At 71.2% G+C, this 229,496-nt stretch carries 204 protein-coding genes, 1 tRNA gene, 2 pseudogenes and 2 riboswitches (1 of these 209 running past the window's edge); of the genes and pseudogenes, 124 read left to right on the forward strand and 83 right to left on the reverse strand.

The window, feature by feature from the left end; genetic code table 11:
* The 3 genes from ABZ453_RS01985 to ABZ453_RS01995 all read right to left on the reverse strand — a co-directional run.
* Positions 1-780: biotin/lipoyl-containing protein (locus ABZ453_RS01985; RefSeq protein ID WP_359010602.1), on the reverse strand; the 780-nt coding region annotated here is incomplete at its 3' end.
* 60 nt (positions 781-840) lie between these two features.
* A complete protein-coding gene (gene lpdA, locus ABZ453_RS01990) occupies positions 841-2,229 on the reverse strand; it encodes a dihydrolipoyl dehydrogenase (protein WP_165954800.1) in 1,389 nt (462 codons plus the stop codon).
* 242 nt (positions 2,230-2,471) lie between these two features.
* On the reverse strand, positions 2,472-3,998 hold the full coding sequence (locus ABZ453_RS01995; RefSeq protein WP_359010604.1) for a leucyl aminopeptidase: 1,527 nt from the start codon (positions 3,996-3,998) through the stop codon (positions 2,472-2,474).
* Positions 3,999-4,237: 239 nt separating this feature from the next.
* On the opposite strand from ABZ453_RS01995, the gene ABZ453_RS02000 reads away from it, so the two are divergent.
* Positions 4,238-5,035: an endo alpha-1,4 polygalactosaminidase gene (locus ABZ453_RS02000; protein WP_359010606.1), complete on the forward strand. Its 798-nt coding sequence runs from the start codon at positions 4,238-4,240 to the stop codon at positions 5,033-5,035.
* A gap of 16 nt (positions 5,036-5,051) precedes the next feature.
* Here the strand turns inward: ABZ453_RS02000 and ABZ453_RS02005 are convergent, their stop codons facing one another.
* Positions 5,052-5,846: an adenosylcobinamide-GDP ribazoletransferase gene (locus tag ABZ453_RS02005; RefSeq protein ID WP_359010608.1), complete on the reverse strand. Its 795-nt coding sequence runs from the start codon at positions 5,844-5,846 to the stop codon at positions 5,052-5,054.
* Between the two features lie 60 nt (positions 5,847-5,906).
* Between ABZ453_RS02005 and ABZ453_RS02010 the strand changes: the two genes are divergently transcribed.
* A complete protein-coding gene (locus ABZ453_RS02010) occupies positions 5,907-6,671 on the forward strand; it encodes a hypothetical protein (protein ID WP_359010610.1) in 765 nt (254 codons plus the stop codon).
* 402 nt (positions 6,672-7,073) lie between these two features.
* Here the strand turns inward: ABZ453_RS02010 and ABZ453_RS02015 are convergent, their stop codons facing one another.
* The 3 genes from ABZ453_RS02015 to cobT all read right to left on the reverse strand — a co-directional run bounded on the left by ABZ453_RS02015 (position 7,074) and on the right by cobT (position 10,795).
* Positions 7,074-7,814 (reverse strand): hypothetical protein, encoded by a 741-nt coding sequence (locus ABZ453_RS02015; RefSeq protein ID WP_359010611.1) that lies wholly within the window; start codon positions 7,812-7,814, stop codon positions 7,074-7,076.
* 60 nt (positions 7,815-7,874) lie between these two features.
* Positions 7,875-9,611 (reverse strand): phosphatidylglycerol lysyltransferase domain-containing protein, encoded by a 1,737-nt coding sequence (locus tag ABZ453_RS02020; RefSeq protein WP_359010613.1) that lies wholly within the window; start codon positions 9,609-9,611, stop codon positions 7,875-7,877.
* An 83-nt stretch (positions 9,612-9,694) separates the two neighbouring features.
* The gene (gene cobT, locus ABZ453_RS02025; RefSeq protein WP_359010614.1) at positions 9,695-10,795 is read right to left on the reverse strand and encodes a nicotinate-nucleotide--dimethylbenzimidazole phosphoribosyltransferase; all 1,101 of its coding nucleotides are present in this window, start codon (positions 10,793-10,795) and stop codon (positions 9,695-9,697) included.
* Positions 10,796-10,899: 104 nt separating this feature from the next.
* Here cobT and ABZ453_RS02030 point away from each other — a divergent pair, with 104 nt between their 5' ends.
* Positions 10,900-11,424 (forward strand): methyltransferase domain-containing protein, encoded by a 525-nt coding sequence (locus tag ABZ453_RS02030; RefSeq protein ID WP_359010616.1) that lies wholly within the window; start codon positions 10,900-10,902, stop codon positions 11,422-11,424.
* 82 nt (positions 11,425-11,506) lie between these two features.
* Here ABZ453_RS02030 and ABZ453_RS02035 read toward each other — a convergent pair whose 3' ends face one another.
* Positions 11,507-12,712 carry a bifunctional adenosylcobinamide kinase/adenosylcobinamide-phosphate guanylyltransferase gene (locus tag ABZ453_RS02035; RefSeq protein ID WP_359010618.1) on the reverse strand — a complete coding sequence of 402 codons (1,206 nt, stop codon included), beginning with the start codon at positions 12,710-12,712 and terminating at the stop codon, positions 11,507-11,509.
* A gap of 114 nt (positions 12,713-12,826) precedes the next feature.
* Between ABZ453_RS02035 and ABZ453_RS02040 the strand changes: the two genes are divergently transcribed.
* Positions 12,827-13,039 (forward strand): hypothetical protein, encoded by a 213-nt coding sequence (locus tag ABZ453_RS02040; protein WP_133042923.1) that lies wholly within the window; start codon positions 12,827-12,829, stop codon positions 13,037-13,039.
* 41 nt (positions 13,040-13,080) lie between these two features.
* Here the strand turns inward: ABZ453_RS02040 and ABZ453_RS02045 are convergent, their stop codons facing one another.
* The 3 genes from ABZ453_RS02045 to ABZ453_RS02055 form a co-directional block, all read right to left on the reverse strand.
* Entirely contained in the window at positions 13,081-14,148 is a 1,068-nt protein-coding gene (locus tag ABZ453_RS02045; RefSeq protein WP_359010620.1) for a trypsin-like peptidase domain-containing protein, read from the reverse strand.
* A 56-nt stretch (positions 14,149-14,204) separates the two neighbouring features.
* On the reverse strand, positions 14,205-14,906 hold the full coding sequence (locus ABZ453_RS02050; protein ID WP_359010622.1) for a methyltransferase domain-containing protein: 702 nt from the start codon (positions 14,904-14,906) through the stop codon (positions 14,205-14,207).
* An 83-nt stretch (positions 14,907-14,989) separates the two neighbouring features.
* Positions 14,990-15,661 (reverse strand): DUF3043 domain-containing protein, encoded by a 672-nt coding sequence (locus ABZ453_RS02055; protein ID WP_359010624.1) that lies wholly within the window; start codon positions 15,659-15,661, stop codon positions 14,990-14,992.
* Positions 15,662-15,864: 203 nt separating this feature from the next.
* On the opposite strand from ABZ453_RS02055, the gene ABZ453_RS02060 reads away from it, so the two are divergent.
* The 4 genes from ABZ453_RS02060 to ABZ453_RS02075 all read left to right on the forward strand — a co-directional run bounded on the left by ABZ453_RS02060 (position 15,865) and on the right by ABZ453_RS02075 (position 18,952).
* Positions 15,865-16,644 carry a PspA/IM30 family protein gene (locus ABZ453_RS02060; RefSeq protein ID WP_359010626.1) on the forward strand — a complete coding sequence of 260 codons (780 nt, stop codon included), beginning with the start codon at positions 15,865-15,867 and terminating at the stop codon, positions 16,642-16,644.
* 32 nt (positions 16,645-16,676) lie between these two features.
* The gene (locus ABZ453_RS02065; RefSeq protein WP_359011160.1) at positions 16,677-16,955 is read left to right on the forward strand and encodes a hypothetical protein; all 279 of its coding nucleotides are present in this window, start codon (positions 16,677-16,679) and stop codon (positions 16,953-16,955) included.
* A gap of 96 nt (positions 16,956-17,051) precedes the next feature.
* The gene (locus tag ABZ453_RS02070) at positions 17,052-18,275 is read left to right on the forward strand and encodes a histidine kinase (protein WP_359010628.1); all 1,224 of its coding nucleotides are present in this window, start codon (positions 17,052-17,054) and stop codon (positions 18,273-18,275) included.
* Positions 18,272-18,952 carry a response regulator transcription factor gene (locus ABZ453_RS02075; protein ID WP_359010630.1) on the forward strand — a complete coding sequence of 227 codons (681 nt, stop codon included), beginning with the start codon at positions 18,272-18,274 and terminating at the stop codon, positions 18,950-18,952. The genes ABZ453_RS02070 and ABZ453_RS02075 overlap by 4 nt, the downstream gene beginning before the upstream one ends.
* A gap of 163 nt (positions 18,953-19,115) precedes the next feature.
* On the opposite strand, the gene nadA is transcribed toward ABZ453_RS02075, so the two are convergent.
* Complete coding sequence (nadA, locus tag ABZ453_RS02080) at positions 19,116-20,300, reverse strand: quinolinate synthase NadA (protein ID WP_359010632.1); 1,185 nt, start codon at positions 20,298-20,300, stop codon at positions 19,116-19,118.
* Between the two features lie 242 nt (positions 20,301-20,542).
* Between nadA and ABZ453_RS02085 the strand changes: the two genes are divergently transcribed.
* Positions 20,543-20,899, forward strand: a complete 357-nt coding sequence (locus ABZ453_RS02085; RefSeq protein WP_030582488.1) for an iron-sulfur cluster assembly accessory protein — start codon at positions 20,543-20,545, stop codon at positions 20,897-20,899.
* Between the two features lie 85 nt (positions 20,900-20,984).
* Here the strand turns inward: ABZ453_RS02085 and ABZ453_RS02090 are convergent, their stop codons facing one another.
* Together ABZ453_RS02090 and ABZ453_RS02095 are read right to left on the reverse strand one after the other, a co-directional pair.
* Complete coding sequence (locus ABZ453_RS02090; RefSeq protein ID WP_359011162.1) at positions 20,985-22,676, reverse strand: hypothetical protein; 1,692 nt, start codon at positions 22,674-22,676, stop codon at positions 20,985-20,987.
* 667 nt (positions 22,677-23,343) lie between these two features.
* Complete coding sequence (locus ABZ453_RS02095; protein WP_359010635.1) at positions 23,344-23,553, reverse strand: hypothetical protein; 210 nt, start codon at positions 23,551-23,553, stop codon at positions 23,344-23,346.
* Positions 23,554-23,686: 133 nt separating this feature from the next.
* On the opposite strand from ABZ453_RS02095, the gene ABZ453_RS02100 reads away from it, so the two are divergent.
* Positions 23,687-24,661 carry a carbohydrate kinase family protein gene (locus ABZ453_RS02100; RefSeq protein ID WP_356771405.1) on the forward strand — a complete coding sequence of 325 codons (975 nt, stop codon included), beginning with the start codon at positions 23,687-23,689 and terminating at the stop codon, positions 24,659-24,661.
* 15 nt (positions 24,662-24,676) lie between these two features.
* On the opposite strand, the gene ABZ453_RS02105 is transcribed toward ABZ453_RS02100, so the two are convergent.
* Positions 24,677-26,053, reverse strand: coding sequence for an aminotransferase class V-fold PLP-dependent enzyme (locus ABZ453_RS02105; RefSeq protein ID WP_359010636.1), 1,377 nt, complete (start codon positions 26,051-26,053; stop codon positions 24,677-24,679).
* 266 nt (positions 26,054-26,319) lie between these two features.
* Between ABZ453_RS02105 and coxB the strand changes: the two genes are divergently transcribed.
* The 4 genes from coxB (at position 26,320) to ABZ453_RS02125 (ending at position 30,805) form a co-directional block, all read left to right on the forward strand.
* Positions 26,320-27,282: a cytochrome c oxidase subunit II gene (coxB, locus tag ABZ453_RS02110; RefSeq protein ID WP_356771401.1), complete on the forward strand. Its 963-nt coding sequence runs from the start codon at positions 26,320-26,322 to the stop codon at positions 27,280-27,282.
* Complete coding sequence (gene ctaD / locus ABZ453_RS02115) at positions 27,279-29,015, forward strand: cytochrome c oxidase subunit I (RefSeq protein WP_359010638.1); 1,737 nt, start codon at positions 27,279-27,281, stop codon at positions 29,013-29,015. The genes coxB and ctaD overlap by 4 nt, the downstream gene beginning before the upstream one ends.
* Complete coding sequence (locus ABZ453_RS02120; RefSeq protein WP_359010640.1) at positions 29,012-29,410, forward strand: cytochrome c oxidase subunit 4; 399 nt, start codon at positions 29,012-29,014, stop codon at positions 29,408-29,410. Before ctaD ends, ABZ453_RS02120 begins: the two co-directional genes overlap by 4 nt.
* Positions 29,411-29,542: 132 nt before the next feature.
* A complete protein-coding gene (locus ABZ453_RS02125; RefSeq protein ID WP_359010641.1) occupies positions 29,543-30,805 on the forward strand; it encodes an Ig-like domain-containing protein in 1,263 nt (420 codons plus the stop codon).
* Here ABZ453_RS02125 and ABZ453_RS02130 read toward each other — a convergent pair.
* Positions 30,802-31,206, reverse strand: coding sequence for a hypothetical protein (locus ABZ453_RS02130; RefSeq protein WP_356950139.1), 405 nt, complete (start codon positions 31,204-31,206; stop codon positions 30,802-30,804). The two genes, ABZ453_RS02125 and ABZ453_RS02130, sit on opposite strands and share 4 nt — an antisense overlap.
* A 145-nt stretch (positions 31,207-31,351) precedes the next feature.
* Here ABZ453_RS02130 and ABZ453_RS02135 point away from each other — a divergent pair, with 145 nt between their 5' ends.
* From ABZ453_RS02135 to ABZ453_RS02165, 7 genes are all read left to right on the forward strand, one after another.
* Entirely contained in the window at positions 31,352-31,972 is a 621-nt protein-coding gene (locus tag ABZ453_RS02135) for a heme-copper oxidase subunit III (protein ID WP_240871341.1), read from the forward strand.
* 80 nt (positions 31,973-32,052) lie between these two features.
* Positions 32,053-32,862 carry a c-type cytochrome gene (locus ABZ453_RS02140; protein ID WP_359010644.1) on the forward strand — a complete coding sequence of 270 codons (810 nt, stop codon included), beginning with the start codon at positions 32,053-32,055 and terminating at the stop codon, positions 32,860-32,862.
* Complete coding sequence (locus ABZ453_RS02145; protein ID WP_359010646.1) at positions 32,859-33,914, forward strand: Rieske 2Fe-2S domain-containing protein; 1,056 nt, start codon at positions 32,859-32,861, stop codon at positions 33,912-33,914. Before ABZ453_RS02140 ends, ABZ453_RS02145 begins: the two co-directional genes overlap by 4 nt.
* Entirely contained in the window at positions 33,911-35,545 is a 1,635-nt protein-coding gene (locus ABZ453_RS02150) for a cytochrome bc complex cytochrome b subunit (RefSeq protein WP_359010648.1), read from the forward strand. Before ABZ453_RS02145 ends, ABZ453_RS02150 begins: the two co-directional genes overlap by 4 nt.
* Before the next feature lie 130 nt (positions 35,546-35,675).
* Positions 35,676-36,740 (forward strand): anthranilate phosphoribosyltransferase, encoded by a 1,065-nt coding sequence (gene trpD / locus ABZ453_RS02155; RefSeq protein ID WP_359010650.1) that lies wholly within the window; start codon positions 35,676-35,678, stop codon positions 36,738-36,740.
* Positions 36,741-36,815: 75 nt separating this feature from the next.
* Positions 36,816-36,932, forward strand: a riboswitch (SAM riboswitch).
* A gap of 146 nt (positions 36,933-37,078) precedes the next feature.
* Positions 37,079-38,440 carry an aminotransferase class V-fold PLP-dependent enzyme gene (locus tag ABZ453_RS02160; protein WP_359010652.1) on the forward strand — a complete coding sequence of 454 codons (1,362 nt, stop codon included), beginning with the start codon at positions 37,079-37,081 and terminating at the stop codon, positions 38,438-38,440.
* Between the two features lie 11 nt (positions 38,441-38,451).
* Positions 38,452-39,171: a hypothetical protein gene (locus tag ABZ453_RS02165; protein WP_359010654.1), complete on the forward strand. Its 720-nt coding sequence runs from the start codon at positions 38,452-38,454 to the stop codon at positions 39,169-39,171.
* Between the two features lie 9 nt (positions 39,172-39,180).
* On the opposite strand, the gene ABZ453_RS02170 is transcribed toward ABZ453_RS02165, so the two are convergent.
* Together ABZ453_RS02170 and ABZ453_RS02175 are read right to left on the reverse strand one after the other, a co-directional pair.
* Positions 39,181-39,462 carry an Lrp/AsnC ligand binding domain-containing protein gene (locus tag ABZ453_RS02170; protein ID WP_089101146.1) on the reverse strand — a complete coding sequence of 94 codons (282 nt, stop codon included), beginning with the start codon at positions 39,460-39,462 and terminating at the stop codon, positions 39,181-39,183.
* A complete protein-coding gene (locus ABZ453_RS02175; RefSeq protein ID WP_356950133.1) occupies positions 39,459-40,193 on the reverse strand; it encodes a rhomboid family intramembrane serine protease in 735 nt (244 codons plus the stop codon). Before ABZ453_RS02175 ends, ABZ453_RS02170 begins: the two co-directional genes overlap by 4 nt.
* A gap of 377 nt (positions 40,194-40,570) precedes the next feature.
* Between ABZ453_RS02175 and ABZ453_RS02180 the strand changes: the two genes are divergently transcribed.
* From ABZ453_RS02180 to ABZ453_RS02200, 5 genes are all read left to right on the forward strand, one after another.
* Positions 40,571-40,810 (forward strand): hypothetical protein, encoded by a 240-nt coding sequence (locus tag ABZ453_RS02180; RefSeq protein ID WP_093718578.1) that lies wholly within the window; start codon positions 40,571-40,573, stop codon positions 40,808-40,810.
* 36 nt (positions 40,811-40,846) lie between these two features.
* Complete coding sequence (locus ABZ453_RS02185) at positions 40,847-42,190, forward strand: NYN domain-containing protein (protein ID WP_359010657.1); 1,344 nt, start codon at positions 40,847-40,849, stop codon at positions 42,188-42,190.
* A 210-nt stretch (positions 42,191-42,400) separates the two neighbouring features.
* The gene (locus ABZ453_RS02190; RefSeq protein WP_359010659.1) at positions 42,401-43,438 is read left to right on the forward strand and encodes an NlpC/P60 family protein; all 1,038 of its coding nucleotides are present in this window, start codon (positions 42,401-42,403) and stop codon (positions 43,436-43,438) included.
* Between the two features lie 206 nt (positions 43,439-43,644).
* Positions 43,645-44,661, forward strand: coding sequence for an NlpC/P60 family protein (locus tag ABZ453_RS02195; RefSeq protein WP_359010661.1), 1,017 nt, complete (start codon positions 43,645-43,647; stop codon positions 44,659-44,661).
* Between the two features lie 72 nt (positions 44,662-44,733).
* The gene (locus ABZ453_RS02200) at positions 44,734-45,888 is read left to right on the forward strand and encodes a hypothetical protein (protein ID WP_359010663.1); all 1,155 of its coding nucleotides are present in this window, start codon (positions 44,734-44,736) and stop codon (positions 45,886-45,888) included.
* Here the strand turns inward: ABZ453_RS02200 and ABZ453_RS02205 are convergent.
* Positions 45,876-46,406: a PadR family transcriptional regulator gene (locus ABZ453_RS02205; RefSeq protein ID WP_359010665.1), complete on the reverse strand. Its 531-nt coding sequence runs from the start codon at positions 46,404-46,406 to the stop codon at positions 45,876-45,878. The two genes, ABZ453_RS02200 and ABZ453_RS02205, sit on opposite strands and share 13 nt — an antisense overlap.
* A 91-nt stretch (positions 46,407-46,497) precedes the next feature.
* Here ABZ453_RS02205 and ABZ453_RS02210 point away from each other — a divergent pair.
* A pseudogene (locus tag ABZ453_RS02210) lies at positions 46,498-47,754 on the forward strand (MATE family efflux transporter); the annotation flags it as partial.
* A 220-nt stretch (positions 47,755-47,974) separates the two neighbouring features.
* Here the strand turns inward: ABZ453_RS02210 and ABZ453_RS02215 are convergent.
* Positions 47,975-49,210: a glycosyltransferase family 87 protein gene (locus ABZ453_RS02215; RefSeq protein WP_359010667.1), complete on the reverse strand. Its 1,236-nt coding sequence runs from the start codon at positions 49,208-49,210 to the stop codon at positions 47,975-47,977.
* A gap of 119 nt (positions 49,211-49,329) precedes the next feature.
* Here ABZ453_RS02215 and ABZ453_RS02220 point away from each other — a divergent pair, with 119 nt between their 5' ends.
* Complete coding sequence (locus tag ABZ453_RS02220) at positions 49,330-50,472, forward strand: glycosyltransferase family 4 protein (protein WP_359010669.1); 1,143 nt, start codon at positions 49,330-49,332, stop codon at positions 50,470-50,472.
* A gap of 478 nt (positions 50,473-50,950) precedes the next feature.
* Positions 50,951-52,534, forward strand: coding sequence for a GMC oxidoreductase (locus ABZ453_RS02225; protein WP_359010671.1), 1,584 nt, complete (start codon positions 50,951-50,953; stop codon positions 52,532-52,534).
* A 13-nt stretch (positions 52,535-52,547) separates the two neighbouring features.
* On the opposite strand, the gene ABZ453_RS02230 is transcribed toward ABZ453_RS02225, so the two are convergent.
* Positions 52,548-54,344, reverse strand: coding sequence for an AMP-dependent synthetase/ligase (locus tag ABZ453_RS02230; RefSeq protein WP_359010673.1), 1,797 nt, complete (start codon positions 54,342-54,344; stop codon positions 52,548-52,550).
* Positions 54,345-54,639: 295 nt separating this feature from the next.
* Between ABZ453_RS02230 and ABZ453_RS02235 the strand changes: the two genes are divergently transcribed.
* The 6 genes from ABZ453_RS02235 (at position 54,640) to ABZ453_RS02260 (ending at position 59,706) form a co-directional block, all read left to right on the forward strand.
* Positions 54,640-55,437, forward strand: coding sequence for a metallophosphoesterase (locus ABZ453_RS02235; protein WP_359010675.1), 798 nt, complete (start codon positions 54,640-54,642; stop codon positions 55,435-55,437).
* Between the two features lie 109 nt (positions 55,438-55,546).
* Positions 55,547-55,990, forward strand: coding sequence for an SRPBCC family protein (locus ABZ453_RS02240; RefSeq protein WP_133042889.1), 444 nt, complete (start codon positions 55,547-55,549; stop codon positions 55,988-55,990).
* A 44-nt stretch (positions 55,991-56,034) separates the two neighbouring features.
* Positions 56,035-57,192: an ArsA-related P-loop ATPase gene (locus ABZ453_RS02245; protein ID WP_359010677.1), complete on the forward strand. Its 1,158-nt coding sequence runs from the start codon at positions 56,035-56,037 to the stop codon at positions 57,190-57,192.
* A gap of 57 nt (positions 57,193-57,249) precedes the next feature.
* A complete protein-coding gene (locus tag ABZ453_RS02250; protein WP_359010679.1) occupies positions 57,250-57,759 on the forward strand; it encodes a DUF5304 domain-containing protein in 510 nt (169 codons plus the stop codon).
* 107 nt (positions 57,760-57,866) lie between these two features.
* Positions 57,867-58,820 carry an ROK family glucokinase gene (locus ABZ453_RS02255; protein WP_359010681.1) on the forward strand — a complete coding sequence of 318 codons (954 nt, stop codon included), beginning with the start codon at positions 57,867-57,869 and terminating at the stop codon, positions 58,818-58,820.
* Positions 58,821-58,962: 142 nt separating this feature from the next.
* Positions 58,963-59,706: an endonuclease/exonuclease/phosphatase family protein gene (locus ABZ453_RS02260; RefSeq protein WP_359010683.1), complete on the forward strand. Its 744-nt coding sequence runs from the start codon at positions 58,963-58,965 to the stop codon at positions 59,704-59,706.
* 124 nt (positions 59,707-59,830) lie between these two features.
* On the opposite strand, the pseudogene ABZ453_RS02265 reads toward ABZ453_RS02260, so the two are convergent.
* The 3 genes and pseudogenes from ABZ453_RS02265 to ABZ453_RS02275 form a co-directional block, all read right to left on the reverse strand.
* Positions 59,831-60,031: pseudogene (locus tag ABZ453_RS02265) on the reverse strand (RNA polymerase subunit sigma-70); the annotation flags it as partial.
* Positions 60,032-60,188: 157 nt separating this feature from the next.
* Complete coding sequence (locus ABZ453_RS02270; protein ID WP_359010685.1) at positions 60,189-60,788, reverse strand: hypothetical protein; 600 nt, start codon at positions 60,786-60,788, stop codon at positions 60,189-60,191.
* A complete protein-coding gene (locus ABZ453_RS02275; RefSeq protein ID WP_133043095.1) occupies positions 60,781-61,560 on the reverse strand; it encodes an alpha/beta fold hydrolase in 780 nt (259 codons plus the stop codon). The genes ABZ453_RS02270 and ABZ453_RS02275 overlap by 8 nt, the downstream gene beginning before the upstream one ends.
* A 159-nt stretch (positions 61,561-61,719) precedes the next feature.
* On the opposite strand from ABZ453_RS02275, the gene ABZ453_RS02280 reads away from it, so the two are divergent.
* From ABZ453_RS02280 to ABZ453_RS02295, 4 genes are all read left to right on the forward strand, one after another.
* Positions 61,720-62,475, forward strand: a complete 756-nt coding sequence (locus ABZ453_RS02280; protein ID WP_359010687.1) for a lysophospholipid acyltransferase family protein — start codon at positions 61,720-61,722, stop codon at positions 62,473-62,475.
* 25 nt (positions 62,476-62,500) lie between these two features.
* Positions 62,501-63,706, forward strand: a complete 1,206-nt coding sequence (locus ABZ453_RS02285; RefSeq protein ID WP_359011164.1) for a DUF5931 domain-containing protein — start codon at positions 62,501-62,503, stop codon at positions 63,704-63,706.
* The gene (locus tag ABZ453_RS02290; RefSeq protein WP_359010689.1) at positions 63,706-64,383 is read left to right on the forward strand and encodes a response regulator transcription factor; all 678 of its coding nucleotides are present in this window, start codon (positions 63,706-63,708) and stop codon (positions 64,381-64,383) included. The genes ABZ453_RS02285 and ABZ453_RS02290 overlap by 1 nt, the downstream gene beginning before the upstream one ends.
* Positions 64,384-64,492: 109 nt before the next feature.
* Complete coding sequence (locus tag ABZ453_RS02295) at positions 64,493-65,521, forward strand: 6-phosphofructokinase (protein WP_359010691.1); 1,029 nt, start codon at positions 64,493-64,495, stop codon at positions 65,519-65,521.
* Between the two features lie 11 nt (positions 65,522-65,532).
* Here the strand turns inward: ABZ453_RS02295 and ABZ453_RS02300 are convergent, their stop codons facing one another.
* Both ABZ453_RS02300 and ABZ453_RS02305 read right to left on the reverse strand, forming a co-directional pair.
* Positions 65,533-67,446 (reverse strand): anthranilate synthase family protein, encoded by a 1,914-nt coding sequence (locus ABZ453_RS02300; protein WP_359010693.1) that lies wholly within the window; start codon positions 67,444-67,446, stop codon positions 65,533-65,535.
* Between the two features lie 114 nt (positions 67,447-67,560).
* Positions 67,561-67,749 carry a trp operon leader peptide gene (locus ABZ453_RS02305; protein ID WP_359010695.1) on the reverse strand — a complete coding sequence of 63 codons (189 nt, stop codon included), beginning with the start codon at positions 67,747-67,749 and terminating at the stop codon, positions 67,561-67,563.
* On the opposite strand from ABZ453_RS02305, the gene ABZ453_RS02310 reads away from it, so the two are divergent.
* The 4 genes from ABZ453_RS02310 to ABZ453_RS02325 all read left to right on the forward strand — a co-directional run bounded on the left by ABZ453_RS02310 (position 67,748) and on the right by ABZ453_RS02325 (position 76,636).
* Positions 67,748-74,119 carry an RHS repeat-associated core domain-containing protein gene (locus tag ABZ453_RS02310; RefSeq protein WP_359010697.1) on the forward strand — a complete coding sequence of 2,124 codons (6,372 nt, stop codon included), beginning with the start codon at positions 67,748-67,750 and terminating at the stop codon, positions 74,117-74,119. The two genes, ABZ453_RS02305 and ABZ453_RS02310, sit on opposite strands and share 2 nt — an antisense overlap.
* Positions 74,116-74,808, forward strand: a complete 693-nt coding sequence (locus ABZ453_RS02315; RefSeq protein ID WP_359010699.1) for a hypothetical protein — start codon at positions 74,116-74,118, stop codon at positions 74,806-74,808. The genes ABZ453_RS02310 and ABZ453_RS02315 overlap by 4 nt, the downstream gene beginning before the upstream one ends.
* A gap of 98 nt (positions 74,809-74,906) precedes the next feature.
* Complete coding sequence (locus tag ABZ453_RS02320) at positions 74,907-76,259, forward strand: class II 3-deoxy-7-phosphoheptulonate synthase (protein WP_359010701.1); 1,353 nt, start codon at positions 74,907-74,909, stop codon at positions 76,257-76,259.
* A 134-nt stretch (positions 76,260-76,393) separates the two neighbouring features.
* Positions 76,394-76,636, forward strand: a complete 243-nt coding sequence (locus ABZ453_RS02325; protein ID WP_359010703.1) for a (2Fe-2S)-binding protein — start codon at positions 76,394-76,396, stop codon at positions 76,634-76,636.
* A 1-nt stretch (position 76,637) separates the two neighbouring features.
* Here the strand turns inward: ABZ453_RS02325 and bfr are convergent, their stop codons facing one another.
* Positions 76,638-77,117, reverse strand: a complete 480-nt coding sequence (gene bfr, locus ABZ453_RS02330) for a bacterioferritin (protein WP_359010705.1) — start codon at positions 77,115-77,117, stop codon at positions 76,638-76,640.
* A 174-nt stretch (positions 77,118-77,291) separates the two neighbouring features.
* Between bfr and ABZ453_RS02335 the strand changes: the two genes are divergently transcribed.
* Positions 77,292-77,939, forward strand: coding sequence for a sulfite oxidase-like oxidoreductase (locus ABZ453_RS02335; protein WP_359010707.1), 648 nt, complete (start codon positions 77,292-77,294; stop codon positions 77,937-77,939).
* A 12-nt stretch (positions 77,940-77,951) separates the two neighbouring features.
* On the opposite strand, the gene ABZ453_RS02340 is transcribed toward ABZ453_RS02335, so the two are convergent.
* The 6 genes from ABZ453_RS02340 to thiO form a co-directional block, all read right to left on the reverse strand.
* Complete coding sequence (locus ABZ453_RS02340; RefSeq protein WP_359010709.1) at positions 77,952-78,461, reverse strand: DUF4396 domain-containing protein; 510 nt, start codon at positions 78,459-78,461, stop codon at positions 77,952-77,954.
* 77 nt (positions 78,462-78,538) lie between these two features.
* Positions 78,539-79,417: a deoxyribonuclease IV gene (locus tag ABZ453_RS02345; protein WP_359010711.1), complete on the reverse strand. Its 879-nt coding sequence runs from the start codon at positions 79,415-79,417 to the stop codon at positions 78,539-78,541.
* Between the two features lie 34 nt (positions 79,418-79,451).
* A complete protein-coding gene (gene pknB / locus ABZ453_RS02350; RefSeq protein WP_359010713.1) occupies positions 79,452-81,380 on the reverse strand; it encodes a Stk1 family PASTA domain-containing Ser/Thr kinase in 1,929 nt (642 codons plus the stop codon).
* A gap of 118 nt (positions 81,381-81,498) precedes the next feature.
* Positions 81,499-82,293 carry a thiazole synthase gene (locus tag ABZ453_RS02355; protein ID WP_359010715.1) on the reverse strand — a complete coding sequence of 265 codons (795 nt, stop codon included), beginning with the start codon at positions 82,291-82,293 and terminating at the stop codon, positions 81,499-81,501.
* Between the two features lie 3 nt (positions 82,294-82,296).
* Positions 82,297-82,497 carry a sulfur carrier protein ThiS gene (gene thiS, locus ABZ453_RS02360; protein WP_208781596.1) on the reverse strand — a complete coding sequence of 67 codons (201 nt, stop codon included), beginning with the start codon at positions 82,495-82,497 and terminating at the stop codon, positions 82,297-82,299.
* A complete protein-coding gene (thiO, locus tag ABZ453_RS02365) occupies positions 82,494-83,648 on the reverse strand; it encodes a glycine oxidase ThiO (RefSeq protein ID WP_359010718.1) in 1,155 nt (384 codons plus the stop codon). The genes thiS and thiO overlap by 4 nt, the downstream gene beginning before the upstream one ends.
* Positions 83,646-83,757, reverse strand: a riboswitch (TPP riboswitch). It overlaps the preceding gene by 3 nt.
* Before the next feature lie 53 nt (positions 83,758-83,810).
* Between thiO and ABZ453_RS02370 the strand changes: the two genes are divergently transcribed.
* The 6 genes from ABZ453_RS02370 (at position 83,811) to ABZ453_RS02395 (ending at position 88,754) form a co-directional block, all read left to right on the forward strand.
* Entirely contained in the window at positions 83,811-84,161 is a 351-nt protein-coding gene (locus tag ABZ453_RS02370; RefSeq protein WP_359010720.1) for a hypothetical protein, read from the forward strand.
* Positions 84,162-84,192: 31 nt separating this feature from the next.
* Positions 84,193-85,422: an FAD-dependent oxidoreductase gene (locus ABZ453_RS02375; RefSeq protein WP_359010722.1), complete on the forward strand. Its 1,230-nt coding sequence runs from the start codon at positions 84,193-84,195 to the stop codon at positions 85,420-85,422.
* A 64-nt stretch (positions 85,423-85,486) separates the two neighbouring features.
* Positions 85,487-85,858 carry an Rv2175c family DNA-binding protein gene (locus ABZ453_RS02380; protein ID WP_359010724.1) on the forward strand — a complete coding sequence of 124 codons (372 nt, stop codon included), beginning with the start codon at positions 85,487-85,489 and terminating at the stop codon, positions 85,856-85,858.
* Positions 85,859-86,013: 155 nt separating this feature from the next.
* The gene (gene thiE / locus ABZ453_RS02385; RefSeq protein ID WP_359010726.1) at positions 86,014-86,670 is read left to right on the forward strand and encodes a thiamine phosphate synthase; all 657 of its coding nucleotides are present in this window, start codon (positions 86,014-86,016) and stop codon (positions 86,668-86,670) included.
* Between the two features lie 108 nt (positions 86,671-86,778).
* Positions 86,779-87,702, forward strand: a complete 924-nt coding sequence (gene metF, locus ABZ453_RS02390) for a methylenetetrahydrofolate reductase [NAD(P)H] (RefSeq protein WP_359010728.1) — start codon at positions 86,779-86,781, stop codon at positions 87,700-87,702.
* A 56-nt stretch (positions 87,703-87,758) separates the two neighbouring features.
* Positions 87,759-88,754, forward strand: a complete 996-nt coding sequence (locus ABZ453_RS02395; RefSeq protein WP_359010729.1) for a hypothetical protein — start codon at positions 87,759-87,761, stop codon at positions 88,752-88,754.
* A gap of 27 nt (positions 88,755-88,781) precedes the next feature.
* Here the strand turns inward: ABZ453_RS02395 and ABZ453_RS02400 are convergent, their stop codons facing one another.
* The 5 genes from ABZ453_RS02400 to ABZ453_RS02420 form a co-directional block, all read right to left on the reverse strand.
* On the reverse strand, positions 88,782-90,290 hold the full coding sequence (locus ABZ453_RS02400) for an NAD(P)/FAD-dependent oxidoreductase (RefSeq protein WP_359010730.1): 1,509 nt from the start codon (positions 90,288-90,290) through the stop codon (positions 88,782-88,784).
* Between the two features lie 30 nt (positions 90,291-90,320).
* Positions 90,321-90,938, reverse strand: a complete 618-nt coding sequence (locus ABZ453_RS02405; RefSeq protein ID WP_359010732.1) for a DUF4126 domain-containing protein — start codon at positions 90,936-90,938, stop codon at positions 90,321-90,323.
* Between the two features lie 391 nt (positions 90,939-91,329).
* Entirely contained in the window at positions 91,330-91,956 is a 627-nt protein-coding gene (locus tag ABZ453_RS02410) for a TetR/AcrR family transcriptional regulator (RefSeq protein ID WP_359010733.1), read from the reverse strand.
* A 47-nt stretch (positions 91,957-92,003) separates the two neighbouring features.
* Positions 92,004-94,088, reverse strand: coding sequence for a YhgE/Pip domain-containing protein (locus tag ABZ453_RS02415; protein WP_359010735.1), 2,085 nt, complete (start codon positions 94,086-94,088; stop codon positions 92,004-92,006).
* Positions 94,075-94,785: an ATP-binding cassette domain-containing protein gene (locus ABZ453_RS02420; RefSeq protein ID WP_359010737.1), complete on the reverse strand. Its 711-nt coding sequence runs from the start codon at positions 94,783-94,785 to the stop codon at positions 94,075-94,077. Before ABZ453_RS02420 ends, ABZ453_RS02415 begins: the two co-directional genes overlap by 14 nt.
* A 172-nt stretch (positions 94,786-94,957) precedes the next feature.
* Here ABZ453_RS02420 and ABZ453_RS02425 point away from each other — a divergent pair, with 172 nt between their 5' ends.
* The 3 genes from ABZ453_RS02425 to ABZ453_RS02435 all read left to right on the forward strand — a co-directional run bounded on the left by ABZ453_RS02425 (position 94,958) and on the right by ABZ453_RS02435 (position 97,256).
* Positions 94,958-95,524, forward strand: a complete 567-nt coding sequence (locus tag ABZ453_RS02425; protein ID WP_359010739.1) for an SAV_6107 family HEPN domain-containing protein — start codon at positions 94,958-94,960, stop codon at positions 95,522-95,524.
* A gap of 295 nt (positions 95,525-95,819) precedes the next feature.
* The gene (locus ABZ453_RS02430) at positions 95,820-96,590 is read left to right on the forward strand and encodes a methyltransferase (RefSeq protein ID WP_359010741.1); all 771 of its coding nucleotides are present in this window, start codon (positions 95,820-95,822) and stop codon (positions 96,588-96,590) included.
* Positions 96,591-96,866: 276 nt separating this feature from the next.
* Positions 96,867-97,256: a DUF3040 domain-containing protein gene (locus ABZ453_RS02435; protein WP_133042857.1), complete on the forward strand. Its 390-nt coding sequence runs from the start codon at positions 96,867-96,869 to the stop codon at positions 97,254-97,256.
* A gap of 247 nt (positions 97,257-97,503) precedes the next feature.
* Here ABZ453_RS02435 and ABZ453_RS02440 read toward each other — a convergent pair whose 3' ends face one another.
* The 4 genes from ABZ453_RS02440 to ABZ453_RS02455 form a co-directional block, all read right to left on the reverse strand.
* A complete protein-coding gene (locus tag ABZ453_RS02440; RefSeq protein ID WP_359010743.1) occupies positions 97,504-99,969 on the reverse strand; it encodes a DUF3488 and transglutaminase-like domain-containing protein in 2,466 nt (821 codons plus the stop codon).
* A complete protein-coding gene (locus ABZ453_RS02445; protein WP_359010745.1) occupies positions 99,966-101,339 on the reverse strand; it encodes a DUF58 domain-containing protein in 1,374 nt (457 codons plus the stop codon). Before ABZ453_RS02445 ends, ABZ453_RS02440 begins: the two co-directional genes overlap by 4 nt.
* On the reverse strand, positions 101,339-102,379 hold the full coding sequence (locus ABZ453_RS02450; protein ID WP_359010747.1) for a MoxR family ATPase: 1,041 nt from the start codon (positions 102,377-102,379) through the stop codon (positions 101,339-101,341). Before ABZ453_RS02450 ends, ABZ453_RS02445 begins: the two co-directional genes overlap by 1 nt.
* Before the next feature lie 250 nt (positions 102,380-102,629).
* On the reverse strand, positions 102,630-103,238 hold the full coding sequence (locus ABZ453_RS02455; protein WP_359010749.1) for a carbonic anhydrase: 609 nt from the start codon (positions 103,236-103,238) through the stop codon (positions 102,630-102,632).
* Between the two features lie 270 nt (positions 103,239-103,508).
* On the opposite strand from ABZ453_RS02455, the gene rsmH reads away from it, so the two are divergent.
* From rsmH to ABZ453_RS02535, 16 genes are all read left to right on the forward strand, one after another.
* A complete protein-coding gene (gene rsmH / locus ABZ453_RS02460) occupies positions 103,509-104,465 on the forward strand; it encodes a 16S rRNA (cytosine(1402)-N(4))-methyltransferase RsmH (RefSeq protein ID WP_359010750.1) in 957 nt (318 codons plus the stop codon).
* 51 nt (positions 104,466-104,516) lie between these two features.
* On the forward strand, positions 104,517-105,038 hold the full coding sequence (locus ABZ453_RS02465; RefSeq protein WP_359010751.1) for a septum formation initiator family protein: 522 nt from the start codon (positions 104,517-104,519) through the stop codon (positions 105,036-105,038).
* Between the two features lie 5 nt (positions 105,039-105,043).
* Positions 105,044-106,999 carry a penicillin-binding protein 2 gene (locus ABZ453_RS02470; protein WP_359010752.1) on the forward strand — a complete coding sequence of 652 codons (1,956 nt, stop codon included), beginning with the start codon at positions 105,044-105,046 and terminating at the stop codon, positions 106,997-106,999.
* A gap of 161 nt (positions 107,000-107,160) precedes the next feature.
* On the forward strand, positions 107,161-108,681 hold the full coding sequence (locus ABZ453_RS02475) for a UDP-N-acetylmuramoyl-L-alanyl-D-glutamate--2,6-diaminopimelate ligase (RefSeq protein WP_359011166.1): 1,521 nt from the start codon (positions 107,161-107,163) through the stop codon (positions 108,679-108,681).
* Positions 108,682-108,685: 4 nt separating this feature from the next.
* Positions 108,686-110,101 carry a UDP-N-acetylmuramoyl-tripeptide--D-alanyl-D-alanine ligase gene (gene murF / locus ABZ453_RS02480; protein ID WP_133042848.1) on the forward strand — a complete coding sequence of 472 codons (1,416 nt, stop codon included), beginning with the start codon at positions 108,686-108,688 and terminating at the stop codon, positions 110,099-110,101.
* Complete coding sequence (gene mraY / locus ABZ453_RS02485; RefSeq protein ID WP_133043089.1) at positions 110,101-111,171, forward strand: phospho-N-acetylmuramoyl-pentapeptide-transferase; 1,071 nt, start codon at positions 110,101-110,103, stop codon at positions 111,169-111,171. The genes murF and mraY overlap by 1 nt, the downstream gene beginning before the upstream one ends.
* The gene (murD, locus tag ABZ453_RS02490; protein ID WP_359010754.1) at positions 111,153-112,586 is read left to right on the forward strand and encodes a UDP-N-acetylmuramoyl-L-alanine--D-glutamate ligase; all 1,434 of its coding nucleotides are present in this window, start codon (positions 111,153-111,155) and stop codon (positions 112,584-112,586) included. The genes mraY and murD overlap by 19 nt, the downstream gene beginning before the upstream one ends.
* Before the next feature lie 20 nt (positions 112,587-112,606).
* Entirely contained in the window at positions 112,607-113,977 is a 1,371-nt protein-coding gene (ftsW, locus tag ABZ453_RS02495) for a putative lipid II flippase FtsW (protein WP_359010756.1), read from the forward strand.
* Positions 113,978-113,983: 6 nt separating this feature from the next.
* Positions 113,984-115,081 (forward strand): undecaprenyldiphospho-muramoylpentapeptide beta-N-acetylglucosaminyltransferase, encoded by a 1,098-nt coding sequence (gene murG / locus ABZ453_RS02500; RefSeq protein WP_359010758.1) that lies wholly within the window; start codon positions 113,984-113,986, stop codon positions 115,079-115,081.
* A gap of 43 nt (positions 115,082-115,124) precedes the next feature.
* Positions 115,125-115,928, forward strand: a complete 804-nt coding sequence (locus ABZ453_RS02505) for an FtsQ-type POTRA domain-containing protein (protein ID WP_359010760.1) — start codon at positions 115,125-115,127, stop codon at positions 115,926-115,928.
* 278 nt (positions 115,929-116,206) lie between these two features.
* A complete protein-coding gene (gene ftsZ / locus ABZ453_RS02510) occupies positions 116,207-117,403 on the forward strand; it encodes a cell division protein FtsZ (protein WP_133042843.1) in 1,197 nt (398 codons plus the stop codon).
* Between the two features lie 13 nt (positions 117,404-117,416).
* Entirely contained in the window at positions 117,417-118,151 is a 735-nt protein-coding gene (gene pgeF / locus ABZ453_RS02515; RefSeq protein ID WP_359011169.1) for a peptidoglycan editing factor PgeF, read from the forward strand.
* A gap of 5 nt (positions 118,152-118,156) precedes the next feature.
* Positions 118,157-118,876: a YggS family pyridoxal phosphate-dependent enzyme gene (locus ABZ453_RS02520; RefSeq protein WP_359010762.1), complete on the forward strand. Its 720-nt coding sequence runs from the start codon at positions 118,157-118,159 to the stop codon at positions 118,874-118,876.
* A 129-nt stretch (positions 118,877-119,005) separates the two neighbouring features.
* Positions 119,006-119,647 (forward strand): cell division protein SepF, encoded by a 642-nt coding sequence (gene sepF / locus ABZ453_RS02525; protein ID WP_133042841.1) that lies wholly within the window; start codon positions 119,006-119,008, stop codon positions 119,645-119,647.
* A 71-nt stretch (positions 119,648-119,718) separates the two neighbouring features.
* Positions 119,719-120,003, forward strand: a complete 285-nt coding sequence (locus tag ABZ453_RS02530) for a YggT family protein (RefSeq protein ID WP_016435858.1) — start codon at positions 119,719-119,721, stop codon at positions 120,001-120,003.
* A gap of 52 nt (positions 120,004-120,055) precedes the next feature.
* On the forward strand, positions 120,056-121,324 hold the full coding sequence (locus tag ABZ453_RS02535; RefSeq protein WP_359010765.1) for a DivIVA domain-containing protein: 1,269 nt from the start codon (positions 120,056-120,058) through the stop codon (positions 121,322-121,324).
* Between the two features lie 207 nt (positions 121,325-121,531).
* Here ABZ453_RS02535 and ileS read toward each other — a convergent pair whose 3' ends face one another.
* On the reverse strand, positions 121,532-124,669 hold the full coding sequence (gene ileS / locus ABZ453_RS02540) for an isoleucine--tRNA ligase (protein WP_359010767.1): 3,138 nt from the start codon (positions 124,667-124,669) through the stop codon (positions 121,532-121,534).
* A 594-nt stretch (positions 124,670-125,263) separates the two neighbouring features.
* Here ileS and ABZ453_RS02545 point away from each other — a divergent pair.
* The 6 genes from ABZ453_RS02545 (at position 125,264) to ABZ453_RS02570 (ending at position 131,097) form a co-directional block, all read left to right on the forward strand.
* Positions 125,264-126,526 carry a TraR/DksA family transcriptional regulator gene (locus tag ABZ453_RS02545; RefSeq protein ID WP_359010769.1) on the forward strand — a complete coding sequence of 421 codons (1,263 nt, stop codon included), beginning with the start codon at positions 125,264-125,266 and terminating at the stop codon, positions 126,524-126,526.
* Positions 126,527-126,587: 61 nt separating this feature from the next.
* Positions 126,588-127,163 carry a signal peptidase II gene (gene lspA / locus ABZ453_RS02550; protein ID WP_208778209.1) on the forward strand — a complete coding sequence of 192 codons (576 nt, stop codon included), beginning with the start codon at positions 126,588-126,590 and terminating at the stop codon, positions 127,161-127,163.
* A 58-nt stretch (positions 127,164-127,221) separates the two neighbouring features.
* Positions 127,222-128,166, forward strand: coding sequence for an RluA family pseudouridine synthase (locus ABZ453_RS02555; RefSeq protein WP_359010772.1), 945 nt, complete (start codon positions 127,222-127,224; stop codon positions 128,164-128,166).
* A complete protein-coding gene (locus ABZ453_RS02560) occupies positions 128,163-128,633 on the forward strand; it encodes a GNAT family N-acetyltransferase (protein ID WP_359010774.1) in 471 nt (156 codons plus the stop codon). Before ABZ453_RS02555 ends, ABZ453_RS02560 begins: the two co-directional genes overlap by 4 nt.
* Positions 128,634-128,721: 88 nt before the next feature.
* Entirely contained in the window at positions 128,722-130,308 is a 1,587-nt protein-coding gene (locus ABZ453_RS02565; RefSeq protein WP_359010776.1) for a Na+/H+ antiporter, read from the forward strand.
* A 48-nt stretch (positions 130,309-130,356) separates the two neighbouring features.
* Positions 130,357-131,097: an SDR family oxidoreductase gene (locus ABZ453_RS02570; protein ID WP_359010778.1), complete on the forward strand. Its 741-nt coding sequence runs from the start codon at positions 130,357-130,359 to the stop codon at positions 131,095-131,097.
* 23 nt (positions 131,098-131,120) lie between these two features.
* Here the strand turns inward: ABZ453_RS02570 and ABZ453_RS02575 are convergent, their stop codons facing one another.
* The gene (locus ABZ453_RS02575) at positions 131,121-132,251 is read right to left on the reverse strand and encodes a mechanosensitive ion channel domain-containing protein (RefSeq protein WP_359010780.1); all 1,131 of its coding nucleotides are present in this window, start codon (positions 132,249-132,251) and stop codon (positions 131,121-131,123) included.
* A 108-nt stretch (positions 132,252-132,359) separates the two neighbouring features.
* Between ABZ453_RS02575 and ABZ453_RS02580 the strand changes: the two genes are divergently transcribed.
* On the forward strand, positions 132,360-132,929 hold the full coding sequence (locus ABZ453_RS02580) for a dienelactone hydrolase family protein (protein ID WP_359010782.1): 570 nt from the start codon (positions 132,360-132,362) through the stop codon (positions 132,927-132,929).
* A gap of 42 nt (positions 132,930-132,971) precedes the next feature.
* On the opposite strand, the gene ABZ453_RS02585 is transcribed toward ABZ453_RS02580, so the two are convergent.
* The 4 genes from ABZ453_RS02585 to ABZ453_RS02600 form a co-directional block, all read right to left on the reverse strand.
* Complete coding sequence (locus ABZ453_RS02585) at positions 132,972-134,642, reverse strand: alkaline phosphatase D family protein (protein ID WP_359010784.1); 1,671 nt, start codon at positions 134,640-134,642, stop codon at positions 132,972-132,974.
* Positions 134,643-134,736: 94 nt separating this feature from the next.
* Positions 134,737-135,555: a thioredoxin domain-containing protein gene (locus tag ABZ453_RS02590; RefSeq protein ID WP_359010786.1), complete on the reverse strand. Its 819-nt coding sequence runs from the start codon at positions 135,553-135,555 to the stop codon at positions 134,737-134,739.
* 111 nt (positions 135,556-135,666) lie between these two features.
* Positions 135,667-136,359 (reverse strand): hypothetical protein, encoded by a 693-nt coding sequence (locus ABZ453_RS02595; protein ID WP_359010788.1) that lies wholly within the window; start codon positions 136,357-136,359, stop codon positions 135,667-135,669.
* Between the two features lie 38 nt (positions 136,360-136,397).
* A complete protein-coding gene (locus ABZ453_RS02600; protein ID WP_359010790.1) occupies positions 136,398-137,762 on the reverse strand; it encodes a DUF2252 domain-containing protein in 1,365 nt (454 codons plus the stop codon).
* A gap of 203 nt (positions 137,763-137,965) precedes the next feature.
* On the opposite strand from ABZ453_RS02600, the gene dnaE reads away from it, so the two are divergent.
* A complete protein-coding gene (gene dnaE, locus ABZ453_RS02605; protein ID WP_359010792.1) occupies positions 137,966-141,505 on the forward strand; it encodes a DNA polymerase III subunit alpha in 3,540 nt (1,179 codons plus the stop codon).
* A gap of 83 nt (positions 141,506-141,588) precedes the next feature.
* Here the strand turns inward: dnaE and ABZ453_RS02610 are convergent, their stop codons facing one another.
* Entirely contained in the window at positions 141,589-141,753 is a 165-nt protein-coding gene (locus ABZ453_RS02610) for a hypothetical protein (protein ID WP_359010794.1), read from the reverse strand.
* A 236-nt stretch (positions 141,754-141,989) separates the two neighbouring features.
* Between ABZ453_RS02610 and ABZ453_RS02615 the strand changes: the two genes are divergently transcribed.
* The 4 genes from ABZ453_RS02615 (at position 141,990) to ABZ453_RS02630 (ending at position 145,959) form a co-directional block, all read left to right on the forward strand.
* Positions 141,990-143,198 (forward strand): NYN domain-containing protein, encoded by a 1,209-nt coding sequence (locus ABZ453_RS02615; protein ID WP_359010796.1) that lies wholly within the window; start codon positions 141,990-141,992, stop codon positions 143,196-143,198.
* 122 nt (positions 143,199-143,320) lie between these two features.
* On the forward strand, positions 143,321-144,295 hold the full coding sequence (locus ABZ453_RS02620) for an ABC transporter ATP-binding protein (protein ID WP_359011171.1): 975 nt from the start codon (positions 143,321-143,323) through the stop codon (positions 144,293-144,295).
* 91 nt (positions 144,296-144,386) lie between these two features.
* Positions 144,387-145,205, forward strand: a complete 819-nt coding sequence (locus ABZ453_RS02625) for an ABC transporter permease (RefSeq protein WP_359010798.1) — start codon at positions 144,387-144,389, stop codon at positions 145,203-145,205.
* A gap of 34 nt (positions 145,206-145,239) precedes the next feature.
* On the forward strand, positions 145,240-145,959 hold the full coding sequence (locus tag ABZ453_RS02630) for an AAA family ATPase (RefSeq protein ID WP_359010800.1): 720 nt from the start codon (positions 145,240-145,242) through the stop codon (positions 145,957-145,959).
* Positions 145,960-146,151: 192 nt separating this feature from the next.
* Here ABZ453_RS02630 and ybaK read toward each other — a convergent pair whose 3' ends face one another.
* The 4 genes from ybaK to ABZ453_RS02650 form a co-directional block, all read right to left on the reverse strand.
* A complete protein-coding gene (ybaK, locus tag ABZ453_RS02635; protein WP_359010802.1) occupies positions 146,152-146,655 on the reverse strand; it encodes a Cys-tRNA(Pro) deacylase in 504 nt (167 codons plus the stop codon).
* Between the two features lie 20 nt (positions 146,656-146,675).
* The gene (locus ABZ453_RS02640; protein ID WP_359010804.1) at positions 146,676-147,416 is read right to left on the reverse strand and encodes an LON peptidase substrate-binding domain-containing protein; all 741 of its coding nucleotides are present in this window, start codon (positions 147,414-147,416) and stop codon (positions 146,676-146,678) included.
* Between the two features lie 11 nt (positions 147,417-147,427).
* Complete coding sequence (locus ABZ453_RS02645; RefSeq protein WP_359010806.1) at positions 147,428-148,483, reverse strand: hypothetical protein; 1,056 nt, start codon at positions 148,481-148,483, stop codon at positions 147,428-147,430.
* Between the two features lie 129 nt (positions 148,484-148,612).
* Positions 148,613-150,190, reverse strand: a complete 1,578-nt coding sequence (locus ABZ453_RS02650; protein WP_359010808.1) for an oxidoreductase — start codon at positions 150,188-150,190, stop codon at positions 148,613-148,615.
* A 169-nt stretch (positions 150,191-150,359) separates the two neighbouring features.
* Here ABZ453_RS02650 and hisD point away from each other — a divergent pair, with 169 nt between their 5' ends.
* The 10 genes from hisD (at position 150,360) to ABZ453_RS02700 (ending at position 158,008) form a co-directional block, all read left to right on the forward strand.
* Positions 150,360-151,685 carry a histidinol dehydrogenase gene (gene hisD / locus ABZ453_RS02655; protein ID WP_359010810.1) on the forward strand — a complete coding sequence of 442 codons (1,326 nt, stop codon included), beginning with the start codon at positions 150,360-150,362 and terminating at the stop codon, positions 151,683-151,685.
* On the forward strand, positions 151,682-152,800 hold the full coding sequence (locus ABZ453_RS02660; RefSeq protein WP_359010812.1) for a histidinol-phosphate transaminase: 1,119 nt from the start codon (positions 151,682-151,684) through the stop codon (positions 152,798-152,800). Before hisD ends, ABZ453_RS02660 begins: the two co-directional genes overlap by 4 nt.
* The gene (gene hisB, locus ABZ453_RS02665; RefSeq protein ID WP_015661105.1) at positions 152,797-153,390 is read left to right on the forward strand and encodes an imidazoleglycerol-phosphate dehydratase HisB; all 594 of its coding nucleotides are present in this window, start codon (positions 152,797-152,799) and stop codon (positions 153,388-153,390) included. The genes ABZ453_RS02660 and hisB overlap by 4 nt, the downstream gene beginning before the upstream one ends.
* Entirely contained in the window at positions 153,387-153,551 is a 165-nt protein-coding gene (locus tag ABZ453_RS02670) for a hypothetical protein (protein WP_208778187.1), read from the forward strand. The genes hisB and ABZ453_RS02670 overlap by 4 nt, the downstream gene beginning before the upstream one ends.
* Positions 153,548-154,189, forward strand: coding sequence for an imidazole glycerol phosphate synthase subunit HisH (hisH, locus tag ABZ453_RS02675; protein WP_359010814.1), 642 nt, complete (start codon positions 153,548-153,550; stop codon positions 154,187-154,189). The genes ABZ453_RS02670 and hisH overlap by 4 nt, the downstream gene beginning before the upstream one ends.
* Entirely contained in the window at positions 154,186-154,911 is a 726-nt protein-coding gene (priA, locus tag ABZ453_RS02680) for a bifunctional 1-(5-phosphoribosyl)-5-((5-phosphoribosylamino)methylideneamino)imidazole-4-carboxamide isomerase/phosphoribosylanthranilate isomerase PriA (protein WP_359010816.1), read from the forward strand. Before hisH ends, priA begins: the two co-directional genes overlap by 4 nt.
* Complete coding sequence (locus tag ABZ453_RS02685; protein ID WP_359010818.1) at positions 154,908-155,312, forward strand: RidA family protein; 405 nt, start codon at positions 154,908-154,910, stop codon at positions 155,310-155,312. Before priA ends, ABZ453_RS02685 begins: the two co-directional genes overlap by 4 nt.
* On the forward strand, positions 155,309-156,064 hold the full coding sequence (gene hisF / locus ABZ453_RS02690; protein ID WP_359010820.1) for an imidazole glycerol phosphate synthase subunit HisF: 756 nt from the start codon (positions 155,309-155,311) through the stop codon (positions 156,062-156,064). Before ABZ453_RS02685 ends, hisF begins: the two co-directional genes overlap by 4 nt.
* An 86-nt stretch (positions 156,065-156,150) precedes the next feature.
* Positions 156,151-156,738, forward strand: a complete 588-nt coding sequence (locus tag ABZ453_RS02695; RefSeq protein ID WP_359010822.1) for a helix-turn-helix domain-containing protein — start codon at positions 156,151-156,153, stop codon at positions 156,736-156,738.
* A gap of 13 nt (positions 156,739-156,751) precedes the next feature.
* Positions 156,752-158,008 (forward strand): MFS transporter, encoded by a 1,257-nt coding sequence (locus ABZ453_RS02700; protein ID WP_359010824.1) that lies wholly within the window; start codon positions 156,752-156,754, stop codon positions 158,006-158,008.
* A 184-nt stretch (positions 158,009-158,192) separates the two neighbouring features.
* On the opposite strand, the gene ABZ453_RS02705 is transcribed toward ABZ453_RS02700, so the two are convergent.
* The gene (locus tag ABZ453_RS02705; protein WP_359010826.1) at positions 158,193-158,828 is read right to left on the reverse strand and encodes a TIGR03085 family metal-binding protein; all 636 of its coding nucleotides are present in this window, start codon (positions 158,826-158,828) and stop codon (positions 158,193-158,195) included.
* 139 nt (positions 158,829-158,967) lie between these two features.
* On the opposite strand from ABZ453_RS02705, the gene hisI reads away from it, so the two are divergent.
* The 11 genes from hisI to lgt all read left to right on the forward strand — a co-directional run bounded on the left by hisI (position 158,968) and on the right by lgt (position 167,807).
* Positions 158,968-159,378, forward strand: a complete 411-nt coding sequence (gene hisI, locus ABZ453_RS02710) for a phosphoribosyl-AMP cyclohydrolase (RefSeq protein ID WP_359010828.1) — start codon at positions 158,968-158,970, stop codon at positions 159,376-159,378.
* A gap of 11 nt (positions 159,379-159,389) precedes the next feature.
* Complete coding sequence (locus ABZ453_RS02715) at positions 159,390-160,868, forward strand: anthranilate synthase component I (RefSeq protein WP_359010830.1); 1,479 nt, start codon at positions 159,390-159,392, stop codon at positions 160,866-160,868.
* 52 nt (positions 160,869-160,920) lie between these two features.
* Entirely contained in the window at positions 160,921-161,562 is a 642-nt protein-coding gene (locus tag ABZ453_RS02720; protein WP_359010831.1) for a TIGR02234 family membrane protein, read from the forward strand.
* A 113-nt stretch (positions 161,563-161,675) separates the two neighbouring features.
* A complete protein-coding gene (locus ABZ453_RS02725; protein ID WP_359010833.1) occupies positions 161,676-161,930 on the forward strand; it encodes an HGxxPAAW family protein in 255 nt (84 codons plus the stop codon).
* An 89-nt stretch (positions 161,931-162,019) separates the two neighbouring features.
* Positions 162,020-162,469, forward strand: coding sequence for a DUF2752 domain-containing protein (locus ABZ453_RS02730; RefSeq protein WP_359010835.1), 450 nt, complete (start codon positions 162,020-162,022; stop codon positions 162,467-162,469).
* Positions 162,470-162,616: 147 nt separating this feature from the next.
* Positions 162,617-163,426 carry an indole-3-glycerol phosphate synthase TrpC gene (gene trpC, locus ABZ453_RS02735; protein ID WP_359010837.1) on the forward strand — a complete coding sequence of 270 codons (810 nt, stop codon included), beginning with the start codon at positions 162,617-162,619 and terminating at the stop codon, positions 163,424-163,426.
* 21 nt (positions 163,427-163,447) lie between these two features.
* Entirely contained in the window at positions 163,448-163,681 is a 234-nt protein-coding gene (locus ABZ453_RS02740; RefSeq protein ID WP_359010839.1) for a tryptophan synthase subunit(beta), read from the forward strand.
* A gap of 68 nt (positions 163,682-163,749) precedes the next feature.
* Positions 163,750-165,033, forward strand: coding sequence for a tryptophan synthase subunit beta (gene trpB, locus ABZ453_RS02745; protein WP_359010841.1), 1,284 nt, complete (start codon positions 163,750-163,752; stop codon positions 165,031-165,033).
* Positions 165,030-165,848, forward strand: coding sequence for a tryptophan synthase subunit alpha (trpA, locus tag ABZ453_RS02750; RefSeq protein WP_359010843.1), 819 nt, complete (start codon positions 165,030-165,032; stop codon positions 165,846-165,848). The genes trpB and trpA overlap by 4 nt, the downstream gene beginning before the upstream one ends.
* 87 nt (positions 165,849-165,935) lie before the next feature.
* Entirely contained in the window at positions 165,936-166,712 is a 777-nt protein-coding gene (locus ABZ453_RS02755) for a thioredoxin domain-containing protein (protein WP_359010845.1), read from the forward strand.
* Between the two features lie 93 nt (positions 166,713-166,805).
* On the forward strand, positions 166,806-167,807 hold the full coding sequence (gene lgt / locus ABZ453_RS02760) for a prolipoprotein diacylglyceryl transferase (RefSeq protein WP_359010847.1): 1,002 nt from the start codon (positions 166,806-166,808) through the stop codon (positions 167,805-167,807).
* A gap of 57 nt (positions 167,808-167,864) precedes the next feature.
* Here lgt and ABZ453_RS02765 read toward each other — a convergent pair whose 3' ends face one another.
* The 7 genes from ABZ453_RS02765 to ABZ453_RS02795 all read right to left on the reverse strand — a co-directional run bounded on the left by ABZ453_RS02765 (position 167,865) and on the right by ABZ453_RS02795 (position 176,011).
* Entirely contained in the window at positions 167,865-168,704 is an 840-nt protein-coding gene (locus tag ABZ453_RS02765) for a CoA ester lyase (protein WP_359010849.1), read from the reverse strand.
* The gene (locus ABZ453_RS02770) at positions 168,701-169,903 is read right to left on the reverse strand and encodes a CoA transferase (RefSeq protein WP_359010851.1); all 1,203 of its coding nucleotides are present in this window, start codon (positions 169,901-169,903) and stop codon (positions 168,701-168,703) included. Before ABZ453_RS02770 ends, ABZ453_RS02765 begins: the two co-directional genes overlap by 4 nt.
* Complete coding sequence (gene rbsK, locus ABZ453_RS02775) at positions 169,900-170,793, reverse strand: ribokinase (RefSeq protein WP_359010853.1); 894 nt, start codon at positions 170,791-170,793, stop codon at positions 169,900-169,902. Before rbsK ends, ABZ453_RS02770 begins: the two co-directional genes overlap by 4 nt.
* Positions 170,790-172,148 carry an ADP-ribosylglycohydrolase family protein gene (locus tag ABZ453_RS02780; protein ID WP_359010855.1) on the reverse strand — a complete coding sequence of 453 codons (1,359 nt, stop codon included), beginning with the start codon at positions 172,146-172,148 and terminating at the stop codon, positions 170,790-170,792. Before ABZ453_RS02780 ends, rbsK begins: the two co-directional genes overlap by 4 nt.
* A complete protein-coding gene (locus ABZ453_RS02785; RefSeq protein WP_359010856.1) occupies positions 172,136-173,329 on the reverse strand; it encodes an ADP-ribosylglycohydrolase family protein in 1,194 nt (397 codons plus the stop codon). The genes ABZ453_RS02780 and ABZ453_RS02785 overlap by 13 nt, the downstream gene beginning before the upstream one ends.
* A gap of 7 nt (positions 173,330-173,336) precedes the next feature.
* Entirely contained in the window at positions 173,337-174,485 is a 1,149-nt protein-coding gene (locus ABZ453_RS02790) for an ADP-ribosylglycohydrolase family protein (RefSeq protein WP_359011173.1), read from the reverse strand.
* Positions 174,486-174,985: 500 nt separating this feature from the next.
* Positions 174,986-176,011, reverse strand: coding sequence for an ADP-ribosylglycohydrolase family protein (locus ABZ453_RS02795; protein WP_359010858.1), 1,026 nt, complete (start codon positions 176,009-176,011; stop codon positions 174,986-174,988).
* A 196-nt stretch (positions 176,012-176,207) separates the two neighbouring features.
* On the opposite strand from ABZ453_RS02795, the gene ABZ453_RS02800 reads away from it, so the two are divergent.
* From ABZ453_RS02800 to ABZ453_RS02810, 3 genes are all read left to right on the forward strand, one after another.
* On the forward strand, positions 176,208-176,939 hold the full coding sequence (locus ABZ453_RS02800; RefSeq protein ID WP_133042792.1) for a VIT1/CCC1 transporter family protein: 732 nt from the start codon (positions 176,208-176,210) through the stop codon (positions 176,937-176,939).
* Between the two features lie 369 nt (positions 176,940-177,308).
* Entirely contained in the window at positions 177,309-181,901 is a 4,593-nt protein-coding gene (gene gltB / locus ABZ453_RS02805; RefSeq protein ID WP_359010861.1) for a glutamate synthase large subunit, read from the forward strand.
* Positions 181,894-183,357, forward strand: coding sequence for a glutamate synthase subunit beta (locus ABZ453_RS02810; protein ID WP_359010863.1), 1,464 nt, complete (start codon positions 181,894-181,896; stop codon positions 183,355-183,357). Before gltB ends, ABZ453_RS02810 begins: the two co-directional genes overlap by 8 nt.
* A gap of 135 nt (positions 183,358-183,492) precedes the next feature.
* Here ABZ453_RS02810 and ABZ453_RS02815 read toward each other — a convergent pair whose 3' ends face one another.
* Entirely contained in the window at positions 183,493-184,398 is a 906-nt protein-coding gene (locus ABZ453_RS02815) for a rhomboid family intramembrane serine protease (RefSeq protein WP_359010865.1), read from the reverse strand.
* 96 nt (positions 184,399-184,494) lie between these two features.
* Here ABZ453_RS02815 and ABZ453_RS02820 point away from each other — a divergent pair, with 96 nt between their 5' ends.
* Both ABZ453_RS02820 and ABZ453_RS02825 read left to right on the forward strand, forming a co-directional pair.
* Positions 184,495-185,220, forward strand: coding sequence for a VWA domain-containing protein (locus tag ABZ453_RS02820; protein ID WP_359010867.1), 726 nt, complete (start codon positions 184,495-184,497; stop codon positions 185,218-185,220).
* A gap of 69 nt (positions 185,221-185,289) precedes the next feature.
* On the forward strand, positions 185,290-186,936 hold the full coding sequence (locus ABZ453_RS02825) for a cytochrome bc complex cytochrome b subunit (RefSeq protein WP_359010869.1): 1,647 nt from the start codon (positions 185,290-185,292) through the stop codon (positions 186,934-186,936).
* Here the strand turns inward: ABZ453_RS02825 and ABZ453_RS02830 are convergent.
* Together ABZ453_RS02830 and ABZ453_RS02835 are read right to left on the reverse strand one after the other, a co-directional pair.
* A complete protein-coding gene (locus ABZ453_RS02830) occupies positions 186,911-187,873 on the reverse strand; it encodes an acyl-CoA dehydrogenase family protein (RefSeq protein ID WP_359010871.1) in 963 nt (320 codons plus the stop codon). The two genes, ABZ453_RS02825 and ABZ453_RS02830, sit on opposite strands and share 26 nt — an antisense overlap.
* Positions 187,873-189,012 carry an acyl-CoA dehydrogenase family protein gene (locus ABZ453_RS02835; protein WP_359010873.1) on the reverse strand — a complete coding sequence of 380 codons (1,140 nt, stop codon included), beginning with the start codon at positions 189,010-189,012 and terminating at the stop codon, positions 187,873-187,875. The genes ABZ453_RS02830 and ABZ453_RS02835 overlap by 1 nt, the downstream gene beginning before the upstream one ends.
* A gap of 50 nt (positions 189,013-189,062) precedes the next feature.
* On the opposite strand from ABZ453_RS02835, the gene ABZ453_RS02840 reads away from it, so the two are divergent.
* From ABZ453_RS02840 to ABZ453_RS02850, 3 genes are read left to right on the forward strand one after another with little or no spacing between them, the layout of a single operon-like run.
* Positions 189,063-189,872 carry an SDR family oxidoreductase gene (locus tag ABZ453_RS02840; RefSeq protein WP_359010875.1) on the forward strand — a complete coding sequence of 270 codons (810 nt, stop codon included), beginning with the start codon at positions 189,063-189,065 and terminating at the stop codon, positions 189,870-189,872.
* A gap of 15 nt (positions 189,873-189,887) precedes the next feature.
* Entirely contained in the window at positions 189,888-190,499 is a 612-nt protein-coding gene (locus ABZ453_RS02845) for a TetR/AcrR family transcriptional regulator (protein ID WP_133042783.1), read from the forward strand.
* A gap of 17 nt (positions 190,500-190,516) precedes the next feature.
* Positions 190,517-191,674, forward strand: coding sequence for an acetyl-CoA C-acetyltransferase (locus ABZ453_RS02850; protein ID WP_359010877.1), 1,158 nt, complete (start codon positions 190,517-190,519; stop codon positions 191,672-191,674).
* Between the two features lie 340 nt (positions 191,675-192,014).
* Here the strand turns inward: ABZ453_RS02850 and ABZ453_RS02855 are convergent, their stop codons facing one another.
* The 5 genes from ABZ453_RS02855 to ABZ453_RS02875 are packed head-to-tail and all read right to left on the reverse strand — an operon-like array spanning position 192,015 to position 196,057.
* Positions 192,015-192,656: an SIMPL domain-containing protein gene (locus ABZ453_RS02855; protein WP_356761552.1), complete on the reverse strand. Its 642-nt coding sequence runs from the start codon at positions 192,654-192,656 to the stop codon at positions 192,015-192,017.
* Positions 192,653-193,717 carry a nitronate monooxygenase gene (locus tag ABZ453_RS02860; RefSeq protein ID WP_359011175.1) on the reverse strand — a complete coding sequence of 355 codons (1,065 nt, stop codon included), beginning with the start codon at positions 193,715-193,717 and terminating at the stop codon, positions 192,653-192,655. Before ABZ453_RS02860 ends, ABZ453_RS02855 begins: the two co-directional genes overlap by 4 nt.
* Entirely contained in the window at positions 193,717-194,472 is a 756-nt protein-coding gene (locus ABZ453_RS02865) for a CoA-transferase (RefSeq protein ID WP_359010880.1), read from the reverse strand. Before ABZ453_RS02865 ends, ABZ453_RS02860 begins: the two co-directional genes overlap by 1 nt.
* Positions 194,469-195,305: a CoA-transferase gene (locus tag ABZ453_RS02870; protein ID WP_359010882.1), complete on the reverse strand. Its 837-nt coding sequence runs from the start codon at positions 195,303-195,305 to the stop codon at positions 194,469-194,471. The genes ABZ453_RS02865 and ABZ453_RS02870 overlap by 4 nt, the downstream gene beginning before the upstream one ends.
* 2 nt (positions 195,306-195,307) lie before the next feature.
* Positions 195,308-196,057: an enoyl-CoA hydratase family protein gene (locus ABZ453_RS02875; protein ID WP_359010883.1), complete on the reverse strand. Its 750-nt coding sequence runs from the start codon at positions 196,055-196,057 to the stop codon at positions 195,308-195,310.
* A 99-nt stretch (positions 196,058-196,156) separates the two neighbouring features.
* Between ABZ453_RS02875 and ABZ453_RS02880 the strand changes: the two genes are divergently transcribed.
* Positions 196,157-196,903, forward strand: coding sequence for an SDR family oxidoreductase (locus ABZ453_RS02880; RefSeq protein ID WP_359010886.1), 747 nt, complete (start codon positions 196,157-196,159; stop codon positions 196,901-196,903).
* Position 196,904: 1 nt separating this feature from the next.
* Positions 196,905-197,810, forward strand: a complete 906-nt coding sequence (locus ABZ453_RS02885) for an SDR family oxidoreductase (protein WP_359010888.1) — start codon at positions 196,905-196,907, stop codon at positions 197,808-197,810.
* Positions 197,811-198,194: 384 nt separating this feature from the next.
* Here ABZ453_RS02885 and ABZ453_RS02890 read toward each other — a convergent pair whose 3' ends face one another.
* Complete coding sequence (locus tag ABZ453_RS02890; RefSeq protein WP_359010890.1) at positions 198,195-199,091, reverse strand: hypothetical protein; 897 nt, start codon at positions 199,089-199,091, stop codon at positions 198,195-198,197.
* Positions 199,092-199,179: 88 nt separating this feature from the next.
* On the reverse strand, positions 199,180-200,928 hold the full coding sequence (locus tag ABZ453_RS02895) for a beta-galactosidase family protein (RefSeq protein ID WP_359010892.1): 1,749 nt from the start codon (positions 200,926-200,928) through the stop codon (positions 199,180-199,182).
* A gap of 105 nt (positions 200,929-201,033) precedes the next feature.
* Here ABZ453_RS02895 and ABZ453_RS02900 point away from each other — a divergent pair, with 105 nt between their 5' ends.
* The 7 genes from ABZ453_RS02900 to ABZ453_RS02930 all read left to right on the forward strand — a co-directional run bounded on the left by ABZ453_RS02900 (position 201,034) and on the right by ABZ453_RS02930 (position 210,262).
* A complete protein-coding gene (locus tag ABZ453_RS02900; RefSeq protein WP_359010894.1) occupies positions 201,034-201,924 on the forward strand; it encodes an AraC family transcriptional regulator in 891 nt (296 codons plus the stop codon).
* 11 nt (positions 201,925-201,935) lie between these two features.
* The gene (locus ABZ453_RS02905) at positions 201,936-202,286 is read left to right on the forward strand and encodes a chorismate mutase (RefSeq protein WP_356761535.1); all 351 of its coding nucleotides are present in this window, start codon (positions 201,936-201,938) and stop codon (positions 202,284-202,286) included.
* Positions 202,287-202,426: 140 nt separating this feature from the next.
* Positions 202,427-202,966, forward strand: a complete 540-nt coding sequence (locus ABZ453_RS02910) for a response regulator (RefSeq protein WP_359010896.1) — start codon at positions 202,427-202,429, stop codon at positions 202,964-202,966.
* Between the two features lie 56 nt (positions 202,967-203,022).
* Positions 203,023-205,509 carry an aminopeptidase N gene (gene pepN / locus ABZ453_RS02915; protein ID WP_359010898.1) on the forward strand — a complete coding sequence of 829 codons (2,487 nt, stop codon included), beginning with the start codon at positions 203,023-203,025 and terminating at the stop codon, positions 205,507-205,509.
* Positions 205,510-206,224: 715 nt separating this feature from the next.
* Positions 206,225-207,634 carry an aminotransferase class V-fold PLP-dependent enzyme gene (locus tag ABZ453_RS02920; protein ID WP_359010900.1) on the forward strand — a complete coding sequence of 470 codons (1,410 nt, stop codon included), beginning with the start codon at positions 206,225-206,227 and terminating at the stop codon, positions 207,632-207,634.
* On the forward strand, positions 207,631-209,061 hold the full coding sequence (locus tag ABZ453_RS02925; protein ID WP_359010902.1) for a SidA/IucD/PvdA family monooxygenase: 1,431 nt from the start codon (positions 207,631-207,633) through the stop codon (positions 209,059-209,061). Before ABZ453_RS02920 ends, ABZ453_RS02925 begins: the two co-directional genes overlap by 4 nt.
* Positions 209,062-209,113: 52 nt before the next feature.
* Entirely contained in the window at positions 209,114-210,262 is a 1,149-nt protein-coding gene (locus ABZ453_RS02930) for a GDSL-type esterase/lipase family protein (protein ID WP_359010904.1), read from the forward strand.
* A gap of 10 nt (positions 210,263-210,272) precedes the next feature.
* Here ABZ453_RS02930 and ABZ453_RS02935 read toward each other — a convergent pair whose 3' ends face one another.
* Positions 210,273-212,066 (reverse strand): 5'-nucleotidase C-terminal domain-containing protein, encoded by a 1,794-nt coding sequence (locus ABZ453_RS02935; RefSeq protein WP_359010906.1) that lies wholly within the window; start codon positions 212,064-212,066, stop codon positions 210,273-210,275.
* Positions 212,067-212,215: 149 nt separating this feature from the next.
* Here ABZ453_RS02935 and ABZ453_RS02940 point away from each other — a divergent pair, with 149 nt between their 5' ends.
* A complete protein-coding gene (locus tag ABZ453_RS02940; RefSeq protein WP_359010908.1) occupies positions 212,216-212,935 on the forward strand; it encodes an SIMPL domain-containing protein in 720 nt (239 codons plus the stop codon).
* Positions 212,936-213,098: 163 nt separating this feature from the next.
* A complete protein-coding gene (gene pyk / locus ABZ453_RS02945; RefSeq protein WP_359010910.1) occupies positions 213,099-214,535 on the forward strand; it encodes a pyruvate kinase in 1,437 nt (478 codons plus the stop codon).
* Positions 214,536-214,544: 9 nt separating this feature from the next.
* On the opposite strand, the gene ABZ453_RS02950 is transcribed toward pyk, so the two are convergent.
* A complete protein-coding gene (locus tag ABZ453_RS02950) occupies positions 214,545-215,300 on the reverse strand; it encodes a helix-turn-helix domain-containing protein (RefSeq protein WP_359010912.1) in 756 nt (251 codons plus the stop codon).
* A 107-nt stretch (positions 215,301-215,407) separates the two neighbouring features.
* Positions 215,408-215,482, reverse strand: a tRNA-Leu gene (locus tag ABZ453_RS02955).
* A gap of 99 nt (positions 215,483-215,581) precedes the next feature.
* On the opposite strand from ABZ453_RS02955, the gene ABZ453_RS02960 reads away from it, so the two are divergent.
* The gene (locus ABZ453_RS02960; RefSeq protein ID WP_240863162.1) at positions 215,582-216,238 is read left to right on the forward strand and encodes a response regulator; all 657 of its coding nucleotides are present in this window, start codon (positions 215,582-215,584) and stop codon (positions 216,236-216,238) included.
* 73 nt (positions 216,239-216,311) lie between these two features.
* Here ABZ453_RS02960 and ABZ453_RS02965 read toward each other — a convergent pair whose 3' ends face one another.
* The 8 genes from ABZ453_RS02965 to ABZ453_RS03000 form a co-directional block, all read right to left on the reverse strand.
* Positions 216,312-217,028 (reverse strand): ABC transporter ATP-binding protein, encoded by a 717-nt coding sequence (locus ABZ453_RS02965; RefSeq protein ID WP_359010914.1) that lies wholly within the window; start codon positions 217,026-217,028, stop codon positions 216,312-216,314.
* A complete protein-coding gene (locus ABZ453_RS02970; RefSeq protein ID WP_359010916.1) occupies positions 217,025-217,849 on the reverse strand; it encodes an ABC transporter ATP-binding protein in 825 nt (274 codons plus the stop codon). The genes ABZ453_RS02965 and ABZ453_RS02970 overlap by 4 nt, the downstream gene beginning before the upstream one ends.
* 6 nt (positions 217,850-217,855) lie before the next feature.
* Positions 217,856-219,664, reverse strand: coding sequence for a branched-chain amino acid ABC transporter permease (locus ABZ453_RS02975; RefSeq protein WP_359010918.1), 1,809 nt, complete (start codon positions 219,662-219,664; stop codon positions 217,856-217,858).
* Positions 219,665-219,668: 4 nt separating this feature from the next.
* Positions 219,669-220,598 (reverse strand): branched-chain amino acid ABC transporter permease, encoded by a 930-nt coding sequence (locus ABZ453_RS02980; RefSeq protein WP_133042759.1) that lies wholly within the window; start codon positions 220,596-220,598, stop codon positions 219,669-219,671.
* Between the two features lie 141 nt (positions 220,599-220,739).
* Complete coding sequence (locus tag ABZ453_RS02985) at positions 220,740-221,960, reverse strand: branched-chain amino acid ABC transporter substrate-binding protein (protein WP_359011177.1); 1,221 nt, start codon at positions 221,958-221,960, stop codon at positions 220,740-220,742.
* A gap of 229 nt (positions 221,961-222,189) precedes the next feature.
* Positions 222,190-222,864, reverse strand: a complete 675-nt coding sequence (locus ABZ453_RS02990; RefSeq protein WP_359010921.1) for a hypothetical protein — start codon at positions 222,862-222,864, stop codon at positions 222,190-222,192.
* Positions 222,865-222,956: 92 nt separating this feature from the next.
* The gene (locus ABZ453_RS02995) at positions 222,957-223,445 is read right to left on the reverse strand and encodes a hotdog fold thioesterase (protein WP_359010923.1); all 489 of its coding nucleotides are present in this window, start codon (positions 223,443-223,445) and stop codon (positions 222,957-222,959) included.
* Positions 223,446-223,497: 52 nt separating this feature from the next.
* A complete protein-coding gene (locus tag ABZ453_RS03000) occupies positions 223,498-225,777 on the reverse strand; it encodes an FdhF/YdeP family oxidoreductase (protein ID WP_359010925.1) in 2,280 nt (759 codons plus the stop codon).
* A gap of 197 nt (positions 225,778-225,974) precedes the next feature.
* On the opposite strand from ABZ453_RS03000, the gene polA reads away from it, so the two are divergent.
* Both polA and ABZ453_RS03010 read left to right on the forward strand, forming a co-directional pair.
* Positions 225,975-228,701, forward strand: coding sequence for a DNA polymerase I (gene polA / locus ABZ453_RS03005; RefSeq protein ID WP_359010927.1), 2,727 nt, complete (start codon positions 225,975-225,977; stop codon positions 228,699-228,701).
* 131 nt (positions 228,702-228,832) lie between these two features.
* The gene (locus tag ABZ453_RS03010; RefSeq protein ID WP_359010929.1) at positions 228,833-229,213 is read left to right on the forward strand and encodes a hypothetical protein; all 381 of its coding nucleotides are present in this window, start codon (positions 228,833-228,835) and stop codon (positions 229,211-229,213) included.
* Positions 229,214-229,492: 279 nt separating this feature from the next.
* On the opposite strand, the gene ABZ453_RS03015 is transcribed toward ABZ453_RS03010, so the two are convergent.
* Positions 229,493-229,496 carry the end of a DUF4184 family protein gene (locus ABZ453_RS03015; RefSeq protein WP_359010931.1) on the reverse strand. Its footprint extends 854 nt past the window's final position, so the window shows 4 of its 858 coding nt (coding positions 855-858); its start codon lies off the right edge, out of view; its stop codon occupies positions 229,493-229,495.

The following is a 229,496-nucleotide window of genomic DNA, read 5'->3' on the forward strand; positions in this document are numbered from 1 at the left end:
GGCCTGGGCCGGAGCCGGGGCGGGCGCGGCCGGGGCTGCGGGCGCAGGGGCCGGAGCGGGCGTCGGAGCCGCGGGGGCGGCCGGGGCCGGGGCAGCGGCGGCGGGCGCCGGAGCCGGGGCGGCCGGAGCCGGAGCGGCGGCCGGGGCGGCACCGGGGGCGCCGATGACGGCGAGCTTGGCGCCGACCTCGGCGGTCTCGTCCTCGCCGACCGTGATCTCGAGCAGCACACCGGAGGTGGGCGCCGGGATCTCGGTGTCGACCTTGTCCGTGGAGACCTCCAGCAGCGGCTCGTCGGCCTCGACGGAGTCGCCGACCGACTTCAGCCAGCGGGTGACGGTGCCCTCGGTGACGGACTCGCCGAGCGCGGGCAGGACGACGTCCGTGCCCTCGGCGGAGCCGCCGCCGGACGCGGCCTCGGCGGTGGGAGCGGGCGCCGGGGCTGCCTGCTCGGTGGACGGGGCGGCGGCCTGCGGGGCCGGCTCCGGCTCGGCGGCCGGGGCGGGCTCGGCGGCGGGGGCCGGGGCGGCCGCGGGCGCGCCGCTGCCGTCGTCGATGACGGCCAGCTCGGCGCCGACCTCAACGGTCTCGTCCTCGGCGACCTTGATGGAGGCGAGGACACCGGCGGCGGGCGAGGGGATCTCGGTGTCGACCTTGTCGGTCGAGACCTCGAGCAGCGGCTCGTCGGCCTCGACGCGCTCGCCCTCGGCCTTCAGCCAGCGGGTGACAGTGCCCTCGGTGACGCTCTCGCCGAGCGCCGGAAGGGTTACGGAAACCGCCATGGTTTCGGTTGCTCCTTACGAATTGCGGAAGTCTGAGTCGTCGCGTTCGTCGACCGAGGGTCAGTCGTGCGCGTGCAGCGGCTTGCCGGCCAGGGCCAGGTGGGCCTCGCCGAGCGCCTCGTTCTGCGTCGGGTGGGCGTGGATGAGCTGGGCGACCTCCGCGGGCAGCGCCTCCCAGTTGTAGATCAGCTGGGCCTCACCGACCTGCTCGCCCATGCGGTCGCCGACCATGTGGACGCCGACCACGGCACCGTCCTTGACCTGGACGAGCTTGATCTCGCCCGAGGTGTTCAGGATCTTGCTCCTGCCGTTGCCCGCGAGGTTGTACTTCAGAGCGACGACCTTGTCCGCGCCGTAGATCTCCTTGGCCTTGGCCTCGGTGATGCCCACGGAGGCGACCTCCGGGTGGCAGTACGTGACCCGGGGGACACCGTCGTAGTCGATCGGGACGGTCTTCAGACCGGCCAGACGCTCCGCCACCAGGATGCCCTCGGCGAAGCCGACGTGCGCGAGCTGGAGCGTCGGGACGAGGTCACCGACGGCGGAGATGGTCGGGACGTTGGTGCGCATGTACTCGTCGACCAGGACGTAGCCGCGGTCCATGGCGACACCCTGCTCCTCGTAGCCCAGGCCCTGCGAGACCGGGCCGCGGCCGACGGCGACCAGCAGGATCTCGGCCTCGAACTCCTTGCCGTCGGCGAGGGTGACCTTGACACCGTCCTGGGTGTACTCGGCCTTCTGGAAGAAGGTGCCGAGGTTGAACTTGATGCCGCGCTTGCGGAAGGCGCGCTCGAGAAGCTTCGAGGAGTTCTCGTCCTCGACCGGAACGAGGTGCTTGAGGCCCTCGATGACGGTGACGTCCGCACCGAAGGACTTCCAGGCGGAGGCGAACTCGACGCCGATGACACCGCCGCCGAGGATGATCGCGGACTTCGGCACGCGGTCCAGGACGAGGGCGTGGTCGGAGGAGATGATCCGGTTGCCGTCGATCTCCAGGCCCGGCAGCGACTTCGGCACGGAGCCGGTCGCCAGCAGGACGTGACGGCCCTGGACGCGCTGTCCGTTGACGTCGACGGAGGTGGGGGAGGACAGACGCCCCTCGCCCTCGATGTACGTCACCTTCCGGGAGGCGACGAGACCCTGCAGGCCCTTATACAGGCCGGAGATCACGCCGTCCTTGTACTTGTGGACTCCCGCGATGTCGATGCCCTCGAAGGAGGCCTTGACGCCGAACTGCTCGCTCTCGCGGGCCTGGTCGGCGATCTCGCCCGCGTGCAGCAGGGCCTTGGTGGGGATGCATCCCCGGTGCAGGCAGGTACCGCCGACCTTGTCCTTCTCGATCAGGGCGACGTCCAGGCCCAGCTGCGCCCCGCGCAGGGCCGCGGCGTAACCGCCACTACCACCGCCGAGGATCACTAGGTCGAAAACGGTGCTGGCGTCGTTCGCCACGTCACGTCCTCCATGCATGTGCGCCACGCCGGTCAGCGGTGACCGGTCGGCGGCTGGTGTCCGGCCGCTCTTGTCTTCGGCCCTGTGGTGGGGGCCCTGTCCTGCCGTGGCCCATCTTCGCACTTGTCAGGGGGGAACGAGACGCCGGGCCGGTGTGTGAGACGTCCCACGTTCAGTTGAGCGCTCACGGAAAAGGGGGCTCCGCGCTACCCGCGTGCGGAGCCCCCTCGACCGGGCCGATATCAGCCCAGGTCACCAGCGGCGGTCAGCTCCGCCAGCCGCACCAGCGTGCGTACCGCCGTACCCGTTCCGCCCTTGGGGGTGTACCCGAAGGGGCCGCCCTCGTTGAAGGCCGGGCCCGCGATGTCCAGGTGAGCCCAGGTGATCCCCTCGCCCACGAACTCGCGCAGGAAGAGACCGGCGACCAGGCCGCCGCCCATGCGCTCGCCCATGTTGGCGATGTCGGCGGTGGGGGAGTCCATGCCCTTGCGCAGGTGCTCCGGCAGCGGCATCGGCCAGGCCGGCTCGCCGACCTCCTCGGCGGCCTCGTGCACGGCGGAGCGGAACGCGTCGTCGTTCGCCATGATCCCGAACGTCCGGCTGCCCAGCGCCAGCACCATCGCGCCGGTCAGCGTCGCGACGTCGACGACGGCGTCCGGCTTCTCCTGCGAGGCGGCCCACAGCGCGTCGGCCAGCACCAGCCGGCCCTCGGCGTCGGTGTTGAGCACCTCGACGGTCTTGCCGCTGTACATGCGCAGCACGTCACCGGGGCGCGTGGCGGACCCGGACGGCATGTTCTCGGCCAGCGCCAGCCACCCGGTGACGTTCACCTCGAGGCCGAGACGCGCGGCGGCGACCACGGCCGCGAAGACCGCCGCGGCACCGCTCATGTCGCACTTCATCGTCTCGTTGTGCCCGGCCGGCTTCAGCGAGATGCCGCCCGAGTCGTAGGTGATGCCCTTGCCGACGAACGCGAGGTGCTTCTTCGCCTTGGAGGAGGTGTACGACAGCTTCACCAGCCGCGGCCCCGACGCCGATCCCGCGCCGACGCCGAGGATGCCGCCGTAGCCGCCCTTCTCCAGGGCCTTCACGTCGAGCACCTGCACCTTGATGCCGTGCTCCTTGGCCGCGGCCGAGGCGATCGCCGCGAACGCCTCCGGGTTCAGGTCGTTCGGCGGGGTGTTGATGAGGTCGCGCGCGCGGTTGAGCTCCTCGGCGACGGCGACGGCCCGCTCGACGGCGGCCTTGTGCTCCTTGTCCCGGGGCCGGGCGCCGAGCAGCGCGGCCTCGGCGAGAGGCGCCTTGCCGTTCCGCGCCTTGGGGTCCTTGCCGTTCTCCTTGTAGGCGTCGAAGGAGTACGCGCCCAGCAGCACGCCCTCGCCGATCGCGCCGACATCGGTGGCGTCGGTGACGGGCAGGGCGAAGGCGGCCTTCTTGGTGCCGGTGAGGGCGCGGGCGGCGGCGCCGGCGGCCTTGCGCAGCGCCTCGGCGGAGTAGCCGGCGTCCTTCTCGGGCTCGGCGCCCAGGCCGACCGCCAGCACCAGCGGGGCCTTGAAGCCGGAGGGCGCGGGCAGCTTCGTCACCTCGCCCTCGGCACCGGAGGCGCCGAGGGTTTCCAGGACGCCGGCGAGGCTGCCGCCGTAGGCCTTGTCGACGGCCTCGGCGCCCGGCGCGACGACCGGGTTCTTCGCGCCCTTGGCGACACCGATCACGATCGCGTCGGCCCGCAGGCCGGGCGCCGCGGCGGTGCTGAGAGTGAGAGCAGTCACGGTGGTGAAATCTCGCTTCCGAATGTGAAGTTCCTGTGGTCGATCGGTGTGGGTCGACCGGGCCCGACAGCCGACCCTAGATGCGACCTGAGGGTGCGGTTTCCGCGGGGCCTTCCCCGGTGCGGCGAACACTGCCGCTGAGCCTACGCGCGTGCGTGCGTTCACTCATTCCTGAGGACGTGTTCACCTGGGATCGGAGATCATCCTCGGGCGACCCTCCCCACCTCTGGAGCCCCACCGTGAAACGCCCGATACTCCTGCTCGCCACCCTTCTCCTGCTGACGGGCTGCGGCGCCGCGACCGACTCCGCCCCGGACTCCGACTCCGGTTCCTCCGGCGGACGTTGGCAGCCGCGCCCCGGGGTGGCCTGGCAGTGGCAGCTCAACGGCCGGCTCGACACCTCCGTCGACGTGCCCGTCTACGACGTCGACGGCTTCGACCAGTCCAGGGCCACGGTGACCGCGCTGCACGACGAGGACCGCAAGGTCATCTGCTACGTCTCGACCGGCGCCTGGGAGGACTGGCGGCCCGACGCGAAGAAGTTCCCCAAGTCGGTGATCGGCAAGGGCAACGGCTGGAAGGGCGAGCGCTGGCTCGACATCCGCAGGACGGACGTCCTGAAACCGCTGATGGCGGCCCGCCTCGACATGTGCCGTGAGAAGGGCTTCGACGCGGTGGAGCCGGACAACATGGACGGCTACAAGAACAGCACCGGCTTCCCCCTCAAGGCCGCCGACCAGCTCCGCTACAACCGGCTCCTCGCCCGGCTCGCCCACGACCGGGGCATGGCCGTCGGCCTGAAGAACGACCTCGACCAGATCCCGGCCCTCGTCAGGGACTTCGACTTCGCGGTCAACGAACAGTGCGCGCAGTACGGCGAGTGCGCCGCCATGAAACCCTTCATCGCCGCGGACAAGGCCGTCTTCCACGTGGAGTACGAAGTCCCGACGAGCCGCTTCTGCCCCGAGACCCGCCGCCTGAAATTCAGCTCGATGCTCAAGAAGTACGACCTGGACGCCTGGCGCCGCCCCTGCTGACCGGCAAGAAAAGGCCCTAACGCCCCAGCGACAGCACCACCAGCGACACCGTCGCCGCCGTCTCCGCGAGCCCTCCGAACACATCGCCGGTCACCCCGCCGAAGCGGCGGGTGCAGTGGCGCAGGAGGACTTCGGCGACGGCGACGGCGGCGAGCACCGCCACCGGCGTCCGGACCATGTCGTACGTCCCCAGCAGCGCGCCGGCGGCCACCGCGAGCCCGGTCACCACGACCGCCGCGGCCACCGCGCCCCGCACCGGAACCACTCCCGCGACCGCCGCGCCGAGCCCCTCCGGCCGCGCGGCGGGCACGCCCTCCCGCGCGGCGAGGGTGAGGGCGAGCCGGGCCGCGGTCGCCGAGACGACGGCGGCCAGCGCGCCCCGCCCCCATGAGCCGCCGTACGCCTGCGCCAGCGCGGCCACCTGGGCCAGCAGGACGAAGACCAGGGTGATGACCCCGAACGGGCCGATGTCCGACTGCTTCATGATCCGCAGCGCGTCCTCGGCGGGTTTCCCGCTGCCCAGCCCGTCCGCGGTGTCCGCGAGGCCGTCCAGGTGCAGACCCCGGGTGAGAACGGCGGGTACGGCGGCGGAGGCGACGGCGGCGAGCAGCGCGCCCGCGCCCAGCGCCAGCAGCAGTACGCCGGCCAGGGCCGCGCAGCCGCCGACGACCAGCCCGGCGGCAGGGGCGCACAGCATGCCGCCGCGTGCCGCGTTCCGGTCCCAGCGGGTCACCTTCACGGGCAGCACGGTCAGCGTGCCGAAGGCGAAGCGGAGGCCGTACGGCCAGGGCGTCTTGGAGGGTTCGGGCACCGGCGCAGGTTACCCGGCGGTCGGGAGGAGGCCTGCGGCGACCATCGCTAAAGTGCGCATATGGGACATTGGCTGCAGCGCAACATCGTCGAGCCGGGCAAGCTGCCGCTGCTGCTCGCCCTGACCGCGTTCGTACTGACGTTCTTCGTCACCCGGCTCGTCACGCGGCTCATCCGGGCGGGCAAGGGGCCCTTCGGGAACGTGAAGGCGGGCGGACTGCACATCCACCACGTGGTGCCCGGCGTCGTGCTCACCGTCGTGGGCGGGTTCGGGGCGGTGGCCAGTGACCGGCACGGTTTCGGGGCCGCCGTGTGCGCGGTGCTGTTCGGGATGGGAGCGGGACTGGTCCTGGACGAGTTCGCGCTGATCGTCCATCTCGACGACGTCTACTGGTCCGAGCAGGGGCGTCGCAGCGTCGAGGTCGTCGTCCTGACGGCGGCCCTGGTCGGGCTGCTCCTCGCCGGGTTCGCGCCGTTCGGCGTCAACGACATGAGCCAGGCCGAACTCCAGGACCGGGGCAGCGTGCTCTCTACGGTCGTGGTCAACTTCGCCTTCTCCCTGCTCGTCCTGACCAAGGGCAAGCCACGGATGGCGATCTTCAGCGTGATCGTCCCGCTGGTCGGCCTGATCGGCCTGGTTCGGCTCGCCCGCCCCGGCTCGCCCTGGGCCCGCCGCTTCTACCGGCGCCGCCCCCGCGCCCGCGCCAAGGCCACCCTGCGCGCCTACCACCGTGACCGCCGCTGGTTCGGCCCCCGCCGCAGACTGCAGGACTGGATCGGCGGCAAACCCGACCCGGTCCCCACCCGCGCCCTCGACCACCACTGACACCGCCGCGGCCCGAGTTCTCGATCGCCGGGTTCCTGCCCGGCCCCGCGGTTACCCCGGCTCCGCGGTCACCCCGGCTCCGCGGTCACCCCGGCTCCGCGGTCACCCCGGTGCCGTGACCGCCCGTGCCCCCGACCGCCGGGTTGGTGTCCCGGAGGCTGCCCTGGGGGCTTCCTGCGTGTGGCTTGAGCGAACTCCCCGGGTTCGCGAAGCGGCAAGCAGCCCATCACTGGGTTGAGCGAACGCGCCGGGCGGTGCACCTGGCGCCGCGACCGCCGCGGACGGGACTCCGCCGTAGGGTTCAGGAGTGGGTCGGCGGTGCGTGTGACCTGGTGCGGTCCGCGACCTCGGCCGCCGCCGACCGCCGGCGCGCATCCTCGGGTGAACGCCCGGGCGGTGCACCTAGCGCCGCGACCGCCGTTGGTGTGGTTCGTGGCGTGGGCCTGTGGACGGGATCAGGGATGGGCCTGGGGCCGAATCCGTGCGCGGTCCGCGTCGGCGTCGGCGGAGGGCCGAGAGGGTGATCAGCGCGGCCACCGCCGCGATCGCCGCGAGGTGCTCCTTGCCGGCCAGGTTCCCCTTCAACGCCACCTCGACCGCCATCGCCGCGGTCACCGCGCCCGCCGTCACATACGCGCCGTAACGCCAGCCGAGGAAGACGGCCAGACCCACCACGGCCGCCGACGGACCGGTGTCGACCACCCGGGCGTCCGACGAAGGCAGGCCGAAGAGGCTGTCGAAGCCCAGCCAGACGCCCAGACGTGCGTACAGGGTGCCGGCCAGCGTCGCGGTGTAGGCGATGACCAGCGTCCGCAGCCGGCCGAGGCAGATCTCCGCGATCCCGAAGACGAACAGGACCTGCAGGAGCGCGCCCCACACCGGCAGGTCCAGCGCGGGCACGAACAGGGAGAGCGGCGTGCGCAGCAGGGCCGGCCACAGCGGATCCTCGGCCCGCACCCCGCCGACGTCCTGTACGAACCCGTACCCCCAGGACTGGTTCTGCACGATCTGCACGGCCGCCGTCAGCGCCACCGCTCCAAACGTCATCGGGACCGCCCGCAGCCGCCGCTCGACCAGCGGCTCGCGCACCGTGACGTACACGAGCCCCCATTCGGCACGGGCCCAACGGGCGAGCCTGTTCATCCGGCCGGTCCTCATCCGGTCCTCACCCGGTCCTCATCCGTCGTGCTGTCGCTGCCGGCTCTATCGATGGGTTTCCAAATGCCGCCGATGCAGCCACTTCGGCAGCCCCGGAGCTTCCAGGAACCCCTCCGCGTGCGCCGACGCCAGGCCGATGCGCGGGAGGTCCGCGCTCTTCTCGAAGAGCAGGAAGCGCGGCTCCCAGATGGGCCGGTACTTGGCGTTGGCGCGGTACAGCGACTCGATCTGCCACCAGCGGGAGAAGAAGCTGAGCAGCGAGCGCCACAGCCTCAGCACCGGCCCGGCACCAAGACGCGCCCCACGTTCGAAGACCGAACGGAACATGGCGAAGTTGAGTGAAACCTGGGTGATTCCGATATCCCGGGCGCTGCTCAGGAGTTCCAGCACCATGAACTCCATCAGCCCGTTGTCGGAGTCGCGGTCCCGCCGCATCAGGTCCAGCGAGAGCCCGTGCGGCCCCCACGGCACGAAGGACAACAGCGCCTTGAGCTCACCCCGCGCGTCCGTGCACTCCAGCATCACGCACTGCCCGTCCTCCGGGTCCCCGAGCCGCCCCAGCGCCATGCTGAACCCGCGCTCGGTCGCCCCGTCCCGCCAGTCGTCCGCCCGCTTCAGCAGGTACGTCATCTCGTCGGCCGGGATGTCCTCGTGCCGCCGCACCCGCACGCCGTATCCGGCCCGCTTCACCCGGTTGTAGGCCTGCCGCACGGTCCGCATGGCCCGCCCCTCCAGGGTGAACTCGGCGACGTCCACGATCGCCTCGTCCCCCAGCTCCAGGGCGTCCATCCCGTGGCGCGCGTACACCGTGCCCGCCTCCTCGCTCGCCCCCATCACGGCCGGGATCCACCCGTGCGCCCGGGCCTCGGCGAGCCACGGCTCGATGGCGCCCGGCCAGGCCTCCGGATCCCCGAGCGGATCACCGGAGGCCAGCGAGACGCCCCCCACCACCCGGTAGGCGACCGCCGCCTTCCCGGTCGGCGACCACACCACGCTCTTCTCGCGGCGCAGCGCGAAGTAGCCGAGCGAGTCACGCTCCCCGTGCCGCTCCAGCAGCGCCCGCAGCCGCTTCTCGTCGTCCTCGGTGATCGGGTCCACGGCCCGCCGGGAGCGGAAGGCGGCGTACAGGACGGCGAGGACGAGCAGGGTGCTGAGCACGTTGATGGCGACGTTGACCCAGTTCGGCGCGTCGATGCCGGGGAAGCGGGACTCGTCGACGGCGACCGAGACCAGCCGGAAGGTGCCGTAGCGCCAGCGCTCCAGGAACGTCGAACTCGCCGCGTCCGGCGCCTGGTTGGTGACGGTGACCAGCAGGCCGGCGAGCAGCGAGGCGGCCAGCGTGCCGCCGACCGCGACGGCGGCGGCGAGCTTCGGGTTCGACCGGTCGCCCTTGGCGTAGAACTCCCTGCGGCCCACCAGCAGCGCGGCGACGAAGGCCGCGGTGAGGACGAGGGAGATCCAGTTCTGGGCGTACTGGCGGATCTCCGGGAACGCCATCGCGAAGGCGAACAGCCCCAGGAAGGGGCCGGCCAGCGCGAGGTTCAGGATCCAGGCGGCACGCTTGCGGCGGCGCATGGTGATGGCGAGGAAGGCGGTGAACACCCCCGACGCGAAGCCGGCGGTCAGCAGGTACGGCGTGAAGAAGTTCTCCTGGTTGTGCCGCCGCACGTCCTGCCCCAGGGAGACCCAGACGGCACTGAGGAAATTGACGAACGCGACGGCCCGCAGGTACCAGACAGCGAAAGCGGCGGCTCGGCGCGAGGCATTTCGGGCATCTCCCATGGATGAGGATCATATGGGGGATGCCCGGCTGAACCCGTCCATCTTTGGTCTGCCGTGCGGCCGACTTTCGGCTGTCGTGCCGCCTATTCCGTCGCTTCCTTCTCGACTTCCGCGGTTTTCTCGTCCTCCTCGGGAACCTCGGGCTTCTCCGGCAACTCCGCGGACAGCGCCGCCGCGGCCTGCACCAGCGGCAGCGCGAGCAGCGCGCCCGCGCCCTCGCCGACGGTCACCCCCTGGGTCAGCAGCGGCTCCAACGCCATCCGGTCCAGCGCCTTCGCCTGCCCCGGCTCCCCGCTGTCGTGCGCCGCCAGCCACCAGTCCGGCGCCCGGAACGCGATCCGCTGGGCCACCAGCGCGGAGGCGGACACCACGACCCCGTCGAGGATCACCGGCGTCTTGCGCACCGCGCTCTGCAGCAGAAAGCCCGTCATCGCGGCGATGTCGGCCCCGCCCACACTCGCCAGCAGCTGCAGCTGATCCCCGAGCACCGGCCGGGCCCGCCGCAGCGCGTCCCGGATCGCCGCGCACTTGCGCATCCACGCCAGGTCGTCGATCGCGAGCCCGCCCCGACCGGTCACCACGGAGGCGTCGATCCCGCACAGCGCGGCGATCAGCACGCCCGCCACCGTCGTCCCGCCCACGCTCACATCGCCGAGCACCACCAGATCCGTACCCGAGTCGGCCTCCTCGTCGGCGACGGCGACCCCCGCCCGGAACGCCGCCCCGGCCTCCTCCAGGCTGAGCGCGTCCTCGATGTCGATCCGTCCGCTGCCGCGCCGCACCCGGTGCCGCACGACCTCGTCCGGAAGCGAGTCCGGGTCGCAGTCCAGGGACATGTCGACGACCCGCACCGGCACCCCGAGCCGCCGCGCCAGCACCGAGACCGGACGGCCGCCCTCCAGCACCTCGCGCACCAACTCGCCGGCGCCGCCCGGGCGTCGCGCCGAGACGCCCAGCTCGGCGACCCCGTGGTCACCGGCGAAGAGCACCACCCGGGGCCGTTCGATCGGTCGCACCGGTACCGCGGACTGCGCCGCGGACAGCCACTCACCCAGGTCGTCGAGGCGGCCCAGCGACCCGGGCGGCACGATCTGACGCTCCCGGCGCGCCTCGGCGTCGCGGCGCACCCCGCCGTCGGGGCGCTCGATCAGATCGGTGAAGTCGTCGAGATTAAGCGAGCTCATTCGCCGAACAGTACCGGCACGGATCGAACAGGACGGCGCCACATGGCCATCACGGGCATCCCACGTCGTTGCCCACCACAGCCGTACACCTTATGTTCCTTTTTGTGGCAATTTCGGTGCGTCTCCTCAGCGACCTGGACCAGCAACGTCGCCACCTCGGTACGGCCAGAGCGGTCCGCAGACTCCTCCCCGAACCGGAGAGCTGGCTGGACGTGGCCACGGGCGACGCGGACTTCCCCGAAACCGCCAGACGTCTGTTCCCCTACACCTCCTTCGACGGCACGGACCCGACACCCCGAGTCACACACGCCCAGGCGGCGGAACTAGTGGAGCAGGCCTACGTGGGCCCCCTGACCCACCCCCACATCGCGAGGGCCGTCAGATCCCGCTACGACGTGGTGACCATGCTGCGCACTCCGGCCTCCCGCGAGGAACTGAGAGCGGCGGTGACAGCCCTCCGCCCGTCCGGCCTCCTGCTCCTGGAGGCACCGGGCCCCCACTGGGCAGGCGTGTGCTCGGAGTTGGAGTCCCAGGGGTGCGTACTCGTCCCACCGAAGCACCCACTCCTGGACCGCCTGACCAAGACACGGCGCCTGATCGCACGCAGGGCTCCTGCAGCGCCCCTTTAGGGGCGCGGGGCCGTATCGATGTGTGCCTCCGCCGCGCGGGCGCGACCAGCCCTCACCGGCCCGCCCCCGACGAACAACCGACTCACCCCCGCAAAACCACCGCCTGCCCCGCAACGACCAGCACCACCGCCTCACACTCCGCCCCGAACCCCGCGTTCAACCGCCCCAGCTCATCCCGGTACCGCCGCCCGGACGCCGTAGCGGGCACAATCCCCGACCCCACTTCGTTGGACACGGCGACAACGGTCCGCCGAGCCGCCCGCACCGCCGACGTCAACTCCCGCACCCGCTCCCGCAGGGCACGCTCGCCCCCGTCCGCCCACACCGCGTCGTCCCACGCCCCGACGGAGTCCATCGCGTCCGTCAGCCACAGCGACAGACAGTCGATCAGCAACGGCGCACCCTCCTCCTTCAGCAGCGGCACCAGGTCGCACGTCTCGGCCGTACGCCACGACCCCGGCCGCCGCTCCCGGTGCGCGGCGACCCGCGAGGCCCACTCGCTGTCCCCGCCCCGCGTCCCGCCCGTCGCCACGTACAGCACGTCGGGGAAGGCCTCCAGCCGCCGCTCGGCCTCCACCGACTTCCCCGAGCGGGCCCCGCCCAGCACCAGCGTCCGGCGCGGTACGTCGGGCACGTCCTCGTACACGCCGACCGTCAGCGTCGAGCCGTCCGGCACGGCCCGCGCCCCCGCCGCGGCGAGCCGTCGCCGCAACTCCGCGCCCGGCGGCACGTCGTGGTCCAGATGGACGGCGACGACATCCGTGGTCGGCCCGAGCGCGCCGACCGCTCGCAGCTTCGCCAGCGCGTCAGGCCGCCCCACGACGTCGGCGAGCACCATGTCGTACGACTCCACGGAGCCGTTCGCCTCCAGCCCGGCCGGCGCGCCCCCGGGCGGGAGGTAGAGCAGCCGCTGTCCGTTCGGCCCGGTCACGGCGTATCCGGTGCCGGGCGCGTCCATCGCCACCGCACGCACCCGATGCCCCGTCAGCAGCGCCAACTCCCGTCCGTCCGGCACCCGCCCGGGCTGCGGCAGCCCCGCGGGGACCTCGACGGGCGGTCCGTCGTGCGGGTGGGACAGCAGCACCTGGCGTACGCCGCCCAGGGAGTGCCCGGCCCGCGCGGCCGCGAAGGCGGCGCCCGGCGTCAGGTCGAGCAGCAGCGTTCCGTCGACGAGGACGGCGGTCGCCGCGCGCGCGTCCTCGCCGAGCGCTACCGCGCAGGCGGCGCACGGGCAGTAGGGGCGGGGCAGTCCGAGGGGGGCACCGGTACCGAGCAGAGTCACTTCCACGGATGTGATTTTCGCGTGTCTGCGCAGGTGTTGCCCGTCCGACTAGTCTTCAGGGCAGGAGCCGGACCAAGATCCGGCTTCTCCTTTGCAGGTGCTCATACACGGGAGGCGTACATGGCGTCATGGACGTGGCGGTTCGAGAAGGCCGACGGGGCGGAGGTCCCGCCCGCGGTGCAGCCCGAGGAGTTCACCACGCAGGGGGACGCCGAGTCCTGGATCGGGGAGCACTGGAAGGCCCTGCTGGAGGGCGGCGCGGACCAGGTGCGGCTGTTCGAGGACTCCACGGAGATCTACGGGCCGATGAGCCTGCGCTCCGCGGAGGCGTGAGCCGTACGGACCAGGGGGCGGCCCGCCGGCCGCCCCCGCCGTCACTGCTCGCCGAGCGTCACGTCGGCCTTCTTCTCGCTGCCGCCCCGGGTGTACGTCACCGTCGTCCTCTCGCCCGGCTTGTCCTGGGCCAGTGCCTCCGTCAGGGAGGTGATCGTGGTGATGTCCGTGTCACCCAGCCGGGTGATGATGTCCCCGGCCTCGATGCCGGCCTTGTCGGCCGCCCCGCCGCTCTTCACCGACACCACGGCGACCCCGGCCGGCTGGTAGTTCGCGTCGACCACCGTGCGGCCCGTGATGCCGAGCGCGGCCCGGCCGGAGTCGGTGACCTTGCCGCTCCTGACGATCTGGTCGGCGATCGTTCGCACCATCGAGGCGGGGATCGCGAACCCGATGCCCGGCGCCGCGCTGTCCCCGAAGGTGGGGTCGACGGCCGCGAGCGTCGGGATGCCGATGACCTGGCTGTCCAGATCGACCAGGGCGCCGCCGCTGTTGCCGGGGTTGATGGCGGCTGACGTCTGCACCATGTTGGCGATCGTCGCGCCCGTACCGCCCCCGCCGCTACCCTCGGTGACGGTCCGTCCGGTCGCCGAGACGATGCCCTGGGTCACGCTGGAGGACAGGCCGAGCGGCGAGCCCATCGCCAGCACGATCTGGCCGACCCGGACCTTGGAGGAGTCCGCGAACACCGCCGCCTTCAGTCCGCTGGGCACCTTGTCCAGCTTGACGACGGCCAGATCCTGCTGCGGATACGAGGAGACGAGCCGGGCGGTGAGCGTCTCCTCGCTGTTGGCGGTCGTCACCTTGAAGGTCTTCTCCTCGCCGACGACATGCGCGTTGGTGACGATGTGCCCCTTGTCGTCGTACACCACCCCCGAGCCCAGGTCGTTGCCGGCCTGGATCTGCACGACGGACGGCAGCACGTCCTTGATCACCCGCTGGAAGTCGCCCTGCAGATCGCTGCCGGACTTCTGCGCGAGGGCCTGCGCGGCCTGCGGGGTGGACGTCTGCGAGCGGCCGGAGGAACCGGAGCCGGAGCACCCGCTCACCAGTGCGAGGACGGCGAGGGGGATGAGCAGCCGCAGGGCACGGATACGGGTGACGTCCATGCCCCGAGTGTCTCTTCGGAGTGAAGATCCGGCCTGTGCTGCGCGCCCGAACGGGCTCAGCCGCGCACCCCGCACAGGTGCAGCAGCGCCGCCACCCGCCGATACGGATCCGTCCGCCCCGCCCGCTCCTCGGCGGCCAGCAGCGTCTCCACGTCGGCCGGTGCCTCCGTGTCGTCGGCCGCCGTGTCCGTGAAGACCCGGACGCCGTACCAGGCGTGCAGGGGCGCGCCGATGCCGGCGAGGGTGTCCGTCAGGGTCTCCAGGCGGTCGGCGCGGACGTCGAGGCCGAGGCGGTTTCGGTAGGACACGGTGTCGAAGGCGGCGAGGGCGCCGGCCCAGTCGCCGTACAGCCCGGGCCGCATGGCCAGCGCGTCGGCGTTGCGCACCAGCAGCGACAGCAGACCGCCATGGGCGAGCATCCGGGCGAGCCCCGCGAGCAGCGCGTCCGGGTCCTCGACGTACATGAGCACGCCATGACAGAGCACCACGTCGAAGCTGCCGGGGAGGAAGTGCACCCCGGTGTCCCGGCCGTCGCCCTCGATGATCCGCACCCGCTCCCGGATGCCCTCCGGCTCAGCGGCGAGGGTCTCCCGGGCCGCCGCGACCATGGTGGCGTCCTGCTCCACGCCGGTCACCTGGTGCCCGGCCCGGGCCAGCCGCAGCGCCTGCGTGCCCTGGCCCATCCCGACGTCCAGCACCCGCAGCCGCTGCCCGACCGGGAAGCGCCCCACTATCTGCTCGTCGAGCTGCCGGGCCACCAGCTCCTGCCGTACGGCGTTGCGCAGCCTGCCCAGCTTCTCCAGCCAGGATCTGGCCGCGCCCCCGGAGAACGACGTCGTGCTCAGGGCCGCTCTCCGCGCTTGACCTGCGGCTTCGGCAGCCGGAGCCGGCGCATCTGGAGGGAGCGCATCAGGGCGTACCGGGTGGCACCCTTGCGGTTCTGGTCCGGGAAGCGCTCGGCGAGCGCCTTGCGCAGCCGGAAGGCGCTGACGACCGCGTCGAGCACGATCAGCACGATCACGATCAGCCACAGCAGCAGCGCGATGTTCTGCAGCGCGGGCACCCGTACGACGCTCAGCACCAGGATGACCACGGCCATCGGCAGGAAGAACTCCGCCACGTTGAAGCGCGAGTCGATCCAGTCGCGCGCGAACTTGCGCACCGGGCCCTTGTCCCGGGCGGGCAGATACCGCTCGTCACCACCCGCCAGCGCCTGGCGCTGCCGCTCCAGCGCGGAGCGGCGCTCCTCGCGCTGACGCTTGGAGGCGTCCTTGCGCGTCAGCGTCGTGTTGGCGACGCTGCGGCGCTGGGACTGGGCCTCATTGCGCTTGGGCGTGGGGCGGCCCTTGGGGGCCTGCGGGTCACGGGGCTGCTTGGAGTCGGTCAGCGACGCCTTGTCGGCGCCGGCCTTCTCTTCCTTGGCACGGCTACGGAACACAAAACCCAAGGGTACGGGGTGCCCGGGGTTGGACCCCAGCCCCGCGGGGAACGATCCGGCAACACCAGTCGTCATGTAAGGGACAGAGGGGGCGGTTTCCCCAGGGGGACACCTACTCCCTACGCCGGAGCGGGTGGGGACGCAGTCGTCCTTGGGGATGAGCGCATCCGTCCCCGAACAGTGCGTCAATGGATGCAGGGCCCGTACTGTGGGACCTGTCGCAGAGCTGGAGCTGGAAGTCCGTCAGAAGGGGGCGCGCGAAGCCCATGAGCGGTGTCATGAAGCGTATGGGGATGATCTTCCGCGCGAAGGCGAACAAGGCCCTTGACCGGGCCGAGGACCCGCGCGAGACCCTCGATTACTCGTACCAGAAGCAGCTGGAGCTGCTGCAGAAGGTGCGCCGCGGCGTCGCCGACGTGGCGACCAGCCGCAAGCGCCTGGAGCTGCAGCTCAACCAGCTCCAGTCGCAGTCCTCCAAGCTGGAGGACCAGGGCCGCAAGGCGCTCGCGCTGGGCCGCGAGGACTTGGCCCGCGAGGCGCTGTCCCGGCGCGCGGCGCTCCAGCAGCAGGTGACCGACCTCGAGACGCAGCACGCGACGCTCCAGGGCGAGGAGGAGAAGCTCACCCTGGCGGCCCAGCGGCTGCAGGCCAAGGTGGACGCCTTCCGCACCAAGAAGGAGACGATCAAGGCCACCTACACCGCCGCCCAGGCCCAGACCCGGATCGGCGAGGCCTTCTCCGGCATCTCGGAGGAGATGGGTGACGTCGGGCTGGCGATCCAGCGCGCGGAGGACAAGACCGCGCAGCTCCAGGCCCGGGCCGGCGCCATCGACGAGCTGCTCGCCTCGGGTGCGCTGGACGACCAGTCCGGCATGCACAAGGACGAGATCCAGGCCGAGCTGGACCGGATCTCCGGTGGCTCGGACGTGGAGCTGGAGCTGCAGCGCATGAAGGCGGAGCTGGCCGGAGGGTCGCCCCAGCAGGCGATCGAGGGCGGCACCGGGCAGGCTCAGTCCCAGCAGCAGCCGCAGGACACCCCGCGCTTCGACAAGCAGTAGGGGGTCACCCCTAGGAGGCCGAGATGGGCGACATGGTCGTCAGGATCATGGGAGAGGGTCAGGTGAGGCTGGCCGACAGCCACCTCGCCGACCTCAACAAGCTGGACGACGAGCTCCTGAGGGAAATGCAGAACGGCGACGGCCCCGGCTTCCGCCGCACCCTGGCGGCCCTCCTCGCCAAGGTCCGGGAACTGGGCACCCCGCTCCCGGACGACTCCCTCGAACCCTCCGAACTGATCCTCCCCTCCTCGGACGCGACCCTGGAGGAGGTCCGCGAGCTGCTGAGCGACGACGGGCTGATTCCGGGCTGAGAGCGGGCCCGCAACGGCGAAGGCCGGCCCGCCCGTCGGCCCGGAGTACCGCCTGCCGCAGTTCCGGCGGGGTGCGCCGCCCCGTACTGTGCAATCGTGAGCGCCACCCTCGAACGCACCCGCTGCCGCCTGCGGGCCCACCCCCTCGCGCTGGACGCGGCCCTGGCGGCCGGGGTCCTCGTCTGCATGGTGGCCGCCTCCTTCGCGGACGGGCACGGCAGGCACGGTGTCGCCTGGGGCATTCGCACCCCCGACCCGCTCGCCCTGGTGCTGATGACCCTCGGCGCGCTCGCCCTGGTCTTCCGCCGCCGGGCCCCGCGCACCGTCCTCGCGCTCACCGGCGCCGTCTCCCTGATCGAGTGCGTCGTCGGCGACCCCCGCGCCCCGGTCGCCATGTCCGCCGTCGTCGCCCTGTTCACCGTGGCCGCGACCACCGACCGCGCCACCACCTGGCGCCTCGGCCTGCTCACGATGACCGTCCTCACCGGCGCCTCGATGCTCTTCGGCCCGCTGCCCTGGTACGCCCAGGAGAACCTCGCGATCTTCGCCTGGACCGGCATCGGCGCGACCGCGGGCGACGCCGTACGCAGCCGCAAGGCCGCCGTCCAGGCCATCCGCGAACGCGCCGAGCGGGCCGAACGCACCCGCGAGGAGGAGGCCCGGCGCCGGGTCGCGGAGGAGCGACTGCGTATCGCCCGCGATCTGCACGACGTCGTCGCTCACCACATCGCCCTGGTCAACGTGCAGGCCGGCGTCGCGGCCCACGTCATGGACAAGCGGCCCGACCAGGCCAAGGAGGCGCTCGCCCATGTCCGCGAGGCCAGCCGCTCCGCGCTCAACGAACTCCGCGCCACCGTCGGCCTGCTGAGGCAGTCCGGGGACCCCGAGGCCCCCACCGAACCCGCCCCCGGCCTCGACCGCCTCGACGAACTCGTCGGCACCTTCCGCAGCGCGGGCCTCCATGTAGAGGTCGCCCGCGCCGACCAGGACACCACCCTGCCCGCCGCCGTCGACCTCGCCGCCTACCGCGTCATCCAGGAAGCCCTCACCAACGTCCAGAAGCACGCCGGCACCGAGGCGAAGGCCGAGGTCAGCGTCGTGCGCGTCGGCCCGAACATCGAGATCACCGTCCTCGACGACGGCGCCGGCCAGGACGACGACCCCGAGCACGGCGGCGGCCACGGTCTGCTCGGCATGCGGGAGCGCGTCAGCGCCCTGCGCGGCACCCTGACCACCGGCCCCCGCTACGGCGGCGGCTTCCGCGTCCATGCGATCCTGCCGGTCAAGACCCGCACGGCCACCACCGGGGGAAGCGCATGACCATCCGCGTCCTGCTCGCCGACGACCAGGCGCTGCTGCGCAGCGCCTTCCGGGTGCTCGTCGACTCCGAGCCCGACATGGAGGTGGTCGGCGAGGCGTCCGACGGCGCGGAGGCGGTGCGGCTGGCGAAGCAGGAGCGGGCCGATGTCGTGCTGATGGACATCCGGATGCCCGGCACCGACGGCCTCGCCGCCACCCGAATGATCAGCACCGACCCCTCCCTCGCCCACGTCCGCATCGTCATCCTGACCACGTTCGAGGTCGACGACTACGTGGTGCAGTCCCTGCGTGCGGGCGCCTCCGGCTTCCTCGGCAAGGGCAGCGAGCCGGAGGAACTGCTGAGCGCCATCCGGATCGCGGCCGGTGGCGAGGCACTGCTCTCCCCGGCCGCCACCAAGGGTCTGATCGCCCGCTTCCTCGCCCAGGGCGACCCCTCCGACGGCCACGACCCCGCCCGTTCCGAACGACTCGACGCGCTCACCGTCCGCGAGCGCGAGGTCCTCGTGCAGGTCGCCGGCGGCCACTCCAACGACGAGATCGCCGAACGCCTGGAGGTCAGCCCGCTCACCGTGAAGACCCACGTCAACCGCGCCATGACCAAGCTGGGCGCCCGCGACCGGGCCCAACTGGTGGTGATCGCGTACGAGTCGGGCCTGGTACGGCCGAGAGCGGACTGAGGCCCGATGTCAGGTCTGGGGAGTCGCAATTCCACGGGCGCGGAGGTCTGGTCGAACGGGACCGACACCCACGACGGAGACTCGCTGCTGACGTCCGACGGAGCCTCGCACCGTAAGCCGGGAGCCCCCTTCGAACGAAGGGGGCTCAGTGGACTGCACGGGACTACGGCAGCGCCAGCATGCGCTCCAGCGCCAGTTTCGCGAACGCCTCCGTCTCCTTGTCGACCTCGATCCGGTTGACCAGGTTGCCCTCGGCCAGCGACTCCAGGGCCCAGACCAGATGGGGCAGGTCGATGCGGTTCATGGTCGAGCAGAAGCAGACCGTCCGGTCGAGGAAGACGATCTCCTTGCCCTCGGGGGCGAAACGGTTGGCGAGCCGGCGTACGAGATTGAGCTCGGTGCCGATGGCCCACTTGGAGCCCGCCGGGGCCGCCTCCAGGGCCTTGATGATGTACTCCGTCGAACCGACGTAGTCCGCCGCGGCGACGACCTCGTGCCGGCACTCGGGGTGAACCAGGACGTTCACGCTCGGGATCCGCTCGCGCACGTCGTTCACCGAGTCCAGCGAGAACCGGCCGTGCACCGAGCAGTGGCCGCGCCACAGGATCATCTTCGCGGCGCGCAGTTCCTCGGCGGTCAGCCCGCCGTTCGGCTTGTGCGGGTTGTAGACGACGCAGTCCTGAAGCGACATGCCCATGTCCCGCACGGCCGTGTTGCGGCCCAGGTGCTGGTCGGGCAGGAACAGCACCTTCTCGCCCTGCTGGAAGGCCCACTCCAGCGCCTTCCGCGCGTTCGAGGACGTGCAGATCGTGCCGCCGTGCTTGCCGGTGAACGCCTTGATGTCCGCGGAGGAGTTCATGTACGACACCGGCACGACCTGCTCGGCCACGCCGGCCTCGGTCAGCACGTCCCAGCACTCGGCGACCTGCTCGGCCGTCGCCATGTCGGCCATCGAGCAGCCGGCGGCGAGATCGGGCAGGACCACCTTCTGGTCGTCCGACGTCAGGATGTCCGCGGACTCCGCCATGAAGTGCACACCGCAGAACACGATGTACTCGGCCTCCGGGCGCGCGGCCGCGTCCCGGGCCAGCTTGAAGGAGTCGCCCGTGACGTCCGCGAACTGGATGACCTCGTCGCGCTGGTAGTGGTGGCCGAGCACGAACACCTTGTCGCCGAGCTTCTCCTTGGCCGCGCGGGCGCGCTCGACCAGGTCGGGGTCGGACGGCGAGGGCAGGTCACCGGGACACTCGACACCGCGCTCGCTCTTCGGGTCGGCCTCCCGGCCGAGGAGCAGCAGGGCAAGAGGAGTCGGCTGTACGTCGAGCTCCGGGGTCTGGGCGGTGGTCACGACACGCACCCTTTCTACTTTTCGTCGATCTGACGTTATCTATCATAACCCGGTTCACGTCACTTTGACGATGGTCATAACGTCGATGTGACGTGAATCCCGAAGTGTCGTTTTCCGCTCGCCATCCCGTGTGCGAGCATGAAGAGGACGCCGAAAGACAGGCGCCGGCCCGGAATGAATCCGCGGCCTTGCCGGTTGGAACAGTCGGCAAGCAGTCTCCGTACAACCCGGGAGAGATGTAGATGTCCGTATCGGACGAGACCAGCACCGTCACCGACGGCATCATCCTGTCCGACGCCGCCGCGGCGAAGGTCAAGGCCCTGCTCGACCAGGAAGGCCGTGACGACCTGGCCCTGCGCGTCGCCGTCCAGCCCGGTGGCTGCTCCGGCCTGCGCTACCAGCTCTTCTTCGACGAGCGTTCGCTCGACGGGGACGTGGTGAAGGACTTCGGCGGCGTCAAGGTCGTCACCGACCGCATGAGCGCCCCGTACCTGGGCGGCGCGTCCATCGACTTCGTGGACACGATCGAGAAGCAGGGCTTCACGATCGACAACCCGAACGCGACGGGCTCCTGCGCCTGTGGTGACTCCTTCAGCTAAGCCCTCGACGAGCTGCTGAACAACTGAACAAGCCGAAGGCGGCGGCCCCCTCCGACAGGGCCGCCGCCTTCGTGCCTTTCGGCGGCTAGCGCACCCCGGCCGACGTCCGCGGCAGCCGTGCTCCCGGCTTCACCCGCGGGATCTCCTTGCCGTCCGAGCCCACGACCTTGCGGTCGCCGAGCGGCTCGTCCAGGTGCACGATCCGCGTCATCTCCTTGGCGATCATGATGCAGACCTTGTCCTTCCACGGCGTCTCGGTCACCGTGACGGTCACCTCGTCCGAGCTCTCCGTCGCCTTCGCGTCGTAGTCGCCGCAGACACCGCCCGTGAAGCTCACGGTCAGCGTCGTACCGGTGGCCAGATAGCCGTCGACCTCGACGTCCCGGGTGTCGGGCGCCTCGGTGCCCGACGGGGTGGGCTGCGCGGAGGGGGAGCCGGAGGCCAGGTACTTCGGGTCGATCGCCGGGTACGTCACCGTGAACGTGTTCTGCGCGCCCGCCGCCCGCACCTGGAACAGCCAGGACGGCACCAGCGCCGGCCGGCCGGCCACGGTGTGCGAGGCCAGCCCGAACACCGCGTTCTCGACCGTGGCCGCGTTCTGCGCCGGCGAGGCCGTCGCGGCCGACGTCGACTGCCCGCACGGCGCCTCGAGGCGGTCCTTCAGCGGTACGGGGCTGGCGCAGCCGCCGATGCCCATGCGGTGGTCGGTGCGCGGCGCCGCGTTGAGCAGGTCCAGCGTCCTGTGCGCGCTCAGCACGGGGTACGTGTCGCCCTTGGCCGGTGTGCTGAGCTGACCGCTGCCGCCGACCACCTCGCCCTGCGCGCCGATGGTCAGCCCCGTGGTCCGGCCGTACGTCGGCAGTCCGCCCACCACCGGATCGGCGTTGACCACCCGCTGGGCGCCCATGACCTGGCTCGCGTCCACCTTCGCGTCGTCCTGACCCACCGCCTTCAGCACGGGCGCCGCGGCCTTCTCCGCGGCCGCCACGCCGATCGTGTCGACGGCCGGGTTCGCGGGGTCCTTGGTGGTGCACACGGTGACGCTCTGACAGGCGTCGGTCCCGGCCGCGTACCGGTGGAAGGTCCAGGTGCCGGGCGTCTGCCGGTTCACCACGAGGCTCGGCCCGGACCCGTCCTTGTCCGGTCCCACCTGCCAGGCCTGCCCCTGGGCCACGGGCGTCCCCTGCAGCCCGAGCGCCTTCGCCAGCCGGGCCACCTGGTCCTTGGTGACGTCACTCGTCACGCGGTACACGGGCGCCGAGTCCGGCCCGTCGGGCAGCGAGCCGTCCGCCTGGTACGTCACGCCGTACGGATTGGGCTCCCCGGGTGCGATCCCGTTCGTACCGCCCGAGCCGTAGCCGTCGAGAGCGAGCGGCGGGGGAGTGTCGTCCCCGGATGCCCCGGACCCCGTACGACCGCCGGAGCCGTCGGACGCGGAGGCCGCGAGGTAGGCCCCGCCACCACCGACGAGGAACACGGCGGCGGCCACGGAGGCGATGAGCACGGGGGAGCGACGGCGGGACGTCCGGGGGGCGTCGTCGGCCTCGTGCGGTCCGGGGACTTCGGCGGGGGGCGCGGCCCGGTGATGGTCGGAGCCGCCGCCCGAGCCGGAACCCTCGCCGAGTGCGGCGGTTTCGCGGGGGAGGGAGGGGCTGGGGAGCTCGTCCGAGGTTTCTTCGGGCGTGGGGGATTCAGCGGCGGTGGCCCCGTCGCCTACGGGGGCCGGATCCGCGCCGGGTTCACGGCGAGCGGCGGACTCGGCGGACTCGGCAGGCATGGCGGTTCCTGCGCCGCCGGTCTCCTGGGAGAGGGGGATATCGGCCTGTTCCGGGCCCTCCGAACCCTTGCCCGCCGCCACATCCTCGCCACCGGAGCGGACGCCGACCCGGCTCTGGGGGTCGTGGGGGCTGTCGGCTGCTGTGGTGCGTAGGGCGTCTGTGCCCTGGTCGGCCTGGCTCTGGGGCTCGTCCGGGCTCTCAGCTGCCGTGGTGTCTTCGGCGTCCGCGCGCTCGTCGGCCCGGCTCTTCGGGGCGTCCGGGTTCTCACCTGCCTCGGTCGCCGCGGCGTCCGAGTCCGGGGCGGCCCGGTCGGTCCCGGTGCCCGGTGTCTTCCCGGCCTTCCGCTCGTCGTCAGGAGCGGTCCCGTCGGGGTGTGCACCGCCGGGAGGAGCGGCGTGCAGGGCGCCGCCGCGCTCCTCCCCGTCGCCCCGCGCTACGGCGGAGCCGGCGGTGTCGTTGTCGGGTCGCTCGGTGTTCACCGCATCGCTCCTTCGGCTGTGCACTGTCCCTGTGACCCTGACCCGGCCCTGTCAAAAAGGTCGGCCGGAGGGTCGTATCGCGCATCCCCTCGACGGGGGACGGCGATGGGACGCACCGGGGGAGCGCACGGTTCCCTGAAACGCGCCGATCCGGACTACGGACGCCGATGCGGCCGCCGTGGCACGCTCAGTCGCCGTAGTCCGACATCGCGTCCAGCAGCCGGGCGGACTTCGTCGGCACGGTCACGCCGTGGATCAGGGACGGGGAGACGGGCCGGGCGGCGATCCGGTCGGGCACGGCCCAGTGGGGAGCCATCCGCGCGCAGTCGCCCCGCAGCGACGCGAGGTCGCCTTCCAGGTCGACCGGGACCGGGGAGTGGACCTTGAGGTTCGTCATAACGGAACCGTATGCACGCCCAAGGCCGTGAAGAAAGATCTACTATCGGGTAGTTTTGGCGCCTTCAGCGCTCCGGTACGACCCGGTAGCGTGAACCGTCAACCCAGTTTCTCCCTACAGGAGAGTCCACCCCGTGCGCATCGCAGTCACCGGCTCCATCGCCACCGACCACCTCATGACCTTCCCCGGCCGCTTCGCCGACCAGCTCGTCGCGGACCAGTTGCACACGGTCTCGCTCTCCTTCCTGGTCGACAACCTCGACGTACGCCGGGGCGGCGTCGGCGCGAACATCGCCTTCGGCATGGGCCAGCTCGGCACGAAGCCCATCCTCGTCGGCGCGGCCGGCTTCGACTTCGACGAGTACCGCGCCTGGCTCGACCGGCACGGCGTCGACACCGACTCGGTCCGGATCTCCGAGACCCTGCACACCGCCCGCTTCGTGTGCACCACGGACTCCGACCACAACCAGATCGGCTCCTTCTACACGGGCGCGATGAGCGAGGCCCGGCAGATCGAGCTGAAGACGGTCGCCGACCGGGTGGGCGGGCTCGAGCTCGTCCTGATCGGCGCCGACGACCCCGAGGCGATGCTCCGGCACACCGAGGAGTGCCGCTCCCGCTCGATCCCCTTCGCCGCCGACTTCTCCCAGCAGATCGCCCGGATGAACGGCGACGAGATCCGGATACTGCTGGAGGGCGCGACCTACCTGTTCTCCAACGAGTACGAGAAGGGGCTCATCGAGTCCAAGACCGGCTGGAGCGACGGCGAGATCCTCGCCAAGGTCGGCCACCGGGTCACCACGCTGGGCTCGCGCGGCGTCCGTATCGAGCGGGTCGGCGAGAACCCGATCGAGGTCGGCTGCCCCGAGGAGGAGCGCAAGGCGGACCCGACGGGCGTGGGCGACGCCTTCCGCGCCGGCTTCCTGTCCGGCCTCGCCTGGGGCGTCTCCCTGGAGCGCGCGGCCCAGGTCGGCTGCATGCTGGCGACCCTCGTCATCGAGACGGTCGGCACCCAGGAGTACCAGCTGCGCCGCGCCCACTTCATGGACCGCTTCACCAAGGCGTACGGCGACGAGGCCGCCGCCGAGGTCCAGAAGCACCTGGTGTAGCGGCCGGCAGCGGCGCTAGGAGACCCGGCGGACCAGATAGGCCGAGCCCCGGTCCGCCGGCTCCTCACCGACGTACTCCTGCCCCCGCATCGCACACCACGCCGGGATGTCCAGCCGGGCCGCCTCGTCGTCGGCGAGCACCCGCACCGTGCCGCCCACCGGCACGTCCCCGATGACCTTGGCCAGCTCGATGACCGGCAGCGGGCACAGCTTGCCCAGGGCGTCCACGACGAGGGCGCCCTCCTCGCGCACGGTCGTCGGCACCGGCGCGCCCAGCTTCTCCCGCACCCCGCTCACCGCCCCCGGCAGAACCTCCAGGAACCGCTCGACGTCGGCCTCGGTCGTGCCCGCCGGCAACGAGACCCGCACATTCCCCTCACTCAGCACCCCCATCGCCTTCAGCACATGGCTGGGCGTCAGCGTGCTGCTCGTACAGGACGACCCGGAGGAAACGGAGAAACCGGCGCGGTCCAGCTCGTGCAGCAGAGTCTCCCCATCGACATAGAGACACGAGAAGGTGACGATCCCGGGCAGCCGCCGCTCCGGATCGCCCACGACCTCCACGTCCGGCACCAGCTCCGGCACCCGCGCCCGGATCCGCGCCGTCAGCTCCCGCAGCCGCACCGCCTCTTGCCCCGCCTCGGCCCGCACGGCCCGCAGCGCGGCGGCCGCCGCCACGATCGCCGGGATGTTCTCGAACCCGGCGGCCCGCCCCGACTCGCGCTCGTCCGCGGGCCCTTGCACGGCGAACCGCACCCCCTTCCGCACGACGAGCAGCCCGACCCCGGCGGGGCCACCCCACTTGTGCGCACTGGCCGTGAGCAGCGACCAGTCACCGCCGACCGCCCCCCACCCCAACGACTGTGCGGCGTCCACGAGCAACGGCACCCCCGCCGCCCGGCACACCTCGGCCACCTCCGCCACCGGCTGCACGGTCCCCACCTCGTGATTGGCCGACTGCAGACAGGCCAGCGCGGTGTCCTGTCGGAGCGCGGCGGCGTACTCCGCCGGATCCACCGCCCCCGTCCGGTCCACCGCCACCTGGCTGACCGTCCCCCCGCCGCCCTCGTGCACGTCAGCGGCATGCAGCACCGAGGAATGTTCGACAGCAGACACGATCAGGTGACCGCCAACCCGCCGCCGCCCAGCCAACGCGCCCGCCATCCCGGTGTGTACGGCCTGTGTTCCGGAGGAGGTGAACACCAGTTCGTCAACCCGGCACCCCACGGCTTCGGCAGCGGTCTCCCGCGCCGCATCCAGCAGCATCCGGGCCTTCCGGCCCTCTTTGTAGAGCCGGGCGGGATCGGCCCACCCGTCATCCAACGAGGCCAACAAGGCCTGACGTGCGACGGGATGGAGCGGAGCACTGGAAGCAGCGTCGAGATAGGCCACACGGCAACGCTAACCCCCAGGGGCGCGGGGCCGTGACGTCAGCGGCTCCGCCGCAGGGCGCGACCAGCCACAACGCACCCGCGGCCGCCAATTCAGCGAACCCCCCACCCAGTAGGCACCCCTCCCGCTGAACCCCCGGAGGGCGTCGGCTAGGGTTTGGTCCGCATAAACATCCAAACCCCTGCCCGACGCAGGGCGGCGACCGACCAGATGAGAAGGCAGGCCGCAGCCGATCCGCGCGGGCGAGACTCTCGGGAAGGCGCTACGTGAGTCCCAACGGCTCCGACCGCTCGCCGCGGCGCCCGATGCGGCGGAAGCTGCTGCAGGCAATGACCGCGGGCCTGGTCCTGGCGACCGCCACCGGTTGCACATACAAGGACTTCCCCCGCCTTGGTATGCCCACCCCGACCACGGAAGAGGCTCCGCGGATCCTCTCCCTGTGGCAGGGCTCCTGGGCTGCCGCGCTCGCCGTCGGCGTGCTGGTGTGGGGTCTGATCATCTGGAGTGCGATCTTCCACCGGCGCAGCCGCACCAAGGTCGAGGTTCCTCCGCAGACCCGGTACAACATGCCCATCGAGGCGCTGTACACGGTGGTCCCGCTCATCATCGTCTCCGTGCTGTTCTACTTCACGGCACGTGACGAGTCGAAGCTCCTCAGCCTCACGGACAAGAAGCCCGAAGTGACGGTCAACGTCGTGGGCTACCAGTGGAGCTGGGGCTTCAACTACATCGCTCCGGTTCCCGGGGTGACGGGCGACGCGAAGACCGACCCGAACCTGGCGAACATCCCGGACAGGTTCAAGAACGCGTTCCCGGCCAACGCCGGCGGTGTCTACGACGTCGGCACGCCCGCCACGCGGAACCCGCAGACCGGCAACCCGGGTCCGACCCTGTGGCTGCCCAAGGGCAAGACGGTCCGCTTCGTCCTCACCTCGCGTGACGTCATCCACTCCTTCTGGGTGGTGCCGTTCCTGATGAAGATGGACGTCATCCCGGGCCACACCAACGCCTTCCAGGTGACCCCCAACAAGGAGGGCACCTTCCTGGGCAAGTGCGCCGAGCTGTGCGGCGTCGACCACTCCCGGATGCTGTTCAACGTGAAGGTCGTCTCCCCGGAGCGCTACGAGCAGCACCTCAAGGACCTCGCCAAGAAGGGGCAGACCGGTTACGTTCCCGCCGGCATCGCGCAGACGAGCCACGAGAAGAACCGGGAGACGAACAACCTGTGAGCATCCTCAACGAACCCCAGGGTGCCGCGGCAGCTGAGGGACACTACTCAGACGAGCTGCCGGTCCGGCGCAAGCAGCCCGGCAACGTCGTGATCAAGTGGCTCACCACCACTGACCACAAGACGATCGGGACGCTCTACCTCGTCACGTCGTTCGCGTTCTTCCTGATCGGCGGCGTGATGGCGCTGCTGATGCGCGCCGAGCTCGCCCGGCCTGGTCTGCAGATCATGTCGAACGAGCAGTTCAACCAGGCGTTCACGATGCACGGCACGATCATGCTGCTGATGTTCGCGACACCGCTGTTCGCCGGCTTCACGAACTGGATCATGCCGCTGCAGATCGGCGCCCCGGACGTGGCCTTCCCCCGGCTGAACATGTTCGCCTACTGGCTGTACCTGTTCGGCTCCACCATCGCCGTCGGCGGCTTCCTCACCCCGCAGGGCGCGGCCGACTTCGGCTGGTTCGCCTACAGCCCGCTGTCGGACGCGGTCCGCTCCCCGGGCGTGGGCGCCGACATGTGGATCATGGGTCTGGCCTTCTCCGGCTTCGGCACCATCCTCGGCGCGGTCAACTTCATCACCACCATCATCTGCATGCGCGCCCCGGGCATGACCATGTTCCGCATGCCGATCTTCGTGTGGAACGTGCTGCTGACCGCGGTCCTCGTCCTGCTCGCCTTCCCCGTTCTGGCCGCCGCGCTGTTCGCGCTGGAGGCGGATCGGAAATTCGGGGCACACGTCTTCGACTCGGCCAACGGCGGAGCGTTGCTGTGGCAACACCTCTTCTGGTTCTTCGGCCATCCCGAGGTGTACATCATCGCGCTGCCGTTCTTCGGCATCATCAGTGAGGTCATCCCGGTCTTCAGCCGCAAGCCGATGTTCGGCTACATGGGCCTGATCGGCGCGACCATCGCCATCGCCGGCCTGTCGGTGACGGTGTGGGCGCACCACATGTACGTCACCGGCGGTGTGCTGCTGCCGTTCTTCTCCTTCATGACGTTCCTCATCGCCGTACCCACCGGCGTGAAGTTCTTCAACTGGATCGGCACCATGTGGAAGGGATCCCTGAGCTTCGAGACCCCCATGCTCTGGGCGACCGGCTTCCTCATCACCTTCACCTTCGGTGGTCTGACCGGCGTCATCCTGGCCTCGCCGCCGATGGACTTCCACGTCTCCGACTCGTACTTCGTGGTGGCGCACTTCCACTACGTCGTCTTCGGCACCGTGGTGTTCGCGATGTTCTCCGGCTTCCACTTCTGGTGGCCGAAGATGACCGGCAAGATGCTCGACGAGCGGCTCGGCAAGATCACGTTCTGGACGCTGTTCATCGGCTTCCACACCACGTTCCTGGTGCAGCACTGGCTGGGCGCCGAGGGCATGCCGCGTCGGTACGCCGACTACCTGGCGGCCGACGGCTTCACCGCGCTGAACACGGTCTCCACGATCGGCTCGTTCCTGCTCGGCCTGTCGATCCTGCCGTTCCTCTACAACGTGTGGAAGACGGCCAAGTACGGCAAGCCGGTCGAGGTCGACGACCCGTGGGGCTACGGCCGCTCCCTCGAGTGGGCGACCTCCTGCCCGCCGCCGCGGCACAACTTCCTCACCCTGCCGCGGATCCGCAGCGAATCCCCGGCGTTCGACCTGCACCACCCCGAGATCGCGGCCCTCGACCAGCTGGAGAACGCGCCTCACGGTGACAAGGCCCTCGCTGGTGGCAAGGAGGCCGGCAAGTGAAGATCCAGGGCAAGATGTTCATGTGGCTGAGCGCCTTCCTGCTCGTCATGGCGGTCGTCTATGGCGTGTGGTCGAAGGAGCCGGCCGGCACCACGGCCCTCTTCCTGGCCTTCGGCCTGAGCATCATGGTCGGCTTCTACCTGGGCTTCACCGCCCGGCGGGTCGACGCGGGTGCGATGGACAACAAGGAGGCGGACGTCGCGGACGAGGCCGGCGAGGTCGGGTTCTTCAGCCCGCACAGCTGGCAGCCGCTCGCCCTCGGCGTCGGTGGCGCGCTGGCCTTCCTGTCGGTCGCGATCGGCTGGTGGCTGCTGTACTTCTCGGCGCCGGTGATCCTGGTCGGCCTGTACGGCTGGGTCTTCGAGTACTACCGCGGTGAGAACCGCACCCAGTAGCACGCACTGAGCGGTTCTGGAGCCCGGACACTCCGTCAGGAGCGTCCGGGCTCCTGCTTTTGCCGCAATGTGCGTCCCCCGTACGAGTCACCCAGCGCGCCATGATTGACGCCGCTCCCTAGCGTCGGAGTCATGAACAGCACTCCGCGCACCCGCACCGTCGTCAGCTGCACGCTGCTGGTGATCGCCCTCGGCGCGGGCGGCACCGCTTGCACCGGCGGCGGCAACCCGCTGACCGACAAGCCGTACGACGCGTCGGACCAGATCTCCTTCAACGGCCCCACCGGCGAGGGCAAGAAGGCCGACCCGGACAAGCCCCTCGAGGTCACCGCCGACGACGGCGACGGCCGTATCACGGACGTCGTCGCCATGGACGCCACCGGCCGCTATGTGACGGGCGAACTCTCGGCCGACGGCACCCGCTGGCACAGCACCTCCCCGCTGGCCGCCGACGCCCACTACACGGTGCGGGTGAGCACCGAGGACGAGGACGGGGCGCCCGGCCGCAAGGTGCTCTCCTTCGACACCAGCAAGCCCACCACCAAGAAGCGGCTTAAGGTCACCTTCGGTCCCGACTCGGGCACGTACGGCGTCGGCCAGCCGGTCACCGCCAAGCTGGACCAGCCCGTCAAGGACAAGGCGCAGCGGGCCGTCGTCGAACGCGCCCTCAGGGTCGACTCGGTCCCCGCCGTGCAGGGCGCCTGGTACTGGGTGGACGACAAGGAGCTCCACTACCGTCCCAAGGACTACTGGCCCGCGCACGCGACCGTGAGCGTGCGCAGCGACCTGGCCGGCGTGAAGATCGGCGACCGGCTGTGGGGCGAGAAGTCCAAGCCGCTGAAGCTGAGCATCGGCGACCGGGTCATCGCCGTCACCGACGCCTCCTCCCACTCCCTGGCGTTCTACAAGAACGACGAGGAGATCAAGGAGATCCCGGTCACCACCGGAAAGCCGGGCTTCGACACCCGCAACGGCGTCAAGGTGGTGCTGGGCAAGGAGTACTTCGTACGTATGCGCAGCGCCACCGTCGGCATCGCCGAGGGCTCCGCGGACTCGTACGACCTGCCCGTCTACTACGCCACCCGTCTCACCTGGAGCGGCGAGTACGTGCACGCGGCCCCCTGGTCCACCGGCTCACAGGGCTACGCGAACGTCTCCCACGGCTGCACCGGCATGAGCACCGCCAACGCCGAGTGGTTCTTCGACAACGTCCACGAGGGCGACGTCGTCAAGGTCGTGAACTCGAACGGCAACACCATGGAGCCGTTCGGCAACGGCTTCGGCGACTGGAACCTCGACTGGAAGAAGTGGCGCACCGGCAGCGCCCTGGTCGCGGACACCCTGGACGCGCCGAGCCCGGCGGAACGGGCCCGGCTGCGTCCGCAGAGCGTCTAGGCGCTCTGCTGAAGGCTCTTGCGCCGCAGTAGGCCCGCCAGTGCCGAGGCGAACTCCACCGGGTCCACAGGGAGCGTCACAGCGGCGTCCGCCCGGCTCCAGGTCGCGAGCCACGCGTCCTGGGGGCGGCCGATCAGCAGCAGCACCGGCGGGCAGTTGAAGACCTCGTCCTTGATCTGCCGGCACACGCCCATGCCGCCCATCGGCACGGCCTCGCCGTCCAGCACGCAGACGTCGATACCGCCCTTGTCCAGCTCGCTGAGGACGGCGGCCGGGGTCGCGCACTCGACGAACTCCACGACGGGAACGTCCGGTGCCGGCCTGCGCCCGGTAGCCAACCGGACCTGTTCGCGGGTGGTGGAGTCGTCGCTGTAGACCAGCACCGTGGCGGTCGGCTGCATTGTTCCTCCGAGACGTCTGCGTCGTGCGGAAAGGCCCGTTGCGGCGGATGTTACTCCGTTCAACACCACGTCAACCACGGTATGAACCGGAGCAACACTCCGAACGGCACCCCCCGGAGTGAGGGCGGGATAAGCGACCGACATAATGTCGGTCGTGGCGACAGCAACGACAGTAGATACCGGGCACGCGCACCCGTCGGTCAACCGGCCGAACCTCACCAGCGTCGGAACCATCATCTGGCTGAGTTCCGAGCTGATGTTCTTCGCGGCCCTCTTCGCGATGTACTTCACCCTGCGATCGGTGACCGGTCCGGATCACTGGAAGGAGATGGCGAGCCATCTCAACCTTCCGTTCTCCGCGACCAACACCACGATCCTGGTGCTCTCCTCCCTCACCTGCCAGCTCGGCGTCTTCGCCGCCGAGCGCGGGGACGTGAAGAAGCTCCGGGGCTGGTTCATCGTCACCTTCGTCATGGGTGCGATCTTCATCGGCGGTCAGATCTACGAGTACACGGAGCTGGTGAAGAAGGACGGGCTCTCCCTGTCCTCCGACCCCTACGGCTCGGTGTTCTACCTGACCACCGGCTTCCACGGCATGCACGTGACAGGCGGCCTCATCGCCTTCCTGTTCGTCCTCGGCCGCACCTACGCGGCCAAGAGGTTCACGCACGAACAGGCGACCGCGGCCATCGTCGTGTCCTACTACTGGCACTTCGTCGATGTCGTGTGGATCGGCCTCTTCGCCACGATCTACCTGATCAAGTAGCCGGGCCAGTTCCCGAGTGCGCCCGCGCGGCGCACATCCCAGAAGCATCGACGCAGAAGATCCTGACACCGGGGTAATCCGTGAAAAAGCTCTCCGCACGACGACGCCATCCGCTGGCGGCGGTCGTCGTCCTCCTCCTCGCGCTGGCGGCCACTGGGGGGCTGTACGCCACGCTCGCGCCCGCGAGCCAGGCGAAGGCCGACGACACCGCCCAGTCCCTCGCCATCGACGAGGGCAAGAAGCTCTACTCCGTGGGCTGCGCTACGTGCCACGGAACCGGTGGGCAGGGGTCCTCCGACGGTCCGAGTCTCGTCGGCGTGGGCGCCGCGGCCGTCGACTTCCAGGTCGGCACCGGCCGTATGCCGGCCCAGCAGCCGGGCGCTCAGATCCCGAGCAAGAAGGTCATCTACACGCAGGCCCAGATCGACCAGCTCGCGGCGTACATCGCCTCGCTGGGCGCCGGCCCGTCCATCCCCACGAAGGCGGAGTACGGCCCGGACGGTGCCGACATCGCCAAGGGCGGCGAGCTGTTCCGTACCAACTGCGCGCAGTGCCACAATTTCACCGGCAAGGGTGGTGCGCTGACGCACGGCAAGTACGCGCCGAGCCTCGAGGGCGTCGCGCCGAAGCACATCTACGAGGCCATGCAGACCGGCCCGCAGAACATGCCGTCGTTCCCCGACACCACGCTGACCGAGCAGAACAAGAAGGACATCATCGCGTACCTGAACGCGGTCAACGGAGGCAACACCGAGAGCCCCGGCGGTCTTGAGCTGGGCGGACTCGGCCCGGTCTCCGAAGGCCTGTTCGCCTGGATCTTCGGACTCGGCGCGCTGATCGCTGTCGCCGTCTGGGTCGCCGCTCGGACCGCAAAGGCCAAGAAGTCATGAGTAGCCAAGACATTCCAGAAGAGAACCTGCCCGCTGAGCAGGACGCGCACGGCGCGGTAAGCGTCGCGGACGACAAGGACCCCTTCGCGGATCCCGGTCTGCCCCCGCACGAGCACCGGATCCAGGACATCGACGAGCGGGCCGCCAAGCGGTCCGAGCGTGTGGTGGCCATGCTGTTCACGGTGTCGATGCTGGCCACGGTCGGCTTCATCGCCTCGTACGTGGCGATCCCGCACGACAAGGCGATCTACGTCTTCCCGATCGGCCACATCAACGCGTTGAACTTCGCGCTCGGCCTGACCCTGGGCGTCGCGCTGTTCACCATCGGCGCGGGCGCGGTCCACTGGGCCCGCACCCTGATGTCCGACGTGGAGATCGCCGACGAGCGGCACCCGATCGAGGCCTCGCCCGAGGTCAAGGCCAAGGTCATGGCCGACTTCAAGCAGGGCGCCAAGGAGTCCGCGCTCGGCCGCCGCAAGCTGATCCGCAACACCATGTTCGGCGCGCTGGCCCTGTTCCCGCTCTCCGGTGTCATGCTGCTGCGCGACCTCGGCCCGCTGCCCGGGACCAAGCTCCGCCACACGCTGTGGTCCAAGGGCAAGCTGCTCGTCAACATGAACACGAACGAGCCGCTGCGCCCCTCCGACGTCGCGGTCGGCTCGCTCACCTTCGCCAAGCCCGAGGGCCTGGAGGAGAAGGACGAGGACTTCCAGACCCAGATCGCCAAGGCGGCGCTGATGATCGTCCGGCTTCAGCCGGACAACATCAAGGACAAGCGCGAGCTCGACTGGTCCTACGAGGGCATCGTCGCCTTCTCGAAGATCTGCACCCACGTGGGCTGCCCGATCTCCCTGTACGAGCAGCAGACGCACCACGTGCTGTGCCCCTGCCACCAGTCCACCTTCGACCTCTCCGACGGTGCCCGGGTGATCTTCGGCCCCGCCGGTCACGCCCTGCCGCAGCTGCGCATCGGTGTGAACGACGAGGGCTATCTCGAGGCGCTCGGCGACTTCGAGGAGCCCGTCGGTCCTGCATTCTGGGAGCGCGGATGAGCACCAACGAGAACACCGCCCCGCGGCGCGGCAAGGCGCCCGCCGGTGAGCGCGTCGCCGACTGGGCCGACGGCCGGCTGGGGATCTACTCCCTGGCCAAGAGCAACATGCGCAAGATCTTCCCCGACCACTGGTCGTTCATGCTGGGCGAAGTGTGCATGTACAGCTTCATCATCCTCATCCTCACGGGTGTGTATCTGACGCTGTTCTTCCACCCGTCGATGAACGAGGTGGAGTACCACGGCAGCTACATCCCGCTGCAGGGCCAGATGATGTCCGAGGCGTTCAACTCGACCCTGCACATCTCCTTCGACGTGCGCGGCGGTCTGCTGATCCGGCAGATCCACCACTGGGCCGCGTTGATCTTCCTCGCCGGCATGTTCGTGCACATGATGCGCGTGTTCTTCACCGGCGCGTTCCGCAAGCCGCGTGAGGTCAACTGGCTGTTCGGCTTCCTGCTGCTCGTCCTGGGCATGTTCACCGGCTTCACCGGTTACTCGCTCCCGGACGACCTGCTCTCCGGCACCGGTGTCCGCTTCATGGAGGGCGCCATCCTGTCCGTGCCGATCGTCGGCACGTACCTGTCGATGTTCCTCTTCGGCGGCGAGTTCCCGGGCGGCGACTTCGTGGCCCGGTTCTACTCGGTCCACATCCTGCTGCTGCCGGGCATCATGCTCGGCCTGATGGTGGGCCACCTGATCCTGGTCTTCTACCACAAGCACACGCAGTTCGCGGGCCCCGGAAAGACGAACAACAACGTCGTCGGCATGCCGCTGCTGCCGGTGTACATGGCGAAGGCCGGCGGCTTCTTCTTCCTGGTCTTCGGCGTCATCACGGCCATCGCGGCGATCGCCTCGATCAACCCGATCTGGGCCATGGGCCCCTACCGTCCGGACCAGGTGTCGACCGGCGCCCAGCCCGACTGGTACATGGGCTTCTCCGAGGGCCTGATCCGGGTGATGCCGGGCTGGGAGATCAACCTCTGGGGTCACACGCTCGTCCTGGGCGTGTTCATCCCGCTGGTGATCTTCCCGCTGGTCCTGGTCGCGATCGCGGTCTACCCGTTCATCGAGTCCTGGGTCACCGGTGACAAGCGCGAGCACCACATCCTGGACCGTCCGCGCAACGCCCCGACGCGTACCGCGTTCGGCGCCGCGTGGGTGTCCTGGTACTTCGTGCTGATGATCGGCGGCGGCAACGACCTGTGGGCCACGCACTTCCACCTGTCGATCAACGCGATCACCTGGTTCGTGCGCGTCGGCTTCTTCGTCGTACCGGTCCTGGTCTTCATCGCCACCAAGCGGATCTGCCTCGGCCTGCAGCGCCGGGACAAGGACAAGGTGCTGCACGGGCGCGAGTCCGGCATCATCAAGCGCCTGCCGCACGGTGAGTTCATCGAGGTCCACGAGCCGCTCAGCCAGGAGGCGCTGCACACCCTCACGGCGCACGAGCAGTACAAGCCGGTCGAGATCGGCCCGACGGTCGACGAGAACGGCGTCGAGCGCAAGGTCAAGGGCTCCCAGAAGCTGCGCGCCAAGCTGAGCGAGGCGTACTACGGCGACGAGTCCCAGATCCCGAAGCCGACCGTCGAGGAGTACAAGGAGATCACGAGCGGCCACGGCCACCACTGATCGCTGCGGCTCGCCACGCCACGGCGGAAGGGCCCCCGTCCGAACACCGGACGGGGGCCCTTCTTCGTGCGCCGACCTGGATAGGGTGGGCCCACACCGCGTCATTTCTACGACACCCAGGAGCGGCCTCATGAGCGCTGTGACCCCCGCTGGAGGCGACACCGCGGCGGGCCGTTCCTGGCCCCTGCTGCTGAACGGCCTGCTGAACGGCCGGGACCTGAGCACCGACGACACCGCCTGGGCGATGGACCTGATGATGCGCGGCGAGGCGACCGACGCGCAGATCGCCGGGTTCGTGGTGGCCCTCAGGGCCAAGGGCGAGACCGTCGAGGAGATCAACGGTCTGGTCCGCACGATGTACGAGCACGCGAACGTCATCGAGGTGCCGGGTCCGACCGTCGACATCGTCGGCACGGGCGGCGACGGTGCGAAGACCGTCAACATCTCCACGATGTCCGCGATCGTGGTCGCCGGCACCGGCGCGCGGGTCGTCAAGCACGGCAACCGGGCCGCGTCCTCCGCGTCCGGGGCGTCCGACGTCCTGGAGAAGCTGGGCGTCAACCTCGAACTGCCCGTGCAGCGGATCCCGGAGGTGGCCGCGGAGGCCGGGATCACCTTCTGCTTCGCGATCAAGTTCCATCCGGCGCTGCGTCATGTCGGCGCCGCACGCGGCCAGTTGGGCATTCGCACGGTGTTCAACGCGCTCGGTCCGCTCACCAACCCCGCCAAGGTGCGGGCGCAGGCCGTGGGCGTCGCCGACCCGCGCATGGCGCCGATCGTCGCCGGCGTCTTCGCCGAGCGCGGCAACTCCTCGCTCGTCTTCCGCGGCGACGACGGCCTCGACGAGCTGACCACCACGGCCACCTCCCACGTCTGGATCGTCCGGGACGGCAAGGTCACCGAGGAGACCTTCGACCCCCGTGACGTCAGCATCGACCTCGTCCCGGTGGAGGCTCTGCGCGGCGGCGACCCCTCGTACAACGCGGGGGTCGCCCGGCGTCTCCTGGACGGCGAGACGGGCCCGGTGCGGGACGCCGTCCTGCTGAACTCGGCGGCGGCCCTCGTGGCCCTCGATCCCGGTCCCGGCACCCTGGCCGAGCAGCTGCGGGCCGGCATGGACCGGGCGGCGGAGTCGATCGACTCCGGGGCGGCCAAGCGGGCGCTGGAGCGCTGGGTGGCGGCCAGCAACAAGTAGCCGACTCAAGGTCGCGGTCCCGTCATCCGGACACGGGTTGCGGGACCGCGATCACCTCACGTACGTTCTCTTCCAGGTCATGAGTGACAGTCATGAGGCCCCGGCCGACTGTCCGGCAACCCTCCGTCCGTGGCGGGGTGCCCCGGGTGAAGACCAGGCCGTAGGCAGCGAGGTCTGCGGCAAGCGCGGATCCCTCACGCTCTTGAGATGAGCACAGCCCAGGGATCCTGGTCATCGAGGGAGTCCCCCGTGAGCAAGCGAATGCGATAGGGCCGCCGAGCCCCGCCTCCGCGCACCCCCTTCTCATCTTCTTCTCTGCCTTTCACGGGAGTTCCCCCATGTCTGTCTCCACCGCTGCCTCCGTCCAGACCATTTGTGCCCCGCTGCCCGTTCTGGGCCGGGATGTCACCGTCCCGCTCGTGACGGGCGGCGAAGTCACCTACGCGGCCCTCGACTACGCGGCCAGCGCCCCCGCCCTGCAGCGCGTCTGGGACGACGTGGCCGCCTACGCCCCGTACTACGGCAGCGTCCACCGCGGTGCGGGCTACCTCTCGCAGCTCTCCACCGACCTGTTCGAGAACGCCCGCAGGACCGTCGCCGAGTTCCTCGACTGCCGAGCCGACGACCAGCTGGTCTTCACCCGGTCGACCACGGACTCCCTCAACCTCCTGGCCCGCGCCCTCCCCGCCGACTGCCAGGTCTTCGTCTTCGAGACCGAGCACCACGCCAGCCTGCTGCCCTGGCAGGACGCCCGGGTCACCTACCTCAACGCCCCGCGCACCCCGCGGCAGGCCGTCGAGTCCCTGGAGCGCGCTCTCGCCGCCCGTGACCCCAAGGGCCCGGCCCTGGTCTGCGTCACCGGCGCCTCGAACGTCACCGGCGAGCTGTGGCCGGTCCGTGAGCTGGCCGCCGCCGCCCACGCGCACGGCGCCCGCATCGTGCTGGACGCCGCCCAGCTGGCGCCGCACCACCCCGTCTCCGTCCGTGACCTGGACGTCGACTGGGTCGCCTTCTCCGGCCACAAGCTGTACGCCCCCTTCGGCTCCGGCGTCCTGGCCGGCCGCGCCGACTGGCTGCGCGCGGCCGACCCCTACCTCGCGGGCGGCGGCGCCAGCCGCAAGGTCACCCGTCGCGAGGACGGGGGAGTGGACGTGGAGTGGCACGACAGCGCCGCCCGGCACGAGGCGGGCTCCCCGAACGTGATCGGCGCCTATTCCATCGCCTCGGCCTGCAAGGCGCTGACGGAGGCCGGTTTCGACACTCTGGTCGCCCGTGAGCGGCACCTGATCGAGAAGGTGCGGGCAGGCCTGGCGGAGGTCCCGCAGGTGAGGGTGCTGTCCCTCTTCGGCGACGACGCGCCCCGGGTCGGGGTGATCTCCTTCGTCGTCGAGGGCTGGAACAGCTCCCACTTCGCCGCCGCCCTCTCCGCCGAGTACGGCATCGGCGTCCGCGACGGCCTCTTCTGCGCCCACCCGCTGGTGCGCACCCTCCTCGGCTCCGACCCCCAGACCCAGGGCGAGTGCGGCGCCCCCGAGGCCGCGCCCGGCGAGAAGTCCCTCAACGCGATCCGGGTCAGCTTCGGCGCCGGTACCCCCGACGAGCACGTCGAGCGCTTCGTGAACGCCGTCCGGGAACTGGTGAGCGACGGGGCAAAGTGGACATACCGCACCGAGGACGGCCGCTGCGTGCCGGCCGTGTAATCATCCGTTGTGTGGGGATTCCGGCCGCGGTAGGTGAGTCGGCGTCGGCCGGGGAACTCGGAGAGCTCCTCGCGGTGGCCGTCGCGCGCCGTCGGCCACGGCTGCCCCGTACGGCACCGGTGTACCTGTACGAGGAGGGGCTGGTGTCGGTGCCGGGGGCGCGGGCGAGGCGCTGGGAGCAGGTGACCCACTGGCGCTCCACGATCGACCTGACCCTGAGACGGGACCCCGAGCACGGCCCGCCCTGGTACACCTACGGCCACCGGCACCTGGCGCGGTTCGCCGACGGCGCGGAACACTCCTTCGTCCTCGACGAGTGGCAGCTTCACGAGCCGGACGAGCAACGCGCCGAGAACGTGTCGATCCGGGCCGCCGTCCACCACGTGCGGCGACGGGTGGGCCGGGCGCAGGCGCCCGCGCTGCTGGCCCGGCTCCAGGAGGGCCGGCAGGTCGCCTTCGGCCGGCTCACGGCGGACGCGCGGGGGCTGTGGCTGCCGCGCGGGCGGACGCTCCTGACGTGGTCCGGCCTGGAGGAGCCCACCCTTGCCGTCGACCTGCCGGACCCGTCCGTACCCCGGTCCTGGTGGGCGACGCGGCGGGACGCGAACCTCACGGTGCGCGGCGCCGACGAGGACGGCGTCCCGCACTCCGCCGACATCCCGGCCTGGCAGGTGGTGAACTGGGGCGCGCTGATCACCCTCTGGGGCCGGCTGCACCGGCCCGCGGAGTAGGGCGGGGTGTCAGGAGTCCAGGCCGATCGCGAACGCGGCCTCCAGGTCGTGCTGCGAGTAGGTCCGGAACGCGACATGGGTGTCCGTGGCCTCGACGCCCGGGATCTTGCTGATGGAGCCCGGGATGACCTCCGCCAGGTCCTCGTGCTGCTTGACCCGGACCATGGCGATCAGGTCGTAGGTGCCCGTGACGGAGAAGACCTCACTGACGGAGTCCAGCGCGGCGATCCGCTCGGCGATCTCGGGGATCCGGTCCACGCTGGTCTTGATGAGGACGATCGCGGTGATCACGGCTGGTTCTCTCCCTCGGGGGCCGGAGCAGGGGCGGCCCTCACTCTAGTCGTACGGCGGAAACGGGCCCACGCGTAGAGGAAGCCCAGGCCGAAGCCCACCAGGTGGGCCAGATACGCCACCCCGGGCCCCTGGGGCGCCCGGCCCGCCGCCAGCCACTGCAGGGACGCCCAGAAGGGCAGGACGACCCAGGCGGGGAAGCGGAGGGGGAGGAAGAACAGGAAGGGCAGCAGGCTTGTCACCCGGGCCCCGGGGAACAGGTACAGAAACGCCCCCAGGACCGCCGAGATCGCCCCGGACGCACCGACCAGGGACTGCTCGGAGGCGGCGTTGGCGGCCGCGTAGCCCAGCAGGGCCAGATAGCCGCAGCCGACGTAGAAGAGCGTGAAGCGGATCCGGCCCATCCGTTCCTCGGCCATCGCTCCGAAGACATAGAGGAAGAGCATGTTGCCCAGCAGGTGCACCCAGCTGCCGTGCACGAACAGGGCGGTCGCCGGGGTGAGCGCGGCCCGGGGCGAGCCCTGGAACAGCTCGGCCGGGACCACGCCCCAGCGGTGGAAGTAGGCGCGCTGCGCGGCGAGCAGCGCGTCCCCGGTGCCGTAGGCCGGGTTCAGCCCCGCGGCGGGCCCGGCCAGGAAGAGCAGACAGCACAGGGCGATCAGCCCGTACGTCACCGGTGCCGAGGGTGTGCGGAGCACTCTGCCGACGGTCACGTCCCAGTTGCCGATCATGAACACAGAGCATGACGTAACGGGACGCAGCCGCCCAGACCGCCTCGCCGCCAGGACCTGTCCGGCGGATCAGGTCGGAGGACATCGACGGCACGCTATCGGTGCAGGTGAGCGAGGTATGGTGCGTCCAACCGCAAGGCGGAGGAGGGCGTCGACGCGATGGGGTCCCCCGCGCGCGGCTGTTCGAGCGTGGGAGAGTCGCCAACCGACGACAACGCCGCAGGTGGGCGTGCCCTACCCCGCGACTCCGACATGATCCGCCGGACAGGCCCCGGGGACACACCAGCGGTGAGTCGCCGGCAGGCCGTAGGGTTACGGCCACACGCTCCAGGGAAGCTGGGGCGTCACGGAGACTAGAAGGAAAGCGAACAGTCACGATGACGGTTCCCCTGCCGACCGCCACGACGCGGTGGCGCTGCACCCTCTGCGGCAACCTCACGCGCTTCGACGTGACCCGCTCGTCGAAGGTCGTCGAGTACGTCCACCTCGACCTGGCCGGAGAGCCGAAGGTCGAGGAGCGCGAGGTGGTCAATGAGACCATCGAGTCGGTGCGCTGCCGCTGGTGCAACGCCGTGGACCAGGTGGAACTCGTGGACAGGCCGGGCGCCGGCTCCTGACCGGGAGCGGCCCCGCACAGTGATGGGGTGTGACGGATGGTGGAGACACAAGGCGGGGGGCCGGGCGACGGCGCCGCCGAGGTGCTCGACCGTCCGCTGCCCGACGGTGTGCGCAGAAGAGTCGTACAGATCGTCTCGGACGGCTTCGGCGGGCTGACCGTCGCGGAGCTGCCCGCCCAGCTGAGGCAGTACGCGCGCTTCGCGCCGAACCGGCGGGCCAAGTTCGCCGGGAACGCGATGGCGGCGGCGCTGGAGACCGATCCGCTGTTCCGGCAGCGCATCGGGGAGAAGCTGAGAGAGGCCCAGCCGGAGCTCGCCGGCGCCCTCGACTCCGGCTCGCCGCCCCCGGCCGCGGATCCGCTCGACGTGGCGGCCGCGGCCTATGTTCTGCGGCCCACGGGCTGGGTCAAGCTCGTCACCGCGGCCGGCGAGGAGGCCCAGCGGGCGGACGCCGAGCGGGCCGACGAGGAGAGCCGGGCCGAGCTGGAGCGGCTGCGCGAGGAGCTCACCGCCGCCCGCGACCAGACCCGCGCGGAGACCGAGCGGCTGCGGACGGAGCTGGACTCGGCCAAGAAGGAAGCCGAATCGCTTCACCGCAAGCTCCGTGCCGCCCTCAGCGACGTCAAGCGCGGCGAGGCCGCCCTGCGCAAGATCCAGGCCGAGATCGAGACCGTACGGGCCGACGGGCAGGCCCAGGTGTCCGCCGCGGAGAGCGAGACCCGGCGGCTCAAGGCGCGGCTCGGCGAGGCCGAGGCGGCCCTCGAGGCCACGCGCAGAGCAGCGCGGGAGGGGCGCAGTGTCGAGGACATGCGCGTCCGTCTGCTTCTGGACACCGTTCTGGACGCGGCCCAGGGGCTGCGCCGCGAACTGGCACTGCCGCCCGTGTCCGTACGGCCCGCGGAAACCGTCGACGCGGTCGAACCGGGACGAATGACCCCGAAGGACATCGCCGCGCGGGCGCTGTCCGAGCACGATCCGGCCATCCTGGACCAGCTTCTCGCCCTGCCCCAGGCGCACTTGGTGGTCGACGGCTACAACGTCACCAAGACCGGCTATCCGCAGATGCCCCTGGAGAAGCAGCGCCTCAGGCTCCTCGGCCAGCTCTCCCAGCTCGCCGCGCAGACCGGCGCCGAGGTCACCTGCGTCTTCGACGGGGCCGAACTGGCGGCCCCGGTGCTGCTGGCGCCCCCGCGCGGGGTGCGGGTGCTGTTCTCCAAACCCGGCGTCACCGCCGACGAGTTGATCCGCCAGCTGGTGCGCGCCGAGCCGCCGGGGCGGCCCGTCATCGTCGCCTCCACCGATCGCGAGGTGGCCGACGGGGTCGCCAAGGCGGGCGCGCGACCGGTCGCCTCCGCGATGCTGCTGAAGCGCCTGTCGTAAACGTCAACGTCCAGGTGCTATGCCCGATTTGGTGTGATCGTCACGCAACGTAGCGTCAACCTGGTGTGACCCCATGTGAGTTGTGTGCAAAGAATGCATTGCGTGACGGGATTTTTTGGTGTGAGGATTTGATCTGATCACAGGAAGGTCACTAGGGTCTGGGCTCGAACCTCCGAGCGGGTGATCACTCAAAAGAAGGAGTTCACCTCCGTGGCGTCCCACCGTCGACCCAAGCAGCCGAGTCGCACGCGCGTGACCGTGCTCACCACCGCCGCTGCTGCCGCCGTTGCCATCAGCGCTCAGGCCGCCAACGCCGCGCCGAGCGAGAAGCCCTCCAAGGACGAGGTCAAGGCGAAGGTCGACAAGCTCTACGAGCAGGCCGAGCAGGCCACCGAGAAGCTCAACGGCGCCAAGGAGAAGGAGCAGAAGCTCCAGAAGGAGATCTCCACCATCCAGGACGGCGTCGCCCGGGGCCAGGAGGAGCTCAACACCCTGCGCGACTCCATCGGCCTGGCGGCCGCCGCCCAGTACCGCAGCGGCTCCATCGACTCCTCCCTGCAGCTGTTCCTGTCGTCGAACCCGGACGACTACCTGGACAAGGCCTCCACCGCCGACCAGCTCAGCGCCCAGCAGGTCGAGGCGCTGAAGAAGATCGAGGAGAAGCAGCGCGAGCTCGCCCAGGAGCGCGCGGAGGCCTCCGGCAAGCTCAAGGACCTCTCCGCCACCCGCGCCGCGTTCGTCGCCCAGAAGAAGGCGGTCCAGGGCAAGCTCGCCCAGGCGCAGAAGCTCCTCAACTCCCTGACCGCCGCCGAGCGCGCGGCCCTCAACGCCGACCAGTCCCGCGCCAACCGCGACGCCAACCAGCGGGTCGACCTCGGCAACGACCCCGCCGCCTCCGGCCGTGCCGCCGCCGCCTTCCAGTGGGCGCAGGGCCAGCTCGGCAAGCCGTACTCCTTCGGCGCCACCGGTATGGCCTCCTTCGACTGCTCCGGTCTGACCTCCCGCGCCTACGCCGCGGCCGGCGTCACCATCCCGCGCACCTCACAGGAGCAGGCCAACGCCGGCACCCGGATCTACAGCGAGAGCCAGCTCAGGGTCGGCGACCTCGTCCTCTTCTACGGTGACCTGCACCACGTCGGCCTCTACGCGGGCAACGGCATGGTGCTGCACGCCCCGCGCACCGGCACCGTGGTGCGCTACGAGTCGATCGGCAACATGCCCTTCCAGTTCGGCGTCCGCGTCGGCTGACGCTCCGGGTGCCGCCCGAACGGGCGAATTACGGCACCTCCCGCCGACCCCACGCCCCGCCCATGACCTGCGTCAGAGGCGGGGCGTCACTGTGCGTATCCGCGAGGGTCTTTGGCCGACCCCCCACCGCGCGGCTACTGTCTGGCGCGTTTCCCCGCCGCGCGGGGAAGCGGTCCTTGTCGTCAGCGGAAGGAGCGCGGCTTCCCGTGGGGTCCCATCGCCGCCTTGTACCGACGTCCGGGTTCAACCGAGGTGCCGGCACCGCCCTGTGTGTCCTGTCCGCGGCGACCGCCGCCCTCGGCGCCGTGCCGGCCCACGCCGCGCCGCACACCGACACCAAGGCCGAGGTGGACCGCCTCTACGAGGAGGCCGAGAAGGCGACCCAGGCCTACGACAAGGCCGACGAGACCGCCGCCACCCTGCGCCGCGAGGTCGGTCAGGCACAGGACGGCATCGCCCGGCAGCAGCAGCGCATCAACACCATGCGGGACGCGCTCGGTTCGCTGGCCGGCGCCCAGTACCGCTCCGGCGGCATCGACCCGACCGTCGCCCTGCTCTTCTCCGACGACCCGGCCGACTACCTCGACAAGGCCTCCACGCTCGACCGGATCAGCGCCCACCAGGCGGGCCGGTTGCGGGAGCTGCGGTCCGCGCTGCGTGAACTCGCCCAGGAGCGCGCGGAGGCGGCCGGCAAGCTCGCCGAACTCCAGAAGAGCCGCACGGCGGTCGCCGCCCACAAGAAGACCGTCGAGCGGAAGCTCGCCAAGGCCCGGCAGCTGCTGAACTCCCTGCCGTTCGGACAGCGTGCCGCCTACGACCGGGCCTCCCGCTCCGGGGGCGGCGGCATCCCCGACCTCTCGGGCGTCGTCCCGCCCGACGCCCGCGTGGCCGCCGCGATCGCCGCCGCCCGCTCCGCGCTCGGCAGACCGTACGTCTGGGGCGCGACCGGCCCCTCCGGCTTCGACTGCTCGGGCCTGATGCAGTGGTCGTACGCGCACGCCGGCGTCCATCTGCCGCGCACCTCGCAGGAGCAGCGGTTCGCCGGCCGGCAGGTCCCGCTCTCCCAGGCGCAACCCGGCGACCTGGTCGTCTACCGCTCGGACGCCAGCCATGTCGCGATGTACGTGGGCAACGGCCAGGTGATCCACGCGCCCTACCCGGGCGCCCCCGTGCGCTACGACCGCGTCAACATGATGCCGGTGTCCTCCGTCACGAGGGTCTGACGCCCCGCGCCCCGTCGGCCGTACGATCGGGAAGTGGCTGGTGGTCGTGGGCGGGCGTGGAGTTCGGGTGTCGTGGCGCTCGTTCTGCTGCTCGTCTCCCTGGTGGGCTGCGGCGGGCAGTCCCCCGACGGTCCGGCCAGGACGGATCTGCAGCGGGTCCTGGACCGCCGGTCCGCCGCCGTCCTCGACCGCGACCGGACGGCCTTCCTGGAGACGGGCGCGCTCGGCTGGTTCGAGAACCTCCGCGGAGTGCCGCTGGCCTCCTGGGCCTACCGCGTCACGGCCCTGCACCGGCACGGCGACGAGGCCACCGCGGATGCCGAACTCCGGTACCGGGTCCAGGGGTACGACAACGCCCCCGTCACCGCCGGCCGCACCCTCACCCTCTCTCGGGGCCCGGACGGGCAGTGGCGGGTGGACGCCGACACCCCCGCCCGCAGGTCCGCCCAACAGCTGTGGGACCAGGGCGAGGTGACCGTCATGCGCGGCAGGCGCAGCCTCGTCCTCGGCGTCGGGCAGTCAAGCGAGCGGCTGCACGTCTACGCCGACCTCGCGGACCACGCCGTCCCGGCCGTCAGCGGGGCGTGGGGCACCGACTGGGCCCGGCACGTCTTCGTCCTCGTACCGAAGTCCGTGGACGGCATGGCGGGGCTGCTCGGCTCACCGGCCTCGCAGTACCGGGGCATCGCCGCGGTGACCACCGGTGAGGTGGGCGGTCCGCCGGACGCGCCCGCGGACCGGATCATCGTCAACCCGGACGCGTACGCCCTCCTCGGCACCCTGGGCAAGCAGGTCGTGCTCACCCACGAGACCACCCATGTCGCCACCCGCGCCCACACCACGGCCGCGACCCCGCTGTGGCTGTCGGAGGGGTACGCCGACTGGGTCGGCTACCTCGGCACCGGCCGCACCGCGATCCAGGCCGCGCCCGAGCTGGCCCGCTCGGTGGACGACGGCCAGGTGCCGGCCGCGCTGCCGACCGACAAGGACTTCGGGTTCAGCGGGGACGCGACGAAGCTCGCGCAGGCCTACGAGGGCGGCTGGCTGGCCTGCCGGATGATCGCCGACCGGTGGGGCCAGAAGCGCCTCGGGCAGTTCTACCGGGCGGTGGGTGACCATCCGCGGCGGGCCGGCTCGGTCGAGGACGCGATGAAGAAGGTTCTGGGCACGACGCCGACGAGGTTCACCGAGCAGTGGCGGGAGTACCTCAAGGCTCAACTCGGCTGATCCAGCAGGCCGATGGCCTCTCTGAGCCAGGCCCGCTCCGCCTCGCCCGTCGCCCGCGCCACCCGCAGCATGCCCTCCCGGAACAGATCCCCGGTCTCCTCCGCGCGTACGGGCTCTCCGTCGTCGTAGAAGAAGCTCGACGGCGTCTCGAGGAAGTCCAGGCGGCGGCGCAGGACGTCGGCCTGCTCCCGGCGGTCCGGGAGGTGGCGCAGGAAGGCCAGGACCGTGTTGAAGCGGACGTGGTCGGTGATCTGCGCCTCCTTGGGGTGCCGCAGGCGCTCCAGCAGGTCCTCGCGCCCCTCGGCGGTGAGGGAGAGGATGCGGCGCGGGGCCGCGCTCGCCCCCGGCTCGGTGTGCTGGTCGAGCTTGCCGGCGGTCACCAGCCGGGCGATGGCGGGGTAGAGGGCGCCGTCGCTCACCGGGCGGACATGGCCGCTCAGTGCCTTGATGCGCTCCTTCAACTCGTAGCCGTGCAGCGGCTGTTCAGCCAGGAAGCCGAGGATCGACAGTTCCAGCAACGTTCCCTCCTTGCGGGCTCCGTGCGGCCATGGTACCTCTAAGCGAGCTACCTCGATTAGAGGTACGTCATCACGAGGGGGTCCCGGGTCCATGAACGCTCATCGCGGACAGCTCGTCTCGCTCGCCCGTCCCGTCTACTTCTCGCTCCTCGCGACCGTGGCCGCCGGGATCATCAACACCGTCTGGGTCTCCCGGCTCGGCGGTGCGGCGGTCGCCGCGGTGGCCGTGGCGACCAACACCGAGAACGTGCTGCTGGGCGTCTCGCTGGTCTTCGCGTCCGGTACGACCGTGCTGGTCGCGCACGCCAGGGGCGCCCGGGACCCGGGGGCGGTGCGGGCGGCCGTGCGCGGCGGCTGGGCGCTGTTCGCGGTGGTCACGCCGACGGTCGTGCTCGGCGGGCTGCTGCTGCGCGAGCCGCTGGCCCGCACCGTGCTGGGCGGCGAGGAGGGCGCTGCCCTGCCGCTCGCGGTCGCCTACTTCGCGGTCTCCCTGCCGGGCATCGCCGTCTTCTTCGCGCAGAACCTCGTCGATGGCATCCTCAAGGGTGCCGGCGACACCCGCACCCCGATGCGGCTCGCGCTGCTCGCCAACGGGCTGATCCTGGTCTGCGACCCGCTGCTGATCCACCTGTACGGCGTGCTGGGCGCCGCCGTCTCGACGGTGCTGTGCCGATGCGCCGCGCTGGCAGCGGGGCTGGTCGTCCTCCGGCGGAACGCCCTGCTGAGGCAGACGGCCCGGGCGAGGCCCGCGGAACCCGTGGGCGCGGCCCTGCGCCGGACCCTGACCACCGGGCTGCCCATGTCCGCCGACTTCACCGTGCGGCAGGGCGGGGCACTGGTGCTGGTCGCCATCGTGGCACGCCTGGGGGTGACGGCGGTGGCCGCGTACGCCGTCGCCTACAAGGTCCTCTACGTCGCCACTATGGCGTTCTACGCGGTGCGGCAGGCCGCGTCGATCCACACCGCCCACACGCGTGGCGCCGGCCGCGACGCGCGCCGGGAGATCGGGCGCCAGGCGATGCTGGTGTCCGGGACGGCCGGGCTGGTGGCCGTCGTTCTGCTGGGCGCCGCCGCCCCCTGGATCATGGCCGCCTTCGGCGCCGGCCCCGGGGTCGCCCACGCCGGAGTGCTGTTCCTGCGCTGCATCGGCCCGTACCTGCTGCTGATGGCCTGCTTCATCGCGCTGGGCGGGGTCTTCGAGGGGAGCGGGGGAGCACCGGCCCTGCTGCGGGTGACGCTGCTCGGCACCGCGGTCCAACTCCCGCTCGCCTACGGCCTGTCGGTGCTCGGTCTGCCCGGAGTCTGCCTGGCGATGGCGCTCGCCATGGCCGTGCAGTGCGCCGCGGTGGCCGTGCTGTTCGCCCGGGGCGCAGGCGCCGTCCCGGACCGGTCACGGGGCAGGGTGCGTCCCGGCCGGGGCGGGCGGGGGCGGGGGCGTGCAGGTGCGAGCCGGCACAGCCGTGCCGACCGGCTGCCCATGCGGGGGGGTGACGCGGCGCGGTGGCGACTGACGACGACCTGGCCGCCGCTGTCCCGTCCGGATCGGTGTCGGTCGGCCGGAGGCCGCGTCAGGAGGAGGCGGAGGTCTCCTTGGTGCGGGTCGCCTGAGCGGGCAGCGGCGGGACCGGTTCGCCGGAGACCGTCGAGCGCCACAGTTGCACGGCCGCACAGACGGCGGCGACGACCAGGAGGCCGTTGCGGAGGATCAGGAGGGTCACCCCGAGGAGGTCGCTCGCGACGACGTGCTGGAACCAGAGCGGGAACTCCAGCACCGTCACCAGACAGGCCGCGAGGACCAGCAGCGCGGGCAGCCCCATCCGGGTGCCCCGGAAGCACACGCAGACGGCCCCGAGACCGACCAGCCACACCATGTACTGGGGGCTGATCACCCGGCTGGTGACCGTGAACATCAGCACCGCCGTGAACGCCGCGTCGGCGAGCGTGCTCGGCAGGAACCGGGTCGCCATCAGCCGCCACAGCAGCAGCCAGCCGAAGGCCACGCCGGTCAGGAACAGGGCGGCGGAGCTGACCGCGTTCACCCAGGGGCCGACGAACTCGATCGAGCCGTAGTGGAACAGCACCCGGCCGTCCCAGCCGAAGTGCCGGGCCACATGGAAGACGAGCGAGCCGAGGGACTCCACCTCGGTGCCCCGGTTGCTCTGGAAGGTCAGGAAGGAGAACGCCCCCGGCATCGACACCGCGAACAGCCCCGCCACCACGGCGACCGTTCCCGCCGTCCAGGCCCACGCGGCCCGCTTGCGGGCACCGAGCAGCAGCAGCGCCGGCCACACCTTCAGCATCGCCGCGAACCCGACCAGGACGCCCATCACGCGGGGTCGCCGGGCCCCGGCGAGCAGCCCGGCCACGGTGACGGCGGTGACCATCACGTCGTAGCGGGCGTACACGGTCGGCCCGATCAGCGGCACGCCCGCCACCCACATCCAGGCCCCGCGCAGCGACTTGCCGGGGCGCAGGCCCGCGTAGAGCAGCAGGGCGAGGACGGCCAGGTCGGCCACGCAGGCCAGGACGAAGAAGGCCGACGCGTACTGCAGGAAGGGCAGCAGCGCCGGGGAGAGGATCGCCAGGGCCGCGGCGGGCGGGTACTGCCAGGTGACGTCGCCGCGCGGGAAGGCGCCGGTGCGCAGCACCTCGTACCAGCCCTGGTAGATCACCGAGACGTCGCTGGTGACGTCCGGGCCCGGGAAGATCCACACCTTGTAGACGAACAGCAGCAGGATCACCCTGGTCAGGCACCAGGTCACCAGCAGCCCCGCCAGGGACCGCCTCGCACCCGCAATGTCCACCCGAGCCCCTTCGGCCAGCTGTTCGTCTTGAGGAGAACATGATGTCCTGCCCGGCTGTGAACTCGCCATAAACGCGGCCGAGCGCACCTGTGCGGACGCGCCCGGTAGGGTCGGCGGCGATGCACAAGACGCTGATCGTGACGAACGACTTCCCGCCCCGCCCCGGCGGCATCCAGGCGTTCCTGCACAACATGGCGCTGCGCCTGGACCCCGAGCGGCTGGTCGTCTACGCCTCCACCTGGAAGCGGGGCAGGGAGGGCGTCGAGGCGACCCGCGCCTTCGACGCCGAGCAGCCCTTCACCGTCGTCCGGGACCGCACGACCATGCTGCTGCCGACGCCCGCGGCCACCCGGACGGCCGTCGGACTGCTGCGCGAGCACGGCTGTACGTCGGTGTGGTTCGGGGCGGCGGCGCCGCTCGGGCTGATGGCGCCGGCGCTCAGGAGGGCCGGCGCCGAGCGGCTGGTGGCGACGACCCACGGTCACGAGGCGGGGTGGGCCCAGCTGCCCGCCGCGCGGCAGTTGCTGCGGCGGATCGGGGAGGGCACGGACACGATCACCTACCTCGGCGAGTACACGCGCTCGCGGATCGCCTCCGCGCTGACGCCCGCGGCGGCGGGGCGGATGGTGCAGCTGCCGCCCGGCGTCGACGAGAAGGTCTTCCACCCTGGGTCGGGCGGTGATGCGGTCCGTGCGCGGCTCGGACTGACCGACCGGCCGGTGGTCGTGTGCGTGTCCCGGCTGGTGCCGCGCAAGGGGCAGGACACGCTGATCCTGGCCATGACCCGGGTCCTGGCCGCCGAGCCGGACGCGGTGCTGCTGATCGTCGGCGGCGGGCCCTACGAGGGCGAGCTGCGCAAGCTGGCGCGCGAGACCGGTGTCGCCGACTCCGTGCGCTTCACGGGCGCCGTGCCCTGGTCCGAGCTGCCCGCCCACTACGGCGCCGGTGACGTCTTCGCCATGCCCTGCCGGACCCGCCGGGGCGGCCTCGACGTCGAGGGGCTCGGCATCGTCTACCTGGAGGCCTCGGCGACGGGCCTGCCGGTCGTGGCAGGCGACTCCGGCGGCGCCCCCGACGCCGTCCTGGACGGCGAGACCGGCTGGGTGGTCCGCGGCGGCTCCCCCGAGGAGACGGCCGAACGGATCTCCGTCCTCCTCTCCGACCCGGAACTCAGGCGACGCATGGGGGAGCGGGGGCGTGAGTGGGTGGAAGAGAAGTGGCGCTGGGACTTGCTGGCGGAAAAGTTGAAGACGTTGCTCTAGGGGCGCAGCCGGTGGCTCACCGCCTCGTCCAGGGTGTCCGGCCGCTGCATCCGGGACGCGAGCCGCCCGGCCTCCTGGCCGAGCCTGGCCACGTCTTCCCACGTCAGCCTCACCACACCAGCTGGCCGTCGAATGCCCACCTGCCCGGCGGCGCCTGGCACGCACTCGCCACTGCCCAGGAGGCGTTTTGCCCCCAGCCGCGTTGCCGAACCACCGACGTGGCTCCTCCGCCACGCTCGAACAACCTCGCGCGGGCGCGCCGCCATCGATGGCGCTCAGGTGCCTTGCGAGCGCAGGCTCCGCCACGCTTGAACAACCTCACGCGGGGGACCCCCATGGCACCGCCGGGCCCCGAGCTTCGGGCGGACGACGGGAATTTGACGACAGGGGCCTAGCCGGAGGCCGATAATCCGCCGATGCTGCGCGCATGACAGCGAAACTGACGCAGCATCAGCTGACGAGACGTCAAATACTGGGCATGATCGCCCTGCAGAGCGCGGCCGCCGCCGGGCTCACTCGGATCGGTCTGCAGTCGGCGCAGGCGGCCGAGGAAGCGGCCTCCGTCGACAACGCGCCCGCCATCGTGGTCGGTTCGGGATACGGCGGTGCCGTCGCCGCCCTACGCCTCGGCCAGGCCGGCATCCGCACGCTCGTCCTGGAGATGGGGCAGCTGTGGAACACCCCCGGCGCCGACGGCAAGATCTTCTGCAACACCGCCAACCCCGACCAGCGCTCCATGTGGTTCAAGTCCCGCACCGAGGCCCCGCTGGCCACCTTCCTGTGGCTGGACGTCGTCAACAAGGACATCACTCCCTACCCCGGCGTCCTGGACCGCGTGCACTTCGACAACATGTCCGTGTACGTCGGACGCGGTGTCGGCGGTGGCTCCCTGGTCAACGGCGGAATGGCGGTCACCCCGCTCCAGTCGTACTTCACCGAGCAGTTCCCCACCGTGAACGCGACGGAGATGTACAACACCTACTTCCCGCGCGCCCGCGCCATGCTCGGCGTCAACACCATCGACCCCGCCTGGTTCGAGTCGACGGAGTGGTACCAGTTCGCCCGCACGTCACGGAAGGCCGCCGACAACACCGGGCTCAAGACCACCTTCGTGCCGAACGTCTACGACTTCGGCTACATGCAGCGCGAGGCGGCCGGCACCGCCACCAAGTCGGCGCTCGCGCAGGAGGTCATCTACGGCAACAACTACGGCAAGAAGAGCCTCGACAAGACCTACCTGGCGTCCGCGCTGGGCACCGGCAACGTCACCATCAACACCATGGAGCGGGTCAAGGCCGTCCATCGGGCGAGCGACGGGAGCTGGCTGCTGACGACCGACCGCATCGACGTCACCGGCAAGGTCGTGCAGACCAAGCAGTACAGCTGCACGTACCTCTTCCTCGGCGGCGGCAGCCTCGGCACCACCGAACTCCTCGTCCGGGCACGGGACACCGGAGCCCTGCCCGCCCTCAACTCCAGTGTCGGCGCCGGCTGGGGCCCCAACGGCAACACCATGCTCGGCCGCGCCAACCACATCTGGGACACCACCGGCGCCAACCAGTCGACCATGCCGGTCATGGGCATCGACGACTGGGCCAATACCGACAACCCGGTCTTCGCGGAGATCGCCCCGCTGCCCATCGGGTTCGAGACCTGGGTCAGCCTCTATCTGGCGATCACCAAGAACCCCCAACGGGCGGCCTTCACCTACGACTCCGCGAGCGACCGGGTCAAGCTGGGCTGGACCGCCGCCCAGAGCGCGGTGTCCGTCGCCATGGCCAAGAAGCTCTTCGACCGGATCAACTCGGCCAACGCGACGATCTACCGCTACGACCTGTTCGGCTCCGCCAGCAAGGTCTTCGCCGACGACTTCTGCTACCACCCGCTGGGCGGCTGCGTGCTGGGCCAGGCGACCGACAACTACGGCCGGGTGAAAGGCTATTCGAAGCTGTACGTCACCGACGGCTCGCTGGTGCCCGGCAACATCGGCGTGAACCCGTTCGTCACCATCACCGCGCTCGCCGAGCGCACGATGACCCGGGTCCTCGCCGAGGACACCTGACCCAAGTGGCCCACTACTTCTGGTAGATGGCCTCGATCTCGTCCGCGTAGTCCTTCGCCACCACGTTGCGCTTGAGCTTCAGCGAGGGCGTGAGGTGGCCCGACTCCTCCGTGAACTGGGAGGACAGAATGCGGAACTTCCGCACCGATTCCGCCTTCGACACCGCGGCGTTGCCGTCGTCGACCGCGTCCTGGACCGCCGCTTGCAGATCCGGGTCCTCACGCAGCGACGCCGCGGTGATACCCGCGGGCTTGCCGTGCTCGGCGGCCCAGCGGCCCAGGAACTCCTCGTCGATGGTGACCAGGGCGCCCACGAACGGCCGCCCGTCGCCCACCACCATGCACTCCGCGACCAGCGCGTGCGCGCGGATCCGGTCCTCGATCACGGCCGGGGCGACGTTCTTGCCGCCCGCCGTGACGATGATCTCCTTCTTGCGGCCGGTGATCCGGAGGTAGCCGTCCTCGTCGAGGGTGCCGATGTCACCGGTGTGGAACCAGCCGTCGGTCAGCGCCTCGGCCGTGGCGGCCTCGTTGTTCCAGTAGCCCTTGAACAGGTGCTCGCCGTGCAGCAGCACCTCCCCGTCGTCCGCGATCCGGATCACCGAGCCCGGCAGCGGCTGTCCGACGGTGCCGATCTTCGTACGGTCCCAGGGGTTGAAGGCGGTGGCCGCGCAGGACTCGGTCAGGCCGTAGCCCTCCAGCACCGTGAAGCCGATGCCGCGGAAGAAGTGGCCGAGTCTCTCGCCCAGCGGGGCGCCGCCGGAGATGGCGTACTCGCCCCGGCCGCCGAGCACCGCGCGCAGCTTGCTGTAGACCAGCTTGTCGAAGGTCCGGTGCTTGATCTTCAGGCCCAGCGACGGGCCCGAGGGCGTGTCCAGCGCCTTGCTGTACGCGATCGCGGTGTCCGCGGCCTTGTCGAAGATCTTGCCCTTGCCGTCCGCCTGCGCCTTGGCGCGCGCCGAGTTGTAGACCTTCTCGAACACCCGCGGGACGCCGAGGATCAGCGTCGGCCGGAAGGACGCCAGCTCGTCGGTGAGGTTCTTGATGTCCGGGACGGTGCCCAGCTTGATCGGCGCCATCATCGGGGCGATCTGCACGAGCCGGCCGAAGACGTGCGCGAGCGGCAGGAACAGCAGCACGGAACACTCGCCGGTGCGGAACAGCGGCCGCAGGCGCTCGACGATGTTGCCGCACTCGGCGAAGAAGCTGCGGTGGGTCAGCACACAGCCCTTGGGGCGGCCGGTGGTGCCGGAGGTGTAGACGATCGTGGCCGGGTCGTCGGCCCGCGCCAGCGAGCTGCGCTCGTCGACGGTCGCGTCGCTGACGTCCTTGCCGAGGCGCCCGAGCTCCTCGACCCCTCCGGCCTCGATCTGCCACAGGTGCTTGAGGGCCGGCAGCCGGTCGCGCACCGACTCGACGGCGGCGGTGTGGTTGTCCAGCTCGACGAGGGCCGCGGTCGCGCCCGAGTCGGAGAGGATCCACTGCACCTGCTCGGGCGAGCTGGTCTCGTACACCGGCACGGTGACCGCGCCCGCGCTCCAGATCGCGAAGTCCAGCAGCGTCCACTCGTACCGCGTGCGGGACATCAGGGCGACCCGGTCGCCGGGCTGGATGCCGGAGGCGATCAGGCCCTTGGCGGCGGCGTGCACCTCGGCCAGGAACGCCGTGGCCGACACGTCCTGCCACGCGCCGCCGACCTTGCGCGCGATGACGGCCACATCGGGATGCTGCGCGGCGTTTCTGCGGATGATGTCGGTGAGATTGCCGTCCGCAGGGACCTCGTACAAAGCCGGAAGGCTGAACTCGCGCAAGACTGCTGCTCCTCATAAGGCGCCGGCGCCACGACGTTGTGCGATGCGACGATGCGTCCAAGGCTCGGGCAGGTGCTCGGGACATCACTGGTTGAAATCCTGAGCACGACTGGACTGCCCGGACGTTACCCGCCGGTATGGCTTCTCCGACAGGGGGTCCCGGCGAGATGTTCGCTGCGTCACACAGATGGGTGCTGCTCTGTGTACGGTAGTCGACCCGCTGACTGACTAGCCAGTAACCGCAGGTCCCGACGGCTCTGTTCACGTACATCCCACACCCTTACGCTTGATCGTCATGGCATCCACACCGGCCGACAGCGGCAGGACCCGGGTCCACGTGGTCAGTGACGTGCACGGCAACGCCCGTGACCTGGCCCGCGCCGGCGACGGCGCCGACGCCCTGATCTGCCTGGGTGACCTGGTCCTCTTCCTCGACTACGCCGACCACTCGCGCGGCATCTTCCCCGACCTGTTCGGCCGGGAGAACGCCGACCGCATCGTCGAGCTGCGCACCGCCCGCCGCTTCGAGGAGGCGCGCGAGTTCGGGGCCCGGCTGTGGGGCGGCATCGGCACGGACCGGGCCACCGCCATCGAAGGAGCGGTGCGGGGGCAGTACGCCGAGATGTTCGCGGCCTTCCCGACACCGACGTACGCGACCTACGGCAATGTCGACATGCCGTCCCTGTGGGCCGAGTACGCGAGGCCCGGCACGAGGGTGCTGGACGGGGAGCGGGCGGAGATCGGCGGCTGGACCTTCGGGTTCGTCGGAGGGGGCCTGCGCTCGCCGATGCGGACGCCGTACGAGATCGACGACGAGGAGTACGAGGCGAAGCTGGCGGCCGTCGGAGAGGTGGACGTGCTGTGCACGCACATCCCGCCGGAGGTGCCCGAGCTCGTCTACGACACCGTGGCCCGGCGCTTCGAGCGCGGAAGCCGGGCACTGCTGGAGACGATCCGCCGCACCCGGCCCCGGTACGCGCTGTTCGGCCACGTCCACCAACCCCTGGTGCGGCGCATGCGGATCGGGGCCACGGAGTGTGTGAACGTCGGGCACTTCGCCGGCACCGGGAAGCCCTGGGCGCTCGAATGGTGAACTGCCCGATCCGGGTGAAGTCGCCTGGTCGGGCGCGCGGTAGCCTTCACGCTGCACACACGTGCGCACGACGACCTCTCACCGGCCCGCATCTGGAGGAGCCACGGCGATGGCGGAACACACCAGCTCGAGCATCACGATCGAGGCGGCACCGGCCGATGTCATGGGGGTGATCGCCGACTTCGCGCGCTACCCGGACTGGACCGGCGAGGTCAAGGAGGCGGAGGTCCTCGCGACCGACGCGCAGGGGCGGGCCGAGCAGGTACGGCTCGTGATGGACGCCGGCGCGATCAAGGACGACCAGGTCCTGGCGTACACGTGGACCGGCGCCAACGAGGTGTCCTGGACGCTGGTCAAGTCCCAGATGCTGCGCTCCCTCGACGGGTCGTACATCCTGAAGCCCGCCGGTGCCGGGGCCACCGAGGTCACCTACCGGCTGACGGTGGACGTGAAGATCCCGATGCTCGGGATGATCAAGCGGAAGGCCGAGAAGGTCATCATCGACCGGGCGCTGGCCGGGCTGAAGAAGCGCGTGGAGTCGGGCGAGAAGTAGTCACGGCGGTTTGAGGGCGGCGCGCGAAGGTACCGTTCAGCCTCATGCGCACCCTCCTGATCACCGGTCCCGGCGGCAGCGGACGTACGACCGTCGCCGCCGCGACCGCGCTGCGCGCCGCGGGCGACGGCAGCCGGACCCTTCTCCTCGGCGCCGACCGCACCGACACCCTCGGGGCGGCCCTCGGCGCGACGACCGGCCCGGCTCCCCTCCTCGTCTCCTCCCACCTCAGCGTATGGCGGCCCGACGCGGTCGCCGGCTTCCGGGACGACCTCGCCGCCTTCCAGGAGCGGGCCGCAGGCGTCCTCGATCTCCTCGGTGCCTCCAGGCTGGACGCCGAGGAGGTCACCCCCCTTCCCGGAGCCGAGGAGCTCACCCTCCTGCGGGCCCTGCGCGACGCCGCCCTGTCGGAGCGGTTCGATCTTCTGGTGGTCGATCTCCCGCCCGCCCCGCAGGCCCTCGCCCTCCTCGCGCTGCCCGAGGAACTGCGCCGCTATCTGCGCCGCCTGCTCCCGCCCGAGCGACAGGCGGCCCGCGCCCTGCGCCCGGTGCTCGGCCGGCTGGCCGGGGTGCCCATGCCCTCGGAGTGGCTGTACGACACCGCCGCGCGCTGGGACACGGAACTCGCCGCCGTCGCGGCCGTCCTCGCCGACCGGCACACCGCCGTACGGCTGGTCGCCGAACCCGGACCGGCCGGCGCCGACGCCGTCCGCGAGGCCGTGCTGGGCTTCGCCCTGCGCGGGCTGCGTCCCGACGTCCTGGTCGCGAACCGGGTCGTACCGGAGGAATGGCCGGCCGGTCTCGTCGCCCAGCAGCGCAAGACGCTGGAGGAGTGGCGGGAGTCGTACGACGTACGGCAGGTCCCGCACCTCGGCCGCGACCCGCGCGGCACGGACGACCTCACCGCGCTGTCCGTCCCCGGCGTCAACGGGACGACGTCCACCGTCGAGTGGCCCGTCCGCGACCGGCTCGCGGAGGACGGTGTGCTGGTCTGGCACATCCCGCTGCCCGGGGCGGCGCGCGACGACCTGGACCTGATCCGGCGCGGGGACGAACTCGTCGTCACCGCGGGTCCGTTCCGCCGGATCGTGGCGCTGCCGTCCGCGCTGCGCCGCTGCACCGTCTCCGGCGCCGCCCTGCGGGACGGCGAACTGTGCATCCGTTTCACGCCGGACCCCGGTCTGTGGCCCGACAGGGCCTGAACGACGTACGGCCGTTCGGGTAACGTCGTAGGGACGAACCGTAGTCAGGAGTCCGTCATGAGCGAACAGCTCCCCCCGTCGGATCCCGGTGAGAACGAGGCCGCCCGCGAGGCGCGGGCCACCGACGCCGACGCCTGGGCGACGGCGGCCGCCGAGGACCTCGCCGCGGAGAAGGCCCGCCGTCGTGCCGAGTACGGCCGGCCGCCGGTCTCGGCCGCCGAGGAACTGCGCAAGCTGGTCGACACCGTCTCCGAGAAGCTGTCGTCGATCCAGTCACCGCTGTTCGGCGCCGTCGCCGGGCCCGCGGCCCAGCAGGTGGTCAAGCAGGTCGTGCAGCAGGCCCGGGCAGCCGTCGAACCCGTCGTGGAACGCAACCCGGACGTCTTCGACCACCTGGCCGCCGCGGGCAACGAACTGCTCGCCGCGTACCGCTCCGCGGTCCAGGCCCAGGAACAGCGCTGGGCGACCCGGCCGACCGATCTGCACAAGGACCTCGACGCAAGCCGGGACGAAGGCCGCGACAAGGGCGAGGGAACCGGGCCCGGCCAGCGCATCGACCTGGACTGACACCCCCAGTGGCCGCCGGGCCGCCCAGCGTTCGGACGCCTGAACCCCGGCGGCAGGGCCTCGGGTACGGTTGGCCGTAGCGGGGCTCGACCGAAACTGAGGGATTCATGGGACTCACCATCGGCGTCGACATCGGCGGCACGAAGATCGCGGCCGGCGTGGTCGATGAGGAAGGCAACATCCTCTCGACCTTCAAGGTGCCGACCCCGGGCACGCCCGACGGCATCGTGGACGCCATCGCCTCCGCCGTCGAGGGGGCGCGCGCCGGGCACGAGATCGTCGGCGTGGGCATCGGTGCGGCCGGTTACGTGAACCGGCAGCGCTCCACCGTCTACTTCGCACCGAACATCGACTGGCGCCAGGAGCCGCTGAAGAAGAAGGTCGAGGCCCGCGTCGGCCTCCCGGTCGTAGTGGAGAACGACGCCAACGCCGCCGCGTGGGGTGAGTACAAGTTCGGCGCCGGCAAGGGCCACCGCAACGTCATCTGCATCACGCTCGGCACCGGCCTGGGCGGCGGCATCATCATCGGCAACAAGCTGCGCCGCGGCCACTTCGGCGTCGCCGCCGAGTTCGGGCACATCCGGATGGTCCCGGACGGCCTGCTGTGCGGCTGCGGCTCGCAGGGCTGCTGGGAGCAGTACGCCTCCGGACGCGCCCTGGTCAGATACGCCAAGCAGCGCGCCAACGCCACCCCCGAGAACGCCGAGATCCTGCTCGGCCTGGGGGACGGCACCCCCGAGGGCATCGAGGGCAAGCACATCTCCATGGCCGCCCGGCAGGGCGACCCGGTCGCCGTCGACTCCTACCGCGAACTCGCCCGCTGGGCCGGTGCCGGTCTCGCCGACCTCGCCTCCCTGTTCGACCCGTCCGCTTTCATCGTCGGCGGCGGCCTCTCCGACGAGGGCGAACTGGTCCTCGACCCGATCCGCAAGTCCTACAAGCGCTGGCTGGTGGGCGGCAACTGGCGCCCGGTGGCCGACGTGATCGCCGCCCGGCTCGGCAACGAGGCGGGCATGGTGGGCGCCGCGGACCTGGCCCGCGAACCCGACCCGATCATGTAGTCGGACGGTTCGTGAACGCGCCCGTCAGGGGGCGCGGGGCTGTGTCGACGCGCGGCTTCGCCGCGTGGGCGCGCCCGGCCGCGCACACGGTTGGCCGCCCACAAGCCTCGCACCCCGCGCCCTGGGGCGTAGATTGATCCACATGGAGCCGCTCCCGAACTCCCGCACCGAGGCCGACGGTTCAGCCGTCCTCCGCGTCCTGAGCTACAACATCCGTTCGATGCGGGACGACACCGACGCTCTCGCCCGCGTCATCACCGCCTGCGCCCCCGACCTGGTCCTCATCCAGGAAGCCCCGCGCTTCTTCCGCTGGCGCAAGAAGCTCGCCCGTCTGGCCTCGGCCTCCGGCCTGGTCATCCTCACCGGCGGCGGCACCGCCGCGGGCCCGGCGATCCTCTGCGGCCTCCGGGCCACCGTCGAGCGCACGGAAGACGTCCTGCTCCCGCTCACTCCCGGTCAGCACCGACGCGGCTTCGCCACCGCGGTCGTCCGCTTCGGCGGCGTCCGCGTCGGCGTGCTGAGCTGCCACCTCTCCCTCGAGCAGAACGAGCGCTACGACCAGGCCGGGATGCTCCTGGACCGGCTGGCCGGCCTCGGTGTGGACCATGCCATCGCGGGCGGCGACCTCAACGACCGTCCCACCGGCCGCACCTTCCAGCGCCTGGCCGCCGACCTCCAGGACTGCTGGACGACCGCCCCCTGGGGCAGCGAGTACACCTTCACCCCGGTCACCCCGTTCCAGCGCATCGACGCGATCTTCGCCACCAAGGGCATCGAGGTGCTCGGCGCGGGCGTCCCGCTCGGCCTCCCCGGCGTCACCGAGACAGACCTGAGGGCGGCCACGGACCACCTCCCGGTCCTGGCCGCCCTCAGGATCCCCGCCTAGCTCCCGGCGACGGGCCGCACCTTCACCTTGTCGACGACCGCCCAGCTGTCCAGGTACGGCAGCTGGACGTACGTCTTCTTGTCCTTGCCGGCACCGGACGTACGCGGCGGCCCGGAGTCCTGGTGGCGGTGACGAAGGTCTCCGCCATCACGTCCTCCGCCGCCTCCGTGCCGGGCCGCCGGGCCGTGTAGCGGTGCACGGCGTCGGTGCACCGGTCGAAGAGGACGGCGAAGAGCTCGGGCTCGTCCCGGGACCGCTCGATCACACGGGCGTCACTCTCTTCGCGATCCTCCGCGCGGGTGCCGACGCCCGGTCCGACGGTCATCGGGGCTCCTTTCTGTGGTGTCAACGCCTCGAAGGCTTGGGCTGCTTCGTGTGGTCACCTCTCCTTCGCCGCAGCGGCGGATCGGGTTCCATCACGCACACGAGGGCCCGCCCGGACGCATCTTCCGGGCGGGCCCTCGATCGTTTGCCGGTGGGAGTCAGACCACCGCGCCGCGGCCCGGGTCCTCGGGCTCGTCGTCGTCCGTGCGCATGCGCATCACCAGCGTGGCGAAGCCGCCCAGGAAGCCGCCGATACCGAGTGTGGTGAGCCACCAGGTCATGTCCCAGCCGAACAGCACGGCCAACAGGACCAGCACGGGGCCGCCGATGACGCCCAGCCAGGCGAACTTGGCGGTGACGTCGGCGTCGGGCAGCGGCGGCGGCTCCGGCGGGACGAAGTGCCCCTCGTCGTCCTCGTCGAAGTCGTCCTCGGACGGTTCCCGGGCCGAATAGTCGCGCGGTCCGACGCCGGGCGCGAAGGAGATGGAGCTGCCCAGCGGACCCGCGGGTCTGCTCTGCTTCTCCTCCTTGTCCCCGTTCTCTCCCCTGTCCGCCTTGTCGTCAGCCGGCTTCTCGTCGTTGGTCTCCGGCTCCAGCAGGGCCAGGTCCTCGACCGACTTGAACGGCTTCGTGCCCGGTGGGTCCTTCGGCTCCTCGCCGTAACCGGCGACGATCGCGGCCCACGCGGCGTCCTCGTCGAACGGGACGCCCTGCTCCTCCGGCTCGCGGTCCTCGCGATCCGAGTCGTGCTCAGCCACCAGCGGCCGTCCCTTCCTTACCGACACTGGGTGCGAGCCGGCCGATGAACGCGAGGCTCTCCTCGAAAATCCGGTCCGCGTCATGGTCCAACGTCGCGACGTGGTAGCTCTGTTCCAGCAGGATCTCCGTGACGTCCCGCGAGGAGACCCGGCTCAGCACGCGCGCGGAGTCGGCCGGCGGCACCACATGGTCCTGCGGGCTGCGCAACAGCAACAGCGGCTGGGTGACCTGCGGCAGCTCGCGGTCGACCAGCCGGAAGAAGTTCCTCAGGGAGTGCGCCGCGTGCAGCGGCACCCGGTCGTACCCCAGCTCGGCGCTGCCCGGCAGGGCGATGTCGCTGGCGATCCCCTTCGTCGTACGGACGAGATGACGGGCCACCGGAAGGGCGTACGCGGACAGGCCGTGCACCTTGTTCGCCGGGTTGACGACCACGACGCCGCTGACCGCGTCACCGTGCCGGGCCGCCAGCCGCAGCGCCAGGGCGCCGCCCATGGACAGACCGGCCACGAAGACCCGCTCGCAGCGCTCGCCCAGGGCGCGCAGCTCGCGGTCCACCTCCGCGTACCAGTCCTGCCAGCCGGTGAGCTGCATGTCCTCCCAGCGGGTGCCGTGCCCCGGCAGCAGCGGCAGCGACACCGTGAGGCCGTGCTCGGCGAGGTACTCCGCCCACGGGCGCAGCGACTGGGGCGAGCCCGTGAACCCGTGGCAGAGCAGGACGCCGACCTCCCCGCCCTCGTGGCGGAACGGTTCGGCTCCAGGAAGGACCGGCACCATCGGTCTCCTGTTCATGAGAGGGACGGTTCATGAGAGTGACGTGAAGTCCAGATGTGCTTCACCGTACGCGACGGCACTGACACCGACCAGGGCCGTCGGCTCCTTTGCGCGCGGGGCGGGTTAAGGTCTGATCGACGACAAACAGGAGGCACTCGGTTGTTGTACGGCGCGATGAAGGTCGCTATCGGGGGACCGCTGAAGGTCACCTTCAGGCCCTGGGTGGAGGGCCTGGAGAACGTGCCCGCCGAGGGCGCGGCGATCCTGGCGAGCAACCACCTGTCCTTCTCGGACTCGTTCTTCCTGCCCGCGGTCCTCGACCGCAAGGTGACCTTCATCGCGAAGGCCGAGTACTTCACCACGCCCGGTGTGAAGGGGCGTCTGACGGCCGCCTTCTTCAAGGGCGTCGGCCAGCTCCCGGTGGACCGCTCGGGCGCGCGCGGCGCGGGCGAGGCCGCCATCAAGAGCGGCCTGGAGGTCCTGGAGCGCGGTGAGCTGTTCGGGATCTACCCGGAGGGCACCCGCTCGCCCGACGGCCGCCTCTACCGGGGCAAGCCCGGCGGCCTCGCGCGCCTGGCGCTCGCCTCCGGCGCCCCGGTCGTCCCGGTCGCGATGATCGACACCGAGAAGATCCAGCCGCCGGGCAAGGTCATGCCCAAGATCATGCGTCCCGGCATCCGCATCGGCAAGGCCCTCGACTTCAGCCGCTACCAGGGGATGGAGCACGACCGTTTCGTGCTGCGCGCGGTGACCGACGAGGTCATGTACGAGATCATGAAGCTCTCGGGCCAGGAGTACGTCGACATATACGCCACCGCCGCCAAGCGGCAGATCGCGGAGGCGGCGAAGGCCGAGAAGGAACAAGCCAAGGAAGAGGCCAGGGAACAGGCCAAGAAGGACAAGTCCGGGGCTTAGGCTCCTGGCTGTGGGGGTGGGGGAGTTGGCCAAGCGCGAGCGCGTGCTGAAGATGTCCGTGGAGCAGCCGCTGTGGCGGGCGCTGACCGCGTACCGGGTGCTCACCATGCTGTACGCGGTCGGGCTGTTCGCCACCGCCTACGACGAGTACGACCGCCCCGGCGTCGCCATCGTCTACTACTGCGTCCTGTTCGTCTGGACCCTCGCCACCCTGCCCCGCGTGCAGAACGCGGCCGCCTGCACCAAGCGCTTCCTCGCCGTCGACCTCGCCATCGCCCTCACCGGCATCCTGCTGACCCCGCTGGCCGCCGACGACGCGCACATCCACAGCGGCGGTCCCACCCTGCCGTCGATATGGACCGCCGGATCGGTCCTCGCCTACGCCATCAAGGGCGGCTGGCGCTGGGCCGCGTTCGCCTCCACCCCGGTCGCCGCCGCCAACCTCATCGAGCGCGGCGCCCCGGCCCGCGACACCGTCCACAACGTCATCCTGGTCTGGGTCGCCTCCATCGCCATCGGCTACGTCGTCGAGGTGGCCCGCGCCTCCGAGCGCACCCTCGCCCGCGCCCTGGAGATCGAGGCCGCGACGAGGGAGCGGGAGCGGCTCGCCCGGGACATCCACGACGGGGTCCTGCAGGTGCTGGCCATGGTGCAGCGCCGGGGCCTGGTCATCGGCGGCGAGGCGGCCGAACTGGGCCGGATGGCGGGCGAGCAGGAGGTCGCCCTGCGCACCCTGGTCTCCGCCGGGCTGCTCCCGGTCTCCCGCGCCTCTCAGGACGCGGCCGAGGGCGCGGTCGTACGCGCCGTGGACGAGCCCGACGAGGACGGTCCCGTCGATCTGCGGACCCTCCTCGCCCCGTACGCGGCCGCCAAGGTCAGCTTCGCCGAGCCCGGCGCGCCGGTCCCGCTGCCGTCGGCCGCCGCGCGGGAACTGGCCGCGGCCGTCGGCGCCTGCCTGGACAACGTCCGCCGGCACGCGGGCGAGCACGCGCGTGCGTGGATCCTCGTCGAGGACGAACCCGGCGAGGTCGTGGTGACCGTACGGGACGACGGACCCGGCATCCCCGAGGGGCGGCTCGCCCAGGCCGAGGGGGAGGGGCGGCTCGGGGTCGCCCTGTCGATCCGCGGCCGGCTGCGCGACCTCGGCGGCAGCGCCGAGCTGATCTCGGTGCCCGGGCAGGGCACGGAGGTCGAACTGAAGGTACCCAAGAGCGTGAAGGCGGAGCGGTGATGAGCGAGCGGCAGGACCCGATCAAGGTCATGGTGGTCGACGACCACCCCATGTGGCGCGACGCCGTCGCCCGCGACCTGGCCGAGTCCGGCTTCGACGTCGTCGCCACCGCCGGGGACGGCGACCAGGCCGTGCGCCGCGCCAAGGCCGCCGGCCCCGACGTCCTCGTCCTGGACCTGAACCTGCCCGCCAAGCCCGGCGTCCAGGTCTGCAAGGAACTCGTCGGGCACAACCCGGCCCTGCGGGTTCTCGTGCTGTCCGCGAGCGGCGAGCACGCCGACGTCCTGGAGGCCGTGAAATCCGGCGCGACCGGCTATCTGCTGAAGTCGGCGTCCACGGAGGAACTGCTGGACGCGGTGCGCCGTACCGCCGTCGGCGACCCGGTGTTCACGCCGGGCCTGGCCGGACTGGTCCTCGGCGAGTACCGCCGCCTCGCCTCCGAACCGGCGCCCGCCCCCGGCACCGACGAGCCGGGGGCGCCGCAGCTCACCGACCGCGAGACCGAGGTGCTGCGCCTGGTGGCCAAGGGCCTGAGCTACAAGCAGATCGCCGAACGCCTGGTCATCTCCCACCGCACGGTCCAGAACCACGTCCAGAACACCCTCGGCAAGCTCCAGCTGCACAACAGGGTGGAACTCGTTCGATACGCCATAGAGCGCGGACTTGACGACGAGTAAACCAATCGCCCGCTGATTCACCGGAATTGCCGGTCCCGCCCATCCCTCTGTGACGTGGATCACCATTAGCGTGGCTGTCACCAGGCAACCGCGGCGAAGGGACATTTCCATGCGGGTCGGAGTACTGACCGGAGGCGGCGACTGCCCCGGGCTCAACGCCGTCATCCGGGGCGTCGTCCGCAAGGGCGTGCAGGAGTACGGCTACGACTTCGTCGGCTTCCGGGACGGCTGGCGAGGACCTCTGGAGGGCGACACCGTCCGCCTCGACATCCCCGCCGTGCGCGGCATCCTGCCCCGCGGGGGCACCATCCTCGGCTCCTCGCGCACCAATCCCCTCAAGCAGGAGAACGGCATCCGGCGCATCAAGGAGAACCTCGCCAAGCTGGAGGTCGAGGCGCTCATCGCGATCGGCGGCGAGGACACCCTCGGCGTCGCCGCCCGCCTCACCGACGAGTACGGCGTCCCGGTCGTCGGCGTGCCGAAGACCATCGACAACGACCTGTCCGCCACCGACTACACCTTCGGCTTCGACACCGCCGTCGGTATCGCCACCGAGGCCATCGACCGGCTGCACACCACCGCCGAGTCCCATATGCGGGTCCTGGTCTGCGAGGTGATGGGCCGCCACGCCGGCTGGATCGCCCTGCACTCCGGCCTCGCGGGCGGCGCCAACGTCATCCTCATCCCGGAGCAGCGCTTCGACCTGGACCAGGTGTGCGCCTGGATCACCTCCCGCTTCAAGGCCTCCTACGCGCCGATCGTGGTCGTCGCCGAGGGCGCCATGCCCAAGGACGGCGACGTGGTCCTCAAGGACGAGTCGCTGGACTCCTTCGGGCATGTGCGCCTGTCCGGCGTCGGCGAGTGGCTGGCCAAGGAGATCGAGAAGCGCACCGGCAAGGAGGCCCGCACCACCGTGCTCGGGCACATCCAGCGCGGCGGCACCCCGAGCGCCTTCGACCGCTGGCTCGCCACCCGCTTCGGCCTGCACGCCATCGACGCCGTCCGCGACGGCGACTTCGGCAAGATGGTCGCCCTGCGCGGCACGGACATCGTCCGCGTCCCGATCGGGGAGGCCACGGCCAGACTGAAGACCGTGGACCCGAAGCTGTACGAGGAGGTCGGCGTCTTCTTCGGCTGACGTCCGCCGGGTCAGGACAACGTGCTCGTGCGCAGCCGGCCGACGAGGTCCCGCACGAGCACCGCCCCGTTCAGCGTCAGCACCGACTCCGGGTGGAACTGCACCCCCGCGAACCCCGGGCCGCGCACGGCGTGCACCTCGCCGTTGCCGGCCCGGCTCACCTCGATGCCGTGCGCGGCGAGTTCCTCCGCCACCTCGTCCTCGCAGCGCGCCACGAAGCTGTTGTAGAAGCCGACGGTCTCCTCCCGTCCGAACAGGTCGATCGTGGTCTGCGCCCCCTGGTAGGGCACTTCCTTCCGCACGATCTCCAGGCCCAGTTCGGCCGCGATCAGCTCGTGGCCGAGGCAGACGCCGAGGACGCCGTGCCGGTGGCCCCGGATCACCTCGGCGGTCAGCTTCCGCAGGAAGCGCATCTTGGGGTCCTCCAGGTCGGCGGGATCACCGGGCCCCGGGCCCAGCACGACCGGTCCCTCGTGCGCGAGAACGGCTGCCTCGAGGCCCGCCTCGTCGTAGCGCCGGACGGTGACCTCGAGTCCACCCGAGCGCAGCACGTGCGCGAGCATCGCCGTGAAGGTGTCCTCGCCGTCGACGACCAGGGCATGACCGGTCAGCTCCTCGGCCCGCTCCTGCATCCGCAGCCAGAAGGGGGCGAGCGAGGCCCGGCGGCCGTCGAGCGCGGCACGCACGCGTGGGTCGTCGGCGAGACGTACGCGCGCGCGCTCCGCACGCGGCCGTGACGGACGTACGCCCAGGGCCGCCAGCACTCCCGCGGCCTTGGCGTGGGTCTCGGCGACCTCGCTCACCGGGTCCGAGCCGCGGACCAGGGTGGCGCCGACCGGCACGCGCAGCCGGCCGTCGGCGTCGATGTCGGCGGTCCGGATCAGGATGGGGGAGTCGAGGGTCTGGGCGCCGCCGGAGTCGTGGCCGAGCAGCGCGAGCGCGCCCGCGTAGTAGCCGCGCCCGCCGACCTCGTGGCGCTCGATGACCCGGCAGGCGTTCTGCACGGGGGAGCCGGTGACGGTCGCCGCGAACATGGTCTCGCGCAGGACGTCCCGGACGTCCAGCGAGGACTTCCCGCGCAACTCGTACTCCGTGTGCGCGAGATGGGCCATCTCCTTCAGCCGCGGGCCGACCACCACCCCGCCCATGTCGCCGACGGTGCACATCATCTTGAGCTCCTCGTCGACGACCATCGACAGCTCCTCGATCTCCTTGCCGTCGGCGAGGAAGCCGAGCAGATGCTCCGGCGTCGGGCCCTCGGCGGGATAGCGGTAGGTCCCGCTGATCGGGTTCATGACGACCGTGCCGCCGGACATCCGCACATGCACCTCCGGGCTGGCGCCGACCAGCGTGCGCCCACCCGTCTCCCGCCCCCGCCCTTCCAAGGAAGGCCCTTCGGGCCCTTTTCCTTCTCCGGTGTGCACCACGAACGTCCAGTACGCGCCCCGCTCGCCCTCCAGCAGCCGGCGGAACAGCGCGAGCGCGTCGGCGCGGGAGAACCCCGGGATCCGACCCTCGTACGTCCGCCGGATCACGAAGTTCGCGCCCTCGCCGCGGCCGATCTCCTCCCGCAGCACCCGCCCGACGATCTCGCGGTACTCGGCGTCGTCGACGTCGAACCCGCCGCGCTCGACACGGACGTCATGGGTGGGGAGCTGGGCCAGCGCGTCCCGCAGCGGCAGCGTGTGCGTCTCCTCGGGCGTCAGCACCGCGAGCGGCGTCCCGTCGTCGCGGACGTCGAAGCCCCGCTCGCGGATCTGGCGGAAGGGGACCAGGGCGAGCCCCTCGTCGGGAAGATCGGCGAGGCGGTCGTAGGACGTGACCGGGCCGAGGAACAGCTCCAGGGTGTTCTCGTCGTGGCCCGGCGTGCGGCGGCGCAGCAGGGCGAAGGGGCGGGGATCGTCGAGCAGGTCGAGCAGTTGCATGGGTCCGGTTCCTTCTCGCTGGAGGATTCACTGGGAATCGCTGGGAGGAACGGACCCCGGAAACGCCGAAGGCCGCCCCTCGGGCGGCCTTCGCGAAGTCTTGCGTACGCGCAGTCAGTGGGCCGCCGGATGAGCGGTCCACCACCAGTTCTGGGTCGAGTGCGCGAACATGCGGCGGACTTTACACCATCGGCCCGCGAGTTGACCTTCACAGGAACACCTCAGGAATGCCTCAGACTCTTTCTTGACGTGCCCATGCCCCTCTCGTGACGCTTGTGGCCTTACGGGTGGAGGGGGAATCATGAAGCGCTTCCGGTCATCCTGCGTCGCCGCGGTGGTCCTGGCCCTGGGCCTGTCCGGCTTACCGCCGGCGGTCGCCGAGGCCGCACCGGGAGGGGCCACCTCGGTGGCCGACGCGGAACGATCCGTGACCACGATCGACCGCACCGAGATCCGGGCCGGCGCCCGGCTCGACACCAGACCCACCGACCCGAAGGGCAGACCGCTCGCCGCGGCCCGGGCCGCGAAGGTCACCTGGCCCAAGTCCGGCGAGGACAACGTTGCCGTCGGCGCCGAGCCGGCCCGCGTGGCCGACACCGCCGTCTCGGTCACCGCGCCCCGCAGCCGGACCGCCGCTCCCGACACCGTCGACGTGCGGACGTACGACAACGCCAAGGCCCGCCAACTCGGCGGTCACGCAACGGCGTTCACCCTGAAGGCGGCCGATGCCGCCGACCGCGTCGGCGTCCGTGTGGACACCTCCGGCTTCCGGCAGGCCTTCGGCGCCGACTTCGAGACCCGGCTGCGGCTGATCGCCAAGCCCGCGTGCGCACTCACCACGCCCCGGGCGGCGAAGTGCGCGCGGAGCGCCCCGGTGAAGAGCCGTGTCGACCTCACCACGCACACCCTCTCCGCCGAGCTGGCCGCCGACCCGGACACCGTCTTCGTGGTCGCCGCCGCCCCGGACGGCGAGACGGGCTCCGCCACCGCCACCAAGCTCGCCTCGTCCAGCAAGTGGCAGGTCGGCCTCAGCTCCGGCGACTTCTCCTGGTCGCTGCCGCTGCCGCAGGTCCCCGCGATCGCGGGCGACGCCCCCGACATCAACCTCGGCTACTCCTCGCAGGCCGTCGACGGCATGGTCGCCGCCGAGAACAACCAGCCGTCCTGGGTCGGCCAGGGCTGGGACCTCGCCCTCCCCTACATCGAGCGCCGCTACAACGGCTGTGCCGACGACGGCGGCGACACCGGCGACCTGTGCTGGGCCGGCGACGAGTACCGCATCTCCCTCCAGGGCACCTCGTCCTCGCTGGTGAAGGACACGGCCGCGGGCGGTGACACCTGGCGGGCGCAGGACGACCCGGGCTGGCGCATCCAGCACAGGACCGGCGCCGAGAACGGCGACAACGACGGCGAGTACTGGGTCGTGACCACGCCCCAGGGCACCCGGTACACCTTCGGCCGTGGCAAGCAGGCCGCCACCGGCACGGCCACCGACTCCGTCTACACCGTGCCCGTCTTCGGCGACGACGAGGGCGAGCCCTGCCACAAGGGCAGTGTCGAGGACTCGTACTGCACCCAGGCCTGGCGCTGGAACCTCGACGGTGTCGTGGACGCGCACGGCAACTCCAACACGTACTTCTACGACCAGGAGACCAACCGCTACGCCCGCAACGGCGACCCGGACAAGTCGACCTCGTACGTCCGCGGCGGCCACCTCAAGGACATCGTCTACTCGCAGCGCTCGGGCGCCGAGGAGCAACAGGCCCCGGCCCGGATGCACTTCACGACCGGGCTGCGCTGCGTCGAGGCCGCGGGCGGCTCCGGCGACTGCCCGGCCTTCGACGCCGACCACGCGAGCTCGTACCCCGACGCGCCCCTCGACTCCCTGTGCGCGAGCGGCGACTGCACGGGCGAGGAGCAGAAGTCGCCGACGTTCTTCACGAACGCGCTGTTGCGCTCGGTGACGGCCCAGCGGTCCGACGCCGGCGGCGGCTGGACGGACGTCGACCGGATGGACTTCACGTACGACTACCCGAAGCCCTCCGACGGCACCGACGCCATGCTGTGGCTCACCAAGGTCCAGCAGACGGGGCTGGCCGGGGATGGTGAACTGGCGCTTCCGGCCGTGGAGTTCACCGGCAAGGAATACGCCAACCGGGCCGACGCCGACCCGGCCGCCGGTGCCCCCGAGATGCGCAAGCTGCGCATCACCTCGTTCGTCGACGAACTGGGCCGGCGGGTCGACGTGACGTACGGCCAGCCCGACCCGTGCCCGATCGACGACCTGCCCGAGGGCCGCTACGACTCCAACACCCAGGACTGCTTCCCGGGTTGGCGCACCAACGGCACCTCCTCCGGCTTCGGCGTCTGGCACAAGTACCTCACCACCAAGGTCACCGTCCGCGACAGCGGCGGCGGCTCGCCCCCGCAGACCACCGAATACCGCTACCGGGGCACGCCCGCCTGGCACCACGACGACGACCCGGTCACCAAGGCCGAGCGCCGCTCCTGGAGCGACTGGCGAGGATACGGCAGCGTCGACGTCGCCAAGGTGACCGACCCGTCCTACCGGGGCGAATCCGCGAGCCGCGCCGTCCAGATCACCCGCTCCCTCAACTTCCGCGGCATGGACGGCGATGCGAAGGCCGACGGCTCCCACAAGTCGGTCGAGGTCACCGACTCGCAGGGCAACTCGGTCAAGGACCTGCCGTACCTGAAGGGCAAGGAGCGGGAGAGCATCCAGTTCCAGGTGAACGCCGACGGGACCATCGCCCACGAACTCGGCGGCACCCTGCACGGCTACACCTCCGCGCACACCACCCCGGCGAAGGAGGGACAGAGCGACGCCGACAACGACGCGCACCTCGTCGTCGAGAACGAGTCGACGACCCGCGAGACGGTCATCGCCGACGCGGGCGAGCGCAGCACCCGTACCACCGGTCTGAAGACCACCTACGACACCTACGGCCAGGCCACGGAGGTCCTCGACACGGCCGGTGACGACGTGCGCTGCACCAGGACGTCGTACGACCGCTCGACCACCACCCTCGACAACTGGATGCTCGCCTTCCCCTACCGCGTCCGCGCCTACTCCGGCAGCTGCGCGGACCCGAAGGCGCTGATCAACGGCAAGGACCAGTACTACGACGGCTCCGGCGACCTCGGCGGCGCGATCACCAAGGGCGACATCACGCGCTCGGTCGCGGCGGTCACCGCGAGCGGCCCGGACACCGTGTCCGGCACGGTCAGCACGTCGGCGACCTTCGACGCCTACGGCCGCACGATCACCGAGACCGACGGCCGCGGCAACACCGACCGCACCGCCTACGACCCGCCCACCGGCCGCCCGGCCACGGTCACCGAGACCGACGCGCTGGGCCGGGCCGAGGTCACCACCCTCGACCCCGACCGCCAGCTGCCGGTCGCGGTGAAGGACGCCAACGGCAACACCCAGCGCAACGGCTACGACCAGCTCGGCCGGCTGATCTCCGTGCGCGAGGCGGACCAGGCCGCGGATGCCCCGCCGGCCCAGACCTACGCGTACTTCCTGGACCGGGAACACCGGCTGCCACCACGGGTGACGACCCGTCAGCTGCAGTCCGGCGACACCTACCTGACCAACTGGAAGTACCTCGACTCGCTCGGCCGCGACCGGCAGAGCCAGGAGGTCTCCCCGGCCTCGACCGGCGACGCGAAGAAGACCGTCGTCATCGACACCCGCTACGACGACGTCGGCAACGTGGCCGCCGAGTCGTTGCCCGTGGTCGTGGCGGGCGAGTCCGGCAGCGCCCTGCTGTCGATCCCCGCCGACCAGGTGGACGAGACCCGGCGCACCTACGACTCCATGAGCCGTGTCGTGCGCTCGGCGCGCTACGGCGACGGCAAGGAGCTGTGGGCCACCGCCATCGCCTACTACGGCGACCACGTGCGCTCCACCCCGCCGCCCGGCGGCACCGTCACCACCGTGTGGACCGACGCCCGCAGCCGCCAGATCCGCCAGCAGGAGGGCACCGACCCCAAGCAGGCCACCGTCTACACCTACACCCCGGCCGACCAGGTCGCCTCCGTCACCGACCCCGGCGGACACACCTCCACCAGCGTCTACGACCTGCTCGGCCGCCGGGTCTCCGGCGACGACGCCGACGCCGGCAAGTCCCGCACCACGTACGACGCCAACGGCAACACCACCGCGGTCTGGGACGCCAAGGCGATCGCGGCGGGCTCGGCCACCCCGACCCTGTCCACCGAGTACGACGCCCTGGACCGCCCGGTCGCCCGCTGGACCGGCGCGGCCGGCACCGGCGAGAAGACCGCCACCTGGACCTACGACTCCACCGACATCCCCAACGGCATCGGCCAGCCGGCCTCGATGACCACCCACCGCGACGGCAAGGACTACACGATCGCCGTCGACGGCTACGACCCGCGGGGCCGTGCCACCGGCCGCACCTGGACCTTCCCGGCCGGCCTCGGCGGCGCCCTGCACAAGACGTCGTACAGCGTCGGCTACGGCTACGACGACGCCGACCACACGACGAGCGTCGCCTACCAGGACGCGGTGATCGGCGCCCCGCGCGAGAAGATCACCACCTCCTACGACGCCCAGGGCAACCCGGACACCCTCACCGGCGTCCAGACCGACCCGCTGACCGGCAAGGACGTCACCGTCCCCTATGTCTCCGCCACCGGCTTCGCCGCCGACGGCAAGCTCGCCTCACGGGACTACGCCAACCCGCACCACGACCTGCGCCGCGTGTACGGCTACGAGAGCGACACCCAGCGCCTGTCCCGGGTCCAGACCCTGACGACCGGCCTCACCGGCGACTGGGAGGCCAAGCAGGACGACACCTACTCCTGGGACCAGGCCGGCAACCTCAGCTCGATCACCGACAAGAGCGGTCACGAGGACGTCGCCACCTGCTTCGCCTACGACGGCCTGGCCCGCCTCGCGCACGCCTGGACGACGTACGAGACCGGCTGCACGGACGGCGACTCGAAGCTGACCCACGACGGCCCGGCCGGCTTCAACCAGTCCTGGACGTACACCGCGGACGGCAACATCGCCTCGCGGCGCAGCCTCCTGGACACCGACGCCTACACCTACGACGACGCCGACCATCCGCACGCGGTCACCGGACAGGGCGCGAGCCACTACGCGTACGACGCGAACGGCGCCCTGAAGAAGAAGACCGAGGGCCTGATCGCCACCGAGTACGACTGGAACGCCGACCAGGAACTGGCCGGGGCCACCAAGGCACTCCTGGAGAAGACCGGCTTCGTCTACGCGCCCGACGGCACGCGGATGGCGCGGATCAACCCCGGTGGCATCGCCACCCTCTACATCGAGGGCCAGGAGATCACCGTCGCCCTCGGCATCGCCAAGGGCACCCGCTACTACACCGAGGACGGCGTCACCGTCGCGGTACGGCAGCCCACCGGCCTGCTCACCTGGCAGCTGAACGACATCCAGGGCTCGGCCCAGGTCGCCGTCCCCGAGGGCACCTCGCTGGTCTCCCGGACGTACTACAACCCGTACGGGAGCATCCGGGCCGGCTCCGCGCCACCGCCGACGGAACACGGCTTCCTCGGCAAGGTCCAGGACCCCAGCACCGGACTCGACGCCCTCGGCGCCCGCTACTACGACTCGGGCCTCGGCCGCTTCATCTCCCCCGACCCGGCCGTGGACAGCTCCTCCACGCAGTCCCTCAACCCCTACGCGTACGGCAGCAACAACCCGGTCGTCTACATCGACCCGACCGGCCTGTGGTCCCTGTCCGGCGTCTGGAACTCCGTCAAGGAAGGCGCCTCGGCGGCCTGGGACTGGGCCAAGGACAACAAGGGGCTGATCGCGGACGTCGCCGTCGGCATCGGCGTCGGCATCGCGGTCGGCGCGCTCTGCTCCACCGGCGTGGGCTGCCTGATCGTGGCCGGCGCGGTCGCCGGGGCCGCGGGTGCCGCCGCCGGATACGGGGTCGACGTCGCCGAGGGCAAGACCGACTTCTCGATCGGCGGCCTGGCGACCAGGGTCGGCGTCGGCGCCGCGGCGGGCGCCCTCGGCGGAGTCGTCGGAAAGGGCATCTCGGCCCTCGCCCCCAAGGTCGCGGGCGCCGTGGCCAAGACGGCCGTCGGCAAGGCCGTCGCCTCCGGCAGCTCCAAGGCCGCCTCCGCCATCACCGGCAAGGCCGCCACCGCGGGCCGGGCGATCGCCAACTCCCGGGCCGGCGCCAAGATCGCCGAGTTGGGCAAGGCGGCCGCCGACGGGATCAAGTCGCTCGCCGGTCGCGGCGCCCCCAAGGGCGAACTGGTCGACATCCCGCTCACCAAGGCGACCACCCAGGCCGAGATCGACGCCATCCACGAGTACGCCAAGCTCAGCAACGAGTGGCTGGCCAAGAACGGGCCCAAGGTCATCCAGCCGACCAAGGGCACCCCGCTGGGCGCCGCATCCCAGGCCGCCCGCCGTGCCGAGCGCCTGCGCGCGGCCCGGGCCGGAACGCCGTACTCCGGCCAGGCCGGACACGTGCCCGACTCGGCCGTGTCCGGCACCGGACAACCGCCCGCGGGCTGGCTCGACATGCCGGGCAAGTCCAACAGCATCGCGGGTGGTGTACTGGGCTCCCGGGTCGGGGTACTGATCCGGGGATACACGGTCAACGGAGGACCGCCACTGTGACGCCGTACGCCGAGGAACTCCCGTCGCTCGCCGACCACGTCGGGCCCACGCCCGGCCCGTCGGCGGCGGCGGGCACGCCCGCCGAGCACTTCCCCGACGCCCACCTCGAACTCCTGCGCCGGCTCAACGGATTCACCGTCCACCACGGGGCCTTCCGGCTGCTCGGCCTCGGTCACCCCGAGCCGGCGCTCGACCTCGCCGCCTGGAACGCGTACGACACCTGGCGGTTCGCCTGGGACGACCGGATCGAGCCCTTCGTGATCTTCGGCGGGACCGCCTTCGGTGACGCCTACGCCTACCGCCGCCTGCCCGGCGGCGGTCTGGCGCCGGAGGTCCACTTCCTGGAGGGCGTGCTGATGCGGCCCGAGGTCATCGCCCCCGACTTCGAGGCGTTCCTCGCCGACGAGCTGCTGCGCAACGCCAAGGAGCCCTACGACCACTTCGTCGTCGAGGCGGTTCGCCGGCACGGTCCGATCGCGCCGGACCGGCACTGGGCCTACACGCCCTCGGTCGCCCTCGGCGGGGAGGAGGACGTCGAGCACATCACCCTGCTCCCGGCGGTCGTCGCGATGACCTTCGCCGGCGACATCGCGAGCGCGATGCAGGGCGGCGACCGGGAGGCGACGGGCGTGCAGCCCTACACGGACGAGCGGGGCCGGCCGCGGCTGCGGGTGCTGTTCGACGGGTGACGGGGGCGGTCGCCCAGCGTGAGCCGGCGAGAACGGAATGCGTCTCACTTGATGAGCAGATGCAGGGACCCATGACACGACCCCGTAATGTTGAGGTCGTGACCGTGAACGCTAAGTCCAGCGCGAGTGCTGGCAACACCTGGCGAGATCTGCCCGCGGCGCAGCAGCCCGAGTACCCCGACCTTGAGGCTCTGCGCGCAGTCGTTGCGGACCTCGAGTCGTATCCGCCGCTCGTCTTCGCGGGCGAGTGCGACCAGCTGCGCGCCCGGATGGCGGCCGTCGCCACGGGAGAGGCGTTCCTCCTCCAGGGAGGCGACTGCGCCGAGGCCTTCGACGCGGTGTCCGCCGACCACATCCGCAACAAGCTCAAGACGCTGCTGCAGATGGGTGCCGTACTGACGTACGCCGCCTCGGTGCCGGTGGTGAAGGTCGGCCGGATCGCCGGCCAGTACTCCAAGCCGCGCTCCAAGCCCACCGAGACCCGCGACGGCGTGACGCTGCCGACCTACCGCGGTGACTCCGTCAACGGCTTCGACTTCACCGAGGCCGCCCGGATCCCGGACCCCGAGCGGCTGAAGCGGATGTACCACGCGTCCGCCTCCACGCTGAACCTGGTGCGCGCCTTCACCACGGGCGGCTACGCCGACCTGCGCCAGGTGCACGCCTGGAACCAGGACTTCGTGAAGTCGTCCCCGTCCGGCCAGCGCTACGAGCAGCTCGCCCGCGAGATCGACAACGCGCTGAACTTCATGCGGGCCTGCGGCACCGACCCGGAGGAGTTCAAGACGGTCGAGTTCTACTCCTCGCACGAGGCGCTGCTGCTGGACTACGAGTCGGCGCTCACCCGCGTCGACTCCCGCACCGGACACCTGTACGACGTCTCCGCGCACATGGTGTGGATCGGCGAGCGCACCCGGCAGCTGGACCACGCGCACATCGAGTTCGCCTCGAGGATCCGCAACCCGATCGGCGTCAAACTCGGCCCGACGACGACGGCCGAGGACGCGCTGCAGTACATCGAGCGTCTCGACCCCGACCGTGAGCCCGGCCGGCTGACCTTCATCGTCCGCATGGGCGCCGACAAGGTCCGCGACAAGCTGCCCGAGCTGGTCGAGAAGGTCACCGCCTCGGGCGCGACCGTGGCCTGGGTGACCGACCCGATGCACGGCAACACCTTCGAGGCGGCCTCCGGGCACAAGACCCGCCGCTTCGACGACGTGCTGGACGAGGTCAAGGGCTTCTTCGAGGTCCACAAGGGCCTCGGCACCCACCCGGGCGGCATCCACGTGGAGCTCACCGGCGACGACGTCACCGAGTGCGTGGGCGGCGGGGACGAGATCTTCGTCGACGACCTGCACCAGCGCTACGAGACGGCCTGCGACCCCCGGCTGAACCGCAGCCAGTCGCTGGACCTGGCGTTCCTCGTCGCCGAGATGTACAGGGACCAGTGACGGGAGCGCCTGTTACCGGGACATGAAGTGGGGCGCGGATCACATACGATCCGCGCCCCACCCCACTTTTGGGGTACTCCGACGCCGGGTAAGGTTAGGTTCACCTAATCGTTCTTGGTGGGAGGTGAGTCCGCGTGTACGTGTGCAGCTGCTTCGGCGTGACCGAGGCGCAGGTCAAGCAGCACGCGGACGACGGCGCCTGTACGCCCCGCCAGATAGCCTCCGCCTGCAAGGCCGGCACGGACTGCGGTTCGTGCGTCCGCCGTATCCAGGCGATCCTCGGCCGTGGCGCCTGTCCGCGACAGGAGGCGGCGGACCAGGGCCGGCCGGTGCTCACGGCCGTCGCGGACCTCGACGTCCTCGACGAAGCGGCCTAGCTCAGCTCTCCGGCTGCTCGATCAGCTGCGCGATGTAAAGGGCCTCGCCGAGCTTCTCCACCAGTTCCAGCTGGGTGTCGAGATAGTCGATGTGGTGCTCCTCGTCCTCGAGGATCGACTCGAAGATGTTCGCGGACGTGATGTCGCCCTTGTCGCGCATCACCTTGATGCCGCGCCGCAGGCGGTCGATCGCCTCGACCTCGACCTGCCGGTCCGCCTCGAACATCTCCTTGACGGTCTGTCCCACGCGCACATGGAAGAGCCGCTGGTAGTTCGGGAGTCCCTCCAGGAAGAGGATCCGGTCGGTGAGCACTTCGGCGTGCTTCATCTCGTCGAACGACTCGTGGCGGGTGTACTTCGCGAGCTTCGTCCAGCCGAAGTTCTCCTGCATCTTCGCGTGCAGGAAGTACTGGTTGATCGCGGTCAGCTCGCCGGTGAGCTGCTCGTTGAGGAATTCGATGACCTCGGGGTCGCCCTGCATCGCAGAGGCTCCTTCCGACCGGGGGGACTGGCAGGTTGGGCCGCATGATTGCACCGGCAACGATGATCGTCCAGTAAGTCTTCACTTAGTGAGTAAGTGCATGCTTGGTCGCAGTTGCCCGTTTTTGGGCGGGGCCGGTCGGGTGCACCCTTCGCGGTCTGTCAGGATGGAGTCATGGGTCAGCCGGTGGAGCGTGAATCGGGAGCGCGCGAGTCAGGAGCAGCAGCTCAGCCCGAGCTTCCGCCGGGACAGCGGCTGCAGCGCGGCTGGCCGGTCACGCATTACGGGCCCGTCCCCAAGTTCCGCCCGGAGCGCTGGGAGTTCCGGGTCTTCGGCGCCACCGCGGACGGCGAGAAGCGCTGCTGGACCCACGAGGAGTTCACGGCGCTGCCGTACACCAGCGTCGTCGCCGATCTGCACTGCGTCACGAAGTTCAGCATGCTCGGTGCCGAATGGGGCGGGATCCCGGCCCGTACGGTCCTGGAACTGGCCCCGCCCGCGCCGACCGTCACCCATGTGATGGTGTGGGCGGAGTACGGCTTCAGCTCCAACCTCCGCCTCGCGGACTTCGCCGCGGACCGCACCCTCTTCGCCACCCACAAGGACGGCGAACTCCTCACCGCCGAACACGGCTTCCCGCTGCGCCTGGTGGTTCCCCACCTCTACGCCTGGAAGGGCCCCAAGTGGGTGCGCGGCGTGGAGTACATGACCGCCGACCGCAGGGGCTTCTGGGAGGAGCGCGGCTACCACAACATCGGCGACCCCTGGAAGGAACAGCGCTACTCCTACCAGGAGGAGCCCGGGGAGGGCCCCGAGCTCTGACTCCGGTACCCCTCAGTGGTACTGGTGCACCACCGCGTGTCCCTTGCCGCGGCCGATCATCCACTTGTTGACCGGCGTGGTCACCACGAAGGCGATCACCAGTGAGATCGCCAGTGAGCCCCAGAACAGCAGATCGCCGAGTTCGGCGTCCATCGCGTCCGGCCACAGCACGATCACGCCGTTGTCGATCAGCTCCATCACGGCGATCGACAGGGTGTCCGCGGCCAGTGCCACCCGGACGGCGGCACGGAGACCGAGACCGGCCTTCAGTACCCCGCGCAGGGTGAGCGAGTAGCCGAAGAAGAAGGCCAGGACGATCGCCAGCAGCGTCGTCGGGAGATTGCCCCAGCCGAACGCGGTGCCGATGACCATGCCCAGCACCTCGCCGATGGCGCAGCCGGTGAGGCAGTGCAGGGTGGCCTGCGCGGCCATGGTCCAGGTGGCGGCCGGCTGGTGGTGGGCGTGGGTCGCGGGGTGGTGCGTTTCGGGCTCGTGGTGGTGTGCGTGCGCCTCGTGCTGCATGACTGCCCCCCAATGTCAGGTGACGGTTCCCGCACCGAGCAGGAACCGTATACCCCCCAGGGGTATTCCTCAACAGTTCAGGAATCGCGGAGTTTCTTCAGCCGCTCCACGTCCGCCGCGTGCCCCTCCTTGCCGCCGGGGGTCTCGATGACCAGCGGGACGCCCACGGTCGCGGGGTGGGTCATCAGGGCGCGGAAGGGGGCCTCACCGATGTGACCGGCGCCGATGTTCTCGTGGCGGTCCTTGTGCGCGCCGACGACGTCCTTGGAGTCATTGGCGTGGATCAGCTTCAGACGGCCCTCGCCGACCGTGTCCACCAGCAGGTCGAGCGTCTGGTGCATGCCGCTCGGCCCGGTCAGGTCGTGCCCGGCCGCGAAGATGTGACAGGTGTCCAGGCAGACCCCGAGCTTCGGGTGGGCGTCCAGCGCCTCGAAGTACGGCCCGAAGTCCCAGGTACGGGAGCAGAGCGAGGCGCCCTGCCCGGCCGTCGACTCCAGCAGCAGGAAGGGGTCGTCGTCGTGCGTCAGCTCGTCCAGCAGCGGCAGCATGTGCTCGCGCACCTGCTTCAGGGCCACGGCACGCTCCCGCCCGCCGGTCGCGCTGCCGGTGTGCACGACCACGCCGAGCGCCCCGATCTCCCGTCCCCGCCGCAGGGAGTGCCGCAGCGACTCCACCGACTTCTCCACCGTCGCCTCGGTGTGCGAACCGAAGTTGATCAGGTACGGCGCGTGCACGTACGCCGGGATCGACTCGGCCGCGCACACCGCCCTGAACTCCTCGTCCTGCCGAGGGTTGCCGGCGGGCGTGGCCCAGCCGCGCGGGTTGGCGACGAAGACCTGCACGGTCTCGGCCTTCAGGTCGTGCGCGTAGGACAGACCGACGGAGTGGAGTCCGCCGGCCACCGGGACATGGCCGCCGACGGGGTTGCGGGAGGGAAAGGGGGACTGGCTCTTCACCCGTTCAGGGTGTCATGCGCGTGCCCGTGCTCCGTCACCGGATCTTGATGGTGATCGTCGACCCCTTCGGCGCCGTCCGGCCGCCCGCCACCGACTGGTCCTTGACCGTGTCGCCGAACAGACCGAGCAGGCCGCGGTCCTCCTCGACCTTGAAGCCCTTGTCCTGAAGCGCCTTCTTCGCGTCGTCCACGCTGTCGCCCGTGACGTCCGGGACCTCGACCATCTCCGGGCCCTTGGACAGCGTCAGCGTCACCGTGTCGCCGTCCGCGGCCTGGCTGTCGCCCTGCGGTGTCTGCGCGGCCACCTGGCCCTTGTCGAACTCCGAGTTGACCTGCTGGTCGGCGACCTGGACCTTCAGGCCCGCCCCCTGCAGATCGGACCGCGCCTCCTCCAGGCTCTCGCCGGTGACGTCCGGGATGTCGACCGGGCTGCCCTTGCTGACGGTCAGCGCGATCGCCGCGCCCGCGTGCCGCTTCGTGTCCGCGCCCGGATCCGTGGAGACCACGAAGCCCTTGGGGACGTCGTCGCTGAACGTCCGGTTGACCATGCCCGGCTCCAGCCCGTCCCGCCTCAGCAGCGACTGTGCCTTGTCCAGCCGGTAGCCCGCGAGATCCGGCACCTGCACGGTCTCCGGGCCGTCCGAGACGGTGATGGACACCACCCCGTTGTCACGGATGCGGGTGCCGGGCTCCGGGTCCGAGCTGATGACCGTGCCCCGCTTCACCGTGTCGCTGTAGGCGTGCTCGACCTTCCCCAGGTCCAGCCCGGCGTGGCTCAGCTGCCGTTCCGCCTGTGCCCGGGTCTTGGCCAGTACCGGCGGGACCTTCGTGAACTGGCCGGAGTTGATGTACCACACGCCCGTGCCGACCCCGAGGATCAGCAGGACGGCCACGACGATGGCCAGCGGCCCGCGCCGGCCCCGCGCGCCCCGGCGGGGCGGCAGCGGCGGAGGGCTCTCCAGCCGGCTGGTGCGGTGCAGCTCGGGCCCCGGGCCGTCGCCGCCGGCGGGCATCGGGTGCGGCGTCGTCAGCGCGCGCGGGATGACGCTCGTACGGTCCTCGGAGATGTCCCGGTGCTCCGTCGCCAGCGCCCGCGGCGGGGTCGCGTCCAGCTGGTCGGCGCCGAGCCCGGCACGCGCCTCACGGGCCAGCGCGAGCAGCGCCACCGCGTCGTACGGACGCAGCTCGGCCGTGCGCGCGGTCGCCGCCGCAACCAGCTCGTCCAGCTCGTACGGCAGCCCCGGGACGGCCGCCGACGGGGGCGGGACATCCTCGTGGAGGTGCTTGTAGAGGACCGTGGCGGGGGAGTCCCCGTCGTGCGGGCGGTCGCCGGTCAGCATCTCGTACAGCACGACACCGCAGGCGTACACGTCGACACGCGGGTCGGCCGTGCCGTGCTCGATCTGCTCCGGCGCCAGGTAGGAGACGGTGCCGAGGACGGTGCCGGTGGTGTTGGTGACCGTGTCCACGGACCGCACCAGACCGAAGTCGGCGACCTTGACCCGGCCGTCGTCCCCGATGAGCACGTTCTCCGGCTTCATGTCCCGGTGCACGAACCCGGCCCGGTGCGCGGCGCCGAGCGCGGCCAGCACCGGCTCCAGGATGTCCAGGGCGGCGCGCGGCTGCAGCGCCCCGCGCTCGCGCAGCACGTCACGCAGGGTGCACCCGGCGACGTACTCCATGGCGAGATAGACGTACGACCCGTCGGTGCCCTGGTCGAAGACCTGCACCACGTTCGGGTGGGCCAGCCGGGCGACCGACTTCGCCTCCCGGATGAACCGCTCGACGAAGGAGCCGTCGGCCGCGAGCGCGGGGTGCATCACCTTCAGCGCGAGCACGCGGTCCAGGCGGGTGTCCAGGGCCCGGTAGACCGTGGCCATCCCGCCGACCGCGATCCGCGCGTCCACGCGGTAGCGCCCGTCGAGCACCTGCCCGACCAGAGGGTCCTGAAGGGTCGTATCCACGCAGGTGAGTGTACGAGCCGTGACGGACAGGGCCGCTGGTTCGGGTGCGATCGGGGCGTTACTGCAGCCGAGCTGTGACGGACCTCGCACCGGCGTCCGGATCCGTTCGAATGTCTGTTCAGAACGCGGGGCGCTCGGGATCCAGCCGGGCGAGCCCCTCCGCCGGGGACGACGCCTCGGCGAAGTGCCGGCGCGGAATCCGCCCCGCGAGCCGCGCCAGTCGGCCCGCCTCCACGGCGTGCTTCATCGCCTCGGCCATCAGCTGCGGCTCCTGCGCCCGCGTCACCGCCGAGGCGAGCATCACACCCGCGCACCCCAGCTCCATCGCGAGCGCCGCGTCCGAGGCCGTACCGGCGCCCGCGTCCAGAATCACCGGCACGCGCGCGTGCTCGACGATCAGCTGGAAGTTGTGCGGATTGCGGATGCCGAGCCCGGAGCCGATGGGCGAGCCGAGCGGCATGACCGCCGCGCAGCCGACGTCCTCCAGGCGGCGGGCGAGCACCGGGTCGTCATTGGTGTACGGCAGCACGGTGAAGCCGTCGTCGACAAGGGTCTCGGCGGCGTCCAGCAGCTCGATCGGGTCCGGCAGCAGGGTGCGCTCATCGGCGATCACCTCGAGTTTGACCAGGTCGGTGCCGAGTGCCTCGCGTGCCAGGCGGGCGGTCAGCACGGCCTCTGCGGCGGTGAAGCAGCCCGCCGTGTTCGGCAGCACGCGGATGCCGAGCCTCTCCAGGACGGACAGCACGGAACCGTGCACGGAGGGTTCCACCCTGCGCATCGCGACCGTCGTCAGCTCCGTGCCGGACGCCACCAGCGCCCGCTCGAGCACCTCCAGGCTGGGGGCGCCCCCGGTGCCCATGATCAGGCGGGACGAGAAGGACGTACCGCCGATCACAAGAGGGTCGTCGGCCATGGGTCAGCCTCCTTGGACGGCGGTGAGCACCTCGACGCGGTCCCCCTCGGAGAGGGACGTCGACGGCCACTGCGCGCGCGGGACGACGGTTTCGTTGAGGGCGGCGGCCACGCCGGAGGGCGCCGGGGTGAGGGTCTTGACGACGGTGTCGAGAGCCGTGCCGGGGGCGAACTCGCGCGGCTCTCCGTTGACGGAGACGTTCATACCGGCTGCTCCACGCGCGCGAAGCGCCTCGGGGTGAACGGACGGGCCTCGTCGGGGAGTTCACCGGTGGTCAGGACGTGCGCCATCGCGTCGCCGGTGACCGGCGTGAGCAGCACGCCGTTGCGGTAGTGGCCGGTCGCCAGGAGCAGGCCCGGCAGCTGCGTGGGCCCGAGCAGCGGCGCGTTGTCGGGGGAGCCGGGGCGCAGGCCCGCGCGGGTCTCCGTCAGCGGCAGTTCGGTGATGCCGGGGACCAGCTCGTGCGCGTCGCGCAGCAGTTCGTACACGCCGCCCGCGGTGACCGTGGTGTCCCAGCCCAGTTCCTCGCTGGTCGCGCCGACGACCAGCTCGCCATTCTCGCGCGGCACCAGGTAGACGCTGCTGCCGCGCACCACGGCGCGCACGGTGCGGTTCAGGAACGGCGCGTACCGCTTCGGCACGGTCAGCCGCAGCACCTGCCCCTTCACGGGCCGTACGGGCGGCAGGACGTCGTCCGGGACGCCCGGGAGCCGTCCGCTGAGGCTGCCGGCGGCCAGCACGACCTGGCCCGCGCCCAGTTCGGTGCCGTCGGCCGTGGTGACGCCGGCGGCCCGCTCGCCCGCGACCCTCAGACGCTCGGCCCAGCCGCGGTGGAAGACCACGCCCGCGTGCTCGCACGCGGCCACCAGCGCACGTGCCAGGCGCCGCGGGTCGATCTGATGGTCGCCGTCGACCCGGAGCCCCCCGCGCACGCCCGGCGCGAGCATCGGCTCCAGGCGCCGGCACTCGCGCCCGGACAACCACTCTGACTCCAGTCCCGACTGCCGCTGCAGGGCGTGCAGTTCGCGCAAGTGGGCGCGGTCGTCGGCGTCCAGGGCGACGGCGAGGGTGCCGCACCGGCGGTAACCGAGGTCGTCCCCGGTGAGCTCGCCGAGCTCGGCCGCGAAGTCCGGGTAACGGCGCGCCGACTCCAGGTTGAGGCCGAGCAGGGTCTGCTCGCCGTAGTGCAGTTCGGTGACGGCGGCCAGCATCCCGGCGGCCACCTGGGCCGCCCCGCCGCCCGGCTCCGGGTCCACCACGGCGGTCGCGAACCCGCGCTGTGCGGCCCGCCAGGCCGTGACCAGGCCGATGATCCCGCCCCCGACGACGAGGACGTCTGACGTACGTGACGGCATGGGCGTCCAGCCCCTCCCTTCGCCGGCATGACCCGGATCAGGTTCGTACGGTCGGAGGCCGCCAGCCTCCCTCTCAGCCCGGTGCGTCCGGGCTCCCGCGAGTGCTTGTACGGTGGCCACCCTAGCCCGATCCCCGACGCCGCTGTAAGGGAGCCTCCCGCCGTGCCCCGCTCGCTGGACGGCCTCGTCCTCGCCCCCGTCGCCGACCAGGCCCCAGGTCAGGTGGGCACCGGCACCCGCTTCACGTACCACGAGCGGGACGGGGAGATCTGGGCCGAGTACGCGGGCGGCGACGTCGTACGCGGGCATCTGGTGGGTACCCGGTCGGGAGACCGGCTCGACTTCCGGTACGTGCAGCTCACGCACGACGGGACGACGTCCTCGGGGCACTGCGTGTCCACGGTCGTCGGACTGCCGGACGGCCGGCTGCGGCTGGAGGAGACCTGGGAGTGGGAGTCGCAGCCGGGCCGCGGGACCAGTGTTGTGGAGCAGGTCACTCAACACGACCGCTGACTGACGGATAGTCAGTGTCTATGGTGATCAGGTGAGCGAGCAGACGACGCAGTCGCAGCGACGGGTGGTCGTGGTCGGCGCGGGCATGGCCGGTGTACAGACCGCCGTCGCCCTGCGCGAACAGGGCTTCCGGGGCACCGTCACCCTGATCGGTGCCGAGCCCCACCAGCCCTACGACCGTCCGCCGCTGTCGAAGGCCGTCCTGCTCGGCAAGTCGGAGGGTTCCGCCTTCGACGTCGACTTCGAGGCGCTCGGCATCGAACTCCTGCTGGGACGCGAGGCGCTCGGCGTGCGCCCGGACGACCACGAACTGAACACCGAGGCCGGGCCCGTCCCGTACGACGTCCTGGTCCTCGCCACCGGCGCCGAACCCGTCCGGCTGCCGGGCGCGGAGGGCGTGCCCGGCGTGCACCTGCTGCGCACCCTGGACGACGCCGAGCGGCTGCGGCCGGTGCTCGCCCGGCAGCACGACATCGTCGTCGTCGGCGCGGGCTGGATCGGCGCCGAGTTCGCCACGGCCGCACGCGAGGCCGGCTGCTCGGTGACCGTCGTGGAGGCCGCCGACCGACCGCTGGCGGGCGCCCTGCCCGCCGAGGTGGCCGCGCCGATGGCCGCCTGGTACGAGGACGCCGGCGCCGTGCTGCGCACCCACGCGCGCGTGGAGCGCGTCGAACCCGGCGAGGTCGTCCTCGACGACGGCTCGCGGCTGCCCGCGGGCGCGGTGGTGGTCGGGATCGGCGCCCGCCCCGCCACCGGCTGGCTCACCGGCTCCGGCATCGAACTGGGCGCCCACCGCGAGGTCCTGGCCGACGCGTACCTGCGCAGCTCGGCACCGGATGTGCACGCCGTCGGCGACTGCGCCTCCTTCCCCTCGGGCCGGTACGGCGAGCGCCTGCTCGTCCACCACTGGGACAACGCCCTCCAGGGCCCGCGCACGGTCGCGGCGAACATCATCGCCGCGGCCACCGGGGCGCCGCCCGCCGTCTACGACCCGGTGCCGTACTTCTGGTCCGAACAGTTCGGCCGCTTCGTCCAGTACGCCGGCCACCACACCTCCGCGGACGCCACCCTGTGGCGCGGCGACCCCTCGGGCCCGTCCTGGTCCGTCTGCTGGCTGCGCGAGACCCGTCTGATCGCCCTGCTGGCCGTGGGCAGGCCCCGCGACCTGGCCCAGGGCCGTCGCCTGATCGAGGCTGCCACTCCGATGGACCCCCGGCTCCTCGCCGACCCCACGCGCCCGCTCAAGGCGGCCACGGCCTAATCCGCCGCCCTGGTTGGACGGCCCCGACTTCCGACTGTCAGTCCTGGATGGCACGCTTAATCCCGTGACCGAGATTGACGCAAAGATCGATGCTCTCGTCCCCGCCTGGCTCACCCTGCCCGACATCGCCGAGATCCTCGGCGTCGAGGTGACGCGTGTCCGGCAGCTGGTCAAGGAGGGCCAGCTCATCGCCGTACGCCGAGGTGAGAACCGCGCGCTGCACGTCCCCGCCGCCTTCATCGACGGGGCCGAGCAGAAGGTCGTCAAGGGCCTGTCCGGGACCCTGACGCTCCTGCGGGACGACGGCTTCTCCGACGAGGAGATGCTCGAGTGGCTCTTCACCCCCGACGAGAGCCTGCCCGGCACCCCCGCTCAGGCCCTGAGCGAGAATCGCGGCACGGAGGTGAAGCGCCGGGCCCAGGCGCTCGCCGTCTGATCCGAACGCGCTGATCATCCGAACACCGTCCGGCGTACGGGCCGGGCCCGCCCGGGCCACGGCCGTGGCACCGCGCGGCCCGCGGCAGCCACGCCGCGGGCGCCCGGCCCCCGGCCCGTACGCCGCCGACCACGAACGACACGGGGGACCTTCGCATGTCCATCGCCGCCACCACCGCCCGCGCCCGGCTCGCCGACGCCCGTGTCTACCTGTGCACGGACGCCCGCAGGCGCCAAGGCGACCTCCCGGAGTTCCTGGACGCCGTGCTTGCCGGCGGGGTCGACATCGTCCAGCTGCGCGACAAGGGCATGGAGGCGGCCGAGGAACTGGAGCACCTGGAGGTCTTCGCCGAGGCCTGCGCCCGGCACGGTCGGCTGCTGGCGGTCAACGACCGCGCGGACGTCGCCCACGCCGCCGCGGCGGACGTCCTCCACCTCGGCCAGGGCGACCTCCCGGTGCCCGCCGCCCGCGCGATCCTCGGGGACGACGTCCTCATCGGCCGCTCCACGCACGCGGAGGCGGAGGCCGAGGCGGCCGCCGTCCAGGACGGCGTCGACTACTTCTGCACCGGCCCGTGCTGGCCCACCCCCACCAAACCCGGCCGTCACGCCCCCGGCCTCGGTCTGGTCCGGTACACCGCCGCCCTGGACACCGACCGCCCCTGGTTCGCCATCGGCGGGATCGACCTCGGCAACCTCGACGAGGTGCTGGAGGCCGGCGCCCGCCGGGTCGTGGTGGTCCGCGCGATCACCGAGGCGGACGATCCGGGAGCCGCCGCGGCGGAGTTCGCCAAGCGGCTGCGGCAGCAGTAACGGGGGTGTGTCCGGCCGGGTGTCCAAGGGGTGGACAGCAGGGTGGCAATTCGGGCAAATTCCCGGGACTCGGTTGGGGGACCGCGCCCCCCTGGTTAACCTGCGGGTATGGCCCTCGGAACCGCATCCACCAGGACGGACCGCGCACGCACTGTGCGTGACATGCTCGCCACGGGCAGGACGACGTACTCCTTCGAGTTCTCGGCACCCAAGACGCCCAAGGGCGAGCGCAACCTGTGGAGTGCGCTCCGGAGGGTAGAGGCGGTCGCCCCGGACTTCGTCTCCGTGACGTACGGCGCCGGCGGCTCCACCCGCGCGGGCACCGTCAAGGAGACCCAGCAGATCGTCGCGGACACCACCCTCACCCCGGTCGCCCACCTCACCGCGGTCAACCACTCCATCGCCGAACTGCGCAACATCATCGGCCAGTACGCCGACGCCGGGATCCGCAACATCCTCGCCGTGCGCGGCGACCCGCCCGGCGACCCCATGGGCGAGTGGGTGCCGCACCCGCACGGCCTGACCTACGCCGCCGAACTCGTCCAGCTCATCAAGGAGTCGGGCGACTTCTGCGTCGGCGTGGCGGCCTTCCCGGAGATGCACCCGCGCTCCGCCGACTGGGACGCCGACGTGACCCGCTTCGTCGACAAGTGCCGGGCCGGCGCCGACTACGCCATCACCCAGATGTTCTTCCAGCCCGAGTCGTATCTGCGGCTGCGCGACCGGGTCGCGACGGCGGGCTGCGAGACCCCGGTCATCCCCGAGGTGATGCCGGTGACGAGTGTGAAGATGCTGGAGCGGTTGCCACAGCTCAGCAACGCTCACATCCCGTCCGCCCTGAAAGAGCGGATCCTCACAGCAAAAGACGATCCGGTCGCTGTACGCTCCATTGGCATCGAATTCGCCACGGAGTTCTGCGCGCGACTGCTCGCCGAGGGAGTGCCCGGACTGCACTTCATCACGCTCAACAACTCCACGGCATCGCTGGAAATCTACGAGAACCTGGGCCTGCACCACCCCCCGCGGGCCTAGACCGGCCGCACGGGTATACGACACACTGCGTAGCGGTCACTGGGAGAGGGGCGTACATGGGCTGGACGGTCCTCTACACCGCGTTCGGCATCGTCGCGCTGTGGCTGCTGGGCGAAGTGCTGCTGCAGTACAAGGCGCGCCTGCGCTGGCGGCTGCTCGCGTTCGTCGGCTTCCTCGGCGTGGTCGCCGGGGTGCTGATGGGCTCGGTGGTCGTCATCGGCCTGGGCGCGGCCGCGTTCGCGGTCGGCCAGACGTACGTCACCCTGTCCTTCCGCCGCGGCTTCTCGGCCGGCTGGGCGGTCAAGCGCCCCGAGGGCGAGGGCGATCCGCTCGGCGTCACCAGCAAGCGCCGGCGCGGCAAGGCGGACCGCCAGGACCCGGCCCTGGAGGTCTCCGACCTCGAGTCGGCCACCGCGGACGCCGGGTACGGCGAGGAGCGTCCCTACGCCCAGGACGGCGCGTCCTTCGGCAGGGACGACGACTACGACCGCGACGACGTCTTCACCCCCGCGCGTTCCTCCCAGCCCACGGCCGCCGAGTCCACCATGGTGTACGAGCCGCAGCCCCTGGAGGAGGACACCGGCTCCTACGGCATATACGGCGGCGACTCCTCCGGCTACCCCGCGGGCGACCCGTCCTACGCGAACGCCGCCCAGTCCCAGGAGCAGTACGCGACGGCCGCCCAGGGCGCCGACCAGACCTACGGGTACGACTACTCCGGCTACACCCAGCAGCAGTACGGCTACGACGCGGGTGGCCAGCAGCAGTACGCGGCCTACTCCGACCCGTACATCGGCACCCAGACCTACGGCGGCGGCTACGACGCCTCGTACGGCCAGTACGGCCAGCAGGGGTACACGCAGGACCAGTACGGCACCGGCACGTACGGCACCGAGACCCCCTCCGGCGAGGTGTGGGTCCCGCAGCAGCGCACGGACGAGACGTACGGCGGCGAGCTCCCGCAGGAGCAGCAGTACCCGTACCAGGGTGACGGCCAGGGCCAGAACCAGGGTCACGGCAACGGCTACGACGAGCAGCAGTACCGTTACTGAGCTTTCCTCAGCCCTGGACCGGACCGCTCACTGAGACCCCCGGAACTCCGGCCCCTCCACGATCAGCCCGGCCACGAGCGCACCCGACATCCCGGCATGGGCGAGCCCGCCACCGGGGTGCGACCAGCCGCCGGCGGTGAACAGGCCGGAGAGGGCGGTGGTGTTGGCGGGATGCAGGGTGCCTTCCCCACCGGCGAGCGAGGGCGGGGGCACGGCACCGCCCTCGGCGCCCGTCTCCTGCCCGGTGTGCACGGGGGTGCGGACCTCGCGCCACAGCGTCCGCTCGCGCAATCCCGGCACCGCGCGCTCGGCCGCGGCCACCATCCGGTCCGCGAAGGCATCGGCGGCGCCGTGCGCGGCCCAGTCGTACTCCGCGGCGGAAGCCACCGTCGCCGTCAGCACCACCGACTCGTGCCCGGCGTCCGGGCGAAGGGCGGGGTCGTCCGGGCGGTCGACGCGGACCGTCGGCCGGTCGGGCGTCTGCCCGTGCCGGAACAGGTCGAGTTCGCCCTCGGCGTCGTCGGAGTGCACCACCGTGCGGTGCACCGCCCCCGACTCCCGGGCGCCACGCAGCGCGAGGCACACCACCACGCGGCCGGGGTGCCGGTCCTCGACGTGGGGCGCGAGGTCCTTCGCCCCGTACAACTCCCGCCCCCGCACAAGCCCGCGCATCCGCCACGGGCCCGCCCCGACGACCGTGTCCGCCTCCGTCACCGTCCCGTCGGCCAGCTCGACCCCGGCCGCCCGGCCGTCCTTGTCCAGAACACCGGTGACCTCCGCGCCGAAGACGAACTCGACCTTCCGCGCGACACACCGCTCGTACACCGCCCGTGCCAACTCCCTTACGCCACCGCGCACATACCAGGTACCGAACGCGTGCTCCATGTACGGCAGCACCGCCGTGCTCGCCGGCGCCGTGCCGGGATCCACTCCGTGCGCGAGGGCGTAGCCGTCCAACAGGGCGGCCAGACGCGGATCCCGCAGCTCCCACGCCCCGATCTCCGCCAGGGTGGACGCCCGCCGGGTCCGCAGCAGCTTCTTGTGCGGTAGCGCCGGATACGGCTCGCGCTCCGCCAGCACCTGCCAGTTCGGCCACAGGGGCTCCTCCAGCAGGGGTCTGCGGGTGCGGTCCCACGCCTCCCGGGCCCGCACCAGGAAGTCGCCCCAGCGCTGTCCGGTCCCGGCGCCCAGCGCCTCGTCCAGGGCCGCGACCACGCCCGCGCGCGAGGCGTTCGGCAGGGACACCTCCGTGCCGTCCGCGAACACATGGCGTGACGAAGGATCGACCTGCACCAACTCGACGCGGTCCTCCAGCGGCTCCTTGCCCGTCTTGAGGAACAGGTCGCGGTACACGGCGGGCAGCGTCAGCAGCCCGGGCCCGGTGTCGAAACCGAACCCGTCCCGCTCGAACCGGCGCACCGCACCGCCGTACGTCTCCGCACGCTCGTACACCGTCACCCGATGGCCCGCCACGGCCAGCCGGGCGGCGGCCGCCATCGCGCCCATCCCGGCGCCGATCACCGCAATCCGTCCCATGCCCGCGACTTTAGCGATCGCCACTGACAGTCACCGAACCGGAGGCGCCCCCGGCTGGGAGGCGAGCCGGCGCTCCGTCCGCCGCTCGGCCCTGCGGCGCAGGAAACGGCGGATCCGGGAGACCAGGAAGACCATCACCACCAGGCCGGTCAGCAGCAGGACGCCCGCGATGACGGCCGCCGCGACCGGATGGAACATCGCGAAGGAGACGATCCCGGCGACGCCGAGGTCCTCGGCCAGGCTGAGGACGATGTTGCTGAACGGCTCCGGCGAGGTGTTGACCGCCATCCTGGTCCCCGCCTTGACGGTGTGGCTGGCCAGCGCCGTCGAACCGCCGATCAGCCCGGCGACCACGTCGTTGAGGGAACCGCTGTGCCCGGCGAGCAGTGCCCCGACCCAGGCGCCCGCGACCGGCCGGATCACCGTGTGCACGGAGTCCCACACCGAGTCGACGTACGGGATCTTGTCGGCGACCGCCTCGCACAGGAACAGCAGGCCCGCCGCGACGAGGACCTCGGGGCGCTGCAGGGCCGCGGGGACGTCGTCGCTCACCCCGGTGGCGCCGAACACGCCGAGCAGCAGGACCACGGCGTAGGCGTTGATGCCGCTGGCCCAGCCGCTGGTGAAGACCAAAGGGAGTACGGACACGGGGGCGATCGTAGCCAGTGGGTGACCCGGCGCCGTAGGGGTGAGCGCGCAGGGCTGAGTATCCGTACCTAGTGAGTGAGATGAGTACGCGCGCGGATGGGGCCCGACCTGCGCGAACGAGAAAGTGGTGACACGGAAAGGGGCGCGGCTCCGGCACCGGCGACACGGGGCGCCGGAACGGAGCGGCCCGCGATCCGCTCCTTCCGCCGGCGGTGGTCGGCGGGAGCGAGGCACGGGGGAACCCGGGGGAACGACCACGAGGGGGTCCCAACGGGGGGAACGGGGGAGAAGAGAAAACGGGGGAGCACGAGGAGGCGCCGGTTCGAGGTGGCCCGCGGGGGACGCGGCCACAGCGGACCGGCGCCTTCGTGTGCGCTCGGGGTGATGCGGGTCAGCGGCCGCTGACCCGCCCCTGCAGCAGCCGGGACAGCGCCGCGTGGACGTCGTCCAGGGAGCGTTCCGGCTGGAAGGACTGCCAGTCCAGGGCGGCCACCAGCACCATGCCGACCAGCGCCGACGCGGTCAGCGGCACATCGATCTCGTCGCTGAACTCGCCGTTTTGAACGCCTTCGCGCAGGACGTCCTCCACCACGGCGACGGCCTGCTGCCGCACCACCATCAGCGTGGACTGCCAGGCCCGGTTGGTGCGCCACAGCTCGGCCACGTACAGCTGGGTGAAGGCCGGGTAGCGGTCGATGAAGACGAGACCGGCCCGGATCATCGCGTCCAGGGCGTCGACCTTGCTGCCGCCGTCCCTGGCCGTCTTCTCCGCCGCCTCCCGCAAGGAGGCGGTGAGCAGGCCCACCCCGTGCCGCAGCAGCTCCTCGAAGAGGACCGACTTGCTCGCGAAGTTGTAGTAGACGGTGCCCTTCGCGACCCCGGCCCGCTCGGCGATCTCGTCGACCGTCGTGGCGGAGAAACCCTGCTCCGCGATGAGCGTGACGGCGGCCTCGTAGAGCTTCTGCCGGGTGGCCTCGCGGCGGGTGCCGCCCCCCGACGTGGTGCTGCTGCGTTCCATGGCCCCGATTGTCACAGGTACGCGCCCCTGCAGGGCCTTCTTCCCGATCACAGGCTCAGCTCCGGGTGCAGCCGGTCCACCGTCCACACCTGGCGGCGGCGGGCCGACACCGCGGTCAGCGCGAGGGCGCCCGCGGTGAAGCCGACGAGCACCACGCACGCGTGCCACACCGGTCCGAGGCCGCCTCCCGTGATGAGCCGCCTGAGCGCCTCCACGACGTAGCTCATCGGCAGGAACGGATGGATGGCGTTGAAGAAGCCCGGGCTGGTCTCCACCGGGTACGTGCCGCCGGCCGAGGTCAGCTGGAGCATCAGCAACGCGAGGACGAGGATTCTGCCCGCGGGACCGAAGCGGGCGTTGAGCCACTGGACGATCGCCGCGAAACAGGCCGCCACGAGGAACAGGAAGCCGATCGTGCCGGCCGCCCGCAGCATCTGCAGGCCGATCGCCCAGTGCAGGACGGCCATCAGCGCGCTCACCTGCAGCACCCCGACCGCGACGACCGGCAGCCAGCCGGCGAAGGCGATCCGCCACGCGGACGAACCGACGCCCAGGGCACGCCGGTTGAGCGGCGGGATCAGCATGTACGCCACCATCGCACCCACCCACAGGGACAGCGGGATGAAGTACGGCGCGAAGCCGGTGCCGTAGTTGGGCGCCTTGTGCAGGTCGTGGGAGGCCAGGCGGACGGGGTCGGCCATGACGCCGGTGCGCTCGTCGCGGTCCTTCTTGTCGTAGTCGGGGATCTTCTTGGCGCCGTCGTGCAGTCCGCCGGCGAGCTTCTGGGAGCCGTCCGCCAGCCGGTACATGCCACCGCTCAGCGTCTCGGCGCCCGACTCGGCGGTGCCCAGGCCCGCGTCCAGCTTGTCCGCGCCCGTAGTGGCCGTGCCGAGCCCGGTGTGCAGCTTTGTCGCACCCGCCGCGACCTGGTGGGCGCCGGCGTTGAGCTTGTTGATCTGTTTGACGGCCGTGTTGACGTCCTCGTAGAGGTGCGGGGCGCGCTCGGAGAGGGCGCGGGCCTGCTTCTGGAGGGTGCCGAGGTTGGCCCTCATCGTCTTCAGATCGCCGTCCTGGTCGGTGACGAGGGTGTTGAGGTCGTCGGCGACCGCCGCCACGTCGTCGGCCGCCTGCCGGGCCTTCTTCAGGTCGGGACAGGCCGGGTCGGGCAGGGGGGCGCTCTGGCAGCGCGTCTTGTAGACGTCGTCCAGGACGGCGGCGGAGGCGTGTGCTGTCTTCGCCGCGCCCGGCGCGAGTTTCACGAGGACGTCCAGGTTGTCCTTGACCGTCCCCGCCGAGTCGGCGACCAGCCGGGCCGTGTCGCCGATGGTCTTCTCGTTGTCCTTCAGGAACGGGCCGGCCTTCGCGTAGACGCCGTTGACCCTGTCGGCGAGGGTCTGGGTGCCGTCGGCGACCTGTTGCGAGCCGTCCTGGAGGGCGCCCGCTCCGGAGTCGAGCTTCTTCAGCCCCTTGGCGAGCTTGCCGCTGCCGCTCTTGGCCTCCTTCAGGCCGTCCGCGAGGTCCTGGGAGCCCTTCTCCGCCTTTCCGATACCGCCGTGGAGCGTGTCGGCCCCCTTCGCGGCCGTCACGGTCTTGTCGTGGATGTCGGAGAACGAGACGAAGATCCGGTCCAGGAAGGTGCGCGACGTCTTGGTGGACGCGGCCGAGCGGACCTCGTTGAAGACCGTGCGGGAGATCTGCCCGACGATGTAGTTGTTCGCGTCGTTCGTGCGCACCTGCAGCGCGCCGGTCTCCGGGGAGTCGCCCGAACTGGAGGCGACCCGCTCGCTGAAGTCGGCGGGCATGGTCAGTGACAGGTAGTAGGTGCCGTTCTCCAGACCCCTGCGGGCCTGAGCGTCGCTCACCTCGTGCCAGTCGAAGGTGTCGCTGTCCCGCAGTCCGTCGACGATGTCGTCGCCCGCGGTGACCTTCTTCCCGCCCGCGGTCGCCCCCTTGTCGTCGTTGACGAGCGCCACGGGGATGCGGTCCAGGCGGCCGTAGGGGTCCCAGAACGACCACAGGTACAGGGCGCCGTACAGCAGCGGCAGCACCAGGAGCGCCACCAGCGCGGCCCTCGGCAGTCGGCCGCGGCGGAAGCGCCTCAGTTCGAGGGCGGCGAGCCTAGGCGAGCGCATCGGCCTTCTCCTTTCCCTGCGTGCTCACGACGAGGGCGTCTTCCGGGGCCTGGCTGGAGACCGCCACGACGGTGGTCCCGGCCTCGGCGATCGACCTCAACTGCGCCCAGACCTCGGCCCGTTCCGCGTCCGAGAGCTTGAGGTCGGTGTCGTCGACGCCGACCAGCCGGGGATTGCCGAGCAGGGCGAGCGCCAGGGACAGTCGCAGCTCCTGCAGCCGTTCCAGATCGCGTACGGCGGTCCGGGAGCCCTTGGGCAGCGACTCGCGGTCCAGCCCGGCGGCGGCCAGGGCGTCGTCGATCCGCAGCTTCGCCTCGGCCGTCCGCTCGCGCCGGGGCCGCAGCAGAGCGCGCAGCGAGTCGCCGAAACGCCGTTGCAGCAGCGCCCGTTCGCGCAGGTGCTCGCCGACGGTCAGGGCCGGTTCGAGGTCGGTGACACCGGCCACGTTCGCCAGACCGCTGACCCGGCGTACGGCCGCCATCTGTTTCGGAAGCCGCCACTGACCGACCTCGGCCGTTCCCTCGGTGGGTTTCATCCGGCCCGTGAGGGTCAGCAGCAGACATGTACGGCCTGACCCCGACGGTCCCTCGACGGCGATCAGCGAGCCGGGCGCGGCGTCGAACGTGACGTCGCCGAAGACCCGGCCGCGAGGGCCCCTGAGTCCGAGGCCGCGGGCCGTGACACCGGTACCGGGCACGTTCCCCCCATCCCCTGGTCTTGTAGTGATTTTGAACTGACTGGTCAGTGCAAAAACTACTCCGAACCTTCGATCGAAGCAAAAGGGCTGGTCAGAACGGATTGTCAGTGGCATACCGCACGATGGGCACATACGGCATCCGTGCCGTTACCCAGATGACAGGAGGTACGTCATGGCCAGCTATCACGCAGCAGCCGCCCGTCGGCGCCGCGCCACCGGCCCTGCCCCCTCACTGACCGGTCCGGCGAGCGACGTCCATCCGGTGCTGCGTCGCGCCGCCGCCCCGCCGGCCGCCCTCGACCTGCTCGCCCAGGCCCGTGCCGGGCTCGACGAGGCGGCCGTGCTGGAGACTCCGAACGAGCGCTACGCCACCGCCCACCTCGCCGCCCTGCGCACGGCCGCGGCGGTGCTCGCGGCGCGGGGCCGCCCGGAGAGCACCGCGCGACGCCGGGCACGCATCCGGAGCGCTTGGGAAGTGCTCCCCGAGATCGCGCCCGAACTCACCGAGTGGAGCGCGCTGTTCGCCTCCGGGGCCCGGCGCCGCGCCCGGGCCGAGGCCGGTATCCAGGGCGCGGCGAGCCGCCGCGACGCCGACGACCTGATACGCGACGTGGCGATGTTCCTGCGCCTCGTCGAGCGCATGCTCGTGCTGCAGCCGGTCCTGCCCCAGCCCCGCCAGGACCCCGATCATCCGGAACCGGCCCCGGAGAGCGACCGCGACTTCCCGGACGCGGGATGAGCGGGGTCGTGGGCCGGCGGACTGCGAGCGGGGGTGTGGGGCGAGCGGACTGCGGGGCCGTTCCGGGTCCGGGCAGCGGGACGGCGGCCGGCGTGGGCGTCGCGTGGGCTGGGGGGACGGCCGGGAGTCCAGCGTGCGAGACGTTGTGCGGGGCGGGGCGCCGAGGTGGTCTGGCGGGACGGTCGAGGCAATAGGGTGGAGGGCGCCTGAAGCCTTCCCTCCGTACGCCGGGCCGGGAGGCAGCCCGTTCGCTCCGCCGTGCAACAGGCGGTGCCGCGCCGAGGAGTCAACTGCCGTGTCGGACCCGCTGCGACCCCGCGCCTCCCTCCGTACCGCCGTGGTCTGGGAGGTCCTCCAGGACGCCCTCGACCGCCGCGTCAAGGCCACGGGACGGCAGGCGCTGGACGTCCTCGACACCGGAGGCGGCAGTGGCAACTTCGCGGTGCCCCTCGCCCGCCTCGGCCACCACGTCACCGTCGTCGACCCCAGCCCCAACGCCCTGTTCGCACTCGAACGCCGTACCGCCGAGGCGGGCGTTGCCGACCGCGTCCGGGGCGTCCAGGGCGACGCCCACGGCCTCTTCGACGTGGTCGAGCGCGGCGGGTACGACGTCGTGCTGTGCCACGGCGTCCTGGAGTACGTCGACGACCCGGCCGAGGGCCTGCGCAACGCCGTGGCCGCCCTGCGCGCCGAGGGCGTCCTCAGCCTGCTCGCCGCCGGTCTCGGCGGCGCCGTGCTCGCCCGAGCGCTCGCCGGGCACTTCAAGGAGGCCCGCCAGGCGCTCGACGACCCGAACGGCCGCTGGGGCGCCGGGGACCCCGTGCCGCGCCGCTTCACCGCCGAGCAGCTCACCGCGCTCGTCGAGGGCGCGGGCCTGCGGATCGGTGCCGTGCACGGCGTGCGGGTCTTCGCCGACCTGGTCCCGGGCGTGCTCGTGGACACCGAGCCCGGCGCGATGGAGGCACTGCTGAAGCTGGAGGAGGCGGCCGCCGAACTCCCCGCCTTCCACTCCGTGGCCACCCAGCTCCATGTGCTCGGGGAGACCCCGGAGGCCACCGAGGCCTGAGTGACCCCTGTGCCGCGCCGCTGATCAGCGGCGCGAGTGCGCATGGAGTACGCCACAGGCCCCCCGAACGGGGGCTTGGCGCCGTATGATCGAGGGAGATCACCCGGCATGACGGGTCGGCCGCTGGGGAATGGAAGATTCAGCGAGCCGGGACGTCGATGGCGGAATCCGGTTGGCCAATTGGCGCAGAGGGGCGGGTTTCACGGGGGCGATTCCCTGCCTATCCTGAAGGGACCCCCCGGGTCGCCCCGGCGACTGCACGATGAGGAGGACTCCGTGCCGCTCTCGGAGCACGAGCAGCGCATGCTCGAGCAGATGGAGCGAGCGCTGTACGCCGAAGATCCCAAGTTCGCGTCGGCGCTCGAGGGAAGCGGGCTGCGTACGTACACCCGGCGGCGGGTCTACCAGGCGGTCGCGGGCTTCCTCGTCGGTATCGCGCTCCTCATGGCTGGAATGGTCGCCAAGCAGGTCTGGCTGAGCGTGGTGGGCTTCCTCGTCATGCTGGGCTGCGCGGTCCTCGCCGTGACCGGCTGGCGCAAGGCGCCCAAGCCGGGCGAACAGCCCGCCGGCGCCCCGCAGGCGCGCCGTCAGGCCCGGCAGAAGCGCTCGATGATGGACCGGATCGAACAGCGCTGGCAGCGCCGCCGCGACGAGCAGGGCCAGTAGCGCTCCCGACGACTTCGAGGGGTGGCCACCACCGGTGGTCACCCCTCAGCCATGCCCGCACGGCGGGCCCACCCCGGGCCCCGGCTCCACTGAGCGGCTGAGCGACCGGCCGGCTACAGGGAGTGGCTGAACCGGCTGTGCGGCTGTGCGCCTGTGCGGCGTCTCCGGAGGGCCGGGGAGCAGCAGCCGGCCCCGGCTCGGACGTTCCGAGCCGGGGCCGATCGCGGTGTGCGCGGCGGGCGGGAGGTCAGCCGTTCTGCCGGCCCGGTTCGCCCGACGGGCGGCGGATCAGTGTGGCCCGGCGGTCGGCCATGCGGGCCTTGACGGCCGTCCAGCGCTCCGACAGGTCCCACACGGCGCGGACGGCCGAACGCGGTGCGATCACCGCACGGACCCGGGTGGTCCGGTTCGCCCGGGAGCGCAGGGCCGACCGCAGCGCGCGGACGTCGTCCGCCAGGCCCGGTACCGCCCGCGGCCGGGGCGAGTACAGCACCTGTTCCACGGCTCCCGCCACCCGGTGGACCCGCTCGGCGGTCGCCGGATCGAGCACTCCGAGCCGCACGATCCGCGCGGCCGCCTTCCTCGGGGTCAGCGCGTCGTCCGGCACGATGCCGTAGTCCCAGGCCGTGTCCGTCAGCTCACGCCAGACGGCCAGCACATGGCCGGTCGCCACCTCCGCGGCGTGACGGGCGTCCGCCTCGACCTCCATCGCCGCCGCTCCGGCCGGGGCCCCGCCGCCGGAGGACGCGTGCTGGGCCGAGGCCAGCCGTGCCGAGCGCCGTCGCAGCCGCCAGAGCATGGGCAGCAGTGGTACGGCGACCACGAGGAGGGCGAGGACCCCCCAGCCGGCGTACCAATACCAGGGGTGCCCCTCGATGCCCGGCTTGGCGGTGTCCAGCGGAGCGGCGACGCCGCAGTCCTGGAGCTTCTTCTCCTGCACCGAGCAGCTGGCGCTCGACGACGGCGCCGCCGACGCGGACGATCCCGCCGACTGCGAGGGCTGCACGACGTCGGGCAGGCTGTTGCCCGGCGTGTCCGACTGCGTGTACGAGGGAGTGACACCCCGGCTCGGGGTCGGCTCGAAGCGGGTCCAGCCCACGCCCTCGAAGTACAGCTCGGGCCAGGCGTGGGCGTCCTTCAGACCGACCGACACCGACTGGTCCGACTGCGGGGAGCCGGGGGCGAAGCCCACCGCGACCCGCGCCGGTATGCCGAGGATGCGGGCCATCGTCGCCATCGCGAAGGAGAAGTGGACGCAGAAGCCCTCCTTGTCCTTCAGGAACTTGGCGATCGCGTCGGGACCGGTGCCGACCTGGACCTGCGTGCTGTACTGGAACCCGCCGTCGACGGTGAACCAGTCCTGGAGCTTGACGGCCTGCTCGTAGTGGTTGGTCGTGCCGGCGGTGACCTGCCGGGCGGTCTTCGCCACCACCGAGGGCACCGAGTTCGGCACCTTGGTGTAGTCACGCCTGATCGCCGCGGGCGCCTCCGGGGCGTTCGCGAGCTGCTCCGCCGTCGGCTGCACGTCGAGGCTCTTGACCAGGTACGTCTTGCCGCGCGTGGACTCCCCGTGGTCGCCGACCAGGGTCATGCCCACCGGTTCGTAGCGCCAGTTGCCGGCGATGTCCACGCCGCTGGGCGGGTAGGGCATCGGCAGCCAGTCCTGTGCGTACCAGTCGGCGGCCGAGATCCGGGTCTCGATCACCGTGCGCTTGACGTCCGGCGCGAGGCCGGTCGGGGTCGGGAACTTGCCCGGCACGGAGGTGATGTGCCGCTTGGAGGGCTTCCAGGTGCTGCCGTCGAAGTCGTCCAGGGACACGATTCGCAGATACATGTCCGAGAGGTCGTTGCTGCTGGTCCTCAGGGACAAGACCTGGCGGTCCTCGTCCACGTTCAGGCTGTCGCGCAAGGAGACCAGCGGGTTGACCGCGGAGATCGTGCCCCCGCTGCCGTTGCCCATGCCCACGCCCGTCCCGGCACCGTCCAGCAGCCCGCCGTTCATCGCGGGCAGCACGACCGGCACCACCAGCGCGATGCCCAGCGCGAGCACGCCGATGCGGCGCCCGGTGCGGACCGGCGCGACCGCGCCCAGCTCCCCGCCCGGAGTCCGTGGCGCCCCGCCGAACACGCGGCCCCACTGCGAGAGCCGGTCCCGGCCCTCGGCCAGCAGCAGCATCAGATAACCGCCCGCCGCGACCAGGAACCACACCCAGTCGGTGCCCCCCTCGGACAGACCCGCGGCCACCGAGTACAGCGCGAGCAGCGGCAGGCCGGCCGGGGCCGCGCTGCGGAAGGTCACCGCGAGGGTGTCCACCGCGAGCCCGACGATCATGACCCCGCCCAGCAGCATCAGCCGGATGCCGCCGGACTCCAGGGGCGCCGGTATCGCGTACCGGGCGATGTCGTCGCCTCCCTGCCGCAGCAGGTCGGAGAAGTGCCGGAACGCCTCGGGGCCGGGCACGAGCCCGAGGAAGGCCTGCTGCCGCGCGAAGACCAGGGTCAGCATCAGCAGCGTGACCAGGGCCTGGGCCGCCACCGTCAGCGGCCGGGCCAGCGGTACCCGGCGGGTCGCCGCGCCCACGCCGGACTGGACGCCCAGCATGACGGCCGCCTGCAGGATCCAGGTGGCCGGCGAGACCAGCGGCAGCAGGGCGCAGGAGGCCAGCAGGGTGGCCGCCCAGGCGCACAGCGCCAGCCGTGTCCGCCCGCTCATGAACCCGCCCCCTCACCACTCGTACCGCCCGCCGCTGCCAGGCCCGTGCGCTCACGGTCCGCCTGCCGCCACAGCTCGCCCAGCGAGACGCCGCGCGGCACGCTCAGGGCGGTCCAGCCCGCCTCCCGCAGCATCCGCAGCCGCTCCTCACGCCGGTCCAACGGCCCCGGCACATCGCTCGGTTCCCGCACCCATGCCTCGCTGTCGAGCAGGAAGGCGAGCGCGCCCCCGCTGCGCTGGCGCATCTTGGCGGCGATCGCCGTCTGCTCCTGGTCGAGGTCGCCGAAGAAGGCCACCAGCAGCCCCTCGTTCCCGCCGCGCAGCACGTCGTACGCGCGGGACAGGCCCGCGCCGTCGGAGTGGTCGACCACCGCGAGGGTGTCCATCATCAGCCCCGCCGAGTCGGCCGTCTCCTGGCTCGCGCCCGCGAACCCCTCGGCGCCCTCGCCGGGCACCGAGTTGCCGGTGTCCGTCAGCAGCCGCACGGAGAAGCCTCGTTCGAGCATGTGCACCAGGACGGACGCGGCGCCCGAGACCGCCCACTCGAAGGCCGAGTCCGGGCCCGCGCCCGCGAAGGCGATGCCCCGGGTGTCCAGCAGTACCGTGCACCGGGCGCGCTGGGGCTGCTCCTCGCGGCGCACCATCAGCTCGCCGTAGCGGGCGGTGGAGCGCCAGTGGACACGGCGCAGGTCGTCGCCGTAGCGGTAGCCGCGCGGGATGACGTCGTCCTCGCCGGCCAGGGCGAGCGAGCGTTGCCGCCCGTCGCCGTAGCCCTTGGCCTCGCCGCTCAGGCGCACCGGCGGCAGCGGCTCCACGCGCGGGATCACCGTCAGGGTGTCGTACGAGGAGAAGGAACGGGTCAGCTCGCACATGCCGAACGGGTCGGTCAGGCGCAGCTGGAGCGGGCCCAGCGGATAGCGGCCGCGCAGGTCGGAGCGGACGCGGTAGGAGACCTCACGGCGTCCGCCCGGCTCGACCCGGTCCAGCACGAAGCGGGGCCGGGGCCCGAGGACGTAGGGCACCCGGTCCTGGAGCATCAGCAGGCCGGTGGGCAGCCGGGAGACGTTGTCCATCCGCAGATGGACACGGGCCTCGCTGCTCGCGGGCACGCGCGCGGGGGAGAGCCGGCGGCTGCCGGCCACCCGGTAGCGCGTGCGGTACAGGAACGCGGCGCAGACGAGAGGGAGCGCGGCGAGCAGCAGGCCGACCCGCAGCAGATCGCTCTGGCCGAGCACATAGGCGCAGATGGCGGCGGCGATGCCCGCCGCGAGGAAGGACCGGCCGCGGGTGGTCAGGCCCGCCAGGGCGGTACGGACGCCGCCCTTCTCGCCCCGGTCGGCCTCCGTGTGCCCGGTCCCTCCGAAGGTCATCACAGCCTCCGCGGCGGTTGCTGGCCGTACGATGGCGTGCCGTGGCCGAGGCCGCCGAAGCCACTGGGCTGCTGGGGCGCCGCGGGCACCGGCGTGCGCTGCAGGATCTCCTGGACGACCTGCTCGGCGGTGCGGCGGTTGAGCTGGGCCTGAGCGGTGGGCAGCAGACGGTGGGCGAGGACGGCGACGGCGAGCGCCTGCACGTCGTCCGGCAGGGCGTACTCCCGGCCGCTGAGGGCCGCGGACGCCTTCGCGGCGCGCAGCAGGTGCAGCGTCGCGCGCGGGGAGGCCCCGAGTCTGAGGTCGGGGTGGGTGCGGGTGGCGGCGACCAGGTCCACCGCGTACCGCCGGACCGTTTCGGCGACATGGACTCCGCGCACGGCCTCGATCAGCTTCACGATGTCGTGCGCGTGCGCCACCGGCTGCAGGTCCTCCAGCGGCGAGACGCCGCCGTGCACGTCGAGCATCTGCAGCTCGGCCTCCACGCTGGGGTAACCCACCGAGACCCGGGCCATGAAACGGTCGCGCTGCGCCTCGGGCAACGGGTAGGTGCCCTCCATCTCCACCGGGTTCTGCGTGGCCACCACCATGAAGGGGCTCGGCAGTTCGTAGGTCTGCCCGTCGATGGTGACCTGGCGCTCCTCCATCGACTCCAGCAGCGCCGACTGGGTCTTGGGCGAGGCGCGGTTGATCTCGTCGCCGATCACGATCTGCGCGAAGATCGCGCCCGGCTTGAACTCGAAGTCCCGGCGCTGCTGGTCCCAGATGGACACACCCGTGATGTCCGAGGGCAGCAGGTCGGGCGTGAACTGAATACGCCGCACGGAACAGTCGATGGACCGCGCCAGCGCCTTGGCGAGCATGGTCTTGCCCACGCCGGGCACGTCCTCGATCAGAAGATGTCCCTCGGCGAGAAGTACGGTCAGCGAAAGCCGTACGACCTCGGGCTTGCCCTCGATCACTCCTTCCACCGAACTGCGGACCCGCTCCACAGTGGCAGTCAGATCTGTAAGGCTCGCTCGATCGTCATAGGTCGTCACCCGGCCCTCCTCGGCCCGTTCTTTCTCCGGGCCGTCGCTCTGCGATGCGGACCGGCCCACCCCTGGAACACGGACACCACGCGTGAAAGGTTCCGCGTGACGCCACACCCGCATTCTTGCTGCCGTTACCGTTTCGTGTCACTCGACTGTGGACAAGTGGCCGCGATATGTCGGGTTTTACGGTGCTTGGGGTCCAAGAATGCGCGTGTTCCGAGCAAAACGAGAGGGCCGGGGACGCCTCCGTGACCGTTTACGCCGGGTCGATCTCGCGCAGCAGGCCCGTCCGCACGTCGAAGACGAAGCCGCGCACGTCGTCGGTGTGCAGCAGGAACGGCGAGGTGCGCACCCGCTGCATGGACTGGCGCACGTCCTGGTCCACGTCGCGGAAGGCCTCCACCGCCCACGCCGGGCGCTGGCCGACCTCCATCTCCAGCTCGGTGCGGAAGTCCTCGGTGATCGCCTCCAGACCGCAGCCGGTGTGGTGGATGAGAACGATGCTGCGGGTGCCGAGCTTGTGCTGGCTGATGGTGAGCGAGCGGATCACGTCGTCGGTGACCACGCCGCCCGCGTTGCGGATGGTGTGGCAGTCGCCGAGCTGCAGGCCGAGCGCCTTGTGCAGGTCGATACGGGCGTCCATGCAGGCCACGACCGCGACGTGCAGCACAGGACGGGCGTCCATCCCGGGGTCGGTGAACTCCGCGGCGTACCGCTCGTTCGCCTCGACGAGGCGGTCGGTGACCGTGCCGCCGCTTATGGCGCCTTCGGACTCGGTGGTTACGGATGCAGAAGTCGTCATGGTCACAACGGTACTGGTCACGGAGGTTCCGGTCTCGGTGTGAGAGCGGGAAAAGAGCGTCATCACGTCCCTCTTGTGAGGTAACCCACACAGGTGGCGGTGGCTGGGCCGTCAGGGTGGTTTTCCCTGGTTTGCCGCTTCGCACGCATGCCGGGCCGCCACGCGCGGGCCGGTTGATTGACCGCGCGACACCGTGGACTAAAGTGACGCGAAGCGGGAGGCGAGGCCCTCCCTGCTGGACGAACTTCCCGGAGGCCCCCCTCGCGGACGGCCTCCCCACGTGCGCGGGGACCCGGCGGTGCGTACGGCCCGCGCCGGACCTGAGAGGGCCCCTTGAGCAACAGTCGACATGTCCCGGTGATGCTCCAGCGGTGCCTGGACCTGTTGGCCCCCGCCCTTCAGCGGCCCCAGGCGGTCGTCGTCGACTGCACCCTCGGGCTCGGCGGGCACAGCGAGGCAATGCTCGAGCGCTTCCCCGAGGCCCGGCTGGTCGCTCTCGACCGCGACAAGGAGGCGCTGCGCCTGTCCGGCGAGCGGCTCGCCCCGTTCGGCGAGCGCGCCACCCTGGTGCACGCCGTCTACGACGAGCTGCCCGACGTACTGGAACGACTCGGCATCGCGCGCGTGCAGGGCGTGCTGTTCGACCTCGGCGTCTCCTCCATGCAGCTCGACGAGGCCGACCGCGGCTTCGCCTACGCCCAGGACGCCCCGCTCGACATGCGCATGGACCAGACGACCGGCATCAGCGCCGCCGAGGTCCTCAACACCTACCCGGCCGGCGAACTCGTCCGCGTCCTGCGCGCGTACGGCGAGGAGAAGCAGGCCAAGCGGATTGTCGCCGCCATCGTGCGCGAGCGCGACAAGGAGCCCTTCGACAACAGCGCACGTCTGGTCGAACTGATCCGGGACGCGCTTCCGCAGGCCGCCAAGCGCACCGGCGGCAACCCGGCCAAGCGCACCTTCCAGGCGCTGCGCATCGAGGTCAACGGTGAGCTGTCCGTGCTGGAGCGGGCGATCCCGGCCGGGGTGAAGGCGCTCGACGTCGGCGGACGCATCGCCGTGCTGTCGTACCACTCGCTCGAGGACCGCCTGGTCAAGCGGGTCTTCGCGGCCGGTGCCGCCACCACCGCGCCTCCCGGGCTGCCCGTCGTCCCCGAGCGGTACCAGCCCCGGCTCAAGCTGCTCACGCGCGGTGCCGAACTTCCCACCGAGGAAGAGGTCGCCGAGAACCGGCGGGCGGCACCGGCGCGACTGCGCGGGGCCGAGCGCGTCAGGGAGGACATCGAGTGAGGGGCGTGAGCGGGTTGGAGATCCGAACTCACCAGCTGGGCTGGGGGCGGTGTGAGTAGGAAACCCGAACTGAGGGGGCGGGCCGCCCGTCTCGCCCGGCTCTTCCCCGGGGCGCCGAGCCGCGGACAGGCGGCCCGTACCCCCTTCGTCCTGCTCGTCGTGCTCCTCCTCGGCGGTGGCCTGATCGGGCTCCTGGTGCTGAACTCCGCGCTCAGCGAGGGCTCGTTCAAGCTCGACGACCTGCAGAGGAACACCAAGAACCTCACCGACGAGGAACAGGCGCTGCAGCGGGACATCGACGCCTACTCCGCCCCCGAGGCCCTCCAGCGCCGCGCCCGCGAGCTGGGCATGGTCCCCGGCGGCGACCCCGCCTTCCTGAACCCGAACGGCACCGTGAAGGGCGTCCCCTCGGCCGCCGCCGAGCAGTCCTCCGCACAGCTGCCGCTCGTCCTGCTCCCGCCGGAGACCATCGGCTCCTCCCCGGCACCCGGCACCAACGCGGCCGCGTCCCCCACGGCCGACCAGACCCCGGCAGTCACCACCCCCGCCCCGACGACGATCCTCGGCAGGTGACGGAAGTGTCCGACAGGGAATCGCCGCGCCGCCGCGTGCCCGGCCCCGCCCGTCCCGCCGCCGGTCAGCGGCGGCCCGGCACCGGTGCCCGTCCGGCGGCCCGCCGTCCGGCGGCTGCCCGGTCCGCGGCCCCGAACCCCCTCAAGCTCGGCAGCCCCCGCCCCCGGCTGCGCATGGTCGCGCTGGCGCTCACCCTGGTGCTGATCGCGTTCGTCGTACGGCTGCTGCAGGTCCAGGCCGTCGACGCGAGCACGTACGCCGCCAAGGCCGAGCAGAACCGGTACGTCGTGCACACCCTGGCCGCCGAGCGCGGCGGGATCACCGACCGCAATGGCGTGACCCTGGCGACCAGCGTGGACGCCTACGACCTCACGGCCGACCCGACGATGTTCACCCGCGCCCAGCTGAAGATCGACGACGGCCCGGAGCAGGCGGCCGCGCTGCTCGCGCCGATCCTCGGCCAGGACCAGGCCACCCTCGTCAAGAAGCTGCGGCCGGCCAACAAGAAGCTGCGCTACGTCCTGCTCGCGCGCCGTCAGACCCCGCAGGTCTGGACGCAGATCAAGGACCTGAGGAACGCGCTCACCCAGAAGGCGGCGACCGACCCGGGCACCGCCAACGTCCTGGCCGGCGTCTTCGCCGATCCCAGCAGCAAGCGCGTGTACCCCAACCGCGACCTCGCCGCCGGGATACTGGGCTGGGTCAACGACACCGGCCAGGGCGGCGGGGGCGTCGAGCAGGAACTGAACAAGGAACTGTCCGGCAAGGCCGGCAAGATCCGCTACGCCCAGTCCGGCGGCCGGCTGATCCCCACCGCCGGCTCCACCGAGACGCCCGCGGTGCCCGGCAGCGACGTCGAGCTCACCATCGACCGGGACATCCAGTGGGCCGCCCAGAACGCGATCAGCGAGCAGGTCAAGAAGTCCGGGGCGGACCGCGGGTACGTGATAGTGCAGGACACCCGGACGGGCGAGATCCTCGCCATGGCCAACTCGCCCGGCTTCGACCCCAACGACCTGTCCAAGGCGGATCCGAACGCCCTGCACAACTGGGCCGTCGAGGACGCCTACGAGCCCGGCTCCACCGCCAAGATCATGTCGATGGCCGCCGTACTGCAGGAGAACGTGGCCACCCCGCTGACGCATGTCGTGGTGCCCAACCGGCTGCACCGCGGCGACCGGCTCTTCAAGGACGACATCGACCACGCGACCTGGGACCTCACCCTCAACGGCGTGCTCGCCAAGTCCAGCAACATCGGCACCATCCTGGCCACCGGCCAGCTCGGCAGAACGCAGGCGCAGGCCAACAAGGTCCTCTACTCCTACCTGCGCAAGTTCGGCATCGGCAGCTACAGCGGACTCGACTTCCCGGGCGAGACCAAGGGCATCCTCGCGCCGCCCGACAAGTGGTCGACCTCGCAGCAGTACACGATTCCTTTCGGCCAGGGCGTGTCCCTCAACGCCATGCAGGCGGCGTCCGTCTACTCGACGATCGCCAACGGCGGCGTTCGTATCGAGCCCACCCTCGTCCGCGGCGCCAAGGGGGCCGACGGACGCTTCACGCCGGCCGCCAAGCCCCGGAAGACCAGGGTCGTCAGCGCGAAGACGGCGAAGACGCTCGCCCAGATGCTGGAGTCGGTCGTGGACGACCAGGAGGGCACCGGCACCAAGGCGCGCATCCCCGGCTACCGGGTCGCGGGCAAGACGGGTACGGCCAACCGCGTGGATCCGGCCACCGGCAAGTACCGCGGCTACACGTCCTCGTTCGCCGGTTTCGCCCCCGCGGACAACCCGCGCGTGACCGTCTACTGCGCCATCCAGAACGCGACGAAGGGCAGTTACTTCGGCGGCCAGATCTGCGGACCCATCTTCAAGGAGGTGATGGAGTTCGCACTCAAGACCCTCCAGGTCCCGCCCACCGGCGCGAAGCCCGCGGCCCTGCCCGTCACCTTCACACCCTGATCAGCGCAACCAGCCAGGAACGCTCCGTGACCATGATCACTCCCGACTCCGGCAAGCCGGACGTCCCCCGCCCCTCGCTTCGCTCCCGGGCGGGTGCGCCCGGTACGCTCACCGCCGTGCCACACGCTGATCAGTCCCAAACCACCCAGAAGGGCGTTTCCGTGACATATCCGGGGCCGCCACGACCGGTTCAGGTCTCCGCCACACCCCTCGCGGAGCTCGCCGATCAGCTGGGTGCCGCAAGGCCCGAGAGCCCCGCAGAGGTCACGGGCATCACCCATGACTCACGCGCGGTCCGCCCCGGCGACCTGTACGCCGCCCTCCCGGGCGCCCGTCTGCACGGCGCGGACTTCGCCAACCAGGCCGCCGGCCTCGGCGCGGTCGCGGTGCTGACGGACCCGACCGGCGCCGAGCGCGCCGCGGCCACCGGCCTGCCGGTCCTGGTCGTCGACGACCCGCGCGGGCGGATGGGCGAACTGGCGGCCACCATCTACGGCCACCCGGGCCGCGACCTGCTGCAGATCGGCATCACCGGCACCTCCGGCAAGACCACCACCGCCTACCTCGTCGAGGGCGGTCTGAAGACCAAGAACAACACCGGCCTGATCGGCACGGTCGAGATGCGCATCGGCGACGAACGCATCAAGTCCGAGCGCACCACCCCCGAAGCCACCGATCTGCAGGCCCTGTTCGCGGTGATGCGCGAGCGCGGGGTCGAGGCGGTCGCCATGGAGGTCTCCAGCCACGCCCTGGTTCTCGGCCGGGTCGACGGCTGCGTCTTCGACATCGGCGTCTTCACCAACCTCAGCCCGGAGCACATGGAGTTCCACTCCGGCATGGAGGACTACTTCCAGGCGAAGGCGCAGCTGTTCACACCGCGGCGCAGCAGACTCGGCGTGGTCAACGTCGACGACGAGTACGGCCGCAGGCTCGCGGTGGAGGCGACCGTCCCGGTCGTGACCTACTCCGCCGAGGGCCACCCGGACGCCGACTGGCGGGCCGAGGACGTCGTGATCGGCCAACTCGACTCCACGTTCACCGTGATCGGCCCCGAGGGCGAGCGCATCGAGGCCAAGGCGCCGCTGCCGGGCCCCTTCAACGTGGCCAACACCCTCGCCGCGATCGTCGCCCTCGCCGCCGCGGGCCTGGACCCGCAGGCCGCCGCCGACGGCGTCGCCGCGGTGCCGGGCGTGCCCGGGCGGCTGGAGCGCGTGGACGCCGGACAGCCCTACCTCGCGGTTGTGGACTACGCCCACAAGACCGACGCCGTCGAATCGGTGCTGCGCGCCCTGCGCAAGGTCACCGAGGGCAGGCTGCACGTCGTGCTCGGCTGCGGAGGCGACCGGGACAGGACCAAGCGCGGCCCGATGGGCGCCGCCGCGGCCCGCCTCGCCGACACCGCCGTACTGACCTCCGACAACCCCCGCTCCGAGGACCCCCTCGCCATCCTTGCAACCATGCTCGAGGGCGCGGCGTCCGTACCAGCACACGAACGCGGCGAGGTCCAGGTCTTCGAGGACCGGGCGGCCGCGATCGCAGCGGCCGTCGCCCGAGCACGGCCCGGAGACACCGTGCTCGTCGCGGGCAAGGGCCACGAGCAGGGCCAGGACATCGCCGGGGTGGTCCGTCCCTTCGACGACCGCCAGGTGCTTCGAGAAGCCATCCAGCAGACCCAGGGATGAACTTGTGATCGCCCTCTCTCTCGCCGAGATCGCCTCAGTCGTCGGCGGGCAGACGCACGACATACCGGATCCGTCCGTCCAGGTCACCGCTCCGGTCGTCCGGGACTCGCGGGAGGTGCAGCCGGGCGGGCTCTTCGTCGCCTTCGTCGGCGAGCACGTCGACGGCCACGACTTCGCCCAGCAGGTCGTGGCGGCGGGCGCGGTGGCCGTCCTGGGCTCGCGGCCCGTCGGCGTGCCCGCGATCGTCGTGGACGACGTCCAGGCCGCCCTCGGCGCCCTCGCCCGTCATGTCGTACGCCGCCTCGGCGCGACCCTCGTGGCGCTCACCGGCTCCGCGGGCAAGACCAGCACCAAGGACCTCATCGCCCAGGTGCTGCGGCGCAAGGCGCCGACAGTGTTCACGCCCGGCTCGCTCAACAACGAGATCGGGCTGCCGCTCACGGCCCTGTCCGCCACCGAGGACACCAGGTTCCTCGTGCTGGAGATGGGCGCCCGCGGCATCGGCCACATCCGCTACCTCACCGAGCTGACCCCGCCCAGGATCGGGCTGGTGCTCAACGTCGGCTCCGCGCACATCGGCGAGTTCGGCGGCCGTGAGCAGATCGCGCAGGCCAAGGGCGAACTCGTGGAGGCCCTTCCGTCGGCACAGGACGGCGGCGCCGCGATCCTCAACGCGGACGACCCGCTCGTACGGGCCATGGCGTCCCGTACGAAGGCGAAGGTGGTCCTCTTCGGCGAGGCCGACGAAGCGGACGTACGCGCCGAGAACGTGCGACTCACGGACACCGGACAGCCCGCCTTCCGGCTCCACACACCCTCCGGTGCAAGCGATGTGACCATGCGCCTGTACGGTGAGCACCACGTGTCGAACGCGCTCGCCGCGGCCGCCGTCGCCCATGAGCTGGGCATGTCCGCGGAAGAGATCGCCACCGCGCTCTCCGAGGCGGACTCCCTCTCCCGCTGGCGCATGGAGGTCACCGAGCGACCGGACGGCGTGACCATCGTCAACGACGCCTACAACGCGAACCCCGAGTCCATGCGAGCCGCCCTGCGCGCGCTCGCGGCGATGGGCCGGGGGCGGCGGACCTGGGCGGTGCTCGGCAAGATGGCCGAGCTCGGGGACGAGGCGCTCGCCGAGCACGACGCGGTCGGACGGCTCGCCGTCCGGCTCAACGTCAGCAAGCTCGTCGCGGTCGGGGGCAGGGAAGCGTCCTGGCTGCAACTGGGCGCATATAACGAGGGTTCGTGGGGTGAGGAGTCGGTGCACGTGTCCGACGCACAGGCGGCGGTCGACCTGTTGCGCAGCGAGTTGCGCCCGGGGGACGTCGTGCTCGTGAAGGCGTCCCGTTCGGTCGGCCTCGAGAGCGTCGCCCAGGCGCTGCTCGCGACCGGTGCCGAGGGTGAGGTCGCTGCCCGATGATGAAGCAGATCCTGTTCTCGGGAGTCATCGGTCTGTTCCTGACCCTGGTCGGCACCCCGCTGCTGATCAAGCTCCTGGCCCGCAAGGGCTACGGGCAGTACATCCGGGACGACGGCCCCCGTGAGCACGCCAGCAAGCGCGGTACGCCGACGATGGGCGGCATCGCCTTCATCCTGGCCACGGTCGCCGCCTACTTCCTCTCCAAGGTGATCACCGGCTACGCGCCCACCTACTCGGGCCTGCTGGTGCTCGGCCTGATGGTCGGCATGGGCCTGGTCGGCTTCCTCGACGACTACATCAAGATCGTCAAGCGCCGTTCGCTGGGCCTGCGGGCCAAGGCGAAGATGGCCGGCCAGCTGATCGTCGGCATCTCCTTCGCGGTGCTCGCCCTGCAGTTCCAGGACGCCCGCGGCAACTCCCCGGCCTCCACGAAGCTGTCGTTCATCACCGACTTCGGCTGGTCGATCGGCCCGGTGCTGTTCGTGGTCTGGGCGCTGTTCATGATCCTCGCGATGTCGAACGGCGTGAACCTGACGGACGGTCTGGACGGCCTCGCCACCGGCGCCTCCGTCCTGGTCTTCGGCGCCTACACGTTCATCGGCGTCTGGCAGTTCCAGGAGTCCTGCGCCAACGCGCAGACCCTGACCAACCCGGGCGCCTGCTACGAGGTGCGCGACCCGCTCGACCTCGCGGTCATCGCCTCCGCGCTGATGGGCGCCTGCCTCGGCTTCCTGTGGTGGAACACCTCGCCCGCCAAGATCTTCATGGGCGACACCGGCTCGCTCGCCCTCGGCGGCGTGCTGACCGGCCTGGCCATCCTCTCCCGCACGGAGCTGCTGGTGGCCCTCATGGGCGGTCTGTTCGTCCTCATCACCATGTCGGTGGTCATTCAGGTCGGCTCGTTCCGGCTCACCGGCCGGCGCGTCTTCCGGATGGCGCCACTCCAGCACCACTTCGAACTCAAGGGCTGGTCCGAGGTCCTGGTGGTGGTCCGCTTCTGGATCATCCAGGGCATCTGCGTGATCGTCGGACTGGGCCTCTTCTACGCGGGATGGGCAGCGGACAAGTGACCGACCGGCAGGGGCTCTCCCTGGAGGGCAAGCACGTCACCGTCGCAGGACTCGGCGTCTCCGGCATCCCGGCGGCCAAGGCGCTGCACGCGCGCGGGGCGGTCGTCACGGTCGTCAACGACGGCGACGACGCACGCGCGCGTGAACAGGCCGCCGAGCTGGAGGCCCTGGGGGTCACCGTGCGGCTGGGAGACGGCGCCACCCTGCCCGACGGCACGGAACTCGTCGTCACCGCGCCCGGCTGGAAGCCGGACAAGCCGCTGTTCACCGCGGCCCGCGAGGCGGGCGTCGACATCTGGGGCGACGTCGAGCTCGCCTGGCGGCTGCGCGGACCCGACGCGGCCCCCTGGCTCGCCGTGACCGGCACCAACGGCAAGACCACCACCGTCCAGATGCTGGCGTCGATCCTGAAGGCGGCGGGTCTGCGCACGGCGGCCGTCGGCAACATCGGCGTCTCGCTGCTGGACGTCGTGCTCGGCGAGGAGCAGTACGACGTCCTGGCGGTGGAGTTGTCGAGCTATCAGCTCCACTGGGCACCCTCCCTGCGGGCGCACTCGGCGGCGGTGCTCAACCTCGCCCCCGACCATCTCGACTGGCATGGCTCCATGGAGGCCTACGCCCGGGACAAGGGCCGTATCTACGAGGGCAATCGGGTCGCCTGCGTCTACAACGTCGCCGACAAGGCCACCGAGGACCTGGTCCGCGAGGCCGACGTCGAGGAGGGCTGCCGGGCCATCGGCTTCACCCTCGCCACCCCCGGTCCCTCCCAAGTCGGCGTCGTGGACGGCATCCTGGTCGACCGCGCCTTCGTGGAGAACCGGCAGAAGAACGCCCAGGAACTCGCCGAGGTCTCCGACGTCCGTCCGCCGGCCCCGCACAACATCGCCAACGCCCTTGCCGCGGCGGCCCTCGCGCGTGCCTTCGGGGTGCCCCCCACGGCCGTACGCGACGGGCTTCGGAACTTCACGCCGGACGCGCACCGCATCGCGCACGTGGCCGACGTCGACGGTGTCGCCTACATCGACGACTCCAAGGCCACCAACACCCATGCCGCGGAAGCCTCATTGGCGGCATATGAGTCGATCGTATGGATTGCGGGCGGACTCGCCAAGGGTGCGACCTTCGACGAGCTGGTCGCCAAGTCGGCAAAGCGACTTCGCGGTGTCGTGCTCATCGGACAGGACCGCGCCCTGATCCGCGAAGCCCTCGCGCGACACGCGCCGGAAGTACCCGTCGTCGACCTCGACCGGACCGACACTGGGGCGATGCTCGCGGCCGTCCGGGAGGCCCGGCGGCTCGCGGTCGCAGGCGACACGGTGCTGCTGGCTCCCGCCTGTGCCTCGATGGACATGTTCGCCAACTACAACAAGCGCGGTGACGCGTTCGCGGAGGCGGTTCGCGAACTCGGCTCCTGACCGACGCAGCGGAGGCGCTGATGCCCAGTAGCCGTACCGGACGGCCGCCCGTGCAGGGGGCCGTCAGACGTCCCGCCGCTTCCCGGCCGTCCCGTGACAATCCGCTGCGGCGCGTCTACGTCAACGCCAAACGCGCCTGGGACCGGCCGCTGACCGCCTACTACCTGATCGCCGGCGGCAGTTTCCTGATCACCGTGCTCGGCCTGGTGATGGTCTACTCGGCCTCCCAGATCACCGCGCTGCAGATGTCCCTGCCCGGCTCCTATTTCTTCCGCAAACAGCTGCTCGCGGCCGTGATCGGCGGCGTCCTGCTGCTGATCGCCTCCCGGATGCCGGTCAGGCTGCACCGGGCGCTGGCCTACCCGATCCTCGCGGGCGCCGTCTTCCTCATGGTGTTGGTGCAGGTCCCGGGGATAGGGATGTCGGTCAACGGCAACCAGAACTGGATCTCGCTCGGCGGCTCCTTCCAGATCCAGCCCAGTGAGTTCGGCAAGCTCGCACTGGTCCTGTGGAGCGCCGACCTGCTGGCCCGCAAACAGGACAAGAACCTGCTCAACCAGTGGAAGCACATGCTGGTACCGCTGGTGCCGGCCGCCTTCCTGCTGCTCGGGCTGATCATGCTCGGCGGCGACATGGGCACGGCGATCATCCTCACGGCGATCCTGTTCGGCCTGCTGTGGCTGGCCGGGGCACCCACCCGCCTCTTCGTCGGCGTGCTGTCGATCGCCGCCACCCTCGGTGTGATCCTGATCAAGACCAGCCCCAACCGCATGGCCCGGCTCGCCTGTATCGGCGCCACCGAGCCCCGGTCCGGGGCCGCCGACTGCTGGCAGGCCGTGCACGGGATCTACGCCCTCGCCTCCGGCGGAATCTTCGGCTCCGGGCTTGGTGCGAGTGTGGAAAAATGGGGCCAACTCCCGGAGGCGCACACGGACTTCATCTTCGCCGTCACCGGTGAGGAACTGGGCCTGGCGGGGACGCTGTCGGTGCTCGCCCTCTTCGCGGCTCTAGGCTATGCGGGTATCCGCGTGGCCGGACGTACGGAGGACCCCTTCGTCAGGTATGCCGCGGGAGGCGTGACCACCTGGATCACCGCGCAGGCGGTGATCAACATCGGTGCGGTGCTCGGCCTGCTGCCGATCGCCGGTGTCCCCCTCCCGCTGTTCTCCTACGGAGGATCCGCCCTGCTGCCGACCATGTTCGCCATCGGGCTGCTGATCGCGTTCGCGCGCGACGAGCCCGCTGCGCGGGCGGCGCTTTCCCTGCGGCAACCCCGCTTTGGTAGAAAGCGAGCGGGAGCAGTGCTCGTCGATGGACGAACCGGGGCTCCTCGGAGATGGAACACGATGCGACGGCGGGCGCCCACGGCGCGGCCGTCCGGAGAGCGGTGAATTTCGGTGCATGTCGTACTCGCCGGTGGGGGGACCGCCGGCCACATCGAGCCCGCGCTCGCCCTCGCGGACGCCCTGCGCAGGCAGGACCCGACCGTGGGGATCACGGCCCTGGGCACGGAGCGGGGCCTGGAGACCAAGCTCGTCCCACAGCGGGGCTACGAGCTCGCGCTGATCCCCGCCGTACCGCTGCCTCGTAAGCCCACGCCCGAGCTGATCACCGTCCCGGGCCGGCTGCGCGGCACGATCAAGGCGACCGAGCAGATCCTGGAGCGCACCAAGGCGGACGCGGTCGTCGGCTTCGGCGGCTATGTGGCGCTGCCCGGCTACCTCGCCGCCAAGCGCCTCGGTGTGCCGATCGTCATCCACGAGGCCAACGCCCGCCCGGGCCTGGCCAACAAGATCGGCTCCCGGTACGCGGCCCAGGTGGCCGTCGCCACCCCGGACAGCAAGCTGCGCAACTCCCGCTACATCGGGATCCCGCTGCGCCACTCCATCGCCACCCTGGACCGGGCGGCAGCCCGTCCCGAGGCCCGGCACATGTTCGGCCTCGACCCCAACCTGCCCACGCTGCTGGTCTCCGGCGGCTCGCAGGGCGCCCGCCGCCTCAACGAGGTGGTCCAGCAGGTCGCGCCGTGGCTGCAGCAGGCCGGCATCCAGATCCTGCACGCGGTCGGCCCGAAGAACGAACTGCCGCATGTGCAGCAGATGCCGGGAATGCCCCCCTACATCCCGGTAAGTTACCTGGACCGGATGGATCTCGCGTACGCCGCGGCCGACATGATGCTCTGCCGCGCGGGCGCGATGACCGTCGCCGAACTCTCCGCCGTCGGGCTCCCGGCCGCCTACGTCCCGCTGCCCATCGGCAACGGCGAACAGCGGCTGAACGCCCAGCCGGTGGTCAAGGCCGGCGGCGGACTGCTGGTCGACGACGCGGAACTGACGCCCGACTGGGTGCGGGAGAACGTCCTGCCCGTGCTCGCCGACCCGCACAGGCTGTACGAGATGTCCCGCGCGGCAAGCGAGTTCGGCCGCCGGGACGCCGACGACCTGCTCGTCGGCATGGTGTACGAGGCGATCGCCGCCCACCGTGCACCCCGATAGGGCTGACAGGGCTGTATTTCCGTGTGGGTGAAGGGCAGGGGCCGTGGCCGGACCGACGACCGTGGAGCGCGGGGAACGCCAGCAGGAGTCGTCCGGTCCGCCCCTCGCCCGGCGGTTGCGGCGGATGGTGCGGCGACGGCTTCGTACGATCATCATGTTCGCCGTCGCGATGGTCTTCCTCGGTACGGCCGGCCTCTGGGCGTTGTACGGCTCCTCCTGGACGCGCGTGGAGCGCGTGACGGTCTCCGGCACCCGGGTGCTGACGCCCGCGCAGGTGAGCGAGGCCGCCGAAGTCCCCGTCGGGGCGCCGCTGATTTCCGTCGACACCGATGCGATCGCGTCACGACTGCGCCGGAAACTGCCCCGAATTGACACGGTTGACGTGGTTCGTTCGTGGCCCCATGGAATCGACCTGAAAGTGGTTGAGCGCACTCCGGTTCTGATTGTCCAAAAGGGCGGAAAGTTCATCGAAGTGGACGGCAAGGGCGTCCGTTTCGCCACGGTTTCCGAAGCGCCGAAAGGCGCTCCCGCGCTCGAATTGAGCATCTCCCGCTCGGGTTCCGCCGCCGCGAGCCTGCGCCGCTTCGGCGAGGACCGCTTGGTGCGCGAGGCGGTGGCGGTCGCCCGGTCCATTCCGGCCGCCGTCGCGCACGAGACCCGGAGCGTCAAGGTGCGTTCCTTCGACGACATCTCACTGGAGTTGGGCGACGGCCGCACGGTCGCCTGGGGAAGCGGCGAGCGAGGCGCGCTGAAGGCCCGTACGCTCACCGCCCTGATGAAAGCGGCGCCGGACGCGCGGCACTTCGACGTCTCGGTTCCCACCGCCCCGGCGTCATCGGGGAGTTGACGCACATCCGCGCAGGCCAGCACCCTGGTTGGGCAGCGCTATGGCTGATCACATAGGGTGAAAAGAAAAACGGGAGGTTCGGCGTGTTCGTTGAACGTGCGCCACTTGTCGACTTAGTGTCCTGTTCGGAAGACTCCAGCGAACAGTCACACTGGTAACCCTAAACTTCAACGTTAGGGTTCGGGTCGGCGCTACGGACCGTCCCATTCGGCATCAGTCGTCGGATCGCGCTCACCCGCGAATCGGCGACACGTAACTCGAGGCGAGAGGCCTTCGACGTGGCAGCACCGCAGAACTACCTCGCAGTCATCAAAGTCATCGGTGTCGGCGGCGGTGGTGTCAATGCCATCAACCGGATGATCGAGGTCGGTCTCAAGGGCGTCGAGTTCATCGCCATCAACACCGACGCGCAGGCGCTGTTGATGAGCGACGCCGACGTCAAACTCGACGTCGGCCGCGAACTCACCCGCGGACTCGGCGCCGGAGCCAACCCGGCCGTCGGCCGCAAGGCCGCCGAGGATCACCGCGAGGAGATCGAGGAGGTCCTCAAGGGGGCCGACATGGTCTTCGTGACGGCCGGTGAAGGCGGCGGCACCGGCACCGGCGGCGCGCCCGTCGTGGCCAACATCGCCCGCTCCCTGGGCGCCCTCACCATCGGCGTGGTCACCCGCCCGTTCACCTTCGAGGGCCGGCGCCGCGCCAACCAGGCCGAGGACGGCATCGCCGAACTCCGCGAAGAGGTCGACACCCTCATCGTCATCCCGAACGACCGGCTGCTGTCCATCTCGGACCGCCAGGTCTCGGTGCTCGACGCCTTCAAGTCCGCGGACCAGGTCCTGCTCTCCGGTGTCCAGGGCATCACCGACCTCATCACCACCCCCGGCCTCATCAACCTCGACTTCGCCGACGTCAAGTCCGTGATGTCCGAGGCCGGTTCCGCCCTCATGGGCATCGGCTCGGCCCGCGGCGACGACCGCGCGGTGGCCGCGGCCGAGATGGCCATCTCCTCGCCGCTGCTGGAGGCGTCCATCGACGGCGCCCGCGGTGTGCTGCTCTCCATCTCCGGTGGCTCCGACCTCGGCCTGTTCGAGATCAACGAGGCCGCCCAGCTGGTCAGCGAGGCCGCCCACCCCGAGGCCAACATCATCTTCGGCGCGGTCATCGATGACGCCCTCGGCGACGAGGTCCGGGTCACCGTGATCGCGGCCGGCTTCGACGGCGGCCAGCCGCCGGCCCGCCGGGACAACGTCCTCGGCTCGTCCTCCGCCTCCTCCCGCCGTGAGGAGCCCACTCCGGTACGGCAGCCCGAGTCCCGCCCGTCCTTCGGCTCGCTCGGCAGCGTCACGCCGAAGGAGGACCCGGAGCCGGCGCCCGAGCCGGCCGCCGACCTCCCGGTCTCCCCGCCGGTCCCGCCGTCCCGGTCCTACACCGACAGCGCGGCCGAGGAACTGGACGTACCGGACTTCCTCAAGTGATCCTTCTGACGTGATGGAGCAACGCTCGGAAACGAGCACCATGGGCGGCGCGCACTTCGCCTTCACCAGCCGGTGGGGCGGGGTGAGCGCCGTTCCGTACGAGGAGCTCAACCTCGGCGGGGCGGTCGGCGACGACCCCGACGCCGTACGCACCAACCGCGAGCTGGCGGCCAAGTCGCTCGGCGTCGATCCGGCACGGGTCGTGTGGATGAACCAGGTGCACGGCAACGAGGTGGCCGTCGTCGACGGTCCCTGGGCAGAGCGCCCGGTGCCGGAGGTCGACGCGGTCGTCACCGCGCGCCGCGGACTCGCCCTCGCCGTGCTCACCGCCGACTGCACGCCCGTTCTGCTCGCCGACCCGGTCGCCGGGATCGTCGCCGCCGCGCACGCGGGCCGGCCCGGCATGGTCGCCGGGGTCGTCCCCGCCGCGCTACGCGCGATGACCGAGCTCGGCGCCGACCCCGCCCGGATCGTCGCCCGTACCGGGCCCGCCGTGTGCGGGCGGTGCTACGAGGTGCCGGAGGCGATGCGCGCGGACGTGGCCGCCGTCGAGCCGGCGGCGTACGCCGAGACGAGTTGGGGCACGCCGGCGGTCGACGTGACCGCCGGCGTGCACGCGCAGCTCGAACGGCTCGGGGTGCGCGACTTGGAGCGGTCGCCGGTGTGCACCCGGGAGTCGGGCGATCACTTCTCGTACCGGCGCGATCGCACCACGGGGCGACTCGCGGGATATGTCTGGCTGGACTGAGGGACATGACGGACCGTAAGGATGAACTCGCCGAAAACCTGGCGAAGGTGGAGCGTCGCATCGCCGACGCCTGCGCCGCCGCCGGGCGCGCTCGCGAGGAGGTGACGCTGATCGTGGTCACCAAGACGTATCCGGCCGGCGACGTGCGGATCCTTGCGGAGCTCGGCGTGCGCCATGTCGCCGAGAACCGGGACCAGGACGCGGCCCCGAAGGCCGCGGAATGTGCGGATCTGCCGCTGACTTGGCACTTCGTTGGTCAGTTGCAGACCAATAAGGTTCGTTCCGTGGTCGGTTACGCCGATATGGTGCAGTCCGTCGATCGTGCCCGGCTGGTCACGGCGCTCTCGAAGGAGGCGGTGCGGCAGGGGCGCGAACTCGGCTGTCTGATCCAGGTCGCGCTCGACGCGGACGAGAGCGGTCGCGGGGAGCGCGGGGGTGTCGGTCCTGAGGGAATCGAAGAGTTGGGCGACCTGGTCGCCCGTTCGCCGGGTCTGCGGCTGGACGGTCTGATGACCGTCGCACCGCTGACCGGGCCCTACGCGGGACGTGAACAGGCGGCGTTCGAGCGGTTGATGGATTTGTCGACCGACCTGCGCCGAGCCCATCCGGCTGCGAACATGGTCTCGGCAGGGATGAGTGCGGACCTCGAGCAGGCCGTGGCGGCCGGGGCGACACATGTGCGCGTCGGTACGGCGGTACTCGGAGTCCGCGCACGGCTCGGGTAACGTCGCCAGGAAGTCGGACCACAGCAGAAAATATGGTCAATGCCGCCGGAAGGCGGGCACAACGGCCTCGTGGATCGCGGGCACTTGACGGTCGTCAGTCGATCCACCACAGAGCGGAGGACTCAGAGCATGGCCGGCGCGATGCGCAAGATGGCGGTCTACCTCGGCCTCGTGGAGGACGATGGGTACGACGGCCGGGGATTCGACCCCGATGACGACTTCGAGCCCGAACTGGACCCCGAGCCGGAGCGGGACCACCGACGGCACGAGCCGTCCCACCAGTCGCACTTGGCACATCAGTCCCAAAGGGACGAAGAGGTGCGAATCGTACAACCGCCCGCGCCGCGCGAGCCGGTAGCCCGCTCCGCTTCGCTACCCGCGGAATCCGGCCGTCCGGCGCGCATCGCGCCCGTGGCGTCCATCACACAAGAACGCGCAAGCCTGGAGAAGAACGCGCCGGTGATCATGCCCAAGGTCGTGTCGGAACGAGAGCCTTACCGGATCACCACACTGCACCCGCGGACCTACAACGAGGCCCGTACCATCGGGGAACACTTCCGTGAGGGCACCCCGGTGATCATGAATCTGACTGAGATGGACGACACAGACGCGAAGCGACTTGTCGACTTTGCGGCCGGATTGGTGTTTGGTCTTCACGGCAGCATCGAGCGGGTGACGCAGAAGGTGTTCCTGTTGTCGCCTGCTAACGTCGATGTCACGGCGGAGGACAAGGCCCGCATCGCAGAGGGCGGGTTCTTCAACCAGAGCTGAGACGCACGACCGGAAACAGCAGTACAAGTAGTACCCAGCAGCACGGAACAGGGGAGAGGGAAGCACCAGCAATGAGCGTGGTCCTGGATGTCATCTACATCGCGCTGATGTGCTTCCTCATCGTGCTCATCTTCCGGTTGGTCATGGACTACGTCTTCCAGTTCGCCCGCTCATGGCAACCCGGCAAGGCGATGGTGGTCGTTCTGGAGGCCACCTACACTGTCACTGATCCACCGCTCAAGCTTCTGCGGCGGTTCATCCCGCCGCTGCGTCTCGGGGGCGTGGCGCTCGACCTGTCCTTCTTCGTACTGATGATCATCGTCTACATCCTGATCTCGATCGTGAGCCGGCTGTGAGCGATGTGACCTACCGTCTTGCCGATGCCGACGACTACGTTGAGGTGAAGAGATGCCGTTGACCCCCGAGGACGTGCGGAACAAGCAGTTCACGACCGTCCGCCTCCGAGAAGGCTATGACGAGGACGAGGTCGATGCCTTCCTCGACGAGGTCGAAGCCGAACTGACCCGCCTGCTCCGGGAGAACGAGGACCTGCGCGCCAAACTGGCCGCGGCCACGCGCGCCGCTGCACAGAACCAGCAGAACATGCGCAAGCCCCCGGAGGGTCCCGGCGGTCCGCAGGACCAGCAGGGCGGCATGCCGCAGGGTGGCATGCCTCAGCAGGGCGGTATGCCTCAGCAGGGCATGCGCGGGCCGGGCGCCCCCGTGCCGGCCGGCATATCGGGCCCGCCGCAGCAGCAGATGGGTGGCCCCATGGGTGGCCCGCCCCAGCTGCCGAGCGGTGCGCCGCAGCTGCCCGCCGGTCCCGGTGGACAGGGCGGCCCGCAGGGTCCCGGCCCGATGGGTCAGGGGCCGATGGGCCAGGGTCCGATGGGTCAGGGTCCGATGGGTCAGGGTCCGATGGGTCAGGGCCCCATGGGCCAGGGTCCGATGGGTCAGGGCCCCATGGGTCAGGGCCAGATGGGCGGCCCCATGGGCCAGCCCCCCATGCAGCAGCAGATGGGCGGCCCGATGGGTGGCCCCATGGGCGGTCCGATGGGCGGCCCCGGTCAGGGCCCCGGTGGCGACAGCGCCGCCCGTGTCCTCTCGCTGGCCCAGCAGACCGCCGACCAGGCGATCGCCGAGGCCCGTTCCGAGGCCAACAAGATCGTCGGCGAGGCCCGCAGTCGCGCCGAGGGTCTCGAGCGTGACGCCCGTGCCAAGGCCGACGCCCTGGAGCGGGACGCGCAGGAGAAGCACCGCGTCGCGATGGGCTCCCTGGAGTCCGCCCGCGCCACGCTGGAGCGCAAGGTCGAGGATCTGCGCGGCTTCGAGCGCGAGTACCGCACGCGTCTGAAGTCGTACCTGGAGTCGCAGCTGCGTCAGCTGGAGACTCAGGCCGACGACTCGCTGGCCCCGCCGCGCACTCCGGCCGCCGCGAGCCTCCCGCCGTCCCCGGCGCCTTCCATGGCCCCGGCCGGCGCGAGCGCCCCGTCCTACGGTGGCAACCAGACCATGGGCGGTGCGCCGAGCCCCGCTGGCCCGTCCTACGGCGGCCAGCAGCAGATGACGCCGGCCATGACCCAGCCGATGGCTCCGGTCCGTCCGCAGGGTCCGTCCCCCATGGGCCAGGCCCCCTCGCCCATGCGCGGGTTCCTGATCGACGAGGACGACAACTGACGGCCGCGACACGGTGAGTAGTACGCCGTAGGCGTCGGCAGCGTTCAAGGGCGGGGTCCCGGATTTCGGTCCGGGACCCCGCCCTTTTTATGCGCGTTGATCGCTGGGCTTCCCTTCGCGGTGGCCGCGCTCTTCATGCGCGGTGACCCAGCCGGAACGCCGAAGGCCCGACCCTCGGGAGGGCCGGGCCTTCAAGCGTGCGGGATGCTATGCCTTGCGCAGGCGGAACGTGAGGGACAGGCCCTCGTCCGTGAACGGCTCGCCGTACGAGTCGTCGGCCTCGCCCTGGGCGAAGTCCGTCGCCAGGACCTCGTCCGCGATCAGACCGGAGTGCTCGCCCAGCGCCGCGACGACCGCGGAGTCCGTGGACGTCCAGCGCAGGGCGATCCGGTCGGCCACGTCAAGACCGCTGTTCTTGCGGGCCTCCTGGATCAGCCGGATCGCGTCACGCGCGAGCCCCGCCTGCCGCAGCTCCTCCGTGATCTCCAGATCCAGCGCCACCGTCGCACCGGAGTCGGACGCCACCGACCATCCCTCGCGCGGGGTCTCGGTGATGATCACCTCGTCCGGAGCCAGGGTGATCGTCTCTCCGTCGACCTCGACCGACGCCGTGCCCTCACGCAGGGCCAGCGACAGCGCCGCCGCGTCCGCGTTCGCCACGGCCTTGGCGACCTCCTGCACCCGCTTGCCGAACCGCTTGCCCAGCGCCCGGAAGTTGGCCTTGGCGGTGGTGTCCACCAGGGAGCCGCCGACCTCGCTCAGCGACGCGAGCGCGCTGACGTTCAGCTCTTCCGTGATCTGACCGTGCAGCTCCCGGTCCAGCGAGTCGAAGCCCGCCGCCGCGACCAGCGCCCGCGACAGCGGCTGACGGGTCTTGACGCCCGACTCCGCGCGCGTGGCCCGGCCGAGTTCCACCAGCCGCCGTACCAGGACCATCTGCTTCGACAGCTCCGGGTCGATGGCGGACAGGTCCGCCTCCGGCCAGGAGGCGAGGTGCACCGACTCCGGGGCGCCCGGGGTCACCGGCACCACCAGGTCCTGCCAGACCCGCTCGGCGATGAACGGGGTCAGCGGGGCCATCAGCTTGGTGATCGTCTCCACGACCTCGTGCAGGGTGCGCAGCGCCGCCTTGTCGCCCTGCCAGAAGCGGCGACGGGAGCGGCGGACGTACCAGTTGGACAGGTCGTCGACGAACGCCGAGAGCAGCTTGCCGGCGCGCTGGGTGTCGTACGCCTCCAGAGCCTGCGTCACCTGGTCGGTGAGCGCGTGGAGTTCGGACAGCAGCCAGCGGTCCAGGACCGGGCGGTCGGCGGGGGCGGGATCGGCCTCGCTGGGCGCCCAGTCGGACGTACGGGCGTACAGGGCCTGGAAGGCGACCGTGTTCCAGTAGGTCAGCAGCGTCTTGCGCACCACCTCCTGGATCGTGCCGTGGCCCACGCGGCGTGCCGCCCACGGCGAACCGCCGGCCGCCATGAACCACCGCACCGCGTCCGCCCCGTGCCGGTCCATCAGCGGGATCGGCTCCAGGGTGTTGCCCAGGTGCTTGGACATCTTGCGGCCGTCCTCGGCGAGGATGTGGCCGAGGCAGACGACGTTCTCGTAGGAGGACTTGTCGAAGACCAGCGTGCCGACCGCCATCAGCGTGTAGAACCAGCCGCGGGTCTGGTCGATGGCCTCGCAGATGAACTGCGCCGGGTAACGGCTCTCGAACAGCTCCTTGTTCTTGTACGGGTAGCCCCACTGCGCGAACGGCATCGAACCCGAGTCGTACCAGGCGTCGATGACCTCCGGCACGCGCGTGGCCGTCTTGGCACACGTCGGGCACGCGAAGGTGACCTCGTCGATGAACGGGCGGTGCGGATCGAGGCCCGACTGGTCCGTGCCGGTCAGCTCGGTGAGCTCGGCGAGGGAGCCGACGCATGTGAGGTGATCGTCCTCGCAGCGCCAGATCGGCAGCGGGGTGCCCCAGTAGCGGTTGCGGGACAGCGCCCAGTCGATGTTGTTGTTCAGCCAGTCGCCGTACCGGCCGTTCTTGACCGTCTCCGGGAACCAGTTGGTGTTCTCGTTCTCCTGGAGGAGGCGGTCCTTGATGGCCGTGGTGCGGATGTACCAGGACGGCTGCGCGTAGTAGAGGAGCGCGGTGTGGCAGCGCCAGCAGTGCGGGTAGCTGTGCTCGTACGGGATGTGCTTGAACAGGAGGCCGCGCTGCTGGAGGTCCTCGGTGAGTTTTTCGTCCGCCTTCTTGAAGAAGACGCCGCCGACCAGCGGGACGTCCTCCTCGAAGGTGCCGTCCGGGCGCACGGGGTTGACGACGGGGAGGCCGTAGGCGCGGCAGACCTTGAGGTCCTCCTCACCGAAGGCGGGGGACTGGTGGACCAGACCCGTACCGTCCTCGGTCGTCACGTACTCGGCGTTGACCACGTAGTGCGCGGGTTCGGGGAACTCAACCAGCTCGAACGGACGTTGATAGGTCCAGCGCTCCATCTCGGCGCCGCTGAAGGACTCGCCGGTGGCCTCCCAGCCCTCGCCGAGCGCCTTGCCGACGAGCGGCTCGGCGACGACGAGTTTCTCCGTGCCGTCGGTGGCGACGACATAGGTGACCTCGGGGTGCGCGGCGACCGCGGTGTTGGACACCAGCGTCCACGGGGTCGTCGTCCACACCAGGAGCGCGGCCTGGCCGGCCAGCGGACCGGAGGTGAGCGGAAAACGGACGTACACGGAGGGGTCGACGACCGTCTCGTAGCCCTGCGCCAGCTCGTGGTCGGACAGACCCGTGCCGCAGCGGGGACACCAGGGGGCGACGCGGTGGTCCTGGACCAGCAGGCCCTTGCCGAAGATCTCCTTCAGCGACCACCAGACCGACTCGATGTACTCGGGGTCCATCGTGCGGTAGGGGTCCTGGAGGTCGGTCCAGTAGCCCATGCGGGTCGTGAGCGCCTCGAAGGCGTCCGTGTGCCGGGTCACCGACTCACGGCACTTGGCGTTGAACTCCGCGATGCCGTACTTCTCGATGTCCTGCTTGCCGCTGAAGCCGAGCTCCTTCTCGACCGCGAGCTCCACCGGGAGGCCGTGGCAGTCCCAGCCGGCCTTGCGGGCCACGTGGTAGCCGCGCATGGTGCGAAAGCGAGGGAAGACGTCCTTGAAGACGCGCGCCTCGATGTGGTGGGCGCCCGGCATGCCGTTCGCGGTGGGCGGGCCCTCGTAGAACACCCACTCGGGGCGGCCCTCGGACTGCTCCAGGGTCTTGGCGAAGATCTTCTGCTCGCGCCAGAAGTCGAGCACCGCGTGCTCGAGCGCGGGCAGGTCGACCTGGGCGGGCACCTGGCGGTACGTCGGCGTTGTCATCAGCGAGCTTCCTCCGGCGGACTTGCTGCCTTCCGTCCGGAGGGACGAGAGCCGTGTCTTTCTCTACGCCGGTTTCGGCGTGCTCCCGCGGTACCACCCTCCTTGGCCCTCCGGCGCGTGGTGTGCACCGGTGAGCCCCCTCATTGGGGTCGCGATGCCGGTTCTACTGCCCCTCGCGGGGGTTCCTCCGGCGGCTCCGGGGTGATCTTCGCGTCGCGCTCGCCCCCGGGCTTCCACCGTCCCCGGGTCGCTCTGGGCTGCGTACGCCGCTACTCGTCCCCATCCACGCTTTTCGCTCCGCCCAGTGTACGGCGCCGCGCGGACAGCGTCCGACCGGTTTTCGGGTACCCGGGGGTCGCGGTGCCCTACGGCCGGATGTGACCCGAATGGAGCGGTACGCGTGTTCGGATCCTGGGACGGACGGCACGGCGGATTACCCCGCGGGGAGCTGGGCACAACGCATGCAGGCTTGCGGAGCGGCGTGCGCGAGCCGGGCGAATCGGGCGGTGTGCCCCGTTGCCGCGGGACTCAAGTCGATTTATCGTCCCAGCACGATTCGCGTGCAAGATCACAATATGTGAAGGGGCCGCGGCCATGGTGGCGAAGAAGACCGCCGTACAGCAGTCGGCGTCCGGCAGGTCCACACAGGCCTCGGGCGGTGCGGCCAAGGATGTGAGCGGCAAGAAGAGGGTGAGGACGGTACGGGGGGCCGCCGGCGGGGCGGCGAAGAAGACGGCCGAGGGGGAGGGGCCGGAGAGACATCCGGGCACGGGGAGGGCGACGGCCGCGAAGAAGCCGGCCGGCAGGGCGGCGACGGCCGAGAAGGCCGTAGCGAAGAAGTCGACGGCGAAAAAGTCGGCGGCGAAAAAGTCGGCGGCGGAGAAGACGGCAGAGAAGAAGTCGGCAGCGGAGAAGTCGACGGCGGGGAAGACGGCGGCGAAGAGCACCGCGGCTGGGAAAACCGCGGTGGAGAAGTCGGCAGAGGCGAGGAAGACGGCGGCCAAGAAGACGGCCGCGGCGACGAAGAAGGCGGTGGGCAAGGAAACGGCCGCGGGTAAGAAGGCGGTGGGCAAGGAAACGGCCGCGGGTAAAAAGGCGGCGGTCAAGGCAGCGGATCCGGGGAAGAAGGCCGCTGCGAAGAAGACGGCCGCCAGGAAAGCCGCGGTGAAGAAGGCCGCTGCGAAGAAGGCCTCGGGGAAGGAGGAGGCCACGAAGCGGGCGGCTGCCGGGAAGACGGCCACCGGGAAGGCGGCCGGCGGCAAGGTCACCGCCAAGAGGACCGCCGGCGCCGAGAAGGTCGCCGCGGCGAAGAAGAGCAAGAGCACGGCCAAGAAGGCGGGCGCGGCGCAGACCGCGGAGCAGACGGGAGCCACGACAGTGGTTGCGAAGAAGACTCCTGGCACGGCCACGGCGGCGAAGACCGCCGTACCCAAGGCGCGGATCGCGGCGGCTGTGGAGCCGGGCGAGCTCGCGGTGCGCCCCGGTGAGGACCCGTGGACGCCGGAGGAGGTCGAGGAGGCGCGTGCGGAGCTGCTGTCCGAGGAGCAGCGGCTGCGGGACGAGATCACGTCGTCGGAGCAGGCTCTGCAGGGCCTGATGCGGGACTCCGGGGACGGCGCGGGCGACGACCAGGCGGACACCGGCGCCAAGAACATCACGCGCGAGCACGAGATGGCGCTCGCGGCCAACGCGCAGGAGATGCTCACCCAGACCGAGCACGCCCTGCAGCGGCTGGACGCCGGCACCTACGGGCTGTGCGAGAACTGCGGCAACCCCATCGGCAAGGCCCGTATGCAGGCCTTCCCCCGGGCCACCCTGTGTGTGGAGTGCAAGCAGAAGCAGGAACGCCGGTACTGAGGGCCCACACATGCGTGCCGTACCCTCGTGCTCAGTCAGGTACCTAGGTTGAGGGACTCACGTGGCAGAGGCGGAGCGCATCATCGGTACGCCGGATTCCCCGGAGGCGGCGGGGGCCGAGTCGCAGCGGGACGGGTCGGCGCCGCCCAGGGGCAGGCGCAAGATCGCCGTGCTGTTCGCGGTGGCCGCCTTCGCGTACACGCTCGACCTGGTCAGCAAGCTGCTCGTGGTCGCGAAGCTGGAGCACCACGCGCCGATCGAGCTGATCGGTGACTGGCTGAAGCTCGAGGCGATCCGCAACGCGGGCGCGGCCTTCGGCTTCGGCGAGGCCTTCACCGTGATCTTCACGGTGATCGCCGCGGCGGTGATCGTGGTGATCGCCCGGCTCGCCCGCAAGCTCTACAGCCTGCCCTGGGCGATCGCGCTGGGCCTGCTGCTGGGCGGCGCGCTCGGCAACCTCACCGACCGGATCTTCCGCTCGCCGGGCGTCTTCGAGGGCGCGGTGGTCGACTTCATCGCTCCCAAGGGCTTCGCGGTCTTCAACCTGGCCGACTCGGCGATCGTGTGCGGCGGCATCCTGATCGTGCTGCTGTCCTTCAAGGGGCTGGACCCGGACGGCACCGTCCACAAGGACTGACCGGCGGTTGTCCACAGGCGCGGTCGGGACGGTCGGCGCTGTCCGGCATACTCGACGGGTGAGCACGATTCCCGAGATCCGTACCCTGCCCGTGCCCGACGGCCTGGAGGGCGAGCGTGTCGACGCCGCCATCTCCCGCATGTTCGGCTTCTCCCGGACGAAGGCCGCGGAGCTCGCCGCGACGGGGAAGGTCACGGTCGACGGCTCGGTGGTCGGCAAGTCCGAGCGGGTGCACGGCGGCGCCTGGCTCGAGGTCGAGATGCCGCAGGCGCCCGCCCCCGTGCAGGTGGTCGCCGAGCCGGTCGAGGGCATGGAGATCGTGCACGACGACGACGATGTGGTGGTGATCGTCAAGCCGGTCGGCGTGGCCGCCCACCCGTCGCCGGGCTGGACGGGGCCGACGGTCATCGGCGGTCTCGCCGCGGCCGGCTACCGCATCTCCACCTCGGGTGCCGCCGAGCGCCAGGGCATCGTGCACCGGCTCGACGTCGGCACCTCCGGGCTGATGGTGGTCGCCAAGTCGGAGCGCGCGTACACCTCGCTCAAGCGGCAGTTCAAGGAGCGCACGGTCGACAAGCGCTACCACACGCTCGTCCAGGGCCACCCCGACCCGACCAGCGGCACCATCGACGCGCCCATCGGCCGCCACCCCCACCACGACTACAAGTGGGCGGTCACGGCCGACGGCAAGCCGTCCGTCACGCACTACGACCTCATCGAGGCGTTCCGCGCGGCCTCCCTGCTCGACGTGAAGCTGGAGACCGGCCGCACCCACCAGATCCGCGTCCACATGGCCGCCCACCGCCACCCGTGCGTCGGCGACCTCACCTACGGCGCCGACCCGACCCTCGCCAAGCGGCTGCACCTGACCCGGCAGTGGCTGCACGCCGTCCGGCTCGGCTTCGAGCACCCCGGGGACGGCGAGTGGGTGGAGTTCGCGAGCGACTATCCGGCGGACCTGCAGAAGGCCCTGGACCAGGTCCGCGAGGAGACGTACGGATGAGCACGCGCGCGTACGACGTACGCATCGCCGAGGACCCGGCCGATCTGGAGGCGTGCTTCGCGGTGCGCAAGGAGGTCTTCGTCGGCGAGCAGGGCGTGCCCGAGGACATCGAGTACGACGCGTACGACGCCGTGGCCCTGCACGTGCTGGCCGTGCGGGACGACGGGGTGCCGCTCGGCACCGGGCGACTGCTGCACGGGGAGGCGGCCGCGGCGAAGGTCGACGGGGACCTCTCGGTGGGCTCGCTCGGGCGGCTCGCCGTCACCCGGGAGGCCCGTGGCCTCGGCGTCGGCGTGGCGCTCGTACGGGCGATCGAGGACGCGGCACGCGCGCGGGGGCTGACGGCCGTGGACCTGCACGCGCAGACGCACGCCCTGGGGTTCTACGAGCGGCTGGGGTACGCGGCGTACGGGCCGGAGTACCCGGAGGCGGGCATCCCGCACCGGGCGATGCGGCGCACCCTGTAGCGAAGGGGACCGAAAGGGCTGGTGGGATCGGTGGCGTGGCAGGCTTGAAGTCCGCCTCCCGTCCGTCGATCCTCCCGGAGCGCTGACCGTGGATCAGTTGGCCCTGCTGTTCGTCCTGTTGCTGGGGGCCGTGCTGAGCGTGCCGCTGGGGGACCGGTTCGGGGTGCCGGCGCCGGTGCTGATGACCCTGCTCGGGGTCGCCCTCGCGGTGGCCGACTTCGTGCCGAACGTGAACGTCCCGCCCGAGCTGATCCTGCCGCTGCTGCTGCCGCCCCTGCTGTACGCGGCGGTGCGCCGCACGTCCTGGCGGCAGTTCGCGGCGAACCGGCGGCCGATCTTCCTGCTGGCCGTGGCGCTGGTCTTCGTCACCACCCTCTGCGTGGCCGTCATGGCCCACGCCATCGTGCCGGGACTGCCCGTCGCCGCCGCCGTCGCGCTCGGCGCCCTGGTCGCGCCGCCCGACCCGGTCGCGGCGACCGCGGTCGCGGGCCAACTGGGCCTGCCCCGCCGTCTGGTGTCCATCCTGGAGGGGGAGGGCCTGTTCAACGACGTCACGGCGATCGTGCTCTACCACGTCGCGGTCGCCGCCGCGGTGAGCGGCGAGTTCCACGCGGGCCGCGCCGCCCTCGACCTGGTGCTGTCCGCCGTGGTCGCCGTCGCGATCGGCGTCGCCCTCGGCTGGGGCGCCAACAGGTTCCTCGACGTGCTCGGCGACGCCACCCTGCAGGTCGGCCTGACGCTGCTCGTGCCGTACGCCTCCTACGTGCTGGCCGAGGAGTTGCACGGTTCCGGGGTGCTGGCCGTGCTCACCACCGCGCTCTTCCTCGCGGAGTACGCGTCCGACCCCGACGACGTGATGACCCGGCTGGCCGGGCACACCTTCTGGGACATCGTCGACACGCTCGTCACCGGTGTCGCCTTCGGGCTGATCGGCCTGGAGCTGCACAACGCGATCCGCACCGCGTCCGGACGGTGGGGCGAGATGCTCGGCTGGGCGGCTGCGGTGCTCGCCGTGGTGGTGCTGGTCCGGCTCGCCTGGCTGCTCCCGGCGACCTGGCTCACCAAACGGCTGCACGCCAGACGGGACCACGACGAGGACATCCCGATGGGCTGGCGCGAGACCATCGTGATGTGGTGGTCCGGGATGCGGGGCGTGGCCTCGGTGGCGCTGGCGCTCGCGATCCCCCTGACCACCGACGACGGTTCGGCCTTCCCCGACCGGGACGAGATCGTCTTCATCGCCTTCGGCGTGATCATGGGCACGCTGGTGCTGCAGGGCCTGACCCTGCCCTGGCTGGTGCGGAGGCTCGGGGTGCAGGCCGACACCGAGCACGAGAAGGCGTTCGAGAAGGAACTCGCCGTACGCGCCGCCAAGGCCGCCAAACGCAGGCTCAAGGAGATCGAGGAGGTCGAGGACCTGCCGGACGAGTTGTCGGAGCAGATGCTGCGGCGGGCCCTGGAGATCGGCGTGCGGATCAGCCCGGACATGGGCGAGGAGGAACGGCGCGAGGCGCACGAGATGCGGGTGCGTCGGCTCAAGCGGATGCGGCGGATCCAGGGCGAGCTGCTGAGCGCCGCACGGCACGAGGTGATGGCCGCGCGCAGCGAGCCTGGGGCGGACCCGGAGATCGTGGACCGGGTGCTGCGCCATCTCGACGTACGCAGCCTGCGCTGACCGGAAACGGTTGCGCGCGCCGGGCTGCGCATGCGTAGGGTTCGGATCATGGCTCGCAATGTGGTGATCAGTGGTGGAGGTACGGGAATCGGGCTCGCGGCGGCGCGGGTGTTCGCGGCGGAGGGCGACCGCGTCCTGCTGCTCGGGCGGCGGGCCGAGATCCTGCGGAAGGCCGATGTGCCGGGGGCGTCGACGTACGCCGCCGACCTGGCCGACACCGCCGCCGTGCGCGGGGTCGCGGAGTTCGTGGCGGAGGAGTTCGGGACCGTGGACGTGCTGATCCACGGCGCCGGCGGCACCGGGCAGCTGGAGCCCCCGGCCGGGAGCGAGGACCCGCTCGACCGGGTCGCGCACAACTGGACGGTCAACTTCCGGCTCAACACCCTGACCGCCGCCCTGCTCACCGAGGCCCTCAAGAACCGGCTCGCCTCCCCGGGCGGACGGGTGCTGTTCGTCAGCTCCATCGCCGCCTACCGGGGCTCAGGCAGCGGGGCGTATGGGGGCGCCAAGGCCGCGTTGCACCCGTACGCCCATGACCTGGCGCGGGAGCTCGGGCCGCGCGGGATCACCGCGAACGTGGTCGCGCCCGGCTACATCGAGGACACCGAGTTCTTCGGGCCCGCCATGGACCCGGCCCGGCGCGAGCGGCTCGTCGCCGACACGCTCGACAAGCGCGCCGGCACCCCCGGCGATGTCGCCTCGACCCTGCACTGGCTGGCCTCAGCGGGCGCCGCGCACGTCACGTCCCAGGTGATCCAGGTCAACGGGGGCGCCGAGCGCGGGCACTGAGCCCGCCGGCGCCCCCTGTTCGGCTACCCGCGCGCCCGGCGCGCCGCGGCGGCGTCGCGGTGGCCGTCGAGATGCCCGTTCACACGGCCGTCCAAGTGGTCGTCGAGGGCGGGCCGGCTCGGTGGCAGCACGGCGTCCGCCGTATTGACGCGGGGCAGCGCGTACGGGTGCTCCGCGCACAGCCAGCTGAGCATCTGCTCGCGCACCGCCACTCGCACCGTCCAGATGTCGTCCGCGTCCTTCGCCGTGACCAGGGCGCGGACCTGGATGGTGTTGGGCGTGGAGTCGGTGACCACGAGGTTGTGGGCGCGGCCGTCCCAGGCCGGGCACTCGCGCAGGATGTCCCGCAGCCGCTCCCGCATCGCCTCTACGGGCGCCGAGTGGTCGAGGTGCCAGTAGACGATGCCCGTCATCTGGTTGCTGCCCCGCGACCAGTTCTCGAACGGCTTGGAGGTGAAGTACGACACCGGCATGGTGATCCTGCGCTCGTCCCACGTCCGCACGGTCAGGAACGTCAGGGTGATCTCCTCGACCGTGCCCCACTCGCCGTCCACCACCACGGTGTCGCCGAGCCGCACCATGTCGCCGAAGGCGATCTGCAGCCCCGCGAACATGTTGCCCAGCGTCGACTGGGCGGCGACACCGGCGACGATGCCGAGGATGCCGGCCGAGGCCAGCAGCGAGGCACCGGCCGCGCGCATCGCGGGGAACGTCAGCAGCATCGCGGCCACGGCCACCACGCCGACGATCGCCGAGACCACGCGCATGATCAGCGACACCTGGGTGCGCACCCGGCGGACCCGGGCGGCGTCGTGGTGGGCACGGGCGTACCGGCTGTAGGAGGTCTCGACTATCGCCGCCGCGATCCGGATCACCAGCCAGGCCGCCGCCCCGATCAGCACCAGGGTCAGGAACTGGCCCACCGCGACCCGGTGTTCGCGCAGCAGCCAGGCCTCGTCGTAGGAGCCTCTGAGCATGGCGGCGCACAGCACGAGCTGGTAGGGGATGCGGCCACGGCGCAGCAGACCCCACAGCGGGGTCTCGCTGTGGCGTCCGTCGGCCTTGCGCAGCAACTGGTCGGTGGCCCAGCCGATCACGAGCGTGAGGACGACCGAGCCGCCGATCACGATCAGCGGGCGGAGTACGTTCTCCATGCCTCCGAACCTAACCGGCTCTCCGGGGTCATGAACATGTGACTTCCGGCGCGAAGGGGGTACGGCGGTCGCGGGGCGTTGTCAGTGCCGGCTGGCACCATGGGCCTCATGAACATCGTGCTCTTTCACTCGACCTACGGCCTCAGGCCCGGGGTGCGCCTGGCCGCGGACCGGCTGCGCGGTGCCGGACACGAGGTGTGGACCCCGGACCTCTTCGAGGGGCGTACGTTCGAGACGGTGGAGGAGGGCATGGCCTTCAAGGACCGGATCGGCAAGGACGAACTGCTCAGAAGAGCCGTGCTGGCCGCCGCGCCCTACTCCGAGAGGGGCCTGGTGTACGCCGGGTTCTCGCTCGGCGCCTCCGTCGCGCAGACCCTCGCCCTCGGCGACGAGAAGGCCCGCGGGCTGCTGCTCCTGCACGGCACCTCGGACATCGCGCCGAACGCGTCGGTGGACGATCTGCCGGTCCAACTGCACGTGGCCGAGCCGGACCCGTTCGAGACGGACGACTGGCTGAGCGCCTGGTATCTGCAGATGGGCAGAGCGGGCGCGGACGTGGAGATCTACCGGTACGCCGGCGCCGGCCACGTCTACACCGACCCCGAACTGCCGGACTACGACGAGGAGGCCGCCGAGGCCACCTGGCGGGTGGCGCTCGGCTTCCTCGAGACGCTCTGATCAGGCGGGTCTGATCAGGCGGGTCTGATCAGACGGGTTTGCTCAGACGGGGTCGTACGTCCGCTCGACCTTCTGCGTGCCGCTGCGGGTGCGGTACGAACGCGCCCAGGAGGAGGTCGCGTTCTTGTCCGTGCGGTCGGACAGGACGTAGTAGTCCATCTGCGCGCGATCGGCGGTGATGTCCAGGACGCCGTAGCCGTGGCGGTCGGTGTCGACCCAGTGGACGTGCCGGTTGGCGGCGCGGATGACCGGTGACGCGATCGCGGAGACCGTGCCCTCGGGGACCTTCACGATGTCGTCGAGGTTGTCGGAGGTCACCGACGTCACGACGAACTCGGTGGCGGCGGAGGCCGACAGCGGGTACGTACCGGCGTCCACCGGCACGTCGTTGGCCCACGCCATGTGGATGTCACCGGTCAGGAACACGGTGTTGCGGATGGCGTTCGAGGTCAGATGGGCGAGCAGTTCGCGCCGGTCGTCGGTGTAGCCGTCCCACTGGTCGGTGTTGACCGCGAGGCCCTCCTGCGGCAGTCCGAGCAGCTTGGCGAGCGGCTTGAGGAGGTCGGCGGAGAGCGAGCCGACGACGAACGGCGCGATCATCACCGAGTTGCCGACCAGCCGCCAGGTGGTGTCGGAGGCCTTCAGCCCGGCCTTCAGCCAGTCGAGTTGGGCGCGGCCGGTGATCGTGCGGTCCGGGTCGTCCACCGAACCCGAACCGGAGGTGGCCTGCTGGGAGCGGAAGGAGCGCAGGTCCAGCAGGGACAGGTCGGCGAGCTTCCCGAAGCGCAGCCGACGGTAGGTGGTGCCCGCGATCGCCGGACGCACCGGCATCCACTCGAAGTAGGCCTGCTTGGCGGCCGCCTTGCGGTCGGTCCAGGTGCCCTCGGCGCCCTCGGTGTGGTTGACCGCGCCGCCGGACCAGGCGTTGTCGGCGAACTCGTGGTCGTCCCAGATCGCGACGACCGGCGCCTTCGCGTGCAGCGCCTGCAGGTCCGGGTCGGTCTTGTACTTGCCGTGCCGGGTGCGGTAATCGGCGAGGGTGAGGATCTCGTCGGCCGGCGCGTGCGGCCGTACGACCGTGCCGCGGGCCGCGTACTCGCCGGACTTGTACTCGTAGACGTAGTCGCCGAGATGCAGCCAGGCGTCCAGGTCGCCGCGTGCCGCGAGATGGCGGTACGAGGCGAAGTAACCGCCCTCCCAGTTGGCGCAGGAGACCACGCCGAAGCGCAGGCCGGTGACGGCCGCGTCGGCGGCGGGCGCGGTGCGGGTGCGGGCGGCGGGGGAGTCCGTGCCGCCGGCCGAGAAGCGGAACCAGTAGTCGGTGGCCGGCTCCAGGCCCCGTATGTCCGCCTTCACGGTGTGGTCGGAGGCGGCGGTCGCCGTGGTCGAGCCCTTGGCGACGATCGTCGTGAACGCCTTGTCCCGGGCCACCACCCAGCTCACCTGGGTGTCCGGGCCGAGCCCCGAGCCGGGCACCGCCTCGGCGGTGGGCGTCACCCGGGTCCACAGCAGGACGCCGTCGGGCAGCGGGTCGCCGGAGGCGACGCCGTGCAGGAACTGCGGGGTGTCGGCGGCGGCCCGGGCGGGCAGGGCGGCGGCGAGCGGGCCGGCCAGAACAGCCGTCGCCGCCGCGGCCTTGACGACCGTACGGCGGCGGGGCGAGCGCGAGTTGAGGTCCTGGGACGCCTCGGTGGATCTGTATCGACTGGTCACGGGCGAACAGGTTACTGACCGGTACGTGCGAGAGCGGGCGAACTCGCAAAAGTTCGCCCGCTCTTCCCTCGGAGGTCGTTCACCGACCCCGGGATCAGGCCTTGAGGGCCGCGTCCACCACCTGGTTGAACTGCTGCACCGTCATCGGCGGGTTGCCCTGGCTGTCGGCCGTGAGCATCTTGCCGTTCATGACGAAGCTCGGCGTGCCGGTCACCCCGTCCTTGTTGTCGTCGAAGGTCTTCGACATGGCCATCGCCCAGGCGTCGTACGTGCCCTTCTTCACCGCGTCCTGGAACTTGGTGTTGTCCTTCAGCGCGGGCACGGTCTGGGCGACCTTGATGAGGTAGCTGTCGTCCTTGAACTTGTCGGTCGTCTCGTCCGGGTGCCACTTCGTCGAGTACAGGGCGGTCTTGTACGCGAGGAACGCGTCGTCGCTGACGTTCAGCGCGGCACCCAGGGCGCTCAGCGCGTTCTTGGAGCCCTGTCCGTTGTCCTTGTTGTCGATGAACGTGCCACCGATGTACTGGATCTTGAACTTGCCGCTGTCGATGTCCTTGATCACGGTCGAGCCGACGGTCTGCTCGAACTGGGCGCAGACCGGGCAGCGCGGGTCCTCGTAGACCTTGAGGGTCTTCTTCGCGTCGGCCTTGCCTATGACGAGGGTGGTGCCCTTGGTGCCCGTCGTGTTGGCCGGGGCCACCACCTTGGCGTCCTTCAGGCCCGCCCAGTAGCTGGGCTTGTTGGCCTGGACGACCGCGTAGCCGATGCCGCCGGCCGCCGCGAGGACGGCGACGATCGAGGCGGCGACGATGATCTGCCGCTTCGCCTTGGCCCGCTTGGCCTGACGCTCGCGCTCCTGGCGCAGCCGCTCCCGGGCCGCCGTCTTGGCCGCCTGGGTGTTCCGCTTGCTCATGTTGGTGTTCTCCATGTGGGACGCGCATCTGTCGTGCGCGGGATACGTGTGGGGGACTGCTCGTGCTCAGTGCTCGTGAACGGCGACGGGCGCCGTCGGCACCGGATATGTTCAGGCGAGGGCGAGCGGCAGCGGTGGTCCGCGTCGGCCCAGGGAGTGCACGAGGAGCCGGTCACGCACGACGGCCGGGGCCAGCTCGGGGCGCCCGAGTCGCCGTACCGTCGAGGCCGGGCGGACGGTGACGGCGGCGACCGCCAGCAGCAGCGGCCGGAAGGTCGTGGCGGCCACCGCGCGCAGCAGCTGGGCCAGCGCCCGCTCGCCGCGGCGCAGCCAGGCGGCGGCGAGCAGGCCGACACCGACATGGGCGCCCAGCAGCAGCCAGGCGGTGGCCGGGTCGGCGTGCGCGAGCAGCGCCGCGAGGCGGTCGGGGTCCGCGCCGGTGACCTGCGCCAGCGGGGTGCCGACCTGGGTGTTGCTGCCGCACAGCACGTCCCAGCCGACCGAGGCCAGGGGGCCGGCGACCGGGCCGCCCGCGCGGCCGTAGCAGACGTGCTGGCCGGTGGTGAGGATGGTGTCGGCGGCCAGCTCCAGCGGGATCAGCAGACCGGCGATCGGCCAGAAGCCGCGCTCACGGCCGGCCAGCGCGTAGGAGACCGCGAACACGGCGGCGGCGAGCGCGGCCACCGTGTTCAGCGGCAGCGGGACCCGTGACAGCAGCACGTGCGACGCGGTGCTGAGCGTCACGACGAGTGCCGTGAACAGCGCCGCGCGCAGCGCTCTGAGTCGGATCCCGGAGATGTCCATAGCGTGGAGAGTGTGTCACGTGCTCCGGTAAGGGACCCTTAAAAGGTCCCTGTGAGATGACGGACTGTGCCGGACTGTTGGAGACCCGGAATCCGCCCGTTGCGGAACAGGTCCACGAAGATCTGGTGGTCGGTACGCGCGCGTGCGCCGTAGTCGTGCGCGAAGCCGACCAGGACGTCCGCGAAGCCGTCCTCGTCCGCCGCGATCGCCGCGTCGATGGCCCGCTCGGTGGAGAACGGCACCAGGGACTCGCCGGAGGTGTCGTCCGCTGCCGCGTGCATGGTCGCCGTCGCCCGGCCCAGGTCCGCGACGACCGCCGCGATCTCCTCCGGGTCGTCGATGTCGCCCCAGTCCAGGTCGACCGCGTACGGCGAGACCTCCGCCACCAGCTGGCCCGCGCCGTCCAGCTCGGTCCAGCCCAGCCACGGGTCCGCGTGCGCCTGCAGGGCGCGCTGGGAGATCACCGTGCGGTGGCCCTCGTGCTGGAAGTACTCCCGGATCGCCGGGTCGGTGATGTGCCGGGAGACGGCCGGGGTCTGGGCCTGCTTGATGTAAATCACGACGTCGTTCTCCAGGGCGTCGCTGTGCCCCTCGAGAAGGATGTTGTACGACGGCAGCCCGGCCGACCCGATGCCGATGCCGCGCCGGCCCACCACGTCCTTGACCCGGTAGGAGTCGGGGCGGGCCAGCGAGGAGTCCGGCAGCGTCTCCAGGTAGCCGTCGAAAGCCGCCAGGACCTTGTAGCGGGTGGCCGCGTCCAGCTCGATGGAGCCGCCGCCCGGGGCGAAGCGGCGCTCGAAGTCACGGATCTCCGTCATCGAGTCCAGCAGCTCGAAACGGGTCAGCGAACGGGCCGCGCGCAGGGCGCCCAGCAGCGGGCCCTCCGCGGTGTCCAGGGTGAACGGCGGCACCTCGTCGCTCTTGGCGCCGGTCGCCAGCGCGTGGATCCGCTCGCGGTACGCACCCGCGTACACCCGCACCAGCTCGCTGATCTGGTCGTCGCTGAGCGCCTTCGCGTACCCGATCAGCGCGACGGAGGCGGAGAAGCGCTTCAGGTCCCAGGTGAACGGGCCGACGTAGGCCTCGTCGAAGTCGTTGACGTTGAACACCAGACGGCCGTTGGAGTCCATGTACGTGCCGAAGTTCTCCGCGTGCAGGTCGCCGTGGATCCACACGCGCGAGGTGCGCTCGTCCAGGTAAGGGCCGCCCCGCTTCTCTGTGTCGAGGTCGTGGTAGAAGAGGCACGCCGTGCCCCGGTAGAACGCGAACGCGGAAGCCGCCATCTTGCGGAACTTCACCCGGAACGCGGCCGGGTCGGCGGCCAGGAGCTCGCCGAAGGCGGTGTCGAAGACGGCGAGGATCTCCTCGCCGCGCTGCTCGTCGTTGAGCTGGGGAACCGACATCGCGGGATGCCTCCTGGTGCATGGACGGGTGCGACAGCGTGTCTGCCGCTTCAACGGGCGGCGGGTCACGGAAGTGCCCGCGACCCCCGCTGTGAAGGTACGCGGGGGACCCCTCGGATTGTCAGTGCCGAGGCATAGACTTCGACGCTGACCCCAGGACTGTCGCCGGCCCGTCGTCCACCGTTTCATCTGGAGGCTCCACCGTGTCAAAGCCGCCGTTCACGCACCTGCACGTCCACACCCAGTACTCGCTGCTGGACGGTGCCGCGCGGCTCAAGGACATGTTCAACGCCTGCAACGAGATGGGCATGACGCACATCGCCATGTCCGACCACGGCAACCTCCACGGGGCGTACGACTTCTTCCACTCCGCGAAGAAGGCGGGGGTCACCCCGATCATCGGCATCGAGGCCTATGTCGCCCCGGAGTCCCGGCGCAACAAGCGCAAGATCCAGTGGGGCCAGCCGCACCAGAAGCGGGACGACGTCTCGGGTTCCGGTGGTTACACCCACAAGACCATGTGGGCCGTGAACTCGACGGGTCTGCACAACCTCTTCCGCCTCTCCTCGGACGCCTACGCCGAGGGCTGGCTGCAGAAGTGGCCCCGGATGGACAAGGAGACCATCTCCCAGTGGTCCGAGGGGATCGTCGCCTCCACCGGCTGCCCCTCCGGCGAGGTGCAGACCCGGCTGCGTCTGGGGCAGGAGGAGGAGGCCCTCAAGGCGGCCGCCGACTACCAGGACATCTTCGGCAAGGACCGCTACTTCCTGGAGCTGATGGACCACGGCATCGACATCGAGCACCGGGTCCGCGACGGTCTGCTGGAGATCGGCCGGAAACTCGGCATCCCCCCGCTGGTCACCAACGACTCGCACTACACCTACGCGCACGAGGCGACCGCCCACGACGCCCTGCTGTGCATCCAGACCGGCAAGAACCTCTCCGACCCCGACCGCTTCAAGTTCGACGGCACGGGCTACTACCTGAAGTCCACGGACGAGATGTACGCCATCGACTCCTCGGACGCCTGGCAGGAGGGCTGCCGCAACACCCTCCTGATCGCCGAGATGGTCGACACCGACGGCATGTTCGAGGCCAGGAACCTCATGCCGAAGTTCGACATCCCCGAGGGCTACACCGAGGTCACCTGGTTCAAGGAGGAGGTCCGCCGCGGCATGGAGCGCCGCTTCCCGGGCGGTATCCCCGAGGACCGCCAGAAGCAGGCCGAGTACGAGATGGATGTCATCATCTCGATGGGCTTCCCCGGCTACTTCCTCGTCGTCGCCGACTTCATCATGTGGGCCAAGAACAACGGCATCGCGGTCGGCCCCGGCCGAGGCTCCGCGGCCGGCTCGATCGTCGCCTACGCCATGGGCATCACCGACCTCGACCCGATCCCGCACGGTCTGATCTTCGAGCGGTTCCTCAACCCCGAGCGCATCTCCATGCCCGACGTCGACATCGACTTCGACGAGCGCAGGCGCGTCGAGGTGATCAGGTACGTGACCGAGAAATACGGCGCCGACAAGGTCGCCATGATCGGCACCTACGGCAAGATCAAGGCGAAGAACGCGATCAAGGACTCCGCGCGCGTGCTGGGTTACCCGTACGCGATGGGCGACCGCATCACCAAGGCCATGCCCGCCGACGTCCTCGGCAAGGGCATCGACCTCAACGGCATCACCGACCCCTCGCACCCCCGCTACTCGGAGGCGGGCGAGGTGCGCAGCATGTACGAGAACGAACCGGACGTGAAGAAGGTCATCGACACCGCCAAGGGCGTCGAGGGCCTGGTCCGGCAGATGGGCGTGCACGCCGCCGGCGTGATCATGTCCAGCGAGACCATCACCGAGCACGTGCCGGTCTGGGTGCGGCACACCGACGGCGTGACCATCACGCAGTGGGACTACCCGAGCTGCGAGTCGCTCGGCCTGCTGAAGATGGACTTCCTCGGCCTGCGCAACCTGACGATCATGGACGACGCCGTCAAGATGGTGAAGTCCAACAAGGGCATCGACCTGGAGCTGCTGAGCCTCCCGCTGGACGACCCCAAGACCTTCGAACTCCTCCAGCGCGGCGAGACCCTCGGTGTCTTCCAGTTCGACGGCGGCCCCATGCGCTCGCTGCTGCGCCTGATGAAGCCGGACAACTTCGAGGACATCTCCGCCGTCTCCGCGCTCTACCGTCCGGGCCCGATGGGCATGGACTCGCACACCAACTACGCGCTGCGCAAGAACAAGCTCCAGGAGATCACCCCCATCCACAAGGAGCTCGAAGAGCCCCTCAGGGAGGTCCTGGACGTCACCTACGGCCTGATCGTCTATCAGGAGCAGGTGCAGAAGGCCGCGCAGATCATCGCCGGCTACTCGCTCGGCGAGGCCGACATCCTCCGCCGCGTGATGGGCAAGAAGAAGCCCGACGAGCTCGCCAAGAACTTCACCATCTTCCAGGCCGGCGCACAGAAGAACGGCTACAGCGACGAGGCCATCCAGGCCCTGTGGGACGTGCTGGTCCCCTTCGCCGGCTACGCCTTCAACAAGGCCCACTCGGCCGCGTACGGACTGGTCTCCTACTGGACCGCCTACCTCAAGGCGAACTACCCGGCCGAGTACATGGCGGCGCTGCTGACCTCCGTCAAGGACGACAAGGACAAGTCGGCGGTCTACCTCAACGAGTGCCGTCGCATGGGCATCAAGGTGCTCCCGCCGAACGTCAACGAGTCGGTGCACAACTTCGCCGCCCAGGGCGACGACGTGATCCTCTTCGGCCTGGAGGCCGTGCGCAACGTCGGCACCGGCGTGGTCGACTCGATCATCAGGGCGCGCAAGGCAAAGGGGAAGTTCGCCTCCTTCCCCGACTACCTCGACAAGATCGACGCCGCCGCCTGCAACAAGCGGACCACGGAATCGCTCATCAAGGCGGGCGCGTTCGACTCGCTCGGCCACACCCGCAAGGGACTCACCGCGCAGTACGAGCCGATGATCGACAACGTGGTCGCGGTCAAGCGGAAGGAGGCGGAAGGGCAGTTCGACCTCTTCGGCGGGATGGGCGAGGAGGACTCCAGCGAGCCCGGGTTCGGTCTCGACGTCGAGTTCACCACCGAGGAGTGGGACAAGACCTACCTGCTCGCCCAGGAGCGGGAGATGCTCGGTCTGTACGTCTCCGACCACCCCCTGTTCGGCCTGGAGCACGTGCTGTCCGACAAGGCCGACGCGGGCATCGCCCAGCTCACCGGCGGGGAGCACGCGGACGGCGCGGTGGTCACCATCGGCGGCATCATCTCGGGCCTGCAGCGCAAGATGACCAAGCAGGGCAACGCCTGGGCGATCGCCACCGTCGAGGACCTCGCCGGGTCCATCGAGTGCATGTTCTTCCCGGCGACCTACCAGCTGGTGTCGACCCAACTCGTCGAGGACGCCGTGGTGTTCGTCAAGGGCCGGCTCGACAAGCGCGAGGACGTGCCGCGGCTGGTCGCGATGGAGCTGCAGGTGCCAGACCTGTCCAATGCGGGCACCAACGCGCCGGTGATCCTCACCATCCCCGCCACCCGGGTCACCCCGCCGATGGTCAGCCGCCTCGGCGAGATCCTCACGCACCACAAGGGCGACAGCGAGGTCCGCATCAAGCTCCAGGGGCCGACGAAGACCACGGTGCTGCGACTGGACCGGCACCGGGTGAAGCCCGACCCGGCGCTCTTCGGTGACCTCAAGGTGCTGCTCGGCCCGTCCTGCCTGGCCGGCTGAGCACGGCACCCACGCGCGAGGGGCGCCCCTTCACGGGTGCGCCCCTCGGTCATGCCTGGGTCTCAACAACCCGTTACACAGCGTCAGTTGTGACCGAAGCTCTTCTGCCGCCCCTTGCGGGCCATGTCGCCCGGGGTGACCGTCGGGATGTGCTGCTCGGCCGGCGACTCCATGGGGATCTGCTCGGCCTGCTGCCGACCGCGCTCGGACTGCGGCTGCTTACGGTTCTGCTTCTTGTTCTTGGCCATGGTGATCTGCCTCCTGTGGGTGATCTAGGGGCCAGGGCCGGGATCAGATTCACATAGGCTGACAACAAGCGCATGTCGGATAATTACCGTGTGTGACATGGGTTGTCGGGGAGTGCGGACCCGCTCCGCACTCCGAAACGCCACGCCGAAGATCGAGTTCGGGCCGTTAACCCCTCCGTAGTCGGGCAGACTCGAAGGAAGCCCGAAGCAAACCTCCCGGAAAGAGGGTGGATCGCGTGGACCGCTGCATCGTCCTGGTGGACGCCGGGTATCTGCTGGGGGCCGCCGCCAGTCTCCTTGCCGGGGAGCCCTCCCGCTCCCGCATCACCGTCGACCACACCGCCCTCATCCAGGGGCTGCGTGAGCGCGCCGAGTCCGACACCGAGCGGCCCCTGCTGCGCATCTACTGGTTCGACGGCGCCCCGGACCGCGTGCCCCAGCCCGAGCACCGCCGGCTGCGGGTGATGCCCCGCGTCACCGTCCGGCTCGGCGCGCTGACCCGCAGCGACGGACGCTGGGCCCAGAAGGGCGTGGACGCGGCCATGCACGCCGAGCTCACCGAGCTGGCCCGCAACCGCGCCTGCTCCGACATCGTCCTGGTCACCGGCGACGGCGATCTGCTGCCGGGCATGATGGCCGCCAAGGAGCACGGGGTGGCCGTGCACCTGTGGGCGGTGCAGGCGGCCGACGGGGACTACAACCAGTCCGAGGACCTGGTCGCCGAGGCCGACGAACGGCGGGTGCTGGACCGTACGTGGATCACCAAGGCCGTACGGGCCAAGGAACTCGGCGGGGTGTGCGCGCCGCCGCCCGCGCCCCGGCCCGAGATCGCAGCGATCCTCTCCGCGCCGCTGCCGGAGTCCGCGCTCGGTGCGGCCGAGCGGTCCGCCGAGGAGAGCGAGCACGCCCCGGCCGCGGCCGGGGAGAACGGCAGGCAGGAGCGGGTCCCGGCGCCCAAGGGCGTGCCCACCCCCAAGGACCTCGCCGCGCTGCGCGCGCCCGGGGTGCAGCCGGCCCCGCAGCCCGCGAGCGCGACGCTGCGCTGGTCCTCCGACAAGGGCTGGGTGGACCGGCCGGCGGCCGAGCCGCCCGAGGTGGCGTCGATGCCGACCCTGGCGCAGCTGACGACGGCCGAGCAGCGCTGGGCCGACCGGGAGGAGGACATCACCACGGTCGGCGGGGACCCGTTCGAGGTCGGACAGGTGTTCGCGCGGCGGTGGATGGAGCGGCTCGGGGACCAGAGCCATCTGCAGAAGCTGTCCGCCATGTACCCGCGCGTCCCGCACCGCATCGACGGCGAGCTGCTGCGCTACGCGGCCCGCTTCGGTCTGCTGGCCCACAAGGACGACCAGATCGACGAGCACGACCGTTACGCCATCCGGGCGGGGTTCTGGCGGGAGATCGACGTCCGCACGGCCGCCGAGCACGCACCCGCGGGTGAGTAGTTCTTTACCGGCGGATGTGCCGCCCTGGACCAACCCGAGAGCGGGCGGACGGCGGCGACCCCGTACCCTCGTCCTTTGTGAGTACGCGCGCGGCACAGGCACTTCGGCACGGTGGGGATGTCGTGTGCGCGGTGCGCGGGCTGACCAAGACCTATCCGGCGGTGCGCGGGCGGCGCGGGGCGCCGGGCACGCCCGCGGTGCGGGCCACCGACGACGTACGGCTGGACATCCGCCGCGGTGAGATCTTCGGGCTGCTCGGACCGAACGGGGCCGGCAAGTCCACCCTGGTCCGCCAGCTGACCGGGCTGATGCGGCCCGACGCGGGGCGCGTGGAGATCCTCGGGCACGACATCGTGCGGCATCCGGAGCGGGCCGCGCGGATCCTCGCCTACCTCGGCCAGGAGTCCAGCGCGCTCGACGAACTCACCGTGTCGCTGGCCGCCGAGACGACCGGACGGCTGCGCGGCCTGGAGGGGCGGCAGGCGCGGGACGAGAAGGACGCCGTACTCGAGGAGCTGGGGCTCACGGCCATCGCCGGGCGGCCGCTGAAGAAGCTGTCCGGCGGGCAGCGGCGGCTGGCCTGCCTCGCCGCCGCGCTGGTCGGGGAGCGGCCGCTGCTCGTGCTCGACGAGCCGACCACCGGGATGGACCCGGTGGCTCGGCGGGCGGTGTGGGCGGCCGTGGACCGGCGGCGGGCCGAGCGCGGCACGACCGTGCTGCTCGTCACCCACAACGTCATCGAGGCAGAGACCGTCCTCGACCGGGTCGCCGTCCTCGACCAGGGCAGGGTGATCGCCTGCGACACCCCGGCCGGGCTCAAGGAGCAGGTCGCCGGGGAGGTCCGGGTCGAACTGGTGTGGCGTGAGACCGCGCCCATGTACGTCCCCGAGGTCGCCGCACTGCGCGAGCGGGCCGTGGAGGCCGGGCGCCGCTGGACGCTGCGGCTCGCGCCGGAGGAGGCGCGGGCGGTGGTGGCCACGGTCACCGGCGGCAGCGCCTTCGCCGCGCTCGACGACTTCACGCTGGCCACGCCCAGCCTGGAGGACGTGTACCTGGCGCTGGGGGGCGCCGCGCAGCAGGGGTTGGTGAAGGCGTGAGCGACCTGGTGAGTGCGCGGACCGTGGCGTCCGTATGGACCCTTCGGGAGACTGCCTCAGTGAGCCCGAGCGAGAAGGGGAGCAGCGCGACGTGAGTGTCGTACCCGCCGATGTCCTGCCCGGCGCCCTGGGCGCGGAGGGGGGCGAGCGTCGCGCGGCCGAGCTGGGGCCGCGGGCGCGGATGTGGCCGGCGCTGGTCGCCGTGTACCGGGCGCAGCTCTCCCGTGCGCGGGTCGCCCGGATCCCGCTGCTGTTCGTGGCGACCTTCCAGTCGATCGGGATCATGGTCCTGATGCGGGGGGTCGTGGACGGCGGCGGTGAGGCCGAGTCGGTGGTCGCCGGCTCGTCCGTGCTCGTCGTGGCCTTCGTCGCGCTGAACCTGCTCGCGCAGTACTTCGGGCAGCTGCGGGCCAGCGGCGGACTCGACCACTACGCGACGCTGCCGGTGCCGCCGGCCGCCGTGGTGCTGGGCGCGGCGGGGGCGTACGCCTCCTTCACCGTGCCGGGGACCGTGGTGACCGCGGTGTTCGGGTGCGTGCTGTTCGGGCTCCCGCTGGCGCATCTGTGGGTGCTCGCCGCGGTGATCCCACTGGCGGGGGCGGCCCTGTCCGGGCTCGGGGCGGCCCTCGGGCTGCTCGCGCCCCGGCCGGAACTCGCCACGCTGCTGGGGCAGTTGGGGATGTCCGCCGCGCTGCTGCTGGGTGTGCTGCCCGCCGACCGGATGCCGGAGATCGTGCGGCTGGCGCGGGATCTGCTGCCGTCCACCTACGGCGTCGAGGCGTTCGCGCGGACGTTCGGGGGTCATCCCGACTGGGCGTTCGTGGCCGGTGACCTCGCCGTCTGCGCCGGGGTCGGGGTCGTCTCGCTGGCCGTGGCCACCTGGGCCTACCGTCGGGCGGCCGTCCGGTGACGCGCCGCACAGGCGGGCCTGGCACGATGGCAGGGTGACCGCACCGTTGACTCCGCCTCCGCCGCCCCATGAACAGTCCTCGCAGTCTTCCCAGGGTTCGCCCGCACCGCAGCAGGCCTGGCAGCTGCCTGCCGGGGGATCTGCGGTGCCCTCGGGCCATGACCACCTGTGGGACGGCACGTACGGACAGGACGGGCCCGGGATGAAGACCGAAGTGCGCGAGGCCGCCCTGATCACGGTCGCGGTGGCGCTCGGAGGGGTTCTGCTCGGTGTGCTGTGGTGGTGGCTCGCCCCGCAGGTGCCGCTCGTCGGGGACCTGGTGAACAAGCGCTGGATCGTCTACCTCGCCGACAGCGAGGGGGAGCAGGCGATAGGCGTGGACGGCACCTTCACGCTGCTCGCGCTGGCCTTCGGAGTGGTGAGCGCGCTCGTGGTGTTCCTGGTGCGCCGGCGCGGCGGGATCCCCCTGGTGGTGGCGCTCGGCGTCGGCGGGCTGCTGGGATCCCTGCTGGCCTGGCGGCTCGGCGTGTGGCTCGGGCCCGCGCAGGACGTGATCGCGCACGCCAAGCAGGCGGGCAACGGCGTCACCTTCTCGGCGCCGCTGAAGCTGGGCGCGAAGGGCGCGCTGCTGGCCTGGTCACTGGCCGCGCTGGTGGTGCACCTCGGACTGACCGCGCTGTTCGGCCCCCGCGACCCGGAGCCGTACCAGCAGAACCCCGTGCAGACGGATCCGTACGGGGCCCCGCTGCCGTAGGGCCCGTCGGCGAAGCCCTGGGCCGCGGGCCCCGCCCTTCGGACGGGCCGCGGGGCTTTCGCGACGGGCCTGGGGATCACGCCGGACGGTGGCCGTGGTTCGAGTGGCCCTTCTTGGTGCGCCATTTGCGTTTCCGCGTTTTCTTCGACATGTCCCTCGTTCTTAACCGAACGAGCCGGGGTCGTCGAGGGGTCACGCACGCCCGATGGGGGCCACCACCGCTTGTGTGAGCTTCGCCAGGTCCTCGGGGGACAGCTCCACCTCAAGGCCCCTGCGGCCCGCGGAGACGCAGATCGTGGCGTGCGCGGAGGCCGAGGCGTCCAGGACCGTGGGGAGCCGCTTGCGCTGGCCCAGGGGCGAGATACCGCCCCGGACGTAGCCCGTGGTGCGTTCGGCGAGGGCCGGGTCCGCCAACGCCGCCCGCTTGCCGCCCACCGCCGAGGCGAGGGCCTTCAGGTCCAGGGACCCCGCCACCGGGACGACGGCGACCGTCAGGGCGCCGTCCACGTCCGCCACCAGCGTCTTGAAGACGCGGTCCGGTGAGACGCCCATGGCCTCGGCCGCCTCCTCGCCGTAGGAGGGGTGGGCGGGGTCGTGGTCGTAGGCGTGGAGCGTGTACGGCACCCCGGCCGAGGTCAGCGCCACGGTCGCCGGAGTGCCGCCCTGCGCCGGGGACTTCTTGGACTTCTTCGCCATCGCGGCCTTCGCTTGTGTCGTCAGTTGAGGCTGGTCTGCCCGCGCGTCAGCTCCGACGCCGGCAGTGACGGCAGGCTACGGATGATCGCCGTCTCGGAGCGAAGGAGTTTCAGTTCGTCGCGCAGCCGGGAGGCGGTGTCCGGCGCCTGCAGCAGCCGTTGCTTGGTCGGGGTGTCCAGCATCATCGCGGCCGCGACCAGGTAGGAGACGACCGACGGCTCGTCGGGCAGGTCGGCGCCCGTCGACAGCGAGCGCTCCCGAGCGCCTGCCAGCCGCTTCTGGTACTGGCGGAACGCCCGCAGCACCCCTTCGGCGATCGCACCGGCCTCGTCGCCCTGCTCCTCCGCGAGCTCCTCCAGCTCCGCGCTCAGGAACGGGCCGGAGGTGTCGACGGAGACCAGACGCACCCGGTTGGTCCCGGTCGCCAGCACCTCGAACGTGCCGTCCGCCCGCTCCCGGATCGTCGCCGCGTCCGCGATGCAGCCCACCGCGTGGAAGGACTTCGCCGGGTCGGGGCCGAAGCCCGCCGCGGGGCCGCGCTCGGGCACGGCCGTGGGATCCGGCATGCCGGGCGCGCTCGGCGCGACCTCGTGGCCGTCGCGGATCGCCACGACGGCGAACCGGCGCGGCTCCTCCTCGGGTGTCTTGAGCAGATCGCGCATCATGGCGCGATACCGCTCCTCGAACACGTTGAGCGGCAGGACGAGGCCCGGGAACAGCACCGAGTTCAGCGGGAAAAGCGGAAGACGGACGGTGGTCACGACGCAGAAGCCTAGTGGTCGCGGGAGTGTGTGCGTTCGACCCGCTCGGTCCGCGGACCCCCGGGACCCTGCCGAGCCACCCGCGCGCGGACCTCGGCGCGCATCTTCAGGAAGAGCGCCAGGGGGTCCTCGGACAGGTGGATCCAGGGGAAGGACGTGGCATACGGACCGATCAGCCGCAGCTGCTCCAGCGCCTCCGGCCAGCGTTCCAGGCGTACGAGGACGTAGGTGAGCTTGTTGCGGATCTCCGACGGCCAGGGGTCCGCCGCCGGGAACCGGGCCGACAGCGCGATCGCCCGGTCGGCGGCCGCGTCGAGCCGCTCGCGCGCCACCTCCACCGCGCAGCCGTCGGTCAGGCAGCCGAAGGCCGCCCGTGAGGGCAGCGCCTGGATCAGGGAGTCCGGCGGGGCGTCCTGGGCGGCCCGGTCGGCGAAGTCGAAGCACTCCTGGTGGGAGTGGCGCCAGGAGGCGGCGAGATAGCGCAGGGCGGCCACGTGGCAGCCGTAGTGCAGCGGGGCGCGGCGCAGGGCCGCCTCCCACAGCTCGGAGAAGTACTTGTGCCCGGCGCCGGTCCCGCGCGCGTGGTCCAGCGCGATCCGCCACGGCACCGGGTCGCGGTCGTCGCCCCGCGCGGCGGCCGTGATCAGCGGGCTCACGTCCCTGAGCAGCTCCGCGCGGGCCGGCGAGACCCAGGAGTGGTCCACCGCGAGCTGGGCCCGCAGCAGCAGCACGTCCGGGTCCTCGGGAGTCTCGGCGTACCAGCGCTCCAGCCACTCGCCGCGCGAGCGCGCGAACGCCGTCAGCCGTCTCGCGTACCGGTCGCGGTACTCCCACTCGGCACGCACGCGCGTGCCGGCCAGCAGCTCGGACGCGGGCCCGTACTCGCCGCGGGCGGCCGCGACCAGCGTGGCGCCGAGGTGGTCGTCGGGCGCGTCGAGCAGTACCTCGTCGTCCGCGGGCAGGCCGGAGGCGTCCGCGGGCGGGGCGGAGGAGGCAGGGCGCGGCGCGGTCCGGGAGGTCCGGGCCGTGCGGCTGAAGGGGTGCTGCAGAGCCATGGTGTCGACCATTGAAAGGCCGCAGGTCAAGGCTGCGCCAGACGGAAAGGGCAAGTTGCGGAAAGTTGTATGCCGAGCGGTCAAGACCGCGTAAAAGTCCGCTGTTCAACAACTGTTCGATCGGTGTACGTCCTGTGATGATCAGCTCCGGCGCAGCAGCCGGGTCGCCCCCGCGGCCACCGTCGTCGCCAGGATCCAGCCCAGCAGGACCATCGCCGCGGCCAGCCACTGCCAGCCCCCGCTGAGCTGCCACACGCCGACCTGGCCCAGATCGATGACGGGAAGCAGCAGGTCCAGGGCGAACAGCGCGGGGTTCCACGGCGGATGCGCCCCGGGCTGCAGCGGCGGATGGCTCGCGTGCGCGAAGGCCAGTGAACCCGCCGCCCACAGCACCGCCATCCACACCGCGGCCCGCCCGGGCCGGTAGCCGTAGGCCACCGTCCAGTCCTGCGCGTACCCCCACAGCTTGGCCGCCAGCGGCAGGCTCTCCCGGCGCCGGCGCTGCTTGGCCAGCAGCACCTCGCGCGCGTCCTCGTCCTCGCCGCCGGCCCGCAGCACGGAGGCCAGCCGCTCGTACGGCTCCGGGTTGTACTCGGCGGTCGCCGCGGCCACCCAGTCCAGCCGCTCCTCCAGCGGAAAGGGCCCCTGCGGTACGAGGTTCTCGTACTGGAAGCCGCCCATGTGCAGGTTCCCCGGCCCGGGCCAGGCGCTCGCCCGGTCGATCAGGTTGACCACCCGCGCCCCCGAGAGCACCACCTTCCCGCGCTGCGGCCGCTCGCCGAGGAAGCGCAGCTCGGGCGTCTGCACCCGGCGCAGCGACAGCTCCTGGTCGTCGGTGAGGGTGAACCGGGCCCGCTCCAGGTCGACCGAGTCCCCGAAGCGCCCGTCGTCCAGCCGGAGCCCGCCCTGGCACTCGAAGCGCTGGATGCGCGTCCCGCGCGCGGGAGTCGCCCCGCTGAGCATCGAGGCGCCGACACCCGCCGGCGTCAGGTACATCGTGCGCTCCACGGTCAGCTGGGGTGCGTTCAGCGCGAGCCGGCCGTACGGGTTGGCCAGCCGGGCGCCGCGCAGGCTCAGGCTGACGCCGACCTTGGCGCTGCGCAGTCTCAGCTCACCGTGCGACTCCAGCAGCTCGGCCTGGAGGTCCTGGCCGACGGTCATGCCGTCGGCGGCGATGGAGCGGCCGCTGCGGTCGGGGTGGACGACGGCCTGGTTGAGCATCAGGTCGGTGCCGATGTGCGCGTCGGTCAGCCGTACGCCGCCCAGGAACCGGCAGCGCGGCAGATGCAGGTCGCCCTCGGTGTGGACGCGGGCCGCCTCCAGGCGGGGCACCGAGCAGTCGATCATGCGCATGGTGGTGAACCGGGCCTCCGGCAGCAGCACCTCCCGCTCGAAACGGCAGGTGCGCAGCTCGACGTACGGCACCACGATCCCGCCGGCGAGGTCGAGCGTGCCGCTGATCTGCACCCCGCGCAGCTTCAGCGAGGACACCCGGCCCGCGAGCGCGGGCGGGCCGTCCAGCAGCAGCCAGCACACGATCCGCGCCCGCACGGTCCGCTCGGGTCCCCAGGGGCGCCCGCCGTGCGGATCGTCGACGACCGCGTCCCCGCTGCTGAGGTCGTACACACTGCCGTTGCGGAACGCCTGCCACATGCCGGCCTCGGCGGCGGTCAGATCGTCCGGCAGGTCTCCGGCGCGCAGGCCGGCCCCCTCGGTCACAACTCCTCCACTCCTGTGTTCGCACAGCTGGTGATGCCCGTTGCGTAACTCCCGAATCACTGGACGTGAAGGCGATCTTCCGGGTTCCGGAGCATATTCCGGCGCGGTTCTGTATCAGCCATTGATACGCGCGGACGACGGCGAACCCAGGTCTGAGAGAATTGAGCCCGTGATCTCCCGAATCGATCTGCGCGGCGACGCCCTCCCCGAAGGGCCCGCCCTGCGCGACCTGCTGCCCCGAGCCGACTTCGACGTTCAGGCCGCCCTCGAGAAGGTGCGTCCGATCTGCGAAGCCGTGCATCATCGGGGCGACGCGGCGCTGATCGACTTCGCGGAGAAGTTCGACGGGGTCAGGCTCGACCAGGTGCGGGTGCCCGCCGCGGCCCTCGCGAAGGCCCTCGACGAGCTCGACCCGGCGGTGCGCGCGGCCCTGGAGGAGTCCATCCGGCGCGCCCGTCTCGTCCACCGCGAGCAGCGCCGTTCGACCCACACCACCCAGGTCGTACCGGGCGGCACGGTCACCGAGAAGTGGGTGCCCGTCGAGCGGGTCGGGCTGTACGCGCCCGGCGGACGGTCGGTCTACCCGTCCTCCGTGGTCATGAACGTCGTGCCCGCCCAGGAGGCCGGCGTCCCGTCCGTGGCCCTCGCCTCGCCCGCCCAGGCCGACTTCGGCGGCCTTCCGCACCCGACGATCCTCGCCGCCTGCGCGCTGCTCGGCGTCGACGAGGTGTACGCGGCCGGCGGCGCCACGGCTGTCGCGATGTTCGCGCACGGCACCGAGTCCTGCCCGCCCGCCAACATGGTCACCGGGCCCGGCAACATCTGGGTCGCCGCCGCCAAGCGCTATTTCACCGGCAGGATCGGCATCGACGCCGAGGCCGGCCCGACCGAGATCGCGATCCTCGCGGACGACACGGCCGACCCCGTGCACGTGGCCTCCGACCTGATCAGCCAGGCCGAGCACGACCCGCTCGCCGCCGCCGTCCTGGTCACCGACTCCGTCGCGCTCGCGGACGCCGTGGAGAAGGAGCTGGAGCCGCAGGTCGCGGCCACCAAGCACATCGAGGACCGGATCGTCCCGGCCCTGAGGGGCCGCCAGTCCGCGATCGTCCTCGTCGACGGCGTCGAGGAGGGACTGCGGGTGGTCGACGCCTACGGCGCCGAGCACCTGGAGATCCAGACGGCCGACGCGGCCGCCGTCGCCGACCGGGTGAAGAACGCCGGCGCGATCTTCATCGGCCCCTGGGCGCCGGTGTCGCTGGGCGACTACGCGGCCGGCTCCAACCACGTCCTGCCCACCGGCGGTTGCGCCTGTCACTCCTCGGGCCTGTCCGTCCAGTCCTTCCTGCGCGGCATCCACATCGTCGACTACACCAGGGACGCGCTGGCCGAGGTCGCGCACCACGTGGTCACGCTGGCGGAGGCGGAGGACCTGCCGGCGCACGGCGCGGCGGTCAAGGCAAGGTTCGGCTGGAAGGTACCGACGAGCAAGTGAACCCCGGAATCGACGATCTCCCCGTACGGGACGAGCTGCGCGGCAAGTCCCCTTACGGCGCGCCCCAGTTGGACGTCCCCGTACGGCTGAACACCAACGAGAACCCCTACCCGCTGCCCGAGCCGCTGGTCGAGCGGATCGCCGAGCGCGTCCGTGAGGCCGCCCGCGACCTCAACCGCTACCCGGACCGGGACGCGGTCGAACTGCGCACCCGGCTCGCCGAGTACCTCACGAACACCTCCGGCCACGAGGTGGGCCTCGCCAACGTCTGGGCGGCGAACGGCTCCAACGAGGTCATCCAGCAGCTGCTGCAGACCTTCGGCGGACCGGGCCGTACGGCGATCGGCTTCGAGCCGTCGTACTCGATGCACGCGCTCATCGCGCGCGGCACCGGCACGGGCTGGATCTCCGGTCCCCGCACCGAGGACTTCCGCATCGACCTCCCGGCCGCCGAGCGGTCGATCGCCGAGAACGAGCCGGACGTCGTCTTCGTCACCACCCCCAACAACCCCACGGGCAACGCGGTTCCGCCCGAGACGGTCCTCGCGCTGTACGAGGCCGCGCAGGCGGCGAAGCCGTCCATGGTCATCGTGGACGAGGCGTACATCGAGTTCAGCCACGGCGACTCGCTGCTGCCGCTCATCGAGGGCCGGCCGAACCTCGTCGTCTCCCGGACGATGTCGAAGGCCTTCGGCGCGGCGGGGCTGCGCCTGGGCTATCTCGCCGCGCACCCGGCCGTCGTCGACGCCGTCCAGCTCGTACGGCTGCCGTACCACCTCTCGGCCGTCACCCAGGCGACCGCGCTGGCCGCCCTGGAGCACACCGACACGCTGCTGAAGTACGTCGAGCAGCTGAAGGCTGAGCGGGACCGGCTGGTCGGCGAGCTGCGCGCGGCCGGCTACGAAGTCGTGGAGTCCGACGCGAACTTCGTGCAGTTCGGGCGGTTCGACGGCGAGGGCGGCTCCCACGCCGCCTGGCAGAAGATCCTCGACCGGGGTGTGCTGGTCCGCGACAACGGCATTCCGGGGTGGCTGCGGGTGTCCGCCGGCACCCCGGAGGAGAACGACGCGTTCCTCGACGCGGTCCGTGCAATGAAGAAGGAGCAGAGTTCATGAACCGCGTGGGACGCGTGGAGCGGGTCACCAAGGAGACGTCTGTGCTCGTCGAGATCGATCTCGACGGCAGCGGCAAGGTCGATGTGTCGACAGGCGTCGGCTTCTACGACCACATGCTCGACCAGCTCGGCCGGCACGGCCTGTTCGACCTCACCGTGAAGACCGAGGGCGACCTGCACATCGACTCGCACCACACCATCGAGGACACCGCCCTCGCCCTCGGCGCCGCCTTCAAGCAGGCGCTCGGCGACAAGGTGGGCATCTACCGCTTCGGCAACTGCACGGTCCCGCTGGACGAGTCCCTCGCCCAGGTCACCGTGGACCTGTCCGGCCGCCCCTACCTCGTGCACACCGAGCCCGAGAACATGGCGCCGATGATCGGCGAGTACGACACCACGATGACCCGGCACATCCTGGAGTCCTTCGTCGCCCAGGCCCAGATCGCGCTGCACGTGCACGTGCCCTACGGCCGCAACGCGCACCACATCGTGGAGTGCCAGTTCAAGGCCCTGGCGCGGGCTCTGCGCTACGCCTCCGAGCGCGACCCGCGCGCGGCCGGCATCCTCCCCTCCACGAAGGGCGCGCTGTGAACGGGCTGTCGACCATCCTGATCGTCGTCGGCCTCTTCCTGGTCGGCGGCATCATCTCCTTCGTCAAGCAGAAGATGCCCAAGCAGCTGATCGTGCTGCTGTCGATCGGCGCCGCGATGTGCCTGGTCGCGGGGATCATGCGGCTGGAGGTGTGGAATTGAGCGCACCCAGGAAGGTAGTCGTCTTCGACTACGGCTTCGGCAACGTCCGCTCCGCCGAACGCGCTCTCGCGCGCGTGGGGGCCGCCGTCGAGATAACGCGTGACTTCGACACGGCCATGAACGCCGACGGCCTGCTGGTGCCGGGCGTCGGCGCCTTCGCCGCCTGTATGCAGGGCCTGAAGGAGGCGCGCGGCGACTGGATCGTCGACCGGCGGCTGTCCGGCGGGCGCCCCGTCATGGGCATCTGCGTAGGCATGCAGATCCTCTTCGCGCGCGGCATCGAGCACGGCGTGGAGACCGAGGGCCTCGACGAGTGGCCCGGTTCGGTCGAGCCGCTGCAGGCCGAGATCGTGCCCCACATGGGCTGGAACACCGTCGACGCACCGGCCGGCTCCGAGCTGTTCGCCGGCCTCGACGCGGACGCGCGCTTCTACTTCGTGCACTCCTACGCCGTCCACGACTGGTCCCTGGAGACGCACAACCCGACCCTGCACACCCCGAAGGTCACCTGGTCGACACACGGCAAGCCCTTCGTGGCCGCCGTGGAGAACGGCGCCCTGTGGGCCACCCAGTTCCACCCCGAGAAGTCCGGCGACGCCGGCGCCCAGCTCCTCACCAACTGGATCGGAACACTGTGAGCAAGCTCGAACTCCTCCCCGCCGTCGACGTCCGCGACGGCCAGGCCGTCCGCCTCGTCCACGGCGAGTCCGGCACGGAGACCTCCTACGGCTCCCCGCTGGAGGCCGCCCTCGCCTGGCAGCGGTCGGGCGCCGAGTGGCTGCACCTGGTCGACCTGGACGCCGCCTTCGGCACCGGTGACAACCGCGCGCTGATCGCCGAGGTGACCAAGGCGATGGACATCAGGGTGGAGCTGTCCGGCGGCATCCGCGACGACGACACCCTCGCCGCCGCCCTCGCCACCGGCTGCACCCGGGTGAACCTCGGCACGGCCGCCCTGGAGACCCCGGAGTGGGTCGCCAAGGTCATCGCCGAGCACGGCGACAGGATCGCGGTGGGTCTGGACGTCCGCGGCACCACCCTGCGCGGGCGCGGCTGGACCCGGGACGGCGGCGACCTCTACGAGACGCTGGAGCGCCTCAACAAGGAGGGCTGCGCCCGCTACGTCGTCACCGACATCGCCAAGGACGGCACCCTCCAGGGCCCGAACCTGGAGCTCCTGAGGAACGTCTGCGCGGCGACGGACCGCCCGGTCGTGGCCTCGGGCGGCGTCTCGTCGCTCGACGACCTGCGCGCCATCGCCGAACTGGTCCCCCTCGGTGTCGAGGGCTCGATCGTCGGGAAGGCCCTGTACGCGAAGGCGTTCACCCTGGAAGAGGCCTTGGAGGCTGTGGCGTCATGAAGTCGGAAGCCGTACGGCGTGTGCAGAGCGGAACGTCCTGGGAAGAGACCTTCGGTTTCGCGCGCGCCGTGGCGGCGGGCGACCAAGTGCTGGTGGCGGGCACCACGTCCTTCAAGGGCGATGTGCTGTACGGCGAGGGCGACCCGTACGAGCAGGCCAAGGTGGCCTTCGCCAGCGCGCTGGAGGCGATCGCCGAGTTCGGGCTCGGCGTCGAGTCCGTGATCCGCACGCGCGTGTACCTCGCGCATCCGCGGGACGTCGACGAGGTCGGCCGGGCCCACAAGGAGCTGTTCGACTCCGTGCGCCCGGTGGCCACCCTGCTGGTGGTGGAGGGCTTCGTCGACCCGCGCGTGCTGGTCTCGGTGGAACTAGAGGCATACAGAGGAGCCGTGGATTCATGACCCTGGCGGTCCGAGTCATCCCCTGCCTGGACGTGGACAACGGCCGGGTCGTCAAGGGCGTCAACTTCCAGAACCTGCGCGACGCCGGCGACCCCGTCGAGATGGCCAAGGTGTACGACGCCGAGGGCGCCGACGAGCTGACGTTCCTGGACATCACCGCGTCGTCCGGCGACCGGGAGACGACGTACGACGTGGTGCGCCGGACGGCCGAGCAGGTCTTCATCCCGCTGACCGTCGGCGGCGGTGTGCGCACGGCGGAGGACGTCGACAAGCTGCTGCGGGCCGGGGCGGACAAGGTGGGCGTCAACACGGCCGCGATCGCCCGTCCCGACCTGATCCGGGAGATCGCCGAGCGCTTCGGCCGGCAGGTGCTGGTCCTCTCGGTGGACGCGCGGCGCACTCCGGAGGGCTCCTTCGAGGTCACCACCCACGGCGGCCGCCGCGGCACCGGCATCGACGCCGTCGAGTGGGCGCACCGGGCCGCGGAGCTGGGCGCGGGGGAGATCCTGCTGAACTCCATGGACGCCGACGGCACCAAGGACGGCTACGACGTGGAGATGATCCGGGCCGTCCGCAAGCACGTCACCGTCCCGGTGATCGCCTCGGGCGGCGCGGGCAAGCTCGACCACTTCGCGCCGGCCATCGCCGCGGGCGCGGACGCCGTTCTGGCCGCGTCGGTCTTCCACTTCGGCGACCTGCGCATCGGGGAAGTGAAGCAGGCGCTCAGGGACGCGGGGCATCCCGTCCGCTGACGCGGCCCTCTTCGGCAGCCCAGAAGCGAAAGGGAAGTTGCGCAAAAAGCATTGTGCAACTTTTCTTTCGCTTCTAGCGTGAGGGCATGGCAGACCGCGAGAAAGACCGCCGCATCACGGACGTGGGCACCCTCAAGGCGCTCGCTCATCCGCTGCGGGCGCAGCTGTACCGGCTGCTGATCATCGCGCGGACGGCCACCGCGTCCCAGCTGTCCGAGCAGGTCGACGAGGCGGTGTCGCTGGTCAGCTACCACCTGCGCAAGCTGGCCGCGCACGGGCTGATCGAGGAGGCCGAGCCGCGCGGGGACGGACGTGAGCGCTGGTGGCGGCCCGCCTCGGACGGCGTGAGCATCCGCGACGAGGACTTCCGGGACGCCCCTGAGAAGGCCGCCGCGCACATCGCGGCCAGCCGCCTCTTCTTCGAACAGCGCGCCGACATGGTCCGCCGCTACCTCGACGAGCGCGCGCACTGGAGCGACGCGTGGACCAGCGCCTCCGACTCCTCCGAGTGGCTGCTGCACCTGACCCCCGACGAACTGCTCGAACTGGCCAAGGAGATGAACGCCCTCGTGCGCCGCTACGAGGAGCACGGCCGGGCCGCCATGGCCGCCGGCGACACCGAGGGCCGGGAGAACGTCGCGGTGCACACGTACGGCTTCCCCTTCCGTCTCTGAGAGGACCCCCCGCATGACCACCGGGCTCGAGAGCACGGCCACGGTCACCACCCCCGAGAAGCCCGCCCACCGGGACGGCAACGTCCTGCGCTGGGTCGGCGCCTACGCCTCCTCGATGGCCGGCGACGGTGTGTACTACGTCGCCCTGTCCTGGGCCGCGGTACAGGCGGGCACCCCCGCACAGGCGGGGCTCGTGATGTCCGTCAGCGCTCTCCCGCGCGCGGTGCTGATGCTGGGCGGCGGAGTCGTCGCCGACCGGTTCGGGCCGCGCAGGGTCGTCATCGGCAGTGACGCCGTGCGCTGCGCGGCCGTGCTGGCGGTGGCGGCACTGCTGTTCCTCACCGGCCCGGGGCTGTGGCCGCTGGCGGCTCTCGCCCTGGTCTTCGGCATCGTGGACGCCGTGTTCGTGCCCGCCGTCGGGGCGCTGCCCGCCCGGATCACCGGCCGGGGGCAACTCGCCCGGGTGCAGGGCATGCGGGGTCTCGCGTACCGGTTCGCCGTCGTGGTGGGGGCGCCGCTCGGGGGGCTCGGTGTGGCGGTGGGCGGGGCGGCGGCCGCGTTCGGGCTCGCGGGCCTGCTGATCGCCGTGTCCGTGCCGCTGCTGGTCTCCGTACGGATGCGGGAACTGCCGCCGGACGACGCGGTGGACGGGCGGGGCGGCACCGCCTGGTCCGACCTGGTGGCGGGCCTGCGGTACATCCGCCGTCACCGCGTTCTCGCTCCGCTGGTCCTGGCCATCGCCCTGGGGGACCTCGGGTTCGTCGGGCCGTTCAACGTGGGGCTGACGCTGCTCGCCGACGAGCGCGGGTGGGGCGCCTCCGGGATGGGCTGGGTGCTGGCCGGGTTCGGCGTGGGCGCGGGGTTCGTCTCGCTGCTGCTGGCGGTGCGGGGGCGGCTGCCGTACGCCGGGCGGGTGGCGGGATGGGCGCTGCTCGCGGGGGCGGTCGCCGTCGGCGCGCTGGCCTTCGTGCCGAGTCTCCTCGCGGCGGTGGGCACGGCACTCGCCGTCGGGCTGCTGGCGGGGCTCAGCGGCGCCATGTGCACGGCCCTGCTGCAGACTCACGCGGCCTCCGCCTACCTCGGCCGCGTCACCGCGGTCTCCAGCCTCGTCAGCCTCGGCCTGACCCCCCTCACCATGCCCCTGACGGCCGCGGCGATCGGCGCGTGGGGAACGGGGCCGGTGTACGTGGCCAGCGCGGCGGTGTGCGGACTGGGCGGGCTGGTCGCGCTGGGCGTGAGCGAGTTGCGGCGCGCGGAACTGCCCCGGTGAGGCACGGAGGGGCGGGCAGGGCGGCGACGCGGATGCGCCACACGCCCCGGACCCGGCCGGCGCTTGGTCGGGTGTGCCGTGTGGTCCTGGGTCTGGCCGGGGCTTGGTCGGGGCGCCGGTGTCTGCGGACCGGGTCGGTGGTTCGTCGGGTGTGCCGCGTGCCCCGGACCCGGCTGGCGCCTCGTCAGATGCCGAGTTGCTTCGCCTCGTGGAGCTTGGTGATCGCTTCCTTGTCGCCGTCCAGTTCGACCTTGGCGGCGCTTTGCCGGCCGTAGGAGAACAGCAGCAGCTCGGACGGTTCGCCGGTCACCGTGACGACGGGAGTCCCGCGGTGCGCCACCGCCGTCTGGCCGTCGGGGCGGCGCAGCACCAGGCCGGTCGGGGCACTGCGGCCCATCAGCCGGGCCGAACGCTCCAGACGCGACCACAGCGTGTCCTGGAAGACCTGGTCCAGCTCCCGCGGCGCCCAGTCCGGCCGGGCCCGGCGGACGTCCTCCGTGTGGACGTAGAACTCCACGGTGTTCGACAGCTCGTCCACCTGCTTGAGCTGGAACGGCGAGAAGCGCGGCGGGCCGGTGCGGATGAGCTGGATCAGCTCCTCGTACGGCTTCGCGGTGTACTCCGCCATCACCCGCTCCAGGCGCGGCGCGAGCTGCTTGATCAGCATGCCGCCGGCGGCGTCGGGACGGCGCTCGCGCACCACCACGTGCGCGGCGAGATCACGGGTGAGCCAGCCCTCGCAGAGGGTCGGGGCGTCGGGGCCCTCGGCCTCCAACAGATCGGCCAGAAGAAGTCGTTCACGCTTGGCGAAAGTCGACATGCCAGCCAGCCTACGACCCCCTGACGGGTCCGCCCACCCGTCACCCGACCACCGCCCCCCACCGAGGCGCTTCGCGCCGCTGTTTCCATTCAGTGGACACAGCCCGTCACTGTCCGTGGCGCGCGGCACAATGGCACCCATGACCAGTACGACCGGTACCCCCCGGCCCAGCAGCCTCGACCCCGAGATCGCCGCGCGGCTCAAGCGCAGCGCCGACGGGCTCCTTCCCGCGATCGCCCAGCAGTACGACACCGGTGAGGTGCTGATGCTGGGCTGGATGGACGACGAGGCGCTGCACCGCACGCTCACCACCGGCCGCTGCACCTACTGGTCGCGCAGCCGCCAGGAGTACTGGGTCAAGGGCGACACCTCGGGCCACTTCCAGTGGGTCAGGTCGGTCGCGCTGGACTGCGACGCCGACACCGTGCTGGTCAAGGTCGACCAGGTCGGCGCCGCCTGCCACACCGGCGCCCGCACCTGCTTCGACGAGGACGTGCTCCTCAAGGAGACCGAGGGCGCCGATTCCGCCGTACCGGCACGGGATCAGTAAGGTCAGCCGCCATGGACCTCGAGACCTTCCGCAAGCTCGCCACCGACCGGCGTGTCATCCCGGTCACGCGCAAGCTCCTCGCCGACGGCGACACCCCCGTCGCGCTGTACCGCAAGCTCGCCGCCGAGCGCCCCGGCACCTTCCTGCTGGAGTCCGCGGAGAACGGCCGCTCCTGGTCCCGCTACTCCTTCGTGGGCGTCCGCAGCGCCGCCACCCTGACCTCCCGCGACGGTGGAACCCACTGGCTCGGCACCCCGCCCGTCGGCGTTCCCCTGGACGGCGACCCGCTCGCCGCGCTGCGCGCCACCATCGAGGCCCTGCACACCCCGCACCAGGAGGGCCTGCCGCCCTTCACCGGCGGCATGGTCGGCTACCTCGGCTACGACATCGTGCGCCGCCTGGAGAAGATCGGCCCCGGCGAGCGGGACGACCTGAAGCTGCCCGAGCTGACCATGCTGCTCACCAGCGATCTGGCCGTGATGGACCACTGGGAGGGCTCGGTCCTGCTGATCGCCAACGCGATCAACCACAACGACCTCGACACCGGCGTCGACGAGGCCTACGCGGACGCCGTGGCCCGGCTGGACGCGATGGAGGCGGACCTGTCCCGCGCGGTCGCGCAGCCGCCTGCCGTCCTGCCGCCCTCGGAACTGCCCGAGTACACCGCGCTGTGGGGCGGCCCCGACTTCCAGGCGGCCGTCGAGGACGTCAAGGAACGCATCCGCGCCGGTGAGGCCTTCCAGGTCGTCCCCTCCCAGCGCTTCGAAACACCGTGCACGGCAAGTGCGTTGGACGTGTACCGGGTGCTCAGGGCCACCAACCCCTCCCCGTACATGTACCTCTTCCGCTTCGACGGCTTCGACGTCGTCGGCTCGTCCCCCGAGGCCCTGGTGAAGGTCGAGGACGGACGGGCCATGGTCCACCCCATCGCCGGCACCCGGCACCGCGGGGCGACCCCGCAGGAGGACCAGGCGCTCGCCGACGAACTGCTCGCCGACCCCAAGGAGCGCGCCGAACACCTGATGCTGGTCGACCTCGGACGCAACGACCTCGGACGGGTCTGCGAGCCGGGCTCCGTCGAGGTCGTCGACTTCATGTCCATCGAGCGGTACTCGCACGTGATGCACATCGTCTCGACGGTCACCGGCCGGGTCGCCGCGGGCCGCACCGCCTTCGACGTCCTGACGGCCTGTTTCCCGGCCGGCACCCTCTCCGGCGCCCCCAAGCCCCGCGCGATGCAGATCATCGACGAACTCGAGCCGTCCCGGCGCGGGTTGTACGGCGGCTGCGTCGGCTACCTCGACTTCGCGGGCGACTCCGACACCGCCATCGCCATCCGCACCGCCCTGCTCCGGGGCGGCACGGCGTACGTCCAGGCGGGCGCCGGCATCGTCGCCGACTCCGACCCTGTCGCCGAGGACCAGGAGTGCCGCAACAAGGCGGCGGCGGTGCTGCGCGCGGTCCACACGGCCAACCGGCTCGGACAGTAGGACGGGTCTCACGTGAACCCCGGGTGACGGTTCACCCGGGGTTCGGGCGATAGTGGAGTACGTGACTGCCGTACCTCACCCCCGTTCCGAAGCCGCAGGACCCTCCCGGGCCGGCCGCATCTCCCTCGCCGTCGCCCTGTCGGCCGGTGCGCTCGGCGCGGCCGTGGCGCTGCTGTCGACCCGGCAGCGCTGGTCGGAGGGCACCACGACGGTGGCCGGCGGCGCCTTCTCCCTGACCGCCAAGGGCAGTGACGTCACCGGCGTCCCCGCCGCGCTGGCCATAGTGGGACTGGCCGCGCTGGTCGCCGTGTTCGCCGTCCGCCGGGCCGGCCGCCTGCTGGTCGCGGCCCTGCTCGCGCTCTCCGGCGCCGGCACGGTCGCCGCGGCCCTGCTCGGCGCGTCCGACAGCTCGTCCCTCGACGACAAGGCCGCCCAGGCGGCCGGCGACACCTCGGCCACGGTGCACGCCCTCAGCCACACGGCCTGGCCGTACGTGGCCGCGGTGGGCGGCGCGCTGATCCTGCTGGCCGGGCTGCTCGCGCTGCGCTACGGGCGGTACTGGCCGGCGATGTCCGGCCGCTACGAGCGGGACGGGGCGGCCAGGCCGCGGCGCAGGCCCGCCGGCGTCGATCCCGACCGTCCCGAGGACCTGTGGAAGGCCCTGGACCGCGGGGAGGACCCGACGAGCGCGTAGGCGACGGCGCCGACGCGCGAAGGGCGACCCCCGGGCAGCGCACGCGCGCGCGTGCGGGACAATGTCGGCTGAGCGTCCGGCTCAGACACGTAATCAGCAACGAGGAGCAAGTCATGGCGGGCAGCAGCCACGGTCACACCCCGGCCGCCTGGACCGGTGTCATCATCGCCTTCATCGGTTTCTGCGTCGCGGGCGCCTTCATGGTCATGGCTCAGCCCGCGGGCTTCTGGGCCGGCATGGCGATCGTGGTCATCGGCGGCATCGTCGGCTGGGTGATGAGCGCCATGGGCATGGGGCAGCCGAAGGACGCGCACGACAGCTTCCAGGCGGAGCTGGCACAGAGCCAGGCGGCGCACGCCAAGAGCTGAGCGCGCACGGCTACTGCACGCACGCGTGAGGGGCGATCCGGAAAGCCGGGTCGCCCCTCACGCGTGCGCGGCGGCCGTTCCGGGGGAGAATGCCTGACGTGAACGTCGAGACCCGGACCGTCACGCCCTCCCGCGCCGAACCCACCACGGCGGCGCGGCTCGCCGTGCCCGCGGGCATCATGGCCGCCGTCGCCGGGGCCTTCGCCTACGTGGGCACGGTCGACCCCAACCAGCCCGGCCACTACCCCGTCTGCCCCCTGTACGCCGTCACCGGCCTGTACTGCCCCGGCTGCGGCGGACTGCGCAGCGCGCACGCCTTCGTCCACGGCGACTTCCTCGCGGCGCTCCACGACAACGCCCTGGCCACCGTCGGCTATCCGCTCTTCGCCGTGCTGTGGACCGTATGGGTGGTGCGTGCGGTACGGGGGCGGCCGCTGCGGCTCGGGCTCGGGTCGGCGCACCTGTGGGCGCTGGGGGCGTTGCTGCTGGTCTTCACTGTTGTCCGGAACCTGCCGTTCGGTGGCTGGCTGCATCCTTGATCAAACCGTGAACGTCCAGGTAGTGGGACCGGTGTCAACCGGATGCGGGGGCTACGCCGTCCTCCGGATACCATCGCAGTGACCATCGGTTTTCTCCCGACGGTCAAAAAGCTTCAACAGTCCACCGTCTGGAAGGGGGCCGCTCGCGTGAGTGTGCTCGACGAGATCATCGACGGAGTCCGTGCCGACCTCGCGGAGCGGCAGGCGCGCGTCAGCCTCGACGAGCTCAAGGAGCGTGCGGCGAAGGCTCCCACCGCCAAGGACGGGGTCGCCGCGCTCAAGGGCGACGGCGTCAAGGTCATCTGCGAGGTCAAGCGCTCCAGCCCCTCCAAGGGCGCGCTGGCCGCGATCGCCGACCCCGCCGGACTCGCCGCGGACTACGAGGCGGGTGGCGCGGCCGTCATCTCCGTCCTCACCGAGCAGCGCCGCTTCGGCGGCTCGCTGGCCGACCTGGAGGCGGTCCGCGCGCGCGTGGACATCCCCGTCCTGCGCAAGGACTTCATCGTCACGTCGTACCAGCTCTGGGAGGCCCGCGCGTACGGCGCCGACCTCGCCCTCCTGATCGTCGCCGCCCTGGAACAGCCCGCCCTGGAGTCCCTCATCGAGCGCGCCGTCTCCATCGGCCTCACCCCGCTCGTCGAGGTGCACGACGAGGACGAGGTCGAGCGGGCGGTGGACGCCGGCGCCAAGATCATCGGCGTCAACGCGCGCAACCTCAAGACCCTCGAGGTCGACCGCTCCACCTTCGAGCGTGTGGCCCCCGAGATCCCCGACCACCTCGTCAAGATCGCCGAGTCCGGCGTCCGCGGCCCCCACGACCTGATCGCCTACGCCAACGCCGGCGCCGACGCGGTCCTGGTGGGCGAGTCCCTGGTCACCGGCAAGGACCCGAGGACAGCCGTCTCGGACCTGGTGGCGGCGGGCGAGCACCCGGCTTTGCGGCACGGGCGCGGTTGATCTTTCGGTAGGCTGACCCCGATGACTCTCACCCTGACGACCGTGGACCGGTACGCCCGCCTCGCGCGCGGCTGCCGCCCACGCGGCTGCCGCGCCCCGGCCCGCCGCGTACACGGCCGCCGCGTGCGCTACGTCATCGGAGACGAACCCGGGCAGGTCAACGGCCGCCGATGGCAGCGCGCCCCACAGGGGCGCGGGGCTCTACTCGATGTGCGGCTGCCGCCGCGCGAGCGCGACAAGCCACAGACGGCCTGAGGTCGCACGACGAACTCCGCCCCCACGGCGAATAGTGTTTTTCCACGCACTCACCGTGAGGTATCCGCATGCCCAGCGACTTCTTCATTCCCGACCCCGAGGGTCAAGTACCGAGTCCCGAAGGCTACTTCGGCAACTTCGGCGGCAAGTTCATCCCGGAGGCCCTCGTCGCCGCCGTGGACGAGGTGGCCGTCGAGTACGACAAGGCCAAGCACGACCCCGAGTTCGCCCGAGAGCTCGACGACCTGCTGCTCAACTACACGGGGCGCCCCTCGGCGCTCACCGAGGTCCCCCGTTTCGCCGCGGAAGCCGGCGGCGCACGCGTCTTCCTCAAGCGCGAGGACCTCAACCACACCGGCTCCCACAAGATCAACAACGTCCTCGGCCAGGCCCTGCTCACCAAGCGCATGGGCAAGACCCGGGTCATCGCGGAGACCGGCGCCGGCCAGCACGGCGTGGCCACCGCCACCGCCTGCGCCCTGTTCGGCCTCGAGTGCACGATCTACATGGGTGAGATCGACACCCGCCGCCAGGCCCTCAACGTGGCCCGCATGCGCATGCTCGGCGCCGAGGTCGTCGCGGTGAAGTCCGGCAGCCGCACCCTGAAGGACGCCATCAACGAGGCCTTCCGCGACTGGGTCGCCAACGTCGACCACACCCACTACCTCTTCGGTACGGTCGCCGGCCCGCACCCCTTCCCGGCCATGGTCCGCGACTTCCACCGCGTCATCGGCGTGGAGGCCCGCCGTCAGCTCCTGGAGCGCGCCGGCCGCCTCCCGGACGCGGCGATCGCCTGCGTCGGCGGCGGCTCCAACGCCATCGGCCTCTTCCACGCGTTCATCCCCGACAAGGGCGTCCGCCTGATCGGCTGCGAGCCGGCCGGCCACGGCGTGGAGAGCGGCGAGCACGCGGCCACCCTCACCGCCGGGGAGCCCGGCATCCTGCACGGCTCCCGGTCCTACGTCCTGCAGGACGACGAGGGCCAGATCACCGAGCCGTACTCGATCTCGGCCGGCCTGGACTACCCGGGCATCGGCCCGGAGCACTCGTACCTCAAGGACAGCGGTCGAGGCGAGTACCGCGCGGTCACCGACGACGCGGCGATGCAGGCCCTGCGCCTGCTCTCGCGCACCGAGGGCATCATCCCGGCGATCGAGAGCGCCCACGCCCTCGCGGGCGCCCTGGAGGTCGGCAGGGAGCTGGGCGAGGACGGTCTGATCGTCGTCAACCTGTCCGGCCGCGGCGACAAGGACATGGACACCGCCGCGCGCTACTTCGGCCTGTACGACACCGACGCCGAGGTCGCGGCGAACGCCGCCGACACCGCGGAGATCGAGGGGGACGCCAAGTGAGCGGGAACATCCAGCTGCTGTCGGACACCCTCGCCGCCGCAAAGGCCGAGGGCCGGGCCGCGCTCATCGCCTACCTCCCGGCCGGGTTCCCGACCGTGGACGGCGGCATCGAGGCGATCAAGGCCGCCCTGGAGGGCGGGGCGGACGTCATGGAGGTGGGGCTGCCGCACAGCGACCCCGTCCTCGACGGTCCCGTCATCCAGACCGCCGACGACATCGCCCTGCGCGGCGGCGTCAAGATCGCGCACGTCATGCGCACGGTCAAGGAAGCCCACGAGGCCACCGGCAAGCCGATCCTCGTCATGACGTACTGGAACCCCATCGACCGCTACGGCGTCGAGCGCTTCACCGCCGAGCTGGCGGAGGCCGGGGGCGCCGGGTGCATCCTGCCCGACCTGCCCGTCCAGGAGGCGGCGCTGTGGCGGGAACACGCCCAGAAGCACGGGCTCGCCACGGTCTTCGTGGTCGCGCCCAGCAGCAAGGACGCGCGGCTCGCACAGATCACCGCGGCCGGCAGCGGCTTCGTGTACGCCGCCTCGCTCATGGGCGTCACCGGCACCCGTGAGTCGGTGGGCGCGCAGGCCCAGGACCTGGTCGAGCGGACCCGGGCGACCGGCACCGATCTGCCCGTCTGCGTCGGTCTCGGCGTGTCCGACGCCGCGCAGGCCGCCGAGGTGGCCGGCTTCGCCGACGGCGTGATCGTCGGCTCGGCGTTCGTGAAGCGGATGCTGGACGCGCCGGACGACACGGCCGGCGTCGAGGCGGTCCGCGCACTCGCCGGGGAACTGGCGAAGGGCGTGCGCGGCCAGGCGTAACGGCACACTACGGAACATTCGGTCACTCGAACGGGTGGACCTGGGACCGGGGAGGCGCGCTGCGCCTCCCCGGTTCGTTCTGGGGGTGTGAGCGAGAAGAACCGTGAGGGAAAGCGCACCGCCCGTGAGCGGCTGGCGGTCGAGCGCGAGAAGCAGAAGTCCGCCGAGAAGCGACGGCGGGCGCTGATCGTCGGCGCGAGCGTCGTCTGCGTGCTGGGGCTCGCCGCGGTGATCGGCGTGGTCGCCGCGAACGCCGGCAAGGACAAGGCCGGCAAGAGTTCGGGCCCGATCGCGGCGCCGTCCGGGGCGCAGGGCAAGGACAGTCTCGCGATCCCGGTCGGCAAGGACGGCGCCAGGCCGACGCTCACCGTCTGGGAGGACTTCCGCTGCCCGGCCTGCCAGGCCTTCGAGATGACCTACCGCCCGACCATCCACGAGCTGACCGACTCCGGACAGCTCCGGGTGGAGTACCACCTGGTCAGACTGATCGACGGCAACCTCGGCGGCACCGGCTCGCTGCGCGCGGCCAACGCGGCGGCCTGCGCCCAGGACGCCGGGAAGTTCCGCGACTACCACGACGTGCTGTACCAGAACCAGCCGAAGGAGACCGACGACGCCTTCGCGGACAACAGCAAGCTGATCGCGCTCGCGGGCAAGGTGCACGGCCTCGACACCCCGGCCTTCCGCACCTGCGTCAACGACGGCACGCACGACAGCTGGGTCGACAAGTCGGCCGCCGCGTTCAGGTCCAGCGGTTTCTCCGGCACGCCGACCGTGATCCTCAACGGCAAGAACATCTACCAGGACCAGACGATGACCCCGGCCAAGCTCAAGCAACTGGTACAGGAGGCCGCAAAGCGGTAAGGCGCACGGGGCGCATTCACACCTGCCCGTTATGGACCCGTAGCCGGGCCGCCTGCCGTGGTCCCGGTCCGGCACGGTAGCGTCGACCCTGCCATGGAAGAACTTGCCTACATTCCGAGCCCGTCGCGCGGGGTGCTGTATCTCGGCCCCATTCCGCTGCGCGGCTACGCGTTCTGCATCATCATCGGCGTCTTCGTCGCGGTCTGGCTCGGCAACAAGCGCTGGATCGCCCGCGGGGGACGGGCCGGGACGGTGGCCGACATCGCTGTCTGGGCGGTGCCGTTCGGCCTCGTCGGCGGCCGGCTCTACCACGTGATCACGGACTACGAGCTGTACTTCAGCCAGGGCCGTGACTGGGTGGACGCCTTCAAAGTGTGGGAGGGCGGCCTCGGTATCTGGGGCGCGATCGCGCTAGGTGGGCTGGGTGCCTGGATCGGCTGTCGGCGCCGGGGCATCCCGATGCCCGCGTACGCCGACGCCGTGGCGCCCGGTATCGCCCTCGCGCAGGCGATCGGGCGGTGGGGCAACTGGTTCAACCAGGAGCTGTACGGCAAGGAGACCAACGTTCCCTGGGCGCTGCACATCACGTCCTCGGCGGACGGTCGGGTGCCGGGGTACTACCACCCGACGTTCCTCTACGAGTCCCTGTGGTGCATCGGCGTCGCCTTCCTGGTCATCTGGGCCGACCGGCGGTTCAAGCTGGGGCACGGGCGGGCGTTCGCGCTGTACGTCGCCGCTTACTGCGTGGGGCGGGCGTGGATCGAGTACATGCGGGTCGACGACGCGCACCACATCCTCGGGCTGCGGTTGAACGACTGGACCGCGGGAATCGTGTTCCTGCTCGCGGTGGCGTACATCGTGGTGTCCTCGAAGAAGCGGCCCGGGCGGGAAGCGGTGGTCGAACCGGGGGCGGCGGACGAGCCGCCGGGCGAGGAGACCGAGGGCGAGGCCGAGGCCAAGGACGCCGAAGCCAAGGACGCCGACGTCAAGGACGCTGACGTCAAGGAGGCCGACGTGGAGTCCTCCGAGGAGAACGCCGCTGAAGCCGAGGCCAAGGACGAGGCCGAGTCGACCGAGTCGGCCAAGAAGCTCTGACGCACGACCGACGGCGGGTTTCGGCGGCTCAGGCCGCCGGGACCCGCCGGCGGCGTTTCATCGGCAGCGGTTGGCCAGGGACAGGGTGCGCCGGGCCGTTGCCACGACCGCCGCGTCGATGAAGCGGCCGTCCGGGAGGGCCTGGGCGCCCTGGTCTCTTGTCGCCGCCTTCACGATGGTTTCCGCCTCCTCGATCTCGTGGGTCGTGGGGAGGTAGGCCCGTTCGATGATGGGGAGCTGGCGGGGGTGGATGGCGGCTCGGCCGAGGAAGCCCAGGGCGCGACCGTGGGTGCAGGAGGCCGCCAGGGCCTCCAGGTCCCGGATGTCCGGGTGCACCGACTGCGGTGGCGGGGGCAGGCCCGCCGCCCGGGCGGCCACGACGACCCGGGAGCGGGACCAGTCGAGGCCCGCGTCCTCACGTACGCCCAGGTCGGCCCGGAGATCCGCCTCCCCCAGCGAGATGCCGCGCAGCGCCGGGTGAGCGGAGGCGATGGCGTGGGCGTGTTCCACGGCCACGGCGGTTTCCAGGAGGGCGTACAGGGCAAGGGCGTCGCCCGTCGACGAGTTCATGTGATGGGCGATGCGGATGATCTGGGACGGTGACGTCACTTTCGGCAGGCGCAGGCCCGACAGGCCCGGGAGCATGGCGATCGCTTCGAGGTCCCGGGGCGCCAGCGGGCCGTCCAGGGCGTTGACACGGACATGGACCGGGACCGGCGGGGAGTCGGTGAGGAGCTCGGCCGTGGCGGCGCGGGCGTAGTCCTTGCGGTCCGGGGCGACCGCGTCCTCCAGGTCGACCACCACGACGTCGGCGCCGGCGAGGAGGGCCTTGGCGACCACGTGCGGGCGGTCGCCGGGGGCGTACAGCCAGGTGAGCGGGGTGGTCCTCGCGGTCATACGGCACCCTCCTGCCGTAGAGCCGCCAACTCGGCCCGGCTCAGGCCCAGTTCGGTCAGGACCTGTTCCGTGTCAGCGCCGTGCGGGCGGCCCGCCCAGCGGATGGCGCCCGGCGTGGAGGAGAGCCGGAAGAGGACGTTCTGCATACGGAGCGGGCCGAGTTCGGGATCGTCGAGAGTCGTGATCGTGTCGAGGGCCTGGTACTGCGGGTCGGTGAGTACGTCCCGTACGTCCTGCACGGGCGCGATGGCCGCCTCCGCCTTCTCGAAGGCCGCGAGGACCTCCGTGCGGGTGCGGGTGGCGATCCAGTCGCCGACCGCCGCGTCGAGGACGTCCGCGTGCGCGGCGCGCTCGGCGCCCGTCGCGAACCAGGGCTCGTCGATCAGCTCCGGGCGGCCCACCAGGTGCATCACGCGTTCCGCGATCGACTGGGCGGAGGTGGAGACGGCGACCCAGGTGCCGTCGGCGGTGCGGTAGGTGTTGCGCGGGGCGTTGTTGGCCGAACGGTTTCCGGTGCGGGCCTGGACGTATCCGAGCTGGTCGTACCAGGTGGGCTGGGGGCCGAGGACCGTGAGGATCGGTTCGATGATCGCCATGTCGACGACCTGGCCCTCGCCGGTGCGGTCGCGCGCGGCGAGCGCGGTCAGCACGGCGTACGCCGTCGCCAGGCCGGCGATGGAGTCGGCGAGGCCGAAGGGCGGGAGCGTCGGAGGGGCGTCCGGTTCCCCGGTGATCGCGGCGAAGCCGCTCATCGCCTCGGCGAGGGTGCCGAAGCCGGGGCGGTGGGCGTAGGGGCCGAACTGGCCGAAGGCGGTGACACGGCTGAGGATCAGCCGGGGGTTGACGGCGGACAGCTCCGGCCAGCCGAGGTCCCACTTCTCCAAGGTGCCCGGACGGAAGTTCTCGATCAGCACGTCGGCTGTCGCGGCCAGGTGGAGCAGGGTGGCGCGGCCGCCGGGCTTGGAGAGGTCGAGGGTGATCGTGCGCTTGTTGCGGCCGAGGATCTTCCACCACAGACCGACGCCGTCCTTCGAGAGACCGTGGCCGCGGGAGGGATCCGGTTTGGTGGGGTGCTCGACCTTGACGACCTCCGCGCCGAAGTCGCCGAGCAGGGTGGCGGCGAGGGGGCCGGCGAAGAGCGTGGCGAGGTCGAGGACGCGCAGGCCGGTGAGCGGGGGCTGGGTGCCGGGAGTGGTCATGAGGAGCACCGCGCCTCGATCTCGGAGCGGTACGGCATCGACGCGGAGGCGCCGGGGCGCTGCACCGAGAGCGCGGCGGCCGCGGCGGCCCAGGTCAGGGCCTCACGGATGGGCCGCTCCTCGCCGAGGGCCACCGCGAGGGCGCCGACGAAGGTGTCGCCCGCGCCGGTGGAGTCCACGGCGTTGACCTGCGGGGCCCCGACGGCGAGGGGCTCGGCGTCCCGTGCCAGATACAGGCTGCCCGCCACGCCGAGCGTGACCACCACGGCCGGGACCTTCGCCAGCAGGGCGGTGGCCGCGTCGACCGTGTCGGTCTCGGCGGTGAGGGTGACCGCCTCGTACTCGTTGGCGACCAACAGGTCGGTGGCGGCGAGGAGTTCGGGGGGCAGGGGCTGTGCCGGGGCGGGGGTGAGGACCGTACGGACGCCGTGGGCGCGGGCGGTCCGCGCTCCCGCGACGACCGCGGGCATCGGGATCTCCAGCTGCAGCAGCAGGGTGTCGGCGGAGGCGATGAGGCCCTCGTCGCCGGGGACGAGGTGGTCGACGGTGCCGTTGGCGCCGGGGATCACGACGATCGCGTTGCCACCCTCGTCGTCGACGACGATGTGGGCGGTGCCGGAGGGGCCGTCGATGGTGCGGAGCAGGTCCGTCTCGACGCCCGAGTGTTCCAGGGTGGAGCGGAGACGGGTGCCGTAGGTGTCGGTGCCGACGGCACCGATCATCGACACGGTGGCGCCCGCGCGGGCCGCGGCGATCGCCTGGTTGGCGCCCTTGCCGCCGGGGATCGTACGGAACTGTCGTCCCGTCACGGTCTCTCCGCGCTGCGGGGCCTTCTCGACATAGGTGACGAGGTCCATGTTCGTGCTGCCCAGCACGACGATGTGGGTCATGGGCGGGATGCCTCCCGGTGGGTGAGGTGGGCCAGGGTGTCGAAGCCGACGCCGTTGAAGTCGCCGACGGACGTGGACAGCCGGTTCTTCAGGGGGGACGTCCAGCGGTCGGGGAGGGCGGCGGGGCTGCCGGTGAGCAGTGCGGCGATGCCGCCCGCGGTGGCGCCGTTGGAGTCGGTGTCCAGGCCGCCCGACACGGCACGGGAGATGGAGCCGGTGAAGTCGCCGTCGGCGTGGGTGAGGGCGGCGGCGATCAGGGCCGTGTTGGGGATGGCGTGGACCCAGTGGTGGGTGTCGGCGTAGAGGGCGTGGAGTTGGTCCACGACGGTGTCGAAGTCGGGCTGTTGTGTGGCCAGCCGGATGGCGTGACGGATCGCCTCGGACAGGCGGGAGCGGGGTGGGATCACCGTGAGGCCGGTGCTCAGGCAGCTGTGGATGTCGTGGGTGCCCGTGGCGGCCTCGGCGATGACGGCCGCGGTGAACATCGCCGCGTAGACGCCGTTGCCGGTGTGGGTGAGGGCGGCGTCCGCGTGGGCCTGTTCCGCGGCGGCGGCCGGGTCGCCGGGGTTGGTCCAGCCGTGGACGTCCGCGCGGATGAGGGCGCCGATCCACTCACGGAAGGGGTTGCGGTGGCGGGCGGTGTGCGGGGGCTCGATGCCGGTGAGGAGGTTGCGGTAGGCGACGCGTTCGGCGGTGAAGGTGCGGCCGGCGGGGAGTTCGTCCAGCCAGAGCCTCGCGACGTCGGCGGTGGTGAAGCCGCGGCCGTGGCGTTGGAGCAGGAGCAGGTTGAGGAGGGGGTAGTTGAGGTCGTCGTCCTCGGGCATCCCGTCGATGTTCTCGACGAGGGAGGTGGGGGCCGAGCGGCGGTTCCAGGGGTGCTGTGAGAGGAGTTCTTCCGGGACCCCTCGGGCGGTGAAGTAGGTGTTCAGGGGCCAGTTGCCGGTGGATCGGGCCAGTTGGCGGATGCCGGTGAGGGGGAGTTTCTCGACGGGCTTGCCCAGGAGGCAGCCCGCGGCCCGGCCCAGCCACGCGGCTTCCAGACGGAGTCGGCTCGTGGCCGCTCGGACCGGCCGGGGCCAGTCGGGGCAGCAGGCCTTGATCCTCGTGAGGTCGGTCGGCTCCGCCTCGGTCAACGTGCCGGGCAGGTCCGCCAGTTCGTCCAGCAGATCCTCCGCCAGTTGCCGCAGGTAGCGCGATGCCCGTTCCGTCGACGCACCCGCTCGGCCGGGGGCTTGCGCACCCCCCGCCGCCCTCCAGCGCGCCGCGATCACCGACGCCTCACGACCGTCCAGAGCCGCCTGACGCAGCTCATGGCCGATCAGGTCCTCCGGCTGTACCCAGGTCAGTCGGAGCATCCGAGGCTTCCGAGTCCCGTGAACGCCGCCTCGTGCGCCCGCCGTCGCCGTACGTCCCGCTCGAAGATCTCGTACGCCACCTCGGTGAGGACGCGGGCCGGTTCCCACAGGTCCAGACGGCTCGCCTCCGAGACCGTCTTGGACCAGTCGTCCGGGACCGGGGAGCCGAGGGCGCCGGTCAGGGCGCCCGCCATCGTGGCGATCGAGTCGCAGTCCCGGCCGTAGTTCACCGAGCCCAGGACCGCGTGGCGGTAGTCGCCGCCGGAGACCAGCACCATGCCGAGGGCGATGGGGAGTTCCTCGATGGAGTGCAGACGGGAGGGGCGGCGGGCGCCGAGGGAGGGGGCGCGGTAGTCGGGGCCCACCGTGTCGTACGGCGTCACCGCCTCGCGCAGCGGGACCAGGGCGGACTCGAAGTCCGTGTGCCGGGACGCCACTTCGCAGACCCGCTCGATCGCCTCGCGGGTGCCGTCCTTGGCGAGGGAGAGGACGGTCGAGACGATCGTGTCCGGGGTGGCACCGGGGACGCAGGCCGCCGCCACCGCCGCCGCGAGGACGGCCGCCGCCTCCCGGCCGTACGACGACTGGTGGGCGCCCGCGACGTCCAGGGCCTCGGCGTAGGCGGCCGCCGGATCGGCCGCGTTGACCAGGCCGACCGGGGCCATGTACATCGCGGCGCCGCAGTTGACGATGTTCCCGACGCCGGCCTCGCGCGGGTCGGCGTGGGCGTAGTGGAGGCGGGTCACCAGCCACTTCTCGGCGAGGAAGACGCGGTGGAGGGGAAGGGCCTCGGCTTCCAGCTCCGGGATCCAACGCGGGTTCGTCATCAGGTCGGGGACCAGGTGGTCGGCGATCGCGTACGCGTCGAGGTGGTCGCGGACGCTTCCGTAGACCCGTACCAGCGCGTGCGTCATCAAGGTGTCGTCGGTGACGTGTCCGTCGCCCTTGTGGTACGGGGCGAGGGGGCGGGCCGTGCGCCAGGCGTCGCCGTTCCAGGGGCCGACGATGCCGTGGACGCGGCCGCCGTGACGTTCGAGGATCTGGGTGGGGGAGTAGCCCTCGACCGGGCCGCCCAACGCGTCCCCGACCGCCGCGCCCACGAGGGCTCCGGTGATGCGGTCCTCGAGGCCGTTTGTTTCTTGTTCTGCGAGGCTGGTTGTTTCCTGCTCTTTGGGCGTCATGCCCGAATCATCCTCCCGGTGGAGCCGGTTGCGTGGCTTCCAGGAGTTCGGCGAGTTCCACCAGGTCGGTGGCGGTGAGGCGGGGGAGCGCGCAGCCGGAGAGGGTGCGGCAGGCGTCCCGCCAGGAGGCCGGGATCGTGCTGCCGCCGCCCAGTGCTCCGGTCAGGGCGCCGGCGAGGGCGGGGGCGGAGTCGGCCACTCGGGAGAGACAGGCCGCCGCCGGTACCGCTTCGGCGATGCGGCCCCTCGCGGCTGTCGTCAGGGCCAGCGCCACGGGGACGGTTTCGGCGGCCGCGATGCCGTAGCTGTAGACGTGGTCGACGATCTGGTGTTCCAGGAGGGGGACCAGGGCGAAGGCGGACTCGGCCTGGCGGGCCAGGTCGAGGGCGTGGCGGGCGTTGCGGCCGATCTCGGTGGTCCCGGGGAGTTCGGCGAGGGCGGCCGTCACACAGGTGTGGACGTCGGCGCCGGTCAGCGCCAGGGACACCGCCGCCGCCATCGCGCGGGCACCGTGCACGCCGTCGCCGTCCTGGGTGTAGCGGGCGTCGAACTCGGCCAGCTCCGCGGCGAGTCGGGGGTCGCCCGGGTGGGCCACGGCCAGGACGCAGGCCCGGACGCAGGCCGCGTCGTCGAAGTAGTGGGGGTTGTCGTGGCCGGTGGCGGGCGGGCGGAGACCGGCGGCGAGGTTGCCGAGGCCGGCGCGGACGGAGATGCGGGCGCGAAGGGGGAGGACGGCGGACTCCACCTCCGGGGCGCGTTGGGCCGCGGCGGCGACCTCGCTGGCCAGGGCGTTCCAGGTGAGGTCGATGGCGGCTCTGGTGCGGCGTTCGCGGCTGAGGTCGCCGAGGGCGGTGTCGTCGCCGGCGCGGAGGAGGGCCTCGGCGGCGAAGGCCGCCCACTCGGCGTCGTCGGAGGGGCCGAGGAGGAGGGGCTCGGGGGGTTGGTTGAGGGCGATGGGGACGGGGAGGGTGGTCGTGGCGTTGTGCTCGGCGAAGTTGTCGAGTTCCCGGGTGAGGCGGCGGGTCCAGTCGGGCATGCGGGTGGCTCTGTGGCGGGCGGAGGGCCAGCCGGCGGCGTCGCCTGCGGCCAGGCCCAGCAGCAGGCCGACCGTTCTTCCGGCCTCGGCGGGTCGCTGCGGGGGCTTGTTGCCGGCCAGCGTCTCGGTGGGGCGCTGTGGGGGCTTGTCGCTGACCAGCGTCTTGGTGGGTCGCTGTGAGGGTTTGCTGCTGACCAGCGCCTTGGTGGGTCGCTGCGGGGGTTTGTCGCCGACGAACGTCTCGGTGGGTCGCTGTGAGGGTTTGCTGCCGACGAACGCCTTGGCGGGGCGCTGTGAGGGTTTGCTGCCGACGAACGCCTTGGTGGGTCGCTGTGAGGGGTTGCTGCTGACCAGCGCCTTGGCGGGGCGCTGCGGGGGCTTGTCGCTGACCAGCGTCTCGGCTTCGTCTTCGGCGGGCTCGCTCCCACCCGCACCACCCGCACAACCATCGTCGTCGGGTGCGGGTGGCCCCTGTGGGGCGTCCCCGTCGACGGCGGCCGCGGGAGCTGTCGGCTGCGTACTGAGCGTCGGTACAGCCGTGCCGTCGGTACCCACGGGGGCGGGGGGCGCGTCCGTGAGGGCGGTGGCCTGTGTTCCCTCGTCCCAGGGGCCTGGGGGCCTCACCGGGGTGCCCCCGCCTCCGTGTCGGGGGCCAGGGTGAAGGACGCGGGGTCCGGGGGACGTACCGTTGTCTCCTCGTCCTGCGTCAGCAGGTCCGCGACCTCCAGGACGTGGTGGCCCGCCATCGCCGGCAGGCAGCTGCCCCTCGCCGGGGTGATCGCCGCCGCCCAGGCGGCCGGGATCGCGGCGACGCCCTGTGTCGCTCCCGCCAGCGCGCCCGCCACCGCCGCCGTCGTGTCGGCGTCGCGGCCCATGTTGACCGCCGTGAGGACCGCGTCGCGGAAGTCGCCGTCGGCCGCCGCGTAGGCGCCGAAGGCCAGGGCGACGGCTTCCGGGGCCAGGTCCGTCCAGGGATAGCCGCCGATCACCACCGCCGAGCGGACCGCGCGTTCGCCGCGGTGGGCGGCCGTCACGGCCCGGCGCAGGGAGCGGGCCGTCCAGGAGTCGTCCGGGACGACGGCGAGGGCGGAGGCCACCACCGCGATCGGCGCCGCTCCGGCCATCGCCGCCGCCACCCCCGCCGCCACCGCCTGGCCGCCGTAGATGCCCTCGCCCTCGTGGCTCACCGAGCCGTCGATCGCCGCCAGCCGGGCCGCCTCGGCGGGCCGGCCCGCGGCGAAGACGCCGAAGGGGGCCGCGCGCATGGCGAGACCGTCGCTCCAGGCGTGCCGGTGCTGGGCGGAGATGGGGGCGGCGAGACCGCGGCGGAGGTTCTCCAGGGTGCCGCGCTCGCTGAAGCCCGCCCCGCGGAAGGGGCCCTCGGCGCGGTCGGCGATCCACTCGTGCCAGGCCGCCTCCACATGGGCGGGGGTGAGGGCCGAGCCGTGGCGGGCCAGCAGCAGGCCCGAGAAGATCGCGTACTCCGTGTCGTCCGTGCCGGCCGGTACGTCCATGACGTACCCCGTGATCCGGCCCCAGCGGGCGCGGATCTCGGACGGTTTCATGTTCTCCGCGGGCGCCCCGAGGGCGTCCCCCACGGCCAGACCGAGCAGTGCGCCGCGTGCCCGTTCGCGGATCGATGGCATGGCCCATGTGTCCCACCATCAGCGGTTGACCCCAGCCTCGCGGGGCTCCATGTCACCCGGTCGATCGGCAAAGTCGCAGGTTAGCCCAGCCTTTCCTTGCTGGCGGCGGGGAATGCGGAGGCGTAGGTTTTGCGTTGTCGGAACTTAGAACGTGTCCAAAGTTAGCTTTGGCTTAGCTTCCCTGGGGGACCCCGTAATGGCGATCATCGAGACCGAGGCCACGCTCCATGAGGCCCACCGCGACAACCACACGCACCGTGACGTCAACGGTGGGTGGCTGCGGCCGGCGGTGTTCGGGGCGATGGACGGGCTCGTCTCCAACCTCGCGCTGATGACCGGTGTCGCGGGCGGCGCCGTGAGTCCGAACACCATCGTGCTGACCGGCCTCGCGGGTCTCGCCGCCGGCGCCTTCTCGATGGCCGCGGGTGAGTACACCTCCGTCGCCTCCCAGCGCGAGCTCGTCGAGGCCGAACTGGACGTCGAGCGCGCCGAGCTGAGGAAGCACCCGGCGGACGAGGAGGCCGAGCTCGCCGCGCTCTACCAGGCGCGCGGCGTCGAGCCCGAGCTGGCCCGCGAGGTCGCCCGGCAGCTGTCCCGTGATCCCGAGCAGGCGCTGGAGATCCACGCCCGCGAGGAGCTCGGCATCGACCCCTCGGACCTGCCGTCGCCGCTGGTCGCGGCCGTGTCGTCCTTCGGGTCCTTCGCGCTGGGCGCGCTGCTTCCCGTACTGCCGTATCTGCTCGGTGCCACCGCGCTGTGGCCCGCCCTGCTGCTCGCCTTCATCGGGCTGTTCGCGTGCGGTGCCGTGGTGGCCCGGGTGACCGCGCGCAGCTGGTGGTACAGCGGGCTGCGGCAGCTCGCGCTCGGCGGCGCCGCGGCCGGTGTGACCTACGCCCTGGGCAGTCTGTTCGGAACGGCCGTAGGATAGCTCGGCTGGAACTTATGCGTTGGGCCGCATAAGTAGCCGTTACCCGCTGGTTTCGAATGGTTTTCCACCGGGCATGAGCCGTAAGCGCTGTGGGCAATGAGGCCTGCCGCGCACCACCGGGAAGGGCGACGCGGCCCTCCCCGTCTTTCGGGTCGGCGGACAACGATCTGTCCCGTCCGGTCCCCATAGCTTCCACCGCAGGCGCGGCACCCGCGCTGCAGCCGAGCGGTGTCCGCATGCTGGAACGGAATATCCCGGTTCCCGAGAACCGCTCCATCATGTAACCTGCACGAAATTTTGCACTCCGCAGAGGGCCAACGTCGTCCCTCGGCAATCTGCATGCCACTTGAGACGACGACGGGAGAGCCGATGCGTACGCCGCGCCAGCCGTCCCAGCATTCCGCGAATGGCCAGAACTGGTCCTTCATGGATGCTCGCCCTGCTGCGCAGGGTATGTACGACCCCCGCTTCGAGCGCGACGCGTGCGGCGTCGGCTTCGTTGCCACCCTCACCGGCGAGGCGTCCCACACCCTGGTCGAACAGGCCCTGACCGTCCTGCGCAACCTCGAACACCGCGGTGCCACCGGCTCGGAGCCGGACTCCGGGGACGGCGCCGGCATCCTCTCCCAGGTACCCGACGCGTTCTTCCGTGACGTGGCCGGATTCGAACTGCCCGAGGCGGGCGGTTACGCGGTCGGCATCGCCTTCCTGCCCGAGGAGGAGACCGAGGACGCCGTCTCACGCATCGAGACGATCGCCGACGACGAGGGTCTCACCGTCCTCGGCTGGCGCGAGGTCCCGGTCGCCCCCGAACTGCTCGGTGCCACCGCCCGCTCGACGATGCCCGCCTTCCGCCAGATCTTCGTCACGGACAACGCCTCGAAGGGCATCGTTCTCGACCGCAAGGCCTTCGCGCTGCGCAAGCGCGCCGAGCGCGAGGCCGGTGTCTACTTCCCGTCGCTCTCCGCGCGCACCATCGTCTACAAGGGCATGCTGACCACCGGTCAGCTCGAGCCCTTCTTCCCGGACCTGTCCGACCGCCGCTTCGCCTCCGCGATCGCGCTCGTGCACTCCCGGTTCTCCACGAACACCTTCCCGTCGTGGCCCCTCGCGCACCCGTACCGCTTCGTCGCGCACAACGGTGAGATCAACACCGTCATGGGCAACCGCAACTGGATGCGCGCCCGCGAATCGCAGCTGGTCTCCGACCTGTTCGGGGACAAGGGCCTGGAGCGCGTCTTCCCGATCTGTACGCCGGACGCCTCCGACTCGGCGACCTTCGACGAGGTGCTGGAACTGCTGCACCTGGGCGGGCGTTCGCTGCCGCACTCCGTGCTGATGATGATCCCGGAGGCGTGGGAGAACCACGACTCCATGGACCCCGCCCGCCGCGCCTTCTACAACTTCCACTCCACGATGATGGAGCCCTGGGACGGCCCGGCCTGTGTCACCTTCACCGACGGCACCCAGGTCGGCGCGGTCCTCGACCGCAACGGCCTGCGCCCCGGCCGCTACTGGGTCACCGACGACGGCCTGGTCGTCCTCGGCTCCGAGGTCGGCGTCCTGGACATCGACCCGGCCAGGGTCGTCCGCAAGGGCCGGCTGCAGCCCGGCAAGATGTTCCTCGTCGACACCGTCGAGCACCGCATCATCGAGGACGACGAGATCAAGGCGACCCTCGCCGCCGAGCAGCCCTACGCCGAGTGGATCGAGGCCGGCGAGATCGAGCTGGGCGACCTGCCCGAGCGCGAGCACATCGTCCACACCCACGCCTCGGTCACCCGCCGCCAGCAGACCTTCGGCTACACCGAGGAAGAACTGCGCGTCATCCTCGCGCCGATGGCCAAGGCCGGTGCCGAGCCGATCGGTTCGATGGGTACGGACAGCCCGATCGCCGCGCTCTCCGAGCGCCCGCGGCTGCTGTTCGACTACTTCACCCAGCTGTTCGCACAGGTCACCAACCCGCCGCTGGACGCGATCCGCGAGGAGCTGGTCACCTCCCTGCGCTCGTCGCTGGGCCCGCAGGGCAACCTGCTCGACCCGAGCGCCGCCTCCTGTCGCTCCGTCGTGCTGCCCTTCCCGGTCATCGACAACGACGAGCTGGCCAAGCTCATCCACATCAACGCCGACGGCGACATGCCCGGCTTCAAGGCCGCGACCCTCTCCGGCCTCTACCGGGTCTCCGGCGGCGGTGACGCCCTCGCGGCGCGCATCGAGGAGATCTGCGCCGAGGCCGACGCCGCCATCGATAACGGAGCCCGGCTGATCGTCCTGTCGGACCGCCACTCCGACGCCGAGCACGCGCCGATCCCCTCGCTGCTGCTCACCGCGGCCGTCCACCACCACCTCATCCGCACCAAGCAGCGCACCCACGTGGGCCTGCTGGTCGAGGCCGGCGACGTCCGCGAGGTCCACCACGTCGCCCTGCTCATCGGCTACGGCGCCGCGGCCGTGAACCCGTACCTGGCGATGGAGTCGGTCGAGGACCTGGTCCGCGCCGGTACCTTCCTCTCCGGCATCGAGCCCGAGCAGGCCATCCGCAACCTGATCTACGCCCTCGGCAAGGGCGTGCTGAAGGTCATGTCGAAGATGGGCATCTCCACGGTCGCCTCCTACCGGGGCGCCCAGGTCTTCGAGGCCGTCGGCCTCGACGACGCGTTCGTCGCCAAGTACTTCAGCGGTACGGCCACCAAGATCGGCGGTGTCGGCATCGACGTCGTCGCCAAGGAGGTCGCCGCCCGCCACGCCAAGGCCTACCCGGCCTCCGGCATCGCGCCGGCCCACCGCGCCCTGGACATAGGCGGCGAGTACCAGTGGCGCCGCGAGGGCGAGCCGCACCTGTTCGACCCGGAGACGGTCTTCCGCCTCCAGCACTCCACGCGCACCGGCCGCTACGACATCTTCAAGAAGTACACCGAGCGGGTGAACGAGCAGTCCGAGCGGCTGATGACGCTGCGCGGGTTGTTCGGCTTCACGTCGGACCGTCCCTCGATCTCCATCGACGAGGTCGAGCCGGTCTCCGAGATCGTCAAGCGCTTCTCCACCGGCGCCATGTCGTACGGCTCCATCTCGCGCGAGGCGCACGAGACGCTCGCCATCGCCATGAACCAGCTGGGCGGCAAGTCCAACACCGGCGAGGGCGGCGAGGACCCGGACCGTCTGTACGACCCGGCCCGCCGGTCCGCCATCAAGCAGGTCGCCTCCGGCCGCTTCGGCGTGACCTCCGAGTACCTGGTCAACGCGGACGACATCCAGATCAAGATGGCCCAGGGCGCCAAGCCCGGTGAGGGCGGCCAGCTGCCCGGCCACAAGGTGTACCCGTGGGTCGCCAAGACCCGTCACTCGACCCCGGGTGTCGGTCTGATCTCCCCGCCGCCGCACCACGACATCTACTCCATCGAGGACCTGGCCCAGCTGATCCACGACCTGAAGAACGCGAACCCGCAGGCGCGGATTCACGTCAAGCTGGTCTCCGAGGTCGGCGTCGGCACGGTCGCGGCGGGTGTGTCCAAGGCGCACGCGGACGTCGTGCTCATCTCCGGTCACGACGGCGGCACGGGCGCCTCCCCGCTGACCTCGCTGAAGCACGCGGGCGGTCCCTGGGAGCTCGGTCTCGCCGAGACCCAGCAGACCCTGCTGCTCAACGGCCTGCGCGACCGGATCGTGGTCCAGACCGACGGCCAGCTCAAGACCGGCCGTGACGTCGTCATCGCCGCGCTGCTGGGCGCCGAGGAGTTCGGTTTCGCGACCGCGCCGCTCGTCGTCTCCGGCTGCGTCATGATGCGCGTCTGCCACCTGGACACCTGCCCGGTCGGCATCGCCACCCAGAACCCGACCCTGCGCGACCGCTTCTCCGGCAAGGCCGAGTACGTCGTCAACTTCTTCCAGTACATCGCCCAGGAGGTCCGCGAGATCCTCGCCGAGCTCGGCTTCCGCTCCATCGAGGAGGCCGTCGGTCACGCCGAGGCGCTCGACGTGACCCGCGCGGTCGACCACTGGAAGGCGCAGGGCCTGGACCTGGCCCCGCTGTTCCACGTGCCGTCGCTGTCCGAGGGCGCGGTCCGCCACCAGGTGATCGCCCAGGACCACGGCCTGGAGAAGGCGCTCGACAACGAGCTGATCAAGCTCGCCGCCGACGCCCTGGCCGCCGACTCCGCGACCGACGCCCAGCCGGTGCGCGCCCAGGTCTCCATCCGCAACATCAACCGCACGGTCGGCACCATGCTCGGCCACGAGGTGACCAAGAGGTTCGGTGGCGCGGGCCTGCCCGACGACACCATCGACATCACCTTCACCGGTTCCGCGGGCCAGTCCTTCGGCGCCTTCCTCCCGCGCGGTGTCACGCTGCGCCTGGAGGGCGACGCCAACGACTACGTCGGCAAGGGCCTCTCCGGCGGCCGGGTGATCGTCCGTCCCGACCGGGACGCCGACCACCTCGCCGAGTACTCGACCATCGCGGGCAACACCATCGCGTACGGCGCGACCGGCGGCGAGCTGTTCCTGCGCGGCCGTACCGGCGAGCGGTTCTGTGTCCGCAACTCCGGCGCGACGGTCGTCTCCGAGGGCGTGGGCGACCACGGCTGCGAGTACATGACCGGCGGACGCGCGGTGGTGCTCGGGCCGACGGGCCGCAACTTCGCGGCCGGTATGTCCGGCGGTGTCGCGTACGTGATCGACCTCGACCGCGACAACGTCAACGTCGGCAATCTGGAGTCGGTCGAGGAGCTGGACGACACCGACAAGCAGTGGCTGCACGACGTGGTGCGCCGGCACCAGGAGGAGACCGCCTCCACGGTCGCCGAGAAGCTGCTGGCCGAGTGGGACACCGCGGTCGAACGCTTCAGCAAGATCATCCCCAGCACGTACAAGGCAGTGCTCGCCGCCAAGGACGCCGCCGAGCAGGCGGGACTCTCCGAGTCCGAGATCACCGAGAAGATGATGGAGGCGGCGATCAATGGCTGACCCGAAGGGCTTTCTCCACCACGGCCGTGAGGTCGCCAAGTCCCGTCCGGTCGAGGACCGCCTGAAGGACTGGAACGAGGTCTACGTCCCCGGCTCCCTGCTGCCGATCATCAGCAAGCAGGCGAGCCGCTGCATGGACTGCGGTATCCCGTTCTGTCACAACGGCTGTCCGCTGGGGAACCTGATCCCCGAGTGGAACGACTACGCCTACCGCGAGGACTGGTCGGCGGCTTCGGAGCGCCTGCACGCGACGAACAACTTCCCCGAGTTCACGGGCCGGCTGTGCCCGGCCCCGTGCGAGTCGGCGTGCGTGCTGGGTATCAACCAGCCGCCGGTGACCATCAAGAACGTCGAGGTCTCGATCATCGACAAGGCGTGGGAGACCGGTGACGTCGCGCCGCAGATCCCGGAGCGCCTCTCGGGCAAGACCGTCGCCGTCATCGGCTCGGGCCCGGCGGGCCTGGCCGCCGCCCAGCAGCTGACCCGGGCCGGCCACACCGTCGCCGTCTACGAGCGCGCCGACCGCATCGGCGGCCTGCTCCGCTACGGCATCCCCGAGTTCAAGATGGAGAAGCGGCACATCAACCGCCGTATCGAGCAGATGCGCGCGGAGGGCACCCGCTTCCGTACCGGCATCGAGATCGGCCGCGACCTCAAGGCGACCGACCTGAAGAAGCGGTACGACGCCATCGTCATCGCCGCCGGTGCGACGACCGCTCGTGACCTGCCGGTGCCGGGCCGTGAGCTCAAGGGCATCTACCAGGCCATGGAGTACCTGCCCCTGTCGAACAAGGTCCAGGAGGGCGACTACGTCGTCGCCCCGGTCTCGGCCGAGGGCAAGCACGTCGTGGTCATCGGCGGCGGCGACACCGGCGCGGACTGCGTGGGCACCGCCCACCGCCAGGGCGCGGCCTCCGTCACCCAGCTGGAGATCATGCCCCGGCCGGGCGACGAGCGGAACGCCGTCACCCAGCCGTGGCCGACCTTCCCCATGCTGTACAAGGTGACCTCCGCGCACGAGGAGGGCGGCGAGCGGGTGTACTCCGTCTCCACCACCCACTTCGAGGGCGACGAGGACGGCAACGTCCAGTGGCTGCACCTCACCGAGGTCGAGTTCATCGACGGCAGGCTCACCCCGAAGCCGGGCACCGAGCGCAAGATCCCGGCCCAGCTGGTGACGCTGGCGATGGGCTTCACCGGCACCGACCGGGACAACGGCCTGGTCGACCAGTTCGCCCTGGACCTCGACGAGCGGGGCAACATCGCCCGCGACGCCGACTTCCAGACCAACGTCCCCGGGGTCTTCGTCGCCGGTGACGCCGGCCGCGGCCAGTCGCTCATCGTGTGGGCGATCGCGGAGGGCCGCTCGGCCGCCCGCGGCGTCGACCGCTTCCTGACCGGCGCCAGCGACCTGCCGGCCCCGATCCGCCCGACGGACCGCGCGCTGATGGTCTGACGGTTCACCAGGAACGTCCCGTACAAAGGCGTACGGGCTGGTTGTCTGGGGGGTGTCCCCCCCCAGACCCCCCGTGACGGCGTCTGCCCAGTCCCCGACCGGACTACGGGCAGGCGCTGTCGCCTTTTCGGCTGCTCAGACCGTCAGTTCCGCGACCTTCGCCATCGCCAGGATCACCAGCAGCGCCAGCAGGGCCACACACGCGCCCGCCTGGACGAGGGTGCGGCGCTGGCCGCGGGGCGCGTAGGCGACCGTCACCACGGTGCCGGCCAGCAGTCCGCCGAGGTGGCCCTGCCAGGAGGTGAGGCTCGCGGAGATCAGCAGCCACAGCAGCAGGCCCGCCATGAAACGGTTGACCTGAGCCATGTCGGCGCCCAGCCGCCGGGCCATGACGTAGTACGCGGCGCCGAGCCCGAAGATCGCGCCGGACGCGCCCAGCGTCGGGGAGTCCGGCGCCAGCAGCAGCACCAGCACCGAGCCGCCCAGCGCCGACAGCAGATACAGGGTGACGTACCGGATCCGGCCGAGCTGGAACTCGACCACCCGGCCGATGTTCCACAGCGACACCATGTTCATCACGATGTGCAGGATCCCGAACGTGCCCCCGGTCGGCGGCAGATGCAGGAACGCACCGGTCAGCAGCCGGTACCACTCCCCGTCGACGACACCCTCGGGGTGGTAGGCCGAGGGGTACCCGGCCACCCACACGTAGTGCCCGCCGTCCGGCCCGACCAGCCCCCGGCCCAGCATCTCGAACCGGTCCACGACCGACGGCCGCACCAGCTCGCCCAGATACGCGAGCACATTGAGCCCGATCAGGACGTACGTCACCACGGGCGCCGTGGTGATCCGCCCGCCGAACGCCGTGCGCGCCTGCCGCACCGACCGCGCTCCCTGACGTACGCACTCCACGCACTGGTGGCCGACGGACGCCTCCCGCATACAGTTCGGGCAGATGTAGCGGTCGCAGCGGGTGCAGCGGACGTGGGACTCCACCGCGGGATGGCGGTAGCAGGTGGTGACGGTGGACTCGGGTTCCACGCCGGCTCCTCGGAGGGGATGGGACGAACGGTGAGCCGGTGGGGACGGCGGCGAACAAAATAACGAACACAGGTGACGGATGGGAGAGTAGGGGCCATGGTTGCGATCAGTCTGAAGAAGGTCGAGGAGACCGCGCCGGCCCTGGTCAGCCTCTACAAGAGCGCCGGGGTCTCGCTGCGCAAGCACGGGCTGGACGGGCTGCGGGCCGCCGTGTACCTCGTCGTCGACTACTCCGGCTCCATGGCGCCGTACTACAAGGACGGCAGTGTGCAGGCGCTGGCCGACCGGGTGCTCGGGCTGTCCGCGCATCTCGACGACGACGGAAGCGTGCCGGTGGTGTTCTTCTCGACGGACGTCGACGCCGAGACCGAGATCGCGCTCGCCGACCACGCGGGGCGCATCGAGAAGATCGTGGCCGGGCTCGGGCACATGGGCAAGACCAGCTACCACCTGGCCATGGACGCCGTGATCGACCACTACCTCGACAGCGGCTCCACCGACCCCGCCCTGGTGGTCTTCCAGACCGACGGCGGCCCGATCAACAAGCTCGCCGCGGAACGGTACCTGTGCAAGGCGGCCGGGCTGCCGCTGTTCTGGCAGTTCGTGGGCTTCGGGGACCCGCACAGCAAGCAGTTCGACTTCCTGCGCCGGCTCGACGACCTGGCCGTCCCGGACAAGCGGGTCGTGGACAACGCCGGGTTCTTCCACGCCGGGGCCGACCCGCGGAAGGTGTCGGACACCGAGCTGTACGACCGGCTCGTGAGCGAGTTTCCGAAGTGGCTGGTGGCGGCGCGGGCGCAGGGAATCGTGCCGCCGTCCTGACCGCACCGTTGGCTCGGCCCCGGGGCGCGTGCAACCCTGATGTTGATCCGACGGGGAGGCGACGAACGTATGGACGGCGCACGTGCGGAGAACCGCGGGGCTTCGGCGCGCAGGGAGCCCCCGGGCAAGGGCGAGAAGGTCGCCGACTGGGCCGACGGACGGCTCGGCCTCTACGCCCTGGCCAAGGCCAACATGCGCAAGGTCTTTCCGGACCACTGGTCCTTCATGCTCGGCGAGATCTGCCTGTACAGCTTCATCATCCTGATCCTCACCGGCATCTACCTGACCCTGTTCTTCGAGCCCAGCGGGGTCGAGGTCGTCTACCACGGCTCGTACGTGCCGCTCAACGGCGTCCGGATGACCCGCGCCTACGAGTCCGCGCTCGACATCAGCTTCGACGTGCGCGGCGGACTGCTCATCCGGCAGATCCACCACTGGGCGGCGCTGGTCTTCGTCACCGGCATGCTGGTGCACATGATGCGGGTGTTCTTCACCGGAGCCTTCCGCAAGCCCCGCGAGGTCAACTGGCTGTTCGGCTGGACCCTGCTGATGCTCGGCATCATCACCGGCCTGACCGGCTACTCGCTCCCCGACGACCTGCTCTCCGGCACCGGCATCCGCTTCGCCGACGGCGCGATCCTGTCGATCCCGATCGTCGGCACGTATCTGTCGATGTTCCTGTTCGGCGGGGAGTTCCCGGGCCACGACATCATCTCGCGGCTCTTCCCCGTCCACGTCCTGCTGCTGCCAGGGCTGATGCTGGGGCTGGTGGTCGCCCATCTGATCCTGGTCTTCTACCACAAGCACACCCAGTACCCCGGGCCCGGGCGCGACCAGAAGACCGTGGTCGGCATGCCCTTCCTGCCCGTCTACATGGCCAAGGCCGGCGGCTTCTTCTTCCTCGTCTTCGGCGTGCTGGCCGTCATGGGCGGCATCGCCAGCATCAACCCCGTGTGGGCCTTCGGCCCCTACCGGCCGGACCTGGTGACCACCGGCGCCCAGCCCGACTGGTACCTCGGCTTCTCCGAGGGACTGATCCGGGTGATGCCGGGATGGGAGATCAACGCCTGGGGCCACACCCTGGTCCTTGGCGTCCTCATCCCCTTCTCGCTCTTCCCGCTGATCCTGCTCGCCCTCGGCCTGTATCCCTTCGTCGAGGCGTGGATCACCGGGGACAGACGCGAGCACCACATCCTGGACCGGCCGCGCAACGCGCCCGTGCGCACCGGGCTGGGCGTGGCCTGGCTCGCCCTGTACGTGGTGCTGCTGATCGGCGGCGGCAACGACATCGTGGCCACCCATCTGCACCTGTCCATCAACGCCATCACCTGGTTCGTGCGGGTCGCCTTCTTCGCGGCGCCGGTCGTCGCCTTCATCGTCACCAAACGGGTCTGCCTGGGCCTGCAGCGCCGCGACCGCGACAAGGTGCTGCACGGCCGGGAGACCGGCACCATCAAACGGCTGCCGACCGGCGAGTTCGTCGAGGTGCACGAACCGCTCCCGCAGGACCAGCTCTTCACCCTCACCCAGCACGAACAGAACCCGCCCTACGAGATCGGCCCCCTCGTCGACGCCAACGGCGTGCGCCGGCCGGTCACCGTCGCCCAGCGGGTGCGCGCCCAGCTGGCCCGGGCGATGTTCGGGCCCGATTCGCGGATCGCCAAACCGACCGCGGAGGAGTACCGGGAGCTCACCAGCGGCGACCACCACCACTGACCACCAGCGCCCGGCACTCCCGGGGTGTGCCCCACGCGGTGCGCAGCGCTCGGGCCTTGGTCAGCCACAGGGACAGGTCGTACTCCGCGGTGTACCCGATCGCGCCGTGCGACTGGAGCGCGGTACGTGCGGCCCGGTACGCCGCCTCGCAGGCCGCGACCTTGGCGGCGGCCACGTCGGCGGGCGCCATGGTGAGCGCGGCTGCGAACACCAGGGGCCGGGCGAACTCCAAGGCGATCTTGACGTCGGCCAGTCGGTGCTTCACGGCCTGGAAGGAGCCTATGGGGACGCCGAACTGGGTGCGCTGTTTCACGTACGCGACGGTCCGGTCGAGGAGGGCGAGACCGACGCCGAGGGCCTGGGCGGCGGTGGCGAGGCGGGCGTGGGTGAGGGCGTGCGCCACGGGCGGCTCGGCGGTGAGGAGTTCACCGCCCGGTGTCAGGGCGGTGAGGCGGCGGGCGGGGTCGAGGGACGGGCGTGCCGGGCCGTGACCGGGGGCGAGGCGCAGGCCGTCGGGTGCCAGCGAGAGACGGACGTCCGCCGCCTCGCCGTCGAGGGCGTACGACCCCTCGTGCGCCACCGTCGCCAGCGCCTCGCCCGAGGCCAGCGACGGCAGCAGGCGCTTGGCCGACGGACTCGGCTCACCGAGCAGGGCGGCCGCGAGGACCGTCTCCACCACAGGTCCCGGTACCGCGTGCCGCCCCAACTCCACGAAGGCGACGGCGAGTTCCACCGGACGGACGCCCAGTCCGCCGTACTCCTCCGGTACGGCGAGACCGAACACCCCCGCTTCGGCGACACGGCGCCACAGCGCACGGCCGCTCGACCGTTCGCCGCGGCTCCAATCCCGTATGACGGACGGCGTGTCGGAGGCGGTGAGCAGGGCGTCCAGCGAGGCCGCGAACGCCCGCTGTTCGGCCTCGAGCAGAAATCGCATCAGCGGCGTCCCTTCGGCAGGCCCAGCAGGCGCTCGGCGATGATGTCGCGCTGGATCTCGTTGGTGCCCGCGTAGATCGGGCCGGCGAGGGAGAAGACGTACCCCTCGGCCCAGGCCGTGTCCGCCGACTCGCCCTCCTCGCCGAGCAGGTCGAGGGCCGTCTCGTGCAGCGCGATGTCGTACTCGGACCAGAAGACCTTGTTCAGGCTGGACTCGGGCCCGATGGAGCCGCCGTCCAGGAAGCGGGAGGCCGCCGCGTGGGTGAACAGCTGGTAGGCGCGGGCGCCGATCAGGGCGTCGGCCACCTGGTCGTGTGCGTGGGACGGACCTCCCCGCTCCTCCCAGAGGGCGCGGAGTCTTTCGGCGCAGGCGAGGAAACGGCCCGGGGAGCGCAGCATCAGCCCCCGCTCGTTCCCCGCCGTCGACATCGCGATCCGCCAGCCCTCGCCGGGCGCGCCGATCACGTCCTCGTCCGGCACGAACACGTCGTCCAGGAAGAGCTCGGCGAACGCCGGCTTCCCGTCCAGGCGGCCGATCGGGCGGACCGTGACGCCCGGGGCACGCAGGCCGAACATCAGGTAGGTCAGGCCCTGGTGGGGTCTCGGCGTGTCCGGGTCGCTGCGGAACAGGCCGAAGGCGCGGTCGGCGAAGGCGGCCCGGGACGACCAGGTCTTCTGCCCGGTCAGCAGCCAGCCGCCGTCCGTACGCACCGCCCGCGACCGGAGGGAGGCCAGATCCGAGCCCGCCTCGGGTTCGGACCACGCCTGCGCCCAGATCACCTCGCCGGTGGCCATCGACGGCAGCACCCTCGCCCGCTGCTCCTCGGTGCCGTGGTCGAAGAGGGTCGGCGCCAGCAGACTGATCCCGTTCTGACTCACCCGCCCCGGCGCGCCCGCCGCCCAGTACTCCTCCTCGAAGGCCAGCCAGCGCAGGAGACCGGCGTCCCGTCCGCCGTACCCGGCCGGCCAGTTGACCACCGACCAGCCGTCCGCGGCCAGCTCCGCCTCCCACGCCCGGTGCGCCGCGAAACCCTCCGCGGTCTCCAGGGACGGCAGCGGGTCGGCCGGCACATGCGCGGTGAGCCAGGCCCTGGCCTCCGCGCGGAACTCCTCGTCGGCGCGCGAGTCGATGAGGTCCACGGTCGTCGCCCTCCTTCCCTAACAAGTGTTTGGTAGATTAGCGTGGCCCTATGACAACGGTCGAGACTCCGGCATACGTGCCCGGGCACGGCCTGCTGACCGGCCGCACCGCCGTCATCACCGCGGCGGCCGGAGCGGGCATCGGCGGCGCCACCGCGCGCCGCTTCCTGGAGGAGGGCGCCCGCGTGCTGATCAGCGACGCCCACGGGCGGCGGCTGAAGGAGTACGAGGCGGAGCTGGCCCGGGACTTCCCCGGAGCGGTGGCCGCGGTGCCGTGCGACGTCACCGACGAGGCCCAGGTGCGGGCCCTGTTCGAGACGGCGGTGAGCGAGCACGGACGGCTGGACGTCGTCGTCAACAACGCCGGGCTCGGCGGCACGTCGCCCCTCGTCGACATGACCGACGAGCAGTGGAGCCGGGTCCTGGACGTGACCTTGAACGGCACCTTCCGGTGCACCCGGGCCGCGCTGCGGCTGATGCGCGACAGCGGTGGCGGCGGCGTGGGGAACGGCGGTGGCGGGGTCATCGTCAACAACGCCTCCGTCGTCGGCTGGCGCGCCCAGGCCGGACAGGCCCACTACGCCGCCGCCAAGGCCGGTGTGATGGCGCTGACCCGGTGCGCGGCGCTGGAGGCGGCCGAGTACGGGGTGCGGGTCAACGCCGTCTCGCCGAGCCTCGCCATGCACCCGCACCTGGTGAAGGTGACGACCCCCGAACTGCTGGAGGAGCTGACCGCGCGCGAGGCCTTCGGCCGGTACGCGGAGCCCTGGGAGGTGGCCAACGTGATCGTCTTCCTGGCGTCCGGCTACTCCTCGTACATGACGGGAGAGGTCGTCTCCGTCAGCAGCCAGCACGCCTAGGACGAGAATGTATCCGTGCCGACCAAGAAGAAGCCCCAGGTGACCGCCGCGCCCGCCCGGCGCCGCGAACTCCTCGAGACCGCCGCCGAGGTCTTCGCCGAGCAGGGCTACAACGCCACCACCGTACGCAAGATCGCCGACCACGCGGGCATGCTCGCGGGCAGCCTCTACTACCACTTCGACTCCAAGGAATCGATGCTGGAGGAGATCCTGCGCACCTTCCTCGACGAGCTGTGGAGCGGCTACGACACCGTCCTGGACGCCGAGTTGGACCCGCGCGAGACCCTGGAGGCCCTGGTCACCGAGTCGTTCCGGGAGATCGACCGGCACCGCGCCGCCGTCGCGATCTACCAGAAGGAGAGCAGGCAGCTGGTGGCGCAGGAGCGGTTCGCGTTCCTCGCCGAGTCGCAGCGCAAGTTCGAGAAGGCGTGGCTGTCCACGCTGGAGCGCGGGGTCGCCGCCCGGGTCTTCCGGGCCGACCTCGACGTCCGTCTCACCTACCGGTTCGTGCGCGACACCGTGTGGGTGGCCGCGTCCTGGTACCGGCCCGGCGGACAGCACAGCCCGGAGGAGATCGCCCGGCAGTACCTGTCGATGGTGCTGGACGGGATCGCCGTACGTACGTGACCCATTGGGGAGTCGCCATGGCCGAGGCCTACATCGTCGAAGCGGTCCGAACGCCCGTGGGGCGGCGGGGAGGTGGGCTGAGCGGGGTCCATCCGGCCGACCTGGGCGCGCATGTGCTGAAGGAGCTGGTCGCGCGCGCGGGCGTCGATCCGGCCGCCGTCGAGGACGTCGTTTTCGGCTGTCTAGACGCGGTGGGGCCGCAGGCCGGGGACATCGCGCGCACCTGCTGGTTGGCGGCCGGACTGCCCGAGGAGGTGCCCGGTGTGACGATCGACCGGCAGTGCGGCTCCTCGCAGCAGGCCGTGCACTTCGCGGCGCAGGGGGTGCTGTCCGGCACGCAGGACCTGGTGGTCGCGGGCGGTGTGCAGAACATGTCGCAGATCCCGATCGCCTTCGCCACCCGTCAGGCCGCCGAGCCGCTGGGCTTCACGGCCGGGCCCTTCGCGGGCAGCGAGGGCTGGCGGGCGCGGTACGGGGACCAGCCCGTCAACCAGTTCGTGGGCGCCGAGATGATCGCCGCGAAGTGGGGGATCAGCCGGGAGGACCAGGAGGAGTTCGCGTTGCGGTCGCACCGGCGGGCGCTGCGGGCGATCGACGAGGGCCGGTTCGAGCGGGAGATCGTGGCCCTCGGCGAGGTCGCGGTCGACGAGGGGCCGCGCCGGGACACCTCGTTGGAGAAGATGGCCGGGCTGAAGCCGGTCCTCGACGGCGGCACCGTCACCGCCGCCTGCTCCTCCCAGGTCTCCGACGGGGCGGCGGCGATGCTGCTGGCCTCGGAGCGGGCGGTGCGCGAGCACGGGCTGCGGCCCCGAGCCCGCGTCCACCACCTCTCCGTACGCGGCGAGGACCCCATCCGCATGCTCTCCGCCCCCATCCCGGCCACCGCCCACGCCCTGAAGAAGACCGGTCTGACCATCGACGACATCGACCTCGTCGAGATCAACGAGGCCTTCGCCCCGGTCGTCCTCGCCTGGCTCAAGGAGACCGGCGCCGACCCCGAGAAGGTCAACGTCAACGGCGGCGCGATCGCCCTCGGCCACCCCCTCGGCGCGACCGGCGTCAAGCTCATGACGACCCTGCTGCACGAACTGGAGCGCACGGCCGGCCGCTTCGGCCTCCAGACGATGTGCGAGGGCGGCGGCCAGGCGAACGTGACGATCATTGAGAGGCTCTGAGGACGGTAGGGAGGGGGCGGGAGCCGTGCTGGTGGTGGGCGGTGCGGCAGCGGCCGGTGGAGCGGCGGTAGGCGTGCTGCGGTGGGCGTGCTGCAGTGGGTGGTGGGCTGCGGTGGGTAGTAGTCGGTGCGCGGCCGGCGAACTGTGGTGGGCGACGGCGCGGTGATCGGGGGCGGGGGCGGGGGCCGTGCGCGGGTGGGCGGCGGGGCGGTAGCCGGTGGGCCGCCAGCCGCCAGCCGCCAGCCGCCAACGCGCGGTGCGGGGCGGCGGCGGGCCGTGGGCGGCCGGCCGGTGGGCGGGGTGTGGCCGTGGGCCGAGCGGGTAAGCGGGCCGGGGTGGGTCAGTGGGTGAGGGAGAAGCCCAGGACCACGCCCGCGGACACCTCCACCATGCCGGGTGCGAGGTCGCCCGCCGAGGTGCCGCCCCCGCCGCCGTGACCCCGGTACTGGCGGAACTCGTAGGACTCCGAGTCCACGTCCTGGATGTGCACCACCGGGCCCAGCCTCACGCCCGCCGCCTCCGCGTACACCTCGGCCTTGCGGCGGGCGGCGGCCACCGCCTTGCGCCGCGCCTCGTCCCGCAGCGCCGGCTTGTCGTGCACGTCGAACTCGACACTGTCGATGTGGTGCGCGCCGGCGTCGACCGCGTCCACGATCAGCTGCTGGAGATCGTCGAGCACCTCGGTCTCGATGACGTACGAGGCCCGGCAGCGGTAGCCGAGGAACTTCCGTTCGCCGCCGTACCCGTCGTAGTCCGAGCTGAGCTTGAGCCGGGAGCCCGACACCGACGCGTCCGGTATCCCGTGCCCGCGCAGTACTTCACGCAGCCGCGCCACGGCAGCGCCCGCCTCCTGGAACGCCTTGTCCGGCAGGGGCTCCAGCACATCCACCGACAACCTCACCCGGACGAGCTGCGGTTCGACCCGCACGCTCCCCGCACCGAAAACACTCGATCCCCACGGCTCTCTGATCGTCTCCGTCATGTGCGCATTGAAGCACCGCCCCGCGCCAACTCGCCGATGATTTCCTCCGCTTGAGCCATCACCCCCGCCACCAGCTCCGCACACGAGGGCAGGTCCTCGATCACCCCGGCGACCTGCCCGGACGCCATCACCCCGAGATCCGTACGGCCGTCCACCATCGCCGACTTCAGCAGCATCGGCGTGTTCGCGGCGAGCAGTACCTGGCTCCAGGACAGCTCCTTGCCGTGTTTCATCGCAAGCCCGTCGCGCGCCATCTGCCGCCAGCTCAGCCCGGACAGCCTGCGGAAGCCGGCCGCATGGCGCAGGGCGTGCAGCAGGGCCCGCGCGCGGCCGGAGTTCTCCAGGGAGTCCACCAGCTCCGTGCGCAGCATCCGGTGCGGCAGACCGTCCACCGCCCTGGTCACGGTGACGTCCCGGACCGTCGCCGCCAGATACCGAGCCTTCACCGCGTCCGGCACCGTCGAGTCCGAGGTGAGCAGGAACCGCGTGCCCATCGCGACCCCCGCCGCCCCGTACGCCAGCGCCGCGACCAGGCCTCGTCCGTCGAAGAAGCCGCCCGCCGCCACGACCGGTATCCGCACCGCGTCGACCACCTGCGGCAGCAGCACCGTCGTCGCCACCTCGCCGGTGTGCCCACCGCCCTCGCCGCCCTGCACGATGACGGCGTCCGCGCCCCACGCCGCGACCTTCTCCGCGTGCCGTCGCGCGCCGACGGAGGGGATGACCACCACACCCGCCCCCTTCAGCTCCGCGATCAGCTCGGGGGAGGGAGCGAGGGCGAAGGAGGCGACCCGGACACCTTCCTCGATCATGATGCTCACCCGGTCACCGGCATCCACCGCGTCGGCCCGCAGATTCACCCCGAACGGACCGTCCGTACGGGACTTCACCTCCCGTATCGCCTCGCGCAGCCGGTCGGTCGGCATCGTCGCGGAGGCCAGGATACCGAGCACGCCCGCGCTCGCCGTCGCGGAGACCAGACGGGGGCCCGCCACCCAGCCCATGCCGGTCTGGACGATCGGGTGCCGGATGCCGATGAGGCGGGTGAGCGCCGTCTCCATCACGAACCGACCTCCCTGGCCCGGCTGCCGGCCGGGTCGAGCACCTCGCGGATCAGCCGCAGTTCCTCGGCCGTGGGCTCGCGGGTCGTCGGCACCTCGTCCGGGACCACCGGCTCGAAGGCGGTCGCCTCGCGCACCTCCTCCACAGTGACCCCCGGGTGCAGTGAGGCCAGGCGCATCGAGTGGTCCGGGGTCGCGAAGTCGAAGACGCCCAGGTCGGAGACGACACGGGGGATACGGTGGTAGCGAGCCGTTTCCGGGTGGGCGGCCGCGTGGTCGTAGCCCACCCCGCAGACCATGTCGACCTTCTCGACGAAGACCCGCCGTGAGTGCTTCGGAACCCAGTAACTCGTCGGGTTGTTCAGCGTGTTGACCGGCGCTCCGCGCACCCCGAGCAGCTGTCGCGCGGGCCGCTCCCAGTCGCCGATGCAGGAGATGTTCTGGTTGCCGAACCGGTCGATCTGGCTCGCGCCCATCATCACGTGCCGCCGCCCTCCGGTGACGAGGGCCAGGTGCTGACGGTAGGGGAGCCAGCCCTCGACCGTGCCGTCCGGGCGGACGAGCATCGCCTCGCCGTCGGTCAGCAGCAGGTCCGGCGAGAAGGTGAGCCGGGCGAGCCGGGCGCCGATGGAGGGGATCAGCCCCATCGGGCTGGCGAGCACCTCGCCCTCGCCCCGCCAGGCCTCGGCGCAGGCGATCACGCAGTACTCGGCGCGGGTGACGGGAACAACGGACGTGCCGGTGACCTCGGTCATGACTCCTGCCTCACCGCCGTCTGGTACGTCTGCTCGTCCCCGGCCAGGAACCGGGCCGCGAACTCCGGCCAGGGCGTGGTCGCGTACGTCCGCTGGAACGCCTCGTCCCGGCCGTAGTCGGGGGCGCAGGACGTGAAGTGCGCGCCGTTCGGGGCCTCCACGACACCCGTCACCCGGTGTCGCTTGACCAGCAGCGACTGGGGCGCCGCCTCCTTCGTCAACTCGGCCGTGTCCACGATCCGTTCGCACGACACATAAGCCGTGTCCGCCGCTTCGCAGAACAGGTCGTCGAAGTACGGGTCCGGGCCGAGGTACTGCCCGTTGCCCAGCCGGTCCGCGCGGCCCACGTGCACCAGGGCCGCGTCCATCCGCAGGGCCGGCATCGCCACGAACGTCTCCCCGTCCTCGTACGGCGAAGTGACGGTCCGCAGACCGGGGTTGACCCGCATCACGTCCGAGCCGATCCCGGCCCGCACCGGCAGGAACGGCAGCCGGTTCGCCGCCGCGCGCAGCCCCCACATGAACATCGCCTCGTCGATCTCCATCAGCTCGAAGGCACCACGCTCCCGGGCCGCGCGGTAGTGCGGTTCCAGCGGGACGGAGTCGAGGGTGACGAAGGCGGCGACCAGCTTGCGGATCCGTCCGGCCGCCGCCAGCATGCCCACGTCCGGGCCGCCGTAGGAGACGACCGTCAGGTCGGTGACGTCAGAGCGCAGCAGCGCTCTGACCAGGGCCATCGGTTTGCGGCGGGAACCCCATCCGCCGATGCCGAGGGTCATGCCGCTCTCCAGGCGGGAGACCACCTCCTCGGCGGTCATCGTCTTGTCACCCACGCCTACGCACCCTCCTTCTGCCTGCCGAAGGTGTCCCGGACCCGGTCGGCAACCCCGACCGCGCTCGCCTCGTATGTGAAGCCCTGCTCGAAGCGGTAGCTGCGGCGCACGTCGACCGGGTCGATGCCGTTGATGGCGGTCTTGGCCAGACGCAGCAGCTCTCCGTCCTTGGCGGCGATGTCGCGCGCCAACTCCAGGGCCGTTTCTCGCAGTTCGTCCCGTGGTACCACCCGCCACACCGAGCCGTAGCCGTGCAGCTCCCGCGCGGTGACCGTCTGGGAGGTGTAGTAGAGGGCGCGCATCCGGTGCTGCGGGACCAGCCGCGCCAGATGCGTGGCCGCGCCCAGGGCGCCCCGGTCCAGCTCGGGCAGGCCGAAGACGGCGTCCTCGCTCGCCACGATCACGTCCGCGTTCCCCGCCAGGCCGATGCCGCCGCCCAGGCAGAAGCCGTGCACCGCCGCCACCACGGGCACCTCGCACTCGTACACCGCGGCGAACGCCTCGAAGCAGCCGCGGTTGGCGCCCACCAGCGCGCTCGAGCCCTGCGCCTGTATCTCCTTGATGTCCACGCCCGCGTTGAAGCCCCGTCCCTCGGCGGCCAGGACGACACAACGCACCCCTTGGTCATGGCCCGCGGCACGCAGCGCGTCGGCCAGCTCGAACCAGCCGCGCACCGGCAGCGCGTTCACCGGGGGGAAGTCGACGGTGAGGAGACGGATCCCCTTTTCCGGGGACGAGGTGGAGACACCCATGGGCGCATCAGCTACCTTTCCAATCAACGCCTTTTCACCAAACATTTGTTAGGTGTGAGGCTTCGAAGCTAGCAGTCCGCGGATCGGAGCGGGAGACCTGTGGATAACTCGCTGCGCGGCAGGACGGTCGTGGTCACCGGGGGCACCCGGGGGGTGGGAGCGGGGATCGCCAAAGCCTTCGTGGAGGCCGGGGCGCAGGTCGTCGTCTGTGCGCGACGGCCGCCCGAAGTGCCGGTCGAGGGCGTGGAGTTCAGCCCGCTCGACCTGCGCGACCCGCCCGCCGTACGTGCCTTCTTCGCCGCGCTGCCCCGGCTCGACGTCCTCGTCAACAACGCGGGCGGCGCCCCCTACCGCAAGCTGGCCGACGCGGACGCCGAGCGACACGCACGGGTCGTCGAGCTCAACCTCCTCGCCCCGCTCACCGCATCCCTCGCCGCGTACGAGCACCTGCGGCGGGCCCGGGGAGCCGTCGTGATGATCGGCAGCGTCAGCGGCAGCCGGCCCTCGCCCGGCTCGGCGGCGTACGGGGCGGCCAAGGCCGGGCTGGAGAACCTCGCCCGCTCGATGGCCGTGGAGTGGGCACCGGAGGTCCGGGTCAACACCCTCGTCGTCGGCATGGTCCGCACCGAGCTGGCCCATCTGCACTACGGCGGCGAGGAGGGCGTCGACGCGGTCTCCCGCACTGTGCCGCTCGGCCGCCTGGCCACCCCGGCCGACGTCGGCACGGCCGCCGTCTTCCTCGCCTCCGACGCGGCCGCCTACATCAGCGGAGCGAGCCTGCTGGTGCACGGGGGCGGGGAGCGGCCGGCGTTCCTCGATGCCGCAACTGCCAACAAGGAGACCTGAGATGAGCGGAATCTGCGACGGACGAGTCGTCGTCGTCACCGGGGCGGGCAGGGGCCTCGGGCGGGCCCACGCGCTCGCGTTCGCGGCGGAGGGCGCGCGGGTCGTGGTCAACGACCTGGGCGTGGGGCTGGACGGGACGCCGGGCGCCGACAGTCCGGCCCGGCAGGTCGTCGAGGAGATCCGGGCGGCGGGCGGTGAGGCGGTCGCGCACGGCGGCGACATCGCCGGCACCGAGGGAGCGACCTTGCTGATCGCGGCGGCTCTGGAGACGTACGGGCGGCTCGACACGCTCGTCAACAACGCGGGGTTCCTGCGCGACCGGATGCTGGTCAACCTCGACGAGGGCGACTGGGACGCCGTGATGCGCGTGCACCTCAAGGGGCACTTCCTGCCGCTCAAGCACGCCGCCGCGCACTGGCGGGCCGAGGCCAAGGCGGGACGCACGCCGGTCGCCCGGATCGTCAACACCAGCAGCGGGGCGGGGCTGTTGGGGTCGGTCGGGCAGGGGAACTACAGCGCGGCTAAGGCCGGCATCGTCGGGCTGACGCTGGTCGCGGCGGCCGAACTGGCCCGCTACGGCGTCCAGGTCAACGCGATCGCGCCCGCGGCTCGCACGCGCATGACGGAACGGACCTTCGCGGAGACGATGGCCGCCCCGGACACCGGCTTCGACGTCATGGCCCCGGAGAACGTCTCGCCCCTCGTCGTCTGGCTCGGCTCCGCCGCGAGCGAGGGCGTGACCGGCCGCGTCTTCGAGGCGGAGGGCGGCCGGATCACCGTCATGGAGGGCTGGCGCCCGGGCCCGAGCGCCGACAAGGGGGCCCGGTGGAGCCCGACGGAGGCAGGGGACACGGCACTCAAGCTGCTGGGGGAGGCGGAGGAGCCGGGGGCGGTGTACGGGGCGTAGCCGCGTCCGGTTGGGCGTGGTCCTCGGGGAGGCGCGGCTTCGTCTCCGCGTCCGGCTGGGAGTGGTCATCAGGCAGGCTCGGCCTCGTGTATGGCCCCTGGGTAGGGCGGCTTCGTGTCTGCGTTGGCTGACTGCGGCCCTCGGACAGGGTTGGCCTCGCGCCCTCAGCCCCGGCCGACGTGGCCCTCCGCCAGGTCCCTCGCGCCCGCGCCGCCGCCACCGGTCGCACTGCGGCACGGTTTGCCCCGCGTCCGTGCCCCGCGTCCGTGCCGCGCTGCCGGTCGTGCTCCGGCACGGTTTGCCCCATGCCCGCGCCGCGCTCGGCTCCGCGCTCCGGTACGGCTCGCAGCGCGCCCCGGTAGGGCTCGCCCGCGCCCCGGCCCCCTACGTGTCGCACTCCAGTACCGTCCGGCACAGCCCGCACCTCGCTCGTACCCGTCCCTTCACCGGGACCCTGATGCGCTGGTGGCAGGTCGGGCAGGGGAAGGACACACGGAGGGGGCCGTGGCCGTCCGGGGTGAAGGCGTACGGCGTGCCGGCGTGGGGGAGGGGCGTGTGCGTGTCCTGGGCGTGGCGGCGGTCACGGGCGTAGCGGCGGCGGCCCGCCCAACCGGCCGCGGTCAGCGGGGGCTGCTGCTCGTCGCGGCGGGCCTGGGCCATGCCCTCGGTGTAGGCCTCGTACGCCTGCGGGCTGGTGAACCAGATCGCGGGATCCTCGCCGAAGACCAGGGCACGCTTGGCCAGGACGTAGCCGAACTCCTCGGGCGTGAGATAGCCGAGCTTCTGGGAGGACGCCGAGTCCTCCCGGTAGGCGTCGAGCAGCAGCCAGCCCGCGCCCAGGTACGTCGTCGCGGTGTCCGTGAGGATCTCGTTGTCCCGGGTGCCGGGGAAGGACAGCCCCAGCCGGTGCAGATAGACGTGCATGACCTCGTGGGCGAGGGCCGCGCCGATGTCCCGCCGGTGCGTGCGGAACCGGTCGTTCAGCTCCACGAAGTACTCCGGGCCCGCCGCCAGCTCGACGTTCGCCGCGTGCGTCATCTCCCGAAAGCTGACGATCAGGCGGGCGTCCGGCAGCCGGTAGTGCCGTACCAGCTCCCGGGCCACGCGCTGGGCACCCAGATAGAGGTCGTCGGTGTCGCAGAAGGCCACGTCCGCGGGGGCCACGCTGGTGGAGAAGGTCTGGACGGTGTCGTACGACAGCCGTTTCCAGAGCGCGGTGATGGCGGCCCGCACCGTCTCCAGGTGTGGGTAGCCGTGCTCGACCGGTCCGCCGTTCGCCACGCCTGAACCCCCAAGACGCCCAGAACCCGACTCCACTCTACGGGGAGGACAGCGGATTTCCCCTGGTCGGGTTCCGGGCGCCGGACGCTCACACGGAACGCAGCCGCACGGCCTGCGGGGCCGCCTCCTCCAGCTCCAGGAGCCACACCTCGTTGTCTCCCTCACGCAGCACCGGACCCGGCACGTACAGGGAGCGCTGGGGGCCCGCAGTCCAGTAACGGCCCAGGTCGAAGCCGTTGACCCAGACGAACCCCCGGGTCCAGCCCGGCAGTTCGAGCCGTGCGTCCCCGGCACCGTGCACCGTCGCCGTCCCCCGGTACAGCCCCGGGGCGCCGTCCTGTCCGAGCGGCTGGAAATCGACGTCCCCGATGTCGTCCAGCGCGTCCAGCCGCAGCCCACGCGCGCGTACCCCGTGCAGATACTGCCGCTCGTGCAGCAGCCCCCCGGTGATGCCCTTGGTCTCGCCGCTGCGGGGCCCGTAGTTCACCCGCCCCAGGGACTCCACCCACAGCTCCACGCGCGCGTGCCCGGCGACCGGCTTCGCCAACTGCTCGTCGCCCTCGGTGAGCACACCGGCCCGCTCCCCGTCGACGTACACCACGGCCAGGTCCCGCAGGCCGCGCGCGGTCAGCGGGTACGCCGGCCGGGGGCCCGGCACCGTCACCTCGTACCGCACCACCCCCCGGTCCACGTCCAGCTCCTCGAAGGTGGGCGGGACCGGTGCCGCGACCTCCTGGCCGCCCCGGCTCTCCAGGACGGCGTCAAGCGGCGTCCAGCCGGTCAGCCGCACCTCCGCCTCCGCGGCCAGCCGCGCGGGCGCCGGCGGCGGCTCGGGCAGCGGGCCGTCCGTGTACGCGGCGAGCACCTCCCTGAAGCGCCAGAACTTGTCCGTCGGGTTGCCGAACTCGTCGATCGGGGCGTCGTAGTCGTACGACGTCACGTCCGCCTCCAACGGCCCCGTGTGCAGCTCGCCGCCGGGGCGGTTGGCGCCCGCCCAGCCGGCGAAGTTGGTGCCGCCGTGCGCCATGTAGACGTTGACCGAGGCGCCCGTCTGAAGGATCTCGCGCAGCGCGGCCGCCGCGTCCTGGGCGTCCCGGGTGATGTGCTCGCCGCCCCAGTGGTCGAACCAGCCGCACCAGAACTCCATGCACATCAGCGGCCCCTCCGGCTGGTGCCGGCGCAGCGTCTCGAAGGCCTCGCGCGCGTGGGAGCCGAAGTTCACCGTGGCGAGCACCCCGGGGATGGAGCCGCCGGACAGCATGTGGTCCTCGGGGCCGTCCGAGGTGACCAGCGGGACCGTCACGCCCCGCGCCCGCAGCAGCTCGGCCAGCCCGCGCAGGTACTCCTCGTCCGAGCCGTAGCTGCCGTACTCGTTCTCCGCCTGCACCATGATCACCGGGCCGCCCCGGTCGATCTGCCGGTCCACGACCTGCGGCAGCAGCACCCCGAACCAGCGCTCCAAGTGCTCCATGAACCGCTCGTCACGGGTACGCGCGCGCGTACCCAGCTCGCCGGTCAGCCAATGCGGCAGCCCGCCGTTCTCCCACTCGGCGCAGATGTACGGACCCGGCCGCACGATCGCCCGCAACCCCGCGCGACGGGCCGCGTCCAGGAAGCGGCCGAGGGCCGCCACGTCCTCGTACTCGCCCGGCCTCGGCTCGTGCAGGTTCCACGGGACGTACGTCTCCACGCAGTTGAGGCCCATCGCCCGCAGCATCGCCAGCCGGTGTTCCCAGTGCTCCTCGTGCACCCTGAAGTAGTGCAGCGCCCCGGACAGCAGCCGCACCGGGCGCCCGTCCAGCAGGAAATCCTTTTCCCCCACCCTGAAATCGGTCATGCGCCAAAGCCTCACCCCTGGCGTTGATCACCGTCCATGGACAAAGATCAGCGCTGCTTGGACGAAAAAACCGGCGGCCGGGACGACGCGGGAAGGAGCGCGCGGATGTACCACACGTGGATGCGGTTCTTCACCCCCGGCCCGGCCCACCACCGGCTCGGCCTGGTCTGCCTCGGCGTCGGACTGCAGTACGGCGCGCTGCCCACCGTCGGCCCCCGCACCCTCGACCACCACGTCGCCGTCGTCGTCAGCGCGGGCAGCGGCTGGTTCCTCGACGCCGAGGGCCGCCGCACAACCGTCACCGCGCCCGCCCTGCTGTGGCTCACGCCCGGGCTGCCGCACCACTACGGGGCCGACCCCAAGGGCGGCTGGGACGAGGGGTTCGTGGTCTTCGACGGGCCCGTCACCGCCACGTACACCGAACTCGGCTACATCGAGCCGGACCGGCCCGTGGTGCCGCTCTCCGACGCCACGGGCGCGCGTGCCGTGATCGGCCGCATCGCGAGGGCCGCCCGCCGCGGCAACCCGCTGCTGGAGGTGGAGACCGGCGCCGCCGTCCACGAGCTGCTGGTCGCCCTGCGCCGTGCCCGGGCCGACCTCGCGCCCGACGGCGACCCCGTCCTCAAGGCCCTCGCCCGCGACGCCTGTCTGCCGCTGAGCGTCGCCGACCACGCCGCCCGGCACGGCATGACCCCCGCCGAACTGCGCACCGCCGTACGCCGAGGCGCCGGCTGCAGCCCCAAGGACTACCTGCTCGGCATCCGGCTGGGCCGCGCCAAGGAACTCCTCGCCGCCACCGAACTGCCCGTCGCCGCCGTCGCCCGCCGCGTCGGCTACGACGATCCGGCCTACTTCTCCCGGCTGTTCACCCGCCGCGTCGGCATGGCACCGATCCGCTTCCGCGCCCAGCAGTTCCGCACCGTCCCCGGCGGCTGGAGCAACCAGGTGCCCGATCCCGACGATCCGCCCATGATCGAGCACACCCCCGCCCCGTAGGCTGTGCGCCCATGACCACCAGCAACAACGCGTCCGGCGAGATCGACCCCGCCGTCCGCGAGGAACTCGCCCGGCTGCGCGACAGCATCGACAACATCGACGCGGCCGTCGTCCACATGCTCGCCGAGCGCTTCAAGTGCACCCAGCAGGTCGGCCACCTCAAGGCCGTCCACCAGCTGCCGCCCGCCGACCCGGCCCGCGAGGCCCGCCAGATCGAGCGCCTGCGCGGCCTGGCCGAAAGCGCCAAACTGGACCCGGCGTTCGCTGAGAAGTTCCTGAATTTCATCATCGCCGAGGTGATCCGCCACCACGAACGCATCGCGGAGGACACCGTGAACGGCTCCGCGAAGACGGCGAATTGACCTCGGTCGACACCGCGGGGGACGTGACAGCGGAGCCCGCAGGGGGCATGCTGCGCTGTGCACTCCTTGTCAGCTGACGGGCACACCGTGTCAGCGCTCCGGTCATAAGCTGGTTGTCCACGCGGGAGGGACGTCGGGCCATGCCGGATGCCAAGATCCTCATCGTCGACGACCACGAGGACACGCTGTACGCGCTGGAGAGCGCCCTGGCCCCGCTGGGCTATCTGCTGGGCCGCGCCACCAGCGGCGACGAGGCGCTCAAGCAGGTGCTCCGCGGGCAGGTCGGCCTCCTGCTGCTCGACGTCCGCATGCCCGGCGTGGGCGGTCTGGAAGTGGTGCGCTACATGCGCCGCGTCGAGCAGACCCAGCACATACCGGTCATCCTGCTCACCGGATTCGGGCTCGACCACGAACTGACCGCCACCGCCTTCGGCCTCGGTGTCGCCGACCTGATCACAAAACCCATCGACCCCTGGTCGCTGCGCACCAAGGTCCGCTACCTCTACGACGCCCACCGCCGAAGCCTCGCCCTGGAACAGGAGATCCGCGACCTGCGCGCCCTGGTCAAGGGCAACGGCATGCCGGACCCCGCCGCCCGCCCGGCCCTGCCCCACCCGGACGCCAGGGTTCCGCTGCAGCGCGACACGGGTGATGCCGCGCCGGCGCAGGAGCGGACATAGGGCGTGTACCGGTCCGCCCCTGTGCCTTGTCAGTGGCATCGGGCAGCATTACCAGCATGTCCGTTCTGACGCGCGACGAAGCGCAGACCCGTGCCAGTCTCCTCGACGTCCACCGCTACACGATCGACCTCGATCTGACCGCAGGGGACGAGATCTTCGTGTCCCGTACCGTGATCCGCTTCACGGCCCGCGCGGACGCGGACACCTTCGTCGAGCTCAAGCCGGCCGAACTGCGCAAGGCGCTCCTCGACGGCCACGCCCTCGACCTGGACACCTTCGAGGGCAACCGCCTGCCCCTCACCGGCCTCGCCGCCGGCGAACACGAACTGCTCGTCGACGCCACCATGCGCTACTCCCGCACCGGCGAGGGCATGCACCGCTTCACCGACCCCACCGACGGCGAGACCTACCTCTACACCCAGCTGTTCATGGACGACGTCCAGCGCGTCTTCGCCGCCTTCGACCAGCCCGACCTCAAGGCCGTCTTCGACCTCACCGTCAAGGCTCCCGACGGCTGGAGCGTCCTGGCCAACGGCATCACCGAGCACCTCGGCGACGGCCGCTGGAAGGCCGCGTCCACCCCGCTGATCTCCACCTACCTCGTCGCCGTCGCCGCCGGCCCCTGGCACTCGGTGCGCACCGAACACCGCGGCCTGCCCTTCGGCATCCACTGCCGCCGCTCGCTCGCCCCCTACCTCGACACGGACGCCGACGAACTGTTCGAGATCACCCGGCAGTGCTACGACCGCTACCACGAGAAGTTCGCCGAGCCCTACCCCTTCGACTCCTACGACCAGGCGTTCGTCCCGGAGTTCAACGCCGGCGCCATGGAGAACCCCGGCCTCGTCACCTTCCGCGACGAGTTCGTCTACCGCTCCGCCGTCACCGACACCGAGCGCCAGACCCGTGCCATGGTCATCGCCCACGAGATGGCTCACATGTGGTTCGGCGACCTGGTCACCCTGCGCTGGTGGGACGACATCTGGCTGAACGAGTCCTTCGCCGAGTACATGGGCTACCAGACCCTCACCGAGGCGACCCGCTTCACCGACACCTGGACCGACTTCGGCGTCGCCCGCAAGGCCTGGGGCTACGACGCCGACCAGCGTCCCTCCACCCACCCCGTGGCCCCCGAGGCCGTCGAGGACACCGCCTCCGCGCTGCTCAACTTCGACGGCATCTCCTACGCCAAGGGCGCCTCCGCACTGCGCCAGCTCGTCGCCTGGCTCGGCGAGAAGGACTTCCTGGCCGGCATCAACACCCACTTCGCCCGTCACCGGTTCGCCAACGCCACCCTCGCCGACTTCATCGACTCCCTCGCCTCCGCCACCGAGCGCGACGTCCACGCCTGGGCCGACGCCTGGCTGCGCACCACCGGAGTCGACACCCTCACGCCCGTGGTCACCGCCACGGACGACGGCACCCGCACCCTCACCGTCGAGCACAACGGCAGCCGCCCGCACCGCATCGCAGTCGGCCTCTACGACCTGGACGTCGCCGACGAGAGCCGCCACCTGGTGCTGCGCGACCGCCTCGACCTCGACATCCCACAGGGCGAGCCCCACCCCCTCGGCAAGCGCCCCGCCCTGCTCCTGCTGAACGACGGCGACCTCACCTACGCCAAGGTCCGTTTCGACGCCGAGTCCTTCGAGACGGTCACCGCGAACCTCTGCGGCCTGCCCGAGCCGCTCACCCGCGCGGTCGTGTGGAACGCCCTGCGCGACGCGGTACGCGACGGTGAACTCCCGCCCGCCGCCTACCTCCAGGCCGCCCGAACCCACCTCCCGCACGAGTCCGACCTCGCCGTCGTCCAGGGCGTCCTTGCCTTCGCCACCGCCCAGATCGCCGGCCGCTACGTCGACCCCGAGGGCCGCGCCGCCGCCCTCGCCGCCCTCACCTCCCTCTGCCGCGACCTCATCCGCCGCACCGAGGACGGCGACAACCCCGGCCTGCGCCTGGTCGCCGTGCGCCACTTCATCGACGTCGCCGCCCAGCCCGACACCATCGCCGCCTGGCTCGCCGACGGCACCGTGCCCGGGGGGCCGGAACTGGACCCCGAGCTGCGCTGGCGCGTGCTGGGGCGGCTCGCCGTCCTCGGCGCCACCGACGAGGCCGCGATCGCCGCCGAACTGGAGCGGGACCCCTCCGCCGCCGGCCAGGAGGGCGCCGCCCGCTGCCGCGCCGCGCTGCCGGACCCCGAGGCCAAGGCGCGGGCCTGGGAGGGGATGTTCGGGCGCGACGACCTCTCCAACTACCTGTTCATCGCCACCGCCCAGGGCTTCTGGCAGCCCGAACAGGCGGACCTGGTACGGCAGTACGTGCCGCGCTATTACGCCGACGCGGTCGCCGTCGCCGCCCGCCGCGGCCCCGCCATGGCCGACGCCGCCGGCCGCTGGGCGTTCCCGGCCCACGCGGTCGACGAGGAAACCCTCCGCCTCGGCGAGGCTTGCCTGACCGACGCAAACCCGATCCCGGCCCTGCGCCGCAATCTGGTGGACCAACTGGACGACCTGGGACGTGCGTTGCGCGTCCGCCAGGGCTAGGGGGCGCCCCCTCCAAGGTCGGGAGCGCATGCATGGTCGCGGGGCGCATCCCTTGCCGGGGCGCTTCCCCGGGCCAGGCGACGGACGCTTCGTGACCGGGGCGCGGGCAGGGCTGAGGGACGCGGACTCCGGGGCGGGTCGCGTCCAGGACCTGGCGGCGCGCACTTCGGGCCGAAGCGCCGGCGGGGCTGAGGGACGCGTACCCCGGAGTCGGGGCGCATCTAGGGTCAAGGGACGCGTGCTCATGGGCCGGTGGCGCGTCCAGGGCAAGGCGCCACGCACCTCCGGGCCGGAGCGCGTCCCGGGCTGGGGGCGCATCCAAGCCCGGGCAACGCGCATTCCTGAGACGAGGCAGGTCCAGGGCCAGATGGCGCGTGTTCCGGGGCTGGGGTCGTGTCCCGGGTCAGATAGCGCGGGGCCCGGGGCTGGGAGTGCGTCCCAGGGCAGATGGCGCGGGGCCCGGGCTGGGGGGCGCGTCCCGGGGCGAGTGGCGCGTGGTCCGAGGATGGAGCGCATCGCGGGGTGGGCGGCGTGCGCTCCGGTGGCAAGGGGGCGGCCGTGGAGGTGGGTTTCGTAGCGGGCGCCGCCCCGCGCCACCCCTCGGTCCCCTCCCGGCGGGACACCCTTTCGGGTCTCGCTCGTTGAACCTTTCGGGCAAGCGCGCTCATCCAGGTACAAGCTGGAAATCCTCAGCACGCGTGCCCGGGAGGAACCCATGAGCACACCGAGCCTCGCCTCGGGCCCGGAGGGCCCCGACGCGCTGCGGCCGTTGCTCGACACCGTGCTCGGCGCGCTCGCCGACGGCACACGGGCGCGCGGAGGACCCCTGCCCGCCGGCGGCCCCGACGCGGTCGCCGGGCGGGTGCGAGCCGCCGTGGGCGACATACTGCCCCGGCACGGCGACCCCGACGCCCTGCGCGCCCTCGTCCACGCCCTCGCAGAAGGCTCCGCCGACCCGGCCGACCCCCTGTGCGCCGCCCACCTGCACTGCCCGCCCCTCGCGGTCGCCACCGCCGCCGACCTCGCCGCGAGCGTCCTCAACCCGTCCCTGGACTCCTGGGACCAGGCCCCGGCCGCTTCCGAACTGGAAGCCCTGGTGACCAGTGCGCTGGCAGCCGAGGTCTATGCGAAGGCGCACGCCACCGGAACACCCACGCCGCCCCCGCCCGACGCCCTGGTCACCACCGGCGGCACCGAATCCAACCAACTCGCCCTGCTGCTCGCCCGGGAGATCCTCGGCGCCGGTGTCCGGCTCGTCGTCGGGGCCAACGCCCATCACTCGCTGCCCCGCGCCGCCTGGCTGCTCGGACTGCCCGAACCCCTGATCGTCCCCGCCCCCGCGGGCGTCCTCGACCCCGCCGCCCTGGACGCGGCCCTCACCACCCTCCCCGGCCCGCACCTCGTCGCCGCCACCGCCGGCACCACCGACGCGGGCCTCATCGACCCCCTGCCCGAGATCGCCGACCTGTGCCGAGCCCACCGTGCCCGGCTGCACATCGACGCCGCCTACGGCGGAGGCCTGCTGTTCAGCGACCGGCACCGCGACAAACTCACCGGCCTGGACGCCGCCCGCACCGTCACCCTCGACCTGCACAAACTCGGCTGGCAGCCGGTCGCCGCCGGCCTCCTCGCCGTCCGCGAGCCCGCCGACCTCGCCGCCCTGCACCAGCGCGCCGACTACCTCAACGCCGACGACGACACCGAGGCCGGCCTGCCCGACCTCCTCGGCCGCTCCCTGCGCACCAGCCGCCGCCCCGACGTCCTCAAGACCGCCGTCACCCTCAAGACCCTCGGCCGCGCGGGCCTCGGCGCGCTGGTCGACCAGGTCTGCGCCACCGCACACGAGTTCGCGGACCTCGTGGCCGACCGCCCCGGCTTCGAGCTGTACGACCGGCCCGTCATCAGCACGGTCCTGTTCCGGCCCGCACACGCCACCGACGCCGCCGTCGCCGCCGTACGCCGAGAACTCCTCCACCGCGGCCACGCCGTCCTCGGCCGGGCGCGTCCCGACGACGGCCGGCTGTGGCTCAAAGCGACGGTCCTCAACCCCCACACCCGGCCCGCCGACCTGGCCGCCCTCCTGAAAGCGGTCGAAGAACTCGCGGAAGGACACGCCCCCCGATGAGCACCACCCCCCACCCCCACCCCCCGCACCGCGAGCCCGACGCCCCCCGCGACCTGGTCGGCATCGGCATCGGCCCCTTCAACCTCTCCCTCGCCGCCCTCGCCCACCCCCTCGCCGAACTCGACACCGTCTTCTACGAACAGCGCCCCGGCTTCGACTGGCACCCCGGACTCCTCATCGACGGCGCCCGCATCCAGGTCCCCTTCCTCGCCGACCTGGTGACCCTCGCCGACCCCGCGAGCCCCTGGACCTTCCTCAACCACCTCAAGGCCCGCGACCGGCTCTTCCCCTTCTACTTCGCCGAGCGCTTCCACATCCAGCGCGCCGAGTACGACGGCTACTGCCGCTGGGTCGCCGACCACCTCCCGGGGCTGCACTTCCGCCACCAGGTCGACGCCGTCCGCTGGAACCCCGAACGCGACGTCTTCGAGGTCGACTTCACCCAGCTCGACGCGGACGGCGAGGCCGAGGCCCTGGGCCGTACATACACGCGGAACGTCGTCCTCGGCATCGGCAGCGAACCCTATGTCCCCGAACCCCTCAAGCCGCTCGTCGAGGCACCCGCCGTGCCCGTCGTGCACGCCGCCGACTACCTCACCCACCGCGACCGACTGCTCGCCGCCGGGCACGTCACCGTCATCGGCTCGGGACAGTCCGGCGCCGAGGTCTTCCTCGACCTGCTGCGCGCCCGCCCCGTCGGCCGCGAGGGCCTGCACTGGCTCGGCCGCACCGACGCCTTCGCGCCCATGGAGTACTCCAAGCTCGGCCTCGAACACTTCACCCCCGACTACACCCGCTACTTCCACGCCCTGCCCGAAGGCGTCCGCGACCGCCTCGTCACCACCCAGTGGCAGCTCCACAAGGGCATCGACGCCGACACCATCGCCGCCATCCACGACGAGCTCTACCGCCGCACCCTGCACGGCGGCTGGCCCGACACCGTCCTCACGCCGGGCGTCCGCGTCCGTACCGCGGGCCGTATCGCGACGACCCAGGTCGAGCTCCACCTGGAGCACGTCCACCAGAACACCCGCTCCCGCCTCACCACCGACGCCGTCGTCCTCGCCACCGGCTACCGCGAACGCCCCCTCGACCGCCTCCTGGCCGGTCTCGACCCCTACATGCGCCGCGACAGCCGCGAGCGCCCCCGCGTCGACGACCGCTTCCGCCTCGTCCTCGACCCCGCGGTGACCGGCGCGATCCACGTCCAGAACGCCGAACGCCACACCCACGGCGTCGGCACCCCCGACCTCGGCCTCGCCGCCTGGCGCAGCGCCACCATCCTCAACTCCCTCACCGGGAAGGAGACGTATCCGCTGCCGGCCCGCACGGCCTTCACCACCTTCGGGCTCGAACCGCACGAGCCGCAGATCCCCCAGGCCCGGCAGGCGGCCCAGGTCCTCACCCCGCTGGTCGAGGGAAGGTAAACAACCGGCCCGGGAAGGAAGACCTCCGGCGGCGGCGGTGTTGGCTCCGCACATGACCACCACCTGGATCGCAGCCCACCGCTCCGCCGTCATCAACCCCTACGAGGCCTTCCACCTGTTCGAACCCCGCGGCTTCGGCGGCCAGACCGTCAGGCAGTCGGTGCGCCTCGCGGGAGGAGGCGAGGCGCTACGCGTGCGGCTCAGCAACCGCTACGGCAAGGAGCCCCTGCGGATCGGCGGCGCCCACCTCGCCGTCCGCACCCGGGGCAGCGGCATCGACCCCGCCAGCGACACCCCGCTGCGTTTCTCCGGCACCGGGACGGTCGACGTCCCCGTCGGCGAGGAGATCGTCAGCGATGCGGTCGAACTGCCCGTCAGCGCGGGGGAGGAGCTGACCGTCAGCCTCCATCTGCCGGGCGAGACCGGGCTGAGCACCTACAGCGCGGTGCCCTACGACATCGGTTACGCCGTCCCCGGTGACCAACTGTCCGCCGAAACCCTGGACGGCGCGGAGGAGTTGCCCCTCGGCCACTACCTCACCGGCGTCGACGTCCTCGCCCCCGAGGGCACCCGGATCGCCGTCGCGTTCGGCGACTCCTGGATCGAGGGCGCCGCCACCACACCCGGCGCCGACAGCAGCTTCCCCTCCCAGCTCGGCCGCCGCCTCACCCGCGGCTGGATCGTCAACCAGGGCATCTCCGGCAACCGTCTGCTCACCGACGAGATCGGCGACCACCTGCTGTCCCGCATCGACCACGACGTCCTCGCCGTCCCCGGCGTCAGCCACGTCCTGATCCACATCGGGCTCAACGACCTCGGCCTGCCCGGCACCATCGCCTACCCCGACCCCGCCGAGGGCCCCAGCGCCGCCGAGTTCACCGCCGGCCTGACCGCCCTCGCCGACCGACTGCACGCGGCCGGGCTCACCGTCATCGGGTCCACCATCGGCCCCTACCGGGGCACCGTCCATGACGGCTACGACACCGAGGCCGGCCAGGCCGTGCGCCGCGAGGTCAACGCCTGGCTGCTCGGCGACGGCCACCCCTTCGACGCGGTCGTCGACGTCGCCGCCGCCGTCGCCGACCCGGACGAACCCGACCGGATCCGTGCCGAGTTCAACGCCGGCGACGGCCTCCACGTCAACGACGCCGGCGCCAAAGCGATCGCCGACGCCGTCGACGTAAGCCTGCTTGACCTTTAGAACACGGCGTTCAGAAGACGGGCGTTCCGGCCCGGGTCAGCTTCCAGTCCACCGACGCGAAGTCCTTCGGGTCCAGCACGCCCTTCGCCGTCACCCACTCCGCGATCCGCGTACGGATCTCCGTCGACTCCGACCACAGCTCCTGCGCGGACGCCACATGCGGGAACGCGCCGCCGCCGTTGGCGCGGTAGTTGTTCACCGCCAGCACGAACTGCTGCGTGTCGTCCAGCGGGGCACCGGCGTAGGTGAGGTTCCCGATCCGCGAACCGGCCGGCCGGGAGATGTCGATGTCGTACGAAAGACCCGACACGTAGTCGTAGTTGTAGTCCGGGCGGCCGCCGGCGTTGGTCAGCTTCTCCACGTCCACCAACGCGGCAGCCGCGGTCTGCACGAAGTACTCAGCCGAGTACTCCAGGTACGCCCGCAGCTGAGCACCCGTCAGCAGCTTGGCGACCAGCGTGTTGTCGTACACGTACAGGCTCGACAGGTCCCGGATCGTCACCTTGCCGGCCGGGATCTCCGAGGTGCGGGAGAAAGGAGAGGCCTGCGCGACGACCGGCAGCGAGGCGTACGACGTGCCCGCCAGCGCCGCCTTCACCACGTCCTCCTGGACCTTGGTGATCAGGTCGATGATCGGCGCGTCCTTGTAGCGGGCCTCGACCGTCGTGAGCGTCTCCGTCGCCGTGCCGACGACCTGGTTGACGTACTCGACGACCTTCGCGTGCTCCTCCGACAGCAGCTTGGTGATCTTCGGGTCGTCGGCCACGGTGTTGGAGTTCAGCACCTTCGACGAGACCGACTCGACGGTCCAGCGCCCCTGCGCGAAGACCAGCTCGACGTCGAAGACCGACAACCGCTCCGCGAACGCCAGCGGCTCCGAGAGCACCACCGTCCCGCCCGTGGTGGCGTTGGTGACCTTCAACTCCGGGATCTCCACGTGCGCGTGGCCCACCAGGATCGCGTCGATGCCCGGCACCTGCTGCGCCACCAGCGCCGCCGAGTTCTCCACGTACGGCACCTGGTCACCGTAGGAGGAGGTGCCGGAAGAGCCGCTGTGCGCGGACACCACCACCACGTCGGCGCCCATCGACTTAAGCCTCGGCACCCACTTCGCGGCCTGCTCCTCAAGACCAGGGAACTCCAGCTTCCCCTGCACATACGCCTTGTCCCAGATCGCGATACCGGGATTGGTGAGCCCGAGGACCGCGACCTTCACCGGCGGAAGACCCGGCACATGGAACTTCTTGATGACGTACGGCGGGAAGGCCGGCTCCTGCGTCCTCGCGTCCAGCGCGTTCGCCCCCAGCAGCGGGAAACACAGCTGCCTCTCGAAGGCGCGCAGCGTCTCCAGACCGTAGTTGAACTCGTGGTTGCCCAGCGCCGCCGCGTCGTACCCGATCGCGTTCATCGCCTGCGCCATCGGGTGCACCGGGCCGCCCTTCGCGGTGATCGGGTCCACCTTCGCGTAGTAGTACGTCAGCGGGGTGCCCTGGATCGTGTCACCCGCGTCGAGGAGCAGCGTGTTGCGGCGGCCCTTCTCCGCGCGCACCTGGTTCACCAGCGTCGAGACACGGGCCAGGCCCTGGGCGTTGCCGGCCTTGTCGGAGTACTCCGCGTCCTTGAAGTAGTCCCAGTTGAAGACGTGCCCGTGCAGGTCGGTCGTGCCCATGACGGTCAGCGAGTACCGCCGAGGGGCGGGCTTCTGCGCGGCCTCGGCCGCCGGAGCCGCCACCGCGCTCGCCAGCGCCACGCCCGCTCCGGTCGCGGCGGACTTCTTCAAGAACTTCCGGCGGTTCAAGGGCATGTCTAGATCTCCTGGGGAAAAGGTCAACGACGCGCGTAGATTCTGACCCGGCCATGGCAAGCGGCAACAGGTCCCGCAGGTTGCGATCCGATGACTCAACTCGCCCTTCCCGAGGCCGTTATCGACCCAGAAGTGACAGAGTGGGGCGCATGACCACCCCTTCGCCGGACGCTCCCCAGCCCGCCGTCCCCTACGGCACCCCCGACGCCCCCCGGATCGCCGTCCGCGGCGAGGCCCGCCTCGAGGTGGACCCCGAGATCGCCCGCATCGGCGTCACCGTCGCCTCCCGCGGCCGGGACCGCCGCGCCGCCCTCGACGACCTCACCCAGCGCAACGCCACCGTCCTCGACCTCTTCAAAAGCTACGGCGACGCGGTGGAACACCTGGAGACCGGCGCCTTCTCCATCAGCCCCGAACTGAAGGAGAAGGGCCGCGGCGAACGAGTCCACGCCTACCACGGACGCGTCCACATCACCGCCGAGCTGACCGACTTCACCGCCCTGGGCGAACTCACCACCCGACTGGCCGACCTCGACCTCACCCGCGTCGACGGCCCCTGGTGGGCGCTGCGCCCCGACTCTCCGGCCCACCGCCAGGCCCGGCAACAGGCGGTGCGGGAGGCGGTGCAACGGGCACGGGAGTACGCCGAGGCGCTCGGCACCTCACTCGCGGCGCTGGTGGAACTCGCCGACGTCGGAGCGGAGGGCGCACCGCCGCCGTACCCCCAGGCACCCGGCGGCAGGATGCGCTCCATGGCCTACGGGGCGGCCACCGAGGACACCCCCGCCGCGCTCGACCTCGAACCCCAGCGGCAGCGCGTAAACGCCACCGTCAACGCCCGGTTCACCATGCAGCCGCCGCGGCTGTAGCCGTCACTGGAGCAAATCGGCGCGGTGCGCGCGGGCCGCTCGAATGCTCATCGGAGCGGCCCCCCGCACAATTCAATACTTGTCAACAGCCCTTCACCCAACGGTTGTTGAGTAGTCATGTCCGTCCAATTCGCTACCCGCCGGTAAGGCCTAGGCTCGAACCATGCGCCGAGCAAAGATCGTCTGCACACTGGGCCCCGCCACCGACTCGTACGACCAGATCAAAGCCCTGGTCGACGCCGGAATGGACGTCGCCCGCTTCAACCTCAGCCACGGCAGCCACGCCGAGCACGAGGAGCGCTACCAGCGCGTTCGCAAGGCCGCCGACGAGAGCGGCCGCAGCGTCGGACTCCTCGCCGACCTTCAGGGCCCGAAGATCCGGCTCGGCCGCTTCACCGAAGGCCCCGTACTCCTTGAACGCGGCGACAACTTCACCATCACCGTCGAGGAAGGCGCCGAAGGCGACGGCCACACCTGCGGAACCACCTACTCCGGCCTCGCCGCCGACGTCACCCCCGGCGAACGCATCCTCGTCGACGACGGCAAGGTCTGCCTGGAGGTCACCCAGGTCGACGGACCGCGCGTCCACACCACCGTCGTCGAAGGCGGCATGGTCTCCGACCACAAGGGCCTCAACCTCCCCGGCGTCGCCGTCTCCGTCCCCGCCCTCTCCGACAAGGACGAGGCGGACCTGCGCTGGGCGCTGCGCACCGGCTTCGACGTCATCGCGCTCTCCTTCGTCCGCAGCGGCCGGGACGTCGAGGACGTGCACCGCATCATGGACGAGGAGGGGCGCCGGCTCCCCGTCATCGCCAAGGTGGAGAAGCCGCAGGCCGTCGACGCGATCGACGACATCGTCGCCGCCTTCGACGGCATCATGGTCGCCCGAGGAGACCTGGGCGTGGAGATGCCCCTCGAACAGGTCCCGATCGTCCAGAAGCGCGCGATCAAGCTGGCGAAGCGCAACGCCAAACCGGTGATCGTGGCGACGCAGATGCTCGACTCGATGATCGACAACTCCCGCCCGACCCGCGCGGAGGCCTCCGACGTCGCGAACGCGGTGATCGACGGCACGGACGCGGTGATGCTGTCCGGCGAGACGAGCGTCGGCAAGTACCCGATCGAGACCGTCCGCACCATGGCGAAGATCGTCGAAGCGGCCGAGGAGGACATCCTCGCCAAGGGGCTGCCGCCGCTGACCGAGAGCAACAAGCCCCGCACCCAGGGCGGCGCTGTCGCCCGGGCGGCGGCCGAGATGGGCGACTTCCTCGGCGCGAAGTTCCTCGTCGCCTTCACCCAGTCCGGCGACACGGCCCGCCGCCTCTCCCGCTACCGCTCCCCGATCCCCCTCCTGGCCTTCACCCCGGAACCCTCAACCCGCTCCCAGCTCAGCCTCACGTGGGGTGCGGAGACGTTCCTCGGTCCGCACGTCGACTCCACGGACGCGATGGTCGAACAGGTGGACGAGCTGCTGCTGAAGTACGGCCGCTGTGAGCAGGGCGACGTGGTGGTCATCACGGCAGGCTCACCCCCCGGGGTCTCGGGCTCGACGAACATGGTCCGGGTCCACCACATCGGCGAGGACGACAGCCCGAAGTAGGGGCGGGGGTCAGTACTTGGGGCCTACGTGGGCGTCGAGGAGGGCTACGGAGGCCTTGCGGGCGACGGAGATGTTGAAGGGGTCGCTGCCGCGGGCGAGGGTGGTCCATTCGACGCCGACCTTGTCGAGCGTGTCGGTAAAGAGCTTCCGGATGTCGTCGGACTTGTTGGTGAAGAAGTACCGGGGGTATTCGTAGCGCTTGCGCACTCCGGCCACGAGGCGGGTCGTCCAGTTGGTGATCCGGCAGCCGTCGGAGTGGATGAGACCGCGGATGAACTCCCAAGGGTGCGCGTCCACCATGGCCTGCTGCCAGGGTGCGAGGGCGATATGGCGGTCGTGCTTCTTGCCGGGCCCGTGCTGAGGAAAGAGGCGGGGCCAGTGCTGCGAGTAGGAGGTCACCGCGACGCAGCCCTGTTTCTGCAGGATGTACACGCCGATGCCCGGGCGTACCTTTTTGATGGCTTCGCGGCACAGGTCGATGAGCCCGGGCCAGGCGTCTGCGCAGGCGATGCGCAGTTGGTAGCCGCTGCGCGGGTGTGCGCTGATGCATCCGTCGCCGAGATAAAGCCCGAGGAGGTAAGCGTGGGCGCGTTCATCGGCGGGCGGTCCCGGGTCCTGAGGGGCGATACGGGGCAAGGGCTCCAGGCGGTCTCGCCACGAGCGGATCGCGGCACGTGAGATGCCCGTCTGCTTGCTCACTGAATTCAGGCTTCGGCCCTGTGCTACGAGGGCGAGTGCTCGCTTGCGCGTGCTGATGTCGTACATGTGGCTCACTCTGTGAGAGTGGTCGCGACGACACGCAACAAAAAGCGGATGTTCACGAGAACGGGAACATCCGCTTTCTGGTTGAGACCTTGAAATCGAAGGAAAAGTGCCCCAGGTGGGATTCGAACCCACACTGTCCGCTGTTTGAGAGCGGCCTCTCTGACCAGTTGGAGTACTGGGGCCTTAGAAAGGAAGGAGAAGTGCAACCCCTCGCGCACCCACCTTACCGCAGCTAGGTACGCTCTTGTCAGCACCACCCCTGCCCTGACCAAGGAGCCCCCGTGACCTCCCCCGAGTCGCCCCAGCCCGTAGACGCGGCCGACGACGACAAGTCGCACGTGCCTCCGCTGACGACGCGCGTCGTCATCGCCGAGGACGAGGCCCTGATCCGGCTCGACCTCAAAGAGATGCTGGAGGAGGAGGGCTACAGCGTCGTCGGTGAGGCCGGCGACGGTGAGCAGGCCGTCGAGCTCGCCCGTGAGCACAAGCCGGACCTCGTCATCCTCGATGTGAAGATGCCCAAGCTGGACGGCATCTCCGCCGCCGAGAAGATCGCCGAGGAGCGGATCGCCCCGGTGCTGATGCTCACCGCCTTCTCGCAGCGGGATCTCGTCGAGCGCGCCCGGGACGCCGGTGCGATGGCCTATCTCGTGAAGCCGTTCAGCAAGAGCGACGTGGTGCCGGCCATCGAGATGGCGGTGTCGCGGTTCACCGAGCTGAAGGAGCTGGAGAGGGAGGTCGCCGACCTCACCTTGCGGCTGGAGACCCGCAAGCTCGTGGACCGGGCGAAGTCGATCCTGCAGACGGAGTACGGGCTGACCGAGCCGGCCGCGTTCCGGTGGATCCAGAAGACCTCCATGGACCGCCGGATGTCGATGCAGCAGGTGGCGGAGGCGGTCATTCAGGACGCGGACGAGAAGAAGGCGTCCAAGGGCTGACGGCTCAGAAGAGGAGAAGGCCCGCGGCCCTGAGGGATCAGGGGCGCGGGCCTTCGCGTGTGCGGCAGGGCGCCTAGTCCTCGCCGAGGTAGGCCTTGCGGACCGACTCGTCGTGCAGGAGGTCCTGGCCGGTGCCGGACAGGACGATGTTGCCGACCTCCATGACGTGTCCGTGGTCGGCGAGCGAGAGGGCCGCCTGGGCGTTCTGCTCGACCAGCAGGATCGTCGTGCCCTGGGACTTCAGCTCGACGATGGTCGCCATGATTTTCTGCATCATGATCGGGGAGAGCCCCATGGAGGGTTCGTCGAGCATGAGGAGCTTGGGCTGGGACATCAGGGCGCGGCCCATGGCCAGCATCTGCTGCTCGCCGCCCGAGAGGGTGCCGGCGGCCTGCCTGCGGCGCTCTCCGAGGATGGGGAAGAGGTCGTAGGCGCGCTGTATGTCCTTGTCGATGCCTTCTTTGTCCTTGCGGAGGAAGGCGCCGAGCTGGAGGTTCTCCTCGATGGTGAGCCGGGGGAAGATGTGTCGGCCCTCGGGGGAGTGGGCGAGGCCCAGGGCGACGATCTTGTGCGCGGCGACGCCGGTGAGTGGCTTGCCGTCGAACGTGATCTTGCCGGCACTGGGCTTCAGTAGTCCGGAGAGGGTGCGCAGGGTCGTGGTCTTGCCGGCGCCGTTGGTGCCGATGAGGGTGACGACCTGGCCGGCCTCGACGGAGAAGGAGATGCCCTTGACGGCTTCGATCTTGCCGTAGGCGACGTGGAGGTCCTCGACCTCCAGGAGTGCGGTCACTGGGGGTCTCCCTTGGTGGTGCCGGCGGCTTCGGCCTCGTTGTCGGCCGGGTCGCCTTCGAACGGTTCGCCGAGGTAGGCGGCGATGACGCGTTCGTCGGCCTGGACCACCTCGGAGGTGCCCTCGACGAGCTTCTCGCCCTGGACGAGCACGGCGACGCGGTCGCAGAGGTTGAAGATGAAGCGCATGTCGTGCTCGATGACGAGGACGGCGATGCCCATGTCCCGGATGGCGAAGACGAGTTCCTCGGTGGCCCGGGTCTCCTGCGGGTTCATGCCGGCGGTGGGCTCGTCGAGCAGGAGGAGTCCGGGTTCGGAGGCCAGGGCTCGCGCGATCTCCAGTTTGCGCTGTTCGCCGTAGGGGAGGTTGCGTGCGAGGTGGTCGCGTTTGTGGGCGAGGCCGATGAACTCCAGGAGTTCCATGGCCCGTGTCTCGCTGGCCTGCTCCGCTTTCTTGAAGCCGGGGCCGCGCAGGAGGGCGGACCAGAGGCCTTCCTTGGTGCGGGTGTGGCGGCCGACGAGGACGTTCTCGAGGACCGTCATGTTGGCGAAGAGGCGGATGTTCTGGAAGGTGCGGGCGATGCCGGCCTTGGTGACCAGGTGCGGTTTGGGCGGCAGGACGGTGCCCTGGTAGGAGACGCTGCCCTCGGTGGGGACGTACAGCCCGGTGAGGCAGTTGAAGAAGGTGGTCTTGCCGGCGCCGTTGGGGCCGATGAGGCCGACGATCTCGCCGCTGTTGACCGTGAAGTCGACCGAGCGGACGGCGGTGAGGCCGCCGAAGCGCATGGTGACGTCGCGGGCTTCGAGTACAGGTGTCGTCATGGTTCGTTACGCCCCTGCCTTGGTGACGGCCGGTTCGTCGGACAGCGTCGTGGTCTCTGGTACGTCGAGTTGGCCGGTCTCGTGGAATTCGAGCTGGCGGCGGCGGTTGGCGATGATGCCCTCGGGGCGGAAGCGCATCAGCAGGATGAGCGCGATGCCGAAGGCGAGGAGTGACTTGTCCTGGAGGAAGACGAGCTTCTCGGGGAGCAGGTAGAGCAGGGCGGCGCCGAGGATGGGGCCGGAGACGGTGCCCATGCCGCCGAGGACGACGGCGGCCAGCAGGAAGGCGGAGTTGGGCGGGGCGGCGCCGGCGAACTGGTAGGGGTTGGGTACGACGTTGTAGGTGACGTGGGCGCTGACGGTGCCGGCGAGGCCGGCGAGGGAGGCGCCGAGGGCGAAGGCGATGAGCTTGACGCGGAAGCCGTTGATGCCCATGGCGGTGGCGGCGGTCTCGTCCTCGCGGATGGCGATCCAGGAGCGGCCGATGCGGGAGTCGGCGGCGCGCCGGTAGACGGTCACGACGATGGCCATGACCAGGACCATCAGCAGGTAGTAGTTGGCGAACCGGCCGATGGTGAAGCTGCCGAGGTCGTGGGCCTCGCCGAAGTTGAAGCCGAAGAACTTCAGGTCGGGGATGGAGGGGATGCCGTTGGGGCCGTTGGTGATGTCGGGGCCGGAGACGCCGTCCATGTTGTTGACGGCGAGGCGGAAGATCTCTCCGAAGCCGAGGGTCACGATGGCCAGGTAGTCGCCGCGCAGCCGCAGGGTGGGCGCGCCGATGAGCACGCCGAAGATGAGGGAGGCGGCGGCGCCGGCGAGGGCGGCGGCCCAGAAGGGGAACTGGACGCCGGAGAAGCGGGAGAACTCGGAGCCGGAGACCAGGGCCGCGGTGTAGGCGCCGACTCCGAGGAAGGCGACGTAGCCGAGGTCGAGGAGGCCGGCGAGGCCGACGACGATGTTCAGACCCAGGGCGACGGTGCCGAAGATCAGGATGTTGACGCCGATGTTGGCGTAGTGGTCGTCGGTCTGGGTGAGGGGGAAGGCGATCGCGGCGGCGAAGCCCATGGCGAGGGTGAAGCTGCGGTTCTCGGCGACCATGGCGGAGAAGCGGTCGAGGAGACCGGCGGTGTGCAGTGCCCAGACGGCGAAGATGAGGACGATGAGGAAGCCGATGAAGATCTCGCCGTACTGGGTGTCGATGCCGTAGGCGAAGACGCCGAGGCCGAGGGCGGCCACGATGGTGATGATCAGGCGCTGGATCCAGGGGGAGACGGGTTGTGGCGCGGGGATCGCGTCGGGCTTGGCGATGTACGCCTTGAGGGTCTCCTTGGTCGTGTCGCCGGCTTCCTGCGGGAGGGCGAAGGCGCCGATGACGGGGATGAGCGAGGCGACGATGGCGATGTAGGTGCCGGGTTCCCAGTTGGCGAGGCCGCCGAGTTTGGCGGCGATCTCGATGGCGGTGAACCAGGTGACGCCGAAGCCGCCGAGGGCGGTCAGGACCAGGGGCGCGTTGTTGCGGGCGGGCAGCAGCCAGCGCAGGCCGCGGACGCCGTAGGAGGCGAGCGCGAAGACGGCGGTGAGGACGCCGGCGACGAAGGTCATCCACTGCAGGCCGCCGGGGTAGCCGTAGACGGTGAGGTCGCCGGGGAAGTCGCTGGTCCAGGTCCAGGCGAGGAAGGCGGAGGCCGCGGTGGCGATGCCGCCGAGCAGCAGCAGGGCGCGGGCGGCCGGCAGGGGCAGGCCGATGAGGCCGCGGGTCGCGGTCGTGGGGGTGGCGTCCGAGGGCGGGGTGGCGGGGGTCTTGGTCTCGGTCATGTCATCACGCCCTGTCCGCGACGCGCTCGCCCAGCAGGCCTTGTGGCCTGAACAGGAGCACGAGGATGAGGAGTACGAAGGCCCAGACGTTGGCCCAGCTCTGGCCGCCGAGCTGCTGCATGCCGGGGATGTCGCTGATGTAGGCGGAGGCGAGGGTTTCGGCGATGCCGAGGACGACGCCGCCGAGCATGGCGCCGTAGATGTTGCCGATACCGCCCATGACGGCCGCGGTGAAGGCCTTGAGGCCCATCAGGAAGCCCATGCGGTAGTCGATGTTGCCGTATTTCAGGCCGAACGAGACCGCGGCGACGGCGGCGAAGAAGCCGCCGATGGCGAAGGCGACGACGATGATGCGGTTGGTGTCGATGCCCATGAGCTGCGCGGTGTCCGGGTCCTGGGCGGTGGCCTGCATGGCGCGGCCGGTGCGGGACTTGCGGACGAACCAGGCGAGGGAGGACATGCAGACGATGGCCGCGCAGACCAGGAAGATGTCGGCGTCGGTGATGTCGACGGAGCCGATGCTGTGGGTGGCGTCCAGGCTGGGGAAGGCGCGGGACTTGTCGGCGCCGGGGTAGAAGTTGCGGACCAGTTCCTGGAGGGTCAGGGAGAGGCCGATGGCCGTGATGAGGGGCGCGAGGCGTGGTGCTTGCCGTAGCGGCCGATAGGCGAATCGTTCGGCCCCGACCGCGACGAGGACGGAGACGATGCCACCACCGATCAGCATGAGGGGGACTGCGGCCCACATCGAGGTGCCGTCGGGCAGGATGTAGGCGTAGACCGTGAGGGCGCCGAACGCCCCGGTCATGAAGATCTCGCCGTGTGCGAAGTTGATGAGCTGGACGATGCCGTACACCATCGTGTAGCCGATGGCGATCAGCCCGTACATCGAGCCTAGGAGCAGCCCGTTGGCCAGCTGCTGCGGCAGAGTGTGCACCGCATGGCCTCCATGTCGCTGGTGGTCGTATGCACTGGTCGTGTGCCTGGAGTGGATGTGAGAACGGGCCGCGCGGTCGGGGTCCTCCTTCCGCGCGGCCCGTGGTGCGGTGTTTCCGGGGCTGGGGTCAGCCGCTGAAGATCAGCCGTTGAACGTGCCGGTCTTCACGGCGACCCACTTGCCGCCCTTGACCTGGTACACGGTCAGCTGCTTGTTCGTGGTGTCTCCGTACTGGTCGAAGGAGACCTTGCCGGTGATGCCGTCGAAGCTCGACTTCTGGACGGCGTCGACGACCTTGGAGCGCAGTTGGTCGCTGGCGGGCAGCTTGCCGCCGTTGGCGTCCTTGACGGCCTTCACGGCCTTGATGATGGCGGTGGCGGCGTCGTAGGAGTAGGCGCCGTAGGCGCCGTAGTCACCCTTGTAGCCCTTGGACTTGTAGGTGTCGATGAAGCTCTTGGCCGCGGGCAGGGTGTCCGCGGGGACGCCGACGGAGGTGGCGAGGTCACCCTCGGCGGCCTTGCCGGCGGTCTGGATGTAGGTGGTGGCGTACATGCCGTCGCCGCCCATGAGCGGGATGTTGACCTTGGCGCCCTTGAGCTGCTTCGTGATCTTCTCGGACTCGTCGTACTGGCCGCCGTAGTAGACCATGTCGGCGCCGGAGGCCTTGATCTTGGTGACGAGGGAGCCGAAGTCGGTGTCGCCGGTGTTGACGTGGTCGGTGCCGGCGACGGTGCCGCCCAGCTTCTTGAACGCGCCGTTGAAGATGCCGGCGAGGCCGGCGCCGTAGGTCTGCTTGTCGTCGACGATGAAGGCCTTCTTCTTCTTGAGGCCGTTCCAGGCGTAGTCGGCGGCGAAGCTGCCCTGCAGCGCGTCCGTGGTCGCGGTGCGGAAGTACGTCTTGTACGGCCGCGACTTGCTCGTCTGCCAGTCCTTGCCCTGGGTCAGGGTCGGGTTGGTGTTCGAGGGGGAGATCTCGACCATGTTGGCCGAGTTGAACACCTGCTGCATGGACTGGGCGACGCCGGAGTTCAGCGGGCCGACGGCGCCGACGACGGAGGCGTCGCCGACCAGGGCCGTGGCGTTGGACTGGCCGGTGGCGGGCTGGGCCTTGTCGTCCAGGGCCTTGACCTTGAACTTGACGCCCGGGACCCAGTTGTTCTTGTTGGCGTCGTCGACGGCGATCTGAACGCCGTACTGGATGCCGAGACCAGTGGTGGAGTTCTCACCGGACAGCGGCGCGTCGACGCCGATGGTCAGCGTGGTGCCGGAGCTGCTGCCACCGCTTTTGTTGCCGTTGTCCCGGGAGCCGCAGGCGGTGAGGGTCAGAGCTCCGGTGGTCAGGACGGAGGTCAGAATCACCAAGGAACGCTTACGCACAATCAGTCCTTTCCGCAGTACCTCCGCCCCTGTGGGGGGCGACTGGTGCCGCGCATGTACCGAACTCCCGATGGAGCGGTGACTGGCCGTGACTCTAAGCCCGGTCTGTAGGCATGAGCATCGCTGTGCGCTGGCTTGTGACTTTCTTGTTATGACGTGGTGCACGCAGGGGTCGGGGGAAGGGGACTCTCAGCCGTTTTGGCGGAATTTCCGTTCAGTCCGCATTCTGAGAACCTGCACTTCCGCTTGGCCGTGAGGGCAGCGGGGCGGGGGAGTGGTCGCAGGCCTTGTGAAGCATCGTGGAAAGGTCTTGGGAGTACGCGCCGTCGAAGATGAAGCTGTGGTGTTGTATTGCGCGCGTGTTACGGAGCGTTACGTCAAGAAATGGTAGGTCGGCGTCGAGCGGGAGGCCGGAGCAGTCGGTCACGGAAATCCTCACCGTGACCCGCCGTGTGGTGCCCGCGGGGACGGTGAAGGAGGGTTTCGGCGTGACCCGTGCGTCGAGTCCGGCGAAGGCGGCGTCGACGACGGACAGGGTGACGGGCGGCCCGCTGTCGACCCGGACCGCGAAGCGGAACAGGCCGCTGCGGGGGCCCGGGGGCGTGGCGGGGCCGAGGTAGTGCCAGCCGGTGACGTTCGCCGGGAAGGGGACCGGGGCGGCGGCCGGGACGGCCCGGTCGGGGCCGGCGCCGGGGGCCAGGAGCACGGCGGCGAGGCCGGCCGCGGTGAGGGCGGCGGCCGCGAGGGCGGCTATCCGGACGCGCGGTGACAGGGCGCGCCAGTGGTCGAGTGCCTGATCGCCGAGGCGGGGCGGGTCGGCGCCGATCACGTCGTGGACGTCGCCCGTCTCGGCCGGCCCGACGGGTTCGACCGGCCCTGTGCCGCTCATGACCGCAGCCTCATGGGAGAACGGTAGGTGAGCGGGGTGGGCCGGGAAAGGTGCCGACGGTGACCGGGCCGGCCGGTACCGCCCTCGCCCGGTCAGCCGGTGGCGCCCACGGGTGCCCCGTCGCCCGGGCGGACGTCCCGCAGCAGGCAGGTCAGCCGGGCGCTGCACACCCGCCGGCCCTCCTCGTCGCTGATCACGATCTCGTACGTGGCCGTCGAGCGGCCCCGGTGCAGCGGGGTGGCCACGCCGGTGACCAGGCCGGAGCGCGCGCCCCGGTGGTGGGTGCAGTTCAGGTCGACGCCGACCGCGAGCTTGGAACTGCCCGCGTGCAGCATCGAGCCGACCGAGCCCAGTGTCTCGGCGAGCACGGCGGACGCGCCGCCGTGCAGCAGGCCGTAGGGCTGGGTGTTGCCCTCGACGGGCATCGTGCCGACGACGCGGTCGGCGGAGGCCTCGACGATCTGGACGCCCATCCGGGTGCCGAGGTGTCCGGCGGAGAACAGCGCGGGGAGGTCGACGCCGAGTGCCGCGTACTCGTCGATGACCTCTTGCGGGAACGTCACGTGCTGCTGCTCGCCCATGGGCCAGGCTCCGTTCGTCGTGATCAGTCGTGCAAGCCGACTGAGCAAACGCTCAGTCGGTTGCCGATTGTTCCAGACGTACGACGACGGACTTGCTGGCCGGGGTGTTGCTGGTGTCGGCGGTGTGGTCCAGCGGGACCAGGACGTTGGTCTCCGGGTAGTAGGCGGCCGCGCAGCCGCGTGCCGTCGGGTAGTGCACGATCCGGAAACCGGGCGCCCGCCGCTCCACCCCGTCCTTCCACTCGCTGACCAGGTCGACGTACGACCCGTCGGCCACTCCCAGCCGCCGCGCGTCCTCGGGGTTGACCAGCACCACCCGGCGGCCGTTCCTGATGCCCCGGTAGCGGTCGTCGAGGCCGTAGATCGTGGTGTTGTACTGGTCGTGCGAGCGCAGGGTCTGCAGCAGCAGCCGGCCCTCGGGCAGCTGCGGGTACTCCACGGGGGCCGCGGTGAAGTTGGCCTTGCCGGTCTTCGTCGGGAAGCGGCGCTCGTCGCGAGGGGCGTGCGGGAGGGCGAAGCCGCCGGGGCGGGCCACGCGCGCGTTGAAGTCCTCGAAGCCGGGCACCACCCGCGCGATGCGGTCGCGGATCGTGGCGTAGTCCTTCTCGAACTCCTCCCACGGCACCACGCTGCTCTCGCCCAGCACGCGGCGTGCCAGCCGGCAGACGATGGCCGGCTCGGACAGCAGTTCCCGGCCCGCGGGCTCCAGGCGGCCGCGGGAGGCGTGCACCATGCCCATGGAGTCCTCGACGGTCACGAACTGCTCGCCACTGCCCTGGAGATCGCGCTCGGTGCGGCCCAGGGTCGGCAGGATCAGCGCACGCGCGCCCGTGACGGCGTGCGAGCGGTTCAGCTTGGTCGACACGTGCACGGTGAGGCGGGCGCGGCGCATGGCGGCTTCCGTGACCTCGGTGTCGGGAGTGGCGGCCACGAAGTTGCCGCCCATGGCGAAGAACACCTTCGCCTCGCCGTCCCGCAGCGCGCGGATGGCCCGTACGACGTCGAAGCCGTGCTCGCGCGGGGGCGCGAAGCCGAACTCCTGCTCCAGGGCGTCGAGGAAGGCGGGCGCGGGCCGCTCGAAGATGCCCATGGTGCGGTCGCCCTGCACGTTCGAGTGGCCGCGCACCGGGCACACGCCCGCGCCGGGGCGGCCGATGTTGCCGCGCAGGAGCAGGAAGTTGACCACCTCGCGGATGGTCGGCACGGAGTGCTTGTGCTGGGTCAGGCCCATCGCCCAGCACACGATCGTGCGCTTCGAGGCGAGCACCATGTCCAGGGTCTTTTCGATCTCCGCGCGCGTGAGGCCGGTCGCGGCGAGCGTCTCGTCCCAGTCGGCGGCCTTGGCCGCGGCGGCGAACTCCTCGTAGCCGTGGGTGTGTTCGCGCACGAACTCCTCGTCGACCGCGCCGTCCGTCTCGAGGATCAGCTTGTTCAGGAGGCGGAAGAGGGCCTGGTCGCCGCCGATGCGGATCTGCAGGAACAGGTCGGTGAGGGCGGCGCCCCTGAGCATGCCCTGCGGGGTCTGGGGATTCTTGAACCGCTCCAGACCCGCCTCGGGCAGCGGGTTGACGCTGACGATCCGCGCCCCGCCCGCCTTCGCCTTCTCCAGGGCGGAGAGCATGCGCGGGTGGTTCGTGCCCGGGTTCTGCCCGGCCACGATGATCAGGTCGGCCTTGTAGAGGTCCTCCAGCAGAACGCTGCCCTTGCCGATGCCGATCGTCTCCGACAGGGCCGAGCCGGACGACTCGTGGCACATGTTCGAGCAGTCGGGCAGGTTGTTGGTGCCCAGCTCGCGCGCGAACAGCTGGTAGAGGAAGGCCGCTTCGTTGCTGGTGCGCCCCGAGGTGTAGAAGACGGCCTCGTCCGGGGAGGACAGCCGGGTGATCTCCTCGGCGATGATGTCGAAGGCGCGCTCCCAGCTCACCGGCTCGTAGCGGTCGCCTCCCTCGGGGAGGTACATGGGGTGCGTGAGGCGTCCCTGCTGGCCCAGCCAGTAGCCGCTGCGGGCCGCGAGGTCGGCGACGGTGTGCGCGGCGAAGAACTCGGGGGTGACCCGGCGCAGGGTGGCCTCCTCGGCCACCGCCTTGGCGCCGTTCTCGCAGAACTCCGCCGTGTGCCGGTGCTCCGGCTCCGGCCAGGCGCAGCCGGGGCAGTCGAAGCCGTCCTTCTGATTGACCCGCAGCAGGGTCAGCGCGGTGCGCTTCACGCCCATCTGCCGCTGGGCGATGCGCAGCGTGTGCCCGATGGCGGGCAGGCCGGCCGCCGCGTGCTTCGGCTCGGCGACCTGCGGCGCGTCCTGAACCGGATCGCCCTTGGGCGGCTTTGTTGCCATCGCTGAGTCTCCTTCACCGGCACCCGTGCCCTACACATCCGATCCTCGCACGCACCGGCGACAACGAGGCCGCCGGGTTTGCCGAGGACAGCAGCAATGGTTGCGCACTGGACAACAGTTGCGGAAGAGGCAACACAGTCCATGTCGTGACCGTCGATGGCGGCCGACTGTCAGTGGGGCGTGGCAGGATCGGGGACGTGGCAGAGACAGCATCGAAGAAGACCGAGACGTCCCCCGGCGGCGACCGCCCCCGCCTCATGCTCATGGACGGGCACTCGCTGGCGTACCGCGCGTTCTTCGCGCTGCCCGCGGAGAACTTCACGACGGCGACGGGCCAGCCGACGAACGCGATCTACGGCTTCGCGTCGATGCTGGCCAACACCCTGCGTGACGAGGAGCCCACGCACTTCGCGGTGGCCTTCGACGTCTCCCGCAAGACCTGGCGCTCCGAGGAGTTCACGGAGTACAAGGCGAACCGCTCCAAGACCCCGGACGAGTTCAAGGGCCAGGTCGAGCTGATCGGCGAGCTGCTGGACGCGATGCACGTCTCCCGGTTCGCCGTCGACGGCTTCGAGGCCGACGACGTCATCGCCACTCTTGCCACCCAGGCCGAGGCCGAGGGCTTCGAGGTGCTGATCGTCACCGGCGACCGCGATTCCTTCCAGCTGGTCTCCGAGCACACCACGGTGCTGTACCCGACGAAGGGCGTCTCGGAGCTGACCCGGTTCACCCCGGAGAAGGTCTTCGAGAAGTACGGGTTGACGCCCGCCCAGTACCCCGACTTCGCGGCCCTGCGCGGCGATCCGTCCGACAACCTGCCGGGCATCCCCGGAGTCGGCGAGAAGACGGCGGCGAAGTGGATCAACCAGTTCGGCTCCTTCGCCGAGCTGGTCGAGCGCGTCGACGAGGTCAAGGGCAAGGCCGGCCAGAACCTCCGCGACCACCTGGAGGCCGTCAAGCTCAACCGCCGGCTGACCGAGCTGGAGCGGCAGGTCCAGCTGCCCAAGGCGGTCACCGACCTGGAGCGCCCCGCGTACGACCGCAAGGCCGTCGCGATGATCCTGGACACCCTGGAGATCCGTAACCCATCCCTGCGTGAGCGCCTGTTCGCCGTCGACCCGGGCGCCGAGGAGGCCGAGTCGACCCCGATCACGACGGACGGCGTGGAGCTGGACGGCACGGTCCTCGGCACCGGAGAGCTCGCCCCCTGGCTCGCCGAGCACGGCACCGGCACGCTCGGCGTGGCCACCGTCGACACCTGGGCGCTCGGCACCGGCTCGGTGGCCGAGGTCGCGCTCGCCGCGCCCGCGGGGCCGGCCGCCTGGTTCGACCCCTCCCAACTGGACGAGGCGGACGAGACGGCCTTCGCCGCGTGGCTGGCCGACGCCGGCAGGCCGAAGGTCTTCCACAACGCCAAGGGCGCGATGCGCGTCTTCGCCGAGCACGGCTGGAGCGTCGACGGCGTCTCCATGGACACCGCCCTCGCCGCCTACCTGGTCAAGCCGGGCCGCCGCTCCTTCGACCTGGACGCCCTCTCGCTCGAGTACCTGCACCGCGAGCTGGCCCCCGCCGCGGCGGCCGACGGCCAGCTGGCGTTCGGCACGGACGACGGCGCCGAGGCCGAGGCCCTGATGGTCCAGGCCCGCGCCGTCCTCGACCTGGGCGAGGCCTTCGAGGGCAGGCTCCAGGAGGTCGGCGCCGCGGACCTGCTGCGGGACATGGAGCTGCCCACCTCCGCCCTGCTGGCCCGGATGGAGCGGCACGGCATCGCCGCCGACCGGGCCCATCTGGAGGCCATGGAGCAGATGTTCGCCGGGGCCGTCCAGCAGGCGGTGAAGGAGGCGCACGCGGCGGCCGGGCACGAGTTCAACCTCGGCTCTCCCAAGCAGCTCCAGGAAGTCCTCTTCGGCGAGCTGGCCCTGCCGAAGACGAAGCGGACCAAGACCGGCTACACCACGGACGCCGACGCGCTGGCCTGGCTGGCCACCCAGACGGACAACGAGCTGCCGGTGATCATGCTCCGCCACCGCGAGCAGGCCAAGCTCCGGGTCACCGTCGAGGGCCTGATCAAGACCGTCGCGACGGACGGCCGGATCCACACCACCTTCAACCAGACCGTCGCCGCGACCGGCCGGCTGTCCTCCACCGACCCCAACCTGCAGAACATCCCGGTCCGCACCGACGAGGGCCGCGCGATCCGCCGCGGCTTCGTGGTGGGCGACGGCTTCGAGTCGCTGATGACCGCCGACTACAGCCAGATCGAGCTGCGGGTGATGGCGCACCTCTCCGAGGACGCGGGCCTCATCGAGGCGTTCACCTCCGGCGAGGACCTGCACACCACGGCCGCCTCGCAGGTGTTCGCCGTCGAGCCCGGCGCGGTCGACGCGGAGATGCGCCGCAAGATCAAGGCGATGTCGTACGGCCTGGCGTACGGGCTGTCGGCCTTCGGCCTGTCCCAGCAGCTGAATATCGACGCGGGTGAGGCGCGGGCCCTGATGGACGCGTACTTCGAGCGCTTCGGCGGCGTCCGGGACTATCTGCGCCGGGCGGTCGACGAGGCGCGGGCGACGGGATACACGGCGACCCTCTTCGGCCGCCGCCGCTATCTGCCCGACCTCAACAGCGACAACCGGCAGCGCCGTGAGGCCGCCGAGCGGATGGCCCTCAACGCGCCGATCCAGGGCACGGCGGCGGACATCGTCAAGATCGCCATGCTGAAGGTGGACGACGCGCTGCGCGAGGCCGGTCTGAAGTCCCGCATGCTGCTGCAGGTCCATGACGAAATCGTCCTGGAGATCGCCCCCGGCGAGCGCGCGGCCACGGAGGAGATCGTCCGCCGCGAGATGTCCGACGCCGTCCACCTGAACGTCCCGCTGGGCGTCTCGGTGGGCGCGGGCCCGGACTGGGAGTCGGCGGCGCACTAGCCTGCGGCGGCCGAGCAGGGGGTTCGTCGTCGTGAGGTCGCGCTGCGACGAGCCCCACGGCTCACGGCACGGTCACTCACGTGGCCCCCGTCAGCACGCCCCCGGCCCCCGGGTCCCGTAAGGATGCGGGCATGGGTATACGCATGCTCCACCGCCGCCCGGCGGGAGCGCAGGGTGCCGCACCGGTGCCCGTCGTGCCCCCCGCCCCGGTGCCGGCCCACGCCGCCACCGCGAGCACCGCCCGCATCCCGGCCGACCTGGTCACGACCCTGCGCCGCACGGCACGCCGCACAGCCGCCGGCCTCCGCCGCAGGCTCGCCACTCCCGGCGAACCGCCCCTGTGGCGGCTGTGGGCCGGCCTGGGCCGCAGTTACGCGGCCGGGTGCGCCGTCCGCGCCCGGCGCGCCGCCGTCCGCCTCCTCCGCCGCGGCCGCCGTGCCCGCACCTTCCCTGTGTTCGTCGTGCCAGCCGGCCCCCTCACCGACCGGCCGGACGGCCCGGTTCGGCGCTGAGCCACGCACCGCCGGAGCGGACGACGGCTCGGTTTCCGCGAGCGGCCGGGCTGCCGGGTGGCCGGGCGGTAGGCGAGGTCCGGGCCGTGTCGATCGGCACGGCCCGCCTGCTACGTCACCGGCCGGACGGCCAGGCTCGGCGCTGAGCCGCGCACCGCCGGAGCGGACGGCGGCGCGGTTTCCGCGGGCGGTCGGGCGGTAGGCGAGGTGCGGGCCGTGTCGGTCGGCGCGGCGCCGCCGGCGGCGTCACCGGCCGACCGGAGTGCCCCGCCCGACCCCTCAC

Origin of the sequence: Streptomyces sp. NPDC005799 (genome assembly GCF_040630525.1) — a bacterium.
Lineage (GTDB): Bacteria > Actinomycetota > Actinomycetes > Streptomycetales > Streptomycetaceae > Streptomyces > Streptomyces griseorubiginosus_B.

Excerpts from the sequence above, each read along its gene's own strand:
- ABZ453_RS02010 (WP_359010610.1), top strand. The coding sequence starts at position 5,907 with ATGGGACATTGGCTGCAGCGCAACATCGTCGAGCCGGGCAAGCTGCCG.
- ABZ453_RS02015 (WP_359010611.1), bottom strand. The coding sequence starts at position 7,814 with ATGAACAGGCTCGCCCGTTGGGCCCGTGCCGAATGGGGGCTCGTGTAC.
- ABZ453_RS02020 (WP_359010613.1), bottom strand. The coding sequence starts at position 9,611 with ATGGGAGATGCCCGAAATGCCTCGCGCCGAGCCGCCGCTTTCGCTGTC.
- cobT (WP_359010614.1), bottom strand. The coding sequence starts at position 10,795 with ATGAGCTCGCTTAATCTCGACGACTTCACCGATCTGATCGAGCGCCCC.
- ABZ453_RS02040 (WP_133042923.1), top strand. The coding sequence starts at position 12,827 with ATGGCGTCATGGACGTGGCGGTTCGAGAAGGCCGACGGGGCGGAGGTC.
- ABZ453_RS02045 (WP_359010620.1), bottom strand. The coding sequence starts at position 14,148 with ATGGACGTCACCCGTATCCGTGCCCTGCGGCTGCTCATCCCCCTCGCC.
- ABZ453_RS02055 (WP_359010624.1), bottom strand. The coding sequence starts at position 15,661 with ATGACGACTGGTGTTGCCGGATCGTTCCCCGCGGGGCTGGGGTCCAAC.
- ABZ453_RS02060 (WP_359010626.1), top strand. The coding sequence starts at position 15,865 with ATGAAGCGTATGGGGATGATCTTCCGCGCGAAGGCGAACAAGGCCCTT.
- ABZ453_RS02065 (WP_359011160.1), top strand. The coding sequence starts at position 16,677 with ATGGTCGTCAGGATCATGGGAGAGGGTCAGGTGAGGCTGGCCGACAGC.
- ABZ453_RS02075 (WP_359010630.1), top strand. The coding sequence starts at position 18,272 with ATGACCATCCGCGTCCTGCTCGCCGACGACCAGGCGCTGCTGCGCAGC.
- ABZ453_RS02085 (WP_030582488.1), top strand. The coding sequence starts at position 20,543 with ATGTCCGTATCGGACGAGACCAGCACCGTCACCGACGGCATCATCCTG.
- ABZ453_RS02090 (WP_359011162.1), bottom strand. The coding sequence starts at position 22,676 with ATGCCTGCCGAGTCCGCCGAGTCCGCCGCTCGCCGTGAACCCGGCGCG.
- ABZ453_RS02095 (WP_359010635.1), bottom strand. The coding sequence starts at position 23,553 with ATGACGAACCTCAAGGTCCACTCCCCGGTCCCGGTCGACCTGGAAGGC.
- ABZ453_RS02125 (WP_359010641.1), top strand. The coding sequence starts at position 29,543 with ATGAACAGCACTCCGCGCACCCGCACCGTCGTCAGCTGCACGCTGCTG.
- ABZ453_RS02130 (WP_356950139.1), bottom strand. The coding sequence starts at position 31,206 with ATGCAGCCGACCGCCACGGTGCTGGTCTACAGCGACGACTCCACCACC.
- ABZ453_RS02135 (WP_240871341.1), top strand. The coding sequence starts at position 31,352 with ATGTCGGTCGTGGCGACAGCAACGACAGTAGATACCGGGCACGCGCAC.
- ABZ453_RS02145 (WP_359010646.1), top strand. The coding sequence starts at position 32,859 with ATGAGTAGCCAAGACATTCCAGAAGAGAACCTGCCCGCTGAGCAGGAC.
- ABZ453_RS02150 (WP_359010648.1), top strand. The coding sequence starts at position 33,911 with ATGAGCACCAACGAGAACACCGCCCCGCGGCGCGGCAAGGCGCCCGCC.
- trpD (WP_359010650.1), top strand. The coding sequence starts at position 35,676 with ATGAGCGCTGTGACCCCCGCTGGAGGCGACACCGCGGCGGGCCGTTCC.
- ABZ453_RS02160 (WP_359010652.1), top strand. The coding sequence starts at position 37,079 with ATGTCTGTCTCCACCGCTGCCTCCGTCCAGACCATTTGTGCCCCGCTG.
- ABZ453_RS02175 (WP_356950133.1), bottom strand. The coding sequence starts at position 40,193 with ATGATCGGCAACTGGGACGTGACCGTCGGCAGAGTGCTCCGCACACCC.
- ABZ453_RS02180 (WP_093718578.1), top strand. The coding sequence starts at position 40,571 with ATGACGGTTCCCCTGCCGACCGCCACGACGCGGTGGCGCTGCACCCTC.
- ABZ453_RS02185 (WP_359010657.1), top strand. The coding sequence starts at position 40,847 with ATGGTGGAGACACAAGGCGGGGGGCCGGGCGACGGCGCCGCCGAGGTG.
- ABZ453_RS02220 (WP_359010669.1), top strand. The coding sequence starts at position 49,330 with ATGCACAAGACGCTGATCGTGACGAACGACTTCCCGCCCCGCCCCGGC.
- ABZ453_RS02225 (WP_359010671.1), top strand. The coding sequence starts at position 50,951 with ATGATCGCCCTGCAGAGCGCGGCCGCCGCCGGGCTCACTCGGATCGGT.
- ABZ453_RS02235 (WP_359010675.1), top strand. The coding sequence starts at position 54,640 with ATGGCATCCACACCGGCCGACAGCGGCAGGACCCGGGTCCACGTGGTC.
- ABZ453_RS02240 (WP_133042889.1), top strand. The coding sequence starts at position 55,547 with ATGGCGGAACACACCAGCTCGAGCATCACGATCGAGGCGGCACCGGCC.
- ABZ453_RS02245 (WP_359010677.1), top strand. The coding sequence starts at position 56,035 with ATGCGCACCCTCCTGATCACCGGTCCCGGCGGCAGCGGACGTACGACC.
- ABZ453_RS02250 (WP_359010679.1), top strand. The coding sequence starts at position 57,250 with ATGAGCGAACAGCTCCCCCCGTCGGATCCCGGTGAGAACGAGGCCGCC.
- ABZ453_RS02255 (WP_359010681.1), top strand. The coding sequence starts at position 57,867 with ATGGGACTCACCATCGGCGTCGACATCGGCGGCACGAAGATCGCGGCC.
- ABZ453_RS02260 (WP_359010683.1), top strand. The coding sequence starts at position 58,963 with ATGGAGCCGCTCCCGAACTCCCGCACCGAGGCCGACGGTTCAGCCGTC.
- ABZ453_RS02290 (WP_359010689.1), top strand. The coding sequence starts at position 63,706 with ATGAGCGAGCGGCAGGACCCGATCAAGGTCATGGTGGTCGACGACCAC.
- ABZ453_RS02295 (WP_359010691.1), top strand. The coding sequence starts at position 64,493 with ATGCGGGTCGGAGTACTGACCGGAGGCGGCGACTGCCCCGGGCTCAAC.
- ABZ453_RS02300 (WP_359010693.1), bottom strand. The coding sequence starts at position 67,446 with ATGCAACTGCTCGACCTGCTCGACGATCCCCGCCCCTTCGCCCTGCTG.
- ABZ453_RS02310 (WP_359010697.1), top strand. The coding sequence starts at position 67,748 with ATGAAGCGCTTCCGGTCATCCTGCGTCGCCGCGGTGGTCCTGGCCCTG.
- ABZ453_RS02305 (WP_359010695.1), bottom strand. The coding sequence starts at position 67,749 with ATGATTCCCCCTCCACCCGTAAGGCCACAAGCGTCACGAGAGGGGCAT.
- bfr (WP_359010705.1), bottom strand. The coding sequence starts at position 77,117 with ATGCAGGGCGACCCCGAGGTCATCGAATTCCTCAACGAGCAGCTCACC.
- ABZ453_RS02335 (WP_359010707.1), top strand. The coding sequence starts at position 77,292 with ATGGGTCAGCCGGTGGAGCGTGAATCGGGAGCGCGCGAGTCAGGAGCA.
- ABZ453_RS02340 (WP_359010709.1), bottom strand. The coding sequence starts at position 78,461 with ATGCAGCACGAGGCGCACGCACACCACCACGAGCCCGAAACGCACCAC.
- ABZ453_RS02355 (WP_359010715.1), bottom strand. The coding sequence starts at position 82,293 with ATGGCCGACGACCCTCTTGTGATCGGCGGTACGTCCTTCTCGTCCCGC.
- thiS (WP_208781596.1), bottom strand. The coding sequence starts at position 82,497 with ATGAACGTCTCCGTCAACGGAGAGCCGCGCGAGTTCGCCCCCGGCACG.
- thiO (WP_359010718.1), bottom strand. The coding sequence starts at position 83,648 with ATGCCGTCACGTACGTCAGACGTCCTCGTCGTCGGGGGCGGGATCATC.
- thiE (WP_359010726.1), top strand. The coding sequence starts at position 86,014 with ATGTCCATCGCCGCCACCACCGCCCGCGCCCGGCTCGCCGACGCCCGT.
- metF (WP_359010728.1), top strand. The coding sequence starts at position 86,779 with ATGGCCCTCGGAACCGCATCCACCAGGACGGACCGCGCACGCACTGTG.
- ABZ453_RS02395 (WP_359010729.1), top strand. The coding sequence starts at position 87,759 with ATGGGCTGGACGGTCCTCTACACCGCGTTCGGCATCGTCGCGCTGTGG.
- ABZ453_RS02400 (WP_359010730.1), bottom strand. The coding sequence starts at position 90,290 with ATGGGACGGATTGCGGTGATCGGCGCCGGGATGGGCGCGATGGCGGCC.
- ABZ453_RS02410 (WP_359010733.1), bottom strand. The coding sequence starts at position 91,956 with ATGGAACGCAGCAGCACCACGTCGGGGGGCGGCACCCGCCGCGAGGCC.
- ABZ453_RS02415 (WP_359010735.1), bottom strand. The coding sequence starts at position 94,088 with ATGCGCTCGCCTAGGCTCGCCGCCCTCGAACTGAGGCGCTTCCGCCGC.
- ABZ453_RS02425 (WP_359010739.1), top strand. The coding sequence starts at position 94,958 with ATGGCCAGCTATCACGCAGCAGCCGCCCGTCGGCGCCGCGCCACCGGC.
- ABZ453_RS02440 (WP_359010743.1), bottom strand. The coding sequence starts at position 99,969 with ATGAGCGGGCGGACACGGCTGGCGCTGTGCGCCTGGGCGGCCACCCTG.
- ABZ453_RS02445 (WP_359010745.1), bottom strand. The coding sequence starts at position 101,339 with ATGACCTTCGGAGGGACCGGGCACACGGAGGCCGACCGGGGCGAGAAG.
- ABZ453_RS02455 (WP_359010749.1), bottom strand. The coding sequence starts at position 103,238 with ATGACGCTCTTTTCCCGCTCTCACACCGAGACCGGAACCTCCGTGACC.
- mraY (WP_133043089.1), top strand. The coding sequence starts at position 110,101 with ATGAAGCAGATCCTGTTCTCGGGAGTCATCGGTCTGTTCCTGACCCTG.
- murD (WP_359010754.1), top strand. The coding sequence starts at position 111,153 with ATGGGCAGCGGACAAGTGACCGACCGGCAGGGGCTCTCCCTGGAGGGC.
- ftsW (WP_359010756.1), top strand. The coding sequence starts at position 112,607 with ATGCCCAGTAGCCGTACCGGACGGCCGCCCGTGCAGGGGGCCGTCAGA.
- pgeF (WP_359011169.1), top strand. The coding sequence starts at position 117,417 with ATGGAGCAACGCTCGGAAACGAGCACCATGGGCGGCGCGCACTTCGCC.
- ABZ453_RS02520 (WP_359010762.1), top strand. The coding sequence starts at position 118,157 with ATGACGGACCGTAAGGATGAACTCGCCGAAAACCTGGCGAAGGTGGAG.
- sepF (WP_133042841.1), top strand. The coding sequence starts at position 119,006 with ATGGCCGGCGCGATGCGCAAGATGGCGGTCTACCTCGGCCTCGTGGAG.
- ABZ453_RS02530 (WP_016435858.1), top strand. The coding sequence starts at position 119,719 with ATGAGCGTGGTCCTGGATGTCATCTACATCGCGCTGATGTGCTTCCTC.
- ABZ453_RS02535 (WP_359010765.1), top strand. The coding sequence starts at position 120,056 with ATGCCGTTGACCCCCGAGGACGTGCGGAACAAGCAGTTCACGACCGTC.
- ileS (WP_359010767.1), bottom strand. The coding sequence starts at position 124,669 with ATGACAACGCCGACGTACCGCCAGGTGCCCGCCCAGGTCGACCTGCCC.
- ABZ453_RS02545 (WP_359010769.1), top strand. The coding sequence starts at position 125,264 with ATGGTGGCGAAGAAGACCGCCGTACAGCAGTCGGCGTCCGGCAGGTCC.
- ABZ453_RS02560 (WP_359010774.1), top strand. The coding sequence starts at position 128,163 with ATGAGCACGCGCGCGTACGACGTACGCATCGCCGAGGACCCGGCCGAT.
- ABZ453_RS02570 (WP_359010778.1), top strand. The coding sequence starts at position 130,357 with ATGGCTCGCAATGTGGTGATCAGTGGTGGAGGTACGGGAATCGGGCTC.
- ABZ453_RS02575 (WP_359010780.1), bottom strand. The coding sequence starts at position 132,251 with ATGGAGAACGTACTCCGCCCGCTGATCGTGATCGGCGGCTCGGTCGTC.
- ABZ453_RS02580 (WP_359010782.1), top strand. The coding sequence starts at position 132,360 with ATGAACATCGTGCTCTTTCACTCGACCTACGGCCTCAGGCCCGGGGTG.
- ABZ453_RS02590 (WP_359010786.1), bottom strand. The coding sequence starts at position 135,555 with ATGAGCAAGCGGAACACCCAGGCGGCCAAGACGGCGGCCCGGGAGCGG.
- ABZ453_RS02595 (WP_359010788.1), bottom strand. The coding sequence starts at position 136,359 with ATGGACATCTCCGGGATCCGACTCAGAGCGCTGCGCGCGGCGCTGTTC.
- ABZ453_RS02600 (WP_359010790.1), bottom strand. The coding sequence starts at position 137,762 with ATGTCGGTTCCCCAGCTCAACGACGAGCAGCGCGGCGAGGAGATCCTC.
- ABZ453_RS02610 (WP_359010794.1), bottom strand. The coding sequence starts at position 141,753 with ATGGCCAAGAACAAGAAGCAGAACCGTAAGCAGCCGCAGTCCGAGCGC.
- ybaK (WP_359010802.1), bottom strand. The coding sequence starts at position 146,655 with ATGGCGAAGAAGTCCAAGAAGTCCCCGGCGCAGGGCGGCACTCCGGCG.
- ABZ453_RS02645 (WP_359010806.1), bottom strand. The coding sequence starts at position 148,483 with ATGGTCGACACCATGGCTCTGCAGCACCCCTTCAGCCGCACGGCCCGG.
- hisB (WP_015661105.1), top strand. The coding sequence starts at position 152,797 with ATGAACCGCGTGGGACGCGTGGAGCGGGTCACCAAGGAGACGTCTGTG.
- ABZ453_RS02685 (WP_359010818.1), top strand. The coding sequence starts at position 154,908 with ATGAAGTCGGAAGCCGTACGGCGTGTGCAGAGCGGAACGTCCTGGGAA.
- hisF (WP_359010820.1), top strand. The coding sequence starts at position 155,309 with ATGACCCTGGCGGTCCGAGTCATCCCCTGCCTGGACGTGGACAACGGC.
- ABZ453_RS02695 (WP_359010822.1), top strand. The coding sequence starts at position 156,151 with ATGGCAGACCGCGAGAAAGACCGCCGCATCACGGACGTGGGCACCCTC.
- ABZ453_RS02700 (WP_359010824.1), top strand. The coding sequence starts at position 156,752 with ATGACCACCGGGCTCGAGAGCACGGCCACGGTCACCACCCCCGAGAAG.
- ABZ453_RS02705 (WP_359010826.1), bottom strand. The coding sequence starts at position 158,828 with ATGTCGACTTTCGCCAAGCGTGAACGACTTCTTCTGGCCGATCTGTTG.
- hisI (WP_359010828.1), top strand. The coding sequence starts at position 158,968 with ATGACCAGTACGACCGGTACCCCCCGGCCCAGCAGCCTCGACCCCGAG.
- ABZ453_RS02715 (WP_359010830.1), top strand. The coding sequence starts at position 159,390 with ATGGACCTCGAGACCTTCCGCAAGCTCGCCACCGACCGGCGTGTCATC.
- ABZ453_RS02725 (WP_359010833.1), top strand. The coding sequence starts at position 161,676 with ATGGCGGGCAGCAGCCACGGTCACACCCCGGCCGCCTGGACCGGTGTC.
- ABZ453_RS02730 (WP_359010835.1), top strand. The coding sequence starts at position 162,020 with ATGCCTGACGTGAACGTCGAGACCCGGACCGTCACGCCCTCCCGCGCC.
- ABZ453_RS02740 (WP_359010839.1), top strand. The coding sequence starts at position 163,448 with ATGACTCTCACCCTGACGACCGTGGACCGGTACGCCCGCCTCGCGCGC.
- trpB (WP_359010841.1), top strand. The coding sequence starts at position 163,750 with ATGCCCAGCGACTTCTTCATTCCCGACCCCGAGGGTCAAGTACCGAGT.
- lgt (WP_359010847.1), top strand. The coding sequence starts at position 166,806 with ATGGAAGAACTTGCCTACATTCCGAGCCCGTCGCGCGGGGTGCTGTAT.
- ABZ453_RS02765 (WP_359010849.1), bottom strand. The coding sequence starts at position 168,704 with ATGACCGCGAGGACCACCCCGCTCACCTGGCTGTACGCCCCCGGCGAC.
- ABZ453_RS02770 (WP_359010851.1), bottom strand. The coding sequence starts at position 169,903 with ATGACCACTCCCGGCACCCAGCCCCCGCTCACCGGCCTGCGCGTCCTC.
- rbsK (WP_359010853.1), bottom strand. The coding sequence starts at position 170,793 with ATGACCCACATCGTCGTGCTGGGCAGCACGAACATGGACCTCGTCACC.
- ABZ453_RS02780 (WP_359010855.1), bottom strand. The coding sequence starts at position 172,148 with ATGCTCCGACTGACCTGGGTACAGCCGGAGGACCTGATCGGCCATGAG.
- ABZ453_RS02785 (WP_359010856.1), bottom strand. The coding sequence starts at position 173,329 with ATGACGCCCAAAGAGCAGGAAACAACCAGCCTCGCAGAACAAGAAACA.
- ABZ453_RS02795 (WP_359010858.1), bottom strand. The coding sequence starts at position 176,011 with ATGCCATCGATCCGCGAACGGGCACGCGGCGCACTGCTCGGTCTGGCC.
- ABZ453_RS02800 (WP_133042792.1), top strand. The coding sequence starts at position 176,208 with ATGGCGATCATCGAGACCGAGGCCACGCTCCATGAGGCCCACCGCGAC.
- gltB (WP_359010861.1), top strand. The coding sequence starts at position 177,309 with ATGCGTACGCCGCGCCAGCCGTCCCAGCATTCCGCGAATGGCCAGAAC.
- ABZ453_RS02810 (WP_359010863.1), top strand. The coding sequence starts at position 181,894 with ATGGCTGACCCGAAGGGCTTTCTCCACCACGGCCGTGAGGTCGCCAAG.
- ABZ453_RS02820 (WP_359010867.1), top strand. The coding sequence starts at position 184,495 with ATGGTTGCGATCAGTCTGAAGAAGGTCGAGGAGACCGCGCCGGCCCTG.
- ABZ453_RS02825 (WP_359010869.1), top strand. The coding sequence starts at position 185,290 with ATGGACGGCGCACGTGCGGAGAACCGCGGGGCTTCGGCGCGCAGGGAG.
- ABZ453_RS02830 (WP_359010871.1), bottom strand. The coding sequence starts at position 187,873 with ATGCGATTTCTGCTCGAGGCCGAACAGCGGGCGTTCGCGGCCTCGCTG.
- ABZ453_RS02840 (WP_359010875.1), top strand. The coding sequence starts at position 189,063 with ATGACAACGGTCGAGACTCCGGCATACGTGCCCGGGCACGGCCTGCTG.
- ABZ453_RS02850 (WP_359010877.1), top strand. The coding sequence starts at position 190,517 with ATGGCCGAGGCCTACATCGTCGAAGCGGTCCGAACGCCCGTGGGGCGG.
- ABZ453_RS02855 (WP_356761552.1), bottom strand. The coding sequence starts at position 192,656 with ATGACGGAGACGATCAGAGAGCCGTGGGGATCGAGTGTTTTCGGTGCG.
- ABZ453_RS02860 (WP_359011175.1), bottom strand. The coding sequence starts at position 193,717 with ATGGAGACGGCGCTCACCCGCCTCATCGGCATCCGGCACCCGATCGTC.
- ABZ453_RS02865 (WP_359010880.1), bottom strand. The coding sequence starts at position 194,472 with ATGACCGAGGTCACCGGCACGTCCGTTGTTCCCGTCACCCGCGCCGAG.
- ABZ453_RS02875 (WP_359010883.1), bottom strand. The coding sequence starts at position 196,057 with ATGGGTGTCTCCACCTCGTCCCCGGAAAAGGGGATCCGTCTCCTCACC.
- ABZ453_RS02885 (WP_359010888.1), top strand. The coding sequence starts at position 196,905 with ATGAGCGGAATCTGCGACGGACGAGTCGTCGTCGTCACCGGGGCGGGC.
- ABZ453_RS02895 (WP_359010892.1), bottom strand. The coding sequence starts at position 200,928 with ATGACCGATTTCAGGGTGGGGGAAAAGGATTTCCTGCTGGACGGGCGC.
- ABZ453_RS02900 (WP_359010894.1), top strand. The coding sequence starts at position 201,034 with ATGTACCACACGTGGATGCGGTTCTTCACCCCCGGCCCGGCCCACCAC.
- ABZ453_RS02905 (WP_356761535.1), top strand. The coding sequence starts at position 201,936 with ATGACCACCAGCAACAACGCGTCCGGCGAGATCGACCCCGCCGTCCGC.
- ABZ453_RS02910 (WP_359010896.1), top strand. The coding sequence starts at position 202,427 with ATGCCGGATGCCAAGATCCTCATCGTCGACGACCACGAGGACACGCTG.
- pepN (WP_359010898.1), top strand. The coding sequence starts at position 203,023 with ATGTCCGTTCTGACGCGCGACGAAGCGCAGACCCGTGCCAGTCTCCTC.
- ABZ453_RS02920 (WP_359010900.1), top strand. The coding sequence starts at position 206,225 with ATGAGCACACCGAGCCTCGCCTCGGGCCCGGAGGGCCCCGACGCGCTG.
- ABZ453_RS02925 (WP_359010902.1), top strand. The coding sequence starts at position 207,631 with ATGAGCACCACCCCCCACCCCCACCCCCCGCACCGCGAGCCCGACGCC.
- ABZ453_RS02930 (WP_359010904.1), top strand. The coding sequence starts at position 209,114 with ATGACCACCACCTGGATCGCAGCCCACCGCTCCGCCGTCATCAACCCC.
- ABZ453_RS02935 (WP_359010906.1), bottom strand. The coding sequence starts at position 212,066 with ATGCCCTTGAACCGCCGGAAGTTCTTGAAGAAGTCCGCCGCGACCGGA.
- ABZ453_RS02940 (WP_359010908.1), top strand. The coding sequence starts at position 212,216 with ATGACCACCCCTTCGCCGGACGCTCCCCAGCCCGCCGTCCCCTACGGC.
- pyk (WP_359010910.1), top strand. The coding sequence starts at position 213,099 with ATGCGCCGAGCAAAGATCGTCTGCACACTGGGCCCCGCCACCGACTCG.
- ABZ453_RS02950 (WP_359010912.1), bottom strand. The coding sequence starts at position 215,300 with ATGTACGACATCAGCACGCGCAAGCGAGCACTCGCCCTCGTAGCACAG.
- ABZ453_RS02970 (WP_359010916.1), bottom strand. The coding sequence starts at position 217,849 with ATGACGACACCTGTACTCGAAGCCCGCGACGTCACCATGCGCTTCGGC.
- ABZ453_RS02975 (WP_359010918.1), bottom strand. The coding sequence starts at position 219,664 with ATGACCGAGACCAAGACCCCCGCCACCCCGCCCTCGGACGCCACCCCC.
- ABZ453_RS02990 (WP_359010921.1), bottom strand. The coding sequence starts at position 222,864 with ATGAGCGGCACAGGGCCGGTCGAACCCGTCGGGCCGGCCGAGACGGGC.
- ABZ453_RS02995 (WP_359010923.1), bottom strand. The coding sequence starts at position 223,445 with ATGGGCGAGCAGCAGCACGTGACGTTCCCGCAAGAGGTCATCGACGAG.
- ABZ453_RS03000 (WP_359010925.1), bottom strand. The coding sequence starts at position 225,777 with ATGGCAACAAAGCCGCCCAAGGGCGATCCGGTTCAGGACGCGCCGCAG.
- ABZ453_RS03010 (WP_359010929.1), top strand. The coding sequence starts at position 228,833 with ATGGGTATACGCATGCTCCACCGCCGCCCGGCGGGAGCGCAGGGTGCC.